General features: G+C 42.6%; 144 protein-coding genes, 2 tRNA genes and 2 riboswitches (1 of these 148 running past the window's edge). Of the genes, 131 read left to right on the top strand and 15 right to left on the bottom strand.

Features of this window, described 5'->3' with window-relative positions:
• From D6856_RS04725 to D6856_RS04640, 18 genes are all read left to right on the top strand, one after another.
• Nucleotides 1–1,095: DUF3048 domain-containing protein (locus D6856_RS04725; RefSeq protein WP_147367804.1), on the top strand; the 1,095-nt coding region annotated here is incomplete at its 5' end.
• A gap of 47 nt (nt 1,096–1,142) precedes the next feature.
• The gene (locus D6856_RS04720; RefSeq protein ID WP_120685938.1) at nt 1,143–2,279 is read left to right on the top strand and encodes a DUF3048 domain-containing protein; all 1,137 of its coding nucleotides are present in this window, start codon (nt 1,143–1,145) and stop codon (nt 2,277–2,279) included.
• Nucleotides 2,280–2,382: 103 nt separating this feature from the next.
• Complete coding sequence (locus D6856_RS04715; protein ID WP_092248688.1) at nt 2,383–2,874, top strand: dihydrofolate reductase; 492 nt, start codon at nt 2,383–2,385, stop codon at nt 2,872–2,874.
• Between the two features lie 15 nt (nt 2,875–2,889).
• On the top strand, nt 2,890–3,798 hold the full coding sequence (locus D6856_RS04710; RefSeq protein ID WP_158588826.1) for a diacylglycerol/lipid kinase family protein: 909 nt from the start codon (nt 2,890–2,892) through the stop codon (nt 3,796–3,798).
• A gap of 13 nt (nt 3,799–3,811) precedes the next feature.
• Nucleotides 3,812–4,735 carry a leucine-rich repeat protein gene (locus D6856_RS04705; RefSeq protein ID WP_120685936.1) on the top strand — a complete coding sequence of 308 codons (924 nt, stop codon included), beginning with the start codon at nt 3,812–3,814 and terminating at the stop codon, nt 4,733–4,735.
• Nucleotides 4,732–6,096: a vWA domain-containing protein gene (locus tag D6856_RS04700; protein WP_120685935.1), complete on the top strand. Its 1,365-nt coding sequence runs from the start codon at nt 4,732–4,734 to the stop codon at nt 6,094–6,096. The genes D6856_RS04705 and D6856_RS04700 overlap by 4 nt, the downstream gene beginning before the upstream one ends.
• A 9-nt stretch (nt 6,097–6,105) precedes the next feature.
• Nucleotides 6,106–7,599 (top strand): ATP-binding protein, encoded by a 1,494-nt coding sequence (locus D6856_RS04695; protein WP_120685934.1) that lies wholly within the window; start codon nt 6,106–6,108, stop codon nt 7,597–7,599.
• A 162-nt stretch (nt 7,600–7,761) separates the two neighbouring features.
• The gene (locus D6856_RS04690) at nt 7,762–8,982 is read left to right on the top strand and encodes a zinc ribbon domain-containing protein (RefSeq protein ID WP_120685933.1); all 1,221 of its coding nucleotides are present in this window, start codon (nt 7,762–7,764) and stop codon (nt 8,980–8,982) included.
• Between the two features lie 52 nt (nt 8,983–9,034).
• Nucleotides 9,035–9,137, top strand: a riboswitch (TPP riboswitch).
• Between the two features lie 117 nt (nt 9,138–9,254).
• The gene (thiW, locus tag D6856_RS04685; protein ID WP_120685932.1) at nt 9,255–9,827 is read left to right on the top strand and encodes an energy coupling factor transporter S component ThiW; all 573 of its coding nucleotides are present in this window, start codon (nt 9,255–9,257) and stop codon (nt 9,825–9,827) included.
• An 18-nt stretch (nt 9,828–9,845) separates the two neighbouring features.
• Nucleotides 9,846–10,631, top strand: a complete 786-nt coding sequence (gene thiM / locus D6856_RS04680; RefSeq protein ID WP_120685931.1) for a hydroxyethylthiazole kinase — start codon at nt 9,846–9,848, stop codon at nt 10,629–10,631.
• Entirely contained in the window at nt 10,622–11,254 is a 633-nt protein-coding gene (gene thiE, locus D6856_RS04675; protein ID WP_120685930.1) for a thiamine phosphate synthase, read from the top strand. The genes thiM and thiE overlap by 10 nt, the downstream gene beginning before the upstream one ends.
• Before the next feature lie 74 nt (nt 11,255–11,328).
• Nucleotides 11,329–12,108 (top strand): bifunctional hydroxymethylpyrimidine kinase/phosphomethylpyrimidine kinase, encoded by a 780-nt coding sequence (gene thiD, locus D6856_RS04670; protein WP_120685929.1) that lies wholly within the window; start codon nt 11,329–11,331, stop codon nt 12,106–12,108.
• A gap of 60 nt (nt 12,109–12,168) precedes the next feature.
• Nucleotides 12,169–13,476, top strand: a complete 1,308-nt coding sequence (thiC, locus tag D6856_RS04665; protein ID WP_120685928.1) for a phosphomethylpyrimidine synthase ThiC — start codon at nt 12,169–12,171, stop codon at nt 13,474–13,476.
• 143 nt (nt 13,477–13,619) lie between these two features.
• Complete coding sequence (locus tag D6856_RS04660; protein ID WP_120685927.1) at nt 13,620–15,611, top strand: 2-isopropylmalate synthase; 1,992 nt, start codon at nt 13,620–13,622, stop codon at nt 15,609–15,611.
• A 75-nt stretch (nt 15,612–15,686) separates the two neighbouring features.
• On the top strand, nt 15,687–16,730 hold the full coding sequence (locus D6856_RS04655; RefSeq protein ID WP_120685926.1) for a peptidylprolyl isomerase: 1,044 nt from the start codon (nt 15,687–15,689) through the stop codon (nt 16,728–16,730).
• Between the two features lie 139 nt (nt 16,731–16,869).
• The gene (gene htpG / locus D6856_RS04650; RefSeq protein ID WP_120685925.1) at nt 16,870–18,936 is read left to right on the top strand and encodes a molecular chaperone HtpG; all 2,067 of its coding nucleotides are present in this window, start codon (nt 16,870–16,872) and stop codon (nt 18,934–18,936) included.
• Nucleotides 18,937–18,998: 62 nt separating this feature from the next.
• Nucleotides 18,999–20,180, top strand: a complete 1,182-nt coding sequence (locus D6856_RS04645; RefSeq protein ID WP_120685924.1) for an esterase/lipase family protein — start codon at nt 18,999–19,001, stop codon at nt 20,178–20,180.
• An 86-nt stretch (nt 20,181–20,266) separates the two neighbouring features.
• A riboswitch (TPP riboswitch) is annotated at nt 20,267–20,365 on the top strand.
• Nucleotides 20,366–20,410: 45 nt separating this feature from the next.
• Nucleotides 20,411–21,118, top strand: a complete 708-nt coding sequence (locus D6856_RS04640; protein ID WP_120685923.1) for an energy-coupled thiamine transporter ThiT — start codon at nt 20,411–20,413, stop codon at nt 21,116–21,118.
• A gap of 50 nt (nt 21,119–21,168) precedes the next feature.
• Here D6856_RS04640 and D6856_RS04635 read toward each other — a convergent pair whose 3' ends face one another.
• The 3 genes from D6856_RS04635 to D6856_RS04625 all read right to left on the bottom strand — a co-directional run bounded on the left by D6856_RS04635 (nt 21,169) and on the right by D6856_RS04625 (nt 23,913).
• Nucleotides 21,169–21,561, bottom strand: coding sequence for a pyridoxamine 5'-phosphate oxidase family protein (locus D6856_RS04635; protein WP_120685922.1), 393 nt, complete (start codon nt 21,559–21,561; stop codon nt 21,169–21,171).
• A gap of 110 nt (nt 21,562–21,671) precedes the next feature.
• Nucleotides 21,672–22,358, bottom strand: a complete 687-nt coding sequence (locus tag D6856_RS04630; RefSeq protein ID WP_120685921.1) for a response regulator transcription factor — start codon at nt 22,356–22,358, stop codon at nt 21,672–21,674.
• Nucleotides 22,351–23,913, bottom strand: a complete 1,563-nt coding sequence (locus D6856_RS04625; protein WP_120685920.1) for an ATP-binding protein — start codon at nt 23,911–23,913, stop codon at nt 22,351–22,353. Before D6856_RS04625 ends, D6856_RS04630 begins: the two co-directional genes overlap by 8 nt.
• 149 nt (nt 23,914–24,062) lie before the next feature.
• Here D6856_RS04625 and D6856_RS04620 point away from each other — a divergent pair, with 149 nt between their 5' ends.
• From D6856_RS04620 to D6856_RS04605, 4 genes are read left to right on the top strand one after another with little or no spacing between them, the layout of a single operon-like run.
• Complete coding sequence (locus D6856_RS04620; protein ID WP_120685919.1) at nt 24,063–25,493, top strand: ABC transporter substrate-binding protein; 1,431 nt, start codon at nt 24,063–24,065, stop codon at nt 25,491–25,493.
• An 8-nt stretch (nt 25,494–25,501) separates the two neighbouring features.
• Nucleotides 25,502–26,410: a carbohydrate ABC transporter permease gene (locus D6856_RS04615; protein WP_120685918.1), complete on the top strand. Its 909-nt coding sequence runs from the start codon at nt 25,502–25,504 to the stop codon at nt 26,408–26,410.
• A 12-nt stretch (nt 26,411–26,422) separates the two neighbouring features.
• Nucleotides 26,423–27,271 (top strand): carbohydrate ABC transporter permease, encoded by an 849-nt coding sequence (locus D6856_RS04610; protein WP_092248300.1) that lies wholly within the window; start codon nt 26,423–26,425, stop codon nt 27,269–27,271.
• Between the two features lie 14 nt (nt 27,272–27,285).
• Nucleotides 27,286–28,056 (top strand): histidinol-phosphatase, encoded by a 771-nt coding sequence (locus D6856_RS04605; RefSeq protein ID WP_120685917.1) that lies wholly within the window; start codon nt 27,286–27,288, stop codon nt 28,054–28,056.
• Between the two features lie 64 nt (nt 28,057–28,120).
• Here D6856_RS04605 and D6856_RS04600 read toward each other — a convergent pair whose 3' ends face one another.
• A complete protein-coding gene (locus D6856_RS04600; protein WP_120685916.1) occupies nt 28,121–29,110 on the bottom strand; it encodes a hypothetical protein in 990 nt (329 codons plus the stop codon).
• A 167-nt stretch (nt 29,111–29,277) separates the two neighbouring features.
• Between D6856_RS04600 and D6856_RS04595 the strand changes: the two genes are divergently transcribed.
• The 46 genes from D6856_RS04595 (at nt 29,278) to D6856_RS04370 (ending at nt 84,826) form a co-directional block, all read left to right on the top strand.
• Nucleotides 29,278–31,527, top strand: coding sequence for a LicD family protein (locus D6856_RS04595; protein ID WP_120685915.1), 2,250 nt, complete (start codon nt 29,278–29,280; stop codon nt 31,525–31,527).
• A 41-nt stretch (nt 31,528–31,568) separates the two neighbouring features.
• Nucleotides 31,569–32,102 carry a hypothetical protein gene (locus D6856_RS04590; RefSeq protein WP_120685914.1) on the top strand — a complete coding sequence of 178 codons (534 nt, stop codon included), beginning with the start codon at nt 31,569–31,571 and terminating at the stop codon, nt 32,100–32,102.
• 481 nt (nt 32,103–32,583) lie between these two features.
• Complete coding sequence (locus tag D6856_RS15325) at nt 32,584–33,591, top strand: WecB/TagA/CpsF family glycosyltransferase (RefSeq protein WP_243114029.1); 1,008 nt, start codon at nt 32,584–32,586, stop codon at nt 33,589–33,591.
• Between the two features lie 50 nt (nt 33,592–33,641).
• Nucleotides 33,642–35,120 (top strand): sugar transferase, encoded by a 1,479-nt coding sequence (locus tag D6856_RS04580; RefSeq protein ID WP_120685913.1) that lies wholly within the window; start codon nt 33,642–33,644, stop codon nt 35,118–35,120.
• On the top strand, nt 35,121–36,200 hold the full coding sequence (locus tag D6856_RS04575; protein WP_120685912.1) for a GDP-mannose 4,6-dehydratase: 1,080 nt from the start codon (nt 35,121–35,123) through the stop codon (nt 36,198–36,200).
• Nucleotides 36,201–36,202: 2 nt separating this feature from the next.
• Nucleotides 36,203–37,783: a DUF6056 family protein gene (locus D6856_RS04570; protein ID WP_120685911.1), complete on the top strand. Its 1,581-nt coding sequence runs from the start codon at nt 36,203–36,205 to the stop codon at nt 37,781–37,783.
• Nucleotides 37,773–38,192, top strand: coding sequence for a sugar 3,4-ketoisomerase (locus D6856_RS04565; RefSeq protein WP_120685910.1), 420 nt, complete (start codon nt 37,773–37,775; stop codon nt 38,190–38,192). Before D6856_RS04570 ends, D6856_RS04565 begins: the two co-directional genes overlap by 11 nt.
• A gap of 10 nt (nt 38,193–38,202) precedes the next feature.
• On the top strand, nt 38,203–39,156 hold the full coding sequence (locus D6856_RS04560; protein WP_120685978.1) for a glycosyltransferase: 954 nt from the start codon (nt 38,203–38,205) through the stop codon (nt 39,154–39,156).
• Nucleotides 39,157–39,193: 37 nt separating this feature from the next.
• Nucleotides 39,194–40,318 carry a DegT/DnrJ/EryC1/StrS family aminotransferase gene (locus D6856_RS04555; protein ID WP_120685909.1) on the top strand — a complete coding sequence of 375 codons (1,125 nt, stop codon included), beginning with the start codon at nt 39,194–39,196 and terminating at the stop codon, nt 40,316–40,318.
• Between the two features lie 60 nt (nt 40,319–40,378).
• The gene (locus D6856_RS04550; protein ID WP_092248262.1) at nt 40,379–41,707 is read left to right on the top strand and encodes a sugar phosphate nucleotidyltransferase; all 1,329 of its coding nucleotides are present in this window, start codon (nt 40,379–40,381) and stop codon (nt 41,705–41,707) included.
• A gap of 44 nt (nt 41,708–41,751) precedes the next feature.
• The gene (locus D6856_RS04545) at nt 41,752–42,963 is read left to right on the top strand and encodes a hypothetical protein (RefSeq protein ID WP_120685908.1); all 1,212 of its coding nucleotides are present in this window, start codon (nt 41,752–41,754) and stop codon (nt 42,961–42,963) included.
• Entirely contained in the window at nt 42,953–44,494 is a 1,542-nt protein-coding gene (locus D6856_RS04540) for a glycosyltransferase family 39 protein (RefSeq protein WP_120685907.1), read from the top strand. Before D6856_RS04545 ends, D6856_RS04540 begins: the two co-directional genes overlap by 11 nt.
• Nucleotides 44,463–46,088 (top strand): hypothetical protein, encoded by a 1,626-nt coding sequence (locus tag D6856_RS04535; protein WP_120685906.1) that lies wholly within the window; start codon nt 44,463–44,465, stop codon nt 46,086–46,088. Before D6856_RS04540 ends, D6856_RS04535 begins: the two co-directional genes overlap by 32 nt.
• A 27-nt stretch (nt 46,089–46,115) precedes the next feature.
• Nucleotides 46,116–47,135: a radical SAM/SPASM domain-containing protein gene (locus tag D6856_RS04530; RefSeq protein ID WP_120685905.1), complete on the top strand. Its 1,020-nt coding sequence runs from the start codon at nt 46,116–46,118 to the stop codon at nt 47,133–47,135.
• Between the two features lie 11 nt (nt 47,136–47,146).
• Entirely contained in the window at nt 47,147–48,901 is a 1,755-nt protein-coding gene (locus tag D6856_RS04525) for a DUF6044 family protein (protein WP_120685904.1), read from the top strand.
• A gap of 98 nt (nt 48,902–48,999) precedes the next feature.
• Nucleotides 49,000–49,524, top strand: a complete 525-nt coding sequence (locus tag D6856_RS04520; RefSeq protein WP_120685903.1) for a hypothetical protein — start codon at nt 49,000–49,002, stop codon at nt 49,522–49,524.
• A 28-nt stretch (nt 49,525–49,552) separates the two neighbouring features.
• A complete protein-coding gene (locus D6856_RS04515) occupies nt 49,553–50,566 on the top strand; it encodes a hypothetical protein (protein ID WP_120685902.1) in 1,014 nt (337 codons plus the stop codon).
• A gap of 31 nt (nt 50,567–50,597) precedes the next feature.
• Complete coding sequence (locus D6856_RS04510) at nt 50,598–51,539, top strand: glycosyltransferase family 2 protein (protein WP_120655949.1); 942 nt, start codon at nt 50,598–50,600, stop codon at nt 51,537–51,539.
• A 22-nt stretch (nt 51,540–51,561) separates the two neighbouring features.
• On the top strand, nt 51,562–52,779 hold the full coding sequence (locus D6856_RS04505) for a lipopolysaccharide biosynthesis protein (RefSeq protein WP_120685901.1): 1,218 nt from the start codon (nt 51,562–51,564) through the stop codon (nt 52,777–52,779).
• Between the two features lie 155 nt (nt 52,780–52,934).
• Nucleotides 52,935–54,731 carry a hypothetical protein gene (locus tag D6856_RS04500; protein WP_120685900.1) on the top strand — a complete coding sequence of 599 codons (1,797 nt, stop codon included), beginning with the start codon at nt 52,935–52,937 and terminating at the stop codon, nt 54,729–54,731.
• Between the two features lie 156 nt (nt 54,732–54,887).
• Nucleotides 54,888–56,372, top strand: coding sequence for a hypothetical protein (locus tag D6856_RS04495; RefSeq protein WP_147367803.1), 1,485 nt, complete (start codon nt 54,888–54,890; stop codon nt 56,370–56,372).
• Between the two features lie 141 nt (nt 56,373–56,513).
• Nucleotides 56,514–56,882, top strand: coding sequence for a GntR family transcriptional regulator (locus D6856_RS04490; protein ID WP_092248232.1), 369 nt, complete (start codon nt 56,514–56,516; stop codon nt 56,880–56,882).
• Between the two features lie 28 nt (nt 56,883–56,910).
• Nucleotides 56,911–57,789 (top strand): ABC transporter ATP-binding protein, encoded by an 879-nt coding sequence (locus D6856_RS04485; protein ID WP_120685898.1) that lies wholly within the window; start codon nt 56,911–56,913, stop codon nt 57,787–57,789.
• A 3-nt stretch (nt 57,790–57,792) separates the two neighbouring features.
• The gene (locus D6856_RS04480) at nt 57,793–58,449 is read left to right on the top strand and encodes a hypothetical protein (protein ID WP_120685897.1); all 657 of its coding nucleotides are present in this window, start codon (nt 57,793–57,795) and stop codon (nt 58,447–58,449) included.
• Nucleotides 58,450–58,463: 14 nt separating this feature from the next.
• Nucleotides 58,464–59,126, top strand: coding sequence for a hypothetical protein (locus D6856_RS04475; protein WP_120685896.1), 663 nt, complete (start codon nt 58,464–58,466; stop codon nt 59,124–59,126).
• 28 nt (nt 59,127–59,154) lie between these two features.
• Nucleotides 59,155–60,003 carry a CPBP family intramembrane glutamic endopeptidase gene (locus D6856_RS04470; protein WP_120685895.1) on the top strand — a complete coding sequence of 283 codons (849 nt, stop codon included), beginning with the start codon at nt 59,155–59,157 and terminating at the stop codon, nt 60,001–60,003.
• Nucleotides 60,004–60,051: 48 nt separating this feature from the next.
• Entirely contained in the window at nt 60,052–60,909 is an 858-nt protein-coding gene (locus D6856_RS04465) for a type II CAAX endopeptidase family protein (RefSeq protein WP_207667265.1), read from the top strand.
• Nucleotides 60,910–61,198: 289 nt separating this feature from the next.
• A complete protein-coding gene (locus tag D6856_RS04460) occupies nt 61,199–61,900 on the top strand; it encodes an ABC transporter ATP-binding protein (RefSeq protein ID WP_120655937.1) in 702 nt (233 codons plus the stop codon).
• 21 nt (nt 61,901–61,921) lie between these two features.
• Nucleotides 61,922–63,535, top strand: coding sequence for an efflux RND transporter periplasmic adaptor subunit (locus D6856_RS04455; RefSeq protein WP_120685893.1), 1,614 nt, complete (start codon nt 61,922–61,924; stop codon nt 63,533–63,535).
• A gap of 2 nt (nt 63,536–63,537) precedes the next feature.
• Nucleotides 63,538–64,752, top strand: a complete 1,215-nt coding sequence (locus D6856_RS04450; protein WP_120685892.1) for an ABC transporter permease — start codon at nt 63,538–63,540, stop codon at nt 64,750–64,752.
• Between the two features lie 3 nt (nt 64,753–64,755).
• The gene (locus D6856_RS04445) at nt 64,756–65,967 is read left to right on the top strand and encodes an ABC transporter permease (RefSeq protein WP_120685891.1); all 1,212 of its coding nucleotides are present in this window, start codon (nt 64,756–64,758) and stop codon (nt 65,965–65,967) included.
• 213 nt (nt 65,968–66,180) lie between these two features.
• Complete coding sequence (locus tag D6856_RS04440; protein ID WP_120685890.1) at nt 66,181–69,774, top strand: DUF5717 family protein; 3,594 nt, start codon at nt 66,181–66,183, stop codon at nt 69,772–69,774.
• Between the two features lie 18 nt (nt 69,775–69,792).
• On the top strand, nt 69,793–71,094 hold the full coding sequence (locus D6856_RS04435; RefSeq protein ID WP_120685889.1) for a DUF5716 family protein: 1,302 nt from the start codon (nt 69,793–69,795) through the stop codon (nt 71,092–71,094).
• 49 nt (nt 71,095–71,143) lie between these two features.
• The gene (locus D6856_RS04430; RefSeq protein WP_120685888.1) at nt 71,144–71,995 is read left to right on the top strand and encodes a hypothetical protein; all 852 of its coding nucleotides are present in this window, start codon (nt 71,144–71,146) and stop codon (nt 71,993–71,995) included.
• A gap of 55 nt (nt 71,996–72,050) precedes the next feature.
• Nucleotides 72,051–73,244 carry a hypothetical protein gene (locus D6856_RS04425; protein WP_092248193.1) on the top strand — a complete coding sequence of 398 codons (1,194 nt, stop codon included), beginning with the start codon at nt 72,051–72,053 and terminating at the stop codon, nt 73,242–73,244.
• An 82-nt stretch (nt 73,245–73,326) separates the two neighbouring features.
• Complete coding sequence (purF, locus tag D6856_RS04420) at nt 73,327–74,772, top strand: amidophosphoribosyltransferase (protein WP_120685887.1); 1,446 nt, start codon at nt 73,327–73,329, stop codon at nt 74,770–74,772.
• A gap of 31 nt (nt 74,773–74,803) precedes the next feature.
• Nucleotides 74,804–76,237, top strand: a complete 1,434-nt coding sequence (gene purB, locus D6856_RS04415) for an adenylosuccinate lyase (protein ID WP_092248187.1) — start codon at nt 74,804–74,806, stop codon at nt 76,235–76,237.
• A 20-nt stretch (nt 76,238–76,257) separates the two neighbouring features.
• A complete protein-coding gene (metF, locus tag D6856_RS04410; RefSeq protein WP_092248184.1) occupies nt 76,258–77,121 on the top strand; it encodes a methylenetetrahydrofolate reductase [NAD(P)H] in 864 nt (287 codons plus the stop codon).
• Nucleotides 77,122–77,139: 18 nt separating this feature from the next.
• Nucleotides 77,140–78,144 (top strand): AAA family ATPase, encoded by a 1,005-nt coding sequence (locus D6856_RS04405; protein ID WP_120685886.1) that lies wholly within the window; start codon nt 77,140–77,142, stop codon nt 78,142–78,144.
• A 12-nt stretch (nt 78,145–78,156) separates the two neighbouring features.
• Nucleotides 78,157–79,056, top strand: a complete 900-nt coding sequence (locus tag D6856_RS04400) for a DUF58 domain-containing protein (protein WP_120685885.1) — start codon at nt 78,157–78,159, stop codon at nt 79,054–79,056.
• Nucleotides 79,022–79,525: a hypothetical protein gene (locus tag D6856_RS04395; protein ID WP_120685884.1), complete on the top strand. Its 504-nt coding sequence runs from the start codon at nt 79,022–79,024 to the stop codon at nt 79,523–79,525. The genes D6856_RS04400 and D6856_RS04395 overlap by 35 nt, the downstream gene beginning before the upstream one ends.
• On the top strand, nt 79,516–80,625 hold the full coding sequence (locus D6856_RS04390) for a hypothetical protein (protein ID WP_143104502.1): 1,110 nt from the start codon (nt 79,516–79,518) through the stop codon (nt 80,623–80,625). The genes D6856_RS04395 and D6856_RS04390 overlap by 10 nt, the downstream gene beginning before the upstream one ends.
• Complete coding sequence (locus D6856_RS04385; protein ID WP_120685883.1) at nt 80,622–81,584, top strand: vWA domain-containing protein; 963 nt, start codon at nt 80,622–80,624, stop codon at nt 81,582–81,584. The genes D6856_RS04390 and D6856_RS04385 overlap by 4 nt, the downstream gene beginning before the upstream one ends.
• 2 nt (nt 81,585–81,586) lie before the next feature.
• On the top strand, nt 81,587–82,573 hold the full coding sequence (locus D6856_RS04380; protein ID WP_158588824.1) for a tetratricopeptide repeat protein: 987 nt from the start codon (nt 81,587–81,589) through the stop codon (nt 82,571–82,573).
• 197 nt (nt 82,574–82,770) lie between these two features.
• The gene (locus D6856_RS04375) at nt 82,771–83,802 is read left to right on the top strand and encodes a hypothetical protein (RefSeq protein ID WP_120685881.1); all 1,032 of its coding nucleotides are present in this window, start codon (nt 82,771–82,773) and stop codon (nt 83,800–83,802) included.
• A 52-nt stretch (nt 83,803–83,854) separates the two neighbouring features.
• A complete protein-coding gene (locus D6856_RS04370; protein ID WP_120685880.1) occupies nt 83,855–84,826 on the top strand; it encodes a lysozyme inhibitor LprI family protein in 972 nt (323 codons plus the stop codon).
• Nucleotides 84,827–84,885: 59 nt separating this feature from the next.
• On the opposite strand, the gene D6856_RS04365 is transcribed toward D6856_RS04370, so the two are convergent.
• Together D6856_RS04365 and D6856_RS04360 are read right to left on the bottom strand one after the other, a co-directional pair.
• Nucleotides 84,886–85,377, bottom strand: coding sequence for a peptidylprolyl isomerase (locus D6856_RS04365; protein ID WP_334295370.1), 492 nt, complete (start codon nt 85,375–85,377; stop codon nt 84,886–84,888).
• Nucleotides 85,378–85,529: 152 nt separating this feature from the next.
• Complete coding sequence (locus tag D6856_RS04360; protein ID WP_120685878.1) at nt 85,530–87,320, bottom strand: methyl-accepting chemotaxis protein; 1,791 nt, start codon at nt 87,318–87,320, stop codon at nt 85,530–85,532.
• Between the two features lie 195 nt (nt 87,321–87,515).
• Here D6856_RS04360 and D6856_RS04355 point away from each other — a divergent pair.
• Nucleotides 87,516–87,587, top strand: a tRNA-Trp gene (locus D6856_RS04355).
• 67 nt (nt 87,588–87,654) lie between these two features.
• On the opposite strand, the gene D6856_RS04350 is transcribed toward D6856_RS04355, so the two are convergent.
• Nucleotides 87,655–88,104: a hypothetical protein gene (locus D6856_RS04350; protein WP_120685877.1), complete on the bottom strand. Its 450-nt coding sequence runs from the start codon at nt 88,102–88,104 to the stop codon at nt 87,655–87,657.
• A 184-nt stretch (nt 88,105–88,288) separates the two neighbouring features.
• On the opposite strand from D6856_RS04350, the gene D6856_RS04345 reads away from it, so the two are divergent.
• From D6856_RS04345 to D6856_RS04315, 7 genes are all read left to right on the top strand, one after another.
• Nucleotides 88,289–88,861, top strand: a complete 573-nt coding sequence (locus D6856_RS04345; protein WP_120685876.1) for a flavin reductase family protein — start codon at nt 88,289–88,291, stop codon at nt 88,859–88,861.
• The gene (locus D6856_RS04340; protein WP_120685875.1) at nt 88,858–89,397 is read left to right on the top strand and encodes a VanZ family protein; all 540 of its coding nucleotides are present in this window, start codon (nt 88,858–88,860) and stop codon (nt 89,395–89,397) included. Before D6856_RS04345 ends, D6856_RS04340 begins: the two co-directional genes overlap by 4 nt.
• A gap of 153 nt (nt 89,398–89,550) precedes the next feature.
• Complete coding sequence (gene infC, locus D6856_RS04335) at nt 89,551–90,081, top strand: translation initiation factor IF-3 (protein ID WP_442857312.1); 531 nt, start codon at nt 89,551–89,553, stop codon at nt 90,079–90,081.
• 65 nt (nt 90,082–90,146) lie between these two features.
• Nucleotides 90,147–90,347, top strand: a complete 201-nt coding sequence (rpmI, locus tag D6856_RS04330) for a 50S ribosomal protein L35 (protein WP_022777867.1) — start codon at nt 90,147–90,149, stop codon at nt 90,345–90,347.
• A gap of 45 nt (nt 90,348–90,392) precedes the next feature.
• A complete protein-coding gene (gene rplT / locus D6856_RS04325; protein WP_092246854.1) occupies nt 90,393–90,749 on the top strand; it encodes a 50S ribosomal protein L20 in 357 nt (118 codons plus the stop codon).
• A gap of 164 nt (nt 90,750–90,913) precedes the next feature.
• Nucleotides 90,914–92,353: an aminoacyl-histidine dipeptidase gene (locus tag D6856_RS04320; protein ID WP_120685873.1), complete on the top strand. Its 1,440-nt coding sequence runs from the start codon at nt 90,914–90,916 to the stop codon at nt 92,351–92,353.
• A 50-nt stretch (nt 92,354–92,403) separates the two neighbouring features.
• Complete coding sequence (locus D6856_RS04315) at nt 92,404–92,967, top strand: TetR/AcrR family transcriptional regulator (RefSeq protein WP_207667264.1); 564 nt, start codon at nt 92,404–92,406, stop codon at nt 92,965–92,967.
• A 67-nt stretch (nt 92,968–93,034) separates the two neighbouring features.
• Here the strand turns inward: D6856_RS04315 and D6856_RS04310 are convergent, their stop codons facing one another.
• Entirely contained in the window at nt 93,035–93,352 is a 318-nt protein-coding gene (locus D6856_RS04310; RefSeq protein ID WP_120685871.1) for a DUF1858 domain-containing protein, read from the bottom strand.
• 145 nt (nt 93,353–93,497) lie between these two features.
• Between D6856_RS04310 and surE the strand changes: the two genes are divergently transcribed.
• Genes surE through D6856_RS04295 form a run of 3 tightly spaced genes read left to right on the top strand, consistent with a single transcriptional unit; the run spans nt 93,498 to nt 98,010 of the window.
• Complete coding sequence (surE, locus tag D6856_RS04305) at nt 93,498–94,220, top strand: 5'/3'-nucleotidase SurE (protein WP_092246842.1); 723 nt, start codon at nt 93,498–93,500, stop codon at nt 94,218–94,220.
• 44 nt (nt 94,221–94,264) lie between these two features.
• Nucleotides 94,265–96,514, top strand: a complete 2,250-nt coding sequence (locus D6856_RS04300) for a DUF3160 domain-containing protein (RefSeq protein WP_120685870.1) — start codon at nt 94,265–94,267, stop codon at nt 96,512–96,514.
• Nucleotides 96,511–98,010, top strand: coding sequence for a CapA family protein (locus D6856_RS04295; RefSeq protein ID WP_207667263.1), 1,500 nt, complete (start codon nt 96,511–96,513; stop codon nt 98,008–98,010). Before D6856_RS04300 ends, D6856_RS04295 begins: the two co-directional genes overlap by 4 nt.
• A gap of 80 nt (nt 98,011–98,090) precedes the next feature.
• Here D6856_RS04295 and D6856_RS04290 read toward each other — a convergent pair whose 3' ends face one another.
• Together D6856_RS04290 and D6856_RS04285 are read right to left on the bottom strand one after the other, a co-directional pair.
• Nucleotides 98,091–99,941, bottom strand: a complete 1,851-nt coding sequence (locus tag D6856_RS04290) for a methyl-accepting chemotaxis protein (RefSeq protein WP_120685868.1) — start codon at nt 99,939–99,941, stop codon at nt 98,091–98,093.
• A gap of 182 nt (nt 99,942–100,123) precedes the next feature.
• Nucleotides 100,124–102,853: a translation factor GTPase family protein gene (locus tag D6856_RS04285; protein WP_120685867.1), complete on the bottom strand. Its 2,730-nt coding sequence runs from the start codon at nt 102,851–102,853 to the stop codon at nt 100,124–100,126.
• 96 nt (nt 102,854–102,949) lie between these two features.
• On the opposite strand from D6856_RS04285, the gene D6856_RS04280 reads away from it, so the two are divergent.
• The 22 genes from D6856_RS04280 to D6856_RS04175 all read left to right on the top strand — a co-directional run bounded on the left by D6856_RS04280 (nt 102,950) and on the right by D6856_RS04175 (nt 126,440).
• Nucleotides 102,950–103,492, top strand: coding sequence for a DUF4870 domain-containing protein (locus tag D6856_RS04280; RefSeq protein WP_158588822.1), 543 nt, complete (start codon nt 102,950–102,952; stop codon nt 103,490–103,492).
• Nucleotides 103,493–104,136: 644 nt separating this feature from the next.
• On the top strand, nt 104,137–104,706 hold the full coding sequence (locus D6856_RS04275) for an RNA polymerase sigma factor (RefSeq protein WP_120685865.1): 570 nt from the start codon (nt 104,137–104,139) through the stop codon (nt 104,704–104,706).
• Entirely contained in the window at nt 104,696–105,010 is a 315-nt protein-coding gene (locus D6856_RS04270) for a hypothetical protein (RefSeq protein ID WP_120685864.1), read from the top strand. The genes D6856_RS04275 and D6856_RS04270 overlap by 11 nt, the downstream gene beginning before the upstream one ends.
• 4 nt (nt 105,011–105,014) lie before the next feature.
• Nucleotides 105,015–105,659 (top strand): hypothetical protein, encoded by a 645-nt coding sequence (locus D6856_RS04265; protein WP_120685863.1) that lies wholly within the window; start codon nt 105,015–105,017, stop codon nt 105,657–105,659.
• Nucleotides 105,656–106,285, top strand: a complete 630-nt coding sequence (locus D6856_RS04260) for a PrsW family glutamic-type intramembrane protease (protein WP_120685862.1) — start codon at nt 105,656–105,658, stop codon at nt 106,283–106,285. The genes D6856_RS04265 and D6856_RS04260 overlap by 4 nt, the downstream gene beginning before the upstream one ends.
• Before the next feature lie 105 nt (nt 106,286–106,390).
• Nucleotides 106,391–106,708, top strand: coding sequence for a hypothetical protein (locus D6856_RS04255; RefSeq protein WP_147367801.1), 318 nt, complete (start codon nt 106,391–106,393; stop codon nt 106,706–106,708).
• 162 nt (nt 106,709–106,870) lie between these two features.
• Entirely contained in the window at nt 106,871–107,566 is a 696-nt protein-coding gene (locus tag D6856_RS04250) for a sugar transferase (protein ID WP_120685860.1), read from the top strand.
• Nucleotides 107,567–107,661: 95 nt separating this feature from the next.
• Complete coding sequence (locus D6856_RS04245) at nt 107,662–109,101, top strand: MATE family efflux transporter (RefSeq protein WP_120685859.1); 1,440 nt, start codon at nt 107,662–107,664, stop codon at nt 109,099–109,101.
• A gap of 55 nt (nt 109,102–109,156) precedes the next feature.
• Nucleotides 109,157–110,080, top strand: coding sequence for a TIGR01212 family radical SAM protein (locus D6856_RS04240; protein ID WP_120685858.1), 924 nt, complete (start codon nt 109,157–109,159; stop codon nt 110,078–110,080).
• A 64-nt stretch (nt 110,081–110,144) separates the two neighbouring features.
• The gene (locus tag D6856_RS04235; protein WP_120685857.1) at nt 110,145–111,011 is read left to right on the top strand and encodes a ComEC/Rec2 family competence protein; all 867 of its coding nucleotides are present in this window, start codon (nt 110,145–110,147) and stop codon (nt 111,009–111,011) included.
• Nucleotides 111,012–111,123: 112 nt separating this feature from the next.
• Nucleotides 111,124–112,461 (top strand): replication-associated recombination protein A, encoded by a 1,338-nt coding sequence (locus D6856_RS04230; RefSeq protein ID WP_120685856.1) that lies wholly within the window; start codon nt 111,124–111,126, stop codon nt 112,459–112,461.
• Nucleotides 112,458–114,260 (top strand): DUF5722 domain-containing protein, encoded by a 1,803-nt coding sequence (locus D6856_RS04225; RefSeq protein ID WP_092246791.1) that lies wholly within the window; start codon nt 112,458–112,460, stop codon nt 114,258–114,260. The genes D6856_RS04230 and D6856_RS04225 overlap by 4 nt, the downstream gene beginning before the upstream one ends.
• A gap of 13 nt (nt 114,261–114,273) precedes the next feature.
• Nucleotides 114,274–115,422 (top strand): NAD(P)-dependent malic enzyme, encoded by a 1,149-nt coding sequence (locus D6856_RS04220; protein WP_120655895.1) that lies wholly within the window; start codon nt 114,274–114,276, stop codon nt 115,420–115,422.
• 15 nt (nt 115,423–115,437) lie between these two features.
• The gene (locus D6856_RS04215) at nt 115,438–115,956 is read left to right on the top strand and encodes a DUF4364 family protein (RefSeq protein WP_092246785.1); all 519 of its coding nucleotides are present in this window, start codon (nt 115,438–115,440) and stop codon (nt 115,954–115,956) included.
• A gap of 107 nt (nt 115,957–116,063) precedes the next feature.
• Complete coding sequence (locus tag D6856_RS04210) at nt 116,064–118,451, top strand: GH36-type glycosyl hydrolase domain-containing protein (RefSeq protein WP_120685855.1); 2,388 nt, start codon at nt 116,064–116,066, stop codon at nt 118,449–118,451.
• Nucleotides 118,452–118,470: 19 nt separating this feature from the next.
• Complete coding sequence (locus D6856_RS04205) at nt 118,471–119,898, top strand: phosphoglucomutase/phosphomannomutase family protein (protein ID WP_120685854.1); 1,428 nt, start codon at nt 118,471–118,473, stop codon at nt 119,896–119,898.
• Complete coding sequence (locus D6856_RS04200) at nt 119,888–120,442, top strand: GNAT family N-acetyltransferase (protein WP_158588821.1); 555 nt, start codon at nt 119,888–119,890, stop codon at nt 120,440–120,442. The genes D6856_RS04205 and D6856_RS04200 overlap by 11 nt, the downstream gene beginning before the upstream one ends.
• Nucleotides 120,421–122,067 carry a sensor histidine kinase gene (locus tag D6856_RS04195; RefSeq protein ID WP_120685852.1) on the top strand — a complete coding sequence of 549 codons (1,647 nt, stop codon included), beginning with the start codon at nt 120,421–120,423 and terminating at the stop codon, nt 122,065–122,067. The genes D6856_RS04200 and D6856_RS04195 overlap by 22 nt, the downstream gene beginning before the upstream one ends.
• 1 nt (nt 122,068) lies before the next feature.
• Complete coding sequence (locus D6856_RS04190) at nt 122,069–122,821, top strand: response regulator transcription factor (RefSeq protein ID WP_120685851.1); 753 nt, start codon at nt 122,069–122,071, stop codon at nt 122,819–122,821.
• Between the two features lie 84 nt (nt 122,822–122,905).
• On the top strand, nt 122,906–123,847 hold the full coding sequence (locus tag D6856_RS04185) for an ABC transporter permease (protein ID WP_092246768.1): 942 nt from the start codon (nt 122,906–122,908) through the stop codon (nt 123,845–123,847).
• Nucleotides 123,848–123,856: 9 nt separating this feature from the next.
• Complete coding sequence (locus D6856_RS04180; RefSeq protein ID WP_120685850.1) at nt 123,857–124,777, top strand: carbohydrate ABC transporter permease; 921 nt, start codon at nt 123,857–123,859, stop codon at nt 124,775–124,777.
• A gap of 43 nt (nt 124,778–124,820) precedes the next feature.
• Nucleotides 124,821–126,440: an ABC transporter substrate-binding protein gene (locus D6856_RS04175; protein ID WP_120685849.1), complete on the top strand. Its 1,620-nt coding sequence runs from the start codon at nt 124,821–124,823 to the stop codon at nt 126,438–126,440.
• Between the two features lie 68 nt (nt 126,441–126,508).
• Here the strand turns inward: D6856_RS04175 and D6856_RS04170 are convergent, their stop codons facing one another.
• Entirely contained in the window at nt 126,509–127,576 is a 1,068-nt protein-coding gene (locus D6856_RS04170) for an ABC transporter substrate-binding protein (RefSeq protein WP_158588820.1), read from the bottom strand.
• Nucleotides 127,577–128,039: 463 nt separating this feature from the next.
• Here D6856_RS04170 and D6856_RS04165 point away from each other — a divergent pair, with 463 nt between their 5' ends.
• The 6 genes from D6856_RS04165 to D6856_RS04140 are packed head-to-tail and all read left to right on the top strand — an operon-like array spanning nt 128,040 to nt 137,436.
• Nucleotides 128,040–129,782: a hypothetical protein gene (locus D6856_RS04165; RefSeq protein WP_120685847.1), complete on the top strand. Its 1,743-nt coding sequence runs from the start codon at nt 128,040–128,042 to the stop codon at nt 129,780–129,782.
• An 11-nt stretch (nt 129,783–129,793) separates the two neighbouring features.
• A complete protein-coding gene (locus tag D6856_RS04160; RefSeq protein WP_120685846.1) occupies nt 129,794–132,013 on the top strand; it encodes a YcaO-like family protein in 2,220 nt (739 codons plus the stop codon).
• A gap of 30 nt (nt 132,014–132,043) precedes the next feature.
• Nucleotides 132,044–133,807 carry an ABC transporter ATP-binding protein/permease gene (locus D6856_RS04155; protein ID WP_120685845.1) on the top strand — a complete coding sequence of 588 codons (1,764 nt, stop codon included), beginning with the start codon at nt 132,044–132,046 and terminating at the stop codon, nt 133,805–133,807.
• Complete coding sequence (locus D6856_RS04150) at nt 133,808–135,586, top strand: ABC transporter ATP-binding protein (RefSeq protein ID WP_120685844.1); 1,779 nt, start codon at nt 133,808–133,810, stop codon at nt 135,584–135,586.
• 43 nt (nt 135,587–135,629) lie between these two features.
• Nucleotides 135,630–136,655, top strand: coding sequence for a FecCD family ABC transporter permease (locus D6856_RS04145; protein ID WP_120685843.1), 1,026 nt, complete (start codon nt 135,630–135,632; stop codon nt 136,653–136,655).
• A gap of 1 nt (nt 136,656) precedes the next feature.
• Complete coding sequence (locus D6856_RS04140) at nt 136,657–137,436, top strand: ABC transporter ATP-binding protein (RefSeq protein ID WP_120685842.1); 780 nt, start codon at nt 136,657–136,659, stop codon at nt 137,434–137,436.
• A 245-nt stretch (nt 137,437–137,681) separates the two neighbouring features.
• On the opposite strand, the gene D6856_RS04135 is transcribed toward D6856_RS04140, so the two are convergent.
• Together D6856_RS04135 and D6856_RS04130 are read right to left on the bottom strand one after the other, a co-directional pair.
• Nucleotides 137,682–137,754, bottom strand: a tRNA-Thr gene (locus D6856_RS04135).
• Nucleotides 137,755–137,852: 98 nt separating this feature from the next.
• Nucleotides 137,853–138,803: an SGNH/GDSL hydrolase family protein gene (locus D6856_RS04130; RefSeq protein ID WP_207667262.1), complete on the bottom strand. Its 951-nt coding sequence runs from the start codon at nt 138,801–138,803 to the stop codon at nt 137,853–137,855.
• A gap of 124 nt (nt 138,804–138,927) precedes the next feature.
• Between D6856_RS04130 and glmS the strand changes: the two genes are divergently transcribed.
• From glmS to D6856_RS04105, 5 genes are all read left to right on the top strand, one after another.
• A complete protein-coding gene (gene glmS, locus D6856_RS04125) occupies nt 138,928–140,751 on the top strand; it encodes a glutamine--fructose-6-phosphate transaminase (isomerizing) (protein WP_120685840.1) in 1,824 nt (607 codons plus the stop codon).
• 144 nt (nt 140,752–140,895) lie between these two features.
• A complete protein-coding gene (locus D6856_RS04120; protein WP_120685839.1) occupies nt 140,896–141,492 on the top strand; it encodes a type IV toxin-antitoxin system AbiEi family antitoxin domain-containing protein in 597 nt (198 codons plus the stop codon).
• Nucleotides 141,492–142,841 carry a nucleotidyl transferase AbiEii/AbiGii toxin family protein gene (locus D6856_RS15310; protein ID WP_158588818.1) on the top strand — a complete coding sequence of 450 codons (1,350 nt, stop codon included), beginning with the start codon at nt 141,492–141,494 and terminating at the stop codon, nt 142,839–142,841. Before D6856_RS04120 ends, D6856_RS15310 begins: the two co-directional genes overlap by 1 nt.
• Before the next feature lie 153 nt (nt 142,842–142,994).
• The gene (locus D6856_RS04110) at nt 142,995–143,639 is read left to right on the top strand and encodes a hypothetical protein (protein ID WP_120685838.1); all 645 of its coding nucleotides are present in this window, start codon (nt 142,995–142,997) and stop codon (nt 143,637–143,639) included.
• Nucleotides 143,640–143,786: 147 nt separating this feature from the next.
• Nucleotides 143,787–145,076, top strand: coding sequence for an O-antigen ligase family protein (locus tag D6856_RS04105; protein WP_120685837.1), 1,290 nt, complete (start codon nt 143,787–143,789; stop codon nt 145,074–145,076).
• A 2-nt stretch (nt 145,077–145,078) separates the two neighbouring features.
• Here D6856_RS04105 and D6856_RS04100 read toward each other — a convergent pair whose 3' ends face one another.
• Complete coding sequence (locus D6856_RS04100) at nt 145,079–145,591, bottom strand: CAP domain-containing protein (RefSeq protein ID WP_120685836.1); 513 nt, start codon at nt 145,589–145,591, stop codon at nt 145,079–145,081.
• Between the two features lie 296 nt (nt 145,592–145,887).
• On the opposite strand from D6856_RS04100, the gene D6856_RS04095 reads away from it, so the two are divergent.
• The 14 genes from D6856_RS04095 (at nt 145,888) to nagA (ending at nt 165,208) form a co-directional block, all read left to right on the top strand.
• Nucleotides 145,888–147,153 carry a 6-phosphofructokinase gene (locus D6856_RS04095; protein WP_120655880.1) on the top strand — a complete coding sequence of 422 codons (1,266 nt, stop codon included), beginning with the start codon at nt 145,888–145,890 and terminating at the stop codon, nt 147,151–147,153.
• A 212-nt stretch (nt 147,154–147,365) separates the two neighbouring features.
• A complete protein-coding gene (locus D6856_RS04090) occupies nt 147,366–147,794 on the top strand; it encodes a hypothetical protein (RefSeq protein WP_120685835.1) in 429 nt (142 codons plus the stop codon).
• Between the two features lie 170 nt (nt 147,795–147,964).
• Entirely contained in the window at nt 147,965–148,426 is a 462-nt protein-coding gene (locus tag D6856_RS04085) for a hypothetical protein (protein ID WP_120685834.1), read from the top strand.
• A 412-nt stretch (nt 148,427–148,838) separates the two neighbouring features.
• On the top strand, nt 148,839–150,491 hold the full coding sequence (locus tag D6856_RS04080) for a DUF4135 domain-containing protein (RefSeq protein WP_147367800.1): 1,653 nt from the start codon (nt 148,839–148,841) through the stop codon (nt 150,489–150,491).
• A gap of 499 nt (nt 150,492–150,990) precedes the next feature.
• Nucleotides 150,991–151,713 (top strand): LytR/AlgR family response regulator transcription factor, encoded by a 723-nt coding sequence (locus D6856_RS04070; protein ID WP_120685831.1) that lies wholly within the window; start codon nt 150,991–150,993, stop codon nt 151,711–151,713.
• Between the two features lie 131 nt (nt 151,714–151,844).
• Nucleotides 151,845–152,972 carry a sensor histidine kinase gene (locus tag D6856_RS04065; RefSeq protein WP_207667261.1) on the top strand — a complete coding sequence of 376 codons (1,128 nt, stop codon included), beginning with the start codon at nt 151,845–151,847 and terminating at the stop codon, nt 152,970–152,972.
• 185 nt (nt 152,973–153,157) lie between these two features.
• Complete coding sequence (locus tag D6856_RS04060) at nt 153,158–154,930, top strand: hypothetical protein (protein ID WP_120685829.1); 1,773 nt, start codon at nt 153,158–153,160, stop codon at nt 154,928–154,930.
• A 200-nt stretch (nt 154,931–155,130) separates the two neighbouring features.
• Nucleotides 155,131–156,519: an MATE family efflux transporter gene (locus tag D6856_RS04055; RefSeq protein WP_199704109.1), complete on the top strand. Its 1,389-nt coding sequence runs from the start codon at nt 155,131–155,133 to the stop codon at nt 156,517–156,519.
• Nucleotides 156,520–156,540: 21 nt separating this feature from the next.
• A complete protein-coding gene (locus tag D6856_RS04050) occupies nt 156,541–158,274 on the top strand; it encodes an ABC transporter ATP-binding protein (RefSeq protein WP_120685827.1) in 1,734 nt (577 codons plus the stop codon).
• 248 nt (nt 158,275–158,522) lie between these two features.
• Nucleotides 158,523–159,512, top strand: coding sequence for a LacI family DNA-binding transcriptional regulator (locus D6856_RS04045; RefSeq protein ID WP_120655870.1), 990 nt, complete (start codon nt 158,523–158,525; stop codon nt 159,510–159,512).
• A gap of 147 nt (nt 159,513–159,659) precedes the next feature.
• On the top strand, nt 159,660–161,966 hold the full coding sequence (locus tag D6856_RS04040; protein WP_199704108.1) for a glycogen/starch/alpha-glucan phosphorylase: 2,307 nt from the start codon (nt 159,660–159,662) through the stop codon (nt 161,964–161,966).
• Nucleotides 161,967–162,099: 133 nt separating this feature from the next.
• Nucleotides 162,100–163,215, top strand: coding sequence for a 5-methyltetrahydropteroyltriglutamate--homocysteine S-methyltransferase (locus tag D6856_RS04035; RefSeq protein WP_120685826.1), 1,116 nt, complete (start codon nt 162,100–162,102; stop codon nt 163,213–163,215).
• Nucleotides 163,216–163,351: 136 nt separating this feature from the next.
• Nucleotides 163,352–164,074: a glucosamine-6-phosphate deaminase gene (nagB, locus tag D6856_RS04030; protein ID WP_092246709.1), complete on the top strand. Its 723-nt coding sequence runs from the start codon at nt 163,352–163,354 to the stop codon at nt 164,072–164,074.
• A 3-nt stretch (nt 164,075–164,077) separates the two neighbouring features.
• Nucleotides 164,078–165,208, top strand: coding sequence for an N-acetylglucosamine-6-phosphate deacetylase (gene nagA, locus D6856_RS04025; RefSeq protein WP_120685825.1), 1,131 nt, complete (start codon nt 164,078–164,080; stop codon nt 165,206–165,208).
• Between the two features lie 42 nt (nt 165,209–165,250).
• On the opposite strand, the gene D6856_RS04020 is transcribed toward nagA, so the two are convergent.
• Nucleotides 165,251–165,853: a TetR/AcrR family transcriptional regulator gene (locus D6856_RS04020; protein ID WP_120685824.1), complete on the bottom strand. Its 603-nt coding sequence runs from the start codon at nt 165,851–165,853 to the stop codon at nt 165,251–165,253.
• A gap of 168 nt (nt 165,854–166,021) precedes the next feature.
• Between D6856_RS04020 and D6856_RS04015 the strand changes: the two genes are divergently transcribed.
• The 5 genes from D6856_RS04015 to D6856_RS03995 form a co-directional block, all read left to right on the top strand.
• Nucleotides 166,022–166,720 carry an ABC transporter ATP-binding protein gene (locus tag D6856_RS04015; RefSeq protein WP_120685823.1) on the top strand — a complete coding sequence of 233 codons (699 nt, stop codon included), beginning with the start codon at nt 166,022–166,024 and terminating at the stop codon, nt 166,718–166,720.
• A 14-nt stretch (nt 166,721–166,734) separates the two neighbouring features.
• On the top strand, nt 166,735–169,062 hold the full coding sequence (locus D6856_RS04010) for an ABC transporter permease (RefSeq protein WP_120685822.1): 2,328 nt from the start codon (nt 166,735–166,737) through the stop codon (nt 169,060–169,062).
• 116 nt (nt 169,063–169,178) lie between these two features.
• Complete coding sequence (locus D6856_RS04005; RefSeq protein ID WP_120685821.1) at nt 169,179–171,305, top strand: efflux RND transporter permease subunit; 2,127 nt, start codon at nt 169,179–169,181, stop codon at nt 171,303–171,305.
• 21 nt (nt 171,306–171,326) lie between these two features.
• Nucleotides 171,327–174,101, top strand: coding sequence for a hypothetical protein (locus D6856_RS04000; protein WP_120685820.1), 2,775 nt, complete (start codon nt 171,327–171,329; stop codon nt 174,099–174,101).
• Nucleotides 174,102–174,152: 51 nt separating this feature from the next.
• Nucleotides 174,153–175,122: the 5' portion of an SGNH/GDSL hydrolase family protein gene (locus tag D6856_RS03995; RefSeq protein ID WP_120685819.1), read on the top strand. 104 nt of this gene lie beyond the right edge of the window; the window shows 970 of its 1,074 coding nt (coding positions 1–970); it begins with the start codon at nt 174,153–174,155; the stop codon falls past the right edge of the window.

Raw genomic sequence — 175,122 nt, 5'->3', positions numbered from 1 at the left:
GCATGTGTCCTTGCTTTTTCTGCATTAACAGCATGCGGATCCGAAGACGGTAATGCCGATTCATCTTTACAGTTGTCTGCTGAGCCTATTACATCCAATGATGCAGCTACAGAGAGCACTTCAGAGGAGACAACAGAAGAGGTATCTTACGAGATTCCCGAAGGAATGTATTTAAGTGAGATAACAGGTGAGCCTATCAGTGAAGAGATCAAGGATCAGCGTCCTATCGCTGTAATGGTCGACAATGAGAAGATGGCTCTTCCTCACTACGAATTATCCAATGCTGACGTTGTTTATGAGATCATGAACAGTACAAAGAACGATCGTGTAACAAGATTTATGGCTATCGTTAAGGACTGGGGAAAGATCGAGCAGCTTGGTAGTATCAGAAGTACACGTCCTACCAACATTATACTTGCATCAGAGTGGGATGCGGTGCTCTGCCACGACGGAGGACCTCCGGTTCACAACGATCCTTACTTTAAGAATCCTTGGGCTGAGCATTTCTCAGGTACTTTCTCGCGTGTAAACAACGGTAAGAAGAGAGAGTTCACAGAGTATATTGTATCGGGCGATCTTGAGAAGAATTTCAAAAACTCAGGTTATTCGACAACTTACAACGAGTATGCCAACGAAGGAAGTCACTTCAACTTTGCTCCTTACGGCAAAGAGATCAATCTTGATGAGAAGTATTCAAGATCATATCCCGCCAAGAGCGTATCACTTCCTTTCAAGCACACCGGATCTCAGCTTAAGTACAACGATGAGACCAAGGAATACGAGCAGTATGAGTATGGCAAGCGCCATGAGGATGCCGAGACAGATGCACCTCTTTCATTCAAGAACGTAATCCTTCAGAACTGCTCATTCAACGAGCTTGATAAGAACGGATACCTTATCTACAACTGCATCGGAAGAGGTAACGGATGGTACCTTACAAACGGTGTTGCCAAGGATATCTCATGGGTCAAGGACAGCATGACAGGTGTTACCAAGTTCTATGATGAGAACGGCGATGAGCTTGAAATCAACACAGGTAAGACTTACATCAGCCTTATCCCCGAAGATAGTTGGAGCAACGTTGCCTTTGAATAATCGGGTTAAATAAACTTATAATTGAAAAAATAAGGAGATTAAATAAAATGCTATTAAGAAAAAAGGGAAAGAGAACGGCTATTGTCATAGCATGTGTCCTTGCTTTTTCTGCATTAACAGCATGCGGATCCGAAGACGGTAATGCCGATTCATCTTTACAGTTGTCTGCTGAGCCTATTACATCCAATGATGCAGCTACAGAGAGCACTTCAGAGGAGACAACAGAAGAGGTATCTTACGAGATTCCCGAAGGAATGTATTTAAGTGAGATAACAGGTGAGCCTATCAGTGAAGAGATCAAGGATCAGCGTCCTATCGCTGTAATGGTCGACAATGAGAAGATGGCTCTTGCTCATTACGAATTATCCAATGCTGACGTTGTTTATGAGATCATGAATAGTACCAAGAACGATCGTATAACAAGATTTATGGCTATCGTTAAGGACTGGGGCAAGATCGAGCAGTTTGGTAGTATCAGAAGTACACGTCCCACCAACATTATACTTGCATCAGAGTGGGATGCGGTGCTCTGCCACGACGGAGGACCTCCGGTTCACAACGATCCTTACTTTAAGAATCCTTGGGCTGAGCATTTCTCAGGTACTTTCTCACGTGTAAACAACGGTAAGAAGAGAGAGTTCACAGAGTATATTGTATCGGGCGATCTTGAGAAGAATTTCAAAAACTCAGGTTATTCGACAACTTACAACGAGTATGCCAACGAGGGAAGTCACTTCAACTTTGCTCCTTACGGCAAAGAGATCAATCTTGATGAGAAGTATTCAAGATCATATCCCGCCAAGAGCGTATCACTTCCTTTCAAGCACACGGGAACTCAGCTTAAGTACAACGATGAGACCAAGGAATACGAGCAGTATGAGTATGGCGCACGCCATGAGGATGCCGAGACAGATGCACCTCTTTCATTCAAGAACGTAATCCTTCAGAACTGCTCATTCAACGAGCTTGATAAGAACGGATATCTTATCTACAACTGCATCGGAAGAGGTAACGGATGGTACCTTACAAACGGTGTTGCCAAGGATATCACATGGGTTAAGGACAGCATGACAGGTGTTACAAAGTTCTTTGATGAGAACGGCGATGAGCTTCAGATTAACACAGGTAAGACTTACATCAGCCTTATCCCCGAAGATACTTGGGGCAATGTTGTCTTTGAATAATTGAATTTAATAAACTTATATATGTATAATAAAAGGTGTCCGACACGGGCACCTTTTGTTTATTATTATTGGGAAAAGATCTTTAGTACACGGAGGAGAATATATGAAAGCTATCGTTGCGGTTGACAGCAATTGGGCAATAGGAAATAAGGGACAGCTCCTTGTGAGCATTCCTGCGGATCAGAAGGATAACTTCAGACGCAGAACTTCAGGTAATACAATCGTTTACGGAAGAAAAACTCTTGAGACATTTCCTCAGAAGATAGTTCTTCCTAACAGAAGAAATATCATTCTTTCGACAAGAAAAGATTATACGGTTAAGAATGCTGAAGTGGCGCATAACAGAGATGAGCTTATGGAGCTTGTTAAGAACGAGAATTCGGATGATGTTTATATCATCGGCGGAGAGACAGTATACAAGCAGTTCATCGATGATTGCGATACTGCTATCGTTACCTTTATCGATAAGGCATACGAGGCTGATGCATATTTCCCCAACCTTGATAAGGACCCTAACTGGGAACTCGTTGAGGAAAGTGATGAGCAGGTATACTTTGACATCACATATACTTACAGGATTTATAAGAAGAAATAAATGAGGCAAATGTTTATGGGAAAGAGAGCACTGGTACTTATAAATAAATCAGCGGGAACGGGAAAGGCCGGAAACAATACCTTTGCGATAGCAACAGGTCTTGCTCAGCGTGGCTATGAACCTATCGTTTATCCCATTATTCCGGGATCCGGACTTGATTCTGAGTCGATAATAGGAAAATACGACGGACTTGTTGAATCAATTGTTTGCAGTGGCGGAGACGGCACGCTTAATCATGTTGTCGGCGCAGTAATGGATATGAAGAACAAACCTGTTATTTCATATATTCCCGCAGGAAGTACCAATGATTTCGCCAAGGGTCTGGGAATTCCGAGTGTTCACGCTGCAGCGCTTGATGTGGCTTTGGACGGATATCCTTTTTCGTACGACGTCGGCAAGATGAATAACAGATATTTTAACTACGTTGCGGCTTTTGGTGCTTTTTCCAAGGTTAGCTATGCTACCGATCAGGATCTAAAAAACATCATCGGGTATGCGGCGTATGTTATCAGCGCGATCTCTGAACTTCCGCAGAGTCTTGGCTACAATTCTCATATGAAGATAGATATAGACGGCGAAATTATAGAGGATGACTATGTCTTTGGTGCGGTATGTAATTCCGGCTCCATCGGAGGCATGAATATATTCGGAAAGACAGACGTTAAGCTTGATGACGGCGAGATGGAGCTTTTACTTATCCATGCACCCAAGAATATAGTTGAGTTTAATGAGATCCTAGGAGCTCTTGCGACCAATATTGATAGCAGTAATCTGATAACGATCAAGCAGGTTAAAAAAGTAAAGTTTATGTCCGAGACAGAGTGCGAATGGACGGTTGACGGAGAATTCGGAGGAGCTGCCAAGGAGACGGATATTAGCGTTATAAATAAGGCTGTGACCATAAAGGTTAAGCATAAGAGATAAGAACGGTTAAACAATGGCTTTTTTATACGAGAAAAAGAAAAGTAAAAAAGACGGTCATGAATATATTGAGATAACGGGCTATGAAGGAAACGGAGAGAAGCTTGTTATACCCAAAACAATAGAGGGGCTTTCTGTCGAGGCGATAGGAAACCACTCTTTTTCGGGAAGGGAAGATATAGTAAGTGTTGAGATTCCCGAGAGCGTTAAGACGTTATACGGGTTTGCTTTTCATAATTGCAAGAATCTAGAGAAGATAAGTATCTTCGACAGTCTTGACGATTATTACGACGGAGTGTGCAGACAGTGCGACAAGCTTAAGATAATCGATATTACCGTGAACTCGGGCTGGTATGAGGTTATCAGGAACTTTCTTGCGGACAGCGACAGAACGCTTGAATTTAGGATACATATAAAGACGGATGAAGGTTATGATGAGGCGAGACTTACGTTTCCTGAGTTTGTCTATGATTTTAATGAGAACACTATGGCACGCACGATACAGTTTTCTATCGCGGGTTCGGGCTATGCATACAGAGAGTGTGTGGACAGAAGGAGCATTGATTACAGAGAATACGACAGGCTTTTTGATAAGGCGGTCATCGACGGAAATGCGCTGTCGGAGAGTATTGCGATGGGAAGACTTCTTTTTCCCAAGGAGCTTCTTGAGGGCTACAGAGCCGTTTATGAGAAGTATGTAAGAAAGAACGGCGCAGGTATTCTTTGTCGCCTGATAGATGACGTTAATGAAGATGAAAGCTTGGAGCTTATGAAGGCTCTTTTGACATACAGATGCGCGGATGCGCAGAAAGTCCTTGAAGATGCCGATATCGACAAGGCTATAGAATATGCTGCGGGAAAGGAGAAGACTCTTTTTTCTGCGGCACTTATGGATGCAGGCGCAGGGACTGCGGGAACGGCGACGGAGTTTGTTTTATGATGGCAGAGGGAAGTAAGAAAAAGAGAGAGCTTAGCGAGATGGGCTGCAGGGTCTTGGATGCGTCGAGAACCGAGCTCTATATTGCCATGAGATTTATGAGCGCGGCGCTTTCGAGTCTTTCTTACGAGATGGATCTTTCGACGACGAGTGTCGGAACGGACGCGGTCAGCATAAGATTCAATCCGTCATATTTATTTAAGCTGTTTACCGAGGAGCCTGCGAGGCTTAACAGGACTTATATGCACATGCTTATGCATTGCATTTTCAGGCATATGTACACATCGGGAAAATACGAGGACGAGCGGCTTTATGATCTGTGCGCGGATATAGTCGTCGAGTCGATCCTTGATGACATGGACTATAAGTGCATTTACAGGATCTCATCCGATTATCGGGACAGCTGGTATGAGAGGCTTTCGCGGGATGTGAAGGTTCTTACGGTGGAGAAGCTTTATCGGTATTTTTCCGAGGAGCATCCTTTTGAAGATTACGACGAATTCGAGAAGCTGGAAAAAGAGTTTTGGGCGGATGATCACGGCTTTTGGAAGAGACTTCCCAAGGATGATCCGAATGCTGATGAAGACGAAAAGAAAAATGACAACGTGCATTTCATTTCGCCGAATCGCATGAAGCTTATCGAAGACAAGGAAAAAGACTGGGAGAAGGAAAGTAAGCGCCTTCAGACCGAGATAGAAACTGTCGGCAAAAAAGCTAGTGACAGGATCGGAAAGCTTTCTTATATTTTGAAATATGAGAATACGGGAAGGACGGACTACCGCGATTTTCTGGATGACTTTATGGTTATCAGAGAAGAGACGATCATAGATCCCGATTCTTTTGACTACGGAATGTATACGTTTGGAATCGAGATGTATGGAAACATGCCTCTTATCGAAGAGAACGAGCATCGCGAAGTTAAAAAGATTCAGGAGCTTGTGATAGCGATCGATACTTCCGCATCCTGCGAGGACGGACTGGTTCAGCGATTCCTTAATGAGACTGCGTCGATTCTTTTGTCCGGAGAAAATTTCTTTAGGAAAATCAAGATACATGTGATCCAATGTGATGATGAGGTAAAAAGAGACGATGTGATTCTTTCCGTCGATGACATGAAAAAGTATTCGGACGGAGTGCATGTTGAGGGCGGTTACGGAACGGATTTTAGGCCTGTCTTTTCACATGTTGAGAAACTTATCGAGAAGGAAGAACTTACGAATCTTAAGGGTCTTATCTATTTTACGGACGGATACGGAGTTTATCCGAAGGAAGCAACTAGGTACGAGACGGCTTTTGTTTTTGCCAAAGACGAAGACTATAATGACAGCGAAGTGCCTGATTGGGCGCAGAAGCTGTATATATAAGGGGTAGCTATGAATATCAGAGAAGCAAAGGATGAAATAAAGAACGCGGTACGTGCGTACCTTGAAAAGGATGAAGCGGGACAGTATGAGATACCTGTTGAGAGGCAGCGTCCCGTGCTGCTTATGGGACCTCCCGGAATCGGTAAAACTGCGATCATGGAGCAGATAGCACACGAGCTTGGAATAGGGCTTGTTTCTTATACGATCACGCATCACACAAGGCAGAGCGCGATCGGACTTCCGATGATATCTGAAAAAGAGTACGGTGATAAAAAGTATTCCGTGACCGAATACACGATGAGTGAGATTGTGGGCTCGGTTTATGACAAGATTGAGAAGACCGGGATTAAGGAGGGAATTCTTTTTCTTGATGAGATAAACTGCGTTTCCGAGACACTTGCACCTACTATGCTTCAGTTTCTTCAGTACAAGACTTTCGGAAGTCACAAGGTTCCCGATGGTTTTATCATAGTTACTGCGGGCAATCCCGCAAGGTACAACAAATCAGTCAGGGAGTTTGATATCGTTACGCTCGACCGTGTGCGCAAGATCTCGATAGAAGAGGACTTCGATGCGTGGAAAGAGTACGCCTACAAAGAGGGTGTTCACGGCGCTATCATGGCATACCTTGAGATTAAGAAGGATAACTTCTACAGCATTAAGAGCGACGTCGACGGAAAGAGTTTTGTCACCGCAAGAGGCTGGGAGGATCTTTCACGCGTCATAAAGGTTCATGAAAAGCTTGGAATTCCCGTTGATAACAAGCTTACGGACCAGTACTTACAGGATAAAGAGATTGCTAGAGACTTTGCGGATTACTACGAGCTTTATCACAGATACAACGAGCTCTATAAGATTCCCGATATTCTTGAAGGCAAGTTCCCCGAAGATCTTGCGGCAATCAAGAACGGAGCATTTGATGAAAAGCTCAGTATCATAGGACTTCTCACAGATAAGCTTATGGATGAGTTCAGAGATTATTCCAAGAACGCCGCAGTGCAGAAGCTTGTGTATGAGGTGGTGAAGAAGTATGTGGACGGCGAAGTTGAGTATCTTAAACCTGCAATAGATGAACTCGAAGAAAAGACGTCGCGTGAGGCTGACGCAGGGCTTCTTAACAGAGAGGAAGAAAGCGAGAGAAGGCTTGCGGTGGCTGCACTTAGAGAATGTTTAAAGGAAGTTGAAACAGGCGATGTTACTACCGCAAAGAAGTGGTTCACTTCCCGTGAGGCCGACAGACAGGCAAGTATAAAGGCGACAGGAGATCATCTCACTAACAGCTTTGAATTTATGGAAAGAGCTTTCGGAAATCCCGAATCCCTTACCGGAAGTCAGGAGATGGTAATCTTCCTAACCGAACTTTCAAACGCTTATCACAGTTTGAAGTTTGTAAGAGAAACCGGTAACGAAGCATATTATAAATACAATAAGCTGCTTCTTTTAAATGACAGAAAGCAGGAATTAAATCGCGAGATTCTGGAATTTGCATCCGAGTGGAAATGAAGCTTTCGGTAACGCTTTGAACCTCCGATTACTGCTGCGATTATCGCCAAACATTGACGAATCGATACGATATGTTGTAATATGTTAAAAGATTTTAAACTTGTTTTAATAAAGCAAATCCAATGACGGAAGTCTAAAACAACGTATCGGAGGAAAGAGACAATGAAAGAAATCACAAGGAAACCTGTGATTACAGCAGAGAATATAATAAGAGTTCTTTCTGTAATTGTTACTATTATTTTCTTTTGCCCGACGTTTGCAATGTCATTTTCAGAGCAGAAGGTCGGTGTTTCGACAATGAATTTGGTAGGCGGTATTAAGTACAACGGAGAGGCTCTGGTAAAGCCTCAGTTCATACTGTTACTTTGCCTTTTATTACCTATCGCTATTTTTGTAGTTCTTTTTATCAGACAGATCACTGAGGAGAGAGTGACTCAGATTGTAGTTGCCTGCGCGGCGGCAGATCTGTTTTTTACAGTCATCAGTAGAGCTATAGCAAGTAATGCGGCAGCAAAGAATGATTTTGCTTTTAAATCAAAAGCTTGGTTTGTTTTTGATATTATTTTCTTGCTTATGATCATTACATTATCTGTTTTGGTGCTGCTTAGATTTGTTTATCTTGAGGATGACTTATTGGCGCGCTTTGCAGGTCCGGATGTCAAGGATACATTAACTCAGGTGGCATCATCTGTAGGAAAGCTTGCGGAGAATGTTTCCGGAAGCGTAGGAAAGAATAAGATTCCCAAAGAGGATATTATGGGATACTGCTTTAAGTGCGGAGCCCCTATTGTCTTTGAGGATGATATCTGTACATCTTGCGGATGGCCTGTTCCCGAAGATCTGATCGCCGAGGCGGAAGAGGAAAGAAGAGCCGCTGAGGAAGCGAGAAGGGCTGCAGAAGAAGCTGCCCGTAAGGAAGCGGAAGAAAGAGCGAGAAGAGAAGCCGAAGAGAAGGCCAGAAGAGAAGCCGAGGAAAGAGCAAGAAGAGAGGCTGAAGAAAAGGCAAGGAGAGAGGCCGAGGAAAAGAGACACGCCGAAGAGGAGAAGAGACGCGCTGAGGCAGAGAGAAGACGTGCCGAGGAAGAGGCTTGGCGTGAGGAAGAAGAGGAAAGACGCAGAAGAGCCGAAGCAAGACGAAGAGATGAAGCCGGAAGACGTCGCGTAGCACCTCCAAGACGTGGTGAAGAAGACGGTTATCTGGATGATGACTACGTAGATGAGCGTACGGATAAAGAGCTTGCTAAGCTTGCTTACGGACCCGGATCGGATTCAAAACGCGGATCCGGATCAAGAGCTAAGTCCAGAGTGGCATTTTGCACAAGGTGCGGAGAGAAGCTTCCCGGTGATGCTGTATTCTGTCCATACTGCGGCAAAAGATTATAATTGCTATTGTAATTACTTTCGCTATGGTGTATAAACATAGTTGAATAAAAATTTTATAGACGGGAGCTTGTATTACAGGCTGAGAGGAAGGTGTGACCTTCGACCGAGAACCTGATTTGGATAATGCCAACGTAGGGATGCCTTAAATATAGGAAACTAATGCGGAAGCTTACCGGACGGGAGCTTCCTTTTCTTTTGCCAAAAATCTGAAAGCTCCTTGATGCGGCTTACGTACCGGTGTGCATTTACAGGCCCGTCAAAAGGAGACTCTTATGAAGAATTCAAAAGTACTACTCAAAATGGTAACACTGGCAATGTTTGTAGCGCTCGGAGTTGTTATTTCTCCGATCCTCAGAGTTGAGGGAATGTGCCCGATGGCACATCTTATTAACATCACGTGCGCTGTATTTATGGGGCCTGTTTACGCGCTTACATGCGCGGTTCTCATCGGTATCATCAGAATGATGACAATGGGAATCCCTCCGCTTGCTCTCACGGGAGCTGTGTTTGGAGCAACGCTTTCCGGAATCCTATACAAGGTTTCCAAAGGAAAGATAATCGCAGCTGTTCTTGGTGAGATCATCGGAACGGGAATCATCGGCGCGATCGTTTCATATCCTGTTATGACATATCTTTGGGGTAAAGAAGGACTGACACTTTTCTTTTATGTTCCTTCTTTTATCATGGGAACACTCATCGGAGGCAGCATCGCGTACCTCCTTCTTAAAAGACTATCTGCGACCGGAATGCTCAGAAAAATTCAAGACTGCTTAAACGGCTCTGATGAAGTCAGAGACATCCACACTGAAAAAGAAAACAAAACTACTGAAGAGAAAGCAGTTTGATTATCAAAAGGTGACGAGATGAATTTAGATATCTGTAAAAAAATAAAAGAACGATCACCACTTATACACTGCATCACGAATCCGATTTCGATAATGCAGTGTGCGAATGCTGTGCTCCTTTTGGGCGCTCGCCCCATTATGGCGGAGCACCCGGATGAGGTTCGTGATATAACGGCGAGTGCGAAAGCTCTTTTACTCAACTTTGGAAACATAATGCGAGACAGGCTTGAAGCTATTAAGCTCTCGTACGACGAAGCTATGAAAAAAGAAATCCCGATCGTGATAGATGCGGTTGGAGCGGCGTGTTCGGAGCTTAGAAGAGCGACTGTAAATGAACTGCTCGGAAAAAGAAATCCAAAAGTGCCGTTGCTAATAAAGGGAAATTACTCGGAGATACGAGCTCTTTTGGATGAGACTTACAAGTCATCCGGAGTTGATGCAGATAAAAAACTTACATTTGAAGAGATACTTGATATGGCAAAAGAGCTTGCAAGGATGCACGGGGTTACAGTCCTTGCAAGCGGTGAAAAAGATATCGTGACGGACGGCGCTAAAACAGCTGTGATCGAGAACGGTACAAAAAAGCTGGGCAGCATTACAGGAACGGGATGTATGCTTGGAGCCGTGTGCGCAGCTTTCTTTTCAATACAAACAGATATTGATTCGATCGTATGGGCGACGGCCGGCTTTGGAATAAGCGGCGAAAACGCCAAGGGAGACATGTTCCTGATGCGTTTGTTTGACGCCATTGCGGAAATAGATGACGACATCATTGAAGAGAGGAAGAAGGTTACATGGGTTTAGACAGAAAACAGCTAAGGCTTTATCTTGTCACAAACAGCGACGGAAAGAGCGAAGAAGAGTTTCTAAAGGCTCTTGAAGAGGCAATCGAGGGTGGTGTTTCTTTTGTACAGATAAGAGAAAAGAGCAAGACAACAGCCGAGTACATAGACCTTGTGAACAAGGCACTTGAAATAACGAGAAAGAATAATGTTCCTCTTGTCGTAGATGACAGAGTCGATGTAGTTCTTGCAACGGGTGCCGACGGAGTGCATGTGGGAAGAGATGATATGCCGGTCGAGACGGCAAGAAAGATTCTTGGAAAAGACAAGATAGTAGGCGCAACGACAAAGACTGTAGAACAGGCGGTTGCGGCGTATAAAGCAGGTGCGGATTATCTGGGAGTCGGCGCAATCTATCCGACAACGACCAAGGTTAAGACCGTGCTTACTTCAACAGATACTCTTAATGATATATGCAATGCGGTTCCGATTCCTGCCAATGCGATCGGTGGACTTAACAAGGACAATCTCGGAGTTTTAAAAGGAATTCCGATCGCGGGAGTTTGCGTGGTCTCCGCGATCATGAAAGCAGATGATCCAAGGAAGGCCGCGGCAGAACTGGTTAAAGCGATAGAAGAACTGTGACAGATGAATATGATTCAGTAATAATTTACTGCTTAAGCTTTGTAATACGAAGTATTTGATTTGAGAGGTGTTTTATGAAAGTGGTTCTTTCGATAGCGGGAAGTGACAGTAGCGGCGGAGCAGGAATCCAGGCGGATCTTAAGACGATGACCGCGCATAAAGTTTACGGAATGACTGCGATAACTGCACTTACGGCGCAGAATACAACAGGGGTTACGGCGATAATGGAGTCTACTCCCGAATTTCTCGGGCAGCAGATAGAAGCGTGTTTATCGGATATTCCGTGCGATGCGGCCAAGATCGGAATGCTTCCGAGCGCGGAACAGGTAAAAGTTGTTCATGAAAAACTGACCAAGTTCAAAGTTAAAAATCTCGTGCTTGATCCCGTAATGGTAGCTACAAGCGGCAGCAGCCTTATGAAAAATGAGACTGTTGAAATAATGGCGAAATTTCTTTTTCCCATAAGCCGTGTCATAACGCCGAATATACCTGAGGCACAGGCACTTACGGGACTGACGATAACAAAAAGAGAAGAAATGGAAAAGGCAGCAGAGGATCTTGGAACAAAGTACGGCTGCGCGGTTTTGATTAAAGGCGGACACAGCATAGAAGATGCCAGCGATGTTCTTTTTGATGAGGGGAAGATTACCTGGTTTGAAGGGAAAAGAATAGATAGCAGCAACACTCACGGAACGGGTTGCACATTATCAAGTGCGATAGCGTCGAATCTGGCGCTTGGAAAGAGCCTTGAAGATGCAATAAGAAACGCCAAGTCTTATATCTCGGATGCAATCGCATCGGGACTTAACCTTGGCAAGGGCTCGGGCCCGCTTGATCATACAGTCAACATTTGAAATTGATTTCCAAGTTTTTGGATTTATCAAATAGAAAAAGAGAAACAGGAGAAGGTAGAGATGAGAAACTATGCAACACAGATGGACGCTGCCCGCAAGGGTATCGTGACAAAAGAAATGGAGACGGTAGCAAAGAAGGAGTACCGCGAGCCTGAGTTTATCAGAGGACTTGTGGCAGAAGGTAAGATCGCTATCCCCGCAAACAAAAATCATAAGTGCATTGACGCCGAAGGAGTAGGCTCAATGCTTCGCACCAAGATCAACGTAAACCTCGGTGTATCAAGGGATTGTAAGGATTATGATATCGAGATGGAAAAGGTTATGGCAGCCGTAAACATGGGTGCGGAAGCAATCATGGATCTTTCCAGCCACGGAAATACTCAGCCCTTTAGAAAAAAGCTTACAGAGTCTTGCCCTGCAATGATAGGAACCGTGCCTATCTACGACAGTGTTATTCATTATCAGAGAGATCTTGCAACACTTACCGCGAAGGATTTCATTGATGTGGTAAGACTTCACGCAGAGGACGGAGTTGACTTCGTTACTCTTCACTGCGGAATCACAAGAAAGACAATTGAGCAGATCAAGAAGCACAAGAGAAAGATGAACATTGTTTCAAGAGGCGGATCACTCGTATTTGCCTGGATGTGCATGACCGGAAACGAGAATCCTTTTTATGAATACTACGATGATATCCTTGAGATCTGCAGAGAGTACGACGTTACAATATCACTCGGCGATGCGTGCAGACCCGGCTGTCTTGCCGATGCCAGCGATGTTTGTCAGATAGAAGAACTTGTACGACTCGGAGAGCTCACAAAGAGAGCTTGGGAAAAAGACGTACAGGTAATGGTAGAAGGCCCCGGACACATGCCCATGGACCAGATCGAAGCCAACATGAAGATTCAGAATACTATCTGCATGGGAGCTCCTTTCTATGTACTCGGCCCCCTTGTTACCGATATCGCACCCGGATACGATCACATCACTTCTGCTATCGGCGGCGCCATCGCAGCAGCTTCCGGAGCAGCCTTCCTTTGCTACGTTACACCCGCCGAGCATCTTGCACTTCCCAATGTCGATGACGTTAAGCAGGGAATCATAGCGTCCAAGATCGCAGCTCACGCCGCTGATATCGCCAAGAAGATCCCTCACGCTATGGATAGAGACAATGCAATGGGAGATGCGAGAAGAGTTCTCGATTGGGATAAGCAGTGGGAGTGTGCACTCGATCCCGAGACGGCCAAGAAGATCCGTGACGACAGGTCTCCCGAGTACGACGATACCTGCTCTATGTGCGGTAAGTTCTGCGCTGTAAGAAGTATGAACAAAGCGCTTAACGGCGAGTATGTTGACATATTAGGTTAATATACATCAAGAAAAGAGATTAATTTTGCCATGTTTTATTTGTGCAAATTTGTGATATCATAATATACATCAACAAAAATGAACTATATTAATCTTACAACATTAATATTCATCAATTTATAGTTCGAAGGAGCGAGTATATTATGAAAAATTTCGAGAAATATCAGCGTCAGTATTTTATGCCGCCCAAATGTACATACGAGTGGGTTAAAAAGGATTATGTAGATCATCCTCCCATCTGGTGCAGCGTTGACCTTAGAGACGGCAACCAGGCACTTATCGAGCCCATGAGCCTTGATGAGAAGCTAGAGTTCTTTACTATGCTGGTTGATCTTGGATTTAAAGAGATAGAGATCGGATTCCCCGCAGCATCGGAGACAGAGTTTGAGTTTGCGAGAACTCTTATCGAGAAGAAGATGATCCCCGATGATGTTACGGTTCAGGTTCTTACACAGGCAAGAGAGCACATTATTAAAAGAACTTTCGAAGCCGTTAAGGGAGCACCCAGAGCTATCATCCATCTCTACAATTCAACTTCTGTAGCTCAGAGAGAGCAGGTTTTCAAAAAGAGCAAGGAAGAAGTTAAGCAGATCGCTATTGACGGAGCTAAGCTCCTTGATAAATTGGCCAAAGAAACTACGGGTAATTTCTCTTTTGAGTATTCACCCGAGAGTTTTCCCGGAACTGAGGTTGATTATGCCGTAGAAGTATGTAACGCCGTTCTCGATGTTTGGAAGCCCACCAAGGAGAATAAGGTTGTTATCAACATTCCTACAACGGTAGAGATCGCAATGCCTCATGTGTTTGCAACACAGGTTGAATATATCAGCAAGAATCTTAAGTATCGTGATGCGGTAAGCCTTTCACTTCATCCTCACAACGACAGAGGAACAGGTGTAAGTGATGCCGAGCTTGGATGCCTTGCGGGAGCTGACAGAATTGAGGGAACTCTTTTTGGAAACGGTGAGAGAACAGGTAACGTTGATATCGTTACACTTGCTCTCAATATGTATTCACACGGAGTTGATCCCGGACTTGATTTCAGCAAGATCATGAAGATCGCAGAGACTTATGAGAGACTTACAAGAATGCGCATCTACGAGAGACAGCCTTATGCCGGACAGCTTGTGTTCACAGCGTTCTCAGGCTCACATCAGGATGCTATTTCCAAGGGCTTTGCATGGCATGAGCAGAAGAAGGACAACGGAATCTGGTCTGTTCCTTATCTTCCCATCGATCCCAAGGATCTCGGAAGAGAGTACGACGGAGACGTTATCCGTATCAACAGCCAGTCCGGTAAGGGCGGCGTAAGCTACATCCTTAAGACCAACTACGGCATGATGGTTCCCAAGGAGATGCAGGCCGATATCAGTTATACGATCAAGGATATTTCTGACAGAGAGCATGCGGAGCTTTCACCTGCAAGAATCTATCAAATCTTTGAAGATAAATACGTTCACAACAACTACGTATTCAGAATTCCCGATTGTACCTTTAAGAAGGTAGACGGAATCCTTGCGGAAGTTAAGATAATGCATTTTGATAATGAGCATACTGTAGAGGCCAACGGTAACGGACGTCTCGATGCCGTAAGTAACGCCATCAAGCAGTACTTCAACATCAGTTATGAGCTTTCAACATACGAAGAGCACGCTCTTTCAAGAGGTTCATCTTCCAAGGCTTGCACTTATGTCGGAATTACTTGCAAGGGTAAGAAATACTGGGGCGTAGGTATAGACGAAGACGTTATCATGTCATCCGTAAATGCTCTTGTTATCGCAGTCAACCAGATTGACGCCGTAAGAAACAGTAAGGAAGCCAAGGATGAGCGCATTAACACAATAATGAACTACATTCAGGAGAACTACCTTACAGTTACTTTGGATGATCTCTCAAGACAGTTCTATTTATCAAAGCCTTATCTTTCTAAGTTCATCAAGGAAAAATCAGGCATGACATTCGGAGACAACGTTAAGAGGATCAGACTTAACAAGGCGAGCACGCTCCTTAGAAACGGCAACATGAAGATAGAGAAAGTTGCTGAAGCTGCAGGTTATCAGAACGTTGAGCACTTCAACAGACTCTTTAAGAAAAAGTACGGAATGACACCTGTTCAGTACAGAAGTACCAGGTAAGATTCGGGATATGATATACTAAGGGAGCAAAGTTAATTCTTTGCTCCCTTAATTATTATTATACGGAGATTTATAATGAGAAAATTTTGTGCGATGCTGCTCCTTGCGGTCATGCTACTTACAGGATGCGGCGACTTGTCGGAGCAGAGGGTTGTTTTTACGACCGGCTTTACCGACAATCAGGTATTTAGAATAGAAACGGCTGTGTGTACTCTAACCGAGGCTATGGCATATCTTGTCAATATGCAGGAAGGTTATGAGAGCACTTTCGGCGCCGATATCTGGAATTCCGAGACGGACAGCGGAACGGTCGAAGACAGGTTAAAAGACTCTGTGCTTGCCAAGATCGCTCAGATCAAGGCGATGAATCTTTTAGCTAAAGAGATGGATATAAAACTCGAAGAGTCCGAAGAAAAGCTTGCGGGTGAAGCTGCAAAAGAATATTTTGACACGCTTTCCGATGCCGATAAAAAGGCGATGAACGACATAACCGTAGAGGACATCACTGCGATATATGCAGAACATGCTCTTGCCGATAAGCTCTACGACTACATAATCAGAGACATCAATCCCGAGATAAGTGATGATGAAGCAAGAACGATCACAGTCGAGCAGATACTTATAAAGACTTATAAGCTTGATGCGGCGGGCAAAAAAGAGAGCTTTGATGGTACAGCCAAGGAAAATGCGTTAAACAGAGCAAAAGAGGTCAAAAGCAAGCTTGCCGAAGGAGCCAGCTTTGAGGAGACCATGGCTGAATACAACGAAGCTGACGAAGGAACTATTTCTTTTGGTAAGGGCGACATGGACGCGGCCTATGAAGAAGCGGCGTTTTCACTTGGAACCGAGGAAGTCAGCGACATTGTCGAGGCTGAGGATGGCTACGTGATAATCAAGTGCATCAGTACCTTCAACAGAGAAGAGACGGAAGCCAATAAGGTCAAGATTGTTGCGGAGCGTAAAAGAGAAGTCTTCGGGCAGCAGTATGACACCTTTGTTGCAGGACTTTCCAAGCAGCTTAATGAAAAGCTTTGGGATTCGGTGAAGCTTGTGAGTGATGAAAACGTTACGACAACGGGACTTATGGATGTATACGGGAAATATTTCAAAAAAGATTAAAAAGATTTTGTTAGCACTCATTCTTGATGAGTGCTAATTTTTTATTGACTTTTATTCACGCGAGAATTAAACTTTATTTTGTACGATAAGCGCAGGCTTATGCGTATATATAATGTAATGATACAAAGGAGTGAGAATTATGGCTTCAAAAAAGGGTAATCTTTCAATTAACAGCGAGAACATGTTTCCGATCATAAAGAAATGGCTTTATTCGGACCATGATATTTTTTACAGAGAAGTAATTTCAAATGCGTGCGATGCGATCACCAAGATCCGCAAGATGGATATGATGGGGGAGTACGAGCTTCCCGCAGATTTTAAGCCTCGTGTGGATGTGATCCTTAATGATAAAGACAAGACCATCAAGATCGTAGATAACGGTATCGGAATGACTGCGGAAGAGGTCGAGGAGTACATCAACCAGGTAGCTTTTTCCGGTGCTACCGACTTCCTTAATAAGTACAAAGACAAGGCTAATGCAGATCAGATCATCGGTCATTTCGGTCTTGGTTTCTATTCAACATTTATGGTTTCGGATTCCGTTGATATCGATACACTTTCATATAAGTCAGATGCTGCTTCCGTTCACTGGACATGCGACGGCGGCTCCGATTTTGAGATGTCTGACGGAGATAAGAAGGAAGTGGGAACAACCATCACACTTCATCTTTCCGACGACTGTCTTGAATTCTGCAACGAGTACAAGGCAAGAGAAGTTGTTCAGAAGTACTGCTCATTCATGCCTTACGAGATATATCTCTCAAGAGAAAACGAGCAGGATACAGAGACGATCAAGGCAAGCGAGAAGCTTGATTCCGATATTGTCATTGAAGAAGTTCATCCCGAGAAGAAAGAGGGCGAGGATAAAGAGCCTGAGCTTGAGTACAAGATCAAGAGAAGACCTCAGCTTCTCAATGACACACATCCTCTTTGGGGCAAAACACCCAAGGATTGTACGGATGAAGAATATCTTGAGTTCTACAGAAAAGTGTTCCGAGATTACAAGGAACCTCTTTTCTGGATTCACCTCAACATGGATTATCCCTTCAACTTAAAGGGTATCCTTTACTTCCCTAAGATCAACATGGAGTTTGAATCTATCGAGGGAACTATCAAGCTTTACAACAACCAGGTATTTATCGCAGATAACATCAAGGAAGTCATTCCGGAATACCTTATGCTCTTAAAGGGTGTTATCGATTGTCCCGATCTTCCTCTTAACGTTTCAAGAAGTGCGCTTCAGAACGACGGCTTCGTTAAGAAGATCTCTGAGTATATCAGCAAGAAGGTTGCGGAGAAACTTGCAGGACTTTGCAAGACAGATAAAGAGAATTACGACAAGTATTGGGATGACATCAGCCCCTTCATCAAATACGGTTGCCTTCGCGACGACAAGTTCTGCGAGAAGATGAATGATTACATTCTCTTCAAGAATCTTGACGGCAAGTACCTCACACTTCCCGATGCGCTTCAGATCAACAAGGAAGCTGAGGAAGCAGCTAAGGCTGTCGACGAAGACGGAAATGCAGTAGAAGCGGAAGTAGTTGATGACGGAGCAAAAGCCGTTGATTCTACGGCTGGCGAAGAAAAAGAGTCTCGCACCATCTACTATGTTACCGACGAGCAGCAGCAGAGTCAGTACATCAAAATGTTCAAGGCCCAGAAGATGGAAGCGTTCATTATGAACCACAACATCGATACTCCTTTCATGCAGCAGCTTGAGTCTAAGAATGAGGGTATCAGATTCCGGAGAATCGACGCAGACCTTACAGATACATTCAAGTCCAGAACATCCAAGAAGGTTGCTGCTGAGCTCGAGGAAAAAGAAAAAGAGCTTGGCGAGAAGATCAAGAAGGCGCTTAAGAACGATAAGCTTAATATCAAACTTGAGAAGCTTAAGGATAAGAAGATGGCTTCAATGCTCACCGTATCCGAGGATTCAAGACGTATGGCCGACATGATGAAGATGTATGCCATGAACGGGATGGCAATGGGAGACTTCGGAAATGAGGGACAGACACTTGTGCTCAATGCCAACCATCCTCTTGTTCAGTATGTAATGGATAACAAGGACGCAGAGAACACAACGATGATCTGTGAGCAGCTTTACGATCTTGCCCGTATCCAGAATGCACCTCTCGAAGGTGATGCAATGGCCGCTTTCGTGACAAGAAGCAACGAGATCATGATGGCACTTGCAAAATAATACAAAATCTGTAATAATAGATTAACAAAAATTTATTATTAAGGTTTTGTCGGGGAAAAATAATGAACAGAATAAACGCGATAAAAAGAGGAAATACGCTGCTAAAGATCTTTTTGATAAGCACCGCGATGCTTGTATGTTATTACATATGGGATCTTTTTAGCGATCCATTCGGATTTTCAGGATTTCGCGATAGTCCGGTGTGGTTTGTGGTCAAGATATTATTGATAATACTTGCGGAAGCCATACTGTTTTGGATAGGAATAATCCTTGTATACATTAACTGTAACCAGCTTGGGATCAAGTGGAGAGTGCTCGGCGCCGTTTTTGGAATGGTACCGATCGCTCATCTTATCCTGCTTGGAAAGATCATAAAGACTGCAGACGAAGAGGTCAAAGTTGAAACTGAGAAGATCAATCTTAATGCCTCACGAAAAGAACAGCAGATATGCAAGACCAAGTATCCCATATTGATGGTTCACGGCGTGTTCTTCAGAGATTTTGAGCACCTTAATTACTGGGGAAGAATACCTCAGGAACTTATAGATAACGGTGCAACGATATTCTACGGAGAACATAACAGTGCTTCGCCTGTTGCTGCCAGTGGCGAGGAACTTGCAAAGAGGATTAAAGATATCAAGGCGCAGACAGGATGTGAGAAAGTCAATGTCATAGCTCATTCCAAGGGCGGACTTGATATGAGATATGCGATCTCAAAGTGCGGAGCATATGAGGATGTTGCTTCTCTTACAACGATAAATACTCCTCACAGAGGATGTGAATTTGCGGATTTTCTTCTCGAGAAGATTCCCACTGCACAGAAAGAAGCCGTTGCACGTGCCTACAATGCGGGCGCTGCAAAACTTGGAGATATCAATCCCGATTTTATCGGTGCTGTTACAGACCTAACACATTCAGCGTGTCATAAGCGCAATGAAGAGGTTCCGGACAGAGAAGAAGTTTATTACCAGTCTGTCGGCTCAATACAGACAATGCCGGCAGCAGGCAGATTCCCTCTTAACATGTCCTACAATCTGGTGAAGTTCTTTGACGGACGAAACGACGGACTTGTCGGAGAAAAATCATTCCCTTGGGGAAGCAATTTTAAAATGCTTATACCCTACGGAAAAAGAGGAATATCTCACGGAGATATGATCGATCTGAACCGTGAGAATATCAAGAATTTTGATGTCAGAGAATTTTATGTGCAGCTTGTGAGTGATCTGAGACAAAAAGGATTTTAAAAATAAGGCTATTGTTTTTCGGAACAGTAGCCTTTTTCAGTGATTGACTTTTGGGCGTCACAGGCATAAACTTGGTTTGAAAAAATAAAATAAGCTAGGGGTGCAGATGCTGAGATAGAACGATGTTCTTACCCTCATTACTTGAACCGGGCAATACCGGCGGAAGGAAGCATATTTAGAAAACCTAAGTTTTCACACACCCTCTTAGCGAAATGCAGGAGGTTATTTTTATGTCCAAGTTTATTAGTTATGTGAGCGACTACTATGAGCTCACCAAGGCAGGTTATTACCTTACGGTAGTTATCTTGCTGCTCGTGATCTTTGCAGCGGCATTCTTTGTTGCAAAGAGACAGAATACCAAAGAACTTGATGTTAAAGCACTCACATTTGCAGGTGCTGCACTTGCGCTTGCATTTGTCACTTCGTATATCAAGTATGAGCTTCCCATGGGAGGTTCCGTAACTCTGTTTTCAATGTTTTTTGTTTGCCTTATAGGTTATGTTTTTGGAATAAGAGTAGGATTAACCGCGGCGTTTGCTTATAGTATCCTTCAGTTTATTCAGACCGGCGGTAAATATTTCCTAACACCATTCCAGACATGCTGCGATTATTTCTTTGCTTTCACAGCACTCGGAATCGTTGGATTTTGGTATGGTAAGAAAAAGGGATTTATCACCGGATATGTAATTGCAGTTCTGATTAGAGGACTATTCCATACGATCGGAGGATATATCTTTTGGATGGATTACATGCCGGAGAGTTTTCCTAAGAGCCTCGCGTCAGTTTATCCTATTGTATATAACTACAGTTATATCCTTATCGAGATGGTGCTTACGCTTATCGTAATCAACATTCCGGTTGTTAAAAAGGCTATAGACTATATTGTCACGAATCTGTCTAACGAAAAGAACAACACCGAGCCTTCAGCTCAGGCGTAAAGATCTGAAAATAAAAACGCAAGACGTTTACCGTCTTGCGTTTAATTATTTTAGAATGTAATTGTTTCAGGTGCTCCTGTGAATGAGTAGAATGTTGCTGTTGCATTCTTGATGTAGAATGCTTCTGTGTTTCCATCATCGGCGCTGTACATGTTCTTAAGCTCCGGATAAGCATCGAGCATAGCCTGGCGGGCTTCTCTTCTGTCATCCTCTACAAGGATTCCGGATACTCTGAGCCATGTGCCGTCCTTGAATGCGCAGATCTCAAACTTGGGATTTACGTGGAGCTGCTTAGATACATCTTTTGACTTTCCTGTCTGGATATAAAGCTTTCCTTCAAAAATATTTGCTGTGCCGAAGGGACGTACTCTGGGCTGATCTTTATCTACTGTTGCAAGGTAGTATGTCTGTGCTTCTTTTAAAAATTTCTCGACTCTCTGCATAGTTGCTCTCCTTTATAAAAAACAAATTGGTTACTATATATTATCACTAATCACCTATCAAATAAATAGGATTTAGACTAAATTTAATGTATTTTGAGTTAAAACATAACTCACCTGCCGTTCTGATCGATAAACTGCTCAAATCCGACAACTCTGAGCTCTTTAAGAACTTCTTTGATGTTCTTCATATTGAATTTTTTGAGAATGCTGTGCACCTGGCTCTTTATCGTTACGGTCGATACATATCGAAGCTCCGATATCTGCTTGTAGGTCATTCCCATGTACAAACTCTTTAGAATCTCAAATTCACTGTTTGAGAGCTTGGTAAGTATGTTCATGAACATGAAAAGGCTCTTTTGCTGCTCCTTGACATGACTGAGCTCCTCAATGATCTTCTCGGCGTATTGCGGACGTAAGATCAATTGGTTTTTGTATACGTTCCTTATTGAAGAGAGGACCTGTGTGATCGAATCGGTCTTTATGATGTAGTCCATAACACCGGCGCAGTAAGCCTGAAACAGAAGATCGTCATCTTCAAGGATCGTAAGGATCACAATCTTGATATTGTTGTCTTCCGCTAGGATGCGCTTAGCTGCATCTATTCCGGCGGTTCTTGTCTCCATCTGTATGTCCATGAGGACTATATCCGGCTTGTTTTCCAGGGCAAAAGAGACGGCGTCTATTCCGGATGAAACGCTTCCCATAAGCTCCATATCGGGCTCGTGAAAAATGATCCCGCCAAAGTAATCTCTTATTTCATTATTGTCATCTGCGATGAGTATTTTTATCTTATCCATTTTCTTTTTTTCTCCTGGGTAAAAGAATTTCCACAAGAGCGTGGTGGTCGGCTTTTTTCTTACTTCCCGTTATGTGCATCTGACCAAGCTGAGAAGTTATGACTTTAAACGCATACGGAAGTCCTATGCCCCAATTTGAATTTTTGGATTTGGTGGAAGCAAAGGGCATCAAAAGTTTTCTGACGGAGCCCGGAGCGATTCCCGTTCCGTTATCCCACAAAGACCAGTATACCCATTCTTCGCTCGCTTCAATAGTTATCACAAGCTTTTTTTCTTCGCCGCTTGAAGAATCATTTCGCATCGAGAGTGAATCAAGCGAATTGATGATGAGGTTGGATATTGCATGCAGGGTGTGATATTTATCAAGCGTACATAGTACGGGAAAATCGCAATATCTTTTTTCCAAAATTATATCATTCGGAATTCCGGCCTGTTCTATCGCTTCGTCAGTCAGAGCTCTGATATCGACGGCATTTGGTTTTATGTGAAGCTGCTTGATAGCACCCAGTGAATCGGAGAGGGCTTTCATCTGCTTATTTGATATCGCAACTATTCTTTCAAGCTTTTCTTTTCCCTCGTCTGTTCCGTAGGAAGAGAGCGCTTCGTTTGCCAGTATGTTCATCGAGAACATCAGATTTTTTTCCGAATGAAAGACGTCTTTTAAATTGTAATTAAGATCATCGATCTGCTTCTTCAAAACTCTGTTTCTGGAGTATGCGATCAGATCCAGGGAAAAGAATCCGTTAATGCTGATAACGATAAAGATGAGGATTCCAAGTGCAAACACGGGATAGAGACTTATGTACATCGGAGGAATACGTTTAATTCTGTTAAAGAACCAGAATCCTGTATTAAATACATATGAAGGGCTGTTTTTAAACAGGCCGACAAAAATAAAGTGATAGAAAGCGATGTTTATTAAAGAGACGCTTGTAAACAGTATTATCGTCGTACTGAGAAAACATGTCATCTTCTTTTTTAACAGATTAAAAAGGAAAAAAAGAAGCGGATAAAACATGTAGATTGCGATAACAATGCTGAAAACGGAGTGCGTTAAGCTGTAAAGAAGTTTCAATCTGTGTCGCGCGATATCATTCATGGAATGATATTTTAAATACGCGGAAAAAGCGTTTTTGGTGCTGTAAAAACAAAGATAAGCTGCGGCAAGAACTGTGAATATGATCTTTGAAACAAGAAAAGCCGTAACCGAAGTGTCGGGGCCACCCTGTTTGACGTTTCGTCTTATAACATCAATAAGTGTTGAGATTCCGAGAAGGTAGATGGCAACGCCAAGATTCCTTACAAGCTGCATGTATTTCATCGGAAGCTTGAAGCTGTGGCCGACGAATCTGTATATGAAAATATCGAGATCACGAAGCGGAAAATATGTGGGCGGGACATAGCTTGATGAACTGTAATACTGAAAAAGAACCGAAATGGTTGTAAAAATGATACCGATGATCATAAAGAACATGGGGAGACCGTATCTGCTGTGCGGCACAAGAAAAATAAGTACCATCGCACATATTAATAGCAATAGAACACTGATTGCCATAAAATTTACACCCTCCCATGTATTTTGTATTGTACTACCTATGTTGATTGTATAAAAGGTGTAAAAAAAATCCAACTGTTCCGGGTGCAAAAAAGTTCATATAATCATTTTATAAAGGATTAACGTTTTTTAATGGAGGAGGGAAATTAATGAAGAAAAAAATTATGTCGCTAATACTGGCTTCCGCAATGCTGGCAATGACGGTATCAGCGTGCGGAAACAGCGGAACGGGTGATACTGCTTCGCAGACAAGTGCTGATGGAGCAGATAAAACTGCGGACGGCGAAAAGGCTCCTGCGGGAGATGTTCAGGTCGTTACGGTATGGAGTGACAATGCACATGAACAGACTATCAGAGAAGCTCAGGTAGAGGAGTTTAATAATACTATCGGAAAAGAAGAAGGAATTCAGATTGATTACACTGTATACGGTTCGGATTACGCCGATGTCATCAACGTAGCTCTCATGGCTAACGACGGTCCCGATCTTTTCAGACCTTCATCCAATACTTTTGCAAAATATGTAAGTGCCGGATATGCGGTACCTATTTCTGATCTTGAAGGAAGCGATTCACTTCTTTCAAAGTACAGTAAGGACGATCTTATCATAGGCGATCAGGTTTTCGACGATAAGGTTTATACACTTCCTTACAGCCTTCAGTCATATAAGATGATCATCAATCAGGATCTTTTTGACAAGGCAGGAATCAAGGAAATTCCCACAACTTGGGATCAGGTAAGAGAAGATGCCAAGATCATTACGGAAGCTTCGAACGGTGAGGCATACGGATTCTTCCTTGCGCTTCAGAGCGGATGGACACTCGATCATTATATTTACAGTGTATCCTCGGCTGCACTCGGACACTTCGGTTATGATGCCGTTTCGGGAACATATAAGTATTCAGACGGACTTCCGATCGTACAGGATATTCTCGGAATGATCGATGACGGAAGCGTTTTCCCCGGATACGAAAATATGGATGCAGACACTGCAAGAGCGCAGTTTGCCGCAGGCAGAGTCGGTATCGTTATGGCAGCAAGCTTTGACGTTGCCGTTTATACAGAGCAGTTCCCTGCAGAGTGCAACTGGGTAGTATGCGATCCTCCGACAATCAAGGAGGGTGGTTACGACTACAAAGAGATGGTTGCCGCAGTCGATCTTCTCGGTGTTGCCAAGAAGGCACTCGATGCAAAAGATACATCTAAGATCGCAAGAGTTCTTGAGTGGTTCTATGCAGACGAGAATCTTGTAGAGATGTACGAGCAGGGAATGTATATTCCGTACAGAAGCGAAGTTCTTGATATCGCAGGAGAATCATCCGTAAAGGGATGGAAAGAGTTCTCAACATTCAAGGACAATCAGTTCATAGTAAGAATGGCTGACCCCAAGGGCGTTATCACATACGAAGGACTTTCTGCAAGAGAAACACTAGCAAAGCTCTTCTCGGGCGGATATTCGGAGGATGCGGCTACGGTTCTCAAAGATCTTGACGATCGCTTGAACGGCGGACTAAAAGAACTGGATGAAGCAGAGCTGAAAGACTATGTTGCACCCTCAAGTTATAACGTAAAGAGAGACTAATATAAGATATGAGAAAAAAGCTTAGACTCAGCGACGATAATGTGCAAGCGTTCTTGATGATACTTCCGTTTTTTATCGGTTTTATCATGTTCAGCTACGTTCCGATCGTTTACATACTAAGATATGCGTTTACAAATTACAGCGGATTCGGCGATTGCGATTTCACGGGTCTGGCCAATTTTGTCAGAGCATTCAAAAGAGATCCCGATTTCTGGCAGTCTCTTCTCAATACTGTAATCCTCTCGGCGGGAAAGCTGGCGGTAGAGATACCGCTAGCCCTCCTCCTTGCGGTTCTTCTTAACAAGAAACTGAAAGGAATGGCTTTTTTCAGGGTTACACTTTTTCTTCCGGCGATCATATCGGCGGTTATTATAGGACTTATCTTTTCACTCCTGTTTGCATCACACAACGGTATGGTGAACGGTATTCTTGCCAATATAGGTCTTATAGAAAAGCCCATCAACTGGTTCAATACCAAGTGGAAAGCCATGCTGATATTGGGAATAGCATCGGTCTGGCAGAACTACGGTATCAATATGATCTTCTTTTTGATGGCGCTTCAGAGCATTCCACAGGAACTCTATGACTGCGCAAGTATAGACGGAGCTACGGGACTAACGAGATTTTTTAAGATAACTCTTCCCATGATAGCTCCGATATTCCAGTCGATACTTCTCATGGCGATCGTAGGAAGTCTTAAGGTATGCGATCTCGTAATATCATGCACAAACGGACAGCCCGGGGGTACAACCGAGGTTGTCATGACATACATATACAAGTCGTTCTTCGGAAAATCAGGAAGGAATATAGAAGTCGGATATGCTTCCGCGATGGCACTTATCACGGCTATCTTCCTTGGATTGGTGACCTTTGTTTATCTTAAGGCTACCAAAAAACTGAAAGAATACGAAGGCTAAGGGAGGCAGAATATGTACAGGGTAAAAAGAAATTTCGGAAACACGCTTATCTACCTCTTTTTGTTGGTATTCTTTATGCTCAGTTTCTTTCCGGTTTTCTACACTTTCATGTCCTCATTCAAGAGTAATATGGACATTTTGACGACGGGAAACACGCTTATTCCAAAGCACTTTGTTCTTGAGAATTATTCTAAAGCATGGGAACTTGCGGATTTCTCGACCTATACCAAGAACAGTATTTTCTTATCGTTCTTTTGTGTTATAGGTGCGATAATGTCCAGTACCGTTTGTGGATATGCTTTTTCCAGAGGTACCTTTAAGGGAAAAGAGATAATTTTCTATTTTATGGTCTCATCAATGTTTGTTTCATTGGGTACACTGACTCTTTATCCACTTCTTATGATAATGAAGGCGGTGCATTTGAATAAATCACTGTGGGGCGTTATTATAATACGTGTCTTTGGAATGAATGTTACCAATCTTTTCATCGCGAGAGGTTTCATCACATCCATTCCAAAGGAGATTGACGAGGCTGCCAAGATTGACGGATGCTCTTTTGCAGGAATATATACAAGGATCATCTTTCCTCTTTGCAAGCCGCTTATAGCTACTGTTGCCATACTCGCGTTCAGAAGTGCGTGGAATGATTACATGCTTCCGATGGTATTTACAATGACGGACACTTCTCGCATGCCTTTGGTTGTAGGCATAATGCATCTTAAGTCTTCGGGAGATGCCGCATCTTCCTGGAATTTGATGCTTGCGGGTACAGCGATTTCACTGGTTCCAATGATACTCATCTATATAGGATTTAACAGGTATTTCATTTCAGGCATGACAGCGGGAGCGGTAAAAGGATAAGGAGAGCGCTTTAAATGTTAGCAAATTACCACACCCACACGATAAGGTGTAAGCATGCCGCCGGCTCGGAGAGAGAATATATAGAAGCTGCGATAAAAAAAGGATATAAGATACTGGGGTTTTCCGATCATGTTCCACAGCCTTATCCCGAGGGCTTTGTTTCGGGAATCAGAATGGACATGTCGGAACTTGAGGATTACACATCCACTCTTGTAAGCTTGAGAGAAGAGTACAAAGATAAGATACAGATCCTCATCGGATATGAGGTCGAATATTCACACAGATTTTTTGATCGTCTGATGGATGAGCTTAGAAAGTTTCCGCTTGATTACATGATCCTGGGGCAGCATTTTGCTCCGAATGAAGTGGACGGATTCTATGTCGGAGCTCCGACAAACGACGAAGATAAGTTGAAAGCATATGTTGACCTTGCTATTGAAGGAATGGAGACAGGTCTTTTTACATATCTGTGTCATCCAGATCTTATGAACTATACGGGAGATGAAGAAAAATATCTTAAGCATATGAGACGCATCGTAGAAGCTTCAATAGAGCTTGATTTCCCGCTTGAATTAAATGTTTACGGATTTATAGACGGAAGACATTATCCGAGCGACAGATTCTTTAAGATGGCTTCCGAGATGGGAGCGAAGTTTGTCATAGGCTGTGATGCCCATGACCCCAGAGTGCTTATTAACCCCGAGGATGTTCCTGAGTTTAATGAGTTCCTAAAGAGAAATAAAATAGAATACGGTGACAATATCGTAGATATTATCAGACCATAACCAAAAAGAAGCAACCACATTACGTGATTGCTTCTTTTGTTTTATTGATTCCTTTGCAGGCTGATTACTTAACGACAACCGTTCCGAGAACGTTGATTCCGAGGTTGTTTGTAAGTTCAACTTCTCTGCTGATGTTTTCATAAGTTGATTCGCCGATACCTTCAAATAAGATAAGTCCGTCGGATTCAGCGGCTTTATCGATTGAAGAAGGATCGCTTAAGATGTTGCTTGCAATTGAAACGGGAATGTTTTTACCCTTAAGGAATTCCTCAACCTGTGTCATGTAGCTGCTTGCGCCGCCTTCTGCAAGAGATGAGCAAAGAAGGATGTTCTTGGCGTTTTTGCCGTGTGCAAGAGCCATAATGCTGCTACAGATAACAGCAAGTCCGTCATCGGTTTTCTTTACGATGGAACCGAGTACCGGAAGCTTAAATGCAGATCTGATATCATCTTCGGTTTTAAGCTTGGGTGAAAGAACATATTTAAGTGCAAGGAATACGATCGCAAGAAAAGCGCATCCGAAGGCACCCAAGAAGCCGAGCTTTAACATACTAATGTGAGAAGTTAAAGACATCTCTTCTTCAATTTCAGTTCGTCCTATTTCTTTATCAAAAGCCTTTTTTTGATCTGCATTAAGTGAACCATAAACAGAGCCACCGCCGGAGAGCTGAGCATTTGATGTTGTACTGAGCGTCTGTATTTTATACCAAAGACCTTCAGCGTCATCTTTGCTTATGCTATTTGTGGAATTGTAAGACTCTATATCATGAAGGATACTGTCTTTTACGGTTTCACGAGTTTTTTGAAATATATCATATGTATCAAGTGCTAAATCAAGCTCTGCAATCTGAGTGTCTGTCAGTTCAATGTCAAGATCTGCATATTCATTTTCTTCGTCAACAGAAACTGCGGCTAGATAACCCTTGACTCCGGATAGTGCACATCCAAGGATCAATCCGATAATAGCAAGAAGAATTATCGTTTTCCAAAATTTGAGGATATACTTGGCCAGATCTTTAAGATCTATCTCCAGATTTTCTCTGTAGTTTTCCATTGTTATTATTCTCCCTCTAAATTATTTTCCCGTTAATATGATACAGGAGATACGAATAAGAATCAATCTGACATGTATAAAGACATAAGATAAACAATTGTTGAAATGCGTATAAGTTAGTAAAATAGAAGAGATATAAGCGTTTTATAAGTGAGAGGGGACAGACTATGAATCGGTCTATCGATTTTTTCAGAGACGAAGTCAGAAACGGTTTTTACATACCGACTGCGATAAAGCAGGCGTGGGCTGCTACTCTGGACGTTCTTGAAACAATAGATGAAATATGCAAAAAGCATGGGATCAGATATTATGCCGATTGGGGAACGGCTCTCGGCGCGGTAAGGCACGGTGGATATGTGCCGTGGGACGATGATCTGGATATCTGCATGCTCAGAGATGACTATGAGAAGTTCAGACAGGTTGCGGATAAAGAACTTCCCGATAATTATGTGATACACGACTATGAGAGAAAAGAAAATCACTGGCTCTTTCTTGCAAGAGTTGTCAATAATTCCAAGATGTGCTTTGACATAAGCTATCTTGATACACACAACAATTTCCCGTATCTTGCGGGCGTAGACATCTTTATAAAGGATTATCTTTATGAGGATGAGGAAAAAGAGAATGCGCGAGATAAGGAAGTAATGACTTTTCTCGCCAAAGCAGAAAACTATATTGACGATGAAGAAAAAAGAGATAGCGCTGTAGAGCTGTATAGAGCAGCCGAGAAGAGGATGGCTGAGGTTAAGCCGGAAGAATCAAAGCTTGTAGGACAGATTTTTCCTTGGGTTTTAAAAAACGGAAACAGAGTGGGAGAGAATAAATCTCTGTATGAAAAGAGCATAAGACTTCCGTTTGAAGATACGACGATACCCATGCCTGCCCGTTACAATGAGATGCTTAGGAAAAGATACGGAGATTACTGTGCTTTAAAAAAGGTTTGGGACGGTCATAACTATCCATTCTTTGAAGGTCAGAAAAAAGAGATGGAGGAGCTGAGCGGACAGTCTCTTTCGAGATTTGTTTTTGATGAAGTGATGCTTAAGCGTGACGATCCCGATAAGAGTGGTTCGCTTAAGACAATAGCAAAAGAATGTCATGCCGAGATGGAGAGACTGCTTTATGTTGTTGAAGGGCTTCCGGATGATCTTATGCAGGATGTTGCAGATCTTCAGCAACTGGCGGCAGATTTCGGGACGCTGACAGAGAATGTGAAAGGCGAGAAAAGAACTTGCACTCTTAATGTTGTAGATGCGCTGCAAGCATTTTGTGATGCGCTCTGGGAAGAGTGTAATGCGATAGGTGACTTGGAAGAAGACATGGCTTCCGATGGAAAAAAAGAAGCCGGCAAAGCAGCTTTTTCACAAAGCAGGGCTGCGCTTGATAAGGTGGCAGCAGTTGTAAAAGAGAATATATATGACAGGAAAGAAGTTCTCTTTCTTAGTATCGGTCCGCGTGAGTGGAAGTCTTTTGACAAGTATTATCAAATGGCTGTATCCGATGAAAAAACAGATGTATTTGTGGTTCCGCTTCCGCTTATGAAGAAGACGTTTCTTGGCAATATTAATATGAGTGATGAAGAGATGGCGGATGCTACATGTTTGAAAGACTATCCGAGCGGCATAGATTATGCGGACTGGGCAGGATATGATATTTCCTTGCATGCTCCCGAGACCGTATATATACATAACCCGTACGACGGCGCTAATCCTTGCCTTACGGTGCCCACTTCATTTTACGCGGAAAATGTGAGAAAATATGCGGATGAAGTAATATATGTTCCGATCGCGGATACGGCTGAGATTGGTGTTAATGACAAAACGGACATCTACAATATGGGACATTATGTTACAGCTCCCGGTGTTGTATATGCGGATATTGTTTATGTGCAGTCGGAGAATATCAAAAGACGCTATGTTGAAGTCCTTACCGCATTTGCCGGTGAGAAGACTAAGGATATCTGGGAAAAAAAGATAAAAGTCCGTGATGCCGCCAAGGGTCCCGTGCAAAGCGGCAAAGTATATGTTGATGATGTACACGGCGGTGCCGGACCAAACGTAAAGAGGCTTCTTGTTTGCATTGGCGCAAATGAACCGGCGGAATGCGAAGGCTCTTTTGCGGAGCTTTTAAATAATAAGCTTGAGATCATGAGAAACGCAGGAAGTAAGCTTAAAGTATCCGTATTATTGTATCCAAGTCCGGACTATGCACCGGAAGGCACTGATGCGTACGGGGATATTCTTGATATTTTGCATAAAACGGAAAAAGAGGGGATAATAGAAATCGTGTCCGCATCACCACGCCGCGCCGACGATGTGGCGAGAGAGTACGATGCTTACTACGGAAGCGCGTCAGCATTTGTTCCCGCATTTGCTGTTGAGGGGAAGCCCGTTATGATCGCAGATTTTAAGGTGTGACCTGATTGTATATTGTTTAAAAAGGAAAGAGGTTTTTATTTATGAGTAGTAAAAGATTTTGGTTTATAATGTTATTTCCATACATAATTGCTTTTTGTTTTATATTTATGTTTATAATGCCTTCGATAGCGCCGGTTTTATCGGCAAGTATCGGTCCGGAGCTTTTATATACCGTTCCGATATGTGCGGCCTTGGTAGCGTTTACATTGTCTATCGTTACACTTATTCAGACCATAAAGGGAAAGTATGGGGCGCAAGAGCTTGCAAAAGCCAATAAGATTGTAAAGCTGGTTCATATACCGGCTTATGTCATCTATTTTTTATTTGCAATATTCAGCGTTCTGTTTTTGAGCATATGGGGAATCGGAATGGTAATAGTGGTGATCCTGATCGATGTTTTCACCATTATTTACTCCGGAAGTATCGGGCTTTGCGCAGCGATTGCCGCAAAAAAGGAGAATGTGCTTCCTTCCGGCAGCGCGGTTCTTTACGCGATCATGAGTTTTATTTACTGCGTAGACGTATTCGCCGCAGTTATCTACAATTCGAAAATAAAAAAGACAACACTTTCATAAGCCGAAATGGTATTATGAAGGTAGGAACGGAGATATCCCTACGGAGTAGATTATGAACACCTACAAGAAACAGCATTTTCCAATAAAAAGAATATTCATACTTGATGAGATTGCTAATGTTCTTGCGATGATTACTGCTTTTTCGATAAGATTCAGAAAGCAGCTTTTGCTCGCTTTAGAATTACAGTATGGCTTATATATCATGATCACAGTCACTTTGTGTATTTTTTATGTGATTATCTTTTTTATTTATGATAGTAGGAAGACACATATTTTTCTTCAGGATCCGGTGCAAAATCTGGTGACAGTCATTAAGGGTAAGTGTATTTTAATGGCTTTTTCTTTATTGTATATGTATGCTATTAAGATCAGTGTTCATTCATCCAGAGTGGTCATAGGATTGTTTTTTGCTTTCAGTATAATTTATTGTGCCATTTTTAGATTGATTTATCGCAAAAGTTATTTGGATAGTCATGGCGGATTGAGAGATAGAAAAGTTCTCACTGTTTCTGCAAAGGATGCTGACGTCGATAGTATAGTAGCCCATTATCATGAAGGGCAATATGACGATGTTTTGATAATGGATAGCGAAAAAAATGAAGCTACAGCAAAAGAGATTGCTAAGAAGGCTGAAGAACTCGGTATAAGGACTTATTATGGTTTGAATTGCGCTGATTATGAAGTTAAATCCGGAATCATAACGGATGTTGAGAACCATGCTTCTATTCCTGCATTTGTGCGAACTGAGAGATATGAAATATTCGGAGTAAAGTACGCGATCGCCAGGACAGAAGAAGCGGTTTTCCATGTACTTGGACATTTAAAAGAGTTATCGGGTAAATATATCTGCTTTTCCAATGTGCATACAGCCGTTATGGCAAGAGAAAACGAAGATTACAAGAATGTTCTTAACGAGTCGGCATACACTTTTGCCGATGGAGCTCCGATAGCAAAGTTACAAAGAAAAGAAGGATATATAGGAGCAGACAGGGTTGCCGGTCCTGATTTTATGGAGCATATGTTCAGAGATACGGCGGACGGGCAGGCATCACATTATTTCTACGGTTCATCGCAGAAGACTCTTGATGCTCTCAAAGAAAAACTTCTTAATAAATATCCCGGAATAGATATAAGAGGAATGTATTCGCCTCCGTTCAGAGCTCTTTCTCCGGAGGAAGATGCGGCGGATGTTGAGAGAATTAATGCCGCCGAAGCTGATATTGTTTGGATAGGTCTTGGTGCACCCAAGCAGGAGAAATGGATGCTTGCTCACAAGGATAAGGTTAAGGGCGTTATGATGGGCGTCGGTGCAGGCTTTGACTTCCACGCAGGTACTATAAAAAGAGCCCCCGAATGGCTTCAGAAAATAGGATTTGAGTGGCTCTATCGACTGTTTCAGGATCCCAAGAGATTGTTTTCGAGGTATTTTGTGACCAATACAAAGTTTTTCTGTTATTTATTAAGAGATTTGACTATGAAACACAGATAGGTGTGGCATTTCGAGGCAAAAAAGCCACAAGGTATGGTATAATACGGATTATGAGTAATAATAACAAAACACTTCAAACATACATATTATGGCTTATTGACATGATGTGTATCATAGTATCCTACGTGATAGCTACATTTATAAGATTCAGCGGTGAAAAGAGGATAGAACTTTTAGATGAAGATAAAATGGCACATTACATGGTGTGTATAGTTTTTCTTCTTTTTTGTGTTGTATACAATTTCTTTGCTGACTGGAACAGAGACTTTTGCATAAGAGGTTTCGCTAAAGAATTTCTAAGTGTTGTCAGATTCATCGGAGTGATGATCATTGCTTCGGTGTTTGTTGTGTTCTTATTTAAGTGGAATAATCTTTCAAGACTTGTTTGGTTTTACTTTGTATTACTTGATGTTCTTTTGACCTATTTTGCACGGATAGCTTTCAAGGTGTTTTTCAGAAAAGCGATATCAAGTGACTCTAACGCTGTAAGAGTTGTTGTGGTTGCAGAGAGAAATTTAATGGAAAGCACGATCAAGAAGCTGACATCAAACGCTGAGTTCCTTGGATACAAGATAGTAAGGGCCTATGCGGCGGATACTGAACCGGAGAGTACTGATGCAGACGGCTTGCATGCGCAGGGCGGCAACAGACAGACAACCGGCGAGTGGTACATAGACGGAGTGCATATTCATGAGGGAATTGAGAATCTTACAGCAAGACTTTTGACTGATCCGTTTGATGAGGTGTTTATCAATACGCCCAATATTCCTCAGAATAATATACAGGATATTATCTTGGGCTTTGAGGAGATGGGTATCACGACCAGATACAGCCTTGGACTTCCCGGTGTCGGTAAGGCTACTACTCAGTTTGAAGATTTTATGGACTATTCCGTGATAACTTATTCCATGAACAGAACAAGTTACAAGCGTCTGTTTATAAAACGTAGTTTTGATATAGTATTCGGATTTATAGGGGTGTTGGTAACAGGAATCATCACACTCTTCCTTGCGCCGGCGATCAAGCTTGATTCGCCCGGACCTGTTTTCTTTTCTCAGACGAGGATAGGCAAGAACGGAAGACGATTTAAGATCTACAAGTTCAGATCAATGTATATTGACGCTGAGGAGCGTAAGAAGGAACTTGAGTCACAAAATGAGATGAAGGGACTTATGTTTAAGATGGAGAACGATCCCAGAATCACCAAGGTCGGAGCTTTCATCAGAAAGACAAGTCTTGATGAATTCCCGCAGTTTCTCAATATATTAAAAGGTGATATGAGCCTTGTCGGAACAAGACCACCCACGGTGGAGGAGTTTAGGAGATATAACGGGTACTACAGAAGAAGACTTTCTATGACTCCCGGACTTACGGGGCTTTGGCAGATCAGCGGAAGAAGTGATATAGAGGATTTTGATGAGGTTGTAAAACTTGATCTTAAATATATCGACAACTGGAGTCTTACTGAAGACTTTATGATAATTGCCAAAACTTTTTATGTAGTATTTTTCGGAAAAGGTGCAAAATAAATGCTTAGTAAGAACATAAATCTATCTGGGAAAAGAGTACTGATCACCGGAGCGGCCGGCTTTATCGGCGCCAATCTTGTGATTGCGGTTTTAAACAGATATAGCGATGCAAAGATTCTCGGAATCGACAACATGAACGATTACTATGATGTCGGGATCAAGAAAGACAGACTTAAGAGAATCCTTGAAATAACAGGCGGTGATGAGAACAGATTTAAGCTTGTTGAAGGCAGCATCGCCGACAAAGAACTTATAACAAAAATATTCGATGAGTTTAAGCCTGAGGTCGTAGTCAATCTCGCTGCGCAGGCCGGCGTAAGATATTCGATAGAAAATCCCGACGCCTACATCGAATCAAATATTATCGGATTTTACAATATTCTCGAAGCATGCAGACATTCTTATGACAAGAAAACGCCGGATTACAGCGGCGTTCTTCATCTTGTGTATGCTTCGAGTTCGAGCGTATACGGAAGTAATAAGAAAATCCCTTACAGTGTTGAAGATCAGGTTGATAACCCGGTTTCTTTATACGCTGCGACCAAGAAATCCAATGAGCTTCTCGCACATTCATATTCAAAGCTTTACGGAATCCCTTCAACGGGTCTTAGATTCTTTACCGTGTACGGACCTGCCGGAAGACCGGATATGGCATATTTTGGCTTTACTAACAAGCTTGTAAACGGCGATACCATTAAGATATTTAACTTCGGTAATTGCAAAAGAGATTTCACGTATGTTGACGATATCGTTGAGGGCATTATAAACGTGATGCAGAAGTCTCCCGATGAGAATGAGAACGGTGTTAAATACAAGGTATACAATATCGGAAACAATGATCCCGTAAATCTTTTGGACTTTGTTGATATACTTCAAAAAGAACTTATATTTGCAGGAGTACTTCCCGCGGACTATGACTTCGATGCACACAAAGAGCTGGTTCCCATGCAGCCGGGTGACGTTGAAGTTACTTATGCGGATGTGACCGCACTTGAAAATGATTTTGGATTTAAACCTTCCACGTCTCTTACGGAAGGCCTTAGAAGATTTGCCAAGTGGTACAAGGAGTATTACGGTTAAAAATGCTGGATTATAAATTACCTTTTTTAAAAAAGAAAATATCATATAAGACACTCAGCATCGTAATGATATGCATCTTTGCATTAAGTCTTATTCCTTTGCTTATCATGGGCTTTTATGATTTTCCGTCGGCAGATGATTTTTCCATGGCGCGCGAACCTCATCTGTATTTCGCCGCTACGGGAAATTTCTTTGGTGCAATAGTTGAAGCTTTTAAGAAAGCTATCTGGATATATTATAATTACGAAGGCTATTATTTTTCGGCATTATTGACATGCTTATGTCCCGCGGTATTCGGTGAACAGTTTTACTTTCTTGTTCCGTTCATAATTATCGCAATGCTTGTTTTCGGAGTATGTTATTTCTTTAATGCGCTTTTTGTCAGAGCATGGAAATTTGATAAGCACCTTTCCAATGTGGTTTCTATGGCAACGCTCATCATGATGATTCATTTTCTTAAAGACAGTAAGGCGAGAAATCAAGGCTTTTACTGGTGGAGCGGTGCTGTAAATTATGTTTTTACTTTTGGAATGGCATTCTTTTGGGTAGGACTTCTTATCAGGATTCTTTATGATGAGAATAAAAAAGCATGCATGGGTAAATTCATATGGGCATGTATATGGGGTTTTCCTTTGGGAGGTGCCAACTATCTGACGGCCCTTGAACTTGCGATCGTTTCGGTTCTTGTTATTTTTATCTGTGTGATGAACAAGTTCTCCAAGATAGGCGTGGAAGGGCTTGGTGAAATCGGGGAAAAATATATAAAGCTTCTTTGGATTCCTGCCTTGATCAACTTAATAGGCTTTGGATTCAGTGTTACAGCACCCGGAATAAAGATCAGAACCGCAGATACAGTAAGTAACTCGCCTGTAAAAGCTGTTTTGCTTTCGTTATACGGAACGTTTAATGTTATTATTGATGAGATGGCAAGATGGGAGACTCTTGTTGTATTACTTTTCCTTGTTCCGATTTTTTGGGTACTTGCAGGAAAACTTAAGAATAAGCTTCGCCATCCTTTTGTTTTTGCATTGTTTGCTTACGGAATGGTGTCTTCCAATCTGACTCCGCCGTATTATGCGGTGTCGAATTTCGATGAAGGAAGACTTGTTGTACTTGCATGGATGGAGTTTGTATTCTTTGCAGTCATGACTGTTTTTTATCTCACGGCCTGGATCAGAGGTCTGTGGGAGGATAAAGCAGGTGCCGCATTTACGGTATCAGACAATGATTCTTTTTCCGGGGAAGCTTCATCGGTAATCTTGGTGCTTGCCGCTATACTTGTTTACGGTTCAGCACTTTGCGTAGTTCCCAATCCGCATTACTATACTGCGACTTCCGCGTTATATGAGATCACAACGGGAAATGCCGCAAGATACAAAGAAGAGAACAACGAAAGACTTAAGGTGTTAAAAGATACTTCTGTAGAGACGGCAGTTTTGAAAGAGTATACGGATGCGCCGGACATGCTCTTTTATAAAGACATAACCGATCCCGAGTTTGCCGATTATTGGATCAACACCAATATGGCAACATGGTATAACAAAAAAGATGTGGTAATTGAGAGGATAAAACATGAAGAGTGATTTTGAAGAGAGCTACAAAGTCCTTGAGTTTAAGGAGTTCGGTGACGATAAGGGTAACCTTGTTGTTGCGGAAGGCTCGGGCTTTGATATACCTTTTGATATCAGAAGGGTTTTCTATATTTACGGCTCTGAAAGAGATATCAAGAGAGGACTTCACGCTAACAGATATACTAAGTTTGTGCTTATAAATGTGAGCGGCAGCAGCAAAGTCCTTATAGATAACGGCAAGAAGAGAGAGGTTGTTGTTCTGGATAAGCCCAGAATGGGACTCTATTTGGGCCCCATGGTCTGGAAGGAAATGTATGATTTTTCTCCCGATTCGGTTCTTCTTTGCCTTGCAAGCGAGCATTACATCGAGAGCGAATATATTCGTGACTACGATGAATTTATAAAGGAAATTAATGGGTAAAAGAGAAATTATGAGTAAACTTTCTATTGTTATTCCGGTTTATTACAACTCTGATACACTGGAGCTTTTATATGAAGACCTTAAGGAAAAGGTTCTCGGAAAGATTGGCGACTATGAGATAGTATTTGTTGACGACGGTTCCGGTGACAACTCCTGGGAGATTATAAACAAGATCGCTGCGCAGGATAAAAACGTTGTTGCTACCAAGCTTTCAAGAAACTTTGGTGAGCATGCGGCTCTCCTTGCAGGACTTTCGGTATGCACAGGTGATTGTGCGGTTACCAAGCAGGCCGACCTTCAGGAAGATTCCACACTTATCCTTGAGATGTACGAGAGCTGGAAGCGCGGAAATAAGGTCGTTCTCGCTATCAGAGGAGAAAGAGACGAGAATCCCGTAAAGAAATTCTTTGCAGGCTGCTACTACTGGCTAGTAAGAAAGACTATTAATAAAGACATGCCTCAGGGTGGCTGCGACTGCTATCTTATAGACAGGCAGGTTATCAAAGTACTTCAGATGATGGATGAAAAGAATTCATCGCTTACACTTCAGGTTATGTGGGTTGGATTTAAGACCGAGAAAATCTACTTCCACAGAAAAGACAGAGAGATCGGAAAGTCTCGTTGGACACTCGGAAAGAAAATAAAGCTCGTGATCGATTCAATGATGAGCTTTTCATATTTCCCGATCAGATGCATGGCAACACTCGGCAGCATCTTTGCGCTTTTGTCTTTGATCGGAATAATTTATGTGATAACGGAAAAGGTAACCAAGCAGACACCTATTCTAGGTTACGCATCGGAGATGACGGTATTGTTCTTTGGGTTTGGAGTTTTATTCTTAATGCTCTCAATGCTCGGAGAATATATCTGGCGTACACTTGAAGAGTCACGTAATCGTCCACCGTTCATCATTGATGAGATTCATCGCTCCGATGATTCGGATTTAGATAAAAATAAAGAGTGAGAATAGTTTTTGTCATAAAGGATCAAGAAAGGCAATTATGGAAAAGATAATGCAGGGCCGCATGGACCGCGGTTTTCAAAGATATCAGGAAGAATATGAAAAGAAAGCTTTGGAGGTTCTCAGATCCGGATGGTATATTCTCGGAAAAGAAGTAGAGAACTTTGAAAATGAATTTGCGAAATATGTCGGAACGAATTATTCCGTAGGTGTCGCCAACGGACTTGATGCACTTTGGCTTGCTTTCAGAGTGCTCGGAATCGGAAAAGGCGATGAAGTTATAGTCCAGGGAAACACATATATCGCAAGCGTAATGGGTATCACCATCAATGATGCTACACCCGTATTTGTTGAACCCAATGAATATTATCAGATAGATGCGGATAAGATTGAAGAGAAGATTACGGATAAGACCAAGGCTATTCTGGTTGTTCATTTATACGGACAGGCAGCCGAGATGGATAAGATCACAGCTATCTGCAAAAAACATAACTTAAAGCTTGTAGAGGACTGTGCACAGTCACATGGTGCTTGTTTTGACGGAAAGATGACCGGAAGCTTCGGCGACATCGGATGCTTCTCATTCTATCCTTCCAAAAATATGGGCGCTTTCGGTGATGCGGGCGCTATTACAACTAACGATCCCGAGCTTGCGAGACTGGTTAAGATCTATCGTAACTATGGAAGTGAAAAGCGCTATTACAATATGGTTGTCGGAGCAAACTCAAGACTTGATGAGATGCAGGCAGGGCTTCTTAGAGTTAAGCTTACTCACATGGATGATATTACAAAAGAAAGAGAACAGCTTGCAGCCGTATATGATGCGGGAATAAACAATCCCAAGGTTATTAAGCCTACTGTTGCCAAGGGTGCTACTTGCGTTTGGCATCAATATGTTCTTAGAGTAAAGACAGAAAGCGGTGATAACAAGGCCGCTGAGAGAGATAGGTTTAAAGCTTATCTTGAAGAGAACGGCATAATGACTATTATCCATTATCCGATTCCTCCTCACAGAGCTCAGGCTTATGAATATCTCGGACTTCCGGAGGGAACTCTTCCGATAACCGAAGCGTATGCCAATGAAGTCATATCTCTTCCGATATACACGGGAATGACTAAGGAAGAGCAGCAGCGCGTTATCGAGTGCGTAAACGCATTTAAATGATATACATGCAACATCGATTTTTTCGGTGTCTAGATTTTTTAGAGGTTATAGGTAATTTCAATGAATATAGTTTTACTTTCAGGCGGAAGCGGAAAGAGGCTTTGGCCCTTATCCAATGACGTCAGATCCAAACAGTTTATAAAGATGTTTCATCCTGACAATTCAGGTGATAAAGATGATCTTGAATCAATGGTTCAGCGTGTTTATCGTCAGATAAAAACAGTTGATCCCGATGCTACGATCACTATAGCTACGAGTAAGACTCAGGTTTCGGCAATTCATAATCAGCTTGGTGACAAGGTTTCCGTATGTGTCGAGCCTATGAGGAGAGATACATTTCCCGCTATAGCACTTGCCGCGTCATATCTCAAGGATGAACTTAATGTCGGAGAGGATGAGCCGGTTATTATCTGTCCCGTAGATCCTTATGTTGAACTTGGTTATTTTGAGTGCTTCAAGGATCTTGGTAAGATGGTTGCTTCAGGTGATTATAACTTAAATCTCATGGGCGTTGTTCCTACATATCCAAGTGAGAAATACGGTTACATTCAGCCCGAGACAGGCGATCATATCAGCAAGGTATCGGCATTTAAAGAAAAACCTGATGTTGCAACAGCGCAGAAATATATCGAAGAAGGCGCTCTTTGGAACTGCGGAGTTTTCGCATTTAAGCTTTCATATATTTTAAACAGAGCGCATGAGCTCATAGATTTTAAGGATTACAAGGATCTTTACGATCACTACGGCGATTGCAAAAAGATAAGCTTTGACTATGCTGTCGGAGAAAATGAGAAATCAATCGGCGTTGTAAGATATTCCGGTGAGTGGAAAGATATCGGATCATGGAATACATTTGCTGAAGAGATGCATGAAAACATAATCGGTAAAGCCGATATGGATGATGCATGTGTGAACAGCAATATTATAAATGAGCTTAATATTCCCATTATCGCTATGGGACTTAAGGATATGATAGTTGCGGCTTCAAACGACGGAATACTTGTTTCGGACAAAACACAGTCGAGCTACATTAAACCTTACGTAGAAAAGTTGACCCAGCATATAAGATATGCAGAGAAATCTTGGGGAAGCTTTACCGTCACAGATGTTCAGGAGGGAGCTCTTGTTATAAGAGTTGAACTCTTACCCGGTCACAGACTTCACTATCACAGTCATGATCTGAGAGATGAGGTTTGGACTGTAATGATAGGTGAGGGAACTGCGATCGTAGACGGAGTTAAGACAGAGATAAAGCCCGGAGATGTGGTTACTTTAAAGGCCGGACAGAAACATACCGTTATAGCCAAGACAAGACTTGTACTTAACGAAGTTCAGGTCGGTAAGGATATCAGCGTAGAGGACAAGGTCAAATACGATTTTCCCGAATAATACCGGACTGTTATTACAATGTTCCGGTGCCTGAGGGGAGGCATATGAAGAAAAAACTATTAGACAAATATCTTTTTTGGATAGTACTTGGGCTGTTTATTATCGCAGCTTTTATCATAAGACTTAAGCTTGCACCCAATACAGAGCTTTCACCGGACTATGACTCATATTACAGAGAGTGGGTTGAGTTTTACAGAGCAAACGGAATAGTTAAGGGGCTTGAGAATGCACCCGGTGATTACTATGTTCCGTTTAATGTGATCTATGCTCTTTGCTCACTTCTTCCCGTTGAGCCTTGGGTTCCGCTTTCAATGATCCCGTTTGTGTGCGAGCTGGTATCTGCATTTTTTATTTGCAAAATTTTCTTTTTACTTACAGGGAAAAAAGAAACTTCGTTATTTATCGGAGGAGTAACTCTTTTCCTTCCTTTTGTTGTATTCAACGGTGCCCTTTGGAAGCAGGTTGATGCGGTTTATACCTGCTTTTTGATAATTTCACTATATGAACTTTTGCGTCAAAAATACAGAGCCGCATTTATTTGGTACGCTGTATCATTTGCGTTTAAACTTCAGAGCATTATCTTTTTACCGGTGCTTGTTATTTTATATCTTACGGATGGCTTCTTATCAGAAACAAACGAAGCTTCTTCCGAAAAAAAGAAACTAAGCATTATTAACTTTTTCTGGATTCCCGTTGTATATCTTATTGCGGGACTTCCCGAAGTGTTGGCAGGTCACGGACTTAAGGCAACTTATTTTGCTTACCTTGGACAGACAGGTGAACTTCAATCCGAAGGTTACGGAATGGTCTCATATTTCCCAAACATCTACAATTGGGGACTTGATCCTTATGATGAGATATTGACTGTACCGGCAGTGCTTACACTTTTGGTAGTGCTTGCCGTGTTAGCTCTTTTCTGCTACAGGAAAAAAGAAAGCTTAGACAGAAATACGGTTCTTTATCTTGCAATCTTTCTTGCGTGGACATGCCTTATGCTTCTTCCCGGCATGCATGAAAGGTATGATTATGCGATGCTTCTTTTGCTTACACCTTTTGCTGTTATGATCAGAAAGAAGCTTATTGTGCCTATGGTAGTTGCCAATCTGTGTTCGCTTGCAACTTACAGTATCACGCTTTTCCATACGGATATCTTTGACATGAAGGTTGTTTCGATATTCTATGTGGCTGCGTATATTTACACTGCTATAGATTTTGTTCGAGTTATAAACGGAGGTATTTCTAAAGTTGAAGCTTAAGAGTGCCTTTAACAAAATAATTGTTTTTTGCCTTATCATAGCGGCGGCGCTGACACTTGGATGCAGCATTCTTACAACGATCTATTATGATGTAGACGGTGAGATTCAGGTCGACTGGCCGCATTACCAAAAAGAGAACATACCGCTTCTTTTGATATCACTTGCTGCTGTACTTGCAATCTTTATTCTTTTGCAAAAAAAGAATGTGTTTGGTCATTATAAAAAGTGGATGACGGCAGGTCTGATATTTGTTGCGGCGTATTGTTTTATGCTGATATTTGCTATAAGACCGCTGCCTGTTAATGATTCAAAAACTCTGGATGACATTATAATCAGCTTTGTTTCAGGTGATTACAGCGAGCTTACGACAACGGGCGGATATCTTTTTATCTGGCCTTTCCAGCTTGGATATGTGTTGTTTGGCGAGCTGGTAACCAACGTGTTCGGCGTGGGCAACTATCTTGCATGGGATCTTTTACAGCTTGTTTCCATAGTCATCACGATATGGCTGATATACAAGATTACGTGGGAATGCTTTGAAGATAAAGATATTTGCGGCATGGCGGCGCTTTTGTCATGCGGTGCATTGTTCTTTTATAACTACGTTACATACATTTACGGTGATATCCTCAGCATGGCACCGCAGACTGCGGCGCTCTTTGCAATGATCTTATTTATGAAAAGAGATAAGATCAAATACGGACTGCTCTCGGGATTGTTTATAGGTTTTGCGATCATGCTTAAGACTAACTGCGAGATAGCACTTATAGCGCTGATCATGATGCTTGTTATCAGTGGCAGAAAGTCCGAAACATCAAAAACGACATCGGCAAGACTTATAAGAAAGCTTGGCATCGCCGCATTTATGCTGGTAATGGTGTTTGTAGTAAAGACCGGTGTAAACGTTCATTACTGCCGTGTCACCGGACTATCCGAGATTCCCAAAGGAAGTCCTTCGGCATCACATATTGCCATGGGGCTTCAGGAGAGCGATCTTGAGGATGGCTGGTACAACGGATATAACTATCATGTTTTTGGCGAGAACAATTATGATACCGACAGAACCAAGGCCGCAGCGATAGAAAACATTAAAGAGACGCTTTCGGGATTTGTAAAAAGACCTCTTCACGGCGGGAAGTTTTTGGCAAGGAAATACCTTACACAGTGGGCGGATCCGGTGTGTATATCAACTCACAATCTCGATCTTGTCAGTCGCCATCATGATACGTCGGCGCTCGGAACAAGCCTTGTTTACGGAAGAGGCTCCGAAGTTTTAAAGTGGATCATGAACGTCTTTATGACTTTGTGTTATCTTGGCGTTTTGATATATCTTTTAAGTATTTTTAGAAAAAAAAGTGTTACCGATTCCGAGATGCTTATGCTTCTGCTTATTTTCGGAGGCATAGTATTTCACGAATTCTGGGAAGGTTCTTCCCGCTATGCAATGAGATACTATATTTATTACTTGCCGTTTGCAGCGTGCGGATTGAAGGTGCTAAGTGGACATTTTTTCTTACATAAACTTAAATAAATACGACAGACTCGATGATAGGAGCGACAGATTTACGGCATGGATCGTGGGATTTGTGACCGCATTTGTCGTTATAACCATATGCTCCAAGTCATCATTTTTGTATGCGTTTAATCTTTGGGATGACGCCAACAGCTATTTTACGATGGGAAAATGCATGTTCAGAGGGTATGTGCCATACAAGAATCTCTTTGATCAGAAAGGTATTTTCCTGTATACGATCTATGGTTTGGCTTCGCTGATATCTTCGACAACTTTTTTGGGAGTATATATTTTTGAAGTGATCGCGGCGACGTTTGTATGCGTAGGATTGCTTCGCATTATTCAGCTCTATCTAAGATCAGATGTGGTTCCGTATTTTATGATGCCTTTTACGGCACTAAGCATTTATACGGCCAAATGCTTTTACTGGGGAGGAAGCGCAGAGGAATTTCTTTTCCCGTTTATTGTTTGGGGATTGTACTTATCACTGCGACATTTCAGAGAGACCTATCCCGATACAATGCCGTACAGGACTGTATTATTGGGTGGTGTGCTTGCCGGGTGTGTCTTCCATATCAAGTTTAATTCACTTGGATTTTTCTTTGCATGGATGGCGATGGTGTTCTTCGGAGACATAATAGGAAGCGGCGTAAGAGCACTTAAAAAGGCTATTATAAGCTGCTTTGTGTTCCTTCTTGGAATGGTGATTACTTTTATCCCCGGTATTGTATACTTTGGAGTTAACTCTGCGATTGACGATTGGTATCGCGTTTACATTTACAAGAATGTATTTGAGTATTCAAAAAGTATGACGATCGGGCAGAGATTGTACAAAATCTGGGATATAATGACCGATCACTTTTTCGATAATAAATTCGTGTATTTGACTATTTTTGCAGGTGCGTTATACTTTACGGTGGCGCTTATCTCATCGCTTGTTCATGAGGACAGATATAAACTTGTAAAAAGAGATATTGTGCTGCTTCCGCTTAAGATTATAGAGTACGTCAATATAGCGGTGCTGATGTTATTTTTGATACTTGTTATCTTTATAGGCGGCGTCAGCATAACATATTATCCGTTCCCGATAAATGCCTTTGCGGTATTTTGCTCGATAGCCGTGGGATATGTTATAGAGGGCCTATATAAGCACTTATCAAGAGAAGAATTTGGAGATCTTGCAAGTACGTTTGGTTTTGTTTCGATTTTCTTGGCGCTTCTCATAACCGGAGCATCTGCGTATTTCATATCACCAAACGTTCCGGCGATGAAGCTTAAAAAGGATGATATCTGGTTGTTCAAGTTTAGGGATTATGTACTTGAGAGCGGAATTGAAAATCCCGGAATAATGAATGAATACGGATTCGACGCGGGGCTGTATACAGTCACAAACACAATGCCCATTTGCTATTATTATCAGACGCAGACGCTCAATATAGAAGAAGTTATCGAATGGCAAAAGAGCTATACCCGTAACGGACAGGCTGATTTTGTTTTGTCTGTAGATAGGCCTGCCGAAGCGGTTGATGATTATGAGCTTGTACTTCAAGAAGATTTCGTCACACATGATACGAATACGACGTATTTTCTTTATCAAAAAAAGAGTGAGTAAATTTTAGGTTTTAAAGGAGATTTTTATATGCCTATCAGAGTAAACAGTTTTATGGGAAAATTCGGTTGGTTTGCAAGAAAGCATTTCCCGATGCTTGCAAGTAATGCATACCTTAAGCTTCAGTTCTTTACAAGAAGCAAATCGCAAAAGGCATACTGCGATTATTTCCTGAATGCACCTGAGGTTCCGATGCCCAACGTTGTAAATATAGAGACGATCAACAGGTGTAATTCGACTTGCGCATTCTGTACAGCCAATGTTCATGCGGAGTGCAGACCTCTTGCCAAGATTGATGACGACCTTTATAAGAACATTATCGATCAGCTCGCCGATTGGGGATACAAGGGACATCTTACGCTCTACGGTAACAACGAGCCTCTTCTTGATACCAAGATCGTGGAGAGACATAAATACGCAAGGGAGAAGCTTCCGGACAGCTTTATCTTCATGTCGACCAACGGACTTATCCTTACTATCGATAAGGTAAAAGAGGTTGCTCCTTACATCAACCAGCTCATCATAAACAACTATTCAATGGAGATGAAGCTCCATAAGAATATTCAGGAGCTTTATGATTATGTTAAGGCCAATCCCGAGGAGTTCAAGGATCTCGATATCCAGATTCAGATGAGATATCTTCAGGAGGTTCTTACAAACAGAGCGGGAAGTGCGCCCAATAAGAAGGCTACCGAGAAAGTTATCAAGGAAACTTGTCTTCTTCCTTTCACAGATATGTGGATCATGCCCAACGGAAAGATGGGACTTTGCTGCTGCGATAACTTTGAGACCACAGACTTTGGCGATCTCACCAAGATGAGTCTTAAGGAAGCATGGGGAAGCCCTAAGTTCCAGGCTGTAAGAAAGAAGATCGCAGAGGGAAGACAGGAGTATCCTTTCTGTAAGCACTGTGACTTTATCGATGCCGGCTTCCGTATGCAGATCGTAAATGCTATTCTCCGCGGCGATCAGGAAGCAGCAAACAAACTTGGTGGTCACGAGCGTATGAAGATCGGTAATAAAAACAACTCAGACGACCACATTAAATAAGGGGAGTATTCATGACGGCATTAAAAAAACATATTTCGTTGATATTGGTAGCGTTATTTGTATTGGCTGTTGCAATCTTCTATGCCATCATCGGCGACAACAGTTATATCGCCGTCCACGATAATCTCGATTTATTCGTTGCACAATTTGCAATGCTCAAAAATACGGGCACTTTTTTTGCCCACGGAGTATCCGCTCCCTTCCTTGGAGGCATATCAAGAGATGTGCTTCCAAGCGAGTTTTCTTTATATACGGTTCTGTATATGATATTCCCGCCTTTTGCGGCATATGTTATAGGCTATGTTTTAAAGGTTCTTATCGCTGTTTTCTCGATGAGGCTTCTTATTGTTGATGTTTTAAAAGATCATAGCGGAAAAGAAAAAGATGATCTTTCGGAAGAAACAAATATTGCAACTCTCGTCGGTCTTTTGTACGGCGTTCTCAATCTCTTTCCCGCATTCGGAATTTCTTTTGCATCAATCCCGCTTATAGTTTTTCTTCTCAGAAGAATATATTTTTCGCCAAGATACGGAAAGTCTCCGTTATATCTTTTGCTTATTTTCTTATATCCTTTTATATCTTATTTTTCCTATTTTGGATTTTTTATAATCGGATATCTTTTCTTTGCGATAATATGGCTTTGGATCAAGGATAAAAGAATTCCCTTGGGACTTGTTAAATCAATTCTCGTTCTCACTATCGGCTATGTGATCATGGAGTACAGACTCTTTGACATGATGCTCTTTTCCGATACAGTCACGATAAGAGAGACTATGGATCCGGGATTTTTGCCGGGAAAAGACGTTGTACATCTGATCGAAGATGCTTTTATAAACGGAATGATGCATGCGGATGATGTACATAAATTCTTTGTCATGCCTGTGTGCGTTATCTATTTCTTTTTCCTGAATATCGGATATATCGTGAAAAAGAATGCGCGCGGAATATTTAAAGATATCTACAATCTCGGAGCGCTGATGATCGCTTTAAATGCGGTTGTCTACGGATTGTATTACTTTGAACCGGTGAATAAAATACTCGGAACTGTTGTGCCGCCGCTTAAGGGATTTCAGTTTAACAGGACGATCTTTTTTAATCCTGTTATCTGGTGTTTGATGTTCTTTATCGTTGTTTACAGAGTGAAGGTTCATGCGCTAGTTAAGTATGCTGCGGTTCTTGCGGCAATCGCGATAGTTCTTTTGACTCCGGGAAGATACAACGATCTGTACACGACGGCGCATCATACGGTGAGAGCACAGGTTTACGGAAATGAAAATGATGAGCTGAATTTCAGGGAGTTTTATTCTGCAGGGCTCTTTGAAAAAATAAAGAAAGATATAGGATATGCGGACGGCGAGTGGAGTGTAGCATATGGTATGCACCCAGCGATCCTTGAGTACAACGGTATCTCGACGCTTGACGGATATCTCGGTTTTTATCCGCAGAGTTATAAGGAGAGTTTCCGTAAGGTAATTGCTCCCGCACTTTCAAGGAAAGAAGCCACCAGAGCGTATTTTGACGATTGGGGCGCAAGGTGTTATCTGTATTCGGGAACCGACGATTCGATCGTCATGGCGACAAAGAGTATGACAGGTGTTACAGATAATACTTTGTATGCTGATACGGCGGCGCTCAGAGATATGGGATGTAAATATATTTTTTCAAGAATAGATTTATCTAATGCGGATGACCTTTCGCTTGTATTAATGGGCGATTATACCGGAGAGAATTCTCCGTATACAATCTATGTCTATAAAATACAATAGTTTTACTGTTGCATGCTTTGAAAGTGGCTTGTTTTGTACAATTGGGAAATATATGTTATACTTTAGTCGCTTATACTAGGTTAAGGAGGTAAATTAGAATGAATAGAAAACTGGTTTTAGCACTTACTTGTGTGATGATGATAGGAATGCTTTCAGGATGCGGTAAGAAGAAGGATGCCGCAAATGAGGCAGCATCACAGGATCCTACAATTACGGTAGATGATGCGGGTTCAAGCGCATCTTCAAGTGATGTAGAGGTAAAGGCTTCGGAAGATGAGTCTACAGGACTTGCTGCGCCTATAGTGAAGGGCGGAGTTATGAAAGATGGAAGTGAAGCCATTGATGTAGAGTTTGAGTGGAATCCCGTAGACGGCGCAGACGGATATGAGGTCGACATTCAGAGTAAGGCCGAAGATGATAAGGAATATGCCGCATATGAGCCCGGTTACACAGAGCTTGAAAAGGACGGCGATTATTTCATCACCAAAGATACTAAGTTTGTAGCAAGCGCTCAGGATGATTTTGATTTCCAGATCAAGGTAAGAGCATTCAAAGGCGAAGGCGACGACAAGACTTACAGCGATTGGAGTAAGGTCGCTTACGGACAGACATACGATAAGTAATTAGGTCAAAAGGAAGAGGAAAGAGAAAATGAAAAGAAGACTTTTATTATTACTTACATGCCTGGCAGTGGGGATATTACCGGGCTGTAGTTCTAGTGTAGATCTTGAAGATCAGAACTATGAGATAGAGGACGAGGCACCTGCTGCAGAATCTTCGGAAGAAGCGTCAGAGCCTGAGACCGAGGATGAAGATTCAGAGTCTGAGGAGCCGGAAGAAGCTACGGAGGAAACATCTACAGCTTCCGAAGCAGCTTCTAAGCCTAAAGTAAAGGCAGCTGATACAACTGCTGCAAAAGCAACAGATACAACAGCTTCTAAACCCGCTGCAAAGACGGAAAGTGCGCCTGCGCAGAATGTAAGCAGCACGCCCGCAAAGGCGGATAACCAAGCTCCCGAAGAATTACTTCCAACACCTAAGGTTAATACCGGTGTATTACATGTGGGTGAGAATGCCATGAATGTGGAGTTTACATGGGCTCCCGTTGAAGGCGCAGAGGGTTATGAGGTCTTAGCTGAGGATAAATTCTACAAAGATGACGAATTAAGCTATAAGCCTTATAAGGTATATGGTCAGACTACAGACTATTACAATACCGTTGAGACTAAGTATGTCGCAAGCTCTCAGGATTATTTTGATTTTAGAGTACAGGTAAGAGCTTATAAAGGCGAAGGTGCAAACAGGCGCTACAGCAAGTGGAGTGATTTTGCATATGGCAATACACAGGGAAACAGACCGGCAGCTCCCAAGGTTGTTGCAGGTACACAGCATCAGGTAGACGATCATATTGAAGTGGACTTTACATGGCAGCCTGTTGACGGAATCAAAGAGTACAGAGTTACCGTATGGTCTAAACTTCCTGAGGAATCTGAGTACACATACAAAAACACTATAAAGACAACCGACACACATATTTCATGTGGTGCTCAGGATTATGTTGATTACAGGGTCGGTGTAGAAGCACTCGGAGAACAGGTTATTGACGGAGCAGTTTATCCTGCTGACAGTGATATGAGCGAATATGCTTACGGGCAGATACGCTGATAATATAAAACATTTTATTTAAGAGGTTTCTATGGATAAGATAGCGGTATTAATTCCGTGCTACAACGAAGAGAAGACTATAGCTAAGGTTATACGCGACGCAAAGGCGGCGCTTCCCGAGGCTACGATCTATGTATACAACAACAATTCCAAGGACAGAACGGCAGAGATTGCTGAGGCTGAGGGCGCTGTTGTAAGAAATGAATATATGCAGGGCAAGGGCAATGTTATAAGACGTATGTTCAGAGAGATTGATGCTCTTGTATATGTTATGGTAGACGGAGATGATACTTATCCCATGGATTCCGCTCCTGAGATGGTTGACCTTGTACTTAATCACAATTCGGATATGGTAGTCGGTGACAGACTTTCTTCAACATACTATCAGGAGAACAAGCGGCCTTTCCATAACTTTGGAAACAATCTTGTAAGAGGCAGTATCAACAGACTTTTTGGTTGTAACGTGAGAGATATCATGACGGGCTTTAGAGCATTCAGCTATGAATTCGTTAAGACCTTCCCCGTTCTTTCAAAGGGCTTTGAGATTGAGACAGAGATGACCATCCACGCTGTATACAACAACATGCAGATCGACAACGTGGTCATCGATTACAGAGACAGACCGGAAGGCTCTGAGAGTAAACTCAATACTTATGCTGACGGCTTCAAGGTTTTAAGGACTATAGCAAGACTTTACAGAGATTACAAGCCCTTTGGATTTTTTTCAATCTTTGCACTGCTTCTTGCCATCGTAGCCATTGTATTCTTTGTGCCTATTCTTACAGAGTATTGGCAGACACATCTTGTGCCCAGGATACCTACTTTGATCGTATGTTGCTTTATCATGCTGTCTGCGGTCCAAAGCTTTTTCGCCGGAGTTATATTATCAACTCTTGCGATAAACAACAGACGTGAGTTTGAGATGCAGCTCAATATGCTTCAGAGGCATAAAGAGACTGACTATAACAAATGATAATATGTTAGTGTGAGGAATAATGTCATCATCTTTTTATAAAAACACACTTGGATTTTTTAAAAAGCTTTCCAAGGACTTTTTGTTCAGCGTGCTTGCGCTGATCATATATAACGGTGCTTTGCAGCTTGTTATCTACCCCGGGATTAAATCGGTCGTAGGAGCGGATGCTTTTGGCACCGTTCTTTATTTGATATCCGTTGTATCCATTATGGGTGCGGGATTCGGAACGGCTGCAAGCTATTCCAGAATGATCGCCAAAAAGGACAGAACGCAGGAAAACGGGGATTATAATATATTTCTTTTGATAGTTTCAGTTATCAGTATTCCCGTTACCGCTGTGGCGCTGTATGTGACAAACAGCCTGACTCCCGCTATGTTTGCGCTTGTTCTGCTGTTGATGGTCGTTACGGTATTCAGATACTATGCCGATGTTCAGTACAGGATGGACATAAGGTTCAGGGATTATTTCCTGTTTTTTGTCGCTGTAACGGCAGGCTATCTGATAGGACTGTTTATCTACAAGCACTTTGGAAGCTGGGCATGGGTACTGATCATAGGTGAGGTCCTTGGACTTCTGTTTACGTTCTTTAGCGGAAAGATATTTAGAAGTCCGTATTTTAAAGTTTCGGACAGCTTTAAAGTAAATATGAAATCCCTATGGCTTATATCCGCAAGTAACCTGCTTGCGGCACTTATACTTCATTCGGACAGGATACTCATAAGACTTGCGGTCGGAGACAGAGAAGTTACCGTGTTCTATACGGCAAGCGTTATAGGCAAGATAGTGGCTCTTCTTACGACTCCGATCAACGGAATAGTTATCAGCTATCTTACCAACTATAAGATAAAGCTTGATAAAAAGAAGTTTACGCTTATAACAGGAGCGGCATTGGGAGTTGCGGTAGTCGGTACTTTTGTATGTACGCTCGTATCGCATATTTTCGTTATGCTCTTACATCCTGATGTTTATGCAGAGGCAAAAGGGTTGTTCCTTGTTGCCAACTTAGGTCAGCTCCTTTATTTTATTTCGGGATCGCTGATGGTCGTTATCCTGGCGTTCACCGGAGAGAAGCTTCAGCTTTACATCAACGGGATTTATACAGCTCTTTTTGCTGTTATGGTAATTCCCGCGGCTGTAATGTTTGGGTTAAACGGAGTAGCTTGGGGACTGGTGATCGTAAGTGTTATCAGATTCGTGGTCGTTTATTTGATAGGAATAAAAGATATAGAAAAATAGATCATATTCAAATTGAGCATTTAGAAGTCGGGCTTTCGGGTCCGACTTCTTTTTTATTAAAAAAAGAGATTCTACTTAGGAATTTTCCCTTTTTGTGTGTCTGTATTAATGTACAGGAAATTTTGATCAGCCATCTAAAGCGAAAGGGAAAAAGTATGAGAACAGGAATTGTAAGAATAATAGGTGGGGCAACGCTTTCAGTGCTTATGGCAAGTTATATGCCATTGTATGCTTATGCTGATACTTATGATATATCTGAAGGAAGCATCACGGTAAGTAGGGATGAGACTGCCCAGACAGTAACCCAAGCAGGTAATTACGCGGTGCAGGATAAAGAAGATAATGATCCGGTTATAACCAGCAATAACCAGGAAGTAAGCGGCGTCACACTAACGATAGAAGCTTCATCCGGACAGGAAGCTGAAGTTACAATACAGGATCTTAACATAAATGATTCATCAAATGGTCATACTCCTGCAATACTTACGACCGGAGAAGGTAATGTAAAGATCAATCTGGACGGAGTTAATGTGGTTAAAAGCGGAGATTTTTGTGCCGGTCTTCAGAAGGAAAACGAAGGGGATTTGATTATTACTGATAATAATGCTACTGGTAGTTTGGATGCAACCGGTGGAGATTTTGGAGCCGGAATAGGTGGTGGATTTAGAGGATCCGGAACAGATATCACTATAGAAGGAGGAGAAGTAACGGCAACCGGTGGAGAATATGGAGCCGGAATAGGCGGTGGAGAAAGGGGATCCGGAACAGATATCACTATAGAAGGAGGAGAAGTAACGGCAACCGGTGGAGATGGAGGAGCCGGAATAGGTGGTGGAAATGAAGGATCCGGAACAGGGATCATTATAAAAGAGGGAACAACAGTAATAGCAACCAGCGGATATGATGGAGCCGGAATAGGCGGTGGAGATAGAGGAGACGGAACAGAGATCACTATAAAGGGAGGAACAGTAACAGCAACCAGTGTATCTCAGGGAGCCGGAATAGGTGGCGGATGTTTTGGGAACGGAACAGATATTACAATAGAGAGTGGAATAATAACGGCAATCGGTGGAACTGCAGGAGCCGGAATAGGTGGTGGATATGAAGGAGCCGGAACAGTAATAAAAATAGAAGGAGGAACAGTAACAGCAACCGGTGGAGAATGGGGAGCCGGAATAGGTGGTGGATCTGATGGAGCCGGATCAGAAATAACTATAAGTAATGATGCACATCTTATGGTCTCCGGTGGAATATATGATCAGTACTGTGGTGCTGCAATAGGTGAAGGGATACAGGTTGATTATGGAGACGTGACATTGACTTCATCCGGTAGAGAAATCAGCCCTGATATATCCCTTCTTACTACTGATGGATATATAAAATATTATCCTGCCGGAACAACAGTTGAGCAAATCAAAAATGGATCTGTTCAACCCACTAAGATTTTGAAATCAATCATAACTTCTTCAGAAGCTCTCATTGACGAGGGTAATACGCCACACGACGAGTATGCCGCATCGGAAGTGATTTCAACTACTCACAGTTCTTCCGGCGGATCATATGTGGACAATTCAGAGGTTAATAGCATCCCGACTTCAAGTGAGGAATTTGCCGCATTTCTGGCAGCTACAAACAATACTCTTGAAGTGTACATAAAGAAGATAGAAGCAATGATGGCAGCGGGAGATACAGAGGGACTTAACGCTCTTGTTTCTAAGGGAATAAGCCTTGAGACAGGCAACTGGGTTTGCTTTAACAAGAAGACCTATACGCTTATCGAGAAGATATCCGATCTCGGAGTGCCTGTCACGATCTCTTTTGCCTATAAAGGTCGTAGATACAGCACAGTGATACCGGGAAAGGCCGATATAAGACCTTTGGATCTGTGCAATGAGGAAGGATATTGCGGATTCCTGAATCTAATCAAGTACTACGGTGGTACTCAAAAATAAAGGAAATCAAGAGCGGAAATTGAGCAGAGAAATCTGCTCAATTTATATAAATATATTTGGATTTCACTTAGGATTTTTCATATTTATGTGTCTATAATTATATAGAGAGATGGTTTTTGTTTTTTAAAAGAAAGGAATAGATGTATGAGAAGAATTGTGAGAATAATTGGGGGATTGACGATTTCTGCGCTAATGGCATGTGCTATGCCGTTACAAGCATATGCAGATACATATGATATTGCTACGGGAAGCATTATAGTAAAAAAGGACGAGAATGCACAGACAGTGACACAGGTAAATAATTCTGAGGTTCAGAATAAAGAAGACAACAATCCTGTTATAACCAGCAATAATAACGAGGTAAGATACGTTACATTGACAATAAATGCTTCAGAGAATCAAGAGGCGGAGGTAACAATAAAAGATCTTATCATAAACAACAAACCTTCACCTAGTTTCGACCCCGCAATACATATTAAAGGGGGAGGAGATGTAAGGATTGAACTGGATGGGACTAATAATATTAGTAGCGCATCAGACCGCGGTGGGATTAATAAAGTAAACGCCGGAATATTAACTATTACTGATGAAGACAAAGATGGTAGTTTGACTGCAATCGGTGGATATGGAGGAGCCGGAATAGGTGGTGGATATTCTTCTGCGCAAGATGGAACAGGAATTACAATAGAAGGTGGAACAATAACAGCAATCGGAAATAATGGAGGAGCCGGAATAGGTGGTGGAAGACATGGAAACGGAGAAGGAATCACTATAGTAGGTGGTACGGTAACAGCAATCGGCCATAATGGAGGAGCCGGAATAGGTGGCGGAATAGGTGGCGGAATTAACGGAACCGGAACAGGAATTAGCATAAGTAACGATGCACATGTTATGGTCGCCGGAGGTAGTATGGCTGCAGCAATAGGTAGCGGAGAAAGGCAAGGGGGAGCTATAGAATTTAACCCTGATATATCCCTTCTTTCTACCGATGGATATATACAATATTATCCTGCCGGAACAACGGCCGAACAAATTAAAAACGGAACTGTACAACCCACTAAGACGGTGCAGAAAACTGACACTTCTCCGGAGGATCCAATAACCGGAGGTGGCGGAAGTACACAGGTTGAACCTCCAATAGCCGGTAACCCCGTAATACCTCAAGAAAGTTCTGTGAATCCTTTCGAAGTGCCTACTGCAGTTGAAGGCGGTATTACGAATCTTGTTCATAGTTCATCCGGTGAAATATATGAAGACAACACTGAAGTGAAGGACATCCCTACTTCAAGCGAGGAGTTTGCTACGTTCCTGGCAGCTACCAACGCTAAGCTTGAGGCATATATCAAGAATATAGAATCATTGATGGCAGCGGGAGATACAGAGGGGCTTAACGCTCTTGTTTCTAAAGGAATAACCCTTGAGACAGGTAACTGGGTGTGCTTTAACAAGAAGACATACGCGCTCATCGAGAAGATATCCGATCTCGGAGCGCCTGTCATAATCTCTTTTGCCTATAAAGGACATAGATACAGCACAGTGATACCGGGAAAGGCCGGTATAAGACCTTTGGATCTGTGCAATGAGGAAGGATATTGCGGATTCCTGAATCTTATTAAGTATTACGGCGGTGGAGAGAAGTAAAAATATCAAACTATCAAAAGTCGGGCTTTCGGGCCCGGCTTTTGATTTACTATAAAACATACATATATTGACAAGAGGTTTGAGATGTTGTATGGTTAATTACACAAGTAATTAACCAATAAACTAAAGGAGGTAATCGGTGTGCTGGATAATTTAGGCGAAGACAAATCAATCTATCTACAGATAAGTGAAATGATAGAGGATGAGATACTGCGAGGCATACTTAATGAAGAAGAGCAGGTTCCGAGTACTACAGAGCTTTCCAAGTTCTATAAGATCAATCCGGCAACTGCGGCTAAGGGTATCAACATTCTGGTGGACAAAGAAGTACTTTATAAGAAAAGGGGAATCGGTATGTTTGTACAGACTGGAGCAAAAGGAAAGATAATTGAAGAGAGAAAAAAGAACTTTTATGAGACATTTGTAAAGAAGATAATCACTGAGGCCAAGCTTATCGGAATAGATAAGCAGGAGCTTAAGAAAATGATAGACCAAAGTAATGAAGAATAAGACCTTAGATTAAAAAGGAGACAATAATATGAGCATATTATCGGGAAAAAATATAGTTAAATCATACGGCAAAGAAAACGTACTTAAGAATGTAAGCGTTGAAATAGAGACAGGTAAGATCTACGGACTCATCGGAAGAAACGGTGCGGGAAAGACAACTCTTTTATCCATTCTGACTGCACAGAATCCCGCTACGCAAGGTGAGATCACATTAGACGGCAAGCCTGTTTGGGAGAACGAAGAATCTCTTTCACATATCTGCTATTCGAGAGAGATCTCACCCGTTACGATGTTTGGCCCCAATACTCTTAAGGTAAAAGAGTATCTGGCTACGGCAAGGGCCTTTTACGTAAATTGGGATGAAGCTTATGCAAAAGAACTGATAAAGCTTTTTAATATCGATGTCAAAAAGAGAATCAGTAAGCTTTCAAAAGGTATGCTTTCGGCAGTGACAATTATCGTGGCGCTCGCAAGCAAAGCGGACATCACTATCCTTGATGAGCCCGTTGCGGGACTTGATGTTGTTGCGAGAGAGCAGTTCTACAAGCTTGTTATAGAAGAGTACAGTGAGACTGGAAGAACTTTTATCATCAGTACTCACATAATTGAGGAAGCAGCATCATTGTTTGAGAAAATTATCATCATAGATAAAGGAGAGATTAAGTATCAGGAAAACTTAGATGAGCTACTTTCAAGAGCGTATCGTGTAAGCGGTGATACGGATGCGGTTGATAAGGTTACGGAAGGATTTAAGATCTATAATCCCGAGAGCCTTGGAAGAAATAAGGTTGTTACGGTTCTTGCGGATAAGCCTGTTGAGAGTTTTGGCGAAGGAGTACAGGTTGAGCCTGTATCACTGCAGAATCTTTTCTACGCAATGTGCATGGGCGGAAGAAAGGAGGCGTGAGAAATGAGCGAACTTTCTAAGAGAGCGGCCAAATACTATTTTGTGCAGGGAGCAAAGCAGGCTTTATTTGTCTTTGCATTTCTGATGATGATGATAGTATTTAACAGTCTGGTATTTATTGATGGAAGCTTAAAGGATTCCTTTATGAATAGCATAGGGAATGCGCTGCGTTACGGATCCTATATGGTAATCTTGTGTAATTTCATGTTTTCTGTATACGGACCCAATTGGTATGACAGCATAGCACTTTCTCTTGGCTGTAGGAGGAAAGATATTTTTATTGGAGAAATGATCAAACAGGCGGTGTTCGTGCTAAGTAACTTTATAGTTCTTATCGCTTTGGCAGTGATTGGTAACATGGATTCTGTTATGGTTCTTATCGGAACCGCTATCTTAGGATTTATAATGGGACCGCTGGGGTTAATTTTAGGTCATAAGATTAAAAAGATCGGAAGGATAGTGATCATTATTCCAATTATGATCGGAGTATTTTTAAGCGCAACGTTATCAAACGTTATTGCGATGAGAAGAGAAGCTTTTTTGACGGAAGGCAATCCGGTGACCGGGTTTGTTATCGGTTTTATTATTGTAGCGGCAGTGCTATTTACACTCTTTGAATTTTGGGCATATAACCTCAATAAAAAGAGTATGGTAGTTTAATGAGGAGAACAGATATGAGTAGAGACATTAAAGCAATAGCAAGACTGAAAAAGCTGAGTGAAATATATAATTTGTTGATTATTTCATTTATTGTTCTTTTGGTGCTGTTTATCGGATTTATTTCGGGAGACGATGACATGAGAGCAGGAAATATACGCATACTCATTGCTACATTGATTTCGGGAATATATGTGGGAGTAAATTTATTTATTAAGCTTATTACCATGGCCGATGAGATAACCAGAGGCCTTACCTTTGGAATGACAAGGAAAAAGCTGTTTGTATTGGAAAGAGTGGCGGATATTGCCGAGATACTTGTGGTAGCATGCATAGCTTTTTTGCTTATCGGAAGAGGAAGTATGATAGTTAAACTAATTATACTTGTTTTTGGCTTATTTAACTGGGTAGAAGGTCTTGCCGGAAATAATATGATGCGATACGGAAAGAAGGCTTTTTGGGTATATTACATTATTTATTTTGCTGTTATATTGATTTTTCCCAGAACTTTGGGGGCGTCAGACAAGATTGTAGAAATAACAAGATTGTTCATGGACTGGATAAGGGGAGCGGTTTTAGGACAGCCTCAGCTGTGGACGGGAGTCGTTATCTTTGCTATAGTAGGTCTGATGGTAAATTGGTTGACCTTTAGGAAGATACCGGTTAACTATTCGGTATAACTACTATAAAAAAGAAAGAGGAAAGAGTATGGAAAAGATTAAAGACAAAGCAGAATTTATCAGGCTGCTGATCGTATTTGCGGCAGTGATGGCGGTGATGATCCTGGTGTCACGAGCTGTGGCACCATGGGCGGCATCGGCGGGAATAGACATTCCCATAATAGTAACTTCGTTACTGCTTTATGTCCCGATGTTGGCGGTTGTATTTATTTATAGCTTTATAAAGGGCGATGGTTTTATTGAATCTTTTGGAATAAAGAAGATTAAGGCAGGAACTTTTTTTCTTACAATTCTTCTTACATTTGTATCAATGCCTATGGGATGGTTTGCAAATGTGATCTCGCAGTTGTTTGTGCCTAATATTTTGATACAATCAGCCGATTCTTTGATGGACGGACCGGTATTGCCTGTTTTTATTTCTATGGCAATTATGGCACCTATATGTGAAGAACTACTCATGAGAGGTTTTTTTCAAAACAGGTTTTCAAAGCTTATTCCTTTTGGCGTATCCGCAGTACTTACAGGATTCTTATTCGGTGTACTGCACATGAATATTAATCAATTTTGTTATGCCTGGGTACTCGGAATAGTTTTTGCTTACACAAACAGAGCAAGCGGAAGTATAGTTACGTCAACTATCATGCATGCGATCTTTAACAGTTTGGGTTTCGCAGTGATGGTCTTTACGACAAAAGTTGCTCAGGATGCGGGAATATCTATGGCGGAAGGCGCCGAAGCCTACAGGACAGATATGACAACTATGGCTATCAGTGTTGTAGTGACGGGAGTTCTCGCAGTTATCTCATTCTTCCTTACGCGTCTTGTTCTCAAAGCGATCGCTAAGAAAGAGGGGACAGATTTACAGGCTAATGCCTAACGCTTTATAAAAAATACTATCATGTCAGACTTGAAGAAGGAGAGAGTTGTGGAAAACAAGGTTTTTAATAAAAAAGAGTTTTTTGCCATATTGGCTATATTTGTATTGGTGATTATTGCAGGAATTAGTGGTTCATTAGTGCTTGGAGTTGTGGCGGCGTTCACCGGGATTATATTTCCGGGGATTGTAACTTATCTGGGTTTCCTTATACCTGCGCTTGCTATCGTTATTGCATTTAACAGAAAAGAAGGAAGCTTTTTACAGGCATTTGGATTTAAGCCTATCAGTTGGAAGATCGTACTTCTTACGGTTCTCTTGACTGTTGTTTCTTATCCGATAGTTTTATTTATGGATTTATTGTCGCAGTTGTTTGTTCCAAATATTATCGCGAGCACGGCTGAATCGCTTGTTGGAAGCTCATCGGTAATATTTATTTTACAAGCTGCGCTGATCGCTCCTATCTGTGAAGAGATACTAATGAGAGGCTTTTTCCAAAACAGACTTGCTAAGGTTTGTCCTTTTATTGTAGCTTCCATTGTTTCGGGATTTTTGTTTGGAGCGTTCCATATGAACTTAAACCAATTTTGTTACGCATGGGTTTTGGGAATTATATTCGCTTATGCTAACAGAGCAAGCGGAAGTATTTTCACGTCGATCATCATGCATGTGCTGATCAATACATACGGTGCGATAACTACCGTGATCGAGGTGGCAAGATATTCAGCTATGGGCACAACATGGGGCGAAGTTGCGGAGAAAGAAAGAGCAGATTCTTCCAATATGATCCGTTATATCATAATATATGGCATTCTTTCGATTGCTTCCGTAATTCTTACCCAATTGGTGACTAAAAAGATTGCCGAGCAAAGAATTAAAGAGGCCCCGGCAAAAGAACAAGCAGCATAAAACATAAGCATAACAGAGCGTTTCGTAGCAGTACGGGCGCTCTTTTTATAAAGAGATTCGGAAACCTTACAAAAATGTAAGCTTAGAATATCGATATGTAAGATAAACCACAGGAAACTCAGAAAGGTATTTGATACTATATATACAGTGAAATAAAACTGCGTTAAACTTTTTACATTTTTTAGAATCAAAGTATTGACAGAAGAAAATAAGAGTAGTAAAGTTACTACGACGAGCATAGTACAGCTATCGTACTACGTGTAACATTGTAATAGAGGAAACTGATGAAATGAAAAAACTTGTAGTAATAAAGGATGTAAGCAAGATATACAATCCCGGAGAAAATGAAGTAAGGGCACTGAATCATGTGAGCCTTACGATAGGTGAGAGGGAGTTCGTAGCTATTATCGGTCAGTCGGGTTCAGGTAAGTCTACACTTATGAACATGCTTGGATGTCTCGATACACCGACCAGCGGTAAATATTATCTCCACGGACAGGATGTATCACATATGACTGACGATGAACAATCGGATATCAGAAACAAAGAGATCGGATTCATCTTCCAGGGATTCAACCTGATACAGTCTCTTACGGCTCTTGAAAACGTTGAGCTTCCTCTTATTTACAGAGGGGTCGGCAAGAAAGAGAGAGACAGACTTGCAAACGCAGCGCTTAACAGCGTAGGTCTAGAAAAGAGAAAGACTCACAAACCTAACGAAATGTCAGGTGGACAGCAGCAGAGAGTTGCGATAGCAAGAGCGATCGCGCAGGCACCTCCGATACTGCTTGCGGATGAGCCTACGGGTAACCTGGACTCGGCATCGAGTAAAGAGATCATGAAGATCATCAAGAGACTTTACTCTGAGGGCAGAACGGTCATCATCATCACACATGATCCCGGTATCGCCCAGCAGGCAAAACGAATTATTACTATCTCTGACGGAATGATAAAGAGTGACATTATAAATCCGGATTACAAAGAAGATTGATTTAAGGGAGTGGAAAACGAAATGGCAGAAAACAAGGACTTAAAGAAAGACGTGGAGTTAAAAGAGGAAGAAAAAGAAACTACTCCCGTCGTTGAAAACAAGAATGAGATCAAAGAGACAACGGGCAATTCCGTTGAGATCTATGATGAAGACGATGATTTTGAGGTAGAAGAAGTTAAGAAGCCCAAGAAAAAATTAAAGAAAAAATGGATAGTACTCGGCATAGTGGCTCTTCTTCTTGTCTTTTTCATCGGCAGAGCTTTCCTTGCAGGCAAGAGTGCAGGTTTGCCTGTAGAGACAGTTGACGTGGCAAACGGAACGATTGAGAATATTCTTTCTGTTTCCGGAACGGTTGAAAGTGCTGATTCCAAGAGCTACTTTGCGGATGTAAACGCACCTGTCGATCAGCTCAATGTAAAGATCGGAGACAAGGTTACATCCGGAGATGTGCTTTACACATATGATGCGGCACAGCTTGATCTTGCGGAAAAGAATGCTCAGCTTGCGATCAAGCAGGCCAAGGGTAATTACAGTGCGCTTTACGCAGGCCCGGCAGCCGCCGACAGAGATTATGCTCAGGGTATGAATTCTCAGCAGATCAACGAGAGACTTGATGCCATCACGGCAGAGATGGACGCTCTTGATGACAAGATTCAGGAAAAGACAAACAGAATGAATCAGACTCTTTCTGATCTTAATAAGACTATGCTTGATGTAAACCAGAACGGTATTGCCGACGGAACGGCTGAGACTTACCTTGACGGTAATGACGAATACATCACAAGAAGAGAAAATGACGACAACGACAGTGATGTTTCGGAGGGCAACAAGCAGATGTCACTTGCACTTCAGGAGTCCATTATTGAAGTACAGGATGCTCTTAAAAATGATCCCGAGATTCAGGGATGGCAGAAACAAAAGACAACTCTTGCTGAGGAGCAGGCTCATCTTTCAAGTGCCAAGGCCGCTCAGGTAAACGGCGGAACAGCTACAGCTACCAAGGCTTCCATGGAGTCAACACAGCTCACACAGGAAGATACGATTGCAAAGATCCAGGAAGCAAAGGATGGCGTTAAGGCTGATTTCAACGGCGTTGTAACAGAGGTAGAGGTAGTTGAAGGCGCAACAGTTGCACCCGGAACAAAGATGATCACACTTGCAAATCTTGATGATGTGCAGGTTGATGTGAAGGTATCAAAGTCAGACCTTCCCAAGATTTCTGTCGGACAGAAGGTTGATATTACAATAAACGGCAAGGCTTATAACGGAGAGATCACACAGATCTCAGGCTCAGCTACTAAGAATGACAACGGCGTAGCGGTTGTAGATACAACAATTAAGGTTACTAATCCCGATAAGGACATTATCCTCGGCGTGGAAGCAAGCAATAAGATTCATGCTGAAAAGGCAGAGAACACTATAGTTCTTCCTTACGAGTATGTGCTTACCGATGCCGATGGCGACTATGTATATGTACTTGAGAACGGCGTTGCTACAAGAAAAAATGTTAAGATCGGTATTTCTACAAGCACAGAGGCTCAGATTGTTGAAGGCCTTTCTGTGAACGACAAAGTAATTACAACAAATCTTGAAACGCTCACTGACGGAATGCCGGTTGTAGCTATGGAAATGTGATAATGGGAACTGTCAAAGAATATTTAAAAAGTGCAATAAATCAGATGAAGCATAACGGTTACAGAACCTTTATGACGATGCTCGGTATTATTATCGGTATTGCGGCCGTTATCACGGTTGTTTCGCTCGGAAAAGGTATGACTGATTATGTAAACGGTGAGATCAACGGAATTGTCGGTAACTACGGTTATGTTGTTATCGATTCAAGTAAGACCACCGAGCTTTTTACCCCTGATGATATCAGACTTCTTGAAGAATCCGTATCGGATCTTAAGGGTGTATCTCCTTACTTTGACGAAACGACTGCAAGAGCAAAGGGGCCAAGAGGAACATATCAGGCCGATGTGATCGGGGGAACGGAAGCTGTAGAGCTTGCTGTCAGCAGCAAGGTTTACAAGGGACAGTATTTTACAAGGCAGATGGTGGAAACGGGACAGAAAGTGTGCATCATGATGAAGAATGATGCAAAACACTTATTTGGTACCGAGGAATGCCTCGGCAATGTGGTTGAAATTACTATAGCAGGTAAAACTGCGGAATATACTGTTATAGGTCTCCGAGAAGATATAAACAGCGAAATGATAAATACATTTGCCGGAGATATGGATTATTATGCCACAATAGAGACTCCGTATACAGCATTTGCTTCGGATTTCGGATACGATATCGATAAACTGAACATGTTCCTGATCTTTGCGGATCAGGATGTTCTTCAAAAGAAAGTAAAAGAATGCGCGAAGGTACTTGAGAATGCACATGGACTGCGTGGAGCCAACGCTCTTTGGTCATACAGTATGGCGGATATGTCTGAAGAGATCAATACGGTCCTTGGCGGTGCGTCAACATTTTTGATATGGGTAGCGGTTATATCGCTTGTAGTTGGCGGAATCGGAATCATGAATATCATGTTGGTATCGGTAACAGAGAGAACAAGAGAAATAGGAATTCGAAAGTCAATCGGAGCAAGAACCGGAGCTATAACGGCACAGTTTTTGTCTGAGGCTGCGGTTTTAACTCTTTCCGGCGGTGTTATAGGTATCATTGTCGGAATAGGATTATCGTTTGTAGTTTGTTCGTTACTACACTTTAAGCTGATAATAACTCCCGGTTCGGTTCTGGGAGCAACACTTATTTCGGTTGGTATCGGTCTTGGATTTGGAATATATCCTGCCAGAAAAGCAGCCAAAATGAAACCTATAGATGCATTGAGAGTATAAAGTATGGGAGTAATAAGAGAATATTTAAAAAGTGCGATTTCAAGTATACGAAACAATAAGGGTAGATCTCTTTTGACCATGCTTGGAATCATAATAGGAATAGCCGCCGTGCTTGCAGTCCTCGTGATTGGTGACGGACTTAGGGCTGCGGTTACCGGAGAAATGTCTGCGCTTGAGGTTGCTACGATAAATGTCTCACTTGATGTAGCAAAAACGGATAAGTGCTTTACTCCGGAAAATATGGAAGCTATAGAGCGCAATATGAGTTGCATTTACGGACTTAGTCCGTCGGTTTCCTTATACGGAAACGGAAAAGGAACAAAGAAAACTTACAATCTTTCTTTTTCCGGTGGAAGTGATGCACTTTCCGAGAATGGACAGAACAAGATTCTGTACGGAAGGTATTTCACGCGTGATGATGTAAATGCAGCCAATTATGTCTGTGTTATATCACAAGTTTCTGCAATGAAACTATTCGGATATGAAAATGCGGTAGGTGAGACGATAGAGATTACCAACGGTGATATTACCAAGGATTTCACGGTTGTAGGTATAAGAGAAAACACATCAATGGATGAGTCTTATGCAGAGGGAGATGATCCTTCTTTGCAGGGCGATGTTCCATATACAACGGTGGCGCTTGCTTATAACAAAGATGTAAATACCATGTTTACCAAAGTGACTGCATATATGCACAAGGACAACAAGGATGAAGCCGCTGCCAAGATGAAGAGCGTTGTTGAAAACGTGCTTGGAATAAGAGGCGAAAGTGCGGTAAAGGTTGATGCATCATCCGGAATGGATTCAACAAGCGATACGATTCTTAATGTCGTAACCGCAGTAGTTGCTTTGATCGCTTCAATATCTCTTTTGGTCGGCGGTATAGGTGTTATGAACATCATGACCGTATCGGTTACCGAGAGAACAAGAGAGATCGGTATCAGAAAATCTCTCGGAGCAAGGACTTCTTCGATTCTTACGCAGTTCCTTGCGGAAGCGGCTATACTTACTTTTCTTGGTGGAATAATAGGTATTATATTGGGACTTACTTTAGCGAGAATAGCATGTGCAATGGTAGACTTCCCATATACTGTTAATCCGGTATTGGTGATCGTTGTTGTGTTTATATCAACGGGAATCGGATTGTTCTTCGGAATATATCCTGCAAAGAGAGCTGCCAAGCTCGATCCCATCGAGGCTCTAAGAGCCGAGTAATAAATTAGTTTTCCTTCCAAATAATTGTTTCAAATACATGTGTGTGCGCAGGGGCTGCCCTTTATGGGTGGTCCCTGTGTCGTTGTATTCCAAACATTGGGGTAGAATATCATTTTTTTATTAATTACCACAAGATATTGTTAACAAAGTCGTATCATGTCTCATTTTATGGTATACTATTGTAGATATATTATGACATTTTTGGGGTGAATCGTGAGAGAAATAGTAGACAGACTACTACAGGGAAAATTTGAATATGAAGAAAAGAGCCTGGATTTCTCAACTCCTCGTATAGAACTTTCTATGAGTCCGGGTGATATCACCGAGGGCTCTTTTACCATCTTTGGACCTGAAAACAGGCTTGTTGACGGCACTGTCAGTTCAACGGATATCAGGATGGAAGTTCTTACAAAAGCATTTTCCGGCTCACCTTATGAGGTTTCTTATAGATTCAGCGCTGTAGGACTGAGCAGCGGCGATGTCCTTCAGGGTGATTTTCGTATTGTTTCCAATCAGGGAGAGTATGTACTCCCTTTTGTAGTCACCGTAAGGCATGAGCAGATTGTTTCAAGCCTCGGTGATATCAAGAATCTTTTCCACTTTGCAAATCTTGCCAAGACAGATTGGGAAGAGGCCGTTAATCTCTTTTATTCGGATGAGTTTCTTTCCGTATTGAAGGGGAACGACGATCAGTATGAGAGTCTCTACAGGGGCTTATCCGCGTCTCCCGGTAACGAGCAGAATGTCGAAGAGTTCCTTATTTCGATCAACAAGAAGCAACCCATGGCTTTTCTTTTTGACCAGAAAGAGCTTGTTATTGATTTTACGGGAATATTCCATGACAACAGTATTCTTATAACGCGCAACGGCTGGGGCTACAGTAAGCTGTTTGCTAAGCCTGAGTGCGATTTTATCATGCTCGATAAATACGATATTTCCGAGGATGATTTTACCGGCAGCACATGTCATATCAAGGTAAGACTACGTCCCGATAAGATTCATGAAGGCAATAATTTCGGCAAGATCGTTTTTTATAATGCTTTTTCAAGCACATCCATTCCGGTAACCGTATCGGTGAATGTTACGGGCAAGCATCCTACCGCTGATTATCAGGAGAAAAAGAAACTGATAGTTCAGCTTATTAAGGTATATGAGAATTTCAGATGTAAAAAGATATCGTCTAAGGCGTGGCTTTCCGAGACGGGTAAAGTGATCGCACGCATGAACGCGGTCGATGAAAAAGACCTTGCGTTTAGGCTTTACACGGCGCAGTACTATATCACCGCCGGAAGAGTAAATGAGGGCAAATGGATACTCGATCAGCTTGCAAGAGAAGTTGAGGATGCACCCGGAGATGAGCTTTACAGCTATTACCTGTACCTTTCTTCTTTGTGCAGTAAAGAGGACAGCTATGTCAACGATATTTCCGACAGGCTTGAAGGTATATACAGAAGGAACAAGGATAACTGGCGCATAGCTTGGCTTTTACAATATGTTTCCGAAGAATCCGCGATGAGCGGCTCAAGAAAGTGGATGATGCTCAGCGAGCAGTTTTCATACGGATGCACGAGTCCGATACTCTACCTTGAGGCGATGAATCTTTTGAATGATTCGCCTTCTATTTTGACGCGTCTTGAAGATCAGGAGCTGTGCATACTTGAATACGGCGCCAAAAAGCAGATGATAAGTCTTAATCTTATCGATCAGATAGTTTATTTGTCGGCAAGAGTAAGAAATTATGATAAGAGACTCTTTAGGATACTTAAGTCCTGCTATGAGATCAAGCAGGGAGATGACGTGCTTGAGGCTATCGTAGCTCTTTTGATCAAGGGCGGTGAAAACGGCAAGTACACGTTTGAGTGGTACAGAAAGGGTGTCGAGAGAGAGCTTCGTATCACTAGGCTGTATGAGTACTATATGATGTCCATTTATACCGATGAGAACGGACTGCTTCCTTGCGACATCAACAAGATGGTTCTTATGTATTTCTCATATCAGAGCGATCTTGAATATGATAAGAATGCGATCCTTTACAGATATATTCATGAGAGAAGAGATGAGTATCCTGAGCTTTACGATGCTTATGTTCCTCAGATCGAGAAGTATCTCATGGCACAGCTTGATAAGGGCAGAGTCGGCAAGGATCTGGGCTATCTGTACAAGAACCTTATCACCAAGCAGATGGTGGATGCCGCGAATGCATCCAAGGTTTTGACTGCGCTCTATACTTGCGAGATCACGGTTGAGGATCCCAAGATATGCGGCGTTTTGGTCGTATATGATAAGTGCGAAAAAGAGATGAGATATCCCGTTACAAACGGACGTGCATATGTGCCGCTGTACGGAAGCGATTATACGGTCCTTTTGATAGATCATGATGACAACAGATATGCCAAGAGCATTCCTTATAACAATGTAAAGATGATGCTTCCGGGCAAGATAGCGGGTTACGCCATTCCGTATATTCAAAAGGGAAAAGAAAACCTGGATCTGTTCCTGTGCGATCTTGGCAAAAACGCTTACACGATCGACATGGACAATGTCGGAAGATACAGAGATCTTGCGGAGTCGGAGCTTGTGCGTAAATCTTGCAGAAATGAGATCCGCAATAATCTTATCAGATTTTATTATGAGAATGATTTTACGAGGCAGCTCACTGAATATCTTGTGGATATAGATCCGACAGATATGACCGCCAAGGAAAGAAATGAGCTTATAGAGCTTATGGTAATGGGCGGTTTGTACGAGAAAGCACTTGAGTGGATCCTTGTGTACGGTTGCTATGGCATTGATGCAAAGATCATCCTTCGCATGTGCGGAAGGCTTCTTGACAGAGATATGTATCCCCCCGAGGGTGATGCGATAGAGGTTGCGCATTATTCGTTTGTAAACGGCAAATATGATGAGCAGCTTTTGATCTATCTTGTAAGGTTCTTCTCCGGAACACTCAAGGAGATGAGAGATATCTGGAAAGCCGCCGAGGCATTCGGAATAGATACATACACGCTCTGTGAAAAGATGATCGTGCAAATGCTCTACTGCGGATCCTATATAGGAGAGCGCACGGAGATATTCAGGTCATATGTTCAAAACGGCGCCAACACTGAGGTTGAGATGGCATTTCTTGCACAGAATGCTTACGACAGTTTTGTGCACGGCAATATCACCGATGTATATATATTTGACAGGACAGAGGTGCTTGCGATTCAGAATGCTCCGCTTCAGGATATTTGCAAGCTTGCATATCTAAGATATTATGCTGCGGAAAAGAGCTCCGAAGAGAGCGTCAATCCGGATGTAGCGGAGATGTTCCTTAAGGATCTTTCGACAAAGGGAATCTATTTTCCTTTTTATCAGGAGTATGCGGATATCATTCCGGATATGGTTTCCTTTAGCGACAAGACCATGCTTGAGTATAGGACTGCTCCGGGTACGCGTTGCACTGTCCACTACAGACTTGCGACAGAGGATGACAACGAATACCATTCACTTGCAATGCAGGAGATGTATGACGGAATCTATGTAACTGCGTTTGTTCTTTTCTTTGGTGAGCAGCTGCAGTACTACATTACGGAAGAAAAGCCTGACGATGAGGATGCTCTTACAGAGAGCGGAACCATCCAGAAGAGCGATATAGTTAAGAGTCAGACCGGAATGAGCAGATACAATCTGATCAACGACATTATGATCGGAGAGACTTTGCAGGATTATGACACTGTAGATAAGCTGCTTTCCGAATATCATAAGAAGAACTATATGTGCAATAAGTTGTTTGGACCGCTTCAAAGCGAGTCTTTTACAGAATAAATAATAAGGGATAAAAAGATGCTTTTTGGAAATTCCGATGAAAAGCGCTTTGTGCTCGGCTATGACTTGGGCGAGAAGGTCTCTCAGATAAGTTTTTTGGCATCTGATGCGGACATGCCCGAGACACTGTCGGTACTGGCGGGATCAGAACTTTATAACATTCCTACCGTCCTTTGCAAAAGAAATGACGTCAACCAGTGGTTTTACGGCAAAGAGGCTGTTCGTCACATTGAGGAGGGAGACGGTATTCCCGTTTACTCTCTTGTGAGCAGTGCAAGGGAAGGTAAACCTGTGGTTGTCGGCAATGCGGAGTATGACCCGATAGCTCTTTTAACTCTGTTTGTAAAAAGAAGCTTATCGCTTCTGTCCATGGAATTGTCACTTGATAACGTCGATGCGATCATGTTTACCACAAGATCTCTCGATCACAGAATGATACAGGTTCTAAATGCGGTGACTTCTGCGCTTGAACTTAAAACGAACAATATTTATTACCAGAGCCACGAAGAGAGTTTTTACAATTACATGTTATATCAGCCCGACGATCTGATGAATCATTCGGTCATCGCATGTGACTATGATCTTGATGAGCTGCATGTGTATGAGATGGCGATCAATAGGAACACAACTCCTCTGGTTGCTACAATAGACGTTAAAAGCTTTGACGACCTCAAGATAGGAAGTGCGGGATTTCCCAAGGATGTGACCGCTTATCATAAAACATGTGAAAAGCTTGATGATGAATTCCTTACCGTAATGCAGAAGGTTTGCAGTGAAAAGATCATCTCTACGGTATTTCTTTTGGGCGACGGCTTCAGAGAAAAGTGGCCAAAGCGTTCACTTGAGTTTTTGTGCAGGACAAGGCGTGTGTTCCAGGGCAACAACATGTTCAGCAAGGGTGCGAGCATCGCTGCGAGAGAGAGGATAAAACCCGGAGATAAGGCTTCCAAGATAGTTTTCCTTGGGGAAGATAAGCTTAAGTCCAATCTCGGAATACATCTTTTGAAATGCGGAACTGAAGTGTATTGTGCGATCCTTGATGCAGGTATCAACTGGTACGAAGCTCAGACAGGCATGGATATCATAATGGATCAGAGCGGTATCCTGAATATAGAAGTCACACCGCTTACGGGTAAGAAACCGAGAATGGTTCAGCTGTATCTGGACGGACTTGAGAACAGACCGATCGGAACAACAAGGCTAAGGCTCTCCGTAAACATGAATTCCGTTAATGAAGTGAATATTAAGGTTACGGATATGGGATTCGGAGAGATTTATCCCGCGACCGGAAAAGTCTGGGAGCAGGTTGTGGAACTGTAAATACAGTTGCTTACACTTTGATGCGGGCAACTTAAGAGAGGTTATTTATATGACTAAACCGATTCTATGCATCGGAACATATGCAGAAAATCCATATCATATAGAAAAAGTGGGCAGAAATGTCTACTGCATAGAAGAGCTGTGCTACTGCCTCGTTCACAATGCTTTTTTGATAGACGAAGAGTGCTTTGTTCAGGATCTTTTTGACTGGATAGAAAAAGAGTGTTCTTTGGTCAGACTGGCCGATGAACTTAGGAGCATGGCGGCTAAGAGATGCTCCCTTGCTTCACTTGTGGGGACACTTCTTGATTATGTCGGATACAATACCCGCAAAGAGATCGATGAGACCGAGGAGATTCTTAGAGAGAACGCCGGAATGGATATATATAGGAAGAAGCTTGCAAGAGCGGATTTCCTTATGAACAGCGGAAGATACAATATGGCCTTTCGCGAGTATGAATTTCTTTTGACCAATATGCCTGAGATGGATCGCAATATGAGAGCGGGCATTGAGCACAACGAAGGCGTTATGTACGCAAGGCTGTTTCTTTTCGACAAGGCAAAAGATATGTTCATGAGGGCATATGAGGACAGCGGCAACAAGGAGTCTTATATCCAGTATCTGATGGCTGTCAGAATGGAGTATGACGATAAGGAGTATGTTGCATATATCGCAGAGAACGAAGTTGCTTACGAGGCTTCGCTTGAGATAGAAAAGAGGCTTAAGGAGAGCGAAGAGCTCTACGGCGCGAGCGGCGACAATATCACAATGAGAGCGCTTTCCGTATATAAAGCGGAAGGAAACATGCATGAGTATTACACTCAGGTCGGAGAGATGACCGAGAAGCTAAAGGCTGATTACAGGGGACTTGTAAAAGAGACTGCCGCAGCTGTAAGGTGAGCTTTTATCGATACGTGATATATCGCCTTGGAAGAGGTATTTGAGGGGACTTAAGATGGGACTTTGGAACAAGTTTTTTGGAAGTAACAGAGACGAAGAGTGGGAGCAACAAGCTGAACTCGAGAATTGGAACGACATCGTCTATACAAGAAAAGAAGTTGATATGGACGATCCGGTTCAGCGAAGAGAGTATATCGGAAGCTGCCTTCAGCAGATGGAGGAGGCTTCAAGAGAACTGGAAGCTCTTGAGTATGAATATAACGATGTCACAAGCCATCTTCGAGACATCGAGGAAATCGATGCGCTTCCGCCGGAACAGAGGGCGGAGATCAACGACTGTGCGCAGAAGATCTTGGATTCTCTTAAGCAACAGGATAAGTTCGACAGAAGAAAGAACCGTATGACGGACGATGAGTTCGAGCATATGGAGATGCTTAGGGAACAAGCTAAGGAGGGAGCGGAGAAACTCCATGAAGCCGAAAGCTTCCAAAAGAAGATAAGAAACGATCTTAAAAGACTCGACGGTGAGCATGAGGCTTATCTGTACAGAGAGGAAGAGATCGAGAATACAATAGAAAATTCCAAGAAGCTGATAAGCGTTATAGCCGTGTCGCTTGCTTTTGTCATCGTCTTTTTGATGATACTTCAGTTTGCTTTTAAGCTTAATGTTGTATATGGCTATATGATAGCAATCTTACTGAGCGCGGTGTCCGCAGTTTCTTTATATATGAAGTATACCGGTGCGCTTGTTGAGCAAAAGACTGTAAGAAAGTCGATTTCAAGACTTATCATGCTGCAGAATCAGGTAAAGATAAGATACGTAAACAACACAAACCTGATAGATTATCTGTGCCTTAAGTACAGAGTAATGAATTCGGGTGAGCTTTCGGATCTTTATAACAGATACCTCAAGGAGAGAAAAGAGAGGGAGAGGATCGAGGATGCCAGAAGGCTGCTTGATTCAAACCAAAGAGATCTTGTGTATATGCTAAGGCATTACAGAGTGCGTGATCCCGAGATCTGGATACATCAGCCGCAAGCTCTTTTGGACCATAATGAAGAGGTAGAGATAAGGCACAGTCTCAATGTTCAGAGACAATCGCTTAGAAAGAGAATGGAGTACAACAGGGATATCGTCGCAGGCAATGCCAAGAGCGAGGTTGAGGATATGGCTCGCCAATATCCCGAGTATGCACAGGAAATTTTGGACATGGTATCCCGCTATGAGGATAAATATCCGGGCGTATAACTTATGATTGCCTCAGACACCGTATGATGATAAAATGTTCGGTGTTTGAGGTATTTCTTTTTTGTAGCATTTAGGAGAACAAATGAATTACGAAGGTAGGACTGAGAATTACAAGCGTCTTGGTGAGGAGTGCGGAGTTTTTGGTATGTATGATTTTGACGGCGGCGACGTCGCGGGATCTATTTACTACGGACTTGTTTCCTTGCAACACAGAGGACAGGAGAGTTGCGGAATTGCTGTCAGCGACACAAACGGACCTAAGGGCAAAGTTTCAAGTTACAAGGACATGGGACTTGTGAATGAAGCCTTTACGCCGGATATTTTAGATACCCTGAAAGGGGATATTGGTGTCGGACATGTCAGATATTCTACAGCAGGCAGCAGTACGCGTGAAAACGCACAGCCGCTTGTTCTTAACTATGTAAAAGGTACTTTGGCGCTCGCGCACAACGGTAACCTTATCAATGCACCGGAGCTACGTCATGAGCTTTCTTATACCGGTGCGATCTTTCAAACAACCATTGATTCTGAAGTAATTGCATATCACATAGCCAGAGAGCGCCTTGCGACCAAGTCGGTTGAGGAAGCTGTTGCAAAAGCTATGCTTAAGATAAAGGGTGCATACAGCCTTGTTATCATGTCCCCCAGAAAGCTCATCGGAGCCAGAGATCCTTACGGCTTTAAGCCACTTGTTATCGGTAGAAGAGAGAACTGCTATGTTCTTGCGTCGGAGACATGTGCGCTTGATACGATAGGAGCTACATTCATAAGAGACGTAGAACCCGGTGAGATCGTTACCATTTCTCCCGAGTTTGGCATTCAGTCAGACAGATCGATGTGCATAGATCCCAAGAAGCACGCAAGATGTATATTTGAGTATATTTATTTTGCAAGACCCGACAGCACCATCGACGGTATCAGCGTATATGATGCCAGGATCGCAGCCGGAAGATTCCTTGCCAAGGATTCACCGGTTGATGCGGATATGGTAGTCGGCGTACCGGAGTCCGGTAACGTTGCGGCTTTAGGATATGCGCTTGAATCCGGAATCCCATACGGACAGGCCTTCGTAAAGAATTCATATATAGGAAGAACATTCATAAAACCCAAGCAAAAGAACAGAGAATCAAGTGTTCAGGTTAAGCTAAATGCACTTGAGAGCGCTGTTGCCGGTAAGAAGATCATAATGATCGACGATTCGATCGTAAGGGGAACAACCTCCGACAGGATCGTGAGGATGCTCAGAGATGCAGGTGCCAAAGAAGTTCACATGAGAGTTTCTTCACCTCCGTTCTTGTGGCCTTGCTACTTCGGAACCGACGTTCCGGCAAGAGAGCAGCTTATTGCTTATAACAGGAACGTTGATGATATCTGCAAGATAATCGGTGCTGATTCACTTGCTTATCTTGGAATAGACAGATTAAAAGAGATGATAGGCGGCGATCTCGGTATCTGTGAGGGCTGCTTTACAGGCTCTTACCCGATAGATCCGCCAAGCGAAGATATCCGCGGAGAATATGATAAGTAAATTAAAATAAACAGTTTTTTGGAGGATTAAAATGAGTACAGATCGTTATACAAGCCCACTTTCCGAGCGTTATGCAAGTAAAGAGATGCAATATATCTTTTCACAGGATATGAAGTTCAAGACCTGGAGAAAGCTCTGGATCGCACTTGCGGAGATCGAGAAAGACCTCGGTCTTAACATCACACAGGAGCAGATCGATGAGCTCAAGGCTCACAGCGAGGACATCAATTACGATGTTGCAAGAGCAAGAGAGAAGGAAGTTCGTCACGATGTAATGAGCCACGTATATGCATACGGTCAGCAGTGCCCCAAGGCTAAGGGAATCATCCACCTCGGTGCAACAAGCTGCTACGTTGGTGACAACACAGACATCATTATCATGACAGAAGGACTTAAGCTTGTAAGAAAGAAGCTCATAAACGTTATCGCAGAGCTTTCTAAGTTTGCCGACAAGTATAAGGCACAGCCCACACTCGGCTTTACTCATTTCCAGCCTGCTCAGCCTACAACTGTAGGTAAAAGAGCTACACTCTGGCTTCAGGATTTCACAATAGATCTTGAGGACCTCGATTATGTTCTTGATAACATGAAGCTTCTCGGATCAAAGGGAACAACAGGAACTCAGGCATCTTTCCTTGAGCTCTTTGACGGAGATCTTACCAAGGTTGACAAACTCGATCCCATGCTTGCCGAAAAGCTTGGATTCAAGGGATGTATGGCAGTTTCAGGACAGACCTACAGCCGTAAGATCGATATGAAGGTACTTAACGTACTTGCCGGAATTGCTTCATCTGCGACCAAGATGGCGCAGGATATCAGACTTCTTCAGCACCTTAAGGAAGTTGAAGAGCCTTTTGAAAAGAGCCAGATCGGTTCATCCGCGATGGCATATAAGAGAAATCCCATGAGAAGTGAACGTATCTGCTCTCTTGCAAGATACGTGATAATAGATACACTCAACCCCGCAATTACAGAGGTTTCACAGTGGTTTGAGAGAACTCTCGACGATTCCGCAAACAAAAGAATTTCAATTCCCGAAGGATTCCTTGCAACGGATGGCATACTTGATCTGTGTATTAATGTAGTGGATGGTCTTGTTGTATATCCTAAGGTTATTGAAAAGAGATTGATGTCGGAACTTCCTTTCATGGCTACTGAGAATATCATGATGGATGCCGTAAAAGCGGGCGGAGATAGGCAGGAGCTTCACGAGAGGATTCGTGAGCTTTCAATGGAAGCCGGCAAGACAGTCAAGGTTGAAGGAAAAGACAATAACCTCCTTGAACTCATCGCAGAAGACCCCTCTTTCCCTCTTTCCCTCGATGAGCTCAAGGCGTCTATGGACCCTGCCAAGTATGTCGGATGTAGTGCACATCAGGTTGAGAAATTCTTAAACGATGTTGTCAATCCAATCATAGAGGCGAACAAAGACGCTCTGGGAGTAACAGCAGAGATCAACGTTTGATGCCTTATTAAGGAGCGAGTATGAAAATAATCGATATTATCAGGGAAAAGGAAGTGACTCTTTCGTTTGAGGTTTTCCCACCAAAGACAGATGCAGGTTATGCAGCTGTCGAAGAAGCTGCAGCCGAGATAGCGGCCCTTAAGCCTGACTTCATGAGCGTGACTTACGGAGCGGGCGGCGGAACAAGTAAGAATACCGCTAACATATCGGCAGATCTTCAGAATAAATATGGCGTCAACGTTCTCTCACATCTTACCTGCGTTTCGTCAACAAAGGAAGATGTGAGGTCCATGATTTCTACATATAAGGAAAAGGGTATTGAGAACATCATGGCACTTAGAGGAGACATTCCCAAGGAAGGTCGTGTCTGCTATGATTACGACCATGCGACACAGCTCATCTATGATATCAAGTCTGTAGATGATAGCCTTTGTATCGGCGGTGCTTGCTATCCCGAGGGACATGTTGAGTGTGCAAGACAGTCTGAGGACATTATGCACCTTAAGGAAAAGGTGGAAGCAGGCTGTGATTTCCTTACAACACAGATGTTTTTTGACAATTCTACTCTTTATCAGTTCCTGTATCGTATAAGGGAGAAGGGTATCGATGTTCCGGTTCTTCCCGGTATCATGCCGATCACCAATGCCAAGCAGGTCGCAAGAAGCGTAGCTTTGTCGGGATCCACGATTCCGCAGAAGATGAAGATCATGGTCGACAGATTTGCGGACAACCCTGAGAAGATGAAGGAAGCAGGCATTATATATGCTTGTGATCAGATAATAGATCTTATTTCAAACGGAGTAAGCCACATTCATGTTTACTCAATGAACAAACCGGATATAGCAGCCGGAATGATGCGTAATCTTGCGTCTATTATACGTTAATGTTTGGAGGAAAGAGTTATGGAGATTAACGAACAGCAAAGCAACATAACTTCCGAGGATTTCAACTATTCCCAGGAGGTTATAAAGAAACTTTCAGATTACTTTGAGGCAAAAGTTGTTGGACAGAAACAGCTTAAGTTCTCTCTTATTGCGTCCATTATCGCAGATGGACACATTCTTATCGAGTCTGTTCCCGGACTTGCCAAGACAACTGCAGCCAAGGCTATTTCCGATGCCGTAGACGGACAGTTTGCACGTATACAGTGTACACCGGATCTTTTACCCGGTGATATCATCGGAACTCAGATATACAATCAGGCGACATGCAAATTCGAGACTATGCTCGGTCCCGTATTTGCAAACTTTGTGCTTCTTGACGAGGTTAACCGTTCAAGTGCCAAGACACAGTCAGCCATGCTTGAGGCCATGCAGGAGAAGCAGGTTACCATCGGCGGAAAGACTTATCGTATGCCGGAAGATATTTTCATAGTAATTGCTACACAGAACCCTATAGAGCAGGAAGGAACATATCCTCTTTCCGAAGCTCAGACCGACAGATTCCTGGTAAAAGAGGTTATCTCATATCCCACAGCAGCTGAGGAGGTTGAGATCTTAAGCCGTATTGAGACAGGCGCGATCTCAGAGTCAACACCTGCGGTTCTTTCAATCAAAGATATCGATAAGGTGCAGGATATCGTCGATCAGGTTTATGTGGATGAGTCGGTTAAGTGGTACATTTCAAGTATTGTTGTTGCCAGCAGAAGAGCCAATCAGATTCCGGGATTTGAGCTTGGAAGATATGTAAGGATCGGTGTAAGCCCGCGTGCTTCAATCGCTTTCCTTAAAATGGCCAAGGCAGCAGCACTTATGCAGGGAAGAACCTATGTTACACCCGATGATGTTAAGCTTGTAAGACATCAGGTGCTCAGACACAGAATCGGTCTTAATTACTCTGCTGTAGCCGACAATATCACTGTTGAAACTGTTATTGACGGAATCGTTAATTCCGTAAAGACTCCGTGATAAAGAAAAATTATGAATATTGATTACGAGTATTTATCCAGGATAAGAAGAGCGGTTGCTCTTTATACCAACAGAAAAACTTCAAATATTCTGGACGGCGATTTCCATTCGATCCACAAAGGAAGAAGCATGGAATTCGACGACCTCAAGGAATATAACTTGGGAGACGATGTTCACGATATAGACTGGAAGTCTTCTTCGAGAATGGGAACGACTCTTGTAAGAAGATACGTTACCGACAGGCGTCACAATGTTATGTTCATTTGCGACTGCGGTCGTAAGATGCTGGGAGACACTCCGAAAGGAGAATCCAAGAAGGAACTGGCACTTATGACCTTTGGTACGCTTGCCTATATTACAGGCAGAAACGGTGCCGATTTTGCGCTTGCGTATCCGGGCTCCGACAATATGTCCATCAGTATTTTTAAATCGGGGCCCGAACATTTGGAAGCGTTATTGTATGAGTATGAGAAGCATGTCGGAGACAACGGCGTAGTTTCGCTCGAAGATGCGCTTAAGAACGTTATAAGTGTCGTACACAAGAAGATGATAATAGTTCTTATATCCGACATGGAAGGCATCGCAAGTATAAGTGGAAATGTGATGAGAGCCGTTACTTCGGAGCATGATCTTTTGGCATTCGGCATAGAAGATGCCATGCTCACGGGCGGCAATACATTTGATAACGATCTCGGAAAATATGAAAAGAGATTTCTTTCTTTTAATGACAGACTTCATAAGCTGGAGCTTGAAGAGAGAAATATGATATACGATATCGTATCCGACAACACCAAGCACAGCAGGGTGTCGATCGTCGGAATCTCTTCTCAGAGCGAGATAATAGATTCGTCGATAGTTTTGTTTGAAAGGTACAGACATGGAAACTACGGTTACATTAAGACCACCGTTTGAGTACAGCTGGTGGGTTGTTGCAATTGGCATAGCGCTTACGGCTCTGGGACTTTTTCTTTTGATAAGAGCTCTTTATAAGATCTTTTACAAGAAAAAGGAACCCAAGGCGGTTGAAGAACAAAAGCCGGCCGAGTATAAAAAGCCGATGCCTCAGCATCTTTTTATCATCAAAAAGAAATATATTGCCGGTATCAACAAGCTCAGAACTCAGTATGAAAAAGAGGAACTGGCAAAGAGAGATGCTTATCTTAAGCTTTCACTTATGATAAGAGGATATGTGCATGAGGCGACAGGTATCGATGTCGAGAAGAGCACACTTAATGATGTAAAGAAGATGGGAATCAGACATCTTGATAAGCTTATGGAAGAGTATTATGTGCCGGAGTTTGCTGAGGAAAACAGATCGGAGAACAGAGATTTTGTTACTTCGTGTAACACGGCAGTAGGGGTGATCAGAGAATGGAGCTGATGTATAAATGGATGATCGCGTTCGGAGTTGCAGTTATGGCAACCACGATCATTCTGGTAGTAAGCATTCAAAAAAAGAAAAAGACGGATTTTGAATCGGGAATCCGTGTTGCAAATACGTCTAAGATCAGATCCACCAAGCTTTATAAGTCGCTTTCAATGCAGTACAAAGTTTTCAGGATAGTGCTTGCCGCGGGACTTATAGGCAGTATGCTTTCGGCATTGGTTCTGGCAGCAAGACCTTACAGAAACGATGACATTATGAGCGGAGTTAAGAAGAGAGATATCATTCTTTGTCTCGATGTTTCTTATTCGCTCTATGATCTTAATTCGGAGTTCACGGATTATCTGAAAGGCGTTGTTCAGGGGCTTGAGGGCGACAGGATTGGTATCAGTATCTTCAATACTTCCACGGTCACATACGTTCCGCTTACGGACGATTATGATTATGTGCTTCAAAAGCTTGATGAACTCGGAGAGTATTTTGCTCTTCAAAAAGAGTACTGTGTGGACTTTGAAGAAAAGTACGGATATTACGGACAGATTCCCGAAAGTGAGCAGAAAAGATTTGACGAGCTTGTGGAAAAGCTCACGTATTTTGATGCGGGAACAACTTATAACAGTTATCTCAAGGGATCGTCACTCATAGGAGAAGGACTCGGCTCTGCGCTTTTTTCTTTTCCCTATATAGATGAACCCGACAGAACAAGAGTTATCATAATGTGTACCGACAATGAGCTCAATGATTACATGCCTCAGATCATGGATCTTGATGAGGCGGCAAAAGCATGTAAGAGCCACAAGGTTACGATTTTTGGTATTTATCCCAGCGAAGATAAATTCTATCTTCCGGACGAATATGACTATGAAGAGTGTTCTACGGAATTTAGGAGGGCAGTTGAGATGACGGGAGGTAAGTTCTACATCAGAACTCCCGAGCAGCCTGTATCTGAGATCGTTAAAGATATTCAGAAGCAGGAGGCAATGGTTGTCAAGCTCGTCATGGCCAGACAGCCCGTAGATATGCCCTATGTACCGTTTATTATTTGTTTGATTAGCCTTGCATTCTTTAGCTTGGCGGGATTGGTGTTGCAAAAATGAGTGTTCAACCTGTTTTACCTGTTTTGATATTGCTCTTAATACTGTCGGCACTTGCCACAGTCACCATATATGCCGCAGGAAAGAGTCATATCGACAAAAAAGAAAAGACGTTTACGATCATAAGGCTTACCCTGATATATCTTTTGGCGTTTATCGTGGGATTAAGACCTGTAATAAAAGACGATAAGTATGAGTTTACGACTAAGAACCTGGATGTTTTGTTTGTCATAGATACCACCATCAGTATGTGGGCACAGGACTATGACGGCAAGAATCCCAGGATCGACGGAGTCATCAAGGATGCCAAGTACATTGCGGATGAACTTGTCGGAAGCAATTTCGGACTAGTGACTTTTGACGATCAGGCTCATGTTATCTCGCCTTATACTCAGGATCTTAATTATGTTGAGAGCCTTATTGATACTTTGGCTCCGCCTGACAGTTCATATGCGATGGGAAGTGATATGTCCCTTCCTTACAAGGACATGGAGGCGCTGCTTCTTTCTTCTTCCAAGAAAGAGAACAGAAAGACCGTACTTGTATTTATAAGTGACGGAGAGATAACAAACGGCAATGAGCTTACTTCATACGAAGCGCTTAAACAGTACGTCGACGCAGGAGTTGTTCTTGGTTACGGAACGCGCGAAGGCGGCAAGATGAAACAAAGCGGTTACGGATATATTATCGATGAATCAACGGGAAAGCAGGCTCTCTCGATGATCGATGAGGATAATTTAAAGAATATCGCCAAGGATCTCGGACTTATTTATAACAATATGAATAACGGCAGGTCCGCACTTGAGAGCTCTATCCGTTATATCAAGGAATCGGCCAAGACGGTTGATGATCAGATGACGGGAGTCGAGAAGTACAGAGATATTTATTATATTTTTGCGGCAATGCTTGCATTGATGCTGCTTGTAGAAGCTTGCTTTGTTGTAAGAAGAGGGAGGTTATGATCATGAAAAAAACTCCTCTTAAATATATACTTATGATTGTTTTTTCCGTGCCGATACTGCTTTTGGCTATTTCGGTGATCGGAAGAGTTGCGATCAACCACAGCTTTGTAAAGGCATATGATGATTCCGTTTATAAGACGGAGAGCGAGAGTAAGCTTTTATATTTGAATTTCCCCGAGAGCTTTATTCCGTATTATAACCTCGGAAATGTGAGCTACGAGAGAAAAGAGTATCAGGCTGCGGTGGGATATTATAAGAAGGCGCTTACGCTTTATCCCGATGCTAAAAGAGAATGCTCTATAAGGATCAATCTGGCGCTCGCGCTTTGCAATACTATAGATTTTTACGATCTCGATACTCAGGAAAAGATCGATACGGCTATTTTTATCTTGAACATGGCAAGAGATACCCTTCTTGAAAACGGATGGGCTGTCGATGAAGGCGATGATTACAGAGATAAGGATGCTCAGCAGTTAAAAGAAGATATCGATAAGATGATCGAAAAGCTCAAGAATCCCGATCAGTCTTCATCAAGTGATGAACAGAACGATAAAAAGGACAATCAGGACGATCAGGATAACGGCAGTTCCGGCGGTGGCGGCGGAAGTAAAGAGAACAAGCAGAAAGAAAAGCTTGAGAACAATAAAAAAGGCGCAATGGAAGAACGCCGTAAAGAGCAGAAAGACTACGAGAACAATCAGAAAGATAAAGAGAACGACCAAAACGGCGGTGGTCAGGATCAGGACGGCGATGATCAGAACGATCAAAACAACGGAGACGATCAGCAGAATAACGGCGGTTCCGGCGATGAAGATCAGAATGATCAGCAGAATAACGGCGGTTCCGGCGATGAAGATCAGAATGATCAGGGCGGCGGAAATGATGATAAGCAAAATGGCGGCGGCTCCGGAGGCAATGATCAAAGCTTAGGCGGTTCAGGCGGCTCCGGTGGTGAATCTGAAGGTGATGTTTACATCAAACAGTGGTAAATTCAGGTAATTTTTTGACATTATGCAGGTAAAAGTTAGCTTTTACCTGCATTTTTTATGTTTTTTTGATGAAAAGTGCACACATTGCCACAAGATGATGTATAATAGAGGGTGAAAATACAGATATTTTGTATTTTTGATGATTCTATTTAATTAGAGTTTAATTTTTCTTTATGTGTTTGAAAGGGGAACATGTTATGAAAAAGAGATTATCGGCATTTTTAAGCGTGGCGCTTGCAATGCTAATGGCTGTGACCGGTGCATTCTTTATGCCTGTTAAGGCTGTTGCCGCAACCGAGATCACATTCGAGGGAAAAGCTACTGATAAGACTACAGCGGATACATTATATCTTCAGACATCCGGCGGTACTGTGGAGATCAAGGTTGATTCCAATACCGATACTTCTGAAGCTAAGTTTATCTTCAAGGGAGATAAAGTTACTGCAGAATGCTACAGAGGTGATGACGAGTATTGGCACGCTTCCAAGCTTAAAGGTGGCAATAAGTCGGAAAACGCCGACGTTGATAAGGGAAAGTCTTCCACAGTAAGAGGTAAGATAGCTAAGGGAACAACAAGTTCCAAGATCTATCTTAAGACGAACAGCGGAACCATGGAGATCAAGATCGATGAATCAACGGATCTTAGCAAAGTAAGATATCTGGTTCTTGATCAAAAAGTTGAAATCGTATGTGCAAGAGGAAGCGATGCATATATGCATGCAATCTCCGTAGCCAATTCGGAAGGCAACGGAAGCATGAGCACAATAAATGCAAAGGGAACCGAGATTTCCGGTAAGGTCGTTAAGGGAACAACAACTTCTAACCTTATACTTAAGACTTCAGACGGAACTAAAGAATATGTTCTTGATGTTGCAACTGATGCGACCGAGTGCAGAGTCCTTATTCCCGATGAGCATATTACAGCTTTTTATTACAAGGGTAAGGATGACAAAAATCATATCTCCAAGCTTATCAATGATGATGATTCTTGTGCATCCAAGGTTGAAACCGATTCAAATACCAATGCTGTGGTATCCGGACGTGTTACATCAGAGACTACAGAGGAGATATTGTTCCTTGAGTTAAGCAACGGAGTAATGCAGATCAAGCTTGATTCTTCAACAAACTTCTCGAGATGTCCCGTTATTGTTCACAACACTAACTTAAAGGTTGAGTGTGAGAGAGGTAATGACGGATACTATCATGCAAAGTCTATAATAGTAGGCTGATATGTTTTTGGGGGATAATTCAGAATAATTTGCTTATAAAGGAGAGAAAAAAGTGAGCAGACGTGGTAAAAAAAGTGCGGCAAGCACTTTAGCAGTGGTTTTGGGTGTTCTTATATTCTTAGGAATTGCGGTAGTAGGAGGAGCCTATTTTTTATTTTCAACTCAGGGCGAAACTACTGTAGGAAAGGTTGAAGATGCTTTCACGGAAGATGTAGATGATAGCGATGTCAGCGATTCCGATAGCAATAAGAAAGAAGATAAAGACAATACACCTAAGGCAGGAAAAAGCATTCAGGACGAGGTAGCCGAGATTGAGGCTAAAGCCAAGGAGCATGATGATAGCTTTAATTCAGAAAATGCCTCTCAGACTGATATGAACAATTTTGAGGTGGATGCTTTTAATATTTGGGATAATGAGCTTAATTCTCTTTGGGACAGACTTACTGAAGAAGTGGATGCTTCCAAGAAGGATGAGCTTGTAAAAGAACAAAAAGCATGGAATGCCGAGAAAGAGGCCAATTCTAAGGTTGCCGGATTATATGCTCTCGGCGGAACGATGCAGGCTATGCTCGAAGCCGGAGAGATGGAAGAGATGACACATGAGCGTGTCTATGTTCTTGCCGGATATCTGGCAGAGGCAAGAGGAGAGAGCTTCTCTGTTCCTGCTGAAGTGCAGAAGATATTTGATAACAGAAAGACCCTTGATCAGACATTTGAAGCTCTGTCAGGAGAGTGGATGTTTGATGAGAAAAGAGGGGCAGTTATCGGTGTACAGAGATCAAGCGAATGCGAGTACGGAATCCCCGATAGTAACTGGACCGTATGGATCACAGGCGGCGATATTATGAGCGATCTCGAAGTATACGGATACTGCGGCAGCTCAGAAACTATCGTGTTTAAGAAGGGATCCGAGTATTATAAGCTTGAAAAGGCTTTTGACGACGAGAATACATTGATCCTTTCATATGTAAGTTCTCTTGATGAAGAGTGTACAGATCCCATTTACGGAACTAAGGTTCAGTAAAGAATAGCAATAATAAAAGCTTCCCGAACAGTGTTTATACTGTAGGGAAGCTTTTTTATTTAGTATTTCTCAGGTTCGGGATAATCTACACCGAATGTCTCAACTGTAACGGTCTTCATAACCTGGTTGGTCACGGGACGATCGTTATAATCTGTATCTACTTCGGCAATCTTGTTAACTACATCCATTCCTTCAGTAACTTTACCGAATGCGGCGTAGTCACCGTCAAGATGAGGTGCATTCTTGTGCATGATAAAGAACTGAGAGCCTGCTGAGTTGGGCATCATTGATCTTGCCATTGAAAGAACGCCTTCTGTGTGCTTAAGATCATTCTTGAAGCCGTTTGAAGCAAATTCTCCCTTGATGCCATATCCGGGGCCACCCATTCCGGTTCCTTCGGGATCGCCGCCCTGAAGCATGAATCCGCGAATGACTCTGTGGAAGATGAGTCCGTCGTAGAAGTTCTTGTTGATAAGTGAAATAAAGTTATTAACGGTGTTGGGTGCAATCTCGGGATAGAGCTCTGCCTTGATTACATCGCCGTTTTCCATTGTGAATGTGACAATAGGATTCTGAGCCAATTTCTTTTCCTCCTGAATTCTTATTAACTTATACCTCGATAGTATATCATTTTTGACACTAAAAAACACACCCCTTTAGTTCGTTGGCTAAAGGGGTGTGCATAGAATCTTTTGAATAATTATCAGATGTTGACGAACTTCTTGGTACTTGTATTAAGTCTGTCGGTTACATCGTTATTGGTATCCATCGCTGTGCTGATACCTGTGATCTCATCAACGATATCCTGCGAATTGCCTGCGGACTGGTTGATCGCATCGGATGACTGATGAACAGAATCCGTGATCGATGAAACCGCCTCAGTCATCTCGTTCATAATAGCATTGAGCTGCTTGGTCTGATCAGAAATATGATCAAGCACATCGTTGATGAACGAAGCCGTTGATTCATACTTTTCGCCTGTATCAACGAATGAATCGTAATCGCTAAGAACTGTGGAATTGATGAAATCAAGCACGTGCATAGCGTTATCTGCAAGCGATTTAACCGCTGTTGTAACTTCATTACTGATAATCTGGATGTTTCCGGCTGTCTGTCTTGAATTCTCTGCAAGTGAACTGATCTCTTCAGCAACAACCGCAAATCCTTTTCCTGCTTCACCTGCTCTTGCAGCCTCGATGGAAGCGTTAAGAGCAAGGAGGTTGGTCTGTGATGCAATGTCGAGAATAACATTGGTAAGTTCACTGATCTGTGCAACTTTTTCACTGTCTTTAACCGACTGCTCGAGAACCTGTGAAAGAGTCTCCATCTTGTTACCGGTATTATCTTTCTTGGACTGAGCATCGTTCTTGATATCAACCGCTTCATTGCGGATCTCTTCGGCCTTGGAAACACCTTCGTTTACGCCGGAGTTGATATTGTTGGTTGCATTTCTTACCTCGTTAAGTCTTTGATCGATAGTTCCGGCTGTCTCGGATACGTTCTGCATACTTGCGGAAAGCTCTTCGAGAGCAGCGGATGTATTGGTAATATTGTCGCTTGCAAGGTGGATCTGTCTGGTCATGTTATCGGAAGATTCCGTAAGAACAACGGTACCGTCCTTGACCTCTTTAAGGATTCCCTGCAAGGTTTCGATAAAGTGGTTGAAACCGTTCTTTACATTTACCAGCTCAGAAGAGGTCTCTGTCTGTAAACGAACGGTAAGATCACCCTTGTCATTATTGATATCATCAATGATGTTATTGATTTCAGCGGCAATGGAATTAACCTTTTTACCGACTGTTCTATAGTTAATGAAAAGAGAGATTGCTATAGCAGCGATGTATATAAGAGTAACGATATTTACAAAAGCAAGAGCGCTGTTGGTGCTGGCAGAAACTTTAGCCTTACTTTCTGCCTGACCTTTTTTGATCTCTTCATCCATTATGGAAAGCTGTTCTTTAAGACCTGCCAGGTTTCCGGATGCTTCACCGTATACAACACTAACGATAGTATCAACATCGCCTTTTTCACCTGCTTCTATAACACGGGTGTATTCATCTCTGTATGGGGTATATAATGCCTGAATTTGCTTTGCGGCATCAAGACCTACGGTATTTCCGCTAAAACCGGAAATGACGGTGAAACCGCTTACCATGCCTTCGACGGCCGCATCCATTTCTGTAAGACAATTCTTCATTTCAGGGATCTTGGTCTCAAGCTGGCCCAGTCCTTTGATTGTTTCATACATGGAAGCCATGGCAAAACCGTCATTGTCGATGATACGCATATCTACTTCGAATACACGTATATCATCCATCAGACCTTCAATAAGCTCTGCCGAATCCTGTGCGGTACTGGACATGTTGTTCATCTGAACGATTACGGCTACGATCGTCAGGATAAACAAAAGAAGCAGAGCAACATAACTAATTACGTTCATTCCTGTAACTGTCTTGAAAAACGGGATTTTCTTTACTCTTGATTTCTCTTCCATATCAGCCTCTCTTTCGGAAATAACGACGCGTTATACTAAAATTATAACGTAATTACGAATCAAAACAATTGGCTTTCCGAAGAATTAAGAGCAATTTTCTAATTATTTTATACTTTTATGAAAATGGCTTTACAAGGCGAATTGGCTATGCTATAATTTCATTCGTTGGTGCGAAATGCACTGTTTATGATACCTAGGGGAATCATACAATGGCTAGTATCACGGTCTCCAAAACCGTTCATGCGGGTTCGAATCCTGCTTCCCCTGTTAAAAAAGCCGCTCAATCATAGGATTGAGCGGCTTTTAATTTATCTTTATCTATTATCATTATTTATTATTCAATTCTTCTTCTGTATAAGAAGCCTTCTTTTTCGTAAATAGCAGTAATAGCGCCTTCCCTGAAGCTCTCTTTCTCGACGGTTATCGTTCCGTCGGGATTTATGGATTCCCTGCCTTCAATATCGGCAGAATAATTGTTTATCATTATTCTTATACCGATAAGCAATAGGGCGGTAATCGTAACAAGGATCATACCGATTATCGGGATGATCTTGGATTTCTCCTCCTTGATATCACTCTTTCCTATACCCTTCATTATTGTAAGCACAATACCTATAGTGGCTACCATCCACAGTACGTTAAGGATTGTGGAGCAGTCGAGATAAATATATTCTCGAAGTTCCAGACCTGTCGGAACGGTGCTCTTAATAAAGGTAATTGCAATTGTCATTACAACAAGCGAAAAAAGCAAAAAGCCTGCTGCTATCTTTCCTATTTTCCTCATAAATTTTCCCCATAAGAATGACTAAGCATTAATACTTAACTATTATACAAAATATAAATATCTTTTACAATGGGAGTAACAAGTAAAATTGCTAAAAAAATTTACGTATAATTTTTATATAATGTACAAACATATCTTATGTGTTATACTGAGTTCTGAATTTATCCTTATTAAAGAGGTGCTTATGGCAAAAGAGATCTGGAAACCCGGCAATATGCTTTATCCGATACCGGCTGTAATGGTCAGCTGCGGAAGGCCCGGAGAGAAACCTAATATAATAACTGTTGCGTGGGCAGGTAATATCTGCAGTAGCCCTGCGATGTTGTCTATATCCGTGCGAAAGGAACGTTTTTCCTACGATATTATTAAGGAAACCGGTGAGTTTGTTGTGAATCTCACAAGCGCTTCGCTTACGAGAGCGGCGGACTGGTGCGGTGTCCGTTCGGGAAAAGATTTCGATAAATTTAAAGAGATGAAGCTTACACCTCAGAAATCAGAGAAGATATCGGCTCCCGGAATTGAGGAGAGCCCTGTTAACATCGAGTGTAAAGTTAAGTCGGTCGTTGAACTTGGAAGCCATGATATGTTCATTGCGGAAGTTGTCTGCGTTACTGCTGATGACAGATTCATGGACGAAAAGGGAAGATTTGACCTTAAAGCTGCGGATCTCGTTGCTTATTCACATGGGGAATATTTTACGCTTGGCAAAAAACTGGGAAAATTCGGCTATAGCGTTGCTAAAAAGAGAAAGAGATGAAATATTTTATTCTATATGTAAAACAAACATTGCGATTCGTACTTAAGCCATTGTCTTTTGTACCCGCGATCATAATGATGTGTGTTATTTTCATGTTTTCAGGACAGAACGGACAAGAGAGCGATCAGCTAAGTTACAAGGTGGGCGTCAAGGTCTTTACCGTTGCCAATGAGACATTGGATAAAGGTTGGACAAGTGAGCACATTGAGGATCTTTCGCTTCGTTCGCAGCATTATATAAGGAAGGCGGCTCATTTTACGGAGTACTTTTTACTTGCGGTATCGGTGGCGTTTCCTCTATATGTATATGGTTTGAGAGGGATCAGGCTCATGGTATTTGCAGGATTGTTCTGCGTGGGATATGCTGTGCTGGATGAATATCATCAATCCTTCATCGACGGGCGTACTCCCGGAGCTAAGGACGTATGCATAGACAGTGCGGGAGCTTTTCTTGGAACGATCGTTACCAGAATTGTCGGCTGGACGGGAAGGATGACGATATTTCGAAAACTGTCCAAAAAATATATTGACACATGAATATTGACTGTGATATATTACTTTAGTATTTGAAAACAAAGCAGAGTATCCACTCTCACCCTGCGGCATTGCCAGTAGGCGTTAATAACTTTTCGATACAGATTATTTTTCTGTGTGTGATTAGGTGGATGCATTGCGCATTCACCTTTTTTAATTATTTCGGAGGATAAGGCCATTAGCGAGTTATTTATTAACGAACAGATCAGAGCTAAAGAGGTTCGCGTGATCGGAATCGACGGCGAGCAGCTCGGAGTTATGTCAATTCAGGATGCCAGAAAGGTTGCCGATGACGAGGGTGTAGATCTTGTTATGATCGCTCCCACCGCTAAGCCACCTGTTTGCAGAGTTGTTGATTACGGCAAATTTAAGTATGAGCAGCTTCGCAAAGAGAAGGAAGCAAAGAAGAAACAGAAAACCGTTGAGATCAAGGAGATCAGACTTTCTCCCAACATCGATACCAACGACCTTAATACCAAGGTTAACGCAGCCAAGAAGTTCCTTGAGAAAGGAAACAGAGTTAAGATCACACTTCGTTTCCGCGGAAGAGAGATGGCTCACATGGGCGCAAGCGTTCACATCCTTACAGATTTTGCAGAGGCACTTGCCGATGTAGCTGTTATTGAGAAGCAGCCCAAGGTTGAGGGACGCAGCATGACAATGTTCCTTGCCGAGAAGAAGAACTAAGGGTTTTACCATAATTTTGGTTGAACATATATCATGATAATTAAAACATTTAGGAGGATTTAGTTATGCAGCAAAAGATGAAAACAAAGAGAGCTGCTGCCAAGAGATTCAAGGTTACAGGCACAGGCAAGCTCATGAGAAACAAAGCGTATAAGCGCCACATCTTAACAAAGAAGTCCACAAAGAGAAAGAGAAACTTAAGACATGCCGGACTTGTTGACGCAACAAACGTAAAGACAATGAAGAGCATTTTGCCTTACGCGTGAGTAGAGCACTTAGTTAGGTAGTTAAATTTTTAGGAGGATATATAGATGGCAAGAGTTAAAGGCGCATTAAATGCCAAGAAGAAGCACAAAAGAGTTTTAAAGCTTGCAAAAGGTTACAGAGGAGCAAGATCTAAGCAGTATAGAGTAGCTAAGCAGTCAGTTATGAGAGCACTTACTTCAGCATTCGCTGGACGTAAGCAGAAGAAGAGAGACATGAGATCTCTTTGGATCACTCGTATCAATGCAGCTGCAAGAATCAACGGACTTTCATACAGCAACATGATGCATGGTCTTAAGCTTGCAGGTGTAGATATCAACAGAAAGATGCTTGCTGAGCTTGCAGTTAACGATCCTGAGGGATTCAAGACACTTGCTGAGCTTGCTAAGACAAAGATCGCATAATAGATCTTTTGTTGCAAACTTACGTTGTGTATTACAGGCGGAAACGCCAATTGATATATAAGTTTTTTTACGATAGAATATAGGAGTCTCGAATATCGAGGCTCTTATTTTTTTGTAATACTTTCAAGCGATAGTCATGCTTGCAGTCTTTAGGAGGTATATAAATGGCTGTTTTAAACAATATTGAGCCCAAAGAGGTGTTTCATTTTTTCGAGGAAATATGTAATATTCCGCACGGCTCACAGAATTTGCAGAAGATAAGCGATTATCTTGTTTCTTTTGCCAAGGAAAGAGGAATTGAGGTCAGTGCAGACAATGCGCTTAATGTTATCATGAAAGTTCCGGGGACCTCCGGATATGAGGATAAGGAACCTATTATTTTGCAGGGACATATGGACATGGTTGCGGTAAAAACTGCAGACAGCGATATCAATCTTGCAAATGAAGGACTTAGAGTGAAGACAGACGGAGAGTATGTATGGGCGGATGGAACCAGCCTTGGAGGCGATGACGGTATCGCTGTTGCATACATTCTTGCACTTCTTGATTCCAAGGATATCCCTCATCCGCCGCTTGAGATAGTGATCACGACCGATGAAGAGATAGGCATGTTGGGTGCTGCCGTTCTCAATCTTTCAGATCTTAAGAGTAAGAAGATGATCAACATCGACAATGAGGAAGAGGGCGTATTTATTACAAGCTGTGCCGGAGGCGTGGGATTTGGCGCTGAATTTCCTATTAAGAGGGTAGAGAAGACCGGCGTTAAATGCAGAATATCAGTATCGGGACTTCTTGGAGGACATTCCGGCGAGATGATCGATAAAGGAAGAGGAAATGCTGCGATAATATGTTGCAGAGTCTTAAGAGAACTGCTTGACAGTGCCTCTTTTAACATCGTAAGTATTAACGGAGGCGTCGCCGATAACGCCATTCCGCCTGAGTGCGACAGTTTTATCATTGTAGATGAGAAAGATGTCGACAAGGTGATCGACAGTGTCAAAAAGACCTTTGATGACATTAAGAGTGAGCTTGAGTTAAAAGATCCGGGACTGCTGATATCTTTTACCAAGGAAGGAAAAGAAACTGCGGCTTGCCTGGATGATAAAGCCACCAAGGATTTCCTTAAGATGATCGGCATGATGCCTGACGGAGTGCAGGTTATGAGCGCCGCTATCAAGGGGCTTGTCGAGACATCGCTCAATCTTGGAATAATGTCTACGAAGGAAGATAGGATAGTTACCGTGCAGGCGGTAAGAAGCAGTATAGATTCTGCCAAGGTCACTCTTCTTAAGAAGATTACGGACATTGCGGAGATGTTTGGATGCAAGGTCACAGTTGCGGGAAATTATCCCGGATGGCAGTTCAGACAGAATTCGGAGCTTAGAGACCATATGGTCGAGGTTTATAAAAAGCTCTACGGGAAAGAGCCCAAGATTGAAGCAATTCATGCGGGACTTGAGTGCGGTATCTTAAGTAATAAGATAGAAGGACTTGATTGTATCTCGATCGGCCCCGATATGCAGGATATTCACTCGACAAAAGAAAAATTATCAGTACAGTCAACAGCCAGAGTGTGGGATTATCTCAAGGCGGTTCTTGCCTGAGATTGAGGCTGTTTTCTATAAAATACGCTTATAAAAGAATGGGAGAGAAAGTGGATAACATAAGAAGCAGTATAATTGATGAAGTTATACGTCAGTTCAACGAAAAGGGTATGAAGTTTACCATGGATGATATATCTGCGGCGCTTCATATCAGCAAGAAGACTATTTACAAGGAGTTTAAGGACAAGGATGAGCTCTTTATGGAGACCGTGGATTACGGCTTTTCCGCACTTAAGGAAAAAGAGGCTCAGATCATAGCGGACAATTCGCTGGAACTTGTGGAGAAGATCTCAAAGCTTATCGTGTGTCTTCCGGATAAATATCAGAATATAGACTATAGGCTTATCTATCAGCTTAAAGACAAGCATCCCAGGATCTATGAGAAGTTCACAAGCAGGATTGAACGGGATTGGAAGGATACCGAGAAGCTTATAAAAGAGGCTATGGATAATGGACTTATAAGAAAAGTTCCGATGACTATAGTAAAACTTATGCTCGAAGGATCGGTGGAAAAGTTCCTTGGAACAGATGAACTCACAAAGGCACGAATCGATTACGAGGAAGCGCTTGAAGGTATGATCGATATCATGCTAAAGGGCATAGAAACTGAATAATTAATAAAAGAAAGAGTAGCGTCTTGCTACTCTTTCTTTTGTTAGTATGTTTTTATATCACAAATAATTATGCGTTGTGCTCGATAAGGTAATCGTTGAGTGCATCTACGATCTCTTCGCTGTCAATTCCGTGAACGGCACATGCTTCTGCAAGTGATTCCATCTGAGAAGCGGGGCAATAAATACATCCCATTCCGCATTCCATAAGGAACTGTGCTGCAAGAGGGTGCTTAACAATAAGATCGCCTACGATCATATCTGAGGTAACGAGTGCCTCGTTCTCGTTAACGACAGTCTCTTCATTTTTTACTTCTTCGTTAGCCAAAATAGTCTCCTCACTTTCGTTCTCTGTATCATTTCCAAAGAATAAATCTTTTAAGCTCATGTTGAACTCCTTCTTACACAAAAAAGATTGCGCGAAATCATTTTAGCGCACACTAACATTACCTGCAAGTTCTTTTTTTATAGTTCATAATTCTTTTATTTTTGATGTTATAATATGTATTAAATTATCTGAAAAAGGGGAATATATGGGTAAAAAGATATTTATAACCAACGATGACGGTATAGAATCTGACGGTATTGCCAGACTTGCCAAAGTGGCAAAAGAGTTTGGAGAGGTGTGGATCGTGGCTCCGGAGAGTCAAAGGAGCGCGGCTTCTCACAGTATTACATTAAGACATCCGATAGATGTTCATCCGTTCAGTGATTTTCCGGTAGAGGGAGTACATGCTTTTTCGTGTAGCGGAACACCGGGAGATTGCGTGAGAGTGGGAACACTTAATATAATGCCGGAAAAGCCCGATGTTGTGCTGTCGGGGATCAATTTCGGATATAACGTGGCTTCGGACATTCAGTATTCCGCTACGGCGGGAGCGGCTTTTGAAGGGGAGTTCCAAGGATATCTTTCGATAGCTCTTTCGGAAGGGATAACGGGTTGTCATGAGGTTACGGACAGATATCTTAGTGAGATATTGAAAGAGCTGTTTGAAAAGCCTTATGTGCCGGGACAGATATGGAATGTCAATTTCCCACACTGCAGGCTGGATGAATGTAAGGGCATATTAAGAGACAGACTGGTATCCAGAAAGGCGTTTTATGTAGACAGATACAAGGCTGTTGAGGAATTTTCAAACGGAGGCGTCAGCCTTATGGTTGACGGGATCTATTCGCCCGAGCATGAGGATTTGACAGACTTTGGGGCTGTGTTGGATAATTATGTATCAGTGGGTGTGGTGAAAAACTTAAGTTGAGGTTACAATAACAAGATTATATAAACGTTTATTAAGGAGAGACCATGAAAAGAAAAATATTAGTAAGCATTCTGGCTCTGACGATAATGGCGTCAGGATGTTCTTTTGGCCAAAACATCGAAGATAGCAATGGGACCACAGCAACCGTTAGCGGTTCTACAGAAAACGCGGGCGCAGAAAACGGATCCGATCAAAACGCGGATTCGGGAGAAGGCGCTTTGGTAAGTATCGCTCAAGGTCCTACTTTACTTGGAGATTCCGAAGTTAAGTATTACGACGAGAATCTTGTACCGTCTATTCCAAGCTACAGCGTAAATGAAGATTTTTCAAATATAGTTTTAAACGCTAATCAGGATTACTTATTCAATCCTGAGCGTCAGAGTGATTATAATGATGTAACTGCTAACAGAAAGGCGCTTGTGGATCACAATTTCCTTGTAGTCAAGGATGGCAGCAACGAGTTTTTTGAAATTTACGAGGCTAATCGTTACAGTCAGATCCCCAATTTTATTACGGTTGATTCATTGATGCATACCTATCATCTGTACTTTGCATATCTCATGAAGCAAACTGAGAAAAATCACCTTGCAGGGGAGCTTAAAAAGCTCAGTGCGCAGATGCTGGAGAGTTCTGTAAAGCAGTACGGTGACCTTAAGGGTACGGAGTTTGAAGCGGCGGCTCTTAGGAACGTTGAGTTTTTCTATATAGGAAGTAAGCTCCTTGACGACAGCGTAGCAGCTCCTATAAGCGACAGCTCTTTTGACAGTGTTGTAAATGGCGAGCTTGATAAGATCAATAATGCTTCCGGAATAGAAACATGTGCGATAACCGAGCTTAACGAGGATTATTCTCAGTACAAGCCGAGAGGATATTATGACGGTGATCCTGAGCTTGAGAAATATTTCAGAGCAATGATGTGGTACGGAAGAGTCGCTTATGCTTTTGATAACGAGGACATGGTGCGCAGTGCCATCCTTCAGAGCGTTGCGATAAATGATGCCAAGGATACATGGGAAGGCATCTACAGTATTACTTCATTCTTTGCGGGAAGATCTGATGATCCCGGATACAATGAGCTTTCTCAGATAGTGGAAAGCAGTTACGGAAGTGCAGACGTATCTGCCATTGCGGAAAATAAAGATGCCTTTGCCAAGGTTATGAGCGCGGTAAAAGAGCTCAATACTCCTTCGATCAATTCGGTTCCGGTTGAAGACGGTGAAGAGAATGTGATTCCTTCATACAGATTCATGGGACAGAGATTTACGATCGATGCAGCCATCATGCAGAGACTGATCTACAGGAATGTTGAAGAGAACAGTGCGGGAGAAACAAGAATGCTTCCCGATACGCTTGATACTGCCGCTGTGCTTGGTTCAGACAAGGCTATGGAGATTCTTGAAAGTCAGGGCGATACCGATTACAAGAACTACACCGAGAATGTGGAAGCTTTAAAGCAGGTGTTTAACAATGATGATGCTTCTATCTGGAATGCAAGTTTGTATTCCGGATGGCTCAATACACTCAGACCTCTTCTTGAAGAGAAGGGTGAAGGCTATCCTTCATATATGCAGAATTCGGAGTGGACCAAGAAAAATCTTGAGACCTATGCAGGATCTTATGCAGAGCTCAAGCACGATACGATCCTCTATGCCAAGGCCGTTATGGCAGAGATGGGAGACGGAGACCAGGAAGTCCTTGATGACAGAGGTTTCGTAGATACTCAGCCTGTTGTTTACAGCAGATTTAAGTTCCTTTCCGAGAAAACCAAGGAGGGACTTGATAAGTACGGAATGCTTGATGAAGGTGCAAAAGAGGATCTTGATAAGCTTTCCGAGATCGCAGGAACTCTTTTGACTATTTCGGAAAAAGAGCTTAAGAATGAGAAGCTTTCCGATGATGAATATGAGTTTATCCGAAGCTACGGCGGATATCTTGAGCACTTCTGGAAAGAAGCGGTTGATGACGGTACAGGTTCTGTTTCGGAAAGTAATCAGGCACCTTGCCCTGTTATCGCGGATATCGCGACCGATCCAAACGGAAGCTTTTTGGAAGTGGGAACCGGTTTTGCCGATGATGTGTATGTTGTATTCCCGATTGACGGAGAATTGCACGTTGGAAGCGGAAGTGTTTATTCATTTTATCAGTTTGAACAGTCCGGTGAGAGACTTGCGGATGATGAGTGGAGAGACAGGCTTAGAGGCGGACATATGGATGATAATTGGAACTGGGTTGAAAATTCGGACAAACCCACTCAGCCTGAATGGACTACAAGCTACAGAGTAGATGGAGAATGAAAATACCGGAAAAAAAGCTATCTTTAATTAAAAAACTTAAATGGCTACTGCTATCCTTAGGGATAGTGGTAGCTATTTGTATTGCCGTGATCTCAATCCGCCGAAATCATATCCCGTCATGGGTTAGCTGGAAGGAAAAAGAGATTTCTTTTGACAATGAAAAAGATAAGGCTTATTCCGGCATAGTTGTCGCGTTAAAGAACAAGAAACTGCAGGTTAAAGACAGAAACGGTGATATAGCTTTCAGATCCGAACGCGGTTTTAAGGTTCAGGATGTATTCGTGACGGATATAGACAGAGACGGCGATAAAGAGATGATCGCTCTTTTGTGGAAAAAGGGTAAGTACGGTAAACATAGGCCTTTCTGGGTTAAGAGCGATGAAAAGGACTATTCCCAGCATATCTTTTTGTATGATCTAAGTCCCGACGGAAGTGTGGAACATAAATGGGGCGCGTCGGAGATCGGTGTTGATGCCGTGCGGATGAAGCTCATGGAGAAGAATTCTTCAATACTTCTTATTGAGGACAAAGATAAAAAATGTACGCTTTGGACCTGGGAAGGATGGGGGCTTAAGAATATCGAAAACGAAGTCAGTGTGGTGGCGTTCGGAGATAATCTTATTCATGAACCTATCTATGAACATGCCAGAGATAACGAAAACGGAAGTTTTGATTTCTTGTACGAACCTTTTATAAAAGAAATCCAAAGCGCCGATATTGCGGCTTTAAACGCCGAGACGGTGCTTGTCGATAAAGAGTCGATGGTCGGAGGATATCCGAGCTTCGGTTCACCCATAGAAGTCGGGCAGGCTATTAAAAAAGCAGGCTTTGATGTGGCTGAATGTGCCAACAATCACGTGCTCGACAGGGGAGTGACGGGTATTGATATCACAACGTCTTTTTATAAGGATAATGAGATAACCTGTGTGGGAATCCAGAGCAGTAGCGATACTGAATACAGGCCGTATGAGATCATCAGTCGTAACGGGATAAAGATTGCGCTGCTTTCATATACCTACGGAACGAATGCCGGCGATATTTCGAACGATTATCCGAATGTGGTGCATTATCTTCCCAAGGAACATGAAGCCACAGAACAAGGCGATGAGCCGGCAGAAGATGAAAAGAAGCTGATCGAAGATCTTAAATCTGCGAGAGAAGAAGCCGATTTTGTGGTCGTATTTGTGCACTGGGGAGATGAATATGTAAAAGAGATAACGCCTTCGCAGGAGAGATACGCGCAGCTTTTTGCAAAGGGCGGCGCGGACGTGGTTATAGGTTCACACCCGCATGTCGTGCAGGAGACCAAGATGATGGAAAGACCTGACGGCGGAAATATGCTTGTTTATTATTCTCTTGGAAATTTCAGGGCAGCGCAGGGGCAGAGCGAAGATACCAAGAAGGGAGCCGAAGCGTATTTTACCTTAGGATATACTTTTGACGGAGTGGAGATACAAAATTACGAGACTAAAGAAATAAACGCATATTGGAAGTAGACGAATACCGGAAATAAATGCAGATAAAAAAGGCGCCGCGGGATAAAACCTGCGACGCCTTTATAGCGTAATATATTGGCTTAAGCCTGTGCTTTGTCCTTCGCAGCAGCTTCGTCGATTGCCTTGGCGATATCTTCTGCGGCGTCCTTGCCCGGAAGCTGGACTTTGAAGTATTTGACGTTGGTTGTGAGCTCTTCGGCGATCTTCTGGAGATCCTGAGCCTGCTCAACAACAGATTCCATATTTGTATCAAGTTCCATGAGAGAAGCGCTTGTTTCCTGAGTGGAAGCAGCGTTCTCTTCGGAGATGCTTGAAAGAGATTCAACAGAACTTAGGATGTTGGCCTTATCTGTGTTCATCTGCTCAACGAGAGCTGCGATCTGCTTGTTGCCTTCCTCGGTCTCTTTGAGGAGTTGAAGCATCTGATCGAAGGATTCACTCATTTCCTCAAGGGCTGCGGCCTCATTGGTAGTAGCTTCTTTGATGCTCTCTGTGAGTTCCTTGTTTGTGTTGGAATAATCGGTAATTGTCGAGAGCATGTTGGTAATCTCGCCTGCGAGATTATTGGTATCGCCCGCAAGATTCTTGATGTTATCTGCAACAACAGAGAAACCTCTTCCCGCTTCACCTGCTCTTGCAGCCTCGATTGAAGCGTTGAGAGCAAGGAGGTTGGTCTGGCTTGCTATTGAAATGATGGACTCGGCAGCAGTAGAGATCTGCTCAACAACGTTGGCCGTCTCGTTAACTGACTCTGCAACCTTTGTAGCCATCTCATCTGTCTTTTGATCCTGGAGCTTGATCTGTTCAAGCTGCTCCTTAACCTTGGAAGATTCACCGTATACAAGGCGACCTTTTTCAAGGTTGGAATTGGCGGATTCAAGCACACTGTCAACAGAAGAACCGATGTTGATGGTAATGGAGGATGTACTCTGAACATCCTGAGCCATAGCCGTTGCACCGGATGCAAGGTCATTAACCGCAGAGCTGATGTCTGTCGTTGTTCTCTGAGAGCTTGCAATTGAATCTTTGGCAAGTTCAGCCTTGCTGTTGACGGTATCTGCATGGTTTATAACTTTAACAAGAGCGTTTCTGAGCTCATGGCGCATTCCTTCAAGAGCATGTCCGATCTTATTGAAGTCTTTTACAATGCTGGTTGGATGGATCTTGGTAACAAAGTCACCTGATGCAACTCTTTCAACTGCTTTGGATATCTGCTTAAGGCTTTTCAGGATATTTCCGAGCATTATAAATGTAAATACCAAAAGAACAGCAGCTATAATACCGAAGATAGTTGAGCTTGCAACAATCTTCTTGGCGATATTTGCTGTGTTGATGCTCTTTTCTTCCTTGGCCCATCTGTCGGCAATATCAACCATATCATTAAGAGCGGATCTAGCTGTGTCAAAGTCATCGGAAAGTCTTTTGATCTCACCGGAACCTGCGTTGTATTCTTCTCCGCTACCCAATGTATTCTTATAATCTTCCTGCCATGCGACAAAATAAGTTGAGAAAGTGTCATAACACTGTGAAAATGTCATACCGTTCTCGGCAGTGATGGTATTGTAAAGGTACGCATTCTTCTGCGCGAGAGAGGTTGCTTCTTCAACTCTCTGCGAAGTCTCTTCTATATTGACCTTAACATCGTCCATGTATCCCGTAAGAGTAGACATATTGGCATACTTAAAGTTGGCAATATATCTGGTGATAGAGAGCATGGCCTGATGCATATCTCTGTCGGCATTAATAAGATCCGAATTGATGGTATAGAGCATATCATAATAGATTTCTTCATCAGCCTTCTCAATACTCTTCATCTGCACATTGCTGAAAATAATGCTTGCAATAAGTGCGATTATAAGTGGAAACGTGATAAGAAGTAAGATGGCAGACATGCTGGCACGAAAACCGGAATTCCTTTTCTTCTCTTTCATGAGATATACCCCCGCTTTTTCTCGATAGTATGTTACTTCTTAATTATCGGCTTATTTTTATAAAAAGTTAATAGGTTTTACGCAATATTTATGTGTTTTAAGAAATTTTATTTCAAGTGTTATGATTCACAGACATGATTACTTGGTTTTGCAAATACCACGAATTAGCTTTTTATGAATAATTACTTATTTATCTTTTCTCTTATCTGCTCATTCGTTAATTCAATCTCTTTCCACAATTCTCTTGCGGACATTCTGACAGCGCCCGATCCGAACACGATGATCTGCTCGATGGCGTCTGAGGTTGCGACTTTTACGCGGTATTTTTTGCTGATTATGTGAGCGGCCTTTTCTATGTACTGATCCGCGGTCTCAGCTTCTTTTGTATAGATGACGGTTAGGTTTCCCTGCTTCTCGACATGCTCCGTGCCGCCGCGAACTCTGTATGCGTCGAAAACGAGTATCAGCTCTTCTCTGCGATAGCCCTGGAAATTGTTCAGGATGTCGATCAGAGAATCGCGAGCTGCCTTGAGGTCGGTCTGAGCCAGAGCTTTAAGGTCCTCCGAGGCATATATTATGTTGTATCCGTCTATCAAAAGAAACTCTTTATTCGGATCTTCGTCTTCTTTTTTGCTGAGGTTGCTGTGCTTTTTCTCTTTTTCCTGTTCAACGGCGTAGTCCCTAACGCTCTCATCGGGGGCGGTAAAAGAGCTTTCGTCAAATTCGGTCTTGGAATCTCCGACTCTTGGTTTTACCTTGCCGTAGGTTCTTTCAAAGATGGCTTTAAGCTCATCTTCGGCAGCGAAGTAATCTCTTTGTTTTTCTGAAAAAGAGCGTGTGTCTTCCATAGATGCTCTTTTTGCCTGAAGTTTTTTAAGAGCCTCCATGTCTATATTATCCACAAGATCTGTAGATGTGCCTGCATTGGAATCCTTGCTCCAACCCGTATCTATGTGCATGTGGCTTCCGACTTCATCCCAAGGGATTATCGTTGCGGCGCCGTGCTGACAGAATACAGAAGATGAAGGATTGTCCGTATCAAGATCGGGATAGTAGTCATACTCTTCAAGAACTTCCTCGGTGTTGTGGCAAGGACTGTAGCCGCTAAGTGTAGTGAAAAGACGGCCTTCTCCGTGTGAGTAAGCGGAGAGCTCTTGTGCGTAGTTACCAAGGCATGCTACGGGGACAGTACCAGTGATGATAGAGAAATTGCCCTCCATATCGGGAGCAGACACGGTACCGTTCATTCTTTGCATATCGTTAAGCGCTCTTCCTACGCAGTCTACAGGGACTTCAAGCCTATATTCTAAAATGGGCTCAAGAAGAACGGAATCAGCCTGCATAAGTCCCTGTCTTACCGCTCTGTAGGTGGCCTGTCTGAAATCACCGCCTTCTGTGTGCTTTTCGTGAGCGCGTCCGGCGATGAGAGTTATCTTTACGTCGGTAAGCTCGGAACCAGTGAGGACACCGAGATGTTTCTTTTCCGCAAGGTGAGTAAGGATGAGTCTCTGCCAGTTAAGAGCAAGCTCATCGGTACTGCAATTACTGTCAAAAGAGATTCCGCTTCCGGGTTCCGTAGGTTCAATAAGAAGATGCACTTCGGCGTAGTGGCGTAGCGGTTCAAAGTGTCCGACACCCTCAACGGGACCTGCTATTGTTTCTTTATATACGATATGTGCGGGGCCAAACTGTGCCTCGATGTTAAATCTGGTCTTTAATATATGTTTAAGTATCTCTTTTTGAACTTCGCCCATAACGCGAACTTCGATAGACTTGGTCTCTTCCGAATAGGAAACGCGAAGCATGGGTTCCTCTTCCTCAAGATTTTTGAGGTCGTTGTAAACAGTCACGGGATTGATGTCCTCGGGAAGCAGCAGCGCGCAAGAAAGGATGGGTTGTAAGACTTCCGAAACAGTATCTCCTTCAAGGTATCCAAGACCCTGGCCGGGAGAGGTGTTTTTTAGTCCCGTGACAGAACAGATCATGCCTGCAGTCGCGCTTTGTACAGCTTCATATTTATCGCCCGCATAGATCCTTATCTGGTCGACTTTTTCATCGCCGATAACGTCTCTTACATTTAAAGTGCCGCCTGTGATCTTAAGATGAGTGAGCCTGTTTCCCGAAGGGTCACGGCTTATCTTAAATACTCTTGCGCCGAATGCAGAGGTTCCGGCTGTCGGTGTGCTTTTTCTTTTCACATCGGCTGATGAATCGAGGATTTCGCTACTGCAGATTGTAGGAGCAAGGTCTGATACCAGATCAAGCAGTTCTTTTACCCCTTCCATCTTAAGTGCGGAACCAAAGAGAATGGGGAAGCAGTTTCTTTTTCGTACAAGCGAATAGATATCCCCTTTTTCAATCTTTTTTCCGTTTAAAAAATCAGAAAGAAGAGCTTCATCGCACATGGCAAGCTCCTCTTGGATTTCGGGAGCATCATACCCTTCACTTAGGTCAATACATGAAGAAGAGAGAGAATTCCTGATGTCGTTAAGGCACCGAGCCTTGTCGGCGAACGCCTGATCCATCTTATTTACAAATATAACCGTTGGTATCTTGTAGTGATCAAGAAGCTTGTAAAGGAGCTTGACCTGGCCTGTGACGCCGTCCGAAGCGCTTATCATAAGGACGGCAAGATCAAGTACCTGAAGTGTTCTCTCCATCTCGGGTGAAAAATCGGTATGTCCCGGAGTATCGAGAAGATCGAATCTGGTCTCTTTGTATTCAAAAACAGCCTGCTTGGAGAAAATGGTTATTCCGCGGGCTCTTTCAAGTTCGTATGTGTCAAGAAAAGTGTCCTTGTGGTCGACTCTTCCGGCTTTTCTGATGGCGCCGGATAAGTACAGCATAGCTTCGGAGAGTGTTGTCTTACCGGCATCAACGTGGGCGAGTATGCCCATTGTCAGGTTGTTCATTATATAAATCCCTTCGATAAATGGTAAAAGAAATAGCTATAATTATTATGCCATTATGATATAATATATCAAATAATGATTTTGGGGGTACACAGCATGAAAACATGTCCTAATTGTGGAACACAGATGGCTGATGAAGCCAAATTTTGCGAGAGTTGCGGCGTTAGCCTTGAACAGGGTAATCCGGGTATTCAGGGAGCGCAGCCTGTAGATAATGCACAGAGCGCACCAAATAACGGTCCTATTCCTACACAGATGCCGCCTGCGCAGACTCAGTATAATCCTTATCAGCAGTATTATAATCCCAAGGATCATACAAGTGAGTTTGATGTCAGAGATATAGCAGATAACAAGCTTTTTGCAGCTTTTGCTTATATTTTCGGAGTGCTTGGAATAATCGCTGCACTTCTTGTCAACAATTCACCTTTTACAAGATTCCATGCCAAGCAGGCAGTTAAGCTTGAGATCGCTGCGATCGTCTTGGTGATCCCGGCTGTAATTCCTTTCCTCGGATGGTTCGTTACATGCGCAGGTCTTCTCGTTTTGGTAGTTGTCAAGATTATTGCGGTAGTAAACGCACTTAACGGTAAGGCAATCGAGGCACCTATTGTCAGTGAGATCGGAGTATTTAAGGGCTGATATCTAAATATATTAAGCGATATGATTGTTATGACCCGGGACTTCCTTATTCGGAGGCTCCGGGTTTTTTATATTATAGGAACCTCCTATGAATATCATTTCTGAGAATTCAGATAATCAAGATGCGGAATTAAGTAAACTTCTTATGACTTTCTTAAGATTTACGGTAGATTTCCTTAAGTTTGAGCAAAGGCTATTTACATCATATTTTCATGGTGATAATCTATGCCCATCGGAAACGTGAACAAGACAACCTGTTTTTACACATCATCACGTCACGCAGGACAATCGTCCTGTATTGCTCGTTTCAGAGCAATTTTTTCCAAACACCAACTTGCACGGAGTCCTTTCATTGTTTTAGATTAGATTTGGCTTTTGGTTTAGATTTTTAGTGCATATATTACCTTCGGAATTTTGCGAGGGTTCGGATACCCATCGCTCTTTATTGCTGCGAATGCTCCGGGAGAATTAGTGGAGCTCCGGGAGACTTTTGCGAGTAATATCTTTTTATCCTGCAAGTTGGTGAATAATTAGAAAATCCGAGTTTTTTTCGTATAATATAAAATTCTTTTCATACCGAAATCCTGATGATATCATAAATGTAAATAGTTATATTATTATGCATGTCTTGAGAGATTTGTGGTATGAATCCTGATAATAAGAAACTTCCAAGTGACGACGAATTATATAACGGTTATTTAAAAGGTGATGCGAAGGCGGGCGATGAGCTTATGCTTCGCTACGGAGATCTGCTTACATCTTACCTTTTTTCTTTTATCGGTGATTATCACGATGCCGAGGATCTGATGCTTGATTCGTTTGCGGCGATTCTTGTTAAGAAGCCTAAGATCGGAGAGGGCTGCTTTAAGGCATATCTTTTTAAGACCGCCAGACATATGGCTTGTCGCCTCTGGAGAAAAAAGCATAAGCAAAACGAGTTCAGTCTTCCCGACGATATCATCTCGGAAGAGGTTACTCCGGAGAGAAAGACTGTTATCGATGAAAATATCAGTTCACTTCATAAGTGCCTGAATCTTATACCTACTCAGTATCGAGAGGCACTTTGGCTTAAATATGCCATGGACTTAAGCTACGATCAGGCTGCGCAGATAATGGCGTGCAGCAAGAAGAAGATAGACAATCTTCTTGCGAACGGTAAAAAGACACTTAGGAAAGAGCTTGAAAGAGAAGGAATAACACGATATGAGATCTGAGGAAAGAGTAAAGGAACTGCACCGCAAAATGGCTGTGCTTGAAAAAAAGAAAGCGCAAAAAGTAATCGCGATACAGACCGCTGTAGCCTTTGTGGCAAGCTTGTTTCTTGCGATCACGTCGGCTGTTATGATCGCACGTCTTCCCAAAACCACCGCGGCGGGTGTACCGGGGAGCATGGCCGGAAGCATCTTTGCCGAGAACGGAGCACTTGGATACATCATGGTTGCACTTATCTCTCTGTGTCTGGGAATATCGTTTACACTTTTTTGCGTACTTATCAATAAAAGAATGAAAGAAGAGTGAGCTGATGGTTGATGTTATTGATACCGCCATTCAGATAGTTTCATTGCTTATTTGTATGGCAATCTCGATCTACTTCATATTTAAGACCAGGGAAAAATCCTGGGTTCTGTTGCATCTTTTTTATGTGAGCTATCTGCTTGGCAATCTTTATTGGCAGGCAGTTGCATTCTATTACGGGGCAACTCCGAACATTGCTGTTGTTTCTGATCTTAGCTGGTGTGCTTCGTATATCTTTCTTAGTCTTTTCCTTTTTATGGAATGCGAGAAGCATCTGGGAAAAGATTTTGCTTCCAAAGTTCCAAACACCGGAATAAAGCGATTTATTCCGCTTCTTACCATTCCTTTTGTTATCGGGATGGCTCTTTTGTACATGCAATATGGAAAATACGTAAGTAATACTGTTTATGCGATACTTACAGGGATTCTTATGTTTAATTCTATCCGGAATCTCCTTTTCTTTAACGACAGATATATCCGGAACATCAGTATTGTAGTTCTTTTGAACTGCCTGGGAGAATACGGTTCCTGGACATCATCTTTTTTCAGATATGACAGTACATGGTACAATCCGTACTATTGGTTTAACATGTTTCTGGCGGTCATTTTCCTCGTATTTTTGATCGTTAAAAAGAGGGAGGTGGCAAAATGACATACATGGAGAACACTTTCATCTGTCTGGCGGCGCCGCTTTTTCTGGCTATTCTTTGTCTTAAGAGAAGCTGGCGCAGAGCGCTTACATTTCTTCTTGCGGGCATGATCTGTTGTCTTTTGTCGGCATATGTCAGCAGTTTTTTTGCTGCGATTTTTGAGATAGACCTTGCGACCGCTTCTCACGCCGTGGCACCGGCTGTTGAAGAATGTATCAAGTTCTTGCCGATTCTTTTTTATATAATCATATTTGAAGCGGGAAAAGAGGATTCTATAAACGGAATACTCCTGGTATCCGTTGGGTTTGCAACATTTGAAAATGTCTGTTTCCTTACTTCTTACGGAACTTCGGATCTCTTTAGCCTTATGATCAGAGGCTTTGGCACGGGAGCGATGCATGTTTTGTGCGGTACGGCAACAGCGATAGGTCTTTTCTCTCTTTGGGACAGAGCTTGGATAAGAATAACGGGAACCTTTGCCGTTCTGTGTTTTACGATAACTTTCCATGCGATATTCAATATCATGGTCAGTGCGGGAGGTATCAGCCTTGGGATTGCAAGCGCTGTTCCGATGGCACTTATAATCATTGTTTTTGTGCTTTCTCAGAAGAAAATCGGACTAAAATAATAAAAAAATAAATTTTTTTCAAAATCTCCTTAGGAGTTTTGCAATTTTTTGACACTATATAAGTGAAAGGGATAATTGCACGCTTTAAAAGGAGGTTTTTTAATTTTGATGACAGGTGAAGAGAGACTATCAGAACTTCACAGACGCATGAAAGGACTTAGGAAAAAGAGACAGAGCAGAATGATCAATGCCATGGGCATGGTCAGCACTGCGTTATTTGCATGTCTTTTTATCATAATTCAGCATCTGGGAGTCGGACAATTCGGAACAACTACAAATTTATACAGCGGTTCGAGTCTCCTTTATGAAGAAGCGGGAGGATACGTGCTTACCGCGATCGTGGCCTTTGTAGTGGGAACAATAGTCACGGTAATATGCGTTCGAAAGCACAACCGTGATAAAGAAAATGGGGAAGAGTCTTAAGAATATCACCTTTTCTGCCGATATATTTTTTGTAGAGTGGCGCAAGCTGTTTATTTCTGGTATAGTGAATATATCAGTAGTTATTTTTTATCGATATTTCAATTAATATGTGTGGTTTTAATATTCAAACAGTGATATCGGTATGATGAGGAGATATGTGATATGGTGATTGCAAAAAGAGAGCAGGCAGTCATTGATCAGTCAGAGAACAAGATTATTGAATTAATCTATCAGGAAATCTATGATCACAAGGCAAACATCTACAAGTGGTTTAAACGCTGCTTTGATATTGTTGCATCGGGGGTAGCGCTTATATTACTTTCACCGATTTTCGTTCTTACGGCACTGGCAATACTTATGGAAGACGGTGGACCTATATTTTTCACGCAGCTTCGCGCGGGCAAGAATATGAAGCCATTCAAGATTTATAAATTCCGCAGCATGTACAGAAATGCCGAGGCACAGTTCCAGCGCATGCAGGAACGCAACGAGCAGACGGGACATGCATTTAAGATAAAAGACGACCCGAGAGTAACTCACGTGGGACGTTTTATTCGCAAATATTCAATAGACGAGCTTCCGCAGCTTATCAACATCATCAAGGGCGATATGAGTATCGTCGGTCCAAGACCCATTCTTGTGGATCAGATGGAAGCATGCAATGCTTACGAGAAGCAAAGACTTGTTGTAAAGCCCGGACTTACCTGCTATTGGCAGGTTGGCGGAAGAGCCAATATCAAGTGGGATGAGTGGGTTGAGCTTGATCTTAAATACATCAAGGATATGGGCATTGTAACCGATATCAAACTTATTCTTAAGACGATTCCCGTAGTTTTCGAGTCTGAAGGCGCATATTAATCTTGCATTTAATAACATTTGGATAATATAATAGTAGAAATTACCCATAACCCGGCAATTTAATTGCCGGGATTTTTGTACGGAGATTTAGGCTTATGAAAACATTTGAGACGGCAAACAGAGAAGAAGCTATTAAATACAGATTATCACTTAAAGAGTGTCTTATTGGTGAACGGGGGTTTTACGGCAAGGTTGCAATGGTCGCCATTCCTATGATAGTTCAGAATACGCTTTCTAATATCGTGGGACTGCTCGACAACGTTATGGTGGGACAGGTTGGCACAATACCCATGTCAGCTGTCGCGATCGTAAACCAGATACTCTTTATCTTTTATCTGTGCATATGGGGATCGCTTTCGGGAGCGGGAATATTCAGTACGCAGTTTTTCGGCAAAGGAGATATGGATGGAGTAAGATACTCCATCAGATTTAAGCTTCTTACAGCTGCTGCGATATGTACCGTGGCAGTTATTTTTTTATTCAATACATCAAGCTATCTGATATCTTTGTATATAGCAGAAGGTACGGAAGCCGCGGTTAGAACTCAGACGCTGGGCTTTGGCGTATCGTATCTTGATATCATGCTGATCGGACTCATACCGTTTAGCTTTACGCAGGTTTATGCCAGCGCCATGAGAGAGTCGGGAAAGACTACGCTTCCCATGGTGGCGAGCATGGTTGCGATGGGCGTCAACTTTGTATTTAACCTGCTGCTTATTTTCGGACTTTTGGGATTCCCGAAACTGGGTGTTCTCGGAGCAGCCGTTGCGACGGTTATTTCAAGATTTGTCGAGCTTATGATAGTTGTAACGGGAGCTCACAAGCCAAACGGAAGATATGGATTCTTTAGCGGCTTGTACAAGAGTTTTCGAATTCCAAAGGAACTTATATGGCCGATAATGTCGAGGTCACTTCCTCTTTTGGGTAACGAATTTTTGTGGAGTCTTGCACAGGCAGCGCTCCTTGGAGCATATTCACTTCGCGGTATCTCGATAATTGCAGCGATGAACATCAGCGGAACAATTGCTCAGATCTTTAACGAGGTCTTTTTATCAATAGGAAATTCAGCGGGAATTATGGTTGGACAGGAGCTTGGCGCGGGAAGACTTGTATCTGCGAGAAGAACTGCTTTCAGGATGGCGTTCTTAAGTTTTTTAAGTACGCTTGTTATGGGCTCTTTACTTGCAATCGCTGCGCCTTTTATACCGCAGGTTTACAATGTAGAACCTGAGATAATGTATCTTGCGACAAGATGCATATGGGTAGTTGCGCTTTGCATGCCTATTCATGCCTATGCAAACGTATCGTATTTTACGATGAGATCCGGAGGAAAGACAGCGATCACCTTTTTGTTTGACAGCTGTTATGCCTGGACAATAACCGTACCTGCGGCTTTTCTTTTAAGCAAATATACGACAATCCCTGTAGTCACCGTATTTCTTATCGTTTCACTTGTTGAAATAGGAAAATGCGTGGTTGGGTTTATGCTTGTAAAGAGCGGAGTATGGGTAAGGAATATCGTTGGGCAACCGTAGATAAGTGCTTCCGGTGGAGATGTAGTTCCCGATATATTAACCGTAAGGAGAAAAGATGGCGCGACGTCTTTCAACATACTTAAAAGAATTATACGGAGAAAAGATATACAGGCTGTCTCTGCAGTCGGGCTGTACGTGCCCAAACAGAGACGGTTCTATTGTTATGCCCGACGGAAAGAGGCTTACGGGAGGCTGTACATTTTGCTCCGAGGGCGGAAGCGGAGAGTTTGCGGCGCAAGTGGCTCCGATTGAAGAACAGATAGAAGAAGCCAAGAAGCGCATCGCCGGGAAGACGGACGCAAAGAGCTTTATCGCCTATTTCCAGTCATATACCAATACCTACGGTGATATAAACAGGTTAAAAGAGCTGTATACAAAAGCAGCAATGCGCGATGACATCAAGATCTTGTCTATCGGAACAAGGCCTGACTGCGTCGGAGACGAAGTAATAGAGATGCTTAAGGAGCTTAAAAAGATAAAGCCCGTGTGGATAGAACTGGGACTTCAGACCATTCACGAAAAGACTGCACTCGAAATTCACAGAGGCTATACTCTCGATGTGTTTGAGGATGCTTATAAAAGGCTTAAGGATGCAGGGATTGAGGTCATTGTTCATGTCATAATAGGGCTCCCGGGAGAGACCAAGGAAGATATGCTTGAGACAATAAAATATCTTTCTGATCTGCAGCCTGTTCTTGATGGCATTAAGATACAGAATCTTCAGCTTTTAAAAGGGACTGAGATGTACGAAGATTACAAAAAAACCCGATTTGATGACAAAAATAAGTATGCGTTCATGTCAATGGAGGAGTATACTGATTTTGTATCGGCTTGTTTAGCTCTTTTACCAAAAGAGACGGTCGTACATCGTATGACGGGCGACGGACCCAGAAGTTTACTGGTTGAGCCCAAGTGGTCTACGGACAAAAAAAGAGTTCTAAATATGCTTACAAAGAAGTGTGACGGTTTGCTGTTGTGAAAACACGAGTCGGACAGACATAGAGAAATACTCCGGCCCCATTAACGGAAAGTGAGGACAGAGGATGAAAAAGACAGTTTTAGCGGCGACTTTAGTTCTTTTGATGAGCCTTGGTGCATGTGCGTTTGAAGCTCCCGGCAAGGAAGTTAATTACAAATATGAAGTTGATGAGAATTTCAAGATAGATCCGGGAGTTCTTTCTTTTACAGCGCTCAAGGCATCTGCGGAAGATGCATTTGTGCTGGAGACCGAGAATCATACTTTTGTAATGGATACCGGTACAAACAAAAAAGGCAAGAAAGTAGTGGAACTGCTTAAGTCTCACGGTGTTGAGAAGATAGATGCCGTTTTTATCTCACATTACGACAAGGACCATGTCGGCGGTGCTGACAGAGTCATCGACAACTTTGATATCGGTGCGGTTTATACCACATACAGATCAAAGGCGACAGATGAGATGACGGAATATTATGCCGCATTAAAAAGAAAAGGCTTGAATGAGACCGTTGTTACGGAAGAGACTACGTTTGAAGCGGATGGAATGACATTTACAATTTATCCTGCTCTTTCCAAAACCTATGCTGAAGATGTCAGCAACAACTCATCACTTGCGGTAAAGGTCACGAATGGCAATAAATCCATTCTATTTACGGGTGATGCGCTTGAAGAGCGAATAGATGAGCTTGTTAAGACAGACGGGCTTGAGTGCGATATCCTGAAGGTACCGCATCACGGCAGATATAAAGCCAATATCAAGCAGCTTGTCGATCATGTTAAGCCCGAGTATGCGGTGATCACTTCAAGTAAAGGCGATCCGGCCGCTCCGGAAGTAGTTGATGCGCTTGAGCAGGCAGGTGCCAAGATATATTACACAAGAGATGATCCAATCACGTTCACGATAACGGCGGACAACATAGAAGTTTCGCGATAAATAAGGCGTTTTTTACAAAGCATGTCAGTATGTATTTACATAACTGACATGCTTTTTCTTTGGAAGGATTTTACTTCCATTTTTATCTTAAAAATAGTAGAATTATAGCGTTATGGATTTGTTTGAATATATGCGCGAAAACAACATGGAAAAAGAGTCTCCGCTTGCCGCAAGAATGCGCCCCAGAACCCTTGACGAAGTCGTGGGACAGCAGCACATTATTGCCAAAGACAAGCTTCTTTATCGAGCTATTTCTGCAGATAAACTTAGTTCCATAATTCTTTACGGTCCTCCCGGAACGGGAAAGACCACTCTGGCCAAGGTCATCGCCAATACGACCAAGGCGGAATTTACCCAGATAAATGCCACCATAGCCGGCAAGAAAGACATGGAAGAGGTGGTAAAAAAGGCCAAGGATAACCTTGGCATGTATGGCAAGAAGACCATACTGTTCATAGACGAGATACACAGATTCAACAAGGGGCAGCAGGACTACCTTCTTCCGTTTGTTGAGGACGGCACAGTGATACTGATAGGCGCCACAACCGAGAACCCCTACTTTGAGGTGAACGGGGCTCTTATATCAAGATCTGTTATCTTTGAGCTTAAACCGCTTACAGCAGACGACATCAAGACACTGCTTAACAGGGCAGTTACCGATACAGAGCGCGGAATGGGCAGCTACAAGGCTGTACTTGAGCCGGACGCTGAGGATTTCTTGGCGGATCTGGCTGACGGAGATGCAAGACATGCGCTTAACGCCATAGAACTTGGTATTATGACCACCGAGCGAAGCGAGGACGGTCTTATACATATAACCAAAGAAGTTGCGGAAGAATGTATTCAGAAGAAGGTCGCCAGATATGATAAAGACGGCGACAATCACTACGACACGATATCGGCCTTCATCAAGAGTATGAGAGGGTCCGACCCGGATGCGGCTGTTTACTATCTTGCACGTATGCTTAACGCGGGAGAAGATCCCAAGTTTATCGTAAGACGTATGATGGTCTGTGCTTCCGAGGACGTCGGCAATGCCGATCCGCAGGCACTTCAGGTGGCAGTTGCGGCTTCGCTTGCAGTTGAGAGGCTCGGTATGCCCGAAGCCCGCATCACTCTTGCACAGGCGGCCAGCTATATCGCTACGGCACCTAAGAGTAACGCATCCATCATGGCAATAGACAATGCGATGGCGATGGTCAGGGATACCGGTAATCTTCCGATACCTCCGCACCTTCAGGATGCTCATTACAAATCGGCAGCCAAGCTTGGGCACGGAATAGGTTACAAATATGCCCATGATTATCCCGGCAACTATGTCGAGCAGCAATATCTTCCCTACGAGCTTAACGGCAAAGAGTTCTACAGCCCGTCAGGGAACGGATATGAGAACAAGATAAAAGAACATATGAAAAAATTAAAAGGACAAGGAAAAAAGACGGATTCATGAAAAAGAAAAAACGCAGAATGCGTACAGGGAAAAGAGCCCGCCGGAATAGAAGATTGGTAATCCTGACAGGTTTAGCTGCACTGGCTGCGTTTGCTTTTGTTGTAGTTATGATCGCTGCTTTTGTCATCAACTTAAGGAAAAACAAGGATGAACAGGTGGCGGAATCTATATTTGAGGCATCTTTGGAAGAGCACGAGACCAGACAGGTCGAGTATGTTCATTCATCTATAGTAAAAGATATTGTGGAAGCGGGTAAGTCTGTTTCCAAGGCACTTTCCGACAGACCTGCCACGGTTGAGATGACTCCCGAAAATACCGCGGAGTTTGCCAAGATCGCAAGCTGCAGTATCGGTGAAGGCGGTAAGGTCGAAGTTGCCGTTACATCTGAGGGAATTCCCAAGAGTGATGATAAATACTATTATCTTTTTGAACAGGCAACTTATGATGATGAGTTTTCATCAGAGCTTGAGCCTATTTCCAAGATATATAAGGGTGACGATACATCTTTTTCCATAGACCTTAAAAAGGGTGCGCCCGATTCAAGACTCTATTCCAAATTCAGAGTCGGAGTTAAGGTTGACGGACAGTTCGTCAGCATCAGCCATCCCAAATATATAAACAATCCCGGAGCATGTGCGAGCGGTAACTATGGCGGAATGTCGCACAATTCCATAAAGGGACTGCTTCCGTATCCGCTGAGACTTTCGGAGCTTGCGGATCTCGGAGTCAATTATTGTTCGTACAATATACCGCTTTCTCATATTCTTACCACATCGGGCGGAATTGAGTATTCCTATGGCGGTGTTACTTATCATTTTAATGCACAGGTCATGAACAATTACGACGACCTGTTCAAGAAGCTCAACAGCATGGGAATCGATATAGCGGCCATCATCCTTAATGATGCCAGCACATCGGCGTTCCCCGAGATAACACATCCAAGCGCAAGAGGCGGATCTACAGCTCCGTATTTTATGTTTAACGCATCCGATGAGAGAGGCGTTAAGGCTTGTGCGGCGATCGGAAGCTTTTTGGCGAGCAGATACTCGGGCTCGGGACATGGCAATGTCAGCATGTGGATCATCGGAAACGAGGTCAACGCAAGAAAAGAATATAACTACATGCAGCATGTGGATGTAGGTACTTACACAGCTGCTTATACAAGGGCGTACAGAGTCTTTTACAATGCAATAAAGAGTCATAACGCCGGAGCTAAGGTTTACATCCCGATAGATCAGAGATGGACATACAACACCGAAAAAACGGGTGACTACGATGCCAAGGATGTTCTTGATATCTTTTCATCATCCATTTCGGAATACGGAAATATCGATTGGGGACTTGCGGCTCATCCGTACTCTTTCCCCAACGGAAACACCGCATTTTGGAATCCGTCCAAGTATGTCAATCATTCGGAATCAACTCCATGTATTACTATGGAGAACATAGAGGTTCTTACCGGATATATGCAAAAAGAGCATATGCTTGACACACAGGGTAGAGTCAGATCAATCATCCTTAGTGAGGTCGGTTATTCTTCGACATCCGGAGAAGCTGTTCAGGCAGCGGCCTTTGCTTATGCATATACCAAGATGGTGCAAAACGGTCATATTGATGCGCTCATGCTTTCAAGACAGGTGGATGCCGGAGATGAGATCGCAGCACTCGGCCTTGCCCTCGGTCTTGAGAATACCGGCGGCGGACACAAGATGATCTACAATGTATTCAAATACATAGATACCGATAAGCGAAACGAGGTAGTGGCATTCGCTTATGATATAGTAGGAAAAACGTTCTAGAGGAGAAGACATTATGAACAACGCAGAAAAAGCACTTAAGATGCATGAAGAATGGAATGGAAAGCTTGAGATATTATCCAAAGCAAAAGTTAATTCAAAAGAGGATCTTGCAATAGCATACACACCCGGTGTTGCAGAGCCTTGTAAGCTTATCGCAGAGGATAAGAGTCTTGCTTACAAATATACGATAAAATCCAATACCATCGCTGTAGTATCAGACGGAAGTGCGGTTTTGGGACTTGGAAACATCGGACCTTACGCAGCAATGCCCGTTATGGAAGGAAAGGCAGTTCTCTTTAAGGAATTCGGCGGAGTTAACGCTGTTCCGATCTGCCTCGACACACAGGATACAGAGGAGATCATCAAGGCCGTTACTTACCTTGCGCCCGGCTTTGGCGGAATCAATCTTGAGGATATTTCTGCACCGAGATGCTTTGAAATAGAAGAAAGACTTAAAGAAAAACTCGACATTCCCGTATTCCACGACGATCAGCACGGAACAGCCATCGTTGTTCTTGCGGGTATTATCAACGGACTTAAGGTAGTAGGTAAGAAAAAGGAAGACTGTAAGGTTGTTGTAAACGGAGCGGGAAGTGCAGGAATCGCGATCACAAAGCTCCTTCTTCGCTACGGCTTTAAGAACGTTACAATGTGTGATAAGTCAGGTATCCTTCATAAGAAATCTGCAGATCTTAACTGGATGCAGGAGAAGATGATGGATGTTACGAATCCCGATCAGCAGACGGGAAGCCTTGCGGATGCACTTAAGGGAGCTGACGTATTTGTCGGCGTTTCCGCACCCGGTATCGTGACCAAAGAGATGGCTCAGGGAATGAACAAGGATGCTATCATGTTTGCCATGGCCAATCCCGTTCCCGAGATCATGCCGGACCTTGCCAAGGAAGCAGGAATCAGAGTTATCGGAACAGGAAGAAGTGATTTCCCCAACCAAGTAAACAACGTTCTTGTATTCCCCGGAATCTTCCGCGGAGCGCTCGAAGGCGGAGCAAAGCAGATTACCGAAGAGATGAAGCTTGCGGCAGCAGAAGCCCTTGCCGGTCTTGTTGCGGAAGATGAACTCTCTGATGTGAACATTCTCCCCGCAGCGTTCGATCCCAGAGTTGCGGATGTTATTTCAGCAGCAGTTAAGGCACATATTTAATTTGGAGGCATCACTGTGAGTTCACAGTATCTTACTTTATATAAGATGATCGTTCTGTACATGCTAAAGCGCTGCGATGTACCGCTTAGCAAGGCACAGATATACGATTTTATCTTAGAGAACGAATACACTACATTTCTGACACTGCAAGAGGTCTTTTCCGAGCTTGCGGTGTCAAAGCTCATTATAGAAAAGACGGTAGCAAACAGAACCTTCCTTGAGATCACATCGGAAGGAGATGAGACGCTTAAGTTTTTCGGAAACAGGATCAATCCTTCAATCAGGCAGCAGATAGATGAGTATCTTCGTGCCAACAGTATGAAGCTTAGAAACGAAGCTTCCATACTTGCGGATTACAGGAAAACAGGCGACAACGAATACACCGCTCACCTTGTTGCAAGAGAGAACGGACAGGACATAGTTGAGCTTAACTTCCCGGTTCCTACGGAAGAGATTGCTCAGAGTATCTGTAACAACTGGCAGGAAAAGAATCAGGAAATTTATCAGTTCCTTGTTTCACAACTTATGCTGTGAATAAGTCTTACCAAAAATAAGCATAAAATAACAAGTACATACATTCATAATTAAATGCCATGAGACTAGAATAATTCATATAAGAGATTATATGGGAGGTCCATGGCATGAAGTATGGCTATTTTGACAACGATAATAAAGAATATGTGATCGACAGGATTGACCTGCCGACATCCTGGACAAATTATCTCGGCGTCGAGAAATTTGCCACAGTCATAAATCATACGGCCGGCGGCTATTCATTCTACGATAGCCCCGAGTATCACAGAATCAGTAGATTTCACGGAAACAGCATTCCGATGGACAGACCGGGATATTATGTATATCTCAGGGATGCCGATTCTTCCGACTATTTCACAATTTCATGGCAGCCTGTAGCAAAGGCGCTTGATAAAGCTAAATATACCTGCAGACATGGCTTATCATATACCGTTTACGAATGTGAATATGACGGGCTTAAGTGTTCTCAGAAGATGAGCGTTCCGTTATCCGAGAACGTTCTTTTATGGGACGTCAGGGTAAAAAACACTGAGAATAAGGTCAGAAACCTTTCTATATTTTCATATCTTGAATTCTCATTCCATTCAATAGCAATTGATAATCAGAATTTCCAGATGAGCTTGTACTGTGCGGGCGCTTCATATGAAGACGGAATAATAGAAGAAGATCTTCATTATGAGCCTGACGGATTCCAGTACTTTGCTTCAAACTTCGATCCCGACGGATATGACTGCGAAAGAGATGTTTTCCTCGGAATGTATCACACAGAAGATAATCCCGTGGCAGTCGAGACCGGAAAGTGTTCATCTTCCGAGCAAAAGGGCGGAAATCACTGCGGAAGTCTTCAAAAGAACTTTAGCCTTAATCCCGGAGAAGAAGTTAGATTTATCTTCATGCTCGGAGAAGGCGACAGGAGCGAAGGAAAAAGAGTAAAAGAAAAATACAGCGATCTTGCCAATGTAGACAGAGCCTATGAAGAGCTTGCAAAGTATTGGGATAAGAAAATATCCAAGCTTGTTATCGATACTCCCAGCGAAGGCATGAACACAATGATAAATACATGGACTTTGTATCAGTCCGAGATCAACGTTATGTTCTCAAGATTTGCTTCCTTCATAGAGCTTGGCGGAAGAACGGGACTTGGATACAGAGACACCGCTCAGGATGCTATGACGATACCGCATTCCAATCCCGAGAAATGTAAAGAGAGAATAATGCAGCTCTTAAACGGTCTTGTTTCAGAAGGCTACGGACTGCATCTTTTCGATCCCGCATGGTTTGAAGAAGAACCCGAGTCCGATGGATTTAAGTCACCGACGGTTATTCCGGTATCTGCAAGCGACAGAGTTCACTCCAAGGAAGACGCCTGCGCGGATGACGCCCTCTGGCTTGTTCCCGCAATTACAGAGTACATAAAAGAGACGGGAGATCTCGGATTTGCCGACATGGTACTTCCGTACGCGGACGGCCCCGAGGGAACAGTCTATGAACACATGAAAAAGATCCTTGATTTTTCCGAAAGAGAAGTCGGTCAAAACGGCGTGTGTAAAGGTCTCAGAGCAGACTGGAACGATTGCCTTAACCTTGGCGGCGGAGAGAGTGCAATGGTAAGCTTCCTTCATCACTGGGCACTTACTCATTTCATAGAGCTTGCGAATAAACTCGGAAAAAGCGAAGATGCAGAGCATTACGGCAAAGTAGCCGATAAGCTTAAGGTATTAAGTAACGAAGTCCTCTGGGATGAAGAGTGGTTTATAAGAGGTATAACCAAGAACGGTAAGAAGATCGGAACTTCCAAGGACGAAGAAGGAAGAGTTCATCTTGAGTCCAACGCCTGGGCGGTCCTTTCCGGAGCGGCAACGGGAGCCAAGGCTTTAAAGGCAATGGAAGCTGTTGATAAATATCTTTTTACCGAGTGGGGAATCCTGCTCAACACACCTCCGTATACCAAGATAGATCCTTCAATCGGATTTATCACCAAGGTGTTCCCGGGACTTAAAGAAAACTCATCGGTATTTTCTCATCCCAATCCTTGGGCTTGGGCAGCCGAGTGTGTTCTCGGAAACGGAAACACCGCAATGAAATTCTATGATGCGCTCTGTCCTTATTATCAGAACGACAAGATAGAGACAAGAGAGGCCGAGCCTTATTCATATTGCCAGTTCATCATGGGACCTTCACATAAACAGTTCGGAAGAGCGAGACATCCGTTTATGACGGGCTCCGGAGGATGGTCATATTTCTCGGCAACAAGATATATTCTGGGAATCAGACCTTCGTATGACGAGCTTGTGTTAGATCCTTGCATACCCGATATCTGGGCAGGCTTTAAGGTTGAAAGGATCTGGCGCGGAGCAAAATATTCGATAGAGATAACAAATCCCGACCATGTTCAAAAGGGAGTTAAAAAGATCATATTTGACGGCGAAGAAGTGGCTAAGATACCTGCTTGCGAGGCAGGCACCGACCACAGCGTCAAAGTTGTAATGGGTTAATTATGAGGAGGATGATAAAATGATCAAATTCGGTACAGGCGGATGGCGAGCCATCATAGGTGATGAGTTCATAAGAAGTAATATAGAGCTTCTTGCCAAAGCCCTTGCAACCAAGATGAAAGACGAAGGCGTTGCATCAAAAGGAATAGTAATAGGCTATGACAGGAGATTCCTTTCTAAAGAAGCAATGCAGTGGTCAGCACGAGTTTTTGCAAAGGAGGGAATAAAGGCTTATCTCATAAACAAGTCTGTTCCAACACCCGTAGTTATGTTCTATGTTATGAAGCATGAGCTTTCTTACGGAATGATGGTGACCGCGAGCCACAACCCCGCTCTTTATAACGGTATAAAAGTATTTACCGCAGGCGGAAGGGATGCTGATGAGATCCAGACAGCACAGATAGAGGAGTACATCAAGAAAGTCGAGACAGGCGATCCCGTCGAATATATGGAATACGATGAAGCCAAAGAGGCGGGACTTATTAACGAGATCTATCCTCTTAACGAATACATCGACAGCATAATATCAAGAATAGATATGGATGCCATCAAGGAAAAGAGCCTTCGAGTAGTTCTTGATCCTATGTACGGCGTAAGTGAGACGTCTCTTAGAATTACTCTTCAGACTGCAAGATGCGAAGTTGAGACCATTCACGACAGACATGATACTCTTTTTGGAGGTAAGCTTCCCGCTCCTACCGCAGCTACGCTTCATCAGCTTCAGAACGTTGTTGTGGACGGACACTACGATATAGGAATCGCAACCGACGGAGATGCCGACAGGATCGGTGTCATCGACGATAAGGGCAGATTCCTTCACCCCAATGAGATAATGGCTCTTTTGTATTATTATCTCGAAGAGTTCAAAGGCTGGAAGGGTCCTGTTGTAAGAAATGTCTGCACAACGCACGTCCTTGACAGAATGGCTGAAGAATACGGCGAAAAGTGCTACGAGGTTCCCGTTGGATTTAAGCATATATCGGCCAAGATGAATGAGACGGATGCCGTTATCGGCGGAGAGTCATCGGGAGGTCTTACCGTACGCGGACATATCAAGGGAAAAGACGGTGTGTATGCCGCAATGCTTCTTGTTGAAATGATCGCAGTTACCGGTAAGAAGATGTCAGAGATCATAGAGGACCTTGAGGAAAAATATGGAAAGATCGCAATGGAAGAGAATGACTACCACTTCACTCAGGAGAAAAAGGAAGAGATTATGGACAGACTCCTTATCAAAAAAGAACTTCCTGAATTTTCCTTTGATGTGGATAAGGTAAGCTATCTTGACGGCAGCAAGGTTTACTTTAAAAACGGCGGCTGGATAATAGCGAGATTTTCAGGTACAGAGCCGCTTTTAAGGATCTATTCCGAGATGCCGAATACCGAAGATGCCAAGAAGCTTTGCAAATTATATGAGGAGTTTTTGGAACTTAAACATGAACAATAAAAAACTGTTTGATACCTTATACAAAGATTTCCTATCGCCCGAAAATCTGGCAAATATATCATCCGACAAAACCTATGAAGAGATGACACTTATGCTGGATTCCTATGAGGAAAACAAAGAATTATACATCCCCGAAAATATAGTATATGATTATTATAAAGGAGATTTTGAAACCTTCTTAAAAGCAGTAAGAGAGGTTGATGAATCCTGGGCTGACATATACAAACCCACTGACAGGATTTACTGTGGTTTCTGCGGGGGCAGAGTTGTCAGCTTTTGTATGATCGAAGATATGGAAATGTATGAGGAAGACGGTATTACCTACAAGGTTGGAGGTCCCGGCTGTGTCGGAACGATCCCGGAATTCAGGAAAAAGGGAATCGGTCTTAAGATGATCGATAAAGCAACCGTGATACTTAAGGAGCTTGGCTATGATATAAGCTATGTTCACTACACGGGAGTTGCACCCTGGTATTCCAAGCTTGGGTATAAGACCGTACTTAAGTGGAACAAAGAGGGTAAATGGGAAAGCGTGAGGGGTTAAGAAAAAAGAAGAGAGGCTTGTTTAGGGGTAAGCTTGGCTTATCCTCTTTACAGCGCTCTCTTTTTCTTATATTCATGGCATCGTGGATACTTCCGATCGCGGTGCTGTCTGCATTTATCTTTATTCAATATCAGGATGCATATGTAAAAAGAACCGAAAGAGAAATGGCAAATGAAGCCAAGGTCTCAGCGGTACTCATAAAATCTCAGATTGACGATGCAAGCTACAAGCTTCATAAAGAGTCGGTCGGAGGTGAGTGGGAGAGGCGCTCGCGAAATGAGAAATTCCTTGTCTGGGCAAGATCCGAGCTAAACAGGAAATTCTATATGGACGGGCACTATTCCTGTGTTGCACTCTACTATGAAGACGGTGAATCACCGAGTGCATATGTCGGAAAGAACGGCTACGAATATGATAAGTACGTAGAATATATAGAGCCGGTGATCAAGGATAAGATCGAAAAAAAAGAAAAGGGAACCAAGGTGGTCGTTGCCAATAACAGGATATACCTTGTTCAGAATCTTTTTTATTCCGCTTATGACAGGCGCTACGCCACGATAGTTGCCGGTCTCGATAAGCAAAAGCTCTTTGCGGATATTCCGATAGATACTTCCAGCGCCATCTATATTTCTTTTGACGATGAAAAAGAATTTATTACTTATAGGGATTCGGATAAAGAAATTGAAGAAGATAAGAAGGAAGTGCTTGAGTATCTTTCTTCCGGAAAAGATATCTATAGGAGAAACTTCAATATAATACCTTATTTCAGAAGGTACTATGAGGGCTACAGGTGCGCTACCTCCAGTATGTACTATCAAATGCAGTTTTTTTATCTTCAGAATTCAAAAGATCTGTATTATGAGCTTTTCAGGATCAACATCATCGTATTTATCACGATAATAGGAATGATACCTATCATGCTGCTTTCCTATTATTATATGAAAAAGAATACCGAGTATACCCAGAAGATGATGACGAAAGATGCACAGATAGCGGCGCTTCAGGCGCAGATCAATCCTCATTTTCTTAATAATACTTTGGAGATGATGAACTGGCAGGCGAGAATGTCGGGAGATGTGGAAGTCAGTAAGATGATAGAATCGCTGGCAACTGTCCTTGATTCGGGCATCAACAGAGACAACGATACGCTTGTGCGGCTGGCCGATGAGCTTAGATGCGGAGATGCTTTCCTTTATATCATGAGCATGAGATTCGGAGAAAGACTTAAGGTTGAAAAGCTCATAGACAGCACGACGCTTGGAACTTACGTGCCGCAGCTTATATTACAGCCGATACTTGAAAATGCCATCAAACACGGTGTTGAGAGCGTCAACAGAGGTACCGTGTGGCTCAATATTTTTGAAGAAAACGATGAACTTATAATAGATGTAATCAACAGCGGAAAAGATATTTCGGATGAGGAAGTGGACAGGATCAGAAAGATCATAAGCGGAGAGCTCAAGCTTAAAAAGAGCGAACCGGGAACACATACCTCCATCGGTATTTACAACGTGAACAAGAGAATAGAGCTGATCTTTGGGGAAGAGTACGGACTAAGCGTTAACAAGTCCGGCGAGAACAAAATGCAATTCAGAATGGTCATGCCGATAAGAAAAGAGGGATGAGATGAAGAAAGTTGTCATCATAGATGATGAGCCCATAATCGTACAGGGTTTGTCCAAAAGTGTAGATTGGGCCAAATACGGCTGCGAAGTGGTGGGAACCGCGGGAGACGGAGTCGAGGGGAAAAGAGTTATCGAAGAGCTACATCCGGATATTCTTTTCCTTGATATCTGTATGCCGCAGATGGACGGCCTTACCATGATCGCGGGACTTAAGTCGGAATACTCGGATATGCAGATCGCTATCCTTACGGGCTTTAGAGATTTTGAATATGCGCAGAAGGCGATCAATCTCGGAGTGTCCAGATTTTTGTTAAAGCCGTCCAATATGGATGAGATAAATGAAGCCATAGCTCATATGGTCGAAAGATCGGATAAGATAAAAGGAACAAGCAGTGACGTTCCTGAAGGTGAAGCTTCCGAAGAGGCGGTAGCCGATAATTTCATCGTAAGAAATGCTCTCAGCTACATAGAAGAACATTATAACGAGAAGATTCTTTTGTCCGATGTCGCAGACAAGGTCTATGTGAGCCAGTGGCATTTAAGTAAGCTTCTTAATAAGGAGACCGGCAAGAATTTCTCGGAGATACTTAATACCGTTCGTATCAAGAAGGCTTCCGAGCTGTTAAAAGATCCTTCGAAGCGAATAAGCGATGTTGCGGAGGAAGTCGGATTCTTGGATGTGGCCCATTTTTCGAGGGTTTTCAAGAAGGTAAAAGGCATATCCGCAAACGAATACAGAAATCACACAAAATAGTACAAAAATGAACAAAATGGTGCCGTGACTTAGGGATTTGCAGACTCTACAATATTCTTAGAGAAGTAAAAAAGGGGGCTGCAAATGTCTAAGACTAAGAAACGAGCAAGTCTAAAGAAAACTATATTTCTGACAAGCATGGTCTTGCCGGGAGCAATCTGGTTTTTTTTCTTAAGATATCTTCCAATGGCGGGAATTGTTCTCGCGTTCAAGAACTATAAAGTTTATCCCAAAAATCCAACATTCTGGAATAATCTGATGCATTCTGCGTGGTCAGGTTTAAAGAACTTCGAGTTTTTATTCGCCACAACGGATTCCTGGATATATATCAGAAACACTATCTGTTATAACGTTGTATGGATCGCATTGGGGCTGGTGATCGCAGTTGCTTTCGCGATCATGCTGCATGAGCTTACAAATAAGTTTGTTGCAAAGACTTACCAGACACTTATGTTTTTTCCATATTTCTTAAGCTGGGTTGTAGCAAGTTATTTCCTGCTTGCATTCCTTGATCCCACAAAGGGACTTATCGATCATTTCCTTATGACCAAAGGTCTTGAAAAGATAGACTGGTACAATACGCCGAAATATTGGCCGTTTATCCTGACGATATGTAATCTTTGGAAGAATATAGGATATTCATCAATCCTGTATCTGGCAGCCATAACCGGAATCGATACTACGCAGTACGAAGCGGCGGCTATCGACGGAGCTACCAAGTGGCAGCAGATATTCTACGTGACAATTCCTAACTTAAGACCGATGATCTGCATTCTTCTTATCATGAATGTCGGCAAGATCTTCAATTCCGATTTTGGTCTGTTCTACACGGTACCTCTTAATTCGGGATCTCTTTTCTCGGCGACGCAGGTTATCGATACCTATATTTACAGAGTTTTGACGGCAACCAATAATATCGGAATGTCGACGGCAGGAGGTCTTTTGCAAAATGCCGTAGGCTTCGTGTGCATTATGTTTGCCAATAAGGTGGTAAAAAAGATTGATGAGGACAGCGCACTGTTCTAAGGAGGATATATGGCTAACGCTAAGACTAAAAGAAGAAGGATAAATTCCATATCCGTTCCGGCAGAAATAATATGCCATATCGTGCTTATTCTGTTCTGTCTCTTGTGTATCGTGCCGTTTGTATTTGTTGTGATAATTTCTTTTACATCGCAGGAGAGCATAAGAGCGATAGGATATTCGTTTATTCCCAAGACAACGTCGCTGGAAGCATACAACTATGTTATGAAGCTCGGAGATCAGCTTTGGAGATCGTATTTTAACAGCTTCTTTATAACTATCGTCGGAACGATACTTACGATGCTGGTTACGATCCTTTACTCCTACGGGCTTTACAGAAAGGATTTCAAATTCCGAAAGTTCTTTACCTTCTGGGCGTTCTTTACAATGCTCTTCGGAGGCGGCCTTGCACCTACATATGTTGTTTGTAAGACGGTTCTTGGACTTTCAGACAGCTACTGGGCAGTAATAATCCCGATGCTCCTTAATCCGTTCAACATCATTGTTATGAGGACTTTTTTCCAGAGTTCGATTCCGGAGGAACTCATAGATGCAGCGGCGATCGACGGGGCGGGAGAGTATACGACACTGTTTAAGATCATTATTCCCATTTCCAAACCGGGAATAGCAACGGTCGGTTTATTATCGGCACTGGCGTATTGGAACGAGTGGTTCATTCCAATGCTTTATATAAGAGAAGCCAAGTTCTTCCCACTTCAGTATCTGCTTATGCAGATGCAGACCAAGGTGGATTTCCTTGTGAAGAACTCATCCATGATCGGTGCGGAGGCGAGCAATATCGTAAGCGATCTTCCGTCAGATTCACTCAGGATGGCACTGGTTGTTCTTATCGTAGTTCCGATTGCTTGTGCGTATCCTTTTTTCCAGAGATACATTGTTTCGGGACTTACGATCGGTTCGGTAAAAGGATGATGTTAATGATGCACGAGACGTGCTTTTAAAAAAGGAGGGTTATATGAAGAAGAAACTAATGGCAGTATTGTTATCATGTACTATGGTACTGGCTGCAGTCGGATGTGGGGCTTCAGGAGGTGCAACACAAAGTTCGGGCGATGCAGGAGAAGCGGCTCCCTCAGCGGAAGCAGCAGAGCCGGCAGCACCTGAGGAGATTGATGTAGCTTCTCTTGATCCCGTTACTCTTAAGATGTACTTCCACGGAAGTAACGTAACCGATGACAGCAAGGTGCTGGAAGAGGTTAACGCATATCTTAAAGACAAGATCAATGTTACTCTTGAGCCTATCTGGGGCACATGGGGTGATTTCGATCAGAATGCGGTGCTTGCGCTTCAGGGTGGAGACGATATTGATATTTACTTTACATGCTCTTGGAGTGCCGATGAGTACAACAAGTTTGCAAGAGACGGTTACTGGGTAAGACTTGATAATCCCGAGAACAACCTGATCGAGAAGTACGGACAGGATCTTTGGAAGCTCCTTCCCGAAGTTCTTATCAACGGTGCTACTATCAACGGTTCCGACGGATACGGCGTTTATGCTGTTCCCGGATACAAGGATATCGCTACTCAGAACTGCTGGGATGTTAACGTAGATCTTTTGGAGAAATACGGATACACACTCGATGATATCAAGAATACCGACTACTATGGATTTGAAGAGATCTTAAAGACTGTAAAAGAAGGCGAAGGAAACGACTTCTATCCTCTTCTTATCGAGGGTGCGGTTCTTGAGAGAATGGTAGACAACACTATCATCGTTACAGGTGACAGCGCAACAGGTAACTTCATGTCATACTATCTTGATCCTACAGACGTTTCAAAGCCCGGCAAGTACGGCAACAAGCTTGTAAACAAGTTTGAGACAGAGGAGTTCAAGAAGTTCGTAGATCAGACAAGAAAGTATTATCTTGAAGGCTTCATCGATCCTGCAATGGGTAACAAGAATCAGGCCAACGATACAAGAACAAACAAACAGCTTTCAGGTGAGTACCTCATCGGAACACAGTCATATTCACTCGGATATGAGCTTCAGGCTTCACAGGAGAGAGGAATCCACGTAGAGATGGTTCCTTGCACAGACGCTTATGTTGATACAACATCTTCACAGGGCGCTATGATGGCTATCTCAACAGCTTCCAAGAATCCTGACAGAGCTATGATGTTCCTTAATCTCTTAAATACAGATCCTACACTTATGACACTTCTTAACTACGGTGTACAGGATATTCACTATACCAAGAATGATGACGGAACAATCACATTTACAGATAAGAGAGCTGATTATCAGCCTTGGACAAACGGTGTCGGCAACGTAACAATCCTTCCTCCTACAGATGCTCAGGGCACAGATTTCTGGGATGGATTTAAGTCATACTACGGAGCAGCAAAAGAGATCCCAATCCTCGGATATGCTTATGATTCTTCACAGGTAGAGGCACAGATGGGTGCCGTAGCCAACGTTGTTGATGAGTACATGCTCTCACTTTGCACAGGAACGGTTGACCCCGAAGAGAAGCTTCCTGAGTTCCTTAAGAAGCTTAAAGATAACGGAATCGATGGAATAATCGATGACGCAAACAGCCAGCTCGATACATTTATGGCGGCTAAAGGACAGTGATTGATATAGATTCAATATATAAAAGGCCGGCGTAGCATATGCTACGCCGGCCTTTTTTCACATGTGTATTATTTCCACTCATTGAACTTTTCTGAAAGCTCCTCGATAACTTCTACATTTTGAATGCTGGGGAATACGGCAAGCATAGAAGCACTGACGAAATGATCTTCCTTTACCGCGGTAACTTCTGCCAGTTCAGGCATGCTCTTTAAGAAGTTGATCTTCTGCTGAACATCGTTTTCACCTCCGTACTTGTTTATGAGAATAACATCGGGGTTTTTAGATATGACATCTTCCCATGCAACAGATTTGAAATCGGAATCAAGGTCTTTATAGATATTCTCTCCTCCGGCAAGTTCGATGATCTTGTTCTCAAGACTGCTTCCGCCTGCTGTATAAGGAGCATCTTCTTCTGAATCATAAACAAAAACAGTTAATGGCTTATCGCTCTTTTCAGTTGAGTTGATTGCGTCGACGCGATTCTTTAAATCGTTTATGAGTTCTGAAGCTTTATCTTCTACTCCAAAGATTTTACCGAGATTTTCAATGTCAAGATAGGTATCTTCAAGAGTCGGGATATCTGAGTATGTTCCTGTGGAACCATATACATTGATGCCTGAATCGAGGTAATCCTGTGCTTTTCCGGCGTTCTGTTCCATAAAGGAATAAGAAGCTCCGTACACAAAATCAGGGCCCATTGCCAAAACAGCTTCAAGAGACGGAACTCCGTTGGAAAGGCCTCCTATAACAGGCATTTTGGAAACTGAATCTCTGTACTTTGGAAGAACATCATCGATTGAGCTATCCGCTTCAGCAAGACCTATAACCTTATCTTCAAGGCCTAAAGCTGCCAGTATTTCAGCGGTGTCATAAGACAGAACGACTATTTTTTCGGGAGCCTTTTCAAATACGAGCTCATTATCCATATTAGTGATCGTTACAGGCTGATATTCCTCCGGTGAAGAAGTGTCGGTGCCGGCATTAACGGTAGTTTCAGCAGCAGAAGCTTGTGGAATGTCTGATGAAGCTTCTGAGCCGGAATTCTGGGGGCCTGTAGAATTTCCCGATGCACATGCAGCAAGGGAAATGATCATACAGGAAGACAGCATGATTGATAATAAAGTATTCTTTTTCATATGATCCTCCGATAAAAACACAATGGTCATGTTAGCAATTGCTAACTATTTGCATATCTTATCATTCTGCTAATTTTTTTTCAATAGAAAATGAAAAAAACTATTGATAAAAAGGCTAAAACAGTAATTGACAGCTGCATTGTTGTTAGCATATACTAACAACAACATCTTTCGCGAAGATGATCAAACTTACAATTGATTCATTGAAAGGAGAAACATAATGAAGATTAAGGTTTACTCACAGACACAGGCTAAGAAGAGCGCTATCGTTAGCGGACATCACCACAAGGGTGGCACAACAACAACTTCAGCGTTCTAATTGAACTACCTGGTAGATAATAACAGAGGGGGTGCGATAGGCTGCTATCGCTCCCCTTTATTATAGTATTAAAAACAGAAAAGCTTTAGAGCATCCGGCTCACTGTTAAAAATATACAGGTGCTTTAGGGGTGACTGTACAGATATGAAAGACGTAAATAAAAAAGATCTGGTGATGTTAACCGTTCCGTTGGTATCTTTTGTGCTACCTTCGTTTGAGACTGCATCAACTGCCGCATTTTTGAGGCATGCAGGCAAAAAAATATCAGTGGAGCATCTATATATTTCTTTTGCTGAGAAGCTTGGGGGAGAAAAATATCACTTTGCGAGAATGACCGGGATAGGTGAATACATTATCGCATCACTGTTGTATCCGGAACAATATGAGATTATATCAGAATGGTATGAGAACAATAAAGGTGAAAGTTCTTATACATTTGATGAGCTCAGAAATTCTTTTAAGGAAGTGATAGACAGACAGATAGAAGGACTTGAAAAGTATAAAGGAGTTCCTGTTCTCTTTTATCTGTATTCGCAGCAGTTTATTTCCGCATTGTATTATGCACAAAAGATAAAAGAAAAGTACGGAAATGAGATATGGTTTGCCGGCTATCACTGCAATGAAGGCCTTTCCGTTTCGATGAAAAAAACATTTCCGTTTATTGACAAAACAATAGCGGAAAATGTGGAAGAAAATGTTTTGGCGCTTTTGGAGAAAAAAGCGGGGGTTGAGTATCATGATAATTTGGATTTTCTTCCAACACCTGACTACGATGATTATTTTGAACAAATAGAAAAATGCGATAAATCTTTTAAAGAAAAATTCATGAGTGAACCAAGACTTCAAGTAGAAACGTCACGGGGGTGCTGGTGGAGTAAGTGCAGCTTTTGCACACTCAATTGCAAAACACACGTATTCAGAGAGCGTTCTATCAAAAAAGTACTTGAAGATTACAGAACTCTTATAGATAAATACAACACGCTGAATATTTTGATATTGCAGTTTGTAAACAATGAAAACTGGTATGAACTTTTAGAGGACCTTTACAGGGAATATCCCGGACTTAAAGGTGCTTTCGACATGAATTTCAAGGTCACGTCTTTTAAGGAATACAGAGAATTTGAACTTTTGAAAAAGACGGATACATCACTTCTTGTGGGAACCGAGAACTATGATACGGATTACCTGAATATGATGAATAAGGGCCAGTCAACCATTGATAATATAATGTTCCTTAAAAATTCTGAAAGAAGCAGGGTGGCATGTTATCACAACTTTATGTACGGTATGCCCTATGAAACGGAAGAACATTACAGGAGCAACAAAGAAACGGTTGAGCTTATATTACACATGGTTCCGCCTTTTGATGATGAAGAATTCAGATTAACGTTCGGATCTGATATATATTTCCACCCCGGGAAATACGGAGTGAAAGAAATAAAGCTAAGAGAAAACAAGGAAGGGATATGGTTTCCCCAGAGGATAAAAGAGACATACAAGCCTTTTTTCTATGATTTTGTTTCAGAGAATGAAGGTCTTGATGAGAGAAAGGAAAAATGGAAAGAACTTATAGAACATTGGAGGAAGGTATATTATCAGGGCGCAAGTGATGCTCTTCCCAAACAGATTAGCCTGCTCCAGAAGTTTGAAGCAGGAGGCAAGCTAAGAATCCAGGATTTAAGATACGATAACCGGGAATACAGATATTATTATGAAGGAATTGCAAAAGACATGTATCTTTTCTGTGATTCAATCAAGACGAAAGATGATCTGGCTGCGGAATTTAAAGAAACAGAACTGGGAAGAATAGAGGAAGTATTAAAGGATTTTATTGATAAGAAAATAATGTATTCGGAAGATGATAAATATTTGAGCCTTGCAATATAGAAGGAGGAAAAATGCTTAGCAACAGCGCTGTTTTGCTTAGAAATCCTGCTTTATCAACAACTCCTTTTAAGGATGGAGTTTTGATATCCGCAGACGGGGAATTAAAAATGATCGAGTGCGATCACGATGTTTTGGAGGAGGTGCTTGGAAAAGCAGATCACCCAATAACATATAAAGAGCTTTTAAATGCGTTTGTACCAAAGTATGAAAAAGAAGAGGTTGAAGCGTTTATAGATGTTCTTTTGGAAGAAAAGCTTATAAAAAAGATTGAGAAAAAGACAAGGAAAAAAATCCACCTCAGAGTCATAGGGGAAGGAAAACTTGCAGAATATATAACGGATAGGACTTACGATGACATCGAGATAACTGAAGTCGTCGGGGCATGCGAGTATCTGAAAAGAAAGGGTACATCAGATGACAGTGTCGTGCTTATTGTGTCGGAAAACTATGATATAGGAACCGTCCTTGATCTAAACGAGAAGATGCTTGCCGACGATACTGCATTTACCGTGATATCAACCCAAATAGATAGCATCAAGCTGGGACCCAGCGTTGTGCCGTATAAGAGCGCATGCGTAGGATGCTATTACACACATCAGATAGAACAGTTAAGGATCGTATCAGGGGAGAATATAGGATTTGAGGATATAAGGGATATAAAGCATTCTTTTCCCTGTGAAGAAGTGCCTGAGGAGACATCTGTATATGTGTCCAAGGTAATGAATGAGATCAGGACTCTCTATCGTGAAGATGATCTTCCGGCATTTATGAATAAGATAATCGAATTTGATTCTTCAAATGAAAAAAGAGTCATCGCATTTACACCTACGACTTCATGCCCTTATTGCAAAGGCATGAACAGAAAACTCATAACATATGAGGAATATAAGAATAGTAAAAGTGAAGAACCCCAATTCATATCAAATGAAAAGATACTGTATAAAGTCGGAGGTTACAGGAGCACAGGAACTGAAGAGACCAAAAAGATCCTGGATGAGGCAATAGAAAGAACAGGGCTTGAAGTAAGGGTTGAAGAAGCCGGCGATAACCCGCTTGCCGATGTCATGCCGTCATTTGACGCTTCCGTTAAGACGAGCTACAAAAACAAAACTCCGTATATCATGTATGCCATAAACTCCCAGGGAAAAGGACTTAATCCCCGACAGGCGTACTTCTCTGCGTGTTTTGAATTGTTTGAAAGGCTCAGTGCAAGATACTATGGTGACAAAAGACTTGTGAGAGCTACGCCGAATGAAGTCGGTAAAGATGGGTATTCGTTGGAACTCATTAAAAGACAGAAAAGAATGATCGATAAGGAATACGATATAGATCACGACAGAGCTATAGATTGGGTTGAAGCAAAATCTGTATTGTCCGGAAAAAGTAAGCTTGTTCCTGCGTCGTTTGTCTATCTTAGCAACGTCACATTCAAGAGTATTGACAATGGGATATCCTCCACAGGTCTTGCTGCGGGAGCAACGGTAGAGGATGCTGTGCTTCAGGGACTTTTTGAAGTTATTGAACATGATGCGTGGATCATGGGCCAAGCAAATAGATGTGTGCTTCCCAGAGTTGATATTTACTCTTCCAAAAACAATGAGCTTAAAAAACTCATGAAACAAATAGAAGAATTGGGGTATGAGATCATAACAAGAGACTACTCCAACGACCTGGGATTTCCGGTTTTCAGAACCTGGATAGTAGACAGGAATGATTATGAACACTATGCCGTTAACGGATTTGGGGCGTCTCTTTCCGCGGAGATAGCACTTGAAAGATCGGTGACTGAGGCGGTTCAGTCTCTAATTCCGGAAAAAGATATAGATATATGTGATTACGGATCAGTCTCAGATTATGAGTCGATGTACTCCTATGATTCTTTTTACTCGCTTTCATACTTTGTCCGGAAGGACATTAACTCGGAAGGTGAAATAAAGAAAATGGATGAATATAAAGATACTGAGTATTTATCGGTAAAAGAAATGATAGATATTGTATCAGGCAGGATAAAAGAGGTATTGGGAGAAGACGCGGATATTCTTTACACGAATCTGACCAAAAAATCCATTGGAATACCTGTTGTGAGAGTTATTGTAGAAGGCGATGTTCAAAGGACAGGAGACCCTGTAAGAGCAGTTAGCGCAAGAACTCTTAAATATCCTGTCTATAAGAAGGTATCCAATAAGGAAGCTGTTATAGAAGATCTGTATCTTGGTCCGTATCCGCACTAAAAGAGTCAGATCACGTGGAAGGGATGAAAAATGTTTATTAATAAGGCACTTATCAAGCTGGCGAAAGGAACAGGAAAAGAAATATTTATAACCTGTATGTGGAACATTATATTTGTTATGATCTCCACCGGAATATCTTTTTGCACAGCGATGATAATAAGAAAAGTACTTGGAACTGAAGGCAGATATGATGTGCTTGAGCCACAGATTCTTTTTGTGATACTGTTTGCGCTTATATTGATACAATATGTGATATTGAGGATTAAGAGTGTAACGGCAGCAAAATGCGGCGTAAAGATAAAAGAGAAAGTAAGGACACGGCTTATAGAAAAGCTGTTTATGCTCGGGCCCGAATATATGGCTGATAAACAGACGGGAGCAGTGGCCACAACTATTTTTAATAAAGTTGAATGGCTCGGAAATTATTATACCGCGTACATACCTGTTGCGGTGTCGGGACTTCTAAATGCTGCCGTGCTGTGCGCTTTTATCATGAGAATAAATGTGACAGTCGCATTTGTTGGAATAATTGCAATGGCCGGAATACTTGTCTGTCCCATGTCATTTTATAAAGCTATGAGCAAGAGAGGCAAAAAAGAATGGGATGCCGAAGAGCAATACTATTCGGATTGCCTCGAGGGAATTCAGGGAATTGTCACACTTAAAGCATTCAGGGCCGACGGCAAACAGAAAAACAAAATTCATGCTTCCGGGGAAGTGCTGAGAAAAACTGTTATGGCGCAGCTCAAAGTATCTATGATCGAAAACGGATTGCTTGAACTTTTCGGCAGAATAGGGATTGCACTTTGCCCTGCAGTGGCAGCCTATTTGGCATTTTCCGGAAGACTCGATCCAGATGTTCTCATCTATGTGATGTTCTTTATAGGAGCTTGGTTTGCTCCCATGCTTAATCTTATTCCAGCATGGCACGTGGGATATAAAGGTATTACAGCTTCACAGGGAATAGTGGATCTTATGAATGCCACGGATAACTATATGAGGCGGGGGAAGATAAGCGAGACATGTACAGAGAAAAGCTTTGACGAGGATATACATTTTGAAAACGTAAGTTTTGCTTATAACGAAGAGGATGGAGATGTGCTTAAGAATATCAATCTTACTTTAAAGAGCGGTACGGTTACGGCCTTGGTAGGGCATTCCGGAAGCGGCAAAAGTACAGTGGGGAATATTCTTTCGGGCTTTTATGAGGTGACAAAAGGTAAGCTCAAGATTGGTGATAAAACGATAACGATGGACAATGTAGGAGATCTCCAAAAGCTTGTATCCGTTGTGTGGCAAGAGGGACATTTCTTTTCCGGAAGTGTAAGAGATAATATTTCGGTAGGAAAGCCATCCGCCACGGACGAGGAAATAGTATGGGCAGCCAAACAGGCCAATATTCATGAACTTATAGAATCACTTCCAAAGGGATATGATACGCAACTGGGAGAAGACGGAATGAGATTTTCCGGAGGTGAAAAACAAAGGATAGCTATAGCAAGGGCATTTCTAAGGAACACTCCAATATTGATACTGGATGAAGCAACGTCATCTCTTGACAGAAAAAATGAAAGAGAGATTCAGGAGAGTATAGAAAAGCTCATAAAAGGAAAGACGGTACTTGTGATAGCTCACAGGTTGTCAACGATACAGAATGCGGATTGTATATGCATCCTTTCGGATGGAGAGATTGAGGCGAAAGGAACTCACAGTGAGCTTTCCCAAAACAATCATACATACCAAAAGCTTATGGGTTCGCAGTGGGAAGCAAATTTACAAGGAGGGATCGCATAAGTGGGAAAAGAACATTCACGAATAGAATACGCCGTAAGATTAGGCAGATATATAAAAGGGTATGGTTTTTTTCTGTTCATAGCCATAATGTGTAACCTTATTTTTATTATATTGCCCTTGGGAATATCATTTGTAATGTCTTTGATGATAAGTAAAGTATTCCTACAAGATCTTAATATGATCAAAGGGCTTCTTGCGTTGCTCATCGGATTGATAATTGCGGATGCCGTTTTTTCTTATCTTGATATCTTGGTGTCTCATGACGTCACTTACAGGATACTTACCAAATTAAGAGATTTGACCTATGACAAGATAAGTGAGCTTTCACCGGCAGCCATGATGGGAAAGCAAAGCGGTGATTATATAAGTACGATAATTGAAGATGTTGAGCTTTTGGAATGGTTCTATGCACATGTTATAGCTCAGCTTGTCGTAGCTTTTTGTGTTCCGGTTATCATGCTGCTGTCAATGGGCATGTTTTCGGCATGGATACCTGTTGCGATCATTCCTTTTATAATATCAATGCTTATGATTCCAAAGTTTCAGGCTGCAAAAGCGAATAAGCAGGGGAGCAAAGTAAGGAGTGCGGCCGGAAAGGTCAGTGCCGAGATAGTTGATGGGGTTCAGGGACTTAGAGATATCCTGAGTTTTGGATGGAACGGGCAATATCTAAAAAGATTTAAAGAATGTCAGACAGAATATCAAAATGCATTTCTTACTTATGAGAAAAGAAGTGCATTTGACAGTAGTCTCCTTAATCTTATTGTGGCTATTGCCGGATTTGTAGCTGATATTCTGACGGTGATTCTCGTTAAAAACGGAACGATTCCGGCAAAGTTCATGCTACCCATCTTTTTAATGTCTTCCGGAGTTTTTGTTCCCATCATGGAAGCTATGAATATGAGTAATAATTACGGACTTATATTCGGTGCGGCCAAAAGAGTTGTAGGCCTTCTTGAGACCGAGCCTGCAGTTAAGGATGAAGGAACTCTTACCAAGGAAGAAGCATTTGAAAAGTATGACCTCAACTCCAATAAGCATTATGTCGAGCTTTCTCATGTTGGGTTTGGATATCCCGAGGAAGTATCTGATGATAAGACGGATGTTCTTAAAGACATAAGCTTTTATGTGGACAAAGGAGAAACCGTTGCAATAGTCGGAGCTTCAGGTTGTGGTAAATCTACAATTTCAAAATTGCTTTTGAGATTTTGGGACACAGACAGGGGATCCGTTTTCGTTGCGGGATTCGATATAAAAGATTACAAGCTTTCGGAGCTGCAAAGGATGATCACTTTGGTACCACAGGAAGCTTTTATCTTTGCCGACACCGTTGAGAACAATATAATGATGGCGGCTCCCGGATGTACGAGGGAACAGATGAAGAAGGCTGCGCAGCTTGCTGGAGCAGACAAGTTTATAGAAAAATTGACAGATGGATATCAAACGACTTTGGGGGAACACGGACTTAGGCTTTCCGGAGGAGAAAAGAAAAGAATAGCAATAGCACAAGCAATGCTTAAAGATTCTCCTATTCTTGTTCTTGATGAAGCTTCTGCCAACCTGGATGCGGAGAATGAGAGAATAATAAACATGGGAATAGAGAACCTAAAAAAAGGAAGAGCAACTATAATGATCGCGCACAGAATATCAACCATCAGAAGTGCGGACAGAGTCATGTTTATAAAAGACGGATGTGTGGATGAGGAAGGAAAATTTGATGACCTTATCGCAAACAATGAGGATTTCAGAAAACTGATAGCATCCGAAGAAGCGTCATAAATAGTAACTGAAAAAGATACATAAAGCGAATTGAGAGAATAAGATGAAAAAAAACAGATTTATTATCATAGGCATACTAATGTTGTTTATCATAGTGGTAAGCTTCATTTTTGCCATGAGTGTCGGAACAGCCGGGGTTACCTGGCTTGATACCTATCACATAATCGTTAATAAGCTGTTTGGTCTTTATGAAGGGGCTACAGAGGATGTGATGGTAAAGATAATATGGGATCTGAGGTTCCCCAGAGCTATTCTTGCAGTTGCGGTTGGCGGAGGTCTTGCTGTTGCGGGAGTAGCGATGCAGGCCATAACACAAAATGTGCTTGCGGAGCCTTATATTTTAGGAGTCTCAAGCGGAGCATCCGCGACTGTTACAGGAGTTTATTTTTTTGCCGCATCCCTTGTATATGTGAGTTTTGTTATTCCTATATTTGCTTTTGCGGGAGCAATGCTATCAATGATAATGGTGTATAAGATAGGAATGACGGGACGGAATAATAACAGGCTTGTGCTGGCGGGTATGACGGTCTCTGTTATCTTAAATGCGGTTTCGCAGTTTTTTATTTCAATGATGGACAGCAATTCTGCTATCAGAAGTGTAACCATGTGGATGATGGGAAGCCTTGCGGGTGCACGGTGGAACAATCTGCTTATACCTTGCGTTGGCGTAGTGATCGGTTTTGTTTACCTTTTCTTAAATGCAAGAGCGTATAATGCAATGTCTCTTGGGGACGAGACTGCGATAAGCCTTGGAATAGATGCCAGACAGATAAAAAAGAGAACTATAATCGCTGTTTCTTTTATAACGGGAATAATAGTCTCGGCAGCAGGACTGGTAGGATTTGTTGGTTTTATAATTCCTCATATAGTAAGAAGCATAATCGGGTCTGATCACAGAAAGACGCTTCCCATATGTTTTATAGGGGGAGGTATTTTCCTTCTGTGGATGGACATTCTTGCAAGAACGATCATGGCACCTCAGGAGATGGCAATAGGAATATTTACGGCATTTTGTGGCGGACCGTTTTTTGCATGGCTCCTGTATCGTAAGAACGGAGGAAAGATGTAATATGGGAAAAGATATTAAGATATCCGTGAACAGCCTTGATTACAGCATAGGGAGTCATCCTATCTTAAAAAAAGTGACCTTGTCGGTTCCAAAGGGAAAAATGATAGGAGTGATAGGACCAAACGGAAGCGGTAAAACCACGACTCTAAAGCACATATATAGAGCAATAGATCCCAAAGAGGGAGTTGTGTTTTTGAACGGTAAAGATATTCATTCCTTTTCATACAGAGAAAGTGCAAAAGAAATGACTGTGATGAAGCAGGAACACAATACGGATTTTTCTTACAGCATTTATGAAATGGTAATGATGGGAAGAATACCATATCGGAAGATGTTTGAAGCAGATACCAGAGAAGACAGGGACATTGTTATTCAATCACTTAAATATGTAGGGATGGATAAGATGATCGACAGGTCATATTCGGAGCTATCCGGGGGCGAAAAGCAGAGAGTCATGATCGCAAGATCAATTGCTCAAGACACGGAGATTTTTATACTTGATGAGCCTACCAACCATCTTGATGTTCATTATCAGTGGGCAATAACGGATCTGATAAAAAATATCGGAAAGACAGTCATCGCTGTTTTTCATGAGCTTAATCTGGCGGCGAATTATTGTGATGAATTATATGTTATAGACAAGGGAAGCATAGTTGCCCACGGAGTGCCGGGAGAGATAATAACCAAAGAGCTTCTCGCAAAAGTGTTCAAAATAGATGCCGATGTGATGAAGGATAAGAACGGGGCAATACATATTCTCTATAACAAGGCAATAGGTTGAATTGCTCCACAGCTAACGCTGTTTTCGCAATCCTGCATGGGGTGGGATTTTTGTTTGAGATGTATATACGCTTTAATGATATACGAATTGCTTCGCTGCTAAAGCAGCTCTCGCAATTCTGCAATAATTCGGAATCCGCACTATCGTGCTACTTCCTCATTATTGTTCGGGTCGTAAATTAAAAGCAGTCCACTTTCATGCGAGCATGAAGTGGACTGTTTTAATTACGACACCTATATCATTAAAGCTGCTGACGGGAATCGAACCCGTGACCTCCGCACTACCAATGCGACGCACTACCGACTGTGCTACAACAGCTTGGGACTCATCAGAGCCACGAACATTATTGTAGCAATAGAATATAGGCTTGTCAATTGAAAAATGGGTGGACCGTAAGCTTTGGTCCACCCATCATTTTATACGTCTGTTCCTATTACCGACATGTAGTAGGAGTAAAGATTCTTGTAAGTTGAACGGTTGTAATGAAGCCCGTCAGAAGCGGAAAATCCGTTCTGCTTAAGGAAACTGTAGCCGTCGATCCATTTTATACGAGGATCGAGTTCTCTTTGAAGTCTTGCGTTGAACTTCTCGATCTGTTCGTTGGATACTGTAGAACAATCACCTACGGGAGTTACCGCAGCGTAGTAAACCGTAATACCCTGTGCTTCCCATGCATCGATGTTGCTGTTTACAAGATTGATGTACTTGGAAGCGTTTGCAAGGTCATTTACACCGAAGTTGATGACCATTGTTGTGCCCGCGCCGGCGCTTGCCTGAATCTGAGGCATTGCTGTGTTCTTAAACCAGTAGTAGCCCTCGCCGACCTTGGCTACATAAGCTTTTTCATTGGAACCTACAGCCATCTGAAGCTGTACTGTTCTTGAATCACCCACAAAAAGATATGGGATACCGGGAATATCCTGTGACACGTAATTACTTATTATATATGCAACAGTGCCGTTGTAATCAATCTCATACCAACCGTTGTCGGTTGTTCCGGTAACAGAAACACAATTACCCCAACCGAGTTTACCGATCGGATTGTATTCTGTACCCGCTCCGTCGCGTACGTTGATGGTCTCGGTGACGTACATGGTAACGGGAGTTTCAAATTTAGTGACCGCAAAAGGAGTAGATACTGCATAAGCTGCTGCATCTTCAGGCTGTGGCTGTCCTTCAGGGTTCGTTTCAGGTGCGGCTACCTCTAAGGGAGCCGGTGCAACTTCGGAAGCGGTGTCAGGGTTTTCTTCTGCAATACATACTGTTCCGCTTGCCAGAAATCCTAAAGCGAATATCATGGCAAATGCTGCTACAAAGGGGCTTTTCACTATTAAGTTGTTTGTTTTTTCGATAGTTTTTTTCTTCATAACATTAAATTCCATAATTCCTATGCATTTTACATGATGATCATTTTGATGTCAAATTTGACTGTAAAGTAACAAACTTTTATAATAAATCAGTTGAATAAAAGGTAATCGAATAGGAGATATTATGTGCGGAATTATCGGTTATATTGGTAAGAGAAGTACCAAAGAGATACTTCTTGATTCACTTGAACTTTTGGAATACAGAGGATATGACAGTGCGGGAATAGCTCTTTTCCCCGGTGAGGCTGATGCGCCTTTCGTCAAGAAGGTTGCGGGCCGTGTATCCAAGTTAAGAGAGATTACTGCCGGAGATACAGAAGAGGCATGCGCAGGTATCGGACATACACGTTGGGCTACACACGGCGGTGTCAGTGATGCCAATGCTCACCCTCACAATCAGGGAAGAGTAACTCTCGTACACAACGGAATTATAGAGAACTACAAGGAGCTTATTAAGGAATACAATCTTAAGGATAAGCTCGTTTCAGAGACAGATACAGAGGTAGCTGCTGCGATCATGGATCACTTCTATGACGGAGACGCAGAGAAGGCTATCAGATCAACTATCAGCGTTTTAAAGGGAACATTTGCTTTTGCGGTTCTTTTTGCTGATCAGCCGGGCAAGATCTATGCGGCTCGTAACGTAAGCCCTATCGTTGTTGCCATGACCGAGCACGGCGCTATGCTTGCTTCAGACGTTGCGGCACTCGGCGTTCATGCCAAGGAGTATGCTTTCCTTCCCGAGTATCACATCGCATGCCTTTCATCCAAGGGTATCGTGGTACACGATGAGAAGAAGCACGAGGTACCTCTTCAGCTTATGACTATCGACTGGGATACCAGCCGTGGCGGCAAGGGCGGATATGCTTTTTATATGGAAAAAGAGATCCACGAGCAGCCCGACGCTATCAGAGACACTATCATGCCTCATATAGTAGACGGAAGAACAACATTTACAGCTGAGGGTATTCCTCATTCTCTTTTCAGGGAAAATCAGAATATTATCGTTATCGCCTGCGGAACTGCCATGCATGCGGGACTTATCGGACAGCAGCTTTTCCATACTCTTGCCAACATCCACACCGATGTTGCTGTTGCTTCCGAGTTTACTTATACCAATCCTGTTATCAAGCCCGGAACTCTTGTTATCGCCGTTTCTCAGTCAGGTGAGACAATCGATACTCTCGAGGCTATCAAGTATGCCAAGAAGAGAGGCGCCAAGGTTCTTTCTATAGTTAATGTAAAGGGATCTACAATTGCCGATAACAGTGATTATTGCATTTATACACAGGCAGGTCCTGAGATTGCGGTTGCAAGTACCAAGGCATTTACAAGCCAGATTTCGATATTCTATCTGCTTGCGATTCATACCGCCAGACTTAACGGTATGCTCGAGCCCGAAGAGATGAAGGCTTACCTTGATGAACTTATGACTGTTCCCGATGCTATCGAGGAGATCTTAGAGAAAAAAGAATTTGTAAAGAAGATGACAAACAAGTTCCTTCACGCAGATAACGCATTCATGATCGGTAGAGGTCTTGATTACTCACTTCTTCTTGAGGGATCGCTTAAATTAAAAGAGATCTCATATGTTCATTCAGAGGCATATGCTTCCGGTGAGCTTAAGCACGGAACTATCGCACTTATCACAGACGGTGTACCTGTAGTTGCTCTTGTAACTCAGAGCTTACTTGCATCCAAGGAATACTCCAATATCAGAGAGGTGCAGTCACGTGGTGCCAGCATGATCCTTATTACAAAAGAGTCTCTCTACAAGGATATGAACATACCCGAGGATGACACATTTATCCTTCCCGAGATGAGCGATATGTTCATGCCGTTCCCTGCGGCTGTTGTAATGCAGCTCATTGCTTATTACACATCCTACACCAAGGGCTTTGACGTTGATAAGCCGAGAAACCTCGCTAAGGTTGTTACGGTTGAGTAATAGACAATATTGGATAATATAGATTATATTGAGCCATAAGAGCGTAATATTCACTCTTATGGCTTATTTAATTAATTAGTTTACTTTCAAATCGTTCTTTAATATAATGGTTTTAAAGAACTATTTGAAAGGCGGTGATACATTATGGAGATTAGTGTTGAATTGCTAAAATCATTATTTGAATTGCATGATGGAGTTATTACAGCTAAAGAACTCGCAGAGGCAGGATTTACGAGAACTCTTCTTTATATATGCTTACTTAACGGGTGGCTGATCAAGGAATCACATGGAAGATATGTATTGGCAGACAATCAACCTGATGAGTTCCGCATGATACAGAACCGATCTGAAAAGTTGATATTTTCACATGGCACGGCGTTATATTTACATGGCTTGTCCGATCGTGTCCCTCATGAACTCGATATAACCGTTCCTCAGGGGGATAATGTCTCTCGTATAAAAAGGGATTATGATAATACAAGATTTCATTATTGCAAGAAAGAAATATGGGGATTGGGGATAACTGAGGCTACCACTCCACAGGGATATACGGTCAAAATATACGATCATGAACGCTGTATTTGTGATCTTATAAAAGATAAAAAATCAGTGGATACCCAGATATATTCACAGGCTATGAGAGAGTATTTTTCTGGGAAATGCAATCCGAGAAAGATTGTAAAATATGCCAGAGAATTCAATATTGAAGAAAAAGTAAGAACGTACATGGAGGTACTGTAGTGAAAGAAAGAACACCGGAACAGCTTAAAGGACAGGTAAGATCTTTCGCCGCAAAACGGGGATTAATGCCGCAGGAAGTACTTCAAATGTTTTTTCTTGAGAGGGTACTTGAAAGATTATCACGATCAAATTATTCAAGAAACTTTATTCTGAAAGGCGGAATGCTGATTTCTTCAATGTTGGGAGTTATGGAACGAACAACAATGGATATGGATACAACGGTTAACGGAATCAGCATGGCTGAGGATGAAATAGCTAAGATAATCAAGCAAATATTGAAGATAGATATCGGTGATGGAATAAAATTTGAATTTGAAAAGCTAGAGCCTATACGTGAAGATGACGACTACAATAACTATCGAGCATATTTCACGGCTATTTACGGGAAAATTGCAAATAAGATGAAGATTGATATCACGACAGGAGATGTTATTACCCCCGGAGCGATCAATTACTCTTATAAAACCATTTTAGATGATGATAAGATAGATGTTTTAGCTTATAACTGTGAAACGATTCTCGCTGAGAAGTATGAGACGATTATCCGGAGAAATATCGGAACTACCAGAGCAAGAGATTTTTATGATCTGCATGTTTTCTATCAGCTTTATTCCGAGGATATAGATTTTGGCATATTACAAAAGGCAATTCGAAGGACATCGCAAAAACGAGACTCAGAAGAAATCCTTAGTGAATGGAAGGATATTTGCGTTGACATGCGCCGAGATGAGCCACTGAGAGCGTTATGGAAGAATTATCAGGATAATAATAAATTCGCTGAGAAGGTGAGTTTTGATTCTACTTTAGATACAGTTGAGGAGATATCACTTAAAACGCATGTCGTTGATTATTTGAAAAAAGCAGTATTTCTCGATGTAGACGGAGTTCTTAATTCGAATAACAACGATTATGGTGCGGGCGTAGAGATAAGCGATGGCAAGTTGGTGGATTCCAAGGCGGTTGCACTTCTTGCAAAGCTTGTAAAAGAGACGGATGCTACGATTATTCTTCACTCGGGATGGCGCTTTTGGTTTGATGATGAAATGAACCCAACAAGACCTGAGGCGGAATACCTGGTGAGCTCGTTGGAAAAAGAAGGAATCCGGATTAGCGGAGTAACGCCTGACTTGACGACGGAAGAGATCAGAAAGACTAAGAAATTCAGCCTCGTAAAAGCCGAGGAAATCCTGCAATGGCTTAAACTGAATAAAGAATATACAAATTGGGTTGTCCTTGATGACCTTGATCTTCATAACGCTGTTGTTGAAGCACATCAAGTTAAGACAGATCCAAAAGTCGGACTGACCGAGAATGATATACGCAGAGCGATGGATATACTGGGCGAATAATAAAAAATATCTGAACAAAATATAATCAAAAAAACCACGAAATAAAATGATTATAAATAATCGCTACGCCTGATTGACTACATAAATTTGCGGGACTACTATCTAAAACACAAACATTTCTATTTTGATTTTCGCAATGAGGAGGAATGTGCGATGGATTTTAGAAAAATCTTGAAGTATGTAGTAGTTGCAGGTCTGGTAGGAGCACTTATATCGGCTCCGTTCTCAAGTGCTATCGCGGCAGCATCTGCCGAGGAACCTTCACAGGAAGAATTAAATGAGAAGGCTAGGCAGGCAAGAGTGGAGAGAGAAAGAGAAGAGCTTATTGCCGAGGCTATATCTCCCGTAAATAAGACTGTTGCCGGCGTTAAGTCTTCCGTAGACGGCTACTATCTTGCCAAGAAGGTTCAGGGCGTGGCATTTACTGCTTCAGCTCCCGAAAAGACCTCTTTTGTAAAGGTAATGGACACTGACGTTAAGAAGAGCGCTGCGGCTGTCGCAGTTGCGCAGAACGCTGCAAATGCTCTTGGCGGAACACTTGGTCCTTGCATAGATGTTACTTACGGAAAGATGGTAAACGGCGTATTTACTTTGAGCACAGATGCATCAGCAGGCTCTGTCAGCATAGGAATACCCGCTAATTTCCGCACCGAAGGTGCAAGCTATTCAATCGTAGCCGTATATGCAGGCGGTGCGTACACTGTATATGACAATGTGAGCACCAATGCCAATGCCGCTACAGCAAACGTACAGCAGGCATCTTCCGCAAATGTTATGTACGCGCTCATTAAGAGATAACACTATTTGTTGTAAAGCGCACTTAACGCGAGTAAAATTAATATAGAGCTTAAATGCCGGGTTTCGCTAATGACATGGAGCGGGACCCGGTTTCATGTTGATTGGACTTAAATTTGGCAGATATTTCTTTTTTATTTGAGGGGGCTTATGAAAAAGAGTAAAAATCTCATCGCTTGTTTTTATGTTCTGGCGATATTCTTACTGATACCAATCTTTAACAAAGGAACTTTTCATGATCTTAGCGTACACAAGATACAGGCCTTTTATTTTATCTGTGGCTTGTCTCTGGCACTCTTTTGCCTTGTTTCCCTTATCGAAGATTTTGGTAAAAGAAATATCGAGACCACCAAAGAACCAAAGATCAAGTTTTTAAGAACGGATATCGCCATGGCCGTTTTCGGTGCGGCGGTTGTTTTGTCAGCTCTTTTGTCAGGGCATATTAATGAATCCTTCTACGGAGTATCCGGCTTCGGAATGGGCGCTCTGTCGATTACCTTGATGATCCTGTCGTATTTCTATATTTCAAGATTTCTTATAACACCCAAGTGGATATTTCATTATATTGTGGCAACATCGATATTTCCTATCGCTCTGGCACTTATCAACAGGGCGGGGATAGATCTGCTTAATATGTATGAGCAGGGCGCCAATCCCAAGTACAGCCTTTATGTGTCAACGCTGGGCAATTACGGATGGTTTAGTGAATATATGGCCATAATCATTCCAATTGCTATCTATATGCATGTCATGACGGAAAATGTTTTGGAGAGGATACTATACGGAATGTATTTGATCCTCGCTTTGGCTGCGGTTACTTTTTGCGGGACCAACATGCTTATGATGACTGTGTTTGCGGTTTTTATCCTTGTATTGATCCGCAGATTTTTGACACTGGTTTCAGAAAAAGACGCTGTCCGAGCCTTTGCGAAAAAGAGCCTTCCATGGGCGTTTGTTATCGCTGTGATCGTATATTATTCGTTGGTGTTTTTTGTCAGCGGGCATGATGATATGGCAAACGGAAGAGGCTATATATGGAATCTGTCAATGGATCTGTACAAAAATTTGCCGTTAAAGGAAAAACTCATAGGAGTTGGGCCGAATCGATACATGTATGTGCTTAACGATTATCTGGGAACGAGATCCGGATTAAGCACTTTTACGAGCAGATTTAATGATCTGGCGCTTACATCCGCGCACAGCGAGTATCTGGATTACCTGATAAATACAGGAATAATAGGGCTTGCGGCTTATACATACATGATCTACACCGTCATGTCCTCTTTTATCAGAGAAGGATTCGGAAAAAGAAATAAAGAGATAGCCTTTGCTTCAGCTATCTCTTATATAATCTATTCTCTGTGTAATTTTTCTATAGTATGTGCTACGCCGATGTTCTTTATATATCTTGCAATGTGCGTGTCCAAAGAGAAAGAATGATCTTATTTTGCAAATACCTGTATCTGGTAGCAATTACCGTTGTAATTGGTCAGGAATCCGCTGCCGTAGTATTTCCAGTATGGCTTAAGCATGTTCTCACGGTGGCTGTCGCTGTTTACGTATGCTTCAAAGATATATTCAACATATTCGTCGCCGTTTTCGTTTTCAAAATCCCAATCATCAAGAATCTTGGCGATGTTCTCGCTTCCGCGCTCATATTTATCCGTAAGTCCAAGCTCTGTATATACTGTCTTGTAGCTCTCTCCGTTTGGCCTTGTATGATCGAAATTAACCGGGAGCTCGTTTAGGCGCACATCGGCGACATCCAGAAGATCATCGTTTAGTTCCAGAGCAGGCAGTCCGTTTTCTTCTCTAAACGAATTAATTTTCTGAAGCATTATAATGTCGTAAATATCAGGTGGATTGGCGCTTTTTGCGTATGCGCTGCCTTCGAATGTTGAGGCAAGGTATGTGATTATTAAGAGAGCCGGGATTATTCGTAATGTCTTTTTCATAGCTTACACCTATTTGTGCCTGACTATGATGTTAGCTGACTGTAGTTACGATCCCCATTTACAAACTTTTTTCTTATCCTAGATTAATGATAAGGTCGTTTTTGTACCCAAATCAAATAAATAAATAATAAAAATCTATAAACTTTTTAGACAGGAGAAAAAACGCCGGAAAAGTCAAGACTTGTTATTTGAGGGAGCCTTTGGCATTATTATCTTAGTTGTGTGAAAATTGCGGGTTAGATCCGTGATATATAAAAAGAAACTACACAAAAATCTACTTAAGTTGGGAGGGACTCATGAATAACGTCATAATCGGACAGTCAGGTGGGCCTACGGCCGCTATCAATGCGTCTGTGGCCGGCGCTTATGTACGCGCCAAGGAACTCGGAGCACCAAAGGTATTCGGTATGCTCCATGGTATTGAAGGTCTTATTAACGGACACATCGTCGATCTGGATAATTACTTATCGGATACGACCAATGTGGAATTGCTTAAGAGAACGCCTGCAGCGGTGCTCGGAACATGCAGATACAAGCTTCCTGTAGCAAGTAAGAATGAAGCTGACTACATCAAGATCTTCGATGTTCTTGAGAAGAACAATATCGATATGGTTTTCTATATCGGTGGCAACGATTCAATGGATACAATCATGCAGTTGTCGGATTATGCAAAAGAAAAGGGTAAATCCCAGCGTTTTATCGGCATACCCAAGACAATAGACAATGATCTTCCTATCACCGATCATTGCCCCGGCTTTGGTTCTGCAGCCAAATATATAGCGACCAGCGTAAAAGAGCTGATCAGAGACAATCAGGCAGCTGACAAAAGAAATCCTGCAACCGTTATCGTAGAGATCATGGGAAGAAATGCGGGATGGCTTGCGGCAGCGGCATCTTTATCCAAATCTGATGATTGCTCGGGACCCGATGCAATCTTTCTTCCGGAGAGACCTTTTGACATGGACAAGTTCATGGAGCAGATGAAGGAACTCTCTTCCAAAGGTAAGCCTGTACTTATTGTAATTTCAGAGGGAATCAAACTTGCCGACGGCACATATGTGTGCGAGCTCGGAGGCAAAGTTGCAACGGATACATTCGGTCATAAGCAGATGAGCGCAGCTTGCAAGGTACTTGCCGACAAATTAAGTGCAGAGCTTGGCTTACGTACAAGAACCGTTGAGCTCAGCACTCTTCAGAGAGCAGCTTCTCACATGGCATCACTTACAGACGTAAGAGAGGCTTATCAGTGCGGCTATGAAGCTCTTAATGCTGCCGTTGCGGGTGAGACCGGCAAGATGATCATCATGAAGAGAGCTATGTACCAGGACTTCGGTAAGGAAGAGTGGAGCAGCGATTGCCCTTACATCTGCACTTACGGAACCTACGACATACACTCTATTGCCAACTGCGAGAAGATGATCCCCGACGAGTGGATAACACCCGACGGCTGCGGCCTTACGGAGCAGTTTGACAAGTATGCCCGTCCTCTTATTTTCGGCGAGATGATGCCGATCATTTCAGGCGGACTTCCCAGACACCTCGTTATCGCCGAGGCTGTGTGATATTACCGGTAAATTGAATTACGGATTGAGTTAAGTGGAGAGCTCTGAGGAATAATTCCTCAGAGCTCTTTTTTTACTAAATGATACGAAAACCCGTTGTTCATAACAAAAACTTGTCGTTCATCCCATTGTTATTGAAAAACGTTTTCGGACGCAGTAAGCTTTGCTTGTAAGACAAACAAAGTATTACCATAACATTAGGGAGTGTGGAAATGAAAAATTTATTAGTAGTGGTAGGATGTTCCTGGATTATATTCGCTTTAACAAAATGGAAGGCATTTAATATTATATGGGAAAATAGGGTAATCAAAGTTTGTTCCTGCATTTTGGGGACATATAATATATTTTTGGCTTTTTTTGGTAAGAACCCAATAGGTGAAGTGCTCCTTATCATCGATTTTATCCTTGTTTTTGTGTTAGATATTTACTTTTTTATAATTAGACTGAAAAAAAGTAAAAAAGGAATTATGAAGATATATCAATTAGTGCTCGGATTTATTTTTATTATTACAGCATTATGGATGCTTGGGCTTGATATGAAAAGAATTTATGTGGGCATAGCTATGTTAACCGGCGCTATGATGATGATTTCTGTGCCATTTCAAGAAGGTTTAGAAAAATTTGAAAAAGAAAAAATATAAATTTTTAGCCTGAATTAAGAGCTCTGAGGAATATTCCTCAGAGCTCTTTTTTAAAGCCAAATGTTAAGAAAACCTGTTGTTCATAACAAAAAAACTTGTCGTTCATAACATAGGGGTTGTAATTGTTTTTTAATGGTTGATATTCTATAGATCCGTTTCTTTTGGGAGAGATGTACTATGAAGCTAAAACATGCATCGTAAACCACCCTGAATACGATTATGATGATGGAATAACACATTTATTCTTATATGCCGGTGGAAAGGTCAATACGCCAAACAAGCAATATGGCAAAAAACTCCACGAAATGCTAGAATATATGGTATCAGGAAAGAGACCGGCTACTCCTGACAACGATATCAGTAATATCGATAAACTGGTTACAAGTGTTAAATCCAAGACGGAGGTAACAAAGACATATATGAGACAGTGGGAAATAGAAATAGCAATGAAACGCGAAGCTAAGGCGGAAGGAATAGCTGAAGGAAAAGCTGAGGGAAAAGTGGAAGCTGCTATTGAAATGATAAATTTTAGTAGAGAATTAGGTGCGGATGATGAGTTGATTCGTACCAAGTTAAAAGATAATCTAAAATTATCTGATGAGATGATTGATGAGCTTTTTGAGAAAGTCTAAAATATGATAATTATAATTCTAAAGACTCCAAGGATTGTTCCTTGGAGTCTTTTTATTTGGCAAATAAAGAAAGAATAGACGAAAAGTGACATTTAACGTTTGTCGTTAAAAAACTTGTCGTTCATAACAAAAACTTGTCGTTCGTCCCATTGATGTTGAAAAACGTTTTCGCACACATTAAGCTTTGGGTGTAAGGATCTAACACCTTACCATAACATTATGGGGGAAGTCAAAACACAATGAACAATTAAGTGTACATGAATAACAAAGTCTCTAACATCATTATTGATATAAGTGGATAAAACCAAAACTACTATAACCTGATTATTATTTTTTATCCATAATGTTATGCCAAAAGCAGGCCGGAGTATGTCGTGATACTCCGGTCTTATTCTAAAGGTGAGGGAAGACGTTGAAGGAAAAGAGTACTACCAAGGAGAAGTATATGTTTGAATCCATATATGAATCTTTGGTAAAAGAGAAGCTTAGGGATTTCGAAAAGGACTTATCCGTACTGACAAGAGGCTATGAAGAAGCCGAAAGAGAACTCATAAACATAAGAAAGATCAAAAAGCAGTTTAAGGAATATCTCAAGGGGGAATTAAGAGATATAAGCCAGACGCTGTTGATAGCTGATATTAACGAGCAGAGGCAAGGCGTTTTTGAATTCTGGGATCTCTATCCCGACTCACAGTATAAACAGTACATAGATCGCTTTTTTGACAAGTACTACTATGAGAGATTTATTGCCAGGTACAAGCTTTGGCACGAAAGAATTCATCGTACCATGGATCTTGGCTATGCTTTCCTCTTGGAAGTGATAAAAAGATACTTGAACGATCTGGATAAGCTAAGAGCGAAGAGACTTCTTAAAAGAGCCGGTGAATACGTTCTTCAGGAAGTGGAATTTCTCGGAGATAAAAGAAATAGCGGGAAATGCACGGTAAGATGCAAGATAAATGAAGACTATGTCATCTACAAACCTGAGAGCGGAAGAATATTTGAGCTGTATGGCAAGCTGATAAAGCTTGTAAGCGGTGATGATAATTACAAGATTTTGAATATGGTTCAGGGAAATAAATATTTCTGGGCCGAGCATGTCACTAACTATAGATGTAATACGGAAAGTGATATAAGAGAGTTTTATAAGAATGCGGGATTTATGCTTGCTTTGGCGTATCTGATGAACGCTGTTGATATAAATGACAGAAAAGTATACGCAGTCGGAAAATATCCGGTGCTTATCGATGCGGAAACATTATCTTCGACCAATCTTTTTTCAAAAAAGGTGACGAAGGAAAGGAAACTTTTTGACAGATCCGTATTTAAGACAGCGATCATTCCTATGCATTACAGCAGGGAAAACAAAGATATAATAGAGCACAACGCTTTGGGAGATGTGATATTAGTTGCTCGTTCCGAGAGTGATATAACAGATGAGTTCACGTCCAAGGCAAAAGAGCGATGGGAAGTCAGAAAATACAAAGGAAAGCATACGCATTTACCAAAGTTCTCCGGTGAAAGCGTTCCCGTATGGGAGTATGTAGATGATGTTATAGAAGGGTTTGACGAAGGCTATGACAATATCATGGATAGCCTCCCAGCTATATATAAGCTTTTAAAAGATTATGAAAATACCAAGATAAGAATAATTTTAAGAAACCGCGATTTTTATTCTCAAATGCTAAAAAAGCTTAATTCACCTGAGCTTTTAAAGGATAAAGAGACTACGCAGGATTATATAAAATTAGTTTTTACAGACAGCAGTATAGATGAGTATTCGCTTAAGCATGAGATACAGCAGTTGATGAGAGGTGATGTGCCTTATTTCACAACGCTATTAAAGGACAGAACAGTCTATACCCAGGAATGGGACAGGGCGCTTAAAAGACGCTATGAATCTCCGTTAGAATGCATAATAAATAAGCTCGATGATTTTTCTAAAGAAGATAAAGAAAAACAGATTGATTTTATAAGGAGTGCATTTGACTACGATCACTGCAGCTTAGCTTACTTTGATAATGACAAAACTATAGAAAGTGTGGTGAATGAATGGATTCTATGAAACACGGCATTACAGTCCAGAGACTGGCATTTACTTTTGCTTTGATCGTGGCGGTACTATTGTCAGCATTCAACAGAAACGAAGGTTTGACAGAAGGATTTTATATATCGAATTATGTTATATTATCAACCTTTTCTCTGATGTTTATTTACAGGATTCTTTTTCGGGAGAGCGAAAAAAGAAATTCATACTATTTTTTTGATATGAAACCGCAGGAAAAAATTTTTGCCGGTTTGAATTTTGTGTTGGTAGTAGTCTGGTTATTAAGCCAGGTTAGTTATTTTCATTAATAAGATGGTGGAAGGGGGAAAAGTGAAATGAATTATTTAGTTAGTTTTATGTCTATGGTATGCTTCTTCAAATGGGAAGATCTTACACATTTAATATTTTGAGTGGTTCTTATAGGGGAGAATTTTTTACACAGGAGTCGATTATTCGGCTCCTGATGTGCTATTATGGACAATAGGGATTATAAAACACTTATGTGGGAGAGAGTAATATGTTCACAATAGCTATTTGCGATGATGATGAGAGAGTCAGAGATTTCATTCAAGATTGTGCGAATGATTTTTTTTCCGTATCGGGAACTCAATATAATTTTATTTTATGTCAAAATGGTGATGAGCTTTTAAAAAGGCTATCTTCGATGGAAAATCCAATCAGTATTCTATTTCTTGATATCGAAATGCCCGGAGAAACGGGTATTGAGATAAAAAATAGTCTGCAAAACAATTCCGCAGTTGAGAAAATTGTTTTTATAACAAGTCATACCGAAGCGATGCAACAGGCTTTTGGTCTAAAAGTAGTGGGATTTATGAATAAGCCTCTGGAAAAAAAGCTTGTGATAGAGTGGATCAGTAATATCTACACGGAATTTAGCAGCAGAGAAGGAATTTCATTTGGAGACAGGTTTTATCAATATGATGATATCCTTTATATCAAATCAGACGGGAACTATCTTGTTGCAAAATTGTCCAATGGAAAAGAAACTTCATCTGAAAGGATGGGGATTACTTCATTTATCAAGGTTCTTGATAATAGATTTGTTCGTATCCATAGATCATATATAGTGAATTTATCTCATGTACAAAGAATTAAATACAATGAGATATGCATCGACAATGATGAGGCACTTCCGCTGGGGAGAAGCTTTTCGGAAGATGTAAAGAATAAGTATGATGATTATGTACTGGCTAAAGTTAAAGGACGTATGGGATGGTAGTTTTCTTTTTGGAATTTTTATTTATATTTTTTGATCTGTGCATATATTTAATTATTTACAGAGTGATATTTGGAGCTCGGTATAAGAAAAATGCGTTATATTCAACACTTATCCTACTCGGGATAAGTGTGTTGCTTGAGGGATTATCTGTTATAACGGGAGGAAAGATTAACGCCGCAGAAAGTACGCTGATGTTTGGGTTTATTATACCTTTTTTATTCAAGGGGAAAACTCTTAAATGGTTGGGGCTCTACTTCCCGATTTTGGGTATTCCTACGACAATATCATCAATAATCAATATATGGATTGATTCATCCAATATTATTACTAAGAATAGCTTATCAGATTATTGCCTTAGGTTACTTGATGTTTTTGTGGTATGTGGACTTTTATATTTTGTGCATAGAACAAGAAGAGACACGCGCGGAATAGAACTTAGCACAATGCAGATAATTCTTTTGAATATTTGTACATTGTTGGTGGGAATTATATTTGCCGAAAAAGAGTCTATGTATCCGGGTGGAAATAAGATAGGGACTGTGTTGTTTGTGAATTCCGTATCTATCATGAGCCTTATTTTCTATATTCTGGTAATGTACTCAATTTATCTTGAAAAATCGCGAATGCATGAAAGATTTGTCTCAAAGTGCCAAAAAAACACATTAAATTCGCAAAAAGAACAGATTGATGCGATTTTAGAGAGTGAGAAAAAGCTTAGAGCATGCAGACATGATTTTAAGGCACATATATACGCGCTCAGTTCGCTTGCAGAGGCTGGGGATACGGAAGGACTTAGGAAGTATTGCAGAGGTCTTGTAGAAGATTCGGAAAAATACAGTAAGGCTATTATTTCCGGAAATGTTGCGGTTGACGGAATACTGGGACGGTGTGCCGATATGTGCGAGGAGAAAGGAATTACATTCACGTATCAGGTCGCGCTTCTTAAGGAAAATAAAGCGGATGATTATGAGCTTTGTATTATCTTTTCCAATATTATGAACAATGCGATCGAGGCCTGCGAAAGCGGCGATGAGATAAGACTTGTGTGCTATCCATACAACGATGTTCTGTGCATTCTTCAGAAGAACCCGATCCACAAGGAACTTAAATATGAGAATGGTAAGCTTGTAACGACCAAAGAAGATAAAGAACTCCACGGACACGGCCTTGATAATGTAAAGACAGTCATAAAAAAATACAACGGCCACATGGAGGTCAAAGTCGAAGACGGCAATTTCTCCATAGAACTGTTACTTTAAGCTTTCTGAATTCATAAAAAATTTACTGTTAATTCGGTATGAAATATTAGATAATATTAGTAGACGGTTTATAGTGAAAAATATGTTGCTATTCTATGATGAAAAGTGATGCTTTTGAGCTTTATGTCATAGTATGGCGACGGAAATATATTTGAAGGGTTTATCGGTTCGAAAGGAGACTGTATATGGAAGGCATGAGCACTCAGGATATTCTTAACGGACAGGATTTATCTACTGCGAATGTTGACGATCTTTTGGCGGCTATGAAAGCTGAAGAGAATGCTGCGGCAGCTGCTGCGAGCGCAGAGGCGGGAGCCGTTGAAGAAACTGTGCCTGAAGCACCTGCGGAAGAGGCTCCCAAGCCAAAGAGAACCCGTAAGAAAGCGGCTGCGCCTGCTCCGGAGGCAGAAGCTGTTTCCGAAGTAGCAGCTGAGGCAGTTCCCGAAGCGGCGGCAGAGGTTATACCGGAAGTGCCGGCAGAACCTGTGTCGGAAGCCGCACCTGAAATGGATACAGTGGCAGAACCGGATATTCCGGATCTTGAAGAGATATTGGCCGAAGAAAAGGCTAAAACAGCGGCAGCGGAGGCAGCGCCTGACGCCGAGATCCCCGCAAGCCCCGCTGAAACAGCGGAAGCAGATGCAATGGCAGCAATGGCTGCTATGGTGGGCGAAGCAGTGGCTGAACCTGTGGCTGAAGCTGTTGATATTGATGCTATGTTGGCTGCAAGCGGAAGTGAAGCTACCGGAGCGGAGATCCCTGTAGAGGAACCTGCACCTGAGGCTGCGCCTGTAGATGTGGATGCTATGCTCGCCGCAATGGCAAACGCCGAGACGGCTTCAGACGTTGATGCGCTGATGGCAGCAGCTACAGCAGAATCGGAAGCCGCAGCAGAGATGCCTGCAGAAGCACCCGCAGACGGCGCTACAGATATAGATGCTATGCTTGCTGCAATGGGAGCAAGCGATGTTGCAAATGAAGCACTTGCACAGGCAATGCCTGAGCTCGCACCGGAAGCAGCACCTGCAGAGGCTGCACCCGATATTGATAATTCCGCTTTGGCGGACGACGCGCTTGATCTGGGCGCCGCACCGGCAACAGATGAACAGGCATCTGAGTTGGAAGTACTTGGATCAGCATTGACAACAGAAGAACAGGCAGCTGAGCTTGAAGCGCTCGTAGCTGCATCGGAAGCTGCAATGTCGTCAGAAGAGCCTGCACCGGAAGCAGCACCTGATATTGCAGCAGAAGAGCCTGCACCGGAGGCTGTTCCTGATATCGCGGCAGAAGCTCTTGCAGAGCCTTCACCCGAAACTATGGAAATCCCTGACATCGAGGAGCCTGTTCTTGCAGAGCCCGTGATAGAAGAGCCTGCATTAGAGGAACCTTCGCTCGGAGATGTTGTTGCGCAGGAGGCTGCGGCAGAAGCAGCTGCACCTGAGGCCGGAGCGCCGGAAGAATCAGCACCTGAGGCAGCAACTGCTGATGCAGCCGAGATGGATGCCCTTATGGCGGCAATGGCGGCAGCAGAGAATGACGCTGCTGTAGCAGAAAGCGCCGGCCAGAGCCTTGACGATATATTAAACGCAGAGGTAGATGCTCTCACAGAGCCTGTTGCAGAAGAGCCTGCATTCGAAGAAACAGCGCAAGCTTCTTCGACAGATCTTGCGGATGCCGTTGCAGGCGCCGTTACCGATATAGAGAGCTTCCTTGATACAGATGATTATGAATATACCGTTGTAAGCAGCGGAGCCAAGACTCTTATCATTATCAAGACCAATGAGAGCAATGCGCTCGCGGTTACTTATGAAAACGGCGAATTTGATTCGCTTCAGCCCGGTTACAGCAAGGATGATAAGCGCGGCTACAGCGATATCATGAATGCCTTCGTAAAAGAGACTATCTCATCCGGCGGAAGCTTCGAGATCAAGAGACACAAAGGCAGCAAGTTTGTATAAGCCTTTTTACAAACAATACGAACACAAAGGTCCCGACAGATGACTGCCGGGACCTTTTTTATGCAATGCGAAAAACACAGAAAATGATAAGCCTATATGCTTTTTTGAATGGATTTCTTCCCATACAAAGAGTACAATAGAGAAACTTACACTTAAGTTATGGAAACAGAGAGTATTTCAGGCAAAATATGGGAGATGTTATGAGAGAGAAAAAAGGTTTATTCGGTGATGTGTCTTTTTACAAAAGCGCACTCGCGATTGCGATTCCGATCATGCTACAGGCGCTTATTCAGAACATGGTATCGCTTATAGATAATTTTATGGTATCGGGGCTTGGAGATGTCTCCATGTCCGGAGTTAACGTTGCGGGCCAGATCCTGTTTATTTTTATGGTGTTTGTAAATACAATAACCATGGCAGGCGGAATCTTCTTAACACAATTTTTCGGGGCAAAAGACAAGGCGGGAATGCAGCAGGCATTTGTATTCAAGGTATTTATGGGATTGTCTGCGTTTATACCGTATTTCTTTGTTTGCCGTGTTTTCCCAAGACAGGTGCTGTCACTTATGCTGATAGGAAACAGCCAGGCGCCGCTTATCCTCGATGAGGCGGTCAGATATATACGCATAATGTTCTTTATGGGACCTCTTATGACACTGTCCGTCAGCATTGCAAGCTCACTGAGAGATATGGGAAGAGTTAAGGCTCCGCTTGTTGTTACGGTTATCGCGACACTGACCAATACTGTATTTAACTATATTCTTATCTACGGACACTTCGGGTTCCCCGCGCTTGGCGTAAGAGGAGCTGCGGTTGCGACCGTTATTGCGAGAACCGTGGAATTTTTGATCTTTTTAGGCATATATATTAAGGTTAAGCCCGAGTTTGCGATTGAGTTTGGAAAAGGCTTTAAAGTTGACTTCAGGCTCTTTGGTGAGATACTTAAGAAGGGCGCCCTCATGCTTTTCTGCGAGATGACTTGGGTATTTTCCGAGACTGTAAACACCGCAATCTTTAACAGCAGAGGCGGCGCTGAGGTCGTATCCGGAATGTCGGCGAGCTTTGCGATAGCAAATCTCTTTTTCGTGGCATTCGGAGGAATTTATTCTGCAACAAGCGTTATAATAGGTAAGACGCTGGGAGAAGGAAATCTTGAAAAAGCGCGTGATCAAAAGAACTGGCTCTTATCCGGATCTATTGTGTTTGGGTGCCTTATGACAATTCTTGGCTTCTTTACGATAGCGCTTGTTCCCGTCGTCTACGGAAGGCTTAGTCCGGAAGCAATCAGCATAACCGAAAGAATGGTAGTTGTACTTGCACTCTTCATGCCTATTTGGGTTTATATCAACGCACAGCAGGCGGTTGCAAGATCCGGAGGCGATACCAAGATGGGTGCATACGGAGATGCGCTTGTAACCCTGGTCATCTTGATCCCGATGATACTTATCCTTGGAATATACACAAACATCGGCCCTATTCAGCTTTTTATCTATATCAAGCTTGTTGATTTCATCAAGGTTACGATATTCTACTTCTGGCTGAAAAAAGAGCGCTGGCTTAAGAACCTCGCGGAGGGACACGCCGCGTAAATACTTAAAACGGAGACATACATGGATCTTATCAAGAAATTTATACCGTATTACAAACCATATATAGGAGTATTTTTGTTCGACCTTTTCTGCGCCACGGTCTTGTCTGTTATAGACCTTGTTTTTCCGCAGTTTATAAGGATACTCAGAGCAACACTTTTCTTGGAAGAACCACAGATAATCATAAAGAGAATCTGGATTATCGGACTTGTTTTGCTGGTTCTGTATTTCATCAGATTTCTCTGCAGATGGTATGTTACCTACTGGGGCCATATGATGGGCGCCAAGATGGAATCGGGCATGCGAAAAGAGCTGTTTGAACGCTTTGAAGCATTTTCTTTTTCCTACTATGATACGCACAATACAGGCGAGATGATGAGTAAGCTTGTCTCTGACCTTTTCGATATTTCCGAGCTTGCGCACCACGGCCCCGAGAACATATTTATTTCTTTTATAAAAATAGTAGGATCGATCATTTTGCTTATGCGAATAAACGTGCCGATGACGCTTTGTCTTGTCGCTGTCGTTCTTGTTATGGCTGTTTTTTCCGTTAGCCGCAACAAAAAGATGAGAGCAACGTTCTCCGATAACAGGAAGAAGGTTGCGGGCATCAATTCATCACTTCAGGATACGCTCGGCGGCATCAAGGTCGTGAAATCCTTTACGGGTGAGAAGATCGAGGAAAAGAAATTTGACGAAAGCAACCTCGCTTTCCTTGAATCCAAAAGAGACAATTACAAGCAGATGGCTCTTTTCCATTCGGGAAACAATTTCTTTGAAGGGCTCCTGTTTGTGACCGTTATCGTTGCGGGCGGCGTGTTTATCGCCAAAGGGCAGATGAGCGTAGAGGACATGGCTATCTATGCTCTCTACATCAACATCTTTATCAATCCCGTGAACGTACTTGTCGAGTTTACGGAGCAGCTTCAGAAGGGGCTTGCGGGCTTTGGAAGATTCTGCGAGGTCATGGATACGATGCCCGAAATAGTTGATAAAGAGGGGGCAAAAGAGCTTACGAAGGTGGAAGGTGTTATCGACTACGAAGATGTTTCTTTTGCCTACGGAGAAGAGGATAACGTTCTTGATCATATAGATCTTCATGTTGATAAAGGCAGAAATGTAGCGATTGTCGGCCCTTCCGGTGGCGGAAAGACAACGCTTTGCTCGCTTCTTCCAAGGTTTTACGATGTTACGGGCGGAAGCGTCAAGATAGACGGAATCGATATCCGCGACGTTACGCAGAGGTCGCTTCGTTCATTTATCGGTATCGTGCAGCAGGATGTATATCTTTTTAACGGGACCGTCAGGGAGAATATCGCATACGGTAAGCCCGACGCCACATTTGAGGAAATCAGAGAGGCTGCGGAGAAAGCGGATCTCTTGGAGTTCATAGATTCTCTTCCAAGCGGCTTTGATACTATTGTGGGTGAGAGAGGAGCAAGACTTTCGGGCGGACAGAAGCAGAGGATCGCTATCGCAAGAGTGTTCCTTAAGAATCCCCCGATCCTTATCCTTGATGAGGCTACTAGCGCGCTTGATAACGAAAGTGAGAGATACGTTCAGGACAGTCTTGAAAAATTGTCGGTCGGAAGAACGACGATAACGATCGCGCACAGACTTTCTACGATACTTGGCGCCGATGAGATCATTGTGCTTGGAAACAACGGCATCGAAGAGCGCGGGACCCACAAAGAGCTCGTAATGAACGGCGGCTTGTATGAGAAATACTATCGCATGCAGTTAGGGAAAATCTGATATACAGGTGTCACAATACAAAAAGTTTTCATGCTTGCATGAGAAACTTTTTGTATTCGTGACCCGCACAAACATGAGGAAAAAAGCTGTTTGCGGAGCAAATCAGCGATTTCCGAATGTTTGTAGAATTACGAGAATGGCTCCGCCATGGAGTAATTCGTATATCATATATAGTATGATAGAGAATGGCTCCGCCAAGGAGTAATTCGTACATCATATATAGTATAATGTAATACAGAGGCAAATATATGGTATCGATAAAAGATGTGGCCAAGGAGGCGGGAGTTGCTATTTCAACGGTCTCCAAGGTTTTAAACAACTATCCGAATGTAAGTGAAGCAACAAGGAAAAAAGTTAATGAAGTGGTGGACAGGCTCGGCTTTGTTCCCAACACCGTAGCTGCAACGCTTTCATCCAAGAAAGCCGGCAGAGTGGCGCTTCTTATACGACTCGGTCAGCGCAGTAATTCAAGAGATGAGATCAATATGCAGTATATTTCAGGTGCGGTTCACAAGGCAAAAGAGCTGCAGATGGATGTTATCACTGTTTTCATGTCCATGATAGAGGATATGACCGTTGCAGAAGTCACGAATTACTTTGTTTCACAGGGAATAAAGGGACTTATAATCTATGGCATGACGACCAAGGATAAGGTCCTTCATAAGCTCATTGAGAGTGGTAATTTCAAGATAGTTGTTGTTGATGCGCCTATGGTAAATGAGACGACATCATCGGTCAGCGTCGATCAGGCAAAGGCTCAGTACGATATAGCCAAGAAGACAATCACAGAGAATAAGAGTAAGAAAGTTCTCTATATTTCCGGAGATGAGTACGGATACGTCACCGGAGAGAGACTTGAAGGGATCAAGAAGCTCTGCGATGAAAAGAAGCTTAAGCTTACCGTGAAAAACGGCAAGTTCTCCGAGCTTACGGCCAGAGAGATAACCATGAAATTTGCCAAGAACAATGACATAGTCGTTTGTGCCTCGGATCTTATGGCTATAGGAGCCATGAAGGCACTTATAGATATGGATATATTCAGGCCCGTATGCGGCTTTGACGGCATAATGCTTATGGGCTACGTAGGAAAACAGATGAATACCGTAAAACAGGATTTTGCGGATATTTCAGGGATTGCCCTTGAGGAACTTGCAGGGCTCATGAACGGAGAGAAGGGGCGCAAGATAGTGGCTTCACACGAGCTCGTGCGCATGAAATACGAGGATATAATCTATTAAAAGGTTATTTATTCAAGAATTTCAGATGATTCTTGATTTTATAAAGTTGCACTTGCAGAAAACGTTTTCCTATGGTAAAGTACCGGTATAGAGTTTTGGAAAACGTTTTCCGAAATCAATTTACCTGATTTAGAGAGGAGAAGAAAAATGTCCAAGCACACAAACATGCAGCGTGACGTATTGGTTCTCAATCTTGAGGAGCAGCTTGACGGAATTGCAGAGGAGTTATTCGGAAAGACACTTAAAGAGTGCACAGACAAGGAGACTTACTATGTGCTTCTTGAGATGACAACGAGACTTATGGACGTTACTGAGCTTAGTAACGGTGAGAAGAAGATTTACTACATTTCAATGGAGTTCCTTATCGGTAAGCTTCTTTCCAACAACCTTATAAATTTAAGAGTATACGACAGGGTTAATGCCATCCTTGAAAAGAACGGCAAATCCCTTGCTCAGATAGAGGAGTGCGAGCCCGAGCCTTCACTTGGAAACGGCGGACTTGGAAGACTTGCGGCATGTTTCCTTGATTCAATAGCAACCTTAGGCCTTTCCGGAGAGGGAATCGGTCTTTGCTATCACTACGGTCTTTTCAAGCAGGTGTTCAAGGATCACCTTCAGAATGCGGAAAAGAACGACTGGATCGAGGATATGAGCTGGCTTGAGAAGACAGATACCACCTTCGAAGTTTCTTTTGGCAAAAAGAAAGTCGTATCAAGGCTCTACAATATGAACATTGCGGGCTACGATACCGGTGTTAACAAGCTTAGACTTTTTGATATAGAGAGTGTTGATGAGAGCCTTGTAAAGAAGGGCATTGATTTCGACAAGACCAAGATCGACAAGAATCTCACTCTTTTCCTCTATCCCGATGATTCGGATGAGGCCGGAAACTTGCTTAGGATCTACCAGGAGTATTTCCTTGTTTCCAACGCGGCTCAGCTTATTTTGAGAGAGCAGAAGGAGCGTCAGTACGACCTTCACGAGCTGCACAATCATGCGGTTATCCAGATAAATGATACGCACCCCACAATGATAATCCCTGAACTTATCAGGATCCTTGTTGAGGACAAGGCGTTTAACATCGACGAGGCGATCAGCGTTGTAAGTAAGACCTGCGCTTACACCAACCACACAATCCTTGCCGAGGCACTCGAGACATGGCCTCTCGCATACATGGAGAAGGTTGTTCCTCAGCTCGTTCCGTATATAAAAGAGCTTGATAAGAGAGTTAAGGCTAAGCACAAGAACCCCAAGGTTCATATAATTGACAAGGATAAGAAGGTTCACATGGCCTTTATCGATATCCACTACGGCTTCTCTATCAACGGTGTTGCCGCTATTCATACTGATATCCTTAAGGACAGTGAGCTCAATGACTTCTACAAGATCTATCCCGAGAAGTTCAATAATAAGACCAACGGTATCACCTTCAGAAGATGGCTTATGTCCTGCAACCATCCGCTAACCGATTTCCTTTCAAAGACGATTGGCGACGGCTTCAAGAAGGACGCACTTAAGCTTGAAAAGCTCCTTGATCATATTGATGAACAGGAGGTTCTCGACGAGCTCGATGCCATCAAGAAGGGCAAGAAAAAAGAGCTTGCGGAGTATCTTAAGAAGCATGAAAATGTCGAGGTTGATCCCGATTCAATCTTCGATATTCAGGTAAAGAGACTTCATGAGTACAAGAGACAGCAGATGAATGCTCTTTATATTATTCATAAGTATCTTGAAATCAAGGGCGGCAAGAAGCCTACACGCCCGATCACATTTATCTTCGGCGCCAAGGCTGCACCTGCTTATGTTATAGCAAAAGACATCATTCACCTTATTCTTGTGCTTTCCGAGATCGTAAACAACGATCCCGATGTGAACAAGTACATGAAGGTTATCATGGTTGAGAACTACAACGTTACTTACGCAGAGAAGCTTATCCCTGCGTGTGATGTTTCTGAGCAGATCTCACTTGCATCAAAGGAAGCTTCCGGAACAAGTAACATGAAGTTCATGCTTAACGGTGCGGTCACACTCGGAACCGATGACGGAGCCAACGTTGAGATCCATGAGCTTGTAGGAGATGACAATATCTACATTTTCGGAGTAAAGGCCGATGAAGTTATTAAGCACTACAAGAAAGCCGATTACGTATCCAAGGACTATTATAAAAAGAGTCCTGTGATAAAAGAGGCTGTGGATTTCATTGTAAGTAAGAAGTGCCTTGCGGTCGGTCACAAAGAGAACCTTGAAAGACTCTACAAAGAGCTCATAAACAAAGACTGGTTCATGACACTTTTGGATCTTGAGAGCTATATCAAGAAAAAGGATGAGATCTTTGCAGATTATGAGAACCGCGATAAGTGGAAGAAGATGATGCTTACAAATATCGCCAAGGCAGGCTACTTCTCATCGGACAGAACGATAAACGATTACAATAAAGACATTTGGCATTTATGATGCATTTGATCTAAGCGGGCTATCCATAGATTAAATCTATGGATAGCCTATTATATTTTATATTATACCTACTGATGCGATAGGCTTATACTCATCTCATTAAACTGGCAACTATTGGAAGGAGACAACATAGATGAGTAAGATTCAGACACCATATCGTTATGACTTTGTAGGAAGCTTTTTAAGGCCTCAGGCACTTAAGGATGCCAAGGCTTCTTTTCAGGAAGGAAAGATTACACAGGAAGAGTACGACAAGATAGTAAATGATGAGATCACCAAGGTAGTAGCCAAGCAGAAAGAGCTTGGATATCACATAATCACTGACGGAGAGTTCAGAAGAACCTTCTGGCACCTTGATTTCATGTGGGGATTTGAAGGCGTTGAGCACAAGGCAACAGGAAACGGAGTTCCCTTTAACGGAGAGCTCGCTGTTCTTGATGACACATACCTTGTAGGCAAGATCAAGGCTAAGGCACATCCTTTCGTTGAGTACTTCAAGTTCCTTAAGCAGTTCGAAGATGAGAATACAGTAGCAAAGTACACAATCCCTGCACCTGCGCAGACTTTCCAGCAGATGATCGTACCTGCCAACTTTGAGAGAACAAGACAGTTCTATCCCGACAACAAGGAGCTTATCAAGGACGTTGCGGCAGCTTACAGAGACGTTATCAAGCAGTTTTACGATGCGGGCTGCAGAAACCTTCAGTTCGATGACTGTACATGGGGAGCAATCGTCGGAGACGCCGCTAAGCTCAGATACAAATCACTTGGCATAGATCTTGAAGAAGTACAGGATCAGCTTCTTGAAGTAAATAATCTTGCACTTGAAGGAAAGCCTTCTGACATGGTTATCACATCACACGTCTGCAGAGGTAACTATCATTCAACATACTTTACAAGCGGTCCTTACGATACAGTAGCGGATCACGTATTTGCAAAAGAGAATGTGAATGCTCTTTTCCTTGAGTATGATGATGAGAGATCTGGCGGATTTGCGCCTCTTTCAAAGGTTTCGGATGATAAGAAAGTAGTACTCGGCCTTATCACAACAAAGTCACCTGTACTTGAAGATAAAGAAAAAGTGATCGCAAGGATTCATGAGGCAGCTAAATACATTCCGCTCGATCGTCTGTATTTAAGCCCTCAGTGCGGATTCGCATCTTGCGAGATTGGAAATAAGCTCACGGAAGAAGAGCAGTGGGCTAAGCTCAAATTGGTAAAAGAGATCGCGGAAGAAGTTTGGGGCTGAGAATAATAATCAAAAATAACAAAGCCGTACAACAAAGCACAAGTTGTTGTATGGCTTTTGTTTTACCCCGGTGCTATTATATACACATAGTAGGTTAGTTTTATTGGGTAAAAAGTAATAAAAAGGGGTTATAGTTATGCAGATTTACGTTGAGAAAAACTACGATGCTGTCAGCAGAAGGGCAGCAAATCTTATTTCCGCGCAGGTTATCTTAAAGCCTGACAGCGTTCTCGGACTCGCAACGGGTTCATCACCTATCGGTACTTATAAGCAGCTTGTCGAGTGGTATAACAAGAACGATCTTGATTTTTCCAAGGTGCGCACGGTAAACCTTGATGAGTATGTCGGACTTCCCAAAGAGGATGAGCACAGCTATCACTATTTCATGAATGACAATCTCTTTTCCAAGGTTGATATCAAACCTGAAAACGTGCATCTTCCAAACGGAATGGCCAGAGACATCGAGATGGAGTGTAAGGATTACGACGACCTTATCGCTTTATTCGGAGGAGCGGATCTTCAGGTGCTCGGTCTTGGAAGAAACGGTCACATCGGATTTAACGAGCCCGATGATCATTTCTCAACGGGAACTCATCTCGTAAATCTGACTCAAAGTACGATAGAAGCCAATTCAAGACTTTTTGATGATGAGTCTATGGTTCCGAGACAGGCTATCACAATGGGAATTAAGAGTATCATGTCCGCCAAGAAGATCGTACTTATCGTAAGCGGTTCAGACAAAGCGGACGCCCTTAATAAGTGCCTTAACGGAGTAATTACTCCCGAGGTTCCGGGTTCGATCTTACAGCTTCACAATGACCTTTATATCGTTGCAGACGAAGCAGCTATGGGGAGATAAAACATGATAATTAAGAATGCAGCTGTTTTTACCGAAGAAGGCTCCTTTGTATCAAAAGATATTTTTATAGACGGTACTAAGTTTGCGGAAAACGCAGGCGGCGATACTGTCGATGCTTTGGGATGCTATGCTATTCCCGGACTTGTCGATATTCACACTCACGGCTGTAACGGCGTTGATTTCAGTGACGGAGAACTAAGTACACTTGAGAAGATCCTCGACTATGAGGTACGTCAGGGCGTTACGACGCTCACACCGACGACAATGACTCTTTCAGAGGAAGACCTTGCGAAGGTCATGAAGAATGCTGCTTCCTACAAGGAAAATCAGGAAGACGGAAAAAGAGCTTACTTCCAGGGCATAAACATGGAAGGCCCTTTTATCTCAGAAAAAAAGTGCGGCGCGCAGAATACGAAATATATCAAAAAGCCTGATATAGACATGTTTAACAGACTCTTTGAGATTTCAAAAGGCTGCATAATGCTTTGCGATATCGCTCCCGAAGAGGACACGCCTTCTATGGATTTCATAAAAGAAATATCCAAGAAGTGCAGGATTTCCATAGCGCATACGGATGCCGATTATGAAATAGCAAAAAGAGCTATAGATGCGGGCGCAAGACATATGACACATCTTTATAACGCGATGGCACCGCTTCATCACAGGAATCCCGGACCTATCGCGGCAGCAGCCGAGGACGGAGACGTTGTTGCGGAGCTTATCTGCGACGGAATCCATGTAGCGGCACCTATGGTGAGAGCAACATTTAAGCTCTTCGGAAAAGAGAGAGTGGCTCTTATAAGTGATTCAATGATGGCTACGGGACTTGCAGACGGAGAGTACGAGCTTGGTAAGCAGCCCGTTACCGTAAGAGGAAACGAAGCCAAGCTTCACGACGGCACTATAGCAGGCTCTGTTACCAATCTTATGGGATGCTTAAGACATGCCGTACTTAATGTGGGAATTCCGATTGAAGACGCAGTTTATTCTGCGACGGTAACGCCTGCAAAAGCGGTCAGATGTTATGAGTTTACGGGATCAATCACACCCGGTAAATTTGCAGACCTTGTGCTGATAGATAAAAAGACATTTGAAGTAAGATCTGTATTTGCCAGAGGAAATAAGATAATCTGATAATAAACGCCGGCTCTATATTGGTGATAGAGCCGGTGTATTTTAATTCTTAATATGTTGCCTGATAATGGCACGAACGGTTTCTTCAAGATGAGGCTTAAGCTCATCGAGCGACACGGGATCGCTGTACATTATGGAGCTGTAGCCTGTTGAGCCGACAAGCTCGATTATAAGAAACAACATAACTTCCGGATCGTTAAATTCATAGCCTGATTCATCAAGCATTTTTCTGTAGACGGCTTCAAAGTCTACTTCCGAGCTTGTAGAAGGCGATGTCAGGGCTTTTTTAAATACAGCCCAGCTAAGGTCTTTGTAGATAAATGCAAGAAGTCCTTTGTTCTTGGCAAGCTCATCAAGAACGTAATCCATGATGAAAATAAGCCTGTCTTCAAATGCAGTCAGCTTTGCTTTTTGCAACGCTTCGTAAGCCTCCATAAAAAGGAGGCTTGATTTATGTGATATCAGTCTGTTCTTGATATCATATTTATCCTTGAAATACAGATAAAACGTTCCCTTCGCAACACCCGCTTTTTCTACGATATCGGAGATCGAGGTCTTGGTGATGCCTTTTGACGTAAAGAGCTCGAAGGCGTTGTTGAGAAGGTTCTCCATTTTCAGTTTTTTATTCTGATCAGCTTTTCCCATAGTTATGCCTTTCAAAATGCATCTGTACCCTTATTTTACTACATTGCAAGGATAAAGGAGAAGTAAAAAATAATTCTTGCCATTCTTGTTAGCAAGTGCTAACATATAATCCTAAACTATATGATATTAATTATCACTTTATCGGGTGTTAGTAGAAAGAGGTTTACTATGCAACTTGAATTACAAAATATCAAAAAGTCATACGGCGAGGGCGGAAGCCGTATAGAAGTACTTAAGGACATAAGCCTCGAAGCCAAGAAGGGAGAGTTTGTAGTTTTACTCGGACCCTCGGGATCCGGAAAGTCCACACTCCTTAATATCATAGGAGGAATAGACAACGCAGATTCCGGCAAGATCATCATAAGAGGCAAGAGCATGTCCGACATGAATGAGAAGGCGCTTACAAGCTACAGAAGGGAGCATCTCGGCTACATCTTCCAGATGTACAATCTCATTCCGAATCTCACGGTAAGAGAAAATATCGAGGTCGGAGCATACCTTTCCAAGAATCCGCTCGACATAGACGAACTCATAGAGGTACTCGGTCTGAAAGAACATCAAAATAAGATACCAAGCAAATTATCCGGAGGACAACAACAGCGCTGCGCTATCGGCAGAGCCATTGTGAAAAATCCGGATATTCTTTTGTGCGACGAACCTACGGGAGCGCTCGATTACAATACGTCAAAAGAGATTCTGGCCCTTATAGAAGAAGTCAATCAAAAGTACGGAAATACCGTCATCATGGTCACTCACAACGACGCTATCAAAAACATGGCGGATTTCGTTGTAAAGCTAAGAGACGGTGTAATAAGAAAGAGCTATCGAAACGAAGAAAAACAAAAAGCGGCAGAGCTTGACTGGTAAAGGAGAAAAAGATCATGAGAAATCCTTTAAACAAAAGGCTCTTCCGCGAGCTTATCGGAGATATAGGAAAATACATAGTTATCTTTTTGCTTCTTTTGTTGTCTATCGGATTTGTCTCGGGCTTTTTGGTTGCCGGTGAAAGTATGATCAAAGCTTATAATGAAAGCTTTGAAAAATACTCGATAGAAGACGGCAATTTCAGGACGGAGGACAGGCTCAAGGATGCGCAGAAAGAGCGAATAGAAAACGGCAAAGTTCCCGTAAAGATATATGAAAATTTCTATGTAGAAAAAGAATTTGATAACAACACTACGCTTAGGATATTTGCAAACAGAGAAGAAGTAGACAGAGCCTGTGTCATGGAAGGAGAGCTTCCGTCAAATTCAAAAGAGATCGCGATAGACAGAATGTATGCCGACAACAATGGTTTAAATGTCGGAGATACGCTTACTTCTGAAGGCACGGAATATAAGATAACCGCACTTGTTGCCTTGTCTGATTACAGCGCACTTTTTTACAACAACAATGACATGATGTTTGATGCATCCGCATTCGGTGTCGCCGTAGTGACAAAAGAGCAGTTTTCTGAATATGCCGAGCGCGACCTTCGCTATAACTATGCGTGGATTTATGACAAGAAGCCTTTGGACGATATCGAGGAAAAAGAGATGTCGGACGACCTCATGGAACTTATTGCAAAGAAGGCCGAGCTTGAAAATTTCGTTCCGGGATTCCTTAATCAGTCGATCACATTTACGGGTGAGGATCTTGGAAGCGACAAGGCGATGGTCGAAGTTCTTTTATACATAATGATCATCATTATTGCTTTTGTCTTTGGCATCACGATCAACAATACGATCCACAAAGAAGCTTGCGTTATCGGAACGCTCCGTGCTTCGGGATATACCAAGAGCGAGCTTATAAGACACTATATGGCAATGCCTCTTATAGTGACCGTGATCGCTGCTGTACTTGGAAACATCATGGGATATACGTTCTTTAAAGACGTTTGCGTATCCATGTACTATAACAGCTATTCGCTGCCCACATACGTGACTGTCTGGAGCGCGGAAGCATTCCTTAAGACTACGCTTGTACCTTTTGCAATCATGGTGATCGTTACCTATCTAATATTAAGAAGGAAACTGCGGATAAGTCCTCTTAAGCTTATTCGAAGAGATCTTTCGGGCGGAAGGCAAAAGGATGCGATCAGATTAAATAATAAGATCAGATTTTTTGATCGTTTCAGACTTCGAATACTCATACAAAACAAGAGCAGCTACATCATTTTGTTCATGGGACTTTTGTTTGCGAACATGCTTCTTTTCTTCGGAATGATGTTGCCTCCGCTTATTATTCACTATCAGGGTATCGTCACGCAGTCGATGCTTGCAAAGCACACATATTTAATAGAGATTCCGGCCGGTGTTGTCGATACGGATGATGAGCTTTCAGCGGCTTTTTCCTATGTCTTTTTACAAAGCAAGATCACATCAAACAATCCCGATGCCGAAAAGTTCTCGGCTTACGGACTTAAGACGATAGGAGATGACGGCGCCAGAGTCGAGGATGTCACGCTCTATGGAATAAAAGAAGACAGCAGATATATAAATGCGAAGTTTGACGACAAGACGGTCCTTATTTCCTCAGCATACGCCGATAAATACGGACTTAAAAAAGACGATGTCATAACGCTTAAAGAGCCGTATGAGGATAAGTACTACGGCTTTAAGGTGACGGGAGTTTATGACTACGACGGCGGAATTGTTGTGTTCATGAGTCAGAAGCATCTTAATGAGCTTATGGGCTTTGATGAAGAGATGTTCTCGGGTTACTTCTCTGACAGCGAGATAACGGACATAGACACCAAGTACATCGGAACGACGATCGATGAGGAGTCTCTTACGAGAGTCACCAGGCAGCTTATGATCTCGATGGGCGACCTTATGTACATGGTTGATGCGTTCTCAGTCATCCTTTTCGTTGTGCTTATTTATCTTTTGTCCAAGCTCATTATAGAGAGAAACGTTCAGTCAATCTCAATGGTCAAGATACTTGGTTACTGGAAAAAAGAGATCGCGCTTTTATATATTTTACCGACTGCAATAGTTGTTGTGGGATCGCTTCTTTTGTCTTATCCGATCCTGTCATATGTGATGGTTGAGATATTCAGGGTGATGCTAAAGCAGATGATGAGCGGCTGGATGGTCATCTGGCTTGACCCGAGCGTATATGTAAAGATGTTCCTTATGGGCTTTATAACATATGTTGTCGTGGCGATCATCGAATACAGAAAGATCGGCAAGATACCTATGAGTGAAGCGCTCAAGAACGTTGAATAAACTGCAAATTTTACATATTGATAAAAATCCTCAGTTAAATTATTGACCAATGGTCAGAAAAGTGATATACCATATTTAGAAAATGACTATCGGTCATAAATTTAGGAGGAACGAAAATGAAAAAGCTGTCAAAGGTAATCGTAAAACTTCGATATATCATACTGATACTGGCTTTTGCGCTTCTTGTTCCTTCCGCGATCGGCTATTTTAACACGAGAGTCAACTACGATATCCTCACATATCTTCCCAAGGATATCGAGACAATGAAAGGACAGGACATTCTTCTTGATCAGTTCGGCACAGGCTCTTTTGTGTTATATGTCGCCGAAGGCATGGAAGAAAAAGATGTCGCGAAATTAAAATCCAATATAGAAAACGTGGATCACGTTGCCAAGGTTCTTTGGTACGACTCGGTCATGGACCTGTCCGTGCCGATGACAATGCTTCCGAAAGACGTATACGATGCGTTTAATTCGGGCGATGCAACGATGATGTTTGTGATTTTCGATGAGGGAACTTCTGCGGATGCGACGATGGACGCCATTGAAGATATCCGCAAGGTTTCAAACAAGCAGTGCTTCATGAGCGGTATGAGTGCGATAGTTACCGACACCAAGAACCTTGCGATGGCTGAGACTCCGATATATGTAGGTATCGCGGTCCTTTTGGCGGTTATAGTCCTTTCGCTTACTATGGATTCCTATCTTATTCCGCTGTTCTTCTTGCTCAGCATAGGAATGGCGATAGTTTACAACATGGGAACCAATGTATTTAAAGGCGAGATATCTTTTATCACGCAGTCACTGAGCGCGGTATTGCAGCTCGGGGTAACGCTTGATTATTCGATCTTCCTATGGCACAGCTACGAGGAAGAGCTTGAGAAGACCGGTAATAAAGATAAAAAAGAAGCCATGGCCAATGCGATAACGGCGACTTTCCAGTCCGTTATAGGAAGCTCGATAACAACGGTTGCCGGCTTTGTGGCGCTTTGCTTTATGAGCTTTACGCTTGGACTTGACCTCGGCATGGTAATGGCCAAGGGCGTAGTATTCGGAGTTATCGGATGCGTTACGATCCTTCCGAGCATGATACTTGTTTTTGACAAGGTTATCGAAAAGACAAGACATAAGCCTCTGATGCCTGAATTTACAAGGCTTCCCAAGGCAATAGCTAAGTTTTATCCTGTGTTTTTTGCTGTTTTTCTTGCATTATTGGTACCTGCAATCTACGGAAACGAGCATGCGAATGTTTACTACGATCTTACGCAGACGCTTCCCGATAAGCTTGAGAGCGTGCAGGGCGCGAATGAGGTTGATGCAAAGTTCGATATGAACTCGGCCTACATGCTTTTAATAGATAAGAACCTGGATGAGGCTTCGACTCAGCAGATGATAAAAGAACTTAAGAATACCGACGGCATTCTTACTGTACTCGGCGCAGACACGGTGCTCGGGCCTTCGATTCCGAGAGAATTTATTCCTGAAGATCTTTTATCCGATCTTGAGAGTGACGACTGGAAGCTGATTCTTTTGACAACAGATTATAAGATCGCTTCCGACGAGATCAACGATCAGATAGCGAAGGTCGACAAGATAGTAAAAAGCTACGATCCTAAAGCGATGGTAGTCGGAGAGGCTCCGTGTACCAAGGATCTTATAAATATAACGGCGCACGATTTTAAGGTGGTAAATGCCGTTTCGATAGGACTTGTTTTCCTTATCATCGCGTGTGTACTTAAATCGGTCTCACTTCCGTTTATACTCGTTGCGGTCATCGAGTTTGCGATATTCGTAAACATGGGACTTCCGTATTACACAGGGACGACAATACCTTTCATCTCATCGGTTGTAATAGGAACCATACAGCTCGGTGCGACGGTTGATTACGCGATACTTATGACGACGAGATATCTTTCCGAGAGAAAGAACGGACATGACAAAAAAGAGGCGACGCTTATATCTCTTTCGACCGGTATGAAGTCGGTAATTGTAAGTGCGCTCAGCTTTTTTGCTGCGACCTTCGGTGTCGGACTTATCTCGAGCATCGATATGATCGGCTCTCTTTGTAACCTTATGGCGAGGGGCGCGATCGTAAGTATGTTTACCGTATTACTTGTACTTCCTGCCATGTACATGATATTTGACAGGCTTATCATAAAGACCACGTTCGGAATGAAGGGCGTGGATGTCCCCAAAGGACATATTCATGAGTTTATACACAATCATATGCACAGAATAGCTTAAGCGTGTTAGAGAGGTGATATTATGATCAGAAAAAAACTTATTAAATCATTATCTGTTGTAATGGCAGCGATGCTTGCGATAATGACTGTAGCTTGCGGGGCAAACTCGCAGCCTGAGGAAGCTACCGCGGTAGAAGAAACCGCTCAGGAAAAAGAGCTTGAGGATAGCATAATAAAAAGTACGGCGGGCGCATCTGATGAAGCCGGAAAGGTAGAGACCGTGTACGTTACGGCGGATGCAAACGGAGCGGTTGACGACGTTATCGTAAGTGAATGGCTTAAGAACGCTGATGCGGCGGATACTATTTCAGATACAACGAGCCTTAGGAATATTGTGAACGTAAAGGGCGATGAGAGCTTTACTGACAATGGCGACGGAACACTTACATGGAATGCCAAGGGCTCAGACATTTACTATCAGGGTACCACGGCAAAAGAGCTTCCGGTTAAGATGAAGGTTTCATACAAGCTCGACGGAAAAGATATTTCTCCCGAGGAGCTTGCCGGAAAGAGCGGAAAGGTAACCATCCGCTTTGACTATGAGAATACCGACAAGCAGACGGTTGATGTGGACGGTAAGCAGATCGAAGTATACACACCTTTTGCGATGATATCCGGAATGACTCTTGATCCCGACAAGTTCAGTGAGGTTGAGGTGTCCAACGGAAAAGTTATTTCAGAGGGTGGCAATATAATTGTTCTTGGTATTGCACTTCCGGGACTTAAGGACAGTCTTGATATTGATGAGGATAAATGGGATGAGCTCAATGAGGACGGAGATCTTGACAGTAAACTTGCAAATTATTTTGAAGTAACTGCAAACACTACGGACTTTGAGCTTGGAATGACAATAACGATGGCAAGCTCCGATGTGCTTTCTGACTTTGGCATTACTGATATAACAGAATCGGATAAGATCAATGATCTTAAAGATGACATGGGAGAGTTAAACGATGCTTCCGATAAGCTTGTCGATGCCAACAAGGAGCTAAAAAACGGAACGGGCGAGTTAAAAGACGGAGTGGGAGAGCTTTACGACGGAACTAGCGAGCTTAAGGACGGAACACTTGATTTCTACAACGGAATCGTTGCTTATACCGATGCTACAAGTAAGATAAACGAAGGTGCTTCGGCTCTTGCAGACGGTGCAAGCCAGGCACATGACGGAACTCATAAGATGAAAAAAGCTATGGATGAAGCTAAGCTTGTTGAGAATGCCAACAAACTTGCGGACGGCTCAAAACAGGTAAGTGACGGCGTTGCCACTGTAGCTAAGATGGCTGAGAGCTTATCCGGATTGTCATCATCAGTGCAAGAGCTTGCGGGACAAAAGGCTGCTTTTGAGGCAACCGCGGCTTGGCTTCAAAACGGCGGTGATTGCACGCCTGAAATTGTTGCCTGCATGTATAAGCTTACAAACGGTGGTATTGACTCAGCTGACAAGGCTGTTGCATGGAGGAACGCACATTTAAGAGCTGTAGCTGAAGTAAATAAGCTTGGCAGTTATACGATAGTTGCAACACCTGTACCCGGTGGAGATGAGGCTCCCGAAAGAGATGTGACTGAGGGAGAGCTTAACAGAGACGGTTCCGGAGATAATACCGGAGATAATACCGGAAACGGCGATGACGGAAACGGAAATAGTAACGGAAACTCCGGAAGCGGAGACAACAGCGGCGGAAATGCCGGAAGCGGAAGTGAAGGCTCAGGCATTGATGGCGGCAACGGAAATGCAGGAAGTGGAGACGGTAACGGAAGCGGCGAAGGAAACAGTGATGGCGGCAACAGCCGCGATGGAACCGGCGCAGGAGACAACAGCGGCACAGGAAACGGAAACAGCGACAATGGAAATGGTAGTGCTTCCGGAACCTTAGGCGGCGACAATGGCGGAAACGGTAACAATGGCGGCTTAGGAGATAACGGTGCCGGAAATAATGGCGGCGCAGGAGACAACGCAAGCGCAGGAAACGGTGATGGCGTAACTTTAAACACAAGCAGATCACAGCTGCCTTCGGGAGACGGAATGACCGCGGAAGAGAAAGCTGCAATGCTTGCGGGAAATCAGATAGTAGTCGGCGGAAATGGTCTTGTGAGAAGTAATTCCGGGAACATGCTTATGAGCGTTACTACTCCTGACGGAAGTATCGAATATGGGCAGGGTGAGCTGGCCGGATACGTTAAGGCGGCGAATGAGTTTTATAGCTTGATAGCGGCTGCACAAGGCACCGCAAATACACTTGGAACAGTCTTAAGTACGATGAGCACAGCAACCGGAGAAAACACCGGCATGACTCCTGATACAGCAAAGCAATTACAGCAGCTTGTTCTCGGCGCACAGCAGGTCGCAGAAGGAAACAAGGCTCTTGCAGGCGGTCTTTCACAGCTTTACGACGGAACAAGTCAGCTTGACGAAGGTCTTGGAAAGCTCAGTGACGGAGCTAAACAGCTCTCTGACGGAACAGGCACACTTGTATCCAATAACGAAGCCCTCGTAGACGGAGCATATCAGCTTAATGACGGAACGCATCAGCTAGGCGACGGAGTTAAAGAGTTATATGACGGAGTCATAGAGCTTGACGACGGTGTACAGGAGCTTGTGGACGGCGTGATCAAATTTGACGAAGAAGGAATAGACAAGCTCTATGAAGTATTTGACGGAGATCTTTCCGAGTTTACCGATAAGCTTACGGCAATACAGAAAGCCGGCTCTGAGTACAAAACATTCGGCGGAGCTGCGGACGACATAGACAGCAGCGTGAAGTTCATCATCAGAACCGACGGAATAAAAGAAGCTTGATTGCCATTGCTCACGCCCGGCGGTACAATTGACTATATCTAAAAGAATGATATGGAGGTTGAACTGGAAATAATTATGAAACCGGGTATATTGGCAAAAGAGAAGAAATTACAAGTATACGGACGCTCGCCGATAGGAGAAGATATCACACTTTTTCTGAGCGGAAGCGGAGTGCGATTTGTCACGGATGCGACGGATGTATGGATCGAGCTTGAGGCTGCATTTGACAGGCTTGATCTGTGGATAGAAGTATTAGTAAATGATGAGCTGTCACAGAGAAGATCGCTTGAAAAAGGCAAGAACAGGATTCATCTGTGGGGCGGCGGAGAACTTAGAAAGAACAGAGAATTCAAGATACTTAGGACGACGCAGGGATACTTTGAAGATACTGTATCATATATCAAGATTAAAGATATAGAGGCAAACGGGGAGTTCGCAGAGGTAAAAGAAAAGGATCTTTTCCTTGAATTTATCGGCGACAGCATTACTTCCGGTGAAGGCGCGGCGCTTACAAAGGAAGAAGACTGGGTTCCGGCGGTGTTTAGCTGTTCCAATGATTATGCATATCTTACGGCAAAAGAGCTTGATGCTGATTACAACGTAGTATCACAGAGCGGATTCGGACTCTACGCTGCATGGAACGGAGATCTTACGCTTGTTATACCGCCGCACTATGAGCAGGTTGCGGGAACTCTCGGTGGAGCAGAGAACGCAGCAGCGGGCGCTCAGGATGACTGGGATTTTGGAAAAAGAAAAGTCGACGCCGTTATACTTAATCTTGGAACTAACGATCAGTTTGGGTTTAAAAATTTGGAAAGCAATAAAGAACAAGAAAAATTCTTGCAAGATTTTAAAGCAACAGCAGTCGATTTCCTTAAAAAGATAAGAAAGAATAACCCGGATGCTTATATTTTATGGGCATATGGAATGATGGGCGCAGATATAAAGGATACAATAGAGGCAGCAGTCAGGAAATACAGTCTGGCAGCAGGTGATGAAAAAGTGTCTCTTTTCATTCTTC

The sequence above is a fragment of the Butyrivibrio sp. XB500-5 genome, assembly GCF_003625505.1.
In the GTDB taxonomy this organism is placed as follows: Bacteria; Bacillota; Clostridia; order Lachnospirales; family Lachnospiraceae; genus Butyrivibrio.
This window is presented reverse-complemented; position numbering and strand designations above follow the sequence as displayed.

Excerpts from the sequence above, each read along its gene's own strand:
- D6856_RS04720 (WP_120685938.1), top strand. The coding sequence starts at position 1,143 with ATGCTATTAAGAAAAAAGGGAAAGAGAACGGCTATTGTCATAGCATGT.
- D6856_RS04715 (WP_092248688.1), top strand. The coding sequence starts at position 2,383 with ATGAAAGCTATCGTTGCGGTTGACAGCAATTGGGCAATAGGAAATAAG.
- D6856_RS04710 (WP_158588826.1), top strand. The coding sequence starts at position 2,890 with ATGGGAAAGAGAGCACTGGTACTTATAAATAAATCAGCGGGAACGGGA.
- D6856_RS04705 (WP_120685936.1), top strand. The coding sequence starts at position 3,812 with ATGGCTTTTTTATACGAGAAAAAGAAAAGTAAAAAAGACGGTCATGAA.
- D6856_RS04700 (WP_120685935.1), top strand. The coding sequence starts at position 4,732 with ATGATGGCAGAGGGAAGTAAGAAAAAGAGAGAGCTTAGCGAGATGGGC.
- D6856_RS04695 (WP_120685934.1), top strand. The coding sequence starts at position 6,106 with ATGAATATCAGAGAAGCAAAGGATGAAATAAAGAACGCGGTACGTGCG.
- D6856_RS04690 (WP_120685933.1), top strand. The coding sequence starts at position 7,762 with ATGAAAGAAATCACAAGGAAACCTGTGATTACAGCAGAGAATATAATA.
- thiW (WP_120685932.1), top strand. The coding sequence starts at position 9,255 with ATGAAGAATTCAAAAGTACTACTCAAAATGGTAACACTGGCAATGTTT.
- thiM (WP_120685931.1), top strand. The coding sequence starts at position 9,846 with ATGAATTTAGATATCTGTAAAAAAATAAAAGAACGATCACCACTTATA.
- thiE (WP_120685930.1), top strand. The coding sequence starts at position 10,622 with ATGGGTTTAGACAGAAAACAGCTAAGGCTTTATCTTGTCACAAACAGC.
- thiD (WP_120685929.1), top strand. The coding sequence starts at position 11,329 with ATGAAAGTGGTTCTTTCGATAGCGGGAAGTGACAGTAGCGGCGGAGCA.
- thiC (WP_120685928.1), top strand. The coding sequence starts at position 12,169 with ATGAGAAACTATGCAACACAGATGGACGCTGCCCGCAAGGGTATCGTG.
- D6856_RS04660 (WP_120685927.1), top strand. The coding sequence starts at position 13,620 with ATGAAAAATTTCGAGAAATATCAGCGTCAGTATTTTATGCCGCCCAAA.
- D6856_RS04655 (WP_120685926.1), top strand. The coding sequence starts at position 15,687 with ATGAGAAAATTTTGTGCGATGCTGCTCCTTGCGGTCATGCTACTTACA.
- htpG (WP_120685925.1), top strand. The coding sequence starts at position 16,870 with ATGGCTTCAAAAAAGGGTAATCTTTCAATTAACAGCGAGAACATGTTT.
- D6856_RS04645 (WP_120685924.1), top strand. The coding sequence starts at position 18,999 with ATGAACAGAATAAACGCGATAAAAAGAGGAAATACGCTGCTAAAGATC.
- D6856_RS04640 (WP_120685923.1), top strand. The coding sequence starts at position 20,411 with ATGTCCAAGTTTATTAGTTATGTGAGCGACTACTATGAGCTCACCAAG.
- D6856_RS04635 (WP_120685922.1), bottom strand. The coding sequence starts at position 21,561 with ATGCAGAGAGTCGAGAAATTTTTAAAAGAAGCACAGACATACTACCTT.
- D6856_RS04630 (WP_120685921.1), bottom strand. The coding sequence starts at position 22,358 with ATGGATAAGATAAAAATACTCATCGCAGATGACAATAATGAAATAAGA.
- D6856_RS04625 (WP_120685920.1), bottom strand. The coding sequence starts at position 23,913 with ATGGCAATCAGTGTTCTATTGCTATTAATATGTGCGATGGTACTTATT.
- D6856_RS04620 (WP_120685919.1), top strand. The coding sequence starts at position 24,063 with ATGAAGAAAAAAATTATGTCGCTAATACTGGCTTCCGCAATGCTGGCA.
- D6856_RS04615 (WP_120685918.1), top strand. The coding sequence starts at position 25,502 with ATGAGAAAAAAGCTTAGACTCAGCGACGATAATGTGCAAGCGTTCTTG.
- D6856_RS04610 (WP_092248300.1), top strand. The coding sequence starts at position 26,423 with ATGTACAGGGTAAAAAGAAATTTCGGAAACACGCTTATCTACCTCTTT.
- D6856_RS04605 (WP_120685917.1), top strand. The coding sequence starts at position 27,286 with ATGTTAGCAAATTACCACACCCACACGATAAGGTGTAAGCATGCCGCC.
- D6856_RS04600 (WP_120685916.1), bottom strand. The coding sequence starts at position 29,110 with ATGGAAAACTACAGAGAAAATCTGGAGATAGATCTTAAAGATCTGGCC.
- D6856_RS04595 (WP_120685915.1), top strand. The coding sequence starts at position 29,278 with ATGAATCGGTCTATCGATTTTTTCAGAGACGAAGTCAGAAACGGTTTT.
- D6856_RS04590 (WP_120685914.1), top strand. The coding sequence starts at position 31,569 with ATGAGTAGTAAAAGATTTTGGTTTATAATGTTATTTCCATACATAATT.
- D6856_RS04580 (WP_120685913.1), top strand. The coding sequence starts at position 33,642 with ATGAGTAATAATAACAAAACACTTCAAACATACATATTATGGCTTATT.
- D6856_RS04575 (WP_120685912.1), top strand. The coding sequence starts at position 35,121 with ATGCTTAGTAAGAACATAAATCTATCTGGGAAAAGAGTACTGATCACC.
- D6856_RS04570 (WP_120685911.1), top strand. The coding sequence starts at position 36,203 with ATGCTGGATTATAAATTACCTTTTTTAAAAAAGAAAATATCATATAAG.
- D6856_RS04565 (WP_120685910.1), top strand. The coding sequence starts at position 37,773 with ATGAAGAGTGATTTTGAAGAGAGCTACAAAGTCCTTGAGTTTAAGGAG.
- D6856_RS04560 (WP_120685978.1), top strand. The coding sequence starts at position 38,203 with ATGAGTAAACTTTCTATTGTTATTCCGGTTTATTACAACTCTGATACA.
- D6856_RS04555 (WP_120685909.1), top strand. The coding sequence starts at position 39,194 with ATGGAAAAGATAATGCAGGGCCGCATGGACCGCGGTTTTCAAAGATAT.
- D6856_RS04550 (WP_092248262.1), top strand. The coding sequence starts at position 40,379 with ATGAATATAGTTTTACTTTCAGGCGGAAGCGGAAAGAGGCTTTGGCCC.
- D6856_RS04545 (WP_120685908.1), top strand. The coding sequence starts at position 41,752 with ATGAAGAAAAAACTATTAGACAAATATCTTTTTTGGATAGTACTTGGG.
- D6856_RS04530 (WP_120685905.1), top strand. The coding sequence starts at position 46,116 with ATGCCTATCAGAGTAAACAGTTTTATGGGAAAATTCGGTTGGTTTGCA.
- D6856_RS04525 (WP_120685904.1), top strand. The coding sequence starts at position 47,147 with ATGACGGCATTAAAAAAACATATTTCGTTGATATTGGTAGCGTTATTT.
- D6856_RS04520 (WP_120685903.1), top strand. The coding sequence starts at position 49,000 with ATGAATAGAAAACTGGTTTTAGCACTTACTTGTGTGATGATGATAGGA.
- D6856_RS04515 (WP_120685902.1), top strand. The coding sequence starts at position 49,553 with ATGAAAAGAAGACTTTTATTATTACTTACATGCCTGGCAGTGGGGATA.
- D6856_RS04510 (WP_120655949.1), top strand. The coding sequence starts at position 50,598 with ATGGATAAGATAGCGGTATTAATTCCGTGCTACAACGAAGAGAAGACT.
- D6856_RS04505 (WP_120685901.1), top strand. The coding sequence starts at position 51,562 with ATGTCATCATCTTTTTATAAAAACACACTTGGATTTTTTAAAAAGCTT.
- D6856_RS04500 (WP_120685900.1), top strand. The coding sequence starts at position 52,935 with ATGAGAACAGGAATTGTAAGAATAATAGGTGGGGCAACGCTTTCAGTG.
- D6856_RS04485 (WP_120685898.1), top strand. The coding sequence starts at position 56,911 with ATGAGCATATTATCGGGAAAAAATATAGTTAAATCATACGGCAAAGAA.
- D6856_RS04480 (WP_120685897.1), top strand. The coding sequence starts at position 57,793 with ATGAGCGAACTTTCTAAGAGAGCGGCCAAATACTATTTTGTGCAGGGA.
- D6856_RS04475 (WP_120685896.1), top strand. The coding sequence starts at position 58,464 with ATGAGTAGAGACATTAAAGCAATAGCAAGACTGAAAAAGCTGAGTGAA.
- D6856_RS04470 (WP_120685895.1), top strand. The coding sequence starts at position 59,155 with ATGGAAAAGATTAAAGACAAAGCAGAATTTATCAGGCTGCTGATCGTA.
- D6856_RS04460 (WP_120655937.1), top strand. The coding sequence starts at position 61,199 with ATGAAAAAACTTGTAGTAATAAAGGATGTAAGCAAGATATACAATCCC.
- D6856_RS04455 (WP_120685893.1), top strand. The coding sequence starts at position 61,922 with ATGGCAGAAAACAAGGACTTAAAGAAAGACGTGGAGTTAAAAGAGGAA.
- D6856_RS04450 (WP_120685892.1), top strand. The coding sequence starts at position 63,538 with ATGGGAACTGTCAAAGAATATTTAAAAAGTGCAATAAATCAGATGAAG.
- D6856_RS04445 (WP_120685891.1), top strand. The coding sequence starts at position 64,756 with ATGGGAGTAATAAGAGAATATTTAAAAAGTGCGATTTCAAGTATACGA.
- D6856_RS04435 (WP_120685889.1), top strand. The coding sequence starts at position 69,793 with ATGCTTTTTGGAAATTCCGATGAAAAGCGCTTTGTGCTCGGCTATGAC.
- D6856_RS04430 (WP_120685888.1), top strand. The coding sequence starts at position 71,144 with ATGACTAAACCGATTCTATGCATCGGAACATATGCAGAAAATCCATAT.
- D6856_RS04425 (WP_092248193.1), top strand. The coding sequence starts at position 72,051 with ATGGGACTTTGGAACAAGTTTTTTGGAAGTAACAGAGACGAAGAGTGG.
- purF (WP_120685887.1), top strand. The coding sequence starts at position 73,327 with ATGAATTACGAAGGTAGGACTGAGAATTACAAGCGTCTTGGTGAGGAG.
- purB (WP_092248187.1), top strand. The coding sequence starts at position 74,804 with ATGAGTACAGATCGTTATACAAGCCCACTTTCCGAGCGTTATGCAAGT.
- metF (WP_092248184.1), top strand. The coding sequence starts at position 76,258 with ATGAAAATAATCGATATTATCAGGGAAAAGGAAGTGACTCTTTCGTTT.
- D6856_RS04405 (WP_120685886.1), top strand. The coding sequence starts at position 77,140 with ATGGAGATTAACGAACAGCAAAGCAACATAACTTCCGAGGATTTCAAC.
- D6856_RS04400 (WP_120685885.1), top strand. The coding sequence starts at position 78,157 with ATGAATATTGATTACGAGTATTTATCCAGGATAAGAAGAGCGGTTGCT.
- D6856_RS04395 (WP_120685884.1), top strand. The coding sequence starts at position 79,022 with ATGGAAACTACGGTTACATTAAGACCACCGTTTGAGTACAGCTGGTGG.
- D6856_RS04390 (WP_143104502.1), top strand. The coding sequence starts at position 79,516 with ATGGAGCTGATGTATAAATGGATGATCGCGTTCGGAGTTGCAGTTATG.
- D6856_RS04385 (WP_120685883.1), top strand. The coding sequence starts at position 80,622 with ATGAGTGTTCAACCTGTTTTACCTGTTTTGATATTGCTCTTAATACTG.
- D6856_RS04380 (WP_158588824.1), top strand. The coding sequence starts at position 81,587 with ATGAAAAAAACTCCTCTTAAATATATACTTATGATTGTTTTTTCCGTG.
- D6856_RS04375 (WP_120685881.1), top strand. The coding sequence starts at position 82,771 with ATGAAAAAGAGATTATCGGCATTTTTAAGCGTGGCGCTTGCAATGCTA.
- D6856_RS04365 (WP_334295370.1), bottom strand. The coding sequence starts at position 85,377 with ATGGAAAACGGCGATGTAATCAAGGCAGAGCTCTATCCCGAGATTGCA.
- D6856_RS04360 (WP_120685878.1), bottom strand. The coding sequence starts at position 87,320 with ATGGAAGAGAAATCAAGAGTAAAGAAAATCCCGTTTTTCAAGACAGTT.
- D6856_RS04350 (WP_120685877.1), bottom strand. The coding sequence starts at position 88,104 with ATGAGGAAAATAGGAAAGATAGCAGCAGGCTTTTTGCTTTTTTCGCTT.
- D6856_RS04345 (WP_120685876.1), top strand. The coding sequence starts at position 88,289 with ATGGCAAAAGAGATCTGGAAACCCGGCAATATGCTTTATCCGATACCG.
- D6856_RS04340 (WP_120685875.1), top strand. The coding sequence starts at position 88,858 with ATGAAATATTTTATTCTATATGTAAAACAAACATTGCGATTCGTACTT.
- rpmI (WP_022777867.1), top strand. The coding sequence starts at position 90,147 with ATGCAGCAAAAGATGAAAACAAAGAGAGCTGCTGCCAAGAGATTCAAG.
- rplT (WP_092246854.1), top strand. The coding sequence starts at position 90,393 with ATGGCAAGAGTTAAAGGCGCATTAAATGCCAAGAAGAAGCACAAAAGA.
- D6856_RS04320 (WP_120685873.1), top strand. The coding sequence starts at position 90,914 with ATGGCTGTTTTAAACAATATTGAGCCCAAAGAGGTGTTTCATTTTTTC.
- D6856_RS04310 (WP_120685871.1), bottom strand. The coding sequence starts at position 93,352 with ATGAGCTTAAAAGATTTATTCTTTGGAAATGATACAGAGAACGAAAGT.
- surE (WP_092246842.1), top strand. The coding sequence starts at position 93,498 with ATGGGTAAAAAGATATTTATAACCAACGATGACGGTATAGAATCTGAC.
- D6856_RS04300 (WP_120685870.1), top strand. The coding sequence starts at position 94,265 with ATGAAAAGAAAAATATTAGTAAGCATTCTGGCTCTGACGATAATGGCG.
- D6856_RS04295 (WP_207667263.1), top strand. The coding sequence starts at position 96,511 with ATGAAAATACCGGAAAAAAAGCTATCTTTAATTAAAAAACTTAAATGG.
- D6856_RS04290 (WP_120685868.1), bottom strand. The coding sequence starts at position 99,941 with ATGAAAGAGAAGAAAAGGAATTCCGGTTTTCGTGCCAGCATGTCTGCC.
- D6856_RS04285 (WP_120685867.1), bottom strand. The coding sequence starts at position 102,853 with ATGAACAACCTGACAATGGGCATACTCGCCCACGTTGATGCCGGTAAG.
- D6856_RS04280 (WP_158588822.1), top strand. The coding sequence starts at position 102,950 with ATGAAAACATGTCCTAATTGTGGAACACAGATGGCTGATGAAGCCAAA.
- D6856_RS04275 (WP_120685865.1), top strand. The coding sequence starts at position 104,137 with ATGAATCCTGATAATAAGAAACTTCCAAGTGACGACGAATTATATAAC.
- D6856_RS04270 (WP_120685864.1), top strand. The coding sequence starts at position 104,696 with ATGAGATCTGAGGAAAGAGTAAAGGAACTGCACCGCAAAATGGCTGTG.
- D6856_RS04265 (WP_120685863.1), top strand. The coding sequence starts at position 105,015 with ATGGTTGATGTTATTGATACCGCCATTCAGATAGTTTCATTGCTTATT.
- D6856_RS04260 (WP_120685862.1), top strand. The coding sequence starts at position 105,656 with ATGACATACATGGAGAACACTTTCATCTGTCTGGCGGCGCCGCTTTTT.
- D6856_RS04250 (WP_120685860.1), top strand. The coding sequence starts at position 106,871 with ATGGTGATTGCAAAAAGAGAGCAGGCAGTCATTGATCAGTCAGAGAAC.
- D6856_RS04245 (WP_120685859.1), top strand. The coding sequence starts at position 107,662 with ATGAAAACATTTGAGACGGCAAACAGAGAAGAAGCTATTAAATACAGA.
- D6856_RS04240 (WP_120685858.1), top strand. The coding sequence starts at position 109,157 with ATGGCGCGACGTCTTTCAACATACTTAAAAGAATTATACGGAGAAAAG.
- D6856_RS04235 (WP_120685857.1), top strand. The coding sequence starts at position 110,145 with ATGAAAAAGACAGTTTTAGCGGCGACTTTAGTTCTTTTGATGAGCCTT.
- D6856_RS04230 (WP_120685856.1), top strand. The coding sequence starts at position 111,124 with ATGGATTTGTTTGAATATATGCGCGAAAACAACATGGAAAAAGAGTCT.
- D6856_RS04225 (WP_092246791.1), top strand. The coding sequence starts at position 112,458 with ATGAAAAAGAAAAAACGCAGAATGCGTACAGGGAAAAGAGCCCGCCGG.
- D6856_RS04220 (WP_120655895.1), top strand. The coding sequence starts at position 114,274 with ATGAACAACGCAGAAAAAGCACTTAAGATGCATGAAGAATGGAATGGA.
- D6856_RS04210 (WP_120685855.1), top strand. The coding sequence starts at position 116,064 with ATGAAGTATGGCTATTTTGACAACGATAATAAAGAATATGTGATCGAC.
- D6856_RS04205 (WP_120685854.1), top strand. The coding sequence starts at position 118,471 with ATGATCAAATTCGGTACAGGCGGATGGCGAGCCATCATAGGTGATGAG.
- D6856_RS04200 (WP_158588821.1), top strand. The coding sequence starts at position 119,888 with ATGAACAATAAAAAACTGTTTGATACCTTATACAAAGATTTCCTATCG.
- D6856_RS04195 (WP_120685852.1), top strand. The coding sequence starts at position 120,421 with ATGGGAAAGCGTGAGGGGTTAAGAAAAAAGAAGAGAGGCTTGTTTAGG.
- D6856_RS04190 (WP_120685851.1), top strand. The coding sequence starts at position 122,069 with ATGAAGAAAGTTGTCATCATAGATGATGAGCCCATAATCGTACAGGGT.
- D6856_RS04185 (WP_092246768.1), top strand. The coding sequence starts at position 122,906 with ATGTCTAAGACTAAGAAACGAGCAAGTCTAAAGAAAACTATATTTCTG.
- D6856_RS04180 (WP_120685850.1), top strand. The coding sequence starts at position 123,857 with ATGGCTAACGCTAAGACTAAAAGAAGAAGGATAAATTCCATATCCGTT.
- D6856_RS04175 (WP_120685849.1), top strand. The coding sequence starts at position 124,821 with ATGAAGAAGAAACTAATGGCAGTATTGTTATCATGTACTATGGTACTG.
- D6856_RS04170 (WP_158588820.1), bottom strand. The coding sequence starts at position 127,576 with ATGAAAAAGAATACTTTATTATCAATCATGCTGTCTTCCTGTATGATC.
- D6856_RS04165 (WP_120685847.1), top strand. The coding sequence starts at position 128,040 with ATGAAAGACGTAAATAAAAAAGATCTGGTGATGTTAACCGTTCCGTTG.
- D6856_RS04160 (WP_120685846.1), top strand. The coding sequence starts at position 129,794 with ATGCTTAGCAACAGCGCTGTTTTGCTTAGAAATCCTGCTTTATCAACA.
- D6856_RS04155 (WP_120685845.1), top strand. The coding sequence starts at position 132,044 with ATGTTTATTAATAAGGCACTTATCAAGCTGGCGAAAGGAACAGGAAAA.
- D6856_RS04145 (WP_120685843.1), top strand. The coding sequence starts at position 135,630 with ATGAAAAAAAACAGATTTATTATCATAGGCATACTAATGTTGTTTATC.
- D6856_RS04140 (WP_120685842.1), top strand. The coding sequence starts at position 136,657 with ATGGGAAAAGATATTAAGATATCCGTGAACAGCCTTGATTACAGCATA.
- D6856_RS04130 (WP_207667262.1), bottom strand. The coding sequence starts at position 138,803 with ATGAAGAAAAAAACTATCGAAAAAACAAACAACTTAATAGTGAAAAGC.
- glmS (WP_120685840.1), top strand. The coding sequence starts at position 138,928 with ATGTGCGGAATTATCGGTTATATTGGTAAGAGAAGTACCAAAGAGATA.
- D6856_RS04120 (WP_120685839.1), top strand. The coding sequence starts at position 140,896 with ATGGAGATTAGTGTTGAATTGCTAAAATCATTATTTGAATTGCATGAT.
- D6856_RS04110 (WP_120685838.1), top strand. The coding sequence starts at position 142,995 with ATGGATTTTAGAAAAATCTTGAAGTATGTAGTAGTTGCAGGTCTGGTA.
- D6856_RS04105 (WP_120685837.1), top strand. The coding sequence starts at position 143,787 with ATGAAAAAGAGTAAAAATCTCATCGCTTGTTTTTATGTTCTGGCGATA.
- D6856_RS04100 (WP_120685836.1), bottom strand. The coding sequence starts at position 145,591 with ATGAAAAAGACATTACGAATAATCCCGGCTCTCTTAATAATCACATAC.
- D6856_RS04095 (WP_120655880.1), top strand. The coding sequence starts at position 145,888 with ATGAATAACGTCATAATCGGACAGTCAGGTGGGCCTACGGCCGCTATC.
- D6856_RS04090 (WP_120685835.1), top strand. The coding sequence starts at position 147,366 with ATGAAAAATTTATTAGTAGTGGTAGGATGTTCCTGGATTATATTCGCT.
- D6856_RS04085 (WP_120685834.1), top strand. The coding sequence starts at position 147,965 with ATGTACTATGAAGCTAAAACATGCATCGTAAACCACCCTGAATACGAT.
- D6856_RS04070 (WP_120685831.1), top strand. The coding sequence starts at position 150,991 with ATGTTCACAATAGCTATTTGCGATGATGATGAGAGAGTCAGAGATTTC.
- D6856_RS04060 (WP_120685829.1), top strand. The coding sequence starts at position 153,158 with ATGGAAGGCATGAGCACTCAGGATATTCTTAACGGACAGGATTTATCT.
- D6856_RS04055 (WP_199704109.1), top strand. The coding sequence starts at position 155,131 with ATGAGAGAGAAAAAAGGTTTATTCGGTGATGTGTCTTTTTACAAAAGC.
- D6856_RS04050 (WP_120685827.1), top strand. The coding sequence starts at position 156,541 with ATGGATCTTATCAAGAAATTTATACCGTATTACAAACCATATATAGGA.
- D6856_RS04045 (WP_120655870.1), top strand. The coding sequence starts at position 158,523 with ATGGTATCGATAAAAGATGTGGCCAAGGAGGCGGGAGTTGCTATTTCA.
- D6856_RS04040 (WP_199704108.1), top strand. The coding sequence starts at position 159,660 with ATGTCCAAGCACACAAACATGCAGCGTGACGTATTGGTTCTCAATCTT.
- D6856_RS04035 (WP_120685826.1), top strand. The coding sequence starts at position 162,100 with ATGAGTAAGATTCAGACACCATATCGTTATGACTTTGTAGGAAGCTTT.
- nagB (WP_092246709.1), top strand. The coding sequence starts at position 163,352 with ATGCAGATTTACGTTGAGAAAAACTACGATGCTGTCAGCAGAAGGGCA.
- nagA (WP_120685825.1), top strand. The coding sequence starts at position 164,078 with ATGATAATTAAGAATGCAGCTGTTTTTACCGAAGAAGGCTCCTTTGTA.
- D6856_RS04020 (WP_120685824.1), bottom strand. The coding sequence starts at position 165,853 with ATGGGAAAAGCTGATCAGAATAAAAAACTGAAAATGGAGAACCTTCTC.
- D6856_RS04015 (WP_120685823.1), top strand. The coding sequence starts at position 166,022 with ATGCAACTTGAATTACAAAATATCAAAAAGTCATACGGCGAGGGCGGA.
- D6856_RS04010 (WP_120685822.1), top strand. The coding sequence starts at position 166,735 with ATGAGAAATCCTTTAAACAAAAGGCTCTTCCGCGAGCTTATCGGAGAT.
- D6856_RS04005 (WP_120685821.1), top strand. The coding sequence starts at position 169,179 with ATGAAAAAGCTGTCAAAGGTAATCGTAAAACTTCGATATATCATACTG.
- D6856_RS04000 (WP_120685820.1), top strand. The coding sequence starts at position 171,327 with ATGATCAGAAAAAAACTTATTAAATCATTATCTGTTGTAATGGCAGCG.